Below are 230,686 nucleotides of genomic sequence, written 5' to 3' on the forward strand. Positions count from 1 at the left end.
CTACGTGAGCGCCGTCGATGCGGTGTTCGGTCAGTACATCGACTTCGCACAGCTTGTGAAGATCTACGGGCACGTCGAAGGAAAGGGCAACGAGAAGCGTTACAGCCCCGCTGAATGCACCGGCACCAAGACCCGCATCATTACCGGCCGCCCGGATGAAACCAAGATCAGCACGTCACATGTGGAGCGTCAGAACCTGACCATCCGCATGGGCTGCCGCCGCTTCACCCGCCTGACGAATGCCTTCGGCAAGAAGTTCGAGAACCACTGCCTTGCCTTGGCGCTCCACTTCGTGCACTACAACTTCTGCCGCATCCACAAGACCTTGCGCGTCACCCCGGCCATGGAAGCGGGCCTGACCAACGACGTGATGAGCATCGAGGACATCGTAAAACTGACCCATGCAAAAGCAAACTGAGACACTACCCACTCCCTCCACGCGGCTAAATTCGCGGCCCGCAACGCCACGGGGTGTTGCCCGCCCCGATGCGCATCGCCATCATGCAGCCCTACGTCATGCCCTATCTGGGTTATTTCCAGATGGTGGCGGCCGTGGACGAATTCGTGCTGCTCGATGATGTGAACTTCATCAAGAAGGGTTGGATCCATCGCAACCGCATCCTGCTCAACGGCGAGCCGCACGGCATCACCATCCCCATTGCTGGCATGAGCCAGAACAAGTGGATCAAGGACAGCATGGTGGCCGATACCGACGACTGGCGCCCCAAATTGCTGGTAACGCTGCAGCACGCCTACGCGAAGGCGCCTTTCCACGCGGAGGTCTATCCCTTTCTGGAGCGCATCATCAACCGCAAAGACTGGAGCATTGCCGACATGGCTGAGGAGAGCCTCCTTTGGGTGGTGGAGCGCTTGGGCCTGCCGGTGAAAGTTCTCCGTAGCAGCCAGCTCGGTTTGGGCGAAGGTCTGCGTGCGCAGGAGCGTATCGTGGCCATTGCCAAGGGGCGCGGTGCCACCACGTACATCAACAGCATCGGCGGGTGGGAACTCTACGAGCCCGGGCCGTTCCAAGCCGAGGGCATGGAGCTGCGCTTCATCAAGATGGGCGATGCACCCTATGCGCAGTGGCCCGGCCAGCCGCATGTGCCCTACCTCTCGATGATCGACGTGCTCATGTTCTGCTCCCCTGAGCAGGCGCGCGCACTGTTGCCTTTGCATACCCTGGAGCCCAAAGTGGCCACCAAAACCGTTTCCGCATGAACGTTACCGCCATCGTCCGCGAAGTCTTCGGCATCCAACGCCCCGACCTGTCGCCCGACGCCGTGATCATGGACCAGCCCGAGTGGGACAGCATGACGCACATGACCCTCATCCTACGCCTGGAGGACGAACTGAAGGTGCAGTTCGATGGCGATGAGATCGCTGCCATGCGCACCATTGCCGATATCGAGCGTACGGTGAACGCCAAAGCGGTGAAGGCCTGATGCAACTGCAAGGAGCCACGGCCTTGGTGAGCGGCGCGGCCGGCAACATCGGCGCAGCGCTGGTGGCCGAGCTTGTTGCACAAGGAGCGAAGGTGGCCGGTGTGGATGTGCAGCAACCGAGCGCGCCAGTCGCCGGTGCGACCTACTTCACCGCCGACCTCACGGATGCGAGCGCCGTGGAGCAATTGATGAACGATGTGGTTGCCCAAGTGGGCCAGCCGAACGTGCTCATCAATACGGCGGGCACCATCCACAATGCCTTGCTCTTCAACCTGCTCGATCGCAACGACGGCCGCCTGCCGCTGGAAGGGTGGGAGCGCACCGTGGACAGCAACCTCACCACCGCCTTCCTGCTCTCGCGCGAAGTGGTGGCCCGCATGGTGAAGAGCCGCACGAAAGGCGCGGTGATCCATTTCAGCAGCATGGCAGCCGATGGCAACGCTGGCCAGAGCGCGTACAGTGCGGCAAAGGCAGCACTCGAATCGCTGACGGTGACGTGGAGCAAGGAGCTCGGTCCGTTCGGCATCCGCGTGAACGCGCTTGCGCCCGGTTTCATCGACACGCCCAGCACCGCCAAGGCGCTTACCCCTGCGCAGATCGCCGCCTGGACGAAGCAGATCCCTGCGGCCCGCCTGGGCACCTTGGCCGAGATCGCGCACGCCGTGCGTTTCATCATCGAGAACGATTACTACAACGGCAAGGTGCTGCGCATCGACGGCGGCCTGCGCATCTGACCGATGGATCACGCGCCGTTCTCCTCGCACATCGGGCTCGGCGCCCGGTTCGGTCGTGTGGTGCACGAACGTGGAGGTGCCGTTGCGCTGCGTTATCCTGATGGTCGAGAGGTGAGCTATTCGCAGTTGGGTGACCTGGTGCAACGCGTGGCGACGGGCCTATTGAAGGAAGGCGTGAAGCCACGCGAAGTGGTGGCCATCGTGAACCGCAAGAGCCCTGAAGCGCTGGCTGCCATGCTCGCGTGCAACGCGCTCGGCATCCTTTACACCAACCTCGATCCCGAAAGCCCGCCGGAGCGTGCTCGCCGGATCATCGACCGCTGCAAGCCAGTGCTCGTGCTGTTGGACGGCGAGCAGAGCAAACCACCGGAAGGTGCCGATGCACGGGCCGTGATGGTGCAGGCGATGGCCGCGTCGGCCGCCGATGCCGCGCTCATTGGGCAATGCTCATCGGAAGCTGCCATCAGCGGCACCGATGGCGCTTACATCATGTTCACCAGCGGCTCCACGGGTTTCCCGAAAGGCGCGGTGATGACGCAGGACAACGTGCTACGTTTCGTGGAGTGGGGCACGGGCGAACTGGGCGTCGGCCCGGGCGATGTGCTCACCAACGTCAATCCCATCTACTTCGACAACTCGGTCTTCGACATCTATGTCTCGTTGTACAACGGAGCGACGCTCTGTCCCTTCACGCCCGAACAGGTGAAGGATGCGCGCGCACTGGTGAAGACCATTGATGCCCTGGGCTGCACCTTCTGGTTCAGCGTGCCGAGCATGCTCGTTTACCTGCTCACCATGCGTGCCATCGACCGTACCTCGTTCGCCCGCATGCGCACGGTGATGTTCGGCGGCGAAGGGTTCGCCAAGGCACGGCTGAAGGAACTGCACGGCCTCATCGGCGATCGCGTGCAATTGCTCAACGTTTACGGCCCCACGGAATGCACGTGCATCTGTTCGGCCTATCCCATCGCGGCAGCGGACTTCGCCGACATGGAGAACCTGGCACCGCTGGGCAGGCTCGCGCCGGGCTTCTATCCCGTGATCGATCCGTTGGACAAGTCCGACCCGGACCTGGGCGAACTGCTGCTCGGTGGCGGGCACGTGGGCAGCGGCTACTACAACGACCCCGAGCGAACGACCGCGGCGTTCGTGCAGGATCCGCATGAGCCGAACTACCGGAAGATCGTCTACCGCACGGGTGATCTGGTGCAACGCGATGCTCAAGGCATGCTCCACTTCAAAGGCCGTGTGGACAACCAGGTGAAGCACATGGGCTATCGCATCGAGCTCGAGGAGATCGAAGCGGCCTTCAACGCGCTTGATGCTGTGCAGGAGGTCGGCGTGGTTTACCACCGCGATGCCTTGGGCACGGGCAGCATCCAGGCGTTCGTCATGGGAACGGCCGACGATCAGCAGCTGCGCACGGCAGTGGCCCAACGCCTCCCGCACTACATGATGCCGCGGAAGATCCATTTATTGCCGGCCCTTCCCAAGAACGCCAACGGCAAGATCGACCGTCTACAACTCAAAGCACTGTGTTCATGAGCGCACGCAAGAAGGTCATCTTCGGCATCGGCAAGATCGGCGAGGTGGTGCACGACCTGATGAAGCACGAGGCCGGCATCGATGTGGCCGCGTGGACCGTTGATCGCCAGTTCGCCACTTCACCAGAGAAGGAATGGCTACCGGTGATCCCCTTCGATGAACTGGCCAGCAAGTGCCCGCCCGCAACGCACGACCTGTTCGTTGCCATCGGCTACCACGACATGAACGCCGTTCGATCGCGCACCATGGAAGCTGCACGCGCCATGGGCTATGCGATGCCCGCGTTCATCCACCCCGCCAGTGGGCTTCCGCAGGGCACACCGGTGGGCGAGAACGCCTTCATCATGCGCGACGTGCACATCCACCCGCGCGCTCGCATCGGCGCTGATGTCTTCGTCTGGAGCGGTGCGATCATCGGCCACCACACCACCGTGGGCGACCACTGCTGGATCACCAGCGGCGCCAACATCGCCGGGGCCGTCACCATCGGCGACCACTCGTTCCTTGCGATCAACAGCACCATCGGCAACGGCGTTCGCGTGGGCCGTCGCTGCTTCATCGGCGCCAACGCCTTGGTGGTGAAGGACCTGCCCGATGAACAGGTCGTCATTGCCGCGCCCGACAAACCCTTGCGCCTGAACACCGATCAGTTCCTGCGCATGAGCAACTTCACATCCCTCTGATCCCATGGCCAACGAAGGACACCGCTACGCCGAGTTCGAATCGCGCAAGTACGACCCCCTGCGCCCGCAGTACCACGAAGGCGTGAAGACCATGAAGGGCATGGGCTACACGTGGGACGATTTCCTGGAGCACTTCCCCGCTTTCATCGGGCACTTCGGGCTGGCCCGCTTGCTCACGCTGTACGAGCTCTACAAGCAGACGTTGGAAGTGAGCGGCCACATTGCTGAGATGGGCGTGTACAAGGGCAGTGGTTCGTTGCTCTTCGGGAAGCTCGTGCGCTTGTTCGAGCCCAGCAGCATGACCATGGTGCACGGCTTCGACTGGTTCGAGGGCATGGCCACCACCGAGGAAGAGAAGTACGTGGACAGCGGGTCCTACACGGAGAAGTACGATCGCGTGCTGCAACTGGTGAAGGCGCAGGGCATGGACAACATCGTGAAGATCCACAAGGTGGACGCCACGAAGGACCTCGTGCCCTTCTTCCAGGAGCACGCCTACATGCAGTTCAAGCTCGTGTTCCTCGACGCGGGCATCTACGAAGTGACAAAGGCGAGCATCGAGGCGTTCTGGCCACGCATCACACCGGGCGGCATCCTCATCCTCGATCAGTACAACCACGAACTCTCGCCGGGCGAGACCCGCGCCGTGCGCGACGTACTGCCCAACGCCAAGGTGCGCACGTTGCCCTTCGGTTGGATGCCCACGGCGTACATCGTGAAGGAGTGATGGAGCGCATCGCACCGGGCCGCGATCTGTTGGAACGATACGACCGGAGCGGGGCGCACGATTTCGCCATCATCCGCAGCGTGGCGGAAGGTGTGCAGGACGGTGTTGCCCTCGCTTCGGGCGAATGGACTTGCATCACCCACGCCTCGGGTTTCACACAACTGCTCGGACAAGTCGCCAGCGTTGAAGAGGCGGATGGCTTGTTGAAGGCATGGCGAGCACACCCGGCCATCGCCGGACGCTATGTGATGGTTTACGATGTTGCCGGGGCGCTTCTGCAGGCCATTGAGCGACAAGCCCCAGCTCATTTCCGCAGTCGCGAGCGTTCGGTTTTCCGTGGATGGGAAAAGGACGAAGCCGTGCGTGTGCCGACCATCACAGGCACGGAAGTCGCACCGTTGAACACCAGCACCATGGCTGCGGCCGAGGCACTCGGCCTCAACCTCACCGGCCGCTTCTGGCGTTCGGGTGCGGAGCTGTTGAAGCACGGTGTTGCAGAGCTGGTGACGCTGAACGGCGAGCCGGCTTCCATCTGTTACAGTGCAGCTGTCAGCAACAACATCCACGAGGTGGACGTGCTCACCGCTGAGCACATGCGCGGCCAGGGTCTTGGTCGCTTGGCAGCACTGGCCTTCATGCAACGGTGCAAGGAGACAGGCGCCACGCCGAACTGGGATTGTTTCACCGCCAACGCACCGTCGATGGCACTGGCCAAGGCCTGCGGGCTGCGGCACGTCCACACCTACCAACTCATTACGTTCACGGCCTGATGGAATGGAAGAAGCTCGGTAAGGTGTTCCAAGTGAACGGCGAGGGCGGCTGGATGCACAGCCATGCGCAGATCCCCGCGGCATTGGTCCTCGACGACCGCATCCGCGTGTACTTCGCCACGCGCCCACAGCGCAACCTGAGCCTCACCACTTTCGTGGATTTGGATCGGAATGATCCCACCAAGGTGATCGCACTCAACGAGCAACCTGTCCTTCAACCCGGTCCGGCCGGGGCGTTCGACGAGCACGGCATCATGCCATCGTGCGTGATCAAGAAGGGTAAACAAGTGTGGCTGTACTACGGCGGCTGGAGCCGGCGCGAGAACATCCGCTACAGCAACTGGACGGGCATTGCCGTGAGCGACGACGACGGCGCCACCTTCCATCGCATGTTCCCTGGCCCTGTCGTGGACCGCACGCCGAACGAGATCTACAGCGCCACGGCCGTGTTCGTCCTGCCCGAGGGCGAACGCATGCACATGTGGTATGCGCGCGGCCTCGGCTGGTTCGAGGTGAACGGGCAGCTCGAGGAAGTCTATCGCTTGCGCTACGGCCACAGCAGCGACGGCATCCACTGGACCCGTCCGGACCAGGAGCTGGTGCCCTGGCTGCGTGAGCACGAACCCACCCATCGGCCCACGGTCATCCGGTTGGGCGATCGTTATCACATGTGGTTCTGCCACCGTGGCATTGCCGACTTCCGCGGTGGCGACCAAGCCTACCGCATGGGATACGCCTGGAGCACTGACGCGCTAACCTGGCACCGCGATGATGCACAGGCCGGCCTCACCGTATCGCCCGGGCAATGGGACAGCGACATGGTGGCGTACCCGTACGTGGTGAAGGTGGACGCGCCCGCCGGAGCTTCAGCGAAGGAGGGCGACCGCGTGCTGATGTTCTACAACGGCAACGGCTTCGGTGTCTCGGGCTTCGGCGTGGCCGAACTGGTGCGATGAGCGAAGGAGTGAGCACGACCGGTGGGGGTGAAGTGCTCACCATCAAGGTGTTCATGCTCACCTACAACCACGAGGCGTTCATCCAGCAGGCCATCGACAGCGTCTTCATGCAGCGCACGCGCCACCGGGTGCAGTTGGTGATCGGCGAGGATGCCAGCACCGACCGCACGCGCGAGATCGTCCTGGCCAACAAGGAGCGTTACGGAGACCGCATCACGCTCATCCTGTCCGAAAGGAACAAAGGCACGTCGCATGTGAGTTTTCCCGTCTGGGAGGAATGCTTGCGCGACAGTGATATGGTGGCGCTGGTGGAAGGTGACGACTACTGGACCGATCCCGGCAAACTGGAGCTGCAAGCGGACACGGTCCTGCGCACCGGGGCCAGCCTCTGCTTCACCAACGCTTGGAACGAAACGCCGGAAGGCCAGCGCAGCGACTATGTGCGTGCTTGGTTGGGCGAGAGCGGCATCCGCGATCGCTACGGCGAGGCCGAGCTCATCAACGGCAACTTCATCCCGCTGGCGGGCATGCTGATCAACAACCGTCCACGCTTCGATCTGTTCGGCGACCTGAAAGACCGCCCGGTGATGGACCTGATGATCAACCTGGCCCTGGCGCAGCGCGGGCCGCTGGTGTACATCGACCGGCCCATGGCCGTGCGCCGCATGCACGCCGGTGGCATGTTCAGCATGGCCAACCGCCAGTACAAGCTGCAGTACAACCTGGACCTGCTGCCGCACATCAACGCCATGACCGGGAACCGCTACGCCGGACAGGTCGCGCTACGGCGTGCTGGGTTGCTGCGCCAGAGCTTCGATGCGGCCGTGCAAGCCAGCGACCTCGCCTTGGCCAAGAAGCGCTGGCAGGAATTGAGCGACATGCCCACTGAAGCAAAGCCGGACACAAAGACGTTGCGCCGCTTGTTCATGCTGAGCCATTGGCCGCGTTTGACCAAGGTCATCGGGAGGCTGCGCGGGGCGAAGTGATCTTACGCGGAGGCAGCCGACGGTCTATGTAAAGGCCAAGCCTCACTCGAACACAATGGTACTGCTGTGCCTTTGGCCATCACCTCAGCACATTCAAGTAACCGGATATGCGCTTCCCTGCTGCCAGTTCAACCACGTAGAAGTAAACACCGTCGGGTACATTCTCTGCACGCCAATCGTTTTGATAGGCCGGTGAGCGGTACACGATAAGTCCCCAGCGATCGAACACGGTAACGCTCGGCCAATTCGCTCCACCAATGATCTGGAATGCATCGTTGACACCATCTTGGTTGGGAGTGAGAACGTTGGGGACGACGACTTCGGTGTTCGGTGTTTCGGATATGCTGTCCGGCCCGAAGCGCAAGTGGTCGATCAGGATGTTTCCAAGATACCTTGGCGGTGCGATGTACCAGGCTTCCAGTATCAACGAATTGCACGGCTCAATGGTCGGTTGCAAGTCAAGGTTGTAGGTTTCCCACTCAGTGTTCGGCACTGAGTCAATGACCTGGAGAAGTTCGATGCGGTCGCAATCCAAGCCACCGCACCACACCCTGAGCTTCACCGGATTTCCAGTGGACAGCCATTCTCCCCAATACTCAAACCCCGCCGTAGACGACATGGCGAGGTCCACTCGATAAGCATACACCGAATCCACAGCAAGAGGTGATTGCAGGAATGCAGCGGCGTCTTCAGTAGTATTCGGGAGGGGGCCTGGTAGGCCACGTGTTACGAGCATCATGTACGTGGAACCGTGGGATGCAACGGTGTTGCAGTTCCAGTTGCCCGGATTCGTATCGGGAGTGCTTGCAGGATGGCACGGGAACCAACCGGGCGGAGCGATGCCCGCTTGCGGAGTTCCTTCGAACGATGGGTTCGACACTTGCTGCGCCCATGCGCAGAATGGCAAAAGAGCGATCGCCACCAAAATGATGCTGCGACCAGAACGAGACATTGGAATACGCACGTGGTCCTTTGCGGATCCGATCATGGCTCGCCGGAAGTCACTCGAACACAATAGTACCCGTGTACCGCTGCTCGCCATCGCCCAACTCCACATGGTAGATGCCCTTGGCTTGGGCGCGCACATCCAGCTTCAGGCCGGTGTCTGTGAATTCCAACGGCACACGCTGCACCAGTTGGCCGGTGTTGTCGTACACGCTCAGCACCAGATCATCGGTGGCGCTCAGGCTCTGCGGCAGGTCTATGGTGCACAGGCCGTTGTTGGGGTTGGCGTAGATGTGCAGGGCGTTGTTCTCGGCACCGCGGAACGGGGTAATGCCGGTAACCTGATCCAGCTTGGCAATGAGCACGTCCCGGTAACCGTAGGAGGTGAAGGAGGAATCACCCAACGTAACCGTGCCATTGGCCTGGTCTTCTGAGAAGTACAGGCCGAGGTACAGACCGTTGGTGGTAGGCAGTACGGTGCTCCCGTTCAGGCGACCACTCCCATCCGTGAACACTCCAAGACAGGTCCCATCTGCGGCGTGCTTGCTCACGAAAACTTCCCGAATGTTCGCGACCTCGAAAGGGATACCATCCCAATCACTGGTCCCGGGCCAAGCATAGCCCGTTGCATAGAACCCACCGCCCGGTTCTGAGGCCACCGACTCGCACATCACACCGCCTGGTGCGTGGAACGCTTTTGCTTCCACCACTTGACCGGAGGTATCGTGTGCGGCGATGAACATGCTCCATACCGCTGGTGTTGTGCTGAGCAGCGTATCGTTATCAAAGAACGCAGAATCATTGAAAAGGCCGCCAATGACGGGAGCACCAAGCCCATCGGTCGTCAACACTTGGCCATTGAACATTAGACCGCAACCGATGCCGGACCGCTTGAGCCATTGGAAATCACCAGTTCCAGTATTCAGGCGGGTCAAGAAATAGCCCTTCTCCGCTTCCTCTCCGACTAGCGTGATCGTGTCAACTGAAATGGTGTCAGATACATCGAGATCGTAAGCAGATAGCGCATAGGTAAAGGCTCCGCGGCTGGCGAGAAACACGGGATACACGCCTTGGTCGTATTCTTGAACGAAAGGCCGCGCCCACAAAGGGCCGCCATCCAAGTCGAACCCAGCAAGAAAAGAACCAAACGGAAAGGCTTGACCGTTCACATAGGTTGTTGTGTATTGGGTAGTGGAACCGCTCACGACCAGCTGCCCCTGAGCGCTCAAAGCAATAGACCGCATGAAACACTGGGATCCGAACAAGTCAGTGCCCGAGGTGGCCACGTTCTTCGCCCAAACACAGGCGCCATCGTACGTCCACCGGGAGAGCATGGCCGCTGCGAACGCGCCCGCAGCGATGCCAACAGTGTCCAATTGACAACTTCCTTGATAAGTGCCCACAACGTAGAGCGCTTGTGATGTGGTATCCACGACCATATCGATCAGCCCAGCGCCTCCAGGCGAAACGCAGCTCTTCAGCCATACCAACGACCCATTCGGGTCGTATTTGGCGATGAATGAATCGGCATTGCCCGAAACAGTGTCGCCGTCAACGTAGCAATTGTTGTGGCTGATAGGAAAAGGGTTGCCTTGTGTGTCTCCAGCGTAATTGACCAGGACATAAAAGTTGCCTTGGTCATCTTCGGCCGAAACTCGACCAAAGTCCATCCCTTGCCCGCCGATGTGCCTTAGCCATTGAAACTCTTGCGCTAACGTGGGTGCTGCCAGCAGCAGCCAAGCCCCAACGGCAGGGAGAATGTCGATGTGCGTTCTCATTGTTTGACAAGAGTTCGTTCTACGGTATGGTTACCTGTGCTGAGATGCATGACGTAAGTGCCCGGTGCGAGCGCCGACAGGTCGATCTGGAAGCGCAATCCGGATACTGAACTGCGCAGCACTACATGACCGGTCGCGTCCACTAGAAGGTAGGTGATCTCTGTAGCCTCCGCATCCGTGGTGCGCACTAAGCACGTTACGATCCCATTGGTCGGGTTGGGGTGAATGTCCACTGTAAACTCCTCGACCGGTAACGCGAACTGTAATTGCATCTGCCGAGGCGCAACGCGTTCGCGCGCCACAAGATGCGCATTCGACCCGGTCGCTGATTTTAGATCAGCATCGTACACCTCATCGCAGGTGAAGAAAACCGGTTCGGTGTAGATGTGCGTTTCGCTACCCTGCGCGGCATGGAACTCAGCGGTGAGGTAAACTTCATACCGCGCTTTCAGGTCGGAGGTGCCATCGATGACCACACCGGTTGTAGTAAAGGATGCCAAGGCATCGAAGTGCTCTGTAGTTCCTTGGGCTACATATTCGTTCTCCACCACACGGTCAATACGCGGCTGCAGGGTGTTCACTTCGTAGGTGTCGCCTTGTTCGAAATGTCCGTTCACTTGCACCTGCTCTGTGGCGTGGCCGGCGATCTTGATGTCTTGAATGGTCCAGTCACTCATACCGGATCCGTCCAATGGGTTACCGTTGTTGTTGACCAGTAATCCTGGTCTTGGGTCTAACGCTCGAAGCTCAAACCACCCATCGTTATCGGTGTAGGTCACGTAGGCCCTGATCTGAGGAACGAGGTTGTTGTTGATGTCCAGCCCCATATGCGTCGAGTTATTCGCATGCACCACCGCCCCTGCAATGGGTTCGCCGGTAGCAGCATCCACCACCCGCCCGGTAAGCGTGCCGTACTGATTTGGCGAGCCGGGCACGTTCGGGTTGTCGTACGTGATGTTATTGGGCGGGTGCATGTACTGATTGTAGTACCGCTCGTTCATGTCCAAGGTAGGTGGTATGGCGCCGAAGGGCGCGTAGGCGGGCGGGTTAGTGGCCCAATCGGCCATGGTTTGCGCTGCCTGCTTACGCGAGCCTTCCCCCCCAGTGGTGCCTGGAGCGGGGTTGCTCACGGGGTCACCGAAGCGCAGGATGCCGAAGTAGCGTTCCTTCCATGTGTTGAGCGGCTTGGTGTTGACATTGTTGACGTCCGGCTCAGGCAGCCAATGCATGTTCATGTAGATCCACCAGCCGTATCCCGCACAGCGGCTGTCCCGGATGCCAGCGAAGGTGGCTTCGAGGAAATCGTTCTGGTGGGTTTCATCGCCCCAGCAGGTCATGGGATATCCGATGAGCGGGTTGGGGGTGGTACTGCATTGCACGAAGGGATCCTCGCCGGAGAAGCCGGTTTCCGTGACGATGTATGGTTTGCGCAGGTGCGCATCGTAGAACTTGAACATGTTGCTGTAGCGCTCTGTGGCCGCCGCGAGGAAGGTCGCGGGATCCTGTTGCCACTCCCACTCATCCATGAGCGGATAGACGTGGATGGTGGCAAAATCGACATCGAGGAGCATGGGATCCCAGCCTTCGTACATAACGTCCGTATGGTACACCGAGCCGATGGTGACCAGATGGTCCGGGTCGTGGATGCGCACTGCGTTGGACCAGGAATGCGCCAGCTCGCAGATCTGAGCCTTCGTGTGCTGGCTGCCCATGCCTTGATCAGCGAACGTGGGTTCGCCATAGAACTCGTAGGCCAGCAGATTGTGGACTTGATGGGCGGCCAGGAATTGGGCGAGCGCCTCCAAGAAGGCAATGTGGTCCAGGTTCACGGCGTCATTCGGGAAGCACCTGACCAACTCAGGGCCGAGCACCGGCTCTACGATGACCTTCATGCCGAGCGTATTGGCCAAACTGCACACGGCCAAGATGGTGTTGAAGTGGAACCACACCACGGGATTGGTGTTCAGGTCCGGGTCGTAAGGCGGGTCCATGTTCTTTGCTATCCCTCCCTGGCCCGATGGATGGTACTTGGCCGATAGGTTGAACCCCGCAACGCCTTCCTTCTTCGTGGCATTGCTCACGAAGCGAACGGTGTTGAACCCTTGGGCCTTCATTTCCGACATGTCCTGCAAGAACGCCTGTTGACTTTGGACGGGAGGGTAGTTGTACCAGCCAACGCAAGACCACAGGCTCGAACGACCGAAGCGCAAGGTTCCTACCTCCAAAGCCGTAGGGTCTGCTGGGAACATTCCTTCAGTTCCTTGATAGAAATAATCCACGTAGTAGTTCATGACCATGGGATAGAATGGATCCCCATGCTCGTCGATGAACTGGTCGCCTTGCAGATGGATGTAACCCAACTGCGCGCTTGCCCCTGTAGGGAGCAGGGCCGCCGTGATCAGTATCACCACAGAGCCGTACCGGAGGCGAGCGGGCAGTTTCATCGCTGCCTGGCTTCAACTTGTTCCATCCGCAGATCCATTGCGCGCAAGCGCTCCTCCAACTGCAGGATGTACAACGCCTGCTCCTCCACGGTGCGCACCAGCCGTAGTTGCAGGTCGCCGACCTCAATACCACCTTCAGCTTCGACATCCGCACCCCTGGGCATTGTCGGGAGGTGGTGGTTCGGTGCGATGTACTCCCGGAGTTTGTCCATTGGCATCATCTCGTAGCGCGGGTCGAAGACATAGTCTTGGAAAGCAGTGATGGTGACTTTGATGTCCCGCGCCATGATGCCTCCCTCCACGTAAAGCTGGTACAGGCTGCTGGAATTGTTCGGTGGTGATGTGCCGATGCCCACTTTTCCATTGCTATCAACCCTGATGCGCTGCACCCCGTTCGTCTTGATGTTCAGCGGCATGTTGTTCGTGGTGCCGATGAACTCATCCACAGCGATGGCATTGCCGCACAATAGCCACGGGTATTGGTTCGGGCAACCAAGGCCGTTGATCCTGCCTGGGTAGGGGTCGCCTGGGCCACCAAGGATCTTCATTACGCCGGTGGAGTCCGCAACCACCAAACGGTATCCAGCAGGAAACGCCAGTGAGTTCAGTTGCACATCGCCATCAGTCTGCAGTCGCACCCGTTCCTGCCCATCAGTCTTGAATGATAGGTCCTTGTTATCGGTAGTGCCGATGAACTGCGTAGCCGGATTGGTGCCCGCATTGCCGCCCATGGTCCAATCGGTGCGCTCGGGCTGGGTTAGCTGGTAGGTGGGCGAGGTGAAGACGCAGCCGTTGGCATCGGTGATGGTGAAGGAGTAGTTGTCGGCACCCACGCCGGTGCGGTTCTGTTGGGTATTGCCGTCGTTCCACACCTGCGTGTACGGGGTTTTGCCGCCAGTGCGCGTAACGGTGATGCTGCCGTTGAAGGCATTGAAGAGGCTTACGTTGTAGCCGTTGCCGTACTCGTAGAGCGTGGCGTAGGCCGTAAGGGCCATTGGCTCAGTGAGGGTGGTTTGAAGGGTTTTGCTGTTGTTGGCGGCGTCGGTGATGCGCACAGAGTAGTAACCTGCCGTCAACCCGCTGATGTCCTCGGTGGTGGCGTTGTTGCTCCACTCGAAGGCGTACGGCGGAGTGCCGCCTGTCGGTGTTAAGTTGATGGACCCGTTGTTGCCGCCCTTACAACTGATGTTGCTGCCGTTGAAGTTCGAAAGGGTAAGAGTGCCGTTGAGTGCTTGGCCTTGGGCGGCCACGGCAGCAAGGGCACAGCAGGAAAGAAGAACAGAACGCATGACAGGATGGGTTAGGTGGAAAACGCCGATCCAACTGAACGGACTCTCACAGAACGTGATGTGAATCTACGCGCGACCCGGTCGAATTGGCGCGAGAACATGAGCCACTGTTGAAAAGTCGTGGGACGAATACAGCCCATGGTAGGGAGGGCGATCAACCATTAGGATCAGGTCCGCAGCGCTGATCACCTTTGCCGGCCCGATGCATCCCTTCACCGATCCCCGGCTCACGCGCGACACGCAGGACCTGTACCCTGTGCGCTCGTCGATCCTGAAGGCGGTGAACGCCGCTAAGCCACGCTTCCAAGGTTCATTGCTCGACATCGGTTGCGGCGTGATGCCGTACCGCGACTTGCTCATGCAACAACCTTCGGGCATCACCAAGTACATCGGCATGGACCTCGGCAGTCAGGGCATCTACAAGAAGGTGCCGCCGGACCTGGAATGGGACGGCCGCACCGCGCCGCTCGCCAATGCCAGTGTGGACCACGCCATGGCCATCGAGGTTTTGGAGCACTGCCCGGAACCGCTCGTGGTGTTGCGTGAAGCGCACCGCGTGATGCGGTCAGGAGGCACGTTCTTCTTCACCGTCCCCTTCCTCTGGCCGCTGCACGATGTGCCTTACGACGAGCATCGCTACACGCCCTTTGCCATGGAGCGCATGTTGAAGGAAGCGGGCTTCAAGGATGTGGTGGTGACGCCGCACGGCGGATGGAACGCGAGCCTGGCGCAGATGATCGGTCTGTGGGTGTCGCGAAAGCCGATGAGCAAGCGCCGTCGTTCCCTGCTCAAACACATCACCTTCCCGATCGTGAAACATCTGCTGCGCAACGACCAGGTCGGCAACCTTGCGCACGGCCCGATGATCACCGGTCTTTCCGGTACCGCGGTGAAGTAGGGTTTGATCACGGATGAACATGGATAGAAGTTCCACTCTCCATCGCGCGGTTGGCCTTTATCCGTGTTCATCCGTGTTCATCCGTGGATGTATTTCATGCGCATCCGTGGTTGATCGTCCATGAGCACGCTCCGCACCGTCATCGTTTCGCCCAACCGCGACGCCTGGAGCGAGACCTTCATCCGCGCGCACATCGAACGGTTGCCAGGTGAACACCTCGTCCTCACCGATGGCTTCCTGCCAAAGCGATATGAAGACGGCAGCGCCATCATGGACATCCACGGCTTCGCCAAGTTCATGCGCAGCATTCGGTTGCGTTCGGGCAGCACTTGGGACCGTGAGCATGCCAAGAGCGTCCTCGCCGTCGTAAAGGCCTACGCCCCGGAAGTAGTGCTGGCGGAATACGGCCCCACAGGCTCCGCAATGTTGCCGATCTGCCGCCGGTTGGGAATTCCAATGGTTGTCCATTTCCACGGCGTCGATGCCTTCAGCACGAAACTGCTGGACGAACAGGACAACTACCGCGCGGTGCTGAGCGAAGCCGCAGCCATCATTGCCGTGAGCCGCGAGATGGAGGAGCAGTTGCTCTCGCTCGGGGCACCGCGCGAACGGCTGCATTACAACTGCTACGGCATCGACATCGAGCGCTTCGCCGTGGGCGCTCCTGCCCGTGCGCCGAAGCAGTTCGTTGCCATTGGCCGGTTCGTGGAGAAGAAGGCCCCTTTGCTCACGTTGCGCGCTTTCCATCAGGCTTGGCTGAAGGACACGGAGATCCGGCTGACCATCATCGGCGATGGACCCTTGAAAGCGGAGTGCGAAGCGTTCGTTCAAGCCAACGGGCTGGCACAGGCCGTGACGTTCACGGGTGTGCTTGCCCACACGGAAGTAGCGAACATCCTGCGAGGCGCGCGGGCCTTCGTCCAGCACAGCATCGTCAGCGGCGACAACGACCACGAAGGCACTCCACTGGCCGTGCTGGAAGCCATGGCCACCGGCATTCCGGTCATTGCAACGCGGCACGCAGGCATTCCGGATGTGGTGCACGATGGCGTGCATGGCCTGCTCTGCGCCGAGCACGATGTGGAAACCATGGCGTTGAACATGCTCGCGCTGGCCGCTGATGCCGCCTTGGCCGGTCGTATGGGTGCCGATGGTCGCGCCAACGTGGAAGCGCACTACACCATGCGGCACACCATCGAGGGTTTGCAACGCATCCTGCTGGGCGTTGCACGGTGAAGCTGGCGGCTAGTTTCGCCCTGATCCGATCGCCATGCGCTTGGCAACCTTCACGCACTACGCCGAGCTCTACGGCGCCAACCGCAGCTTGCTCGAGGTGCTCTTGGAATTGCGGGCACAAGGCATGCTGCAGCCGCTGGTGGTGGTCCCGAAAGAGGGCCCATTGACCGCTCGACTGGAAGAGGAAGGGGTGCCGTACCTCATTGCGCCGTTCGAGCCCTGGATGAGCGAACGTTACTACGGGGGTCGGCTCCATCACATGGTCGGTCAATGGCTGCGGCATACGCGCGCGGCCAGTGCGCGGAAACGCAAGAGCTTGCAGGCACTGAACGATGTGCTGCCGAGGCTCCGCGAATGGAAGCCGGATGTCGTGCACAGCAACAGTCTTGCGGTGAGCATCGGCTGGCGTGCAGCAGCGGCGCTGGGCAAGCCGCATGTGTGGCACGCGCGCGAATTCCCCGAGCAGCACTACGGGCTCACCCACGATGCTGGTCGATCGGCCTATTCGAAAGCGCTGCGTTCCGCCGCCCGCGTTGTTGCCATTTCGCAGGCGCTGAAGGATGATCTCCTGCGGTTCGGCCTGGATGCGTCGCGCATCGATGTGGTCCCGAACGGTGTGTTCAGGAGCACCACGTACGCGGGCCTTTCCACACGGCCGCGCCAACCGGACCCGGGGCATTTCACCTTCTTCCAGATGGGTTTGCTGCACCCGAGCAAAGGCCAGACGGAAACCGTGGAAGCCCTTGCGCTCGTGCGGAAGGAATTCCCCGAAGCGCGGCTCATCATCGCAGGAACAGGTCGCGACAAGGCCTTGCGTGCCGCCATTGTCCGCACCGGTCAGCAGGGTGCCGTGCAGCTCGCGGGTTTTGTTGATGACCCCATCAGTGCAATGCTCCGCTGCGATGCGTTCATCTCCGCTTCGCGCTGGGAAGCGTTCGGTCGTGCAATGGTGGAAGCCATGGCCTGCAGGCTTCCTGTGATCGGCCACGCCAGCGGTGGCACGCCCGAGGTGGTGCAGGACGGCGTGAACGGCCATCTCTTCAGCCGCGATTCCCGCGACCTGTCGCAAGCCATGCTGAAGTTGTTGCGCGACCGTGAAGGCGCACGGACAATGGGCGAACGCGCGCATCTTTCGGCGCGGGAGCGCTTCACCGTTGAAGCCAGTGCTGCAGCTTTCGCACGATCATTGGAGCAAGCCCGGAACGCATGAGCACGCTGCCCCGCATCACCGTCATCACGCCCAGCTTCCAGCAGGCGCGTTACCTGGAGGAGTGCATCCTCTCGGTTGCGGACCAGGGCTATCCGGATGTGGAGCACATCGTGGTGGACGGCGGTAGCACGGACGGCAGCCGTGATGTGCTGGTGAAGCACGCGGCCAAGTTGAAGTGGTGGTGCTGCGAGAAGGACAACGGCCAGAGCGACGCCATCAACAAGGGCTTGGCACATGGCACCGGACAGGTCTTCACGTGGGTGAACAGCGACGACTCTTTGACACCGGGCGCCTTGAAGAAAGTGGGGGAGGCCTTTGCGGCCGATGCTTCCTTGCGCGTCTTCGGCGGCCGCGTTATCCACAGCGACAAGCACGGGCACCGGGTCTTCGATCGGTTGAACGATGCCGATGATGCTGCGCGTTTGTTCAGCGATCCCGTCATCAACCAGCCGGCCACGTACTACAAGACGGACGTGGTGCGTGCCATCGGTGGTGTTGACGCGGCATTGCGGTACGTCATGGACGTTGAGCTGTGGTGGCAGCACGTGCTGCGCAACGGCACCCAGCACATGCGCTTCGATCCGGTGGAGCTGGCCGTGTTCCGTTTGCACGATGCCAGCAAGACCATCACCAGCCACGAACGGTTCCTGGATGAGATGGCCACCTTGCTGCACGATCTCTGCGTGGGCACCGCACAAGGCGAACTGGCCGACATCTTCCCCCTCGGCCATCGCATGGTCGAAGGTTTGCGCGGGCTTCCCGCTGACGTGAAGCACAAGGACATCGTGCGCCGCATGGCCGTCACCTTCCTGCTCAAGTGGCACGGCACCATCCACCGCCACGACGACTTCCGCATGATGAAGGCGTTGTTGAAGCTGAAGCCTTGGGCCACCACGGAGCTTACGCCAGATCAGGAACTACGTGTGCAGCAGCTGCGCAAACAGTTGCTCGTGCCGTCGTGGAACCTCTTCCGCACGCGCCGCAAGCTGCGCAGTCTGTTGCGATGAAGGTTTCGGTCCTCATGCCGGTGTACAACAAGGCGCCTTTCGTGAAGGAAGCCATCAACAGTGTCCTGCAAGGCAGTTTCCAGGACTTCGAGATCGTGTGCGTGGACGACAAGAGCACGGACAACAGCCTGGACGTGCTGCGCGGGATCGGTGATCCGCGCATCCGCATCATCGAACTGCCGAAGAACCTCGGGCCCGCTGGTGCGGCCAACCGATGCTTGGACGAAGCGCGAGGCGCGTACTTGGTCCGCTTGGATGCGGACGACCTGGCCGTGACCGATCGCCTCGCGAAGCAGGTGGCTTTCATGGACGCACATCAGGATATCGTTGCCAGTGGAGGCCACTTGCAGTTGTTCGGAGCACGCGACCGCCTGTGGAAGTTCCCCATTGGGCACGATGACTGCGTGGCCAATCTGCTGTTCGGAGTGCCGGTAAGCCAGGGCGCGAGCATCATGCGACGCTCGGTGATCGAGCAGCATGGATTGCGCTACGATCCATCGTGGCCGCGCGTTGGCGAGGACTGGTTGTTCTGGTTGCGCGTGTCGCGCGTGGGCCGCTTCGGCAACCTCGATGAAGCCATGACCCTCTACCGGCGGGGCGCGCAGAACATCAGTCACGGGCGCGACAAGTCCGAGGACTTCGCCGATATCACGCGGCGCGCTTTCGCCTTCTTCGGGCTGCCACTGACGGAAGAACAGCTCGAACTGCACCTGCTCGCGGGCAAGATCTTCAGGCGAACTCCTGACGCCGCCATGGTGAAGGCTCTTCGGGCATGGTTGAATGAACTGCTCGAACTCAACGCTGAACGCGGGCTCTTTCCCCCGGCCGCCTTCAAGCACCGCCTGGAAACAGCTTGGGACGAGCTCTTCCATTTCCTGGCGGACCGCAGCGCCGGTGCGGCCATGGCCCACCTGCGCATCTCCGGGCGTTGGCCGCTGGACCGCTTGAGCTACCTGCTCAAGCGCCGCGCGAAAGCGATCTTGCGGCGCTGAGCCCACGCCAAGTCGGTCCCGAAGGATCGGGATGAGCAGATGAAACACATGCCCAAAGAACTCTGGTTGTTCACGGTGAGCTATCCGTACGGAACGAACGAAGCGTTCCTGACCAACGAGCTGCCCGTGCTGGCCAAGCGGTTCGACAAAGTGGTTCTGTTCCCCCTACTGGGCAAGGGCGAAGCGAACCCGCTGCCGCCGAACGTGGAGGTGCGGCACATCCTGGGAGATCCGTACCGTGCTGCCTCGTTTGGTGAGGTGTTCGGTCATTCCGGTGCGTTCTGGAAGTTGCTGCGGACCAGCATTGCTTCCGCACCGTCGTTCGGAGCGGTGCGGCGCCGGTGGCCCGATCTGCGAAGCCGATCACGGCAAGCCTTGGCGCGTGCGATCGCGTTGAAGAAGGAGCTCGGCGCTGCCTACGACCCGCGGCACGTTGTGCTTTACTCGTTCTGGACGGCGGACTGGGCCACGGCGCTCGGGCTGTGGAAGTGCATGGATCCGCGCGTGCGTTTCCGCAGCCGCATGATGGGCTTCGACATGTATGCGCACCGGGCCAAGGAGGGTTGGCAGATGTTCCAGCGCTTCCAGGTGCAACAGGCGGAAGGCCTGCATCCGATCAGCGGGGATGGCCTAGGTAACATGGTGAAGGCACATCCGGGGCATGCAGGCAAGTTCGCGCTGAGCTACTTGGCCACGGCCGATCGTGGCGTTGCACCATGGCAGCCTGCTGATGTACTTCGTGTGGTGTCGTGCAGCAACTTGGTGGAGCTGAAGCGCGTGCACCTGATCGCGGAAGCCTTGTGCACGTGCAAGGTGCCGGTGCAATGGACGCATTTCGGCGACGGCCCGGAGCGCGCGAAGGTTGAAACTGTGCTGGCAGCCGCTCCCGCGCATGTGAAGGCAACACTGATGGGCAGCAGGCCGAATGCTGAAGTGATCGCTTGGTACCAGCAGCACCCGGTGGATGTGTTCATCCACCTGAGCCGCACGGAAGGTGGCGCGCCGGTGGCGTTGCAAGAAGCGGCCAGTTTCGGCATACCGCTCATCGGTGCTGATGCGGGCGGGGTTAGGGAGGTGGTGGGTGAACACACCGGGGTGTTGTTGCCCAATGCAGTGGACATTGCGGAAGTCGCGCGTTTGCTGGAAGGGTGGAAGAACGGGCCTCGGTATTCCGAGCGCGCGCGCGCTGGTGTGCGCGCAGCGTGGCGCGCGCGCTTCGATGCGGAAGTGGTGTACAATGCGTTCGCAGACATTCTGTTGAAGACTTGATGCCCCCGCAATGGCTTCATCGCGCAACCTCCTGCTCTTCACCATGCGCTTTCCTTACGGGAAGGGTGAAGCGTATTTGGAGAACGAGCTGCCGGTGCTGGCGAAGCGGTTCACCTCCATTGCCGTAATGCCTCTTTTCGCAGAGGGCGGAGCACATCGCGATCTACCGGCGAACACAAGGACCGAGGTGCTGGTGAACGATCCTTACAAGCCGATCGGGGTATTGGGTTTTCTGAAGCACCGCACGGTGTGGAACGAACTGGTGGATGGGATCCGCCGGAGCGCGCCAACCAAGGAGGTGTTCAACAGGCGTTGGACTTCGGAGATCCGGCCAAGGATGCGTCAGGCTTTGCACCGCGCGATCCTTTTGAAGAAGGCCGTTGAGCAGGGTAAGCTCAACCTGCACGACGCGGTCATCTACAGCTACTGGGCCTACGATTGGCCCATCGCCTTCGCCTTCCTGCAGCGCATGCTGCCGGACGTCAAGTTCGTCACGCGCATGCACGGCTTCGACCTGTACGCCGATCGCGAACCCGACGGTTGGCCAGCCTTCCGCGACCTGGTGATGTCGCATGCTTCGGCGGTGCACGTTCCAAGCCTCGCTGGTATGGAGCATCTGAAGGCCACCGCCCCGCAACACGCGCACAAGCTCGTGCTGAGCCGCATGGGCACCACTGATCATGGCATGGCTCCGTGGGCGCCGAGCGATGCGATCCGTTTGGTTTCGTGCAGCAACCTCTATCCGCTCAAGCGTGTCGATCTCATCATCGCGGCATTGAAGCACATCGACCGCCCGGTGCGGTGGACGCATTTCGGCGAAGGGCCGGAAATGGACAGGCTGCGAGCAATCGCCCGGGAGCTGCCAACCAACGTTTCCGCTGACTTCCGTGGGGCGGTCGCCAACGCGGACCTGATGCAGTGGTATAACGAGAACCCCGTTGATCTTTTCGTGCACATGAGCGCGAGCGAGGGAGGCATTCCCGTGGCCCTGCAGGAAGCGGCCAGCTTCGGTATTCCGCTGCTGGCAGCCGATGCGGGCGGTGTGTGCGAGATCGTGGATGACCGGTGCGGGGTGCTCCTCCGGTCGGATCCTGCCCCAGAAGAGATCGGCACGGCCGTGCTCAGGTGCTGCTCGGCCCCGTATGCGATGGATGCGTTCCGCAAGGGCGTCAGGGAACGATGGGCTGTGGATTTCCGGGCGGAAGACAACTTCGCGCGCCTTTGCGACCACCTGCTGGCAGCCGAAATGAACTAGAATGCTGTTCAACAGCTTCGACTTCCTCGTCTTTTTTCCGCTGGTCACCATCGGCTACTTCCTGTTGCCCTACAAGCAGCGCTGGTGGTGGCTGCTGGCCGCGAGCTGCTGGTTTTACATGGCCTTCGTGCCCGTGTACATCCTCATCCTCGGTTTCACCATCGCCGTGGACTACGCCGCAGGCATCCTCATCGACCGCAGCGAGGGGAAGAGGCGCAAGGCATGGCTCGTGGCCAGCATCGTGGCGAACGTGGGCGTGCTGGCCTTCTTCAAGTACTTCGACTTCCTCAACCAGAGCATTGCGGCGGTGGTGCGCGGCACGGGCCTGTCGTACGATGTGCCGGACCTCGGCATCCTGTTGCCCATCGGCCTGTCTTTCCACACGTTCCAGAGCCTTAGCTACACCATCGAGGTTTACAGGCGCCACCAGAAGCCCGAGCGCAACCCCGGCGTGTTCGCGCTCTACGTGATGTTCTACCCGCAGCTGGTGGCCGGGCCCATCGAGCGGCCGGGGAACCTGCTCAACCAGTTGGGTGCCGCTGGATCGGCACGTGACCGCATGCGGTTCGAACCGCAGTACGACAAGATCGCGCACGGTCTCCGGCAAATGGCCTGGGGGTTCTTCAAGAAGCTCGTCATCGCCGACCGTTGCGGGGTCATCGTGGACCATGTGTACGGCAACCCGGTACTGCACGATGGTTGGACAACACTGTTTGCCACCTATCTCTTCGCGTTGCAGATCTACTGCGATTTCAGCGGTTACAGCGACATCGCCATCGGCGCCGCGCGGTGCATGGGCTTCGACCTGATGGTGAACTTCCGCACACCTTTCATGAGCAGCAGCATCAGCGAGTTCTGGAGCCGCTGGCACATCAGCCTCACGAGTTGGTTCCGCGACTATCTCTATATCCCGCTAGGGGGCAATCGCATTGCCGTGCCGCGTTGGTATCTCAACCTCTTCATCGTTTTCCTGGTGAGCGGGTTGTGGCACGGTGCAGCATGGAAGTATGTGCTCTATGGTGCGGTGCACGGGCTGTACATCATTGCCGCGCTGATGGCGAAGCCGCTTTGGGACCGGCTCATCAGCACCGTTCGTGCGCGCTGGTACCGTTGGCTGAGCGTCTTCATCACGTTCCATCTTGTGTTGCTCACGTGGGTGGTGTTCAGGGCCGATAGCGTCGGCCACATGGGCGTTATCTACTCCAAGTGGCTGGGCATCACCGAAGGCGGGCGCACCGTGGCCGATCTGATCGCTGTCGTGAAGCCCGGCATGTTCTTCATCACCGTTGCGGCTGCGGTGCTGTTCTTCTGCATCGATCCGTGGGTGGACCGATGGGTGAAGCGCGAAGTGCCCGCACCATCGCGCACGTTCGATGTTGCCTTTCAAGCGGCGTTGGTGGCGGTGTGCGTGCTCTTCGGTCATTACGGCAGCACCATGTTCATCTATTTCCAGTTCTGATGAAGGTGCTGCTCCGCGTTCTCTCCAAAGCTCTGCTGGTCGGGCTCATCGCCGCCGGGGCCTACGTGGGCGTGCTGTTCGTGATGTGCAAAGTGAAGGTGGGGGAGAACGCACTGATCTACCGCGCCGGTGATGTCTACAACCTGAAGGGAGGCAACACCTACCGGAAGTTCCGCGAGTTCGATCCCGCAAAGCACTACGATGTGGTGGTCATCGGAAGCAGCCACGCATACCGCGGCTACGACCCGCGCATCTTTCGCGAGCAGGGGTTGGACATGTTCAATCTGGGCACCAGCTCACAGACGCCGCTGAACACGCATGCCTTGTTGAAGGAATTCATCACGGAAGCCAACACCGGCCTCATCGTACTGGACTGCTACGAGAACGCGCTTGCGCTGGATGGCCTCGAAAGCGCGGCTGACCTGAGCCAGAACGTCACGAGCGATGCCGCAGTGCTGCGCATGGTCGCTTCCATGCACGACCCGCGGGTCTTCAACATGTTCACCGTGCGCATGCTGATGCGCAACGAACCCGCCGCTTACGTGGACAGCTTCTATGTGGAAGCCGGCTACAGCATGAACACGGACAGCGCGCACGACGCGATCGACTACGGGCTGGACCGGACGCTGGAATTGGGCGCGCGCCAGCCGGAATACCTGGTGAAGTGCATCCGCTACTGCCAGGAGCAGGGCATCCCCATCGTGCTGGTGACGCACCCGCTGCCGCAGGCCAGCAACCATCCCCGGCACGAGGCCTTCCACGACATCGTCGATAGCGTGGCGCAGGCCACCGGTGTGGAGTACATCGATTACGCCTTCAAGCATGGCTTGCCGCTGCACGACCGCCACCACTACTACGACCACAACCACTTCAACCAGGCGGGCGTGGCGTTGTTCAACCCGAAGCTGATAGAGGACTTGCGGGGGAAAGGGTACGTGAAGGACTAGTCGGGAATGGGTGCCCTTCTACATTCGCGGACCGCCGCGAAGACCCCCTGTCCGTGAAGATCTCCGTGATCATACCCTGCTGGAACGTGGAGGCGTTGTTGCCCGCCACGTTGGACAGCGTGCTGGCGCAGGAGCACCAGAACCTGGAGATCATCTGCGTGGACGACGGCAGCACGGACGGCACGCCGGCAGTGCTCGAACGGTTTGTGCAGCAGAGCGGAGGCCGCATGCAGGTGCTGCGGCAGCCGAACCAAGGGGCGTGCGCCGCGCGCAATGCCGGCATGGCGCTGGCCACGGGGGGGTGGTTGCAGTTCCTGGATGCCGATGATGTGCTGGACCCGAAGAAGCTGAGCGGGCAGGTGGAACTCCTACGGGGTGCATCCGCTTCAACCGTTCTGATCGTAGGTGACTACGAGAAGATCATGCCCAACGGATTGCTGCTGCCCACCGAGGCACTTTACGACCGGCCGTGGATGGCGCTGATCCGCACGCGCATGGGCACCACCAGCGCCAACCTGTGGCGCAAGGATGCCGTGGAGCGCGTGGGCGGCTGGCGCACCGACCTGGCCAGCAGCCAGGATTATGAGCTGATGTTCAGGCTGCTGAAGGAAGGCGGCACGGTGCTCTGGGACAAGCGCATTGCTACGCATGTGCTGAAGCGGGTGGCCGGAAGCATCAGTCAAACCGGCGTGCAGGACAACTGGCGTCGCTACATTGCCTTGCGCAGGGCCATGAAGGACCATTTGAAAGCCACCGATGCAAGCCGGTTCCGTCCGGAGATCATGGCGCTGGACCAGTACCTCTTCATGGCCATCCGTATCCTGGCGATGTACGACCTGAAGGAGGCGGTGCGCGAGTTCAAGGGTGCCATCAGTCGGGGCTTCCGGCCGGAGGTGAGCAAGGCCATCACGGAGAAGTATGTCTTCCTCTTCAACCTGTTCGGCTTCGCGAACGCGGAGCGCTTGGTGAGGTGGAGAAAAGGGCAGGCGGCATGATCCGGAGCAAGGCCGACTACCACGCCTACCTGGAGGCGGACCGCATTGCGCTGCGGCGGGTGGACAGCATCCATAAGTTGTACGATGAGGTGTGGAAGTTCCAGCGGTTGCTGCGACGCGTGGAGTTCATGATGAACTGCCGCAAGCACAGCGGCATCATCGGCAGGCTTGCCTACAAATTTTGGAGCTTGCGCTTCCATGCGCAGAGCGTTCGCTGCGGTTTCGATATTCCGCCCAATGCTTTCGGCCCGGGGCTGAGCATTGCGCACCGGGGCACCATCGTGGTGCACCCCGACGCGCGCATCGGCAAGAACTGCCGCATCCACGTGGACGTGGTGATCGGCACGCGGCCCGGCCCCAAGGACCTGGTCCCCACCCTTGGCGACAACTGCTACATCGGACCCGGAGCAAAACTCTTCGGCGACATTGTCATTGGCCCTAACACCGCCATTGGCGCCAACAGCGTGGTGAACCAGTCGTTCCCTGACGGCAACATGACCATTGCAGGGGCCCCCGCGCGGAAAGTCAGCGATACGCCCAGCACCGAGTTCATCATTGCCACGCGCACCAGCGATCAAGTGTCGGGATGAAGAAGCTTCTGATCGTCGTCGGCACGCGCCCCAACTTCATCAAGGTCACGCGCTTCAAGCAGGTTGCCGCGCAGCGCGGAACCCTCGAAGTGCGCATCGTCCATACGGGCCAGCACTTCAGCGCCAACATGGCCGATGTTTTCTTCGAGCAGTTCGGATTGGTGCCGGACATTTTCCTGGAGATCGGTGCGGGCACACCGCTGGCGCAGATGGCGGGCATCATGGAGAAACTCGAACCCGTGGTGCTGAACGAGAAGCCCGACATGCTGATGGTTGTGGGCGATGTGAACAGCACGCTTGCAGCAGCTTTGGTGGCCAACAAGTTGAGCGTGCCGCTGGCGCACCTGGAGAGTGGTCTGCGCAGCTTCGACAACACGATGCCCGAGGAACACAACCGGGTGCTCACGGACCGCATCACCGATCATTTCTTCGTCACCGAGCAGAGCGGGCTCGACAATCTGCGCAAGGAGGGCGTATCTGAAGAACGCATCCACTTCGTGGGCAATACGATGATCGATACGCTGGTGGCGTTCGAGGAGGGCGTGAAGACTTCGCCAGTCCTGGACGAGTTGGGTCTGGGTGCTGGTGGACATGTCCTCATGACCATTCACCGACCGGCCACGGTTGATGTGAAGGAACGAATGAGCGAACTGCTCGACCTGATCGCGGAAGTCGCGGCCACGCGCAAGGTGGTGTTCCCCATCCACCCGCGCACGGTGAAGAACCTCGAACGCTTCGGTCTGAAGGCAAAGGCCGATGCCATCAAGGGCCTGGTGCTGACCGAGCCGCTGGACTACTTCGCCTTCCAGAAGTTGGTGGCCTCGTGCGCGTTCATCCTCACGGACAGTGGTGGCATACAGGAAGAGAGCACCTACCGCCGAGTGCCATGTCTTACGCTTCGCCCGAACACGGAACGGCCGATCACAGTGACCATGGGCAGCAACGAACTGGTGCCGCTGGACATGGCAGCCGTGCGCGCGGCCATTGCCCGCATTGAGAACGGATCCTTCAAGAAGGGTGAGGTGCCGCCGCTGTGGGATGGAAAGGCGACGGAGCGGATCGTAGAGGTGCTGGAGAGGGTGATGTGAGGCTGAGTGATTTATCACGCAGAGACGCAGAGAACGCAGAGACCTCACCCCCGACCCCTCTCCGGTGGAGAGGGGGGCGGAACTTGGCAACTAGTGCGCAAAGGAGAACTGGGTGCAACTTGACGGCCGATGATCATCTACCTCACCTACAACGACCAGCCCAGCGGGGTGTACTGGAGCCAGGTGACGGATGTGGTCGAGCATCTCAACACGCTTGGCGGACCAAAGGTGAAGCTGGTGGCGCTGGTGAGCGGACGTGATTTCCTGAAGACCCGCAAGGCCATCAAGGCCCATTCACCGCGTGCTTGGGTGCTGCCGATGGTGCCCACGATGAAGCGCTGGCGGATGAACACCATGCTGGTGGCCTGGGTGTGCCGGCTGTTGCGCCCATCCGGCATCATGTGCCGCGGACCGTTCGCAAACTGGATGGCGCTGCGGATGCGGGAGCGCGGCCTTACGAAGAAGGTTTGCTTTGATGGACGCGGTGCCTATGCGGCCGAGTGGGAGGAATACCGCATCATCGATGACGATGCGTTGATCGCGCAGTTCAGGCCGCTGGAAAACGAGGCGGTGAACCAGAGCGATTTCAGGCTGGCGGTGAGCAACGCGCTGGTGGCACATTGGCGCGAGCGGTATGGGTACGCCAGCAATGCGCATGTGGTGGTGCCGTGCACCTTAGGGAACCAGATACCCGTTCCGACCTCCCGTAGCGTCGACCCACTGGGTCGACCCGCACTGCCCAGGGGCGTGCGCCTGGTGTACAGCGGCAGTACGGCGGGCTGGCAATCGTTCGGTTTGTTGGAACGCATGCTGACGCAGGTGCTGGATACGCAGCCCGAAGTGAGCGTCCTGTTCCTGAGCAAACGCGATGCGCACAACACGCAACTGGAGCAGCGCTATCCGGGCCGGGTAGAGGTGAAGTGGCTGGAGCACTCACAAGTGCAAGTGGCGCTGAACGCATGCGACTACGGCATCATGCTGCGCGAAGACACCATCACGAACCGCGTGGCCAGCCCTACCAAGTTCGCTGAGTACCTGCGAAGTGGGTTGCGCATCATTGCCGGTGAAGGCTTGGGCGACTTCAGCGAACTGGTGAAAGAGGAGAGGCTTGGGGTGGTGCTGGACAAGTCGGGCAATGTGCCGCTTTTGGAGCCCACACCGAACGAGGAACGCGCACGACTGAGAGCGCTGGCGGAAGCACGCTTCACCAAGGGTGCTTACGCTGACGAGTACCTGGCGGTGCGGAAGGCGTTGTCATAGGTCTGCCGCTGATGGCCGCGCTCTACATTCGCGGGCCTCCCGCTGGAACGGGACTATGAAGTATGTCGAAAAAGGTCCTCATCACCGGTGGCGCAGGCTTCATCGGGAGCGCGCTCAGCAAGCATTTGCAGGAGGAAGGCCACGAGGTGTTCGTGCTGGACAACCTGAGCTTCGGGCGCAGGCATCTGGCCGGTGTGCCCGATGATCGCTTTTTCCAAGTGGACATCCGCGACCTGGCGGCCACGCAGCAGGTAATGGACGACACGCGGCCGAACATCGTGCTGCACCTGGCGGCCATCCACTTCATCCCGTACTGCAACCAGCACCCGACCGAGGCCGCGGACATCAACATCAACGGCACCATCAATGTGCTGGAGGCCGCAGGTAGCAAGGGCAGTGTGGAGCAGGTGTTCGTGGCGAGCACAGCAGCTGTCTATCCCATCGCCGATGGCGCGATGGGTGAGGAGCATGCGACCGGTCCGATGGACATCTACGGCACCACCAAGCTGGCAACGGAGAAGATCGCGAGCGAGTTCCACCTGCGCACCAAACTACCCGTGCTCGTGGGCCGCTTTTTCAATGCGTTCGGTCCGAACGAAACGAACCCGCACTTGTTCCCTGAGATCCAACGGCAGGTCTTGGGCGGTGCGCGGACGCTCAAACTTGGGAACCTTGACCCCAAGCGCGATTACATCCATACCGAGGACATGAGCCGCGCGATGAGCGCACTGCTTGCAATGGGCAACAAGGGCTGCGACGTCTTCAACATCGGGCGCGGCATAGAGTACAGCGTGCGCGAGATCGTGGAAGCCTTCGAGCGGCAATTGGGAGAGAAGCTGAGCATTGAAGTTGACCCGGCACGCGTGCGCAAAGTGGAACGCATGCACCTGCTGGCCGATGTGCGCAAGTTGAAAACCGCCACGGGCTGGGAGCCGCGCTGGGGCATCGACGAAGGCGTGGCAACGCTGTTGAAGGAGAGCTTGGATCAATTCAAGTGACAAGATCCAAGTGCCAAGTGTCAAAGTCCAAGAAGACGGAAAGATGCGGCTGCTCCTTGAACCTTGTTCCTTGACACTTGGGCTTTGACACTTGAGGACGTCCATGCATATCGTCCTTTGCACCGACGGCATCTTCCCCCATGCCGTGGGCGGCATGCAGCGCCACTCACGGTTGCTGGCGGAGCATCTGGCGCGCAATGGGAAGGTTACGCTCACCGTCATTCATCCGCACAAGGAGCAGGTGTTCGATGCAACGTTGGGCATCACGGAAGTACGCGTGCAGGACATCAACCGCGACAAGTTCTACCTGCGCGAACTGTGGCGCTACAGCGACCGGGTAGGGAAGGAGCTGGAGCAACTGGAGCCTGATGTGGTCCTCAGCCAGGGCTTCTGCGTTTGGAAGGGCATCGGCCGGTTCAGCGACCGGTTGATCGTGCACCCGCACGGACTGGAGATGTTCCAGATGCTGACGAGGAAAGAGCGGATGATGGGGTGGCCCTTCCGAAGATCATTGCGTTACATCCTGCGCCACAGCAAAGTGTGCATTTCGCTTGGTGGTAAGCTCACCGGCATCCTTCAGCAGCAGGTTGAGGGTTCACCGTGCGAAGTGATGGTGATACCCAATGCTGTTGAAGTACCGCCAGCACTCGCTGCCGAACAACGAGCAACGAACAGCCATCAACCAACGCTGCTCTTCGTCGGCCGCTTCGCCTTCAACAAAGGCCTTGATGTGCTGATGGCTCTTGCACAACGATTGGTGGCTGAGGGCAAGCAGGACCTGGTGCGTTTCCAATTGGCGGGCGACGGACCTTTGCTCGCGCACTACCAACAGGTCGGCCTTCCGGCGAACGTTGAACTGCTGGGTCGCGTGGACGATGCGCAGTTGCAGAAACTCTATTCGGCTTGCAGCGCGTTCGTGCTTCCCACGCGTTTCGAAGGGATGCCCACGGTGGTGCTGGAAGCGATGGTGCATGCCAAGCCGATCATCGTGAGCGATGTGGGCGCCACGGCCGAACTGGTGACGCCACACAATGGCTACCTGCTGCCGCCGGGCGATGAGAGCGCCCTTTACGATGCGGTGGTTGCGTTCGCTGAGCGGCGTACCGACATCCATGCGCAGATGGGCCAATACAGCCGCCAGCGCGTCGAGGAGCGCTTCAGCTGGCCAACGGTGACCAAGCAGTTCGAAGGATTGTTCGCGCAGGTGGGGGCGAAGGCCTAGTTGCCAAGCGAGGCGATGAACTGGTCGCACACAGCGGCGAGCATGTGCTCCTCGGCGCGATAGGTCCGGGCGCTGTCCACCTTCTCGTGGCCCACGATGATCCGCTGCAGGAGGTCCGCAACCCCATCGACGGCAACCGTTCGGCCGAGTCCTTTGCCCGTGATGTGCTCTGAAAGTCCGCCGGGCTCACCGATGTGCAGGACCGGTGTTCCGAGCCATGCGAGCTCATTGAACTTGGTGCTCACGAAGTCGCGTTTCTCGGGCGGCATGTAGGCGAGCACGAGATCAGCGCGTTGGATGAGCGGGAAGAGTTGCTGCGCGGGCAGGGGTTGTTGGAAGCGGATGCGCTCGGACTGTCCGGCTTCCTGCGCCATGCGTTTCCAGCGCGTGGTGTCGTGACCGGTGATGAACAGGTCGAACGAGGATGCACGCCAACGCTCCGGTACTTCGTGCTCAACGTGTTGGAAGGCCTGCAACACTTCAGCGAAGTAGGCCGTGAAGCCGGGTTCGTTGTACACGCTGCCGGCATAGATCATCCGGAAGCGGCCGTCCTCTAACGTCGGCGCGGCTGGTCCGAGCTCGTCCGGGTCGATGACATGGGGCAGGAGCGAGAACTTTGCGGCATGCTGCGGATAGGTGGTCCGCAGGTGGTGTAGGATGAACGGAGATGGTGTTGTGATGCCATCGTACCCGGCCATCACCTCGCGCTCCAACTTGTTCTCGGCTTCGCGTTGGGCAGCCGACATGTTGCTGCGGCCGTACACCTCACCCCATGTCCAAGGGTCACGGAAGTCGGCCACCAGACGAACGCCCGGGCGATGCTTCAACCCCAGCAAGTGGTGCAGCAGCGCGAACGGCGGACCGGTAGCAATGACGTGTTTGATGCCATGCTGTGTGATCAGCGCGTCGCACTTCGCCACCAGCGGTAGTGCCCAACGCACGGACCTGTCCAGGATGTTCCCATGGGCGATAAGCGGCAGCACCTTCATCCAGAAACGATATCCGATCCTCTCTACGACGGAAGTGAGCGGCCGCTTCATCAGCACTTGCGGGTAACGCATGGGCAGCGCGTACCGGCGGACAAGCGGGTGGTGCACGTCGGCATCCCAGAGGGAACCCTTCAGTTCGTTGCCCTGATCCGCATGCACCACATGCACGGGGTGGCCCCGTCGGGCCAGTTCCTTGGCCAGTTTCGCCCAGCGCCGCCCACCTATGCCGCGATAGGGCGGGAAGGTGTGGCTGACAATGAGAACAGGTTCGCCGGGCCGGAGCGCTGCCATGGTGCGCGAAGGTGCGACCGGTCGGGCGGATGGCGAGGCACTTTTCCGAAGAACCTGCGTTCCATCATCCGGGCAAGGGGCTAGTTTCGCGACCCTTCAGAAATGCGGCACGCGCTCATTACCGGCGGTTCGGGGTTCATTGGAAGCCACTTGGTGGACCGCCTGTTGGCGGAAGGCGGATGGCGCGTGACCGTGGTGGACAACTACGATCCTTTTTACGACAGGGGTGCCAAGGAGGCGAACCTCGTGGCGCATACCGGCAACGAGCATTTGCGCGTGCTGGAGGCCGATATCCTGGACAACGACCTGGGGGAGCGGATCGGCGAAGGCCCCATCGATGTGATCGTCCATATTGCTGCGAAGGCCGGTGTTCGGCCGAGCATCAAGGATCCCGTCTCGTACCACCGTGTGAACGTCACAGGGACGTTGAAACTGCTTGAGCTGGCGCGGCATCGCAGTGTGCCCCATTTCGTGCTGGCCAGCAGCAGCAGCGTTTACGGTGTGGACCCGAACGTGCCTTGGAAAGAGCAGGAACTGGGCTTGAAGCCGATCAGTCCTTACGCGGCGACCAAACTGGCGGCGGAGCAGTTCGGACAGGTGTACGCTCACTTGCACGGGATGAAAGTGACGGCGTTGCGGTTCTTCACCGTGTACGGCCCGCGCCAACGTCCCGATCTGGCCATCCACCAGTTCTTCCGCAAGGTGAAGGCCGGGGTGCCCATCCAGCAGTTCGGCGATGGAACCACGCGCCGCGATTACACCTTCGTGGACGATATCGTGAGCGGTATGCGCGCCGCCATGGACAGGACGAAAGGGGAGCGCTTCGAGATCTACAACCTTGGCAACAGTGCCACCGTGATGCTCAAGGAACTCATCGCTGCCATTGAAACCGAAGCGGGCGCAAAAGCCATCATCGACCTTCAACCCGAGCAGCCCGGCGACGTGCCCCAGACCTACGCCGATACGAGCAAGAGCCGTGAGCACCTGGGGTTTGCCCCGAGCACACCACTGGCCATCGGCCTGCGTAAGTTCCACGAGTGGATGCGCACCGTGGAGACGGTGAAGCAATGATGTGATGCGGGTCGTTGGTATCAGCAACAAGACGCGCTACTGGCAGCACTACGCCTTCAGCAATCCGCCCGACGGCTACCGCTACAGCCGCATGGCCGACGTGCCGTGGCACTTGCTGAAGGTGAGCAACCAGTTCCTGGCGCACACCAAGTTGTTCCACCCGCTGAAGAAGGCCGACATCTTCCACACGTACAACAGCATCGTGGTGAACCACCGGCCGTGGGTGATCGAAGTGGAGAGCTACCTGCCGCGCTACAAGCCTATGCCCGAGGACCACTTCCTTTTCCGTTGGGGATTGAAGCGGCTACGCAGCAACGAGTGCAAGGCGCTCATCTACACCAGTGAGAACACCATGCGCATGAACCGCGACCGTCTCATCGCGGAAGGTGTCGATCCCGCCAAGATGCACGTGATCTACCGCGCCATTGAGCAGTACCAGCCGGGCGAAAAGAACAAAGAGGCCTTCACCGTCCTCTTCGCTGGCAACGGCTTCTACCGCAAGGGTGGGATCGAACTGCTGAAAGCCTTCCAGCGGCTCGGCCGCAACGATGCACGACTGATCATCGTGAGCACCATGGAGGTGGACTGGGGTAAAGCGCCCACTGCTGAGGAAGTAGCCTTTGCGGAGAAGACCATTGCGGATGACAAGCGCATCACCTTGCACCGTGGTATGGGCCATGGCGCGTTGCTGCAGGAGATGCGCAAGGCCCATGTGTTCGTGAGCACCACGTTCGCGGATCCGTTCAACAATACCGTGCTGGAGGCGATGGGGGCCCAGCTTCCCATCATCAGCAGCCGCGTGAGCTCCATCCCCGAGATGGTGGAAGAGGGTGCGAACGGCTGGTTGTTGCCGGTGTCCGATCGTAGCAGCGATGCCATTGCAGATGAGATCGCTGAGCGCTTGCGGCAATTGATGGACGACGGCGAACTGCTTCAGCGCATGAGCGATCGCTCACTGGCCATCACGCGCGGAAAATTCGACCTGCGTGTGCGTAATCGGCGCATCGCGGAGGTGTACGACAAGGCGCTCGCCTGATCGTCAGCGGTCGTAGCAGCAACGGAACTTCCGGGCCAGAGTGTTGTAAGCAGGGCCAACGCCGGAGTGCGTACAACTGGTGGCCCCGACCACACGGGCCGCGGCCACGCCGTTGGCCGTGCTGTTCGTCCATTCCCACTGGTTGCCCATGTTCTGCAGGGACAAATTGGCCTGTTGGGTGCAGGCGAAGTACCATTCGCCCCAAGTGCAGATGCGGGCGTTCATCATTCCGCACACCACGGAGGCTGAATCGAGATAGAGCGTGTCGTGCGAGGTGGGTTCAATGCAGTAGAGCTCGCTGACCTGCGTGAAGCCACTGGGGCAGTCCCGGCGGGCGATGCGCCGGGCATTGGTGAGCTGGTAGGCACTGCCATCGAACACGAGGCTGGCCACCATGCCCGGTTGCAGATCACCTGGCGCCAAGGGCTGGCCGCCGTTCTTCACCACATCAACGGGAGCAAAGCCGTTCACCGCAATGGTGACCCCGCTGGTGTTCGCTACCGTGATGGCCACCAGCAGGTTCTGGCCTGGGACGGGCGCAGCGAACGAGGGGTTCGTGTTGGCCGTCAATACGTTGGCACCGGATGCCTGGCAATAGAGGTAATTGCCGGCCAGCAGCGCACCGGCGTTCAGGGCGTGTTCCGGTGCAGTTCCATCGGGCAGGCCCGCAACGTGCCGTTCGCCCGCACCACCGGAAAGCACGATCGGTTTGTCCACGGCGAGTTGCGCTTGGACGAACGTGCAGCACACCACGAACGGAAGAGCGATGGCGTACTTCATCACCGAAGAGGATAACAGCAGCGCGTACGGCCCAGGTCCGTCAGCGATGCGGAGATGTTGAACATGCTGATGCAGCTCCAGCGGTTGATCTGGTCCGCGCTGTGGGTGTGGTCGCTCGTGTCATCGATCCATTCCCAGTTGTCGAACAGGTCGTTCATCTGCCCCTGCAATGACCGGCAGCTGAAGAGGAACTGGTCCCATGTGCACAATGCCGCACCCTGGTCCGCGCAATAGGCCGCCGCTTCAAACCAGTTGAGCTCTGGCCCTTCATTCTGCATGATGCAGAAATTGGCGTTGGCGGCCAGGTAGCCCTCGGGACAGCCTTGGGGCTCGCCGCTGGTCAGGATGAAGACGCTGTCGGCATAGAGCACCTCAACGACTTGTCCTGCCCGCAAGGCGCCGATGTTCAACGGAAGGCCTGCACGGTCGCGTAAGGGTCTTGCTCCGAGCCCATCGACATCGATCGTGACGGCCCCTGTGTTTTCAACGAGCCCGATCCAGCGAACGCGAAGGCCGTTCATGTACGCGCTGGTGGGTGGTTGAAGCGTGAGCTGCACAGCATTGCCGGTGCCTGCAGTGGCGCCGAACAACAACCTGCCGTTCTGTGCGTCGCCCAATGTGGCAAGATCGGTGATGTCATGCGCCGTACCAAGACCCTCGATGCGCCGGTCGTTGGTCGTCGCGCCGGTAAGGACAATGGGCTTGTCGATGGTCAGTTGACCAGTGGCGACGGCACAGCTGATCAGGGGAACGATGATCGCGATGCTCCTCATTTGTTGTAGCAGCATCGGAAGTTGTTGGAGCCATTGGGGATCATTGTCCCGCCGCCGTAGCAATTTGGGATGGTGGTGCCAGTGGTAAGGCCCACGCGCTTACCGTGGTTGTTGTCGTTGCTGGCGTTGTCCAGCCATTCGTATTCCACGATGCTGTTGATGAAGCCTCCCGGCATGCTGCATCCCTTGAACCAATCCGCCCAACCGCAGAGACGGTAACCGCGCAGGTTGCAAGTGCTCACGGCGTTGTACCATGAAGCCGGTCCGGAAGGCGAGGCCTCCACGCAAACGTCGCGGTTGACCTCCAGCATGCCGGGCGGGCAGGCGATGCCTGTTTGCGAGATCAACTGGAACGCTGCACCATCGAACACCAACAGCACGGGGATGCCCGGGCGCAAGTCGGCACTGTCCAACGGCTCGTTGGTGAACTTCAGCACCGGGACCGCTCCAAGACCATCAACGTTCAGCGTTACCGCTGTGTCGTTCGCGGCACCGGGCATAATGCTCATTAGCATGCCTGCCGAGTAGCCCGACGCGGATGGCGTGAGCGATGCAGTAAGTGTGTTCGTACCGCTGGCCGTTGCCCGTTGCACGGCTTGCACGCGCACGGCTTCAGCGCTCGCACCGTGGTCAGAAGCTATGGGAAGCTCGGAGCCCTTGACCTGTCGATCGGCATTGCTGTTTCCTTCCAGCACGATGGGGACGGGGCTTTCCAATTGGGCCATCAGAGCCAACGGCGCAAATAGTCCCGCTATGCCGGTCAGCCGCTTCATGGTTTCACGAAACGAAGCGTTGCAGAACCGTTCACGCGAACCACGTAGGTGCCGGGGGCCAGGTGCCGGACATCAATTCCAGTGGACATCCCTGTGCCGGTTGCGGCTGCAACTGTGCGCCCGGATGCATCCATCACAAGGCATTCAGTGACATGGCTCTTTCCAACGATCGTCACTTCCTCATTGGCTACGGTGGGGAAGAGCGCGAAGCCGTTAAGTACAGGTACGTACTCACCGACCTCAGTGATCACAGCATCGTCGAACAGCGTGAACCAACCCAGGCTGTCGGGCAAGGATGCCGAGGCGGTGTTGTTCGCTTGGTCCAATGTGCTGTTCAGTTCAGGCCACCAAGCACCACCATTGTTGTTGCTGGCCATACGCAGCGCCGCCTCCGGTATGCCGTTCAGTTCGGACTGGTCGTAGGCAAAGGTGCCCGTGCTGCCGGGCAATGTCCCGTTCGCACCGCGAACCTCGAACCAGCGGGCAATGCTCTCGTTGTTCGTGTTGTTCAAACGGGGCAGGTGACCGCGAACGATCAGCAGGCTGTCCGGTGCGGAAGTAGTTGTGAGGCTGAAGCCTAGTCCTGCAGGCTCTTCGCTGGCCAAGGGAGCGGGGTAGTACCGGTGCGTGCGCTCCGTGCCGCTGCCGGTGATCGGAGCACCCGGCTGCTCGTCGAGCACAGCCACCGGTCCAAAGACAACACTACCGTCATTGATGAAGGAGGAACCGCTTTCCAGAAGCCAAGTGGTGGTTCCTTCTACGCGCAGAGCAGTTCCTGAAGCAACGCTCAATGATGTCCCGCTGACCAGCACGGCCTGTGCTGCCAGTCCGCTGGAAACCACCAGTGCGGAAAGGACCAAGTTGTTGCGCATCGCGACGAAAGTAGTTGCCCCTCCTGAACCTGCGGCCGGACTACTTTCGGCGGCCTTTGTTCGGCACCCCCGATGGACATCAAACGCCTCATCTACGATCAGCTCGGCCACTTCGCGCCGGAGGACATCCCCGTCATCCTGTTCGGTGTGTTCGTGGCGGCTTTGCTCGGTTGGCTGGCCGGGTTGCTGGGTAAGGCCAGCGAAGGCGAGCGCAGGCAGATGGCGGTGCTGGCAGCTGCCATCAGCTTGGCCGTGGCAGTGGTTCGCGCTTCATTGCCGTTGTCGGTGGCGCTTGTTGCCGTGGCGCTGTTCGTTCGACTTCCGGAGAAGGAGAACACAGCGAAGGCACTGGCCATGCGCGTGGTGGTACTTGCCATTGGTATTGGCTGCGGTGCAAGTGCGGCTGTGATCACCGTAGTGCCCGCTCTTTTGCTGGCCTTGATGCTCCGTTGGGCGAACGCGCGCAACTGAACGCACGATGAAGGGCAACTGGCAAGGGCCGGTGGTGTTGGCGCTGGCAGCCTTTGGCAGTTTGGCTTGGGCTGTTCGCGTAACGCCCGATCACAGTTGCATCCCACCACCGTATGACCACGGCGAACCGGAGAAGTTGGTGCTTGTCCGGACCGCTTCGCGATGGCTGCACCCCATCGGCGATCAGCCGGTATTGGAGCATCAGCGTGGAGATGGCAACAGATGGGTGCGGAGTTTGCCCACCGAGCTTCATGGGTCTCTGCCGATAGTGTCCTTGGTTGTTGATCCCAATGACCTCTTCGGCGACGAAAGTGGCATTTACACGGTCGGCAACGCCTTCCTCCACGATCAGGACCAAGTGACGCTGAAGTACCTGCGCGAGCCGCGCTGGTGGAAGTACCCCGGCAACTACCTGTTCCGTGGGAAAGAGTGGGAGCGGGACGCCAACATCGAGATCTATGCACCTGGTGGCATGCTTAAGTGCAATGATCCTGTAGGTGTGCGGATCAACGGAAATACCACACGGGGCTTTCCGCAGAAGGCGTTACGGATCTCGTTCAAGGACGACAAACCGATCCATTTGTTCGGGAGCGAAGCGCGCAGGTACGATGAGATCGTGCTCCGCGCTAGTGGGAATGACCAGGACCGCACCATGTTCCGCGATGCGTTGCAGCACCGCTTGTGCGAGGGCATGGCCTTCGACGTGAGCCGCGCACAGCAAAGTGTGGTATACATCAACGGAGCGTACTGGGGCATCCACAACATCCGCGAGCGCATCGAGGACGATGAACTGGCCATCCGCCACGGCCTGAAGAAGAAGCACATCGTCATACTGGCGGACCGCGCCTTGCCCTACCGCAACGACGATGACGGCGTGGAGGCCAAGCGTTTCAGAAGCTGGCTGAAGAGAATGGAGCGGATGACCGCGACTGCGGAGGCGCTTCCGGACAGCATAGAAGCGATCATCGATGTGGAGAGTTTCCTCCAATACATGAGCGCGCAGATCGTCTTCGGCAACACCGATTGGCCCGACCAGAACGTGAAGTACTGGCGTTGGACAGATGAGCAGGACACGACCAACACGAAGACCGATGGACGCTGGCGCTTCATCATGGGCGACAGCGACCTGAGCTTCGGCTACGAGGAAATTGCTCCGGACAAGTACTTGAACATGTTCGATCACTTGCGCCGGAAGCAGGGGCCTGTGGCGCGGTTGTTCAAGATGTGCATTGCCGTTCCGGAGCTGAAGCAAAGGTTCGATGCGGTCCTGCGCAACCAGTTGGCAGGACCGCTTTCTTCCGAGCGCATGGAAGCGGCCGTTCTCGGCATGTCGAACCGCATTGATGCCGAGATGCACCGCCACGTGCGCAGGTGGCGCCGACCGGCCGACCACGGTGCATGGCAGGCCCACGTCGATGCGATGGTCAACTTTGCGCACGACAGGCCCCGCCAGGTCCTCGCGTGGTGGGAAGCTGAACGAGCAGTGGAATGAGCGCCATCATCGACTTCGTGCGCAAGCATTTGCAGCTGTTCGTGCTGGTGATGCTCTGGGTGGTGGTCACCGTCTACCTCGGTCCGCTCGTCTACTTGCTGCTGCCGGCTTCGCTCTTCCTGATGCGTACCAGCGATCGTTACGCCGATATCCTCTTCGGTTTCATTGCCGTGCTGGTGATGTCCGATATGGACCCCGATATCGTGGCCATGGACCCCATCAAGACGGCCAAGAACTTCGCCATCATTGCCCTGAGCATCATGTTCTTCATGGACCGGGGCCGGTTCGGTCAGCTCAGTGGGGTGTTCCCGGTCTTCCTGCCGTTCTTCGTGTTCTCCATTCTGCCGTTGGTGTTCAGCAATCGGGTGCCGGTGGCATCCCAGAAAACGCTGAGCTATGCGCTGCTCTTCCTCGTGGTGCCCAATTGGGTGCTCATGAACTTCAGGACCCATGGTTGGGATTTCGTCCGAAACCTCATCTTCTTCCTCTGCCTCATCCTGTTGGTCAGCCCGTTGCTGGGGCGCATCAACCAGTGGTATACCGTCATCGATGGCCGCTACCGGGGCATTTTCGGGAATCCCAACGGGCTGGGCATTTTCTGCTTCCTGTCCTTCCTCATCGTGGCGGTGAGCGAGTACATGAACAAGGATCTCTTCCCCAACCGTATCACCCGGTGGATCGTGTACGGGATCATACTGTTCAACCTCGTTCGTTGTGGTTCACGCACGAGCCTCACGGCAACCTTGATGTTCGTGATGTTCTCACGGTTCTTCAGCGTTTCGCCGTTCATCGGTTTCATCATCTTCCTGTCGTTCGTGGCCGGTTTGCAATACCTCACGGCCAACCTTGCCAACATCGTCATCGCGCTCGGTCTGCAGGAGTTCATGCGGGTGGATACACTGGAGGACGGCAGCGGCCGGTACTTCGCTTGGGCGTTCGCGTGGGAGAAGATCCAGGGTTATTTCCTGATGGGCGGTGGTTTCGGCAACGACGAATACGTGATGCGGCAGAACTATGAATACCTGCGTTCCCAAGGGCACCACGGAGGGGTGCACAACAGTTACCTCACCATGTGGTTCAATGTGGGCATCATCGGTGTGCTCATCTACATGCGCAGCCTGTTCGTCATCTTCGTGAAAGCCAGCAAGCACGTGCCCATTGCCTTCGCTGTGCTGTTCTCCATCATGTTCAGCGCGCTCTACGAAAGCTGGTTGAACGGCTCGCTCAATCCGTTCACCATCCTCGTGGTCATCGTCATCACCCTGATGAGCGAAGTGGAGATCGCAGACCCCGCAGCCGTCGAGGAGCCGGAAGCCGACCTTGCCGCCGATGCCGGCCCCGTGCCCGGTTTGGTGCTGCCGGCGCGTTGACCCGCCCGGGCCGTCGTGCCCGTTACATTCGCCGACTTTGCGGGCGGCATGCTGTTCAACTCTTACGCGTTCCTCGTTTTCCTGCCGCTCGTTTTCCTCTTGCATTGGTGGGCGGTCAGGGGCTCCCGGCGCGGCCAGAACATCCTCATCATACTCGCCAGCTACGTTTTCTACGGCTGGTGGGACTGGCGTTACCTGCTGCTGCTCTTCGCCAGTTCGTTCACCGATTATTGGCTGGGCATTTACATCGATCAGCAGGAGGAGCAGCGCAAACGCAAAAGGGCCCTTGTCCTGAGCCTCGTTTTCAACCTGGGCATCCTGGGGTTCTTCAAGTACTTCAACTTCTTCATCGATTCCGCGGCCGACCTCATCAGGGCCTTCGGCATGCAACCGAACCTGTGGAGCCTGCGCGTGATCCTGCCGATCGGCATCAGTTTCTACACCTTCCAGAGCCTGAGCTACACCATAGAAGCATACCGGCGGAACTTCAAGCCCGAGCGTGATCCCATCGCCTACCTCGCGTTCGTGAGCTTCTTTCCCCACATGGTGGCGGGGCCCATCATGCGGGCCATCGATCTGCTGCCCCAGTTCCAGAAGGCCCGTGTGTTCGACGCTGCCAAAGCCCGCGACGGCATGCGCCAGATGCTTTGGGGGTTCTTCAAGAAGGTCGCCGTGGCCGACCAATGCGCCGTGCACGTGGACCGCATCTTCGCCATGGACCCGGAGACCACTTCCGGGGCCACGCTCTTCTTCGGTGCGGTCTTTTTCGCCTTCCAGATCTATGGCGATTTCAGCGGTTACAGCGACATCGCCATCGGGTGCGCGCGGCTGTTCGGCATCGACCTGATGCGCAACTTCAACTATCCGTACTTCTCCCGCAGCATTGGCGAGTTCTGGCAGCGTTGGCACATCAGCCTCAGCACCTGGTTCAGGGACTTCCTATACATCCCGTTGGGCGGCAGCCGTGTTCCCAAAGCGCGCCACTTGCTCAACCTCTTCACCACCTTCACGGTGAGCGGCTTCTGGCACGGCGCCAACTGGACGTTCATTGCGTGGGGTGCGCTGCACGGGGCAGCCTATGTGCCCGAGGTGTTGCGCGGCGCCAAGGCCCGGGCACCGCACGCTACTTGGAAGGAGATACCGTTGATGGTGCCCGTGTTCCTGTTGGTCCTGGTAGGATGGGTGTTTTTCCGGAGCCCGGGCATTGCCGAGGCAGGTGCCCACTTGGTGGGCGTGGTTGCCAACGCACGCATCCACCCCGGTGCCCTGTTGCTTTGGGCGCGCTCGCCGGCCATGCTGCTCGTGTATGCCATGCTATTGGTGGAATGGTGGGCCCGGCGCAGGCAGCATGCCCTGGAGCATTTGCCGCTCACCACCCCGCTGCGGTGGGCCGTGTACATGGCCATCGTGCTGGTAACGCTTTACAAACTGGACCTCGATGCAAAGACCGAGTTCATCTACTTCCAGTTCTGATCAGGTCCGTTCCTTAAAGGTGTTTCTTGGGCGGGCGACGGCCTTCGCGGGGTTGGTCGCCGCGGTGCTCATGGTTTTCGCGGTAACAGGCCCTTGGATCAGCACCATCGATTTCATGGGCGGCATGGAGCGCAAGCATCAGCGCCTGGCCGCTGTGGATGCCCCGCGCCTGATCATCGTGGGCGGCTCCAATGGGGCGTTCGGCATCAACAGCACGGCATTGGAACAAGCGGTGGGCCGGCCCGTAGTGAACATGTGCTTGCATGCCAGCTTGGGCTACCGGTTCATGCTCAACGAAGTGCGTGGATCGTTGCGCGAAGGCGATCTGGTGCTGCTCGTGCTCGAGCATTCCCAGTTCCAAGAACCCGACAAACGGGCCAATGAGCTGTATGCTGCTTTGGAGCGCTACCCCCCGGCGTGGGCTTTTGTACCATCTGAAGCGTTGCCGGAAGTGGGGCTCACCTATGCCGTTCGCAAGTACCAAACGGCCGTTGAGAACGTCGTGGATCCGTGGGTGGGCGCTCCAGAGGAAGTTTACCTGGCCAGTGGCTTCGATGAACGGGGCGACCTGCTGACCCATCTGGAACGGCAACGGACCGTGATGCGGGAGGCGAAGCCCATGAGGGGCGATACACTCGCGTTCCACCCGCAGTTCTGGTCCTTGACCGCAAGGTTCTTGCTGGATGCGGAAGCCGCGGGCGCTCGTGTGTGTTTCAGTTGGCCCTGCCAGAAGGCCTCCAGTGTCAACCCGATGCTGGACGGGTACATGGCGGAGCGTTTGCGGAAGTCGGGTGCTTGTGTGCTCGGTCGGCCGCACGATCAGGTGTACCCCGATAGCCTCTTCTACGATACCCGCTATCACTTGGCTGGCGAGGGCCGCGAACTGCGTACGCAGCAGCTCATCAAGGATCTGGGTGCAGCTCTGCCGCTGCGCTGAGGCGTGTTCCCCACCTTGGACTTCAAGGTTGCGCCCTGCGATCCACGCACACCACGGGTACATTCGCGCCGCCGATGAAAAAGCGATGGATCATCCTCGTCGTCGTGCTCCTTGCGGGCATTGCCGGGGCGTGGCTCGGCCATCGGAAGTTGAAGGCCGTGGGCCATCCGGGTCTCGGCACCTTCCTGTCGCAATGGTGGAACAACTACCCGAAGAGTTTCGCCATGGACCCCCCGAGCATTGCCTTGGAAGTGAAGCCGGAGGGCATGGAGCGGCTGGAGGCCGTCGTTGATTCCGCCCGGCAGCGAGGTGTCATCATGCCGGAAGGCAACGACTACGTGAAGGGGAAGTTCACAGTGGACGGTCAAGAGACCAAGTGCAAACTGCGCATCAAAGGCAAGCTCAGCGATCACGTGAAGGACGAAAAATGGAGCTTCCGTGTGATCGCGAAAGGCGACGGCGGTTTCCTCGGTATGAAGCGCTTCAGCCTGCAGCACCCCGGCACCCGCAACTACCTGTGCGACTGGTTCTACCACCAGTTGAGCAAGGGCGAAGGCATCGTGGCACTGCGTTACGGTTTCTGCAAAGTGTCGCTCAATGGCGACAACCTAGGTGTGTATGCCTACGAAGAGCACTTCGGGCCCGAACTGCTGGAGAACAATGGCCGCTTGAAGGGCCCGCTCGTGCGCTTCGACCCGGGACTTTACTGGGTGCACCGCCTCAACGGCATGCAGGACCTCGACTTTGAAGAGGCGTATGCCGATTACCAGGCCGCCGCTCTCGATGCCTTCGAGAGCGATGAGCTGGTGAACGACCCGCAGCAGCTCCGGTACTTCCAGCTGGCCATGTACCTCATCGACGGTTTCCGCCGCGGTGAACTGACCGCTGCGCAAGTGTTCGACGTGGAGAAGATGGCCGCGCGCCACGCCATCATCGACCTGGTGGGCGGCCACCACAGCATGGATTGGAGCGATGTGAAGTTCTACTACGATCCGGCCGCGCAACGCTTGGAGCCCATAAGCTACGAGAGCTTCAGCGCGTTCCCGACCAAGAAGTTGGCCGGGTCGGGACGCTACACCGGCAAGAGCAACGCTGGCGCAGAACTCCACGACGCGCTCTTCAACGACGCCGACTTCTTCGCCGCTTACGTGCGCGCCTTGGAACGCATGAGCCGGAATGAGTACCTGGACAGCACGTTCACTGCAATTGCTGGGGCGTTGGACACCGCAAGTGCCACGCTTTATGGCGAGTTTCCTTACAAGGAGCTTGATCGGAGCATCTATTACAAGAACCAAGAGATCATACGGCGTTCGTTGGAAGTGCCGAAAGCGGTGCATGCCCACTTGCAGGGCCAGTTGGGCGACCGAACCGTGGTCAAGCTCGTATCCATCAACTCTCTTCCAGTGGAAGTCCTGGCGCTGAGGCTCGGCGATGGCACGGCGGTGAAGCCCACACAACGGACCATCGTTCCTGCGCGACGCGCTGGCGGCTTGGGCGATGCTGTGCTCGCTGAGTTCCCGGCAGCACAGCCAGTGGACACACTCACCTCCAAGATCTCCTTGATGTGTGCTGTGCTGGGTTCGCAGCGGCAGATGGAGACTGAGGTCTTCCCGGTGGCCAAAATGGAGCCGGGTGCCATGGATGCGATCCTCGCGCACGAGCAGCCCAACGTGGGGCAGTTCCCCTTTGCGGTGATGAACGACAGCGCAATGACCATCCACTTCAAACCAGGCTCGTGGAAGCTGGTGGTATCCATGGTGGTACCTGCGGGCTATGTCGTGCACGCCACCTCGCCGCTGTCCTTGGAGATGGTGGGCGGCGCGCGCATCATCAGCTATTCGCCCTTGGTCTGGAAGGGATCAGAGGAGTCCCACATCCGTGTTTTCAGTGCGGATTCATCGTCCAACGGGATCCATGTGATCAGTGCTGGCGGAGGCAGCGATTTGTCCTTCGTTGATTTCGACCATCTGTGCCGCTTTCAGCAGGATCAGACACGCAGCGCTGACCTGTCATTCCATCGCAGCAGCGTTTCGCTGACGAACTGTTCGTTTTCAGGCACGTCGAATACACTTCTCGATGTTTCCGTCGGCAACGCGACCATGTCGGGTTGTTCGTTCACCGGCGGCAGCGATCAACTCGAACTGCACCATGTGCGCGGACAGGTCAGGGCATGCCGGTTCCAGGATGCTGCCGATGATGCGTTGAGCATCGAAGGCGGCGTGCTTGATGCGAAGGAGTGCGAATTCACCCGGGCGAAGGGCATCGGCGTGAAGGCCACGAGCGGTGCCGTCATGAAGTTCAACAACGTGCGCATGGCCCACGTTGGCCAGGGCATCGAAGTGCGCGCTGGGAGTTCGGTGCATGCGAAAGGAGGCAGCATTGAGGCGGTCCATGCGGCGGTGGTCGCCGGCAAAGCCTCCATGCGCGATGGTGCTGCGCGCGTCGTGCTCGATGGTGTGAAGCTCACGGCTGCTGGGACGCCAACGGTGTGCGGCGCTGGCAGTAGCGTTGTCCTCAACGGCAAGGAACTGGGTGCACTGACGAACGCAGAACCCCAAGCTGAGGTGGAAGAATGAGGATCCCGCTCACAATTGCTTTCTGTGCAGGTGTGGCCGCTTCCATGGCCCAACCGGTGGTCAGCCCCATCACCAAGGACACAGTGCAGGTGGCGGACAGTGTTCTGTCCTATCGGTTCATGGTCAGCGGGCACTGGTACGGCGCAAGCACCAGCCGGAGCGGCTTCCCGGCCAGCACGGTGCTGGGCAACATCGATCGCTTCAATGCCACGGGCTCAGCTTTTTTCCTGCTCACCGGAGACATCTTCCAGAACACCAAGAGCGACCAGGCCCGTTACCTGCCTTCGCTCTATGATCATCTGGACATTCCGCTTTTCAACGCCGTGGGCAACCACGACCTCGACGGCGGTTTCTATCAGGGGCTTTTCGGCAAGACATGGATGCAGTGGGATGTGCGCGGCGACCGGTTCATCATCCTCGATACCGAGGAGGACGACAGCAGCGTGAAGGGTGAGCAATTGCGAATGATCGAACAAGCCGCCAGTGACGCGGAAGCAGGCAAACTGAAGCATGTGTTCATTACCAGCCATCGGCCCATTTGGGCGGAGAGCGGGCACTACAAGTTCCTCTTCCCCGGCAACACCAAGTCAGTGACCGGCAACAACTACGAGAGCGATGTACTGCCGTTGCTGCGGCGTATGGCCAAGCACGTACCCGTACACTGGATGGCAGGCAGTATGGGCGGCACGGCCCCGGCAAGCATACTGTTCGAAACCCCTGAACCGAACATCCACTATGTGATGAGCGCCATCCGCGACGAGACGCGCGATGCGGTACTGCTTGCTGAAGTCTCGGCCGGCAGCGTGCGCTGGGAAGCGATCAGCCTCACGGGAAAGCACCTCGAGCCGGTCGGCATGTATACGGCCGAGTGGTGGCGCGAGCACCTGGCCAACCCCGAGGGTTTCGAATGGAAGCTGCTGCCATACCACATCAAGAGCACCTTGCTGCACCGCAACTTCTGGTTGGGTGCCGGAACTGTTGCGTTGCTGTGGGCGGGTTTCGTGGCCCTTCGTCGCAGGCGCCGCTCCGGTTAGATTCGCAACCCTTAACGAAAAACATGGCGCGCATACTGGTAACCGGTGGGTCTGGCTTCGTGGCCAGTCACCTGGCCGAGAAACTGGCTGAGGACAAGGCCAACGAGGTGACCATCGTGGACAATCTCCTCACGGGTGATATGGCCAAGCTGCCCCTCGCCCCCAACGTGCGCTTCATCAAGTGCGATGCGAACCGCTACGAGGACATCAGCGCCGTGTTCTTCGCGCACCGCTTCGAGTACGTTTTCCACTATGCGGCCGTGGTAGGCGTGAAGCGCACTACGGACAACCCGGTGATGGTGCTCCGCGACATCGACGGCATCCGCAACGTGCTTGACCTGAGCAAGAACACCGGCGTGAAGCGCGTGTTCTTCAGCAGCAGCAGCGAGGTGTACGGCGAACCGGTGGAGATCCCGCAGAACGAGAAGACCACGCCCCTCAACAGCAAGCTGCCCTACGCCATCGTGAAGAACATCGGCGAGGCCTTCCTGCGCAGCTACCAGAAGGAGTACGGGCTCGAATACACCGTGTTCCGCTTCTTCAACACGTACGGCCCCAAGCAAAGCCGCGACTTCGTGGTGAGCAAGTTCATGCGCGCGGCGCTGAAAGGGGAGGACATCACCGTGTACGGCGACGGCCTGCAGACGCGCACCTTCTGCTGGGTGGACGATAACATCGATGCCTGCGTGAACGCCTTCCGCAAGAACCTCGTGCTGAACGATGTGGTGAACATCGGCAGCGACAAGGAGATCACCGTCCTCGACCTGGCCAAGCTCATCATTGAACTCACCAGCAGCAAGAGCCGCATCGTGCACCTTCCGCCGTTGGAGGAGGGCGACATGACGCGCCGCATGCCGGACATCGGTCTCATGCGCCAGTTGCTCGGCCGCGAGCCGCTTCCCTTGCGCGACGGCCTCCAGCGCATCCTCAAGGACCCCCGTTTCATCCTCAGCTAGGCCGCGCGATGTGCGGCATTGCGGGGATCGTTGGGCTGAAGGCGGTGGGGCACTTCGCCAAGAGCGACGATCCCCAAGCCATTGTGCGCCGCATGACGGACCGTATTGCGCACCGTGGTCCTGATGCGGAGGGCCTTTGGCAGGGGAGCGATGTTGTGCTTGGCCACCGGCGCTTGAGCATCATCGATCTGAGCGCCGCCAGCAACCAGCCGATGACGACACCGGATGGGCGCTACACCATCGTGTTCAATGGCGAGATCTACAACTACCGCGTCCTCCGCAAGCAACTGGGCGATGTGGCCTGGCGCAGCGGCGGCGACGGCGAGGTGCTTCTGCATGCGTGGGCCCGCTGGGGCGCCGATTGCCTGCCCAAGCTCGAAGGCATGTTCGCCTTTGCCTTGTGGGACGAGCAGGAGCAGGAGTGCGTGCTGGTAAGGGATCGCTTGGGCATCAAGCCGCTCTACTATTCCGTGTTCAGCGCACTGCATGAAGCTGGGTCCATGGGTTTGGGCTTCGCTAGCGAGATCAGGGCGTTGCTTGCCTCCCGCGCGCTCCCTTCGGAACTTGACCAGGATGCCCTGACCGATTACCTGCGCTACGGAACGGTGCACGCGCCCAAGACGATAGTGTCCTGTGTGCGCATGTTGTTGCCTGGTCGGTTGCTGCGCTTCAACGGAGACCAGGGTGTGCGCGAGGAATCCGAGTGGTGGGGCCCGGTGAAAGCCGCTCGTAAGGATGCGCAGGTATTGCCCATGGAAGCTGTCACGAAGGAGACCCGCACGCTGCTCGCCAAGGCCGTGGAGAAGCGCCTCGTTGCGGATGTGCCCTTTGGGGCTTTCCTCAGCGGCGGTATCGACAGCAGTGCCGTAGTGGGCCTGATGGCCGAGTGCAGCAGCGCGCCGGTGCACACCTTCAATGTGTCGTTCGACGAAAGCCAATTCAGCGAAGCGCGTTACGCACAGATCATCGCCAAGCGCTTCAACACGCAGCACACGGAGATCAAGCTGAAGCCTGCCGACATGCTCCGTTACCTGCCCGATGCGCTGGCCGCTATGGACCACCCGAGCATGGACGGCCCCAACACGTGGGTGGTCAGCAAGGTGACCAAGCAGGCTGGCATCACCATGGCGCTGAGCGGCCTTGGTGGTGATGAGGTTTTCGCTGGGTACGATGTCTTCCAGCGGAGCACTGAACTACAGCGAAAGGCCTGGCTCATGGCCGTGCCCAAGACGCTGAGGAAGTTGGCAGGTTCGGTGCTGGCCAAGGCGCGGCCAAGTGCCGCCTCGACCAAAGCCGCCGAGCTATTGGCGTTGGATGACTGGTCGTTGAAGAACACTTATCCGCTTTCGCGACTAGCCTTCACTGATGCTGAGCTGCGCACGTTGCTTCGGAATGATATGTCGCCCATTAACGCGGTGCGTTTCCAAGCGGAAGTTCTCCTGGGAGGTGGTGGAGGCGACAAACTTCCATTGCTCAGCCGTGTGAGCCTCTTGGAAATGTGCACCTACATGCAGAACGTGCTGCTGCGCGACACCGACCAGATGAGCATGGCCCATGCGCTGGAAGTGCGTGTACCTTTCCTCGATCACGACTTGGTATCGTTCGTCCTCGGGGTTGGCGATGCGTTCAAGTACCCGCACACGCCCAAGCAACTCCTCACCGAGAGCTTGGGCGATCTGTTGCCGCGCGAGATCATCGATCGTCCCAAGATGGGCTTCACCCTGCCATGGGCACAGTGGATGCGAGGCGAACTGAAGACCTTCTGTTCAGACCGCATGACCGCACTCGCAGCCCGCGATCAGTTCAATAGCGCTGGCGTCACTGACCTCTGGCAACGGTTCCTTGCTAACGACCCACGTGTGACTTGGGGCCGCGTTTGGATGCTTGTGGTACTGGAGGACTGGATGCAGCGCAACGGCGTGCAGGCCTGAAAAGAGAGAAGGGAGCCGAAGCTCCCTTCTCTCTTTTGACCCTTCTCCACTGGAGAAGGGCAAGGATGAGGCCCTAGAACTTCGCCCGGCTCTTACGGCCGATACGCTTCTTGCCGCGCACCCAGCTGTAGCGCTGGCGGTAGAAATTCGACTGCCCCTTCAACACGTAGCTGTACGTCAGCGTCATGGTGAGGTAGCTGTCGTTGTGCGTGGGATCGCCACGGATGTTGTCGCGGCCGTCGCTGCGCTCTTCCTCCCAGCCGTACTGGTAGGGCCACCAACTCGCAAGGTTCGGATCATTCGAGTACGCCTCGGCCAAGGCGGGACCACTCTGGTCGTACATATAAGAAGCTGCCCCACCATTGCCGTCAGGCATCAAGTTGGGATCTTGGTACACGGTGCTCGCGTCATCCAGGTAGTCGGTGAACGTGGTGCGCCAGCCGAAGTCCCAACCGATACGGTGACGGCGTTTGAAGGTCAAGTGGAAACCAAGCCCTGCCGGGATCGAGAATCCGATGGGGCTGTAGTCGACCAGCTCGGTGCGCAAGGGGCGCAACGAAACCCACTCGCCATTGCTCAACACGTTGTTGTCCGTGCCCACGTACTGGCCCTTCGGGTTATGATAGAACACGGCAGCGCCCACATAGGCGAACAACTTGAAGTCGTTCTTGTAGCGCCCGCGCCCACCGATGTCGTTGTCGTGATAAAGCGTGAGCTCGCCACGTACGTAAAGCTCGAAAATGTCGTTGCGGAAATTCAGGTTGCGGTAGCGGCGGGGTTGGTAGATGCTCAGGTCGTCGGCGCCTTGGATGCGCAGGTACATCAGGCCCGCATTGATGCTGATGGTGCGATTGATCTTCCGGCGGGCGAAACCTCCAATGGCCCAGCGCGTTTGGCTGAGCTTCAAATCCCAGATGAAATCGCGGCGGGGCTTTTCCTTGCCGCCCATCTCACCCAGATAGTTGGCACCACCGAGGTGGAAGCCGATATCCCAAGCGTACTGGGCCTTTGCGGAGGCCGACAGCAGGGCTAAGACGATCAGTACGTACAGCTTTCTCATCAGGGGTGTTCCGGTCAGGCTACAAGACGCGCAAACATAGGAAAGTATCCACGCGTGCTTCAGGCGGGGGCTCACGGGAGATTTCAACGATCGACCAGCCCAATGGGATACCCGACTAGCCGATCGGGCAAGGCTACTTTCGGCGCCCTTGCCCTCACACGGGCTTCGAGCTTCAATGGCCAACCGGGTTTGTGATCTGTTCGGGGTGAGATACCCTATTGTACAGGCGGGAATGATCTGGTGCAGCGGCTGGCGGCTGGCCAGTGCGGTGGCCAATGCTGGCGGTCTGGGCTTGTTGGGCAGCGGAAGTATGTACCCCGACGTGCTGCGCGGGCAGATCCGCAAATGCAAAGCCGCCACCAACATGCCATTTGGGGTGAACGTGCCCTTGCTCTATCCCAACGTGGAGGAGCACATGGCCATAATTGTTGAAGAGGGTGTACGGGTGGTGTTCACCAGCGCCGGAAGCCCGGGTGCTTGGACGGGGAAACTCAAGCAGCACGGGATCGCCGTTGTGCATGTGGTCAGCAGCGTGAAGTTCGCCAAGAAGGCGGTGGAAGCAGGCGTGGATGCCTTGGTGGCCGAAGGCTTCGAGGCCGGGGGGCACAATGGGCGTGAGGAGACGACAACACTGGTGCTGATACCCATGGTGCGCGATGCCGTGGATGTTCCACTGATCGCCGCTGGGGGCATAGGCGATGGCCGGGCCATGGTGGCGGCCATGGCCTTGGGTGCGGATGGCGTGCAATTGGGCAGCCGGTTCGTGTGCACCAAGGAGAGCAGTGCCCATGATGCTTTCAAGCAGAAAGTGGCCAATACGGATGAGGGTGATACTGTGCTTACGCTCAAGGAGTTGGCCCCGGTCCGTCTGATAAAGAATGCCTTCTATGGCGATGTGCAGGCGGCCTATGCGCGCGGTGCTTCGGTTGAAGAACTGAAACAGGTGCTGGGAAGGGCCCGTGCGAAGCGCGGCATGTTCGAAGGCGACATGGACCAGGGCGAATTGGAGATCGGGCAGGTAAGTGCTGCCATCGACGATATCCCCTCAGCCGCTGGCGTCATTGAGCGCATGATGACCGACTACCGGACCGGTCTGGACCATATGGCCGGTTTGTCACGCTTCCACGGATAACCGGCAACACGCCGACCTTTGCGCCCGTCTTGCTGGCAAGGATCAACCCGTCGATGCGTTCACCCAAGGTGCGTTCCCTGGCACTGGGCTTGGCCCTTTCCATCCTAACGACCGCCCGCGCGGTGGTTTTGGATCCACCCGTTCTGCATTGTGCCTCGGTGAACCTGATCGGCGATGTAACGCTCACATGGACCGCTCCGGCCGATCCCGGTGGCGACTTCCAGGAGTACCAGCTCTTCTACGACGGTGGCCTTGGCTTTTCGTTGTTGACCACCATCCCTGTTTACGGCACCACAACCTACTACCATGCCGGAGCCAATGCCGATGCCGGGCCGGTGTGCTACTACCTCACCACGGTCACCACTTCACCACCTCCGAATACTTCGATACCCAGCGATACCCTTTGCTCCATCTTCTTAACGGTGGCCCAAAGCGCCCCGCTCGGCAGCGCGGTGCTGGATTGGACGCATCCACATGTACCGCCGCTGGCTTCGGCGTCTGCCAACTACAGCATTTGGATGGAATACCCACAGGGCACATGGACCCAGGTGGGGTCGGTGGCCAATACCATCAACCATTATGAAGAGGTGATCGACATCTGCGACGACTCGCTCACCTTCCGCATCGGGCTGGTGGATGCGCTCGGCTGCGTGAGTTTCAGCAATCTGGCCGGCGACGAGTTCGCTGATGCCACACCGCCGTCAGTACCCGTGATGGAAACCGTGTCGGTCGATTCGGTCACTTGCCTTACCACGGTCACTTGGACCCCAAGCCCGGAGGCGGATACGGACGGCTACATCCTGGTCCTTGTCACCGGTGGGGGCAACATCGTGATCGATACTGTGTGGGGCGGAACGAGCGACACCTTCATCTGGCCATCGAGCACTCCGTGCGATGGCACCGAGAGCTGGACCGTTGCGGCTTTCGATACCTGCTATACCGGTAACCCGCCCAGTCCGAACACGAGCGCTACCGGGACTTCGCATACCACCGTTTTTGCGAGCATCGACTACAATGCCTGCGTTTCGGAGATCACGGTTGGTTGGACGCCGTACATCGGCTGGGATGTGGCTGGCTACCAGCTTTTCGCGCAAGAGAACGGAGGCCCATGGTTCCTGCTCAGCATCCACGGCCCGAACGAATTCAGTGCGGTGCACGAGAACGTTGACCCCTTCAAGACATACTGCCACGTGGTGAAGGCCAGCGAGTCCGGCGGAACGCGCACGACCCTCAGCAACAAGGTTTGCGTCACGACCACCTACCCCGGCCTCCCGGCATTCAACTACCTCAGCAACGCCACCGTTATGGCCCCGAACGAAGTGCTGGTGACGGATGAAGTGGATGTAACGGCAGAGGTGAAGAACTACCACCTGCAACGCAGCCAGAACGGGTTGCCGTTCGAAACCATCCGAACGGTGGGCGGTGGGGTAGGACCCTCACTTGCGTTCACCGACCTCGATGCAATGACCAGCGAACGCAGCTACCGTTACCGGGTGGTGGTGGAGGACAGCTGCGGCACCATCACGCTGATCAGCAACGAGGGCAACACGATATTCCTGACCGTGCGGGCCGATCTTGATGGTGTGAACCGGTTGCGGTGGAACGGCTATGCGGGCTGGGCCGGGGTGCCTTCGGGTTTCAACATTTACCGGAGCGTTGCTGGTGGTCCTTTCGCTTATCTGGCCAGCAACCCACCATCACAAGCCGACTACGAGGACGATGTCACCTCGTTCTTCGAAACGAACGGCCGCTTCTGCTATTACGTGGAGAGCATCGAGGCCGGGAACCCGAGCGGGGTGAACGCAGTGTCGGTCAGCAACGAAGCGTGTGCCGTGCAGGAGCAGCAGTTCTGGGTGCCGAATGCGTTCATCGCCGGCGGGATCAACGATACGTTCATCCCTGTAACGGCCTACACCGATTTGAGCGGTTACGAGTTCACCATTTTCAACCGCTGGGGCCAGGCCATCTGGACCACCAATGATCGTTTCCAAGCGTGGGACGGCCGCGTGGAAGGGCGATATGTGCCACAAGGGGTCTATGCGTGGTACTGCAGCTTCCGCGGTGGTGGTGGGCAGCAGTTCACCGAGCGTGGGACGGTAACATTCCTCTTCGCCGAGGAGTGATCCTTTTCCCTGTGGCCGGAAGCCATCACCGATCCTATCATCCCCGCGAGCGGGCTGCGCGAGCAGCGCGCCGCAGGGATCCCTTTCGCGGAGCGGAAGGAACTAAACATCCCGACGTGCCTTCGAGCACGGCGGGATGTTTAGTTTCGCGCATGGATCTGACCACTCCCGCAACGGGCAAACCCAAGGTTGCCCAGGCTGCCAACGGCAGCCCCTATGCACACAAGTTCATCGGCGAGGGCCTCACGTACGATGACGTGCTGCTCGTGCCTGCCTACAGCGAAGTTCTTCCGCGTTCAGTTGAGGTGCGCACCCTGTTCTCGCGCAACATCACCCTGAACGTTCCTATTGTCAGCGCAGCCATGGACACCGTCACGGGTGCCGAGTTGGCCATCGCCATCGCGCAGCAAGGCGGCATAGGCGTCATTCACAAGAACCAACCCGTTGCAGAGCAGGCTGCCGAAGTGCGCCGCGTGAAGCGCAGCGAAAGCGGCATGATCCAGGACCCCGTCACCTTGCTCGACAACGCACTGGTGGCCGATGCCCTGAAGCAGATGGCCGAGAACAAGATCGGAGGCATCCCAGTGGTGGATGCATCCGGCAAGTTGGCCGGCATCGTTACCAACCGCGACCTGCGCTTCGAGAAGCAGATGAACCGTCCGGTGGCCGAGGTGATGACCAGCAAGAACATCATCACAGCCAAGCCTGATACTTCCATGGCCGCTGCCGAGGACATCCTGCAGGAGCACAAGATCGAGAAGCTGCCCGTGGTGGATGCCGGCGGCAAGCTCGTAGGGCTCATCACATACAAGGACATCATCAAGCTGAAACAACGCCCCAACGCCGCCAAAGACAAGCATGGCAGGTTGCGTGTCGCCGCCGCCATCGGCATTGCGGCCGACAGCATCGACCGCGCCAAAGCACTTGTTGATGCCGGTGTGGACGCGTTGGTGATCGACACCGCTCATGGCCATACCAAGGGCGTCATCGATATGCTCAAACAGGTGAAAGCTGCATTCAAAAGCGTGGACGTGGTGGTGGGCAACATCGCCACGGGCGCGGCCGCGAAAGCACTCGTTGAAGCCGGTGCCGACGCCGTGAAAGTGGGCATCGGCCCTGGCAGCATCTGCACCACGCGCGTCATTGCCGGTGTTGGAGTTCCGCAGTTGACGGCGGTGTTCGATTGTGCGCAGGCCGTTGAGGGGTCCGGTGTTCCTGTGATCGCTGATGGTGGCATCCGCTACACCGGCGATGTGGTGAAAGCCCTGGCAGCAGGTTCCAGCACCGTAATGATCGGCAGCATGTTCGCCGGGGTGGAAGAGAGCCCGGGCGAAACGATCATCTACGAAGGCCGCCGCTTCAAAACGTACCGTGGCATGGGCAGCATCGAAGCCATGCAACAAGGCAGCAAGGACCGCTACTTCCAGGATATGGAAGATGACATCAAGAAGCTGGTACCTGAAGGCATCAGCGGCCGCGTCCCGTACAAAGGCAAACTGGCCGAAGTGGTGCACCAGCTCGTAGGCGGGTTGCGTGCAGGTATGGGGTACTGCGGAGCAGCGAGCATCTCGGCGCTGAAAGGATCACAGTTCATCCGCATCACCAGCGCCGGGGTGAAGGAGAGCCACCCGCACGATGTGTTCATCACGCGCGAGGCGCCGAATTACAGCCACTTGTGATCAGGCTGAAAGCCGCAGCGCTTTGAGCATTGTCCGCAGGCGCGTCCGCAATTGCACCCGGTAGCGGAGTGCTCCCAAGGCTGTGATCGCGCTCATCCGCACTGCACCCCACCACCGTCCCAGTGTGACTTGCCACTGAAGGGAGTGCGGTTGCTCTTCGAGGAAGGTCCGCGACACCCATAGCTGGTCGCCCGCAATGTGATCCACACTGCTGATGGTCAACACGAATCCATTGGCTCGCATGAAGGCCTCCACCTCACGCTTGACGGGTTGGCCTTTGTACAGTTGGACGCGTTCCACCTCCATCCAGATGGCCTTCACCTTCTTCAACATCACCGGAGCGCCACGCAGCACCATCAGCTCCGCGCCCTGCACGTCCATGTGGATAAGGTCGATCGCAGCGATGCGCTCGCGTGCGCAAAACGCATCCAGCGTGTCAGTGGTCACCTCGATGCGTTGCTTGAACTCCAGCCAGGGGTGCACTTTGGTGGTGAGCCCCGGCTCAAGTAAGGATGAACTCCTGTGCCCATCGCTTCGGCGCGAACCCTCCGCTGATGAGAGATGCAGCACTGCTCTTCCGGCCCTGTCCGAAAGGGCCAGACAATGGGCCCGCAGATCCACTTCCGGATGCTTGGTTGCATTGGCCAGCACAAGCGCGTGGTTCGTGGGCACCGGCTCGAACGCATGTACCACCGCACCGGGGAACATATGCCCATAGTGCACCCCGGCGTAGCCGTTGCACGCGCCGATATCCATCACCACCTCGGGCTTCCTACGGACGAAGAGTTTCTGCAGCAGATGGTCGCGAGCGGACGACATGCCGCGAAGATGGGCCCGTAGCGGATGCACTGCCCGGGCACCGACAGCAATTGGATCTTCGGAGACGAGCCTCGGCCGACGTTCGGACTACCGCCTCACGAACCGGAGCACCTCGGTGCCGTTCCCAAGCACAAGCGCGTATGCGCCGGGAGCAAGCAGGGTGAGATCGATCTGCTGCTGACCAGCGGAAATGGCCAACGCCATGATCGCGCGGCCATCGGCGCTCAACACCGTTCCTTGCCCGTTGAACATGGTGCGCAAGGTGATCGTGCCTTCACAGTCCGTGGGCCACAGGGCGGATGGCTCTGCATGGTTGAACGGAGCAAGGCCCAAATTGCCTTGGCCGCCGATCACCAGGTCATCGATCACATAAGCCGAACCGTTGGCATCGTCCATCACGATGTACGCGATCGTAGGACCGGGCAAGCTGATCTCAATACGGTCGGGGCTCTGGCTGTTGAACGTGGTAAGCACTGTGCCGTTCACATCGTAGGCCGTGCCCACGATGTAGTCGATCTCGGTGTCGATGGGGTTGTCGAACGACACATAGCTCACCGGCACGTGGGTCGTTCCGTTCACCGGGTCGATGAAGTCCATCCGGAGTTCGCCGAACCAATCGTAGCTGTGCAGCACGCTGCCCCACGAAAACGAAGTGTAATCGTAAGTGACTGGTGGGGACGGAACCCCATTACTACTGAAAACGACCCCGCAGGCTTGGTATTGGTTCTCGAACGGGGTGTCGCTCGGATAGCCTTCAAAATCCAGCGTATCGCATTGGGCGATTGCATCATTGGTACTGAGCACTGCGAGGGTCAATGGGAGGAGAAGGTGTTTCATCGGCTTGGGCTTTGGGCACCAAAGTAGCTGTGCCTCAGGGTGGCGCGGCACCTCGCTGCTTCGATCTTTTTAACCGCACATTGGTCCTTTGCCGGGAAACCTGCCCGGTTAGTTTTGGCACCCTTTTGCAAAAGGCCATGGCCGCGCGAAAACGCTCCCAGGCCGCCCAAAACCCGAACCGATGACCCTGATGAAGTGGATGCCGGCCTTCGCCCTTGTTGCGATGACGGCGAGCGCAACCGCACAGACCAACAAGACCGAAGGTTTGGCCACGGACGACCCCGTGTTGATGACCGTTGACGGCAAGCCTGTCACGCGCAGCGAGTTCGAGGCGATCTACAAGAAGAACAACAAGGACGCTGCCGTCACCCAGCAGGCATTGAACGAGTACCTTGAACTCTTCATCAACTACAAGTTGAAGGTGCGCGAGGCCGAGAGCCTGGGCATGGACACGGTGAAGAAGTTCCGCGATGAACTGGCCGGATACCGAACGCAATTGGCCCGCCCCTACTTGGTGGACCGCAACCTGAACGATCAATTGATGCAGGAGGCCTACGGGCGGAGCCAGCAGGAGATCCGTGCAAGCCACATCCTGGTCACCTGTGCGCCTGAAGCAACGCCCGAAGACACCTTGAAGGCATACCGGAAACTCCTGGCCCTGCGCGATCGCGTGATGGCCGGTGAGGACTTCGCGGCCGTGGCCAAGGCCGGGAGCAACGACCCGAGCGCGGCCCAGAACGGTGGTGACCTTGGCTACTTCAGCGCGCTGCAGATGGTTTATCCGTTCGAGACGGCCGCGTACAGCACCCCAGTGGGCCAAGTGAGCCAGCCGGTGCGCACCCGGTTCGGTTACCACGTGATCAAAGTGGTGGACAAGCGCGCTGCGCGTGGCCAAGTGAAGGTGGCGCACATCATGTTGCGTGGTGTGGACAACGATTCCATCAAAGAAGCGGATGCACGCAAGCGCATCCACGAGATCCACGCCATGTGCTTGGCGGAGCCCGGCAAGTTCGCTGACCTGGCCCTGCGGTACAGCGAGGACAGCGGCACCAATGCCAAGGGCGGCGAACTGCCGATGTTCGGTACGGGCAAGATGATCGAGGAATTCGAGAACGAGAGCTTCAAGCTGAAGAACGATGGTGAGATCAGCGCACCCTTCCGCACGCGCTACGGCTGGCACATCGTGAAGCGCTTGGAGTACCAGGCCCCGCCAACGTTCGATCAGGCGAAAGGCGATCTGAAAGGCAAGATCCAGAAGGACAGCCGCGCCGACATCACCAAGCGGGCATTCATCGAGCAATTGCGCAAGGACTACAAGTACACCCCGGTCACCAAGAACATGAAGCCGCTGTACACCGTGGTGGACAGTACGATCTTCCTGAAGGGAACCAGCGTCAGCGACACCATGCTACGCCGCAACACCGTGGAAGGCCCCGTTATGCGCAATGGAATGCGGTACCGTCGGGAGATCAACGGCACCATGCGCAACGGCAAGCTCGTGAACATCCGCAGCCGACAGCACCAGGATCTTACCCCCGATCCCAATGACACCCTTGTGGTACGCGATGTCCATGAGGGCTGGTCGGTGGACCCGGCAAAGACCAAGAAGCTCACGCAGCCGTTGTTCTCCCTCAATGGCCGCACATGGTCGCAAACCGACTTCCTCAGCTACCTGGAAGCGAAGCAGGCGCGGGGAAAGAACGAACCCATCCAGCAGTACATGAACACCAAGTACGAAGCGTGGGTGGACGAAACCATGATGAGCTATGAGGACGGGCGCCTCGAAGAGAAGTACCCCGAGTTCCGCATGCTGATGAAGGAGTACCGTGATGGGATCCTCCTGTTCGAGCTCACGGATCAGCAAGTGTGGAGCAAAGCCGTGAAGGACAGTGCAGGGTTGCAGGCCTACTACGACCAGCACAACACGGACTTCATGCACCCGGTGCGTTACGATGCCGACATCTACACCTGTGCCAATGCCGCGGTGGCCGAGCAGGTGCGCAAGCTCCTGAAGAAGGGCAAGCGTGGCGATGAACTCATTACGACCGTGAACAAGACCAGCGCATTGAACCTCAATGTGGAGAGTGGTCGCTGGAGCGCGGATGAGAAGCCGTTCCTGAAAGGTGTCAGCATGGTAGGCCTCACAAACAACTTCGACATCGATGGTCGCGTTGTCATCGCCGACATGAAACAGGTGGTGGCTCCCGCGCCCAAGACATTGGAGGAAGCCCGCGGCTTGGTGACCGCGGCGTACCAGGATCAGTTGGAGAAGGATTGGATCGCCATGCTCCGCAAGAAGTACACGGTGGTCACAGACAAGGACGTTCTCTACTCCATCCGCTGATCGCTTGACGCAGCGTCCCCTTGCCCCGCTCTGCCTCTTGCTCGTCGGCGCTGCCGGTTGCGGCGCGGGTGCAGTGACCGAGCAGGACTTGGTGGCCAGGGCCTACGACGATGTCCTTGCGCGCGGTGAGCTCCGGCAGGTGATCCCCATGGAGAGCACGCCGGAAGACAGCGTTGCGCTGGCCACGCAGTACATCGACAACTGGTTGCGCGATCGCGTGCTCATGTACAACGCTGAGCAGAACCTGAGCGTGGTGCAGAAGGATGTGGAAGCCGAATTGCAGGCCTATCGTCGCTCGCTCATCCTGCACGCCTACGAACAGGCTCTGATCGATCAGAAGTTGGATACCGCGGTGAGCGCTGCTGAGGTTGAGCGGTACTACACCGAGAACCAAAAGAACTTCGTGCTGAAGGACGACATCGTCCGTGTGCGATGGTTCAAGGTGCGCGAGGACGATCGGAAGACGCTGAAGCGCATCGAGGACCTGTGGCGCAGCGAGGACCAGCAAAAGCTCCGCGAACTGGAGATATGGCGTGCGCAGCGGGGTGTTGGCATCACCGATACCGGCGATGATTGGTTCGACTTCAACGAACTGTTGAAGGAGGTCCCTATCGAAACGGGGAACCCAACGGACTTTCTCTCGCACACGACCAAAGTGGTGGCCAAGGACAGCGTGAACACGTACTTCGTGGACCTCTTGGAGCACCGATTGCGCACCGGAGCGGCACCTTTGCAACGGGTGGCCCCGGGCATCCGGGCCATCATCATCAACCAACGCAAGTTGCGTCTGCTCGAAGGCATGCGCAACGACCTGTACAACCATGCGCTCGCCAACAAGGATGTGGAACTCCTTCACTAAGGTCCTGGCGGCGCTGTTGCTGCCGTTGGGTGCCATGTCCCAGCCGGCGGGCCAGCTCGTCGATGCCACCATTGCCACCGTCGGGCAGCAAATGGTGATGCACAGCGAATTGGTGACGCGCTTGGAACAGCTGAGGCAGGAGGGTATTCCGATCAATGACAGCGCGCGGTGCGCACAGTTGGAAGACATCCTCTACGAGAAGATCCTGCTCGAACAAGCCCGCATCGACAGCGTGGAGGTGGACGAAGCGCGCATCCAGGCGGAACTCGACCGGCGGATCCGCTACTTCGTAGGTCAGCTGGGCAGCGAGGAAAAGCTGGAAGAATTCTACGGTAAGTCCATCACCGAGATCAAGGACGACTTCCATGATCAGATCAAGGATCAATTGCTCATCCAAGAGATGCAGCAGCGGATCACCGGAGGGGTGCGCATCACCCCGAAGGACGTGCGCCGGTACTTCGAGAGCATACCGAAGGACGACCTGCCTTTCATCAACTCCGAAGTGGAGTGGGCGCAGATCGTGCGCGTGCCGAAACCGAGCCCGGCCGAGGTGAGCCGGGTGCGTCGGCAGCTCGAGGAATGGCGTGCTCAATTCATCAAAGGCGAAAAGGACTTCTGCGCCATCGCCACCATCTATAGCGACGATCCTGGATCGGCAGGCGATTGTGGCGACCTCGGCTGGGCAAGTCCCGGCATGATGGTGGAAGCCTTCGACCTGGCGGCCATGGGCCTGAAGGACGGCGAGTACAGCCAGGTGTTCGAGACGGAATTCGGCTGGCACTTGATCCAGATGGTGGAGCGCCGCGGCCAACAGTACCACGCACGCCACATCCTGCGCAGACCGGTGGTGGGGGAGGTGGAACGCGGCGATCAACGCGCCATCCTCGATAGCTTGGCCAAAGCCGTGCGCGGCGGTAGCAGCTTCACCACGCTCGCGGGCCTGTTCAGCGAGGACGAGGAGAGCCGCGCCATGAACGGCATGATGACCGACCCCAACAGCAACAGCTTCCGTTGGAAGATCAACGAACTGAGCCCGGACCTGTTCCAAGTGCTGGACAAATTGAAACCCGGCCAGGTGAGCGATCCGCTCGTGTTCACTCTGCCCAACCAGACCAAGGCGCTGCGCATCGTGTACCTGGTGAAACGCACCGAACCGCACGTGGTGAACATGACGGACGACTACGCCATGCTGCAGAACGCTGCGGAAGGTGAGCAACGCACACGCCTTGTGAAGACATGGCTGGACGACCGCTTGAAGGAAACGTACGTCCACATCCACGATGACTACCGGGCCTGTCCTTTCCGCAATACATGGGTGACCGTGCCCCCGCAACCTTGAGCCGACCAGCCCGCAAACCGAGAGAGCAGCGATGAACGATGTGGAAGCAGTAGCCCGCTTCGGCGAGCAGTACAAGCGGCTGAAGGCCGAAGTGAACAAGGTGATCATCGGGCAGGATGCCGTGGTGAACGATGTGCTCATCGCCATCTTCAGCAAGGGCCACGGCCTGCTAGTGGGTGTGCCCGGCCTGGCGAAGACGCTGTTGGTGAGCACGGTGGGCAAGGCCCTCGGGCTTTCGTTCAACCGCATCCAGTTCACCCCCGATCTGATGCCGAGCGACATTGTCGGCAGTGAGATCCTGGACCAGGAACGCAACTTCCGTTTCGTGAAGGGGCCTTTGTTCGCCAACATCATCCTTGCGGACGAGATCAACCGCACACCGCCCAAGACCCAAGCGGCACTGCTCGAAGCGATGCAGGAGAAGGCCGTAACAGCGGCAGGACAGACGTACCAACTCCCGGAACCCTTCTTCGTGCTCGCCACGCAGAACCCGATCGAGCAGGAAGGCACTTACCCACTACCGGAAGCACAGTTGGACCGTTTCATGTTCAACATTTGGGTGGACTACCCGACCTATCAGGAAGAACTCGCCGTGGTGAAGGCCACCACAACCGATGTGCAGCCGCAAGTGAACCCGGTGCTCAGCGCCGAGGACATCCTCTTCTACCAAGGCCTCGTGCGTCGCGTGCCTGTCCCGGACAATGTGGTGGAGTACGCGGTGAAGCTGGTGGGCCGCACTCGCCCTGGCGTCAACGGAACGCCGAGCGTCGTTACGGACAACGTGAGTTGGGGTGCGGGTCCGCGCGCCAGCCAATTCTTGGTGATCGGCGCCAAGTGCCATGCGCTGGTGCACGGCAAATACAGCCCCGACATTGAGAACGTGCAGGCCGTGGCCAAACCCATCCTTCGCCACCGTTTGGTGCGCAACTACCGCGCTGAAGCTGAGGGCATCACCGTGGACCGTATCGTTGAGGGCCTGTTGTAAGGTTCTGTCGAAGGTCGCGGTGCTTCCGGCGATCGTTGACAACCATGGATCAATACTGTCGTCTTCGATTTGATCGTACGGTACTTTCGTGCGGTAAGATCCTTTGGTCATGAACACCCGCAATACCGCCGCAGCGCTCGCTCTCGCGCTGACCGCCGCAGCTTCGGCCCAGCTCCCCACTTTGGACATTGCCCTTTACGACATGGGCAACAGCACCTTGGAAGTGCGCGTTCGTCCGGACCTTGACTTCAATGGGGTTTTTGCATCCTCGGTCTTCTCCATCCGCTGGGATGCTGCCAGTGGCGCGAGCTTGGGCAACGAGACGCAGCCGGTGGATGTGATCCCTTACCACAGCATCAATAAAAGCGGGGGTGAGGTGGACGACAACGGCTTCCGCTACCAACCTTATGCAGGGTTCGGTTTTTCCTCGCTCCAGGACGAGGGTGTCCAATGGCTCGCGGGCATTGAGTACACGCTCTGCACCATTCCTGTCGTGAACGGCACCAGCCTTTTCCAGATCGTGATGGACCCTTGGACCGCGAGCAACAACGCGGACTACTACGCCTCATTGAACGGATCGAACCAGACGGGCATCATCTACGGGAACCCTTCCTTGTTGATCGAAGGCGCCTCATCCACCGGAACCATCGTGAACCTGCAGCCCAACCCGGCCAGCAATAGCACGCAACTGACCTTGGGGGCTGTCGATGCGACCGACGTGGAAGTGCGTTTGGTGGATCCCGCTGGCCGCGCGGTTTGGCAGAAGAACTACCCCGCGCTCGTCGGCCGTCAGCAGGAGACCATCGACCTCACGGGTCTTGGTTCCGGTACCTATCTGTTGCGGGTAACCAGCGCAGGGGGCACACAGGTGCATCGCTTGGTGGTGCAGTGATGATGCTGCGGGCATTTTCTACTTTGCCCGCATGCGTTCCTTAGTGATCCACTGTTTTCTTTTCGCTCCTGCCCTGGCCGTTGCCCAAACGCCGTGCACGAACGGCTTGGCGGGCACCTTTCCTTGCGACAAGGTTGATCTGCTCGCGCATTTGACCATGGCCCAATTGGGCAGCACGGCGGGCACGCCCAACGCTGCTGATCTGTGGGGTTGGACCGATCCCCTCACGTTGAAGGAGTACGCCATCGTAGGGATCAACAACGGCACTGCGTTCGTGGACATCAGTGTGCCGAGTGCTCCCGTGCGCATTGGCAATCTGCCCAGCCATCTGGCCACAAGCAACCTCTGGCGCGATGTGGACGTGGCCGGCAACTACTGTTACATCGGTAGTGAACTCGCGGGCCACGGCCTGCAGGTGTTCGACCTTGCACGGTTGCGCAATGTGGTCAATCCGCCTGTCACCTTCACGGAGGATGGTTGGAGCAATGCCATCGGGAACAGCCACACGCTCTACGCCGACAAGCAGCACCCGTACGTTTACTGTGTGGGCACCACCAGCATCAACAACGGGGGCATCACCGTGTTCGATGTCAGCAACCCCACCGCGCCCGTGCTGGCGGGCACGCACACCATCGATGGCTACATACACGAGAACGTAGTGTACACGTACAGCGGCCCGGATCCCGATCACCAGGGCAAGCAACTCAGCATCAATTTCCACAGTGGCAGCCCGGACAAGATCACTATCGTGGACGTCACCGACAAGACCGATATGACCACGCTCACCACCATGACCTACACGGGTGCCCGCATCACGCACCAGGGCTGGCTCACCGAGGACCAGCGCTATTTGTTGATGAACGACGAGGGTGACGAGGGGTTCTATGCGCACGGGACCCGCACGCGCATTTTCGACCTGCTTGATATCGATGCCCCCGCGTACGTGGGGGCATACACCAGCAATCTCCTCAGCACCGACCACAACCTATACACGCACCGCGGTCTGGTCTTCGAGAGCAACTACACGAGCGGCTTACGGATACTGGATGCGACGAATGTTGCGAGCGGTTCGCTCACGGAAGTCGCTTCGTTCGACACGTATCCGGCCAACAATGGCAGCAGCTACAATGGGTGCTGGGGCAACTACCCCTACTTCGCCAGCGGCAGCATCATCCTCAGCGATCTGTACGGGGGCCTCTTCATCGTCCGGCCACGTCTTTCCCTGCGTGTGAAGGCCATGCTCGAGGGCCCCTTCGATCAGAACAGCGGCCTCATGCACGACAGCTTGAGGACCCGGGGTTTCCTGCCCGCCACGGAGCCCTACACGGCTCTTGGCCTACCTGCCATCAATGCGCCCACGGTAGGTGCGGTTTCCCTGGGCACCATGGCCTTCACCGGCAACAACGCGCTGGTGGATTGGGTGGTGGTGGAGCTGCGCGATGCTGTGCAGCATTCGGTGGTGAAGGCGCGAACGTTCGGGTTGGTGCAACGCGATGGCGACATCGTGGCGGCGGATGGATCATCGCCCGTGCAGTTCTCCGTGGCGGTGGGCGATTACCACATCGCTGTGCGGCACCGGACGCACTTGGGCGCCATGACCCTGAACACATTGCCGGTCAGCGTTGCGGAAAAGGCCTACGACCTCACGGATGGAAGCCAACCAACGGTGGGTGCCGACGCTCAGAAGACCATCGGTGCGGTGCGCGTTCTCTGGACCGGCAATGCCGTTGCCGATGCGCAGTTGAAATACACCGGTACGACGAACGACCGCGATCCGATGCTGGTGGCCGTTGGCGGTACGTTGCCCACGAACACGGTGAGCGGGTATTTGCCCACCGACGTGAACATGGACGGTACCGTGAAGTACACCGGCACCAGCAACGACCGCGATCCCATCCTTGTCAACGTCGGTGGAGCCGTTCCGACGAACGTCAGGGTGGAGCAACTGCCCTGAGATTTTTCGGACTTGCCCCGCATCCCGGCCCCAGCTACTTTCCGGCCGCTTCGAAACCTGCATGCACATGTTGATCCGTTCGACCGGGCTGGCCGCCCTTGCGATGCTCTGCTCATCATCGCTCATCGGCCAATGCGTTACCACTTACCCCAGTAGTGAGTCCTTCACGGGTTTCACGGTCGGTGCTCCCGGGACATTATTGAACAACTGGACCAATCTCACTACCGACAACATCGATTGGTACGTTGACAACAACGGTACACCAACCAATGCTACCGGGCCCATTGGCGACCACACCGGTTACAATACCAACGGGATCTACATGTACGTAGAGGCCACCGGTGCAAGCGCATCCCCGAACAAGACCGCCATTCTACAGAGCCCCTGCTATGACCTGAGCACGCTGGTCGATCCGTATCTGACGTTCTGGTACCACATGCACGGGAGCCAAATGGGCCAGCTCATTGTGGACATCAACAACAATGGCACCATTGTCAGCAACCAATGGAGCATCAGTGGTGATCAAGGCACGGCGTGGAAGCAAGGTTGGTTGAACCTGGCTCCATGGGCCGGGCAGAGCAATGTCCGCTTGCGGTTCCGCGCCATCACCGGCAGTGGTGAACTGAGCGACATCGCCATAGATGACGTAGGAGTGCGTTCGCTGGTGCCGGTGTTCGGCTGCCCTGATCCCTTGGCCAGCAACTACAACGCTGCGGTGAGCGTGAACGACGGCAGCTGCCAATACCTGTGCCCACCGGGACAGAGCCGGGTGACCATCGATATCATCGCGGACAACTATCCGCAGGAAACATCATGGACCTTGAAGAATGCTTCAACCCAGGCTGTGCTCGCAAGCGGCAACCATTTGGGTACTTCGTTGTGCGTTCCTGCGAACACTTGCTTGATCTTCCGGATCAATGACACCGCCGGGGACGGGATCTACCACAACAGTTATGGCTACGGGCAGTACACCGTCTCCCTGGACGGTACCATCGTTGTGCAGGACGGTACGTTCGGCAGTTTCGAGGAGACAACGTTCAATTGCGGGCCCGGTGCATCGTGCACAACGGCCGTCCCGATCTCCGCAGGTACGCACACCGCACCGAGCGTTGAACACTGGTTTGACTTCACTCCGCCGCAAACCGGCAGCTACACCATCACGACCTGCGGGCTCAATACCTGTGACACGAAGCTTTGGCTGTATGATATGGCCTGCACCCAGATCAACGCGCAACCCGGTATCGAAGGCGCAACGTTCGGGGATGACAACGATGGCGGCTGTGGTCTGCAGGCCGTCGTGAACGCCAACATGCCCGGGGGTGTTCTGCACCATATCCGCGTGGGCACCAACAACAGCAGTTGTTCGAGCGTGACGTTCACCATTACCTACAACGGCCCGGTGGTGGGTTGCATGGACATCAACAGCTGCAACTACGAGCCGCTCGCCACGGTGGCGTGCAACAATTGCTGTTTGCCGATGGGCGATCCCAACTGTCCCGACGGCCCCGACCTGCAGATGGACCAACCGGCCCTATCGAGCAGCCTGAACATGCAATTCGTGAACATCACGGACGCATGCGCACCGGAGGAAGGCTGCGTGAAGGCGTTGGGAGGTCGCTATGTCTTACGCTTCACCACGCGCATCAACAATATCGGCGAACTTGATTACTACATCGGCAATGTGAACACCCAGCCACAGATGTTCGACGTGAACAACTGCCATGGGCACGCGCACTACGCCGGCTATGCCGATTACCTGTTGTTCGATCAGAACAACAACAAGATCCCCGTGGGTTTCAAGAACGGGTTCTGCGTCATCGACGTGGGATGCTTCGGGGGTACCGGACAGTTCGGTTGCAGCAACATGGGGATCAGTGCTGGTTGTTACGACGCTTATGGAAGTGGCACCACGTGCAATTGGGTCGACGTTACGGACGTACCCGATGGAACCTACACCTTGGTGTTGCGGACCAACTGGCAGCAACGCCCCGATGCGCTCGGCCGCCATGAAACGAGCTACACCAACAATTATGCACAGGTTTGCATTACGCTGGGCGGATTCGGTGGTGCGCGGACCTTCAGCACTGTGGCCAACTGCCCTACCTGGACCGATTGCGCAGGACAGGCCTACGGCGATGCCGAACTGGACTGCACAGGCCAGTGCAACGGAACGGTGAAGACCGGTGACCGTAACGCCGACGGTACGTACAACGCTGCCGATCCCGTCCAGTACGTGCAGGAGATCCTCGGTGACGATGCCACGGTCAGCAACTGCACCGATCTGAATGCCGATGGCAGCATCACCGTGACCGATGCTGCGCTCGTGGCCGAGTGCTACAACCAGCAAGGGATCCACGACGCGGGCGGAACGCACCCGCTCCATTACCATCCATGGTGCGATTTCCCGCGTGGGTTCACCAACACCGCACAGACCACGACGCTTTCACTGGCCAACCTGAACACGGCCAACCAAACGGTTGATGTGTACGTGCTGAACCCCGACAATCGAGTAATGGGGTACGAGTTCACTGTCAGCGGCCTCACCATACAGAACGTGGCCAACCTCGCCGCGCAGATCACCGGGGACATAACGATGTTCAGCAGCTTGGGCGGCAACCGGGTGATCGGTCTGTGCACCAACGACAGTTCCTTGGCAAAGAACAGTGTCGCCGTGCCCTTGTGCAGGATCAGCTACTTGGGGCTGAACGCGGCCCAGCTCTGCATTTCCGACGTTGTGGATGTGGTGAACGAGGATGCCAACAACGTAAATACCGCCGTTGGTGGAGGTTGTTTGACGGTGCCGAACACCGTTGCGCTGGCGGTGAAAGTCCTGCTCGAGGGGCCGTATGCAGGCCCGCTCATGAACGACGACCTGCGGACATTGAACGTGATCCCCACGGCAGAACCGCACACGTCCTATGGGTTCCTTCATGCAGGAGGTGGGGGGGGGGAGACCGTTTCACCGACCGTCTTCGATGCAGTGGGCAGCAATGCGATCGTGGACTGGGTGCTCGTAGAAGCCAGGTCGGCGGCCCCGCCACATTCACTTCTTGCCACGCGCAGTGCACTGCTTCAGAGAGATGGTGATGTGGTGGGAACGGATGGCATGGGCAATGTCTTGTTGAACTTGGCACCCGGCAGCTACCGGATCGTCATCCGACATCGCAACCATTTGGGTGCCATGACCGCCGGTTCAGTGGCACTGGGAGCTGTGCCCGTCACAGTTGATTTCACGAGCCCTGCAACCCTCACCTACGGTACAGATGCCCGCAAGAACGTTGGTGGGGTAATGGTCCTTTGGGCTGGTAACGTCATCCGTGATGTGCCCAGCAGTGCATTGAAGTACACGGGCTCAACGAACGACCGGGACCCGATCCTGCAAGTGGTGGGCGGTAACGTACCAACGGCCACTGTTACCGGTTACTACCGGGAGGACGTCAATCTCAGTGGAGTGGTCAAGTACACTGGTGCGGCCAACGACCGGGACCCGATCCTGATCAACGTGGGCGGTAGCGTGCCAACTGCTACGCGCCTCGAGCAAGTGCCATGACCAGGTACTGACTTTCGGCATGTTGTGCCTGCTCATCGGTGCTTTCTTTCCTTTCGCCGAAGGACTGGACATGGACCCCCACGTTCCATCACATTTGCCGCCCTACTTGACCATACGATGAAACATCTCAGCGCTGTCGTTGCCCTGATCGTTGCCCAAAGCGTGCTCGCACAAGAGCATGTTGAACTGCACAACGCACAGGTTCTCGGCCTCGAATTCCTTGGGGAAACAATGGCCCTCAGGGATTGGGACCCCAACAGGGTTTTCTCCAACGAACCGACCCGCGATGAGAACGGGGTCATCATCAAGCAAGAACCGAAAGGCACCAAGGAAGCACGGCTGCACCAGCATGTGAATCCCAAGGCACTGCCGATGGGCGAGGACCCCGCGCGGCAATCGCGTGATGGCGAACGGTTGCAGGGGCGGGCGCTGGACCTCACCATGAACGGCATCGGCAACACTGGCGTGAGCCCGGGCGACCCTTGCTTGGACGTTGGCCCGAACCATGTCATTCAAATGATCAACGCCAGCAGCGGCGCCCAGTTCCGCATCTATGACAAGAACGGAACAGCACTCAACGCTGCGACCTACTTGGATAATTTCATCAACGCCATCGGGGGTATCACCACCTACAATGGCCTTGGCGACCCGATCGTGCTTTGGGATGCGCTGGCCGACCGGTGGTTCATGAGCGAGTTCAGCAGTTCCGGCAACCGTATGGTGATGTGCTTGAGCACCACGGCGGATCCTTTCGGTACATGGTACGCCTACAGTTTCACGGCACCGGCTTTCCCTGATTATCCGAAGTACGCTGTGTGGCCAACTGCCTATGTTATCACGACGAACGAGGGCACGGGATGTCCCATCTACGCCCTTGATCGGAGCAAGATGCTGTTGGGCCAGGCAGCGACATCGCAGCGTTTCACCACCCCGGACTATCCCACCATCAGCTTCCAAGCCACTACGCCTATCACCTTCGAGACAGGTACGCCACCGCCTGCCGGAGCACCTGCGATGCTCATGCGCATGGCCGACGATGCATGGTCGGCTTCCATCACGAACGATCGATTGGAGATCTGGTCGCTCACCTTGGACTGGGTGACGCCCGCCAACAGTGTCCTGTCAGGGCCGAGCTATTTGAACACGACTTCCTTCGATACGGAACTCTGCGGTTACACTTCGTTTTCGTGCATCGATCAGCCCAGCAGTGCAACCAACCTCGATCCGTTGCGCGAAGTGATCATGAACCGTGCGGCCTACAGGAACTTCGGAACGCACGAGACCATTGTCTGTAACCATGTCACTGACGTGTCGGGTGCCGATCAGGCAGGCATGCGGTGGTACGAACTGCGGCGGAACGGTGGCATTGCCAACCCTTGGGGCATCCACCAGCAAGGGACGTACGCTCCGGACGTCAACAGCCGTTGGATGGGCATGATCAACATCAATGCGGCTGGTGACATAGGCCTGGCCTACAACATAAGCAGCGGAACCGTTTTCCCCGGCATCCGGTACACGGGGCGCAGTGCGATCGATCCCCTTGGCCAAATGACCTATGCAGAGACCACGATCGTGGCAGGGATTGCAGCCAATTCCAGCAACCGTTACGGCGACTACAATTCGTTGGACGTTGATCCGACCACGGGCAGTTTCTGGGGCACTGCGCAACACAATCCGGCCAGTGGATGGAGCACGCGGATCTTTGAATTTTCCTTCGCGGTCCCGCCGTGCATCGCCCCTAGCGTTGTGGCCACGCCTACATGCATCAGCACCAGTCAATACAACGTTTCCATCAACGTGTCATCGATGGGCGATGCCACGAGCCTGACCCTGCAGATCGATCCCGATGGCGGTGGACCGGCCCTGCCGGTGACCGTGGGCACCGCCAACGGTACAGGTACATACGGCCCTTACGGACCATATACCTCCGGTTCTGCGGTCACGGTATTGGCCTTGCACAACGCGTTCCCCGATTGCAACATCAATCTACCGGGTGTTGTGGGCATCTGCAATTCCCCGGGTGCCGGGTGCACGAGCTACAACAGCACGGCCCCGACCGCCATTGTTGACAATGCTACCGTGACCAACACCATTGTGGTGCCCAATAACGGTGGTGCCACGATCACTGACCTTAATGTTCACGTGAACATCACGCACACCTATACGTCCGATCTCCGCGTGTCCCTCACCAGCCCAGCAGGCACCACCATCGCCCTCATCAATTCGGGCCTTTGTACCAACAGCGACAACATCATCGTTGAATTCGACCAAACGGGGTCGAACGGCAACGTTGGTTCCACCTGCCCGATGAACAATCTGTTCGTTATCCCGGCGCAATCACTGGCCGGGTTCAACGGCCAAGTGTTCCAGGGTACTTGGACCCTTAGCGTGCAAGATGTGGCCACGGATGATGTTGGAGCGGTGAACAACTGGTGTTTGATCCCTGCATTGAGCTTCCCCAACGTTGCGCTTTCACCCCAAGTGATGCTCGAGGGGCCGTACAACAGCGGAACGGGTTTGATGAACGCGGCGCTCCGCACCCTGCCGACGTTCCCGCTCACCGAGCCTTTCACCGCAATGGGCTTCGCTCAGGCAGCTGGCGGAGGTGGTGAGACGACCACCACGGGTATCTTGGCGGTGACCGGCAATAATTCGATCGTGGATTGGGTGCGCGTGGAATTGCGGAGCAGCGCTGATCCCACGGCGATCGTGGCCACGCGACAAGGTCTCCTGCAGCGGGACGGCGACATCGTTAACGCAACGGATGGTACTAGTGCTCTGACATTCGGAGTTGCGGCCGGCAACTATTTCGTGGCCGTACGCCACAGGAACCACCTCGGCGTGATGACGTCCACCACGAGGGCATTGAGCGGTACTGCCACCATTGTCGACTTCCGCAGCGCCGGCACGCTTACCTATGGGACGAATGCGCGCACGAGCAACGGCGCCGTGCAGTTGCTCTGGGCAGGCAACTCGTTCATGGATGCTGTGAACGACAGCCAGCTGAAGTACACGGGCACGAACAACGACCGTGATCCGATCCTGGTCGCCATCGGCGGCACGGTGCCTACGAACACGGTGAGCGGATATTTCATCACCGATGTGAACCTTGACGGAGTGGTGAAGTACACGGGCACCACCAACGATCGCGATCCGATCCTGGTGAACGTGGGTGGCACGGTGCCAACGGCCACCCGGCTGGAACAGTTGCCTTAACGGAGACTTCGGTCGGCTTTCCCCGCTGGCCCGTAGGATGGCCGGAGCGGGTGTCCACGGTTCGACGATATTCGGCGCATGGATAAGAAGACGACCAGGTACTCCCATGTGCTGTTGGCGGTCATCGCTTTAGGCTCCGCCGATCAGGCTATTGCCCAATGCGGTGTTGGCGAAGCCGAAGTGACCATTGCGGTAACCACGGATGCCTTCGGCTTCGATACGTACTGGCAGCTCGTGCCCGGCGGCAACCCATGCGGGATCGGTACCATCTTCACCGGGGGCAATTTCAACATGGGCTGCAACACGGGGGGCTGGAACAACCAAACATCAGGCGGCTATGCGGGCAACACCACCATCACGGAGGGCCCATGGTGCTTGGCAATGGGGGAGGTGTTCGATATCATCAGCATCGACGATGGCGGCAACGCGCAGGCATCCTTCGAAGTGATCGTTGACGGTTCCAGCGTGGTAACCTTCCAGGATGCAGGTCCGCGGAGCGCGTTTTCGTTCGCCGCTCAAACCGCGGTAGTCCGGGACCTCAGCGTGGTCGAGCTGCAGGCACCGTTGTACAGGAACCTCGGACAAAGCGTTCCGGTGCGTGGTACCGTGCAGACCTTTGGTACGACCGTGGTGAACAGTTTCGACCTCAATTACAGTGTAGGCGGCGGTGCGCCTGTCGTACAGAGCATTTCCGGGCTCAACCTCCAGATGGGCGAACGCTATTTGTTCGAGCATGCAACGCCTTGGGTGCCCGCAGCCACGGGATCCTACTCGCTGAGCGTATGGGCGAGCAACGTCAATGGTGCCTCGGACCTGAACACGGTGAACGATGCTGCGAACAGTGCCCATGTGATCTCCCAGCCCAGGCCCAATATCATTGATGACATCCTCGCCGCTCCGGTACCTGTTGTCATGGAGATCGCCAATAGCAATCAGGATATCCTCGTGCCACGTGATCTGGCCTTTCATCCAGAGTTCGCCAGGAACGAGCTATGGGTGTTGAACAAGGACACGGAAGCGAGCGGCAGCAGCACGGTGAAGTTCACCGGTGCAGGCACGGTGGCTCAAACGCACCTGTGGCAGGAAGACCCTAACAATTGGCACTTCATGAGCCTGTCCACCGCCCTGGCTTTCGGTGACAACGGGAACTTCGCCACTTCGCCGGGTGTGTTCGACGCCAACCACAACGGCGGTTCTCCGTTCACCGGCATTTCGCTCTGGAGCAGCGACCCCGCGACCTATGCCCAGAACCTTTTCGGACCGCTGGGCAGCCACTTGGACATGCTGCACGTGAACCCCAATGCCCAGGGAATAGCGCATGAACGTTGGAACCGCTATTGGGTGGTGGACGGCTACAATCAGGATGTGGTCATGAACGACTTCATGCAGGACCATGGACCGGGTTTCAGTTGGCACGGCGACGCGGTCATCCGCCGGTACAGTGGCATGACCATCACACGCGATCCAAACGACCACATTGTGAGCCATTGCGAACTGGACCCGAACAGCAACTGGCTTTACGTTGTGGACCATGGTGGTGATCGTGTGCTGCGGCTCGATATCACGACCGGTTCGCCCAATGGCGCACCGGCATTCGGTCCATTCGAACCATACGTGGAGTACACCCAAATGGCTGGCGAGACCTGGGAGGTGGTGGCCAATACCGGACTGGTTGAACCTGCTGGCTTGGCCATTGTTGACGACCGTTTGCTGGTCAGTGACCATTCCAACGGCGAGATCGTGGTTTATGACCTTTCGGCGCCCGGCATTCCTGAGATCGGCCGTGTTGCCACGAACAGTCCCGGCATCATGGGCATTGAAGTGGGGCCTGATGGGGCCATTTGGGCGGTGAACGCCACCACCCATCAACTCTTGAAGATCGCCCACACGGTAAGCGTCGAAGTTGGTGACAACATCATCAATGCGCCTCGAATGCAGGTGTATCCGGTGCCTGCCAGCGACCGGTTGAGCTGCGTGGGCGCAACCCCGAATGACCGGCTCTTGGTGATCGACCCCGCTGGCCGTGCCGTGATCGAGGTGCCCACCGGTCCTTCCGGACAAGCTGACATCGACGTTGCGGCGCTGGCTCCCGGTGAATACGTGCTCTGCGACCGGACGAGGAGGGTTAACCAGCGCTTTGCCATCGTGCGCTAGCCTGTCCGGGACGCTTTACTCCAGACCACAATAAGGATAGTTTGCCCCACATCCCGAAGACCATGACAATCCGCTCACTGCTTGCTGCAGCCATCCTGATCCCGCTCGGTGCCAATGCGCAGGACCGTGCCAAGACCCCCATCGAAGCTGCACGTGAAGCGCTGATGGCAAATGGTGTCCACCCGTCCTCCGTTGGGGAACTGCGCGTGGCCGATCACTACACGGATGCACGGAGCGGAGTTGCCCATACGTGGTTCCGGCAGCAGCATCTGGGCTTGGACATCTGGAATTCCGAAGTCGTGGTTCATCAAAAAGCGAACGGGGCCTTGGTCCATTCCTCGCACCGGATCGTACCCGTTGGGAACATCCTCCTTCGCTCCACCGCTCCGGGATTGACCCCTGAACAGGCGTTGACCACGGTGCTTCAACGCGACGGGGTGCGGATGACGGCCCCAAGGCATACCGCAACCGATGAAGTGCTCAAACGTTGGACGTTCGATGGTGCAGCGTTCAATGATCAGCCACCAACAGTGCAACTGATGCTCTGGCCCTATGACGGGTCGGCCGTGCTGGTCTGGAATGTGTCGTACTACATGCCCGATGCATCCCACTGGTGGAACGTGCGCATCGATGCGAACACGGGTGCAGAGCTTGATCGGAACGACTGGGTGGCGCAATGCCTGTTCGACCATGCACACGAGGGCGATGGTTGCCATACGGTCGCAGGTGGGAGCGGAGAAGCAGAGCGGGCCCCGGCGGCACCGAACGACTACAATGTTTACCCCATGCCGGTGGAAAGCCCCAACTACGGCAGTCGGGGTATTCGCAACGCGCCTTGGGCATTGGCACCCAATGCATCACCCTACGGCTGGCACGATACCGATGGCGCTGCTGGCGCTGAGCACACGATCACTAGAGGCAACAATGTGCACGCACAAGAGGATGCCAATGGCAACAACGGCACCGGTTTCGCACCCGATGGTGGGGCCAATTTGGACTTTGACTTCCCGATCGATCTCACCCAGGCACCGAGCACCTATCAAAGTGCGGCGATCATCAATCTGTTCTATTGGAACAACATCATCCACGATGTGTTCTACCAGTACGGCTTCGATGAAGTGAGCGGGAATTTCCAGAGCAATAACTACGGTAACGGTGGAGCGGGAAGCGACTGGGTACTGGCCGATGCACAGGATGGAAGTGGGACGAATAACGCCAACTTCGGAACGCCTCCCGACGGAAGCAATCCGCGCATGCAGATGTTCCTCTGGACCGCGCCGACCCCGGATCGCGATGGCGACTTCGATAACGGGATCATCACCCACGAGTACGGCCATGGCATCAGCAATCGGCTGGTTGGCGGACCGGGCAACACCAGTTGCCTCGGCAACGCGGAGCAGATGGGTGAAGGATGGAGCGACTACTTCGGGCTGATGCTCACCATGGAATCGGGTGACCTCGCCACTGATGCTCGGGGCATCGGCACCTACGCCTTGAACCAACCGCCCACGGGCGTTGGCATTCGACCAGCGCCATACAGCACCGACTTCGGCGTGAACGATTACACCTACGCGAGCACCAACAACACCGGTTTGAGCCAACCGCACGGTATCGGATTCGTGTGGTGCACCATGTTGTGGGAGATGACCTGGGAGCTGATCAATATCCATGGCTTCGACCCCGATATCTACAACGGCAACGGTGGCAACAACATCGCCCTGCAACTGGTGATCGATGGGTTGAAATTGACCCCTTGCAACCCCGGCTTTGTGCAAGCACGCGATGCCATTCTGGCCGCGGATGCAGCCAACAATGGTGGAGCCAATGCAACGGCCATCTGGGCCGCCTTCGCCCGGCGTGGTTTGGGTTCTGGGGCCGATCAGGGATCGAGCACCAGCCGGACGGACCAAACGGAGTCCTACAGCCTGCCCGTGAACAACAACATTGGGGTTGGCAGCATCCTGGCACCGGCAACAGGTGCCCGGTTCTCGTGCGATGCCCCGGTCTCCGTTCAGGTGGAACTCCGCAATAATGGCCTCTTGGCGCAAACCGGATTCCCCGTTAGTTATCGATTGGACGGTGGGGCGACGGTGACGGAGACGTTCACTGGTGTGCTGAGTTCGGGCGGTACGGCAGTGCACACGTTCGCCGGATCACTGGCCATCGGCGGTGTTGGCCCGCACGCTCTGGAAGCGTGGACCGGCCTGGTCGGTGACCAATATGCACCGGATGACCTACGCGCGAACACGATCACGGTGTCGGTGGATGCACCGTTGCCGTACAGTGAGGATGTGGAGGGCGGTCAGACCCTGCCAGCTGGTTGGTCCCTCACCAACGACGACGGCGGCATCACTTGGGAAGCCTTCAGTCTTACGAATGGACCATTGTGCACCCCGACCGTTGCATGGCGAGTGAACCATTACAGCTACGGGGGGAGCGGGCAGTTGGACATATTGCGTACGCCGCTCATCGACCTGACGAACTCGGCCGGGTCGAGGCTGAAATTCGACCATGCTTATGTGCAATACCCCGGTTACACCGATGGCCTCCGGGTAGAGGTGAGCGCGGATTGCGGAACCACATGGACGGTGGTGTATGACTCCTCCGGCGCAGATCTGGCCACGGCCGCCGCCACCACCAGTGTTTGGGTCCCTTCCAATTGTTCGGAATGGGAAGCGCACGATCTGGACATCAGCGCCTTCGATGGTGAAAAGGTGTTCGTCCGCTTCGTTTCCGTGAACGGGTTCGGCAACCAGTTCTACTTGGACAACGTCCGCGTGCAAAGCAGCCAGCTGCCGCTCCAGGTGAAAGCCTTCCTCCAAGGCCCGTACAGCCCCGGTACCGGACTGATGAACGACGACCTGCGCTTGGCGGGCTTGATACCGGGGACCGAACCGTACTCCGGCCTGGGTTTCCCTGCCGCGGGCGGTGGTGGTGAGAGCGTCGCCCCTGCCGTACTGGCCGCAACCGGCAATGATGCTCCCGTTGATTGGGTGCGCGTTGAGCTGCGACCTGGCGCGACACCGAACGTTGTCGCGTATGCGCAACAAGCCATCGTCCAGCGTGATGGTGACATTGTTTCATCATCCACTGGAGGTGCCTTGGGCTTCAGTGCACCCGCGGGAACCTATCACGTTGCAGTGCGCCACCGGAACCATTTGGGGGCAATGACCGCTTCGGCTGTTGCGATGAACGATGTTACCACCGTGGTCGATCTCTCATTGCCTGCAACGGTTGCATATGGCGTTGATGCGCGGAAAGCAGAAGGTGGTGTCATGCTTCTGTGGACGGGCAATGTCCAGCGCGATGCCCAACTGAAGTACACCGGGACCGACAACGACCGTGATCCCGTGCTCGTTGCCGTTGGAGGCACGCTGCCCACTAATACGATCAGCGGCTATCACCAGAGCGACGTTAACCTGGACGGTACGGTCAAGTACACGGGCGTTGCTAACGACCGCGATCCGATCCTTGTCAACATAGGTGGTACCGTGCCTACGAGCGTGAGGACCGAACAATTGCCCTGACGCATGGGAGTGCGTTGGTTGTTCGGTGCGTTGGTGGTGATCCACGGACTGTTCCCTTGCTCTGCCGCAGGCCAATCCGTCGAGGTTTTTGATCTGCAAGGAGGGTTTCTGCCGAGCAACACCGTCAGGGCCATCTGCCACGACAGTATTGGTGGTACTTGGGTCGGTACTGATTGGGGACTTTGCCACTTCGACGGCTCCGTTTGGGAAACGTTCCAAGCGGGCGGGTCAGGGCTTCCGGAGAACGACATCCGAGCGTTGGCCTGTGATAGTCTGGGCCGGATATGGGTCGGTTTGTTCACGCAGGGTGTGGTGATCAAGGACGGGAATAACTGGACCCAATACATGCCAGGGTCATCCGGCTTGCCCTCGGACCAGATCAGGAACATCGTGTTCGACCACGAACGCAAGGCGTGGATCTGCACCACCAATGGATTGGCGTGGACCGACCTGGTGGAGTGGAGGATCTACAATGACACGGATACGAGCTACAACAATCTGGAATTGCCGGGCGTGAACATCGCCGACATTGCCGTTCGTAACGACGGCCTCGTGTGCATTGGTACCTTGAACGCTGGTTTCGTGTACTTGACCGATACGTTGGTCCGTACGTACAATACCTTCAATGACCTTATTCCCGACAATACCGCGTTGGGCGTTGCGCTCGACAGCCAAGGCGAGCGTTGGACCGCGTGCCCGGCCGGTGCCTTGATGCGCTACACGGCCGGATACGATGACGCGCTGTTCTTCCAGTACAGCACCGTGTTCAGCAATATCCCCACCGATGCGTTGAACGATGTGGTGGTGGACGCTCTGGACCGCAAGATCATTGCGACACAGAACGTCGGATTGACCATCATGGAGCCTGACAATTCGACGTTCACGACCTACGGTACGGGCAATTCTGCTTGGCCTGACAATGAAGTATTGTGCGTGACCGTTTCGCCTGTTGGCGAGATATGGGCGGGCACGGGAAATGGCGGTGCTGTGCGGCTGACGGGCTGGAACAGTGTTTCAGCGGAACGCGTGACAGATGCCCATGTGCAGGTCTATCCGGTTCCCTTCGGCGCCGAACTCCATCTGTCCGCCCCCGGATCCGGCCTTGGTTCCCGTTGGGTCCTGCGCGACATCGCCGGGCGCGAGGTTGCTGGTGGGAAGCTGCTGTCGGATGACCAATGGCTCGAATTCGGGGTCCCGCTTTCGCCGGGACCCTATTCGCTGACGATCGTTGGTCCGGACCGGTCTGCTACCATTTTGGTGGTGCACAGTTGAGGCGTACGTCGAAACGCTTGACCCTGCACTAGTGCCCGGCTACATTTGGCCTCCTCCCTCAGGATCCAGAACAACAACGTATGCAGAAACACTACGCATTGCGCGCCTTGCTGGCATGCTTGGCCCCGTCTCTCGTGAACAGTGCAACAGCACAATGCACGACCTCCAATGCTACCAGCTGTGTTTGTGAAGTTGGTGGTCAGACGAACTGCGACCTGCTCCCGGACATCACGATCAGTTGGTCTGCCCTGCAGAACTATGCCGGTGGCCCTAACGAATACGCCCAGAACGATGCCTCCAACCCTGGACGCCTGCGCGTTACGGGTTCAACACCGAACATTGGACATGGAGCATTGAACGTTAGGGGTGTGGATGCCAATGGCAACAGGTGGTTCCTGTGTGGTACGGATACCTTTTCCATTAACGATCCCAACAGCACCCAGCAGTTCACGTGCCCCAACAACCAGACGGCAAAGCAGCTGATCCTTCAGCGTGTCTACCACAAGAACGGCAATGCGATGAGCTTCACGGAGCGCTTCGCGGGCACCATGACCTATCACCCGAGCCACGGCCACAACCACGTGGATGATTGGGCGACGTTCACGCTTCGGAGCCAAACGGCCGATCCCAACCCGCTGAACTGGCCGATCGTAGGTACCGGTGCCAAGGTCGGTTTCTGTTTGATGGACTACTACAGCTGCTCCAATGCCAGCGCTAACGGCCATTGTCGGACGTCACAGGAATACGGGGGGGGGACGAACCTGAACACCAACGCCCAGTTCCCCAACTACGGGCATGGTGGAGGCGGCTACAACTGCAGCCAAGTGAGCCAAGGCATTTCCGTTGGTTACACGGACGTGTATAGCGAAAGCCTTGACGGCATGTGGGTGAACATCCCGCCGGGCACCTGCAACGGCCAGTATTGGGTGGTCATGGAAGTGGACCCCAATGACAACTTCCTTGAAGAGGACGATAACAACAACTGGACGGCCGCCCCCGTGACCTTGGGCCTGCAAGTACCGGCGGGTGGCGATTTTGCCCAAGTGACAGCCGACGGTCCGACCACTTTCTGCCAAGGTGGTCAAGTGCAGTTGACCGCGACACTGGGCACAAGCTATTTGTGGAGCAATGGCGCGACGACACAGAGCATTGCGGTCTCGGACGACGGGAATTTCTCGTGCACCGTCACCGGTCAATGCGGAACCGATGCTTCACCGAACGCGGCGGTGAATGTCATCGAGACCCAGACGCCCATGGGCACTGGAGCCACGATCAATGGTCCGGGCAGTGCGACGTTACAGGCCACCGGGGCAGATGTGCATTGGTTCGATTCAGCAATTGGGGGAAATGAGGTGGGCACGGGAAACAGCTTCTTGACCCCGGTCATAAGCGCCACAACGACTTACCACGCCGAAAACCGGACAACAGAACAAGGTCTCAGTGGGTTCGTTGGCAAGACGGATAACGCTGGTGCCGGGGGCTACGGCAACTACGTTCAGTACCTTATCTTCGATGCATTCAAGCCGTTCCAGCTCAAGAGCGTTCAGGTATACGCCAACAGCACTGGCAACCGGACGTTCCAAGTGCTTGGTCAGGATGGGTCGTTGATCACGCAAACCACGGTCAACGTTCCATCTGGCGGTTCGCGCGTGACGCTCAACCTCAACGTACCCGCTGGCAACAACTTGCGCCTGACGGTTTCCAGTGCATTACAGAACATGTACCGGAACAGTGGTAGTGTTGCATACCCTTACAACATTGCGGGTTTGGTGAGCGTGAAGAACTCGAGCGCTGGCACGCAGTACTATTACTATTGCTACGACTGGGAAGTGGACGAGGGCGATCTGGTGTGCAACAGCGGCCGCACCGCCGTTACCGCCACGGTGAACAACGGAGTAGCCTTGGCCCCTATCGTGAAGCTGGAAGGTCCATTTGATGCGAATTCCGGCTTGATGCGCGATGATCTCCGTGCTGCTGGTTTGATCCCTTCCTCCGAGCCGTTCACCGCTCTCGGTTTCACCCATGTTGGTGGTGGGGGCGAAGTGCTCTCGCCGGCTTTGTTGAGCACCACAGGGGCAACAGCTATCGTCGACTGGGTGTTCGTTGAACTGCGCTCGGCTGTCGACCCCAGTAATGTTGTCGCCACACGTTCGGGTCTTGTGCGCCGGAATGGCAGCGTGATCGGCCCCGATGGTGGTGTCCTTCAGTTGCCGGTCGCAGGAGGCAACTATTACGTTGCGGTTCGTCATAGGAACCATTTGGGCTGTGTGACCTCTGATCCCGTTGCGCTCTCGTCCACTGCTGCGGTGGTGGACTTCAGCCTGGTAGGAACCAGCACCTGGGGCACCGAGGCGTGCAAGAACGTGAACGGCACCATGTTGCTGTGGATGGGCAATGCGCACCGCGATGGGGAGCATAGTTTGTTGAAATACACAGGCTCCGATAACGATCGTGACCCGATCTTGGCCGCCATCGGTGGTACCGTGCCAACGGCGACCATCTCAGGATACGTTTCAACTGACCATAACATGGACGGGGTGGTTAAGTACACTGGTTCTGATAACGACCGGGACCCTGTCCTTTCCAACGTAGGTGGTACTTTGCCCACGGCCACCAGAACAGAACAATTACCTTGACCACCCGAAACCGCAAACCATCACCCTCGATAACCCTGTACGACATGTTCCAACCTAAACTCAAGAGGCTCAAGAATGCCCTTCGTGCGGTGGGCCTCGCCGCTATCGGTCTGGCAGGCACAGTGGCCGCCCAGCCCGTCACGGACATCGACCTGGTCCCCAACCCCGCTGGGGACTCGTTGCGTGTTTACGTGCGCCCGAACGGTGCGTCCTTCGATCAGATTGTCAGCGGATTGACCTTCACGATCCGCTGGGAAGCGGCCTCGACCGCCACTCTCGGGACCACGCCGACGTTGAACTCTTCGCGCACCCAGTTCTGTGCTGCTGCGTTCTCCATCACTTCCTCACCTGATGGTGAGATCGACAATGGCGGCTTCACTTACCGTACGTACAATGCGTTCGGTGCTTCGGCCATAGCGGATGAATGCCCGCCAGGTTGGACAGCCGACGGCTGGAATTTGATCATGCGTGTGCGGGTGACCAATGTCAACCAATGCACGAATTTCCAGATCGTGTCAGACGGGTATACCGGGGCCAACAACAAGAACTTTTTCGTCTCGCTGAACGGCCAGGACGTGACCGGTATCATTGAGCCTACGGCGGCCCAATTGGGCTCCTGCAACGTTGACTGCAATGGTGTGGTAGGCGGTCCCGCAGTGCCCGGTACGGCTTGCAACGACAACGATGCATGCACGATCAATGATGTGTACACCGGAACCGCGCCGAATTGCGGTTGCGCTGGTACGTTCCAGGACTCTGACAGTGATGGCACTTGCGATGCCACGGATGGCTGCCCCAATGACCCCGGCAAGATCGCACCCGGCCAATGCGGCTGCGGAGTGGCGGATACGGATAGCGACAGCGACGGCACCGCGAACTGCAACGACGCTTGCCCGAACGACCCGAACAAGATCGCTCCTGGCATCTGCGGTTGCGGTGTCAGTGATGCGGACGGTGATGGTGATGGCACCCCGAACTGCAACGATGGTTGCCCCAACGACCCGAACAAGACCTCGCCTGGCGTGTGCGGTTGTGGTGTGGCTGACACGGACAGTGATGGTGACGGTACCCCGAACTGCAATGATGGTTGCCCGAACGATCCGAACAAGATCGCCCCTGGTATCTGCGGTTGTGGAGTGAGCGATGCCGATAGTGATGGTGACGGAACGGCCAACTGCAATGACGGCTGCCCCAACGACCCGAACAAAACGGCTCCCGGCCAGTGCGGCTGCGGTGCGGCTGATACGGATACCGACGGAGACGGAACAGCCAACTGCGTTGACCTCTGCCCGAACGACCCCAACAAGATCGCTCCTGGTGTTTGCGGCTGTGGTGTTGCCGATACGGATAGCGACAGTGATGGCACTGCCGATTGCAATGATGGCTGCCCCAACGACCCGAACAAAACCTCTCCCGGCCAGTGCGGTTGCGGCGTGGCGGACACCGATAGTGACGGTGATGGTACCGCGAACTGCAACGATGGATGCCCGAGCGACCCGAACAAGACCTCTCCTGGCATCTGTGGTTGTGGCGTGAGCGATGCCGACAGCGACGGTGACGGTACGGCCAACTGCAACGATGGATGCCCTAACGACCCGAACAAGGTCACCCCGGGCGCTTGCGGTTGTGGTGTTTCTGACGCGGACAGCGACAACGACGGCACTCCGGACTGTAACGACCTCTGCCCCAATGACGCGAACAAGACCGCACCTGGCACATGCGGCTGCGGCAATCTTGAGCCGGGCGCAAGCTGCGACGATGGTGACGGTCAAACCACGAATGACCAGATCCAAGCCAACTGCACCTGCGCTGGCAGCACGGTGGATTGTGATGACAACGATCCGTGCACGGCTGACAGCTTCAATGGTGTGGTCTGCGTGAACACCCCGTTGCCGGACAGCGATAGCGATGGTACTTGCGACCTCCTTGACGGTTGCCCGAACGACCCCAACAAGACTGACCCAGGTCAGTGCGGTTGCGGTGTTGCCGATACTGATAGTGACGGCGACGGGACTGCTGACTGCAACGATGGTTGCCCCAATGACCCGAACAAGGTTGCACCTGGCGTTTGCGGCTGTGGTGTGGCTGACACCGACACGGACAGCGACGGTACTGCAGACTGCAACGACGGATGCCCGAACGACCCGAACAAGACCTCACCAGGCATTTGCGGTTGCGGTATGGCCGATACGGACAGTGACAGCGACGGTACTGCTGACTGCAATGACGGATGCCCGAACGATCCCAACAAGACCTCACCTGGCCAGTGCGGATGCGGGGTTCCTGACACCGACAGCGACAGTGACGGTACGGCTGATTGCAACGACGACTGCCCGAACGACCCGAACAAAACGGCTCCTGGCATTTGCGGTTGCGGCGTGAGCGATGCGGATTCGGACAGTGACGGTACTGCCGATTGCAACGACGGCTGCCCGAACGATCCGAACAAAACAGCTCCCGGCCAATGTGGTTGCGGTGCTGCGGATACCGACACGGACAATGACGGTGTGGCGGATTGCAACGACAACTGCCCCAACGTGGCTGGTCAGCAAGGATCACCTTGCGACGATCTCGATCCGGACACGTTCGGTGACGTGCTCAATGCTAACTGCATCTGCGAGGGCGGTACGGTGGATTGCGACGACAATGATCCGTGCACGGCTGACAGCTTCAATGGTGTGAACTGCGTGAACACCCCGTTGCCCGACAGTGACAACGATGGTACTTGCGACCTCATCGACGGTTGCCCGAACGATCCCAACAAGATCGCACCGGGAATCTGCGGTTGCGGTGTGAGCGATGATGACACGGACAACGACGGCACGGTCGATTGCAATGATGGTTGCCCGAACGATCCGAACAAGATCGCCCCTGGGATCTGCGGCTGCGGCGTTGCCGACACCGACAGTGACAGTGATGGCACCGCGGACTGCAACGACGGTTGCCCGAACGACCCGAACAAGACCGCCCCTGGTATCTGTGGTTGCGGTGCAAGTGATGCTGACAATGACAACGACGGTGTTGCCGACTGCAACGATGTATGCCCGAACGGCCCTGAGCCGGGTACCCCTTGCGATGACCTTGACCCGGATACTCAAGGTGATGTGATCACTGCCAACTGCACTTGCGCAGGTGTGAACGTGAACTGCACGGAGGACCTGGTGCTCGCGGTTGCCCTGGACGCCTTCGGCAGTCAGACCACTTGGACCTTGTACGAAGCCGGCACCACGAACATTGTTGAGGCAGGCGGGCCTTACAGTGATGGAACACCGGGAGCCGTTGTGACCACGAACATCTGCGTGCCTGCGGGTTGCTACGACCTCGTTGTGGAGGATGCCTTCGGTGACGGTGTCGCCAACGGAGGTTACGTTCTCTCTGATGATCAGGGCCGTCGGATCATTGATGCGGATGGTGCTTTTGGTTCCTCCAGTTCCATTTCGATCACGGGTGGCGATTTCTGTGTGCCTGTTGGCCCCACCTTCGTGAAGCCCAACTGGTGCGACCGCACCGACTTTGTGCCGAGCAGTTGGATCTACGCCCAAGGCGTGGCCGGTGCTACGGGTTACCAGTTCTGGTTCTTCGATCCGCATGGCAGCTACAGCCGTACGATCCTGAAACCGACAACAGCCTGCCGTTTGAACAACCTGCAGACCAACCCGCTGCCGTTCGACTTGCCGCTCAACGTGCGCGTGCGGCCGTTGGTCAACGGGAACTTCCTGGCCTATGGTGCGGCATGCCGGATCATCGTGAACCAGCCGATCGGTGTGAACAACCTGAACACGGTGACGTTCACTACGGATGCTGAACCTGCCTTCAACATGTACCCCAACCCGAACCGCGAGAATGTCCTCTACCTCATGATCGAAGGGTTGAGCGACCAAGCGGCCAGCGCCGATGTGGCCATTTTCGATGCGGTCGGGAAACGGATCGTGTTCGAGCAAGTGCAAGTGGGCGGTGGCATGATGAACCACGCCATGAGCTTGGATGCCAACATGGGTGTAGGCATGTACTTCGTGCAGGTGAACGTCGATGGACGCTCGTTCACCAAGCGTCTGATGCGCCAGTAACCCTGAAGAGCCGTTTTCGGGAGGCCGGTCCGTAGTGGGCCGGCCTCTCGTCTTTTTTACCCTCCGTGCACGACGGCCAACCTGTTACCATTGCGTTGAAAGCCCCGATCACCATGAAGCCGTGCCCCTCGATCAGACACGTTCTGACCCTTTCCATCGTCGCGTTGTCGGTTGAGTGCTCGGCCCAACGGACGCCCTTCACCTACCAGGACATGCTGCTGTTGGACCGCATCAGCGGATTGGAGGTGGACCCCGCCGGGAACCGCGCGCTGTATGCCGTGCGAGGCACCGACATGGAGAAGAACCGCGGGGTGCGCTCGCTCTGGCTGAAAGACCTGGCCAACACGGACGCGCCCGCAGCGCGGCTGGCCGTGGGCGACAGTGGTGCCTTCGATGCTCAATGGAGCGCCGACGGCAAGAGCATCTATTTCCTGTGCGGGAAGAACAAGGAAGGAGTGGCGCAGCTCTATCGCACTGATGCATCCGGCAACCCCATGCAACAGCTCACACGACTTCCGCTGGACATCGGAGCATACCGCGTGACGAACGACGGCGCCGGTGCGGTGGTGTCCCTGGCCGTGTTCCCCGGCAATGGGGATGAAGTTGCGCGCACGGTAGAACGCAATGGCGTACGCGCCATGGGCAGCGGCAACTTGTACGACCGGGTATTCGTGCGCCACTGGGACACTTGGGCCGATGGCACGCGCAACCACCTCTTCCATGTGCGCTTCAGCGACGGTGCCATCACTGCCCTCACACCCGGCTTTGATGGCGACGTGCCCGGCAAGCCCTTTGGCGACAACGGCGACTTCCTCATCAGTCCCGATGGGAAGACAGTCTATTTCAGTGCGCGCGAGGCAGGACGCACTGAGCCATGGAGCACCAACTTCGATATCTACGGTGTTGCCGTCACTGGCGGGGCGCTGAAGAACCTCACGGCGACCAACGAAGCATGGGATGCGGCGCCACGGCTTTCCCCCGACGGCAAGACCCTTGCCTACAAAGCCATGAAGCGCACGGGTTTCGAGGCGGACAGGTTCGAGGTGCAATTGCTCGACCTGGCAACCGGCACCGTGCGCCCCGTTGCCACCAGTTGGGACCGCAGCGTGGAGCAGATGCAATGGAGCAATGACGGGAAGAGCCTTTACGTGACCGCTGATGACCAAGGTGCCCATCGTCTCTTCCGGATCGGCATCGATCCCAAGAAGTCCGGTGTTGTGCAGTTGTCCAAGAGCGGGCACATCGATGCGTTCCACGAGACCGGCAAGGGTTTCGTGTTCCTCAAGAGCGCGATGAACAGTCCAAGCCAGCTCTTTGCCGCGAAACCTGGTGCCGCGGTGGTGGACGAGGGTGCAATGAAGCTCACCACCGTGAACGCCGGTCTGGCCGACAAGGTTTTCGGTGCGTACGAGCAGTTCACCTTCCCCGGATGGAACAATGAGACGGTGCACGGCTATGTGGTGAACCCGTCGGACTACGTTGAGGGGAAAAGGTACCCAGTGGTGTTCCTGATCCACGGTGGTCCGCAAGGCAGTTTCGGCGACATGTGGAGCTACCGCTGGAATGCGCAGACCTATGCTGGTGCCGGATACGGTGTGGTGATGATCGACTTCCACGGCAGCACGGGATACGGCCAGGCGTTCTGCGATGCGATCAGCGAGCACTGGGGCGATCGTCCGCTGGAAGACCTGCAGAAGGGGTGGGCGCACGCGTTGAAAAGCTATCCGTTCCTTGACGGAGACCGGGCTGCAGCTCTCGGCGCGAGCTACGGTGGTTACATGGTGAACTGGATCGCGGGCCGCTGGAAGGAGCCCTGGAAGGCATTGGTGAGCCACTGCGGCGTGTTCGATTCGCGCAGCATGGGCTATAGCACGGAGGAGCTCTGGTTCAGCGATTGGGAGAACGGTGGCAGTTCGTTCAAGCATCCGGAGAAGGCGGACGTGTTCAATCCTGCGCTGTTCGTCAAGGATTGGAGCGTGCCCATGCTCGTCATCCACGGCGACCTCGACTTCCGTATCCCCATCACACAGGGTATCTCGGCGTTCACGGCACTGCAGGAGAAAGGCGTTCCCTCGCAGTTTCTGCGTTTTCCTGATGAGAACCACTGGGTGCTGAAGCCGCGCAACAGCATGCAGTGGCACAACACGGTGTTCGGCTGGTTGGATCAACACATCGGGGGAGGCCCTCGCTGAAGTCAGCCGAAGAGCGTCTTGTGGCCAACGTGCCCATGGATGTCGCGATCAAGTGCGCCGGCGCCGGCGATGACCGCCATCCGATCCTGCAGAACATCGGAACGGGCAACCACCCGTTGCTTAGGTAACCAGCAGGGGTTCCTTTGATGTGACTGGCGGTTGGGCCAGGAACGTTACGCCAGGATGTGAAGCGCATTGTGGGGGTGTACCAGAACCTCACGCCATGAAGACTCTCTTGATCTGTACCCTACTGTCCTCCAGCGCGCTCACAACGGGCCATGCGGCCATCGTCTTCCACGATCGCGCAGCCTGCACGACCGAACTGCCTGGCGGCGATCCGCGGATACAGCTCTGCGGCAAGCTCACCGGTGATGTGACCAGGACGGATCTCGACACCGCCGCTGAAGTGAAGCTCGTAAGCTGCGTATCGGGCGCGCGCATCACCACCCTGGCCGTGTGCATACGCAATTGCGAAGGCAAGACCGAAGCGCTCACCGCTGCGAACGGAACGCTCACCCCGGCCATGAAAAAGATGATCGTCAACCTGCCGAAAGGAACACCCTTCGTCGTGCGCGTTTCGGTGAAGGACGAAAAAGGCCGCGACTGGCAGGTGCCTGACGCGGCCTTCGTTTGGAAGGGCTAGATCTCAACGAACGGCGAACCGGGCTTGGCGCGTTGTGCCGTTGGCGGCGCGTTCCTGCAAGATGTAGAGAGCCTGGGGCAGGTGGCCGACCACAACTTGTTCGGAGGTGGTAACAACACGCTGCGCGTGCACTAAGCGACCGTCCGTTGAGAGGATCCGCAAGGTGCTTCCCACCTGCGCCCCGTTCACACGGAGCACGTCCTCGGTGGGGTTGGGGAACAGCTGAAGCGCAGACGGCTCGGATCGACTGGCAATAGCCATACCGGTTGCCACAAAAAGCTCGCTCGTGTTGGTGCGCACTGGTGCGTTGAAGTCGAAGAAGATGTCGGCCGCGTTCGCCAGCACCAAGCCGGGCATCACCGGTGGCGTAGGCCTTATGCGGAAGCCCACTGCTCCGTGGCTCCGTGGTTCGTTGGTGTTACTGTCCGGCAGCAGGATGTTGTTGAAGGTCCATTCCACCACGCGGCCCGGCTTGAAAGCCACGCTGAAGGGTTGGCTGGCTGCGCCCTGCTGGAAAGTGGACTGGTCGAGCTCCAGCGGAAGTGTGTCAACGACCACAACGGTGAACGCAGTGTCGGTACCGGTGTTCTGGAAGCGGATGACGTAATCGATGTACTCGTCCTGGTTGATGTAGTATTCGGAGCTGCTGAGGCCACTGCTGGTGAAGGCGGTCTTGTCGTTCGGGTCGTAGCTGCCGGTAACCCCGGTGAGCGTGCTCGCCTGGTCGTTTGATGCGTCCAGATCCGCCGGTGCTGTGGAAACGGACCATTGGTGAAGGATGCTTGTGCCGAGCGGTGTTCCGACTGGGATCAGTGTTAGCGCGTTGAAATTGGTTTGGGCAAAAGCTGCCACCGTGGGCACTACCCACAGCACGGTATTCCCGTTGACCGTTGTTGGTATCGGCGAAGCCTGCGAGAAGCTGGTTTGTGCATCCAATACACACGTTACCGTGACCGGCCCACTGTTCGTTGGAGTGTTGCTGAATACCGTTGAGAACGTGCTGTGCAAAAATCCGGGGCGCGCAAAGAAGCTGCCCGCGCTGATGGAGAGATCCACCGAGGAGCCCCAAACCGTGGTGTCGGCCAGGTCGATCGTTGCGCTGTCGCCGTTCAAGGTAAAGGGCACGGGTTGCGGCAATGGACAAATGGGATAGAGACCTGGGTCCAGTTGTTCCAAGGTGTAGCTGCCGGGTGGAAGACTTTCCAGGAAGCGGCCGTCCATGCTGGAGATCACCAGCTCGTTCACAGGGTTCACGCGCATGATGCGATACGGTATGCCCACATCCCCAGCATCCTGCAAGCAGTTCCCGTTCACATCGTTGAACACGGTGCCGTCCACTTGTCCGCAGCCAGGACCTGTTGCTGGAATGGTGACGGACAACCACTGATCGCAACCGGACACGCAGTAGCGCACACCGATATCGTACACACCGGGTCCCAGACCACCGATCTCGGCGGTGAACATGTTCTGGCCCGTGCTGAACAGGAGCACACCGTTCTGGTACACATCGAAGTAGGCGCACCAGCCCGGCATTGAGATATGGACCATTCCATTGTCCAAGAGGCAGTCTGCGGCATCCACGGAATCGATCCGCGCGAAACTGGTGCTGTCCATTTGGATGATGGACCCGGTGCTTGCGAACGATGAGCAACCGTTCGCATCGAACGCCTGGAAAGTGTAGGTGCCATTACCGCAGAAGCCGTAGAAGATGGGGTCGCCTTGCACCGATATGCCGGTCTGTACGATGTTCGGATCGTCCCACTCGAACGCGTAGGGCGGCGTGCCATAGAAACCGACCTGTGTGGCGGCGCCGGCGCCATTGCACACGCCCTCACAGGGCACCCCGAAGCCGGTGGTGAACATGGAACCTGCATGGTTGAGACCGGAAAACGCGCCGATGTCGTTCACGTTCTGGACGGTCGCGTCCTGCGAGAGCACGGTGCCCAGGTCATCCGTAACCGTGAGGGTGTACACACCCGCGTTCAATCCCCAGATGGAATCGGTGGTAGCACTGTTGCTCCAGAGGTAGGTGTAGGGTGGTGTGCCACCGCCCACGACGGCTTGCACTGATCCGTTGCTGTTGGAGCAGGTCTCGTAGTGCGTGTTGAAACCGACGGTCAGTGGCTGCGCAAAGGCATGGACCGATAACCAAAGTGCAGGAAGCGCGAGTGTCCTCATGGGGTGGGGTGCTGTGAAGATGACGCAAGTTCCACGGAAGGTGGCCTGCGGACTAGGATGTTTTTCCAGCCCCGGTGTTGGGTTCGGGCCGCAAGTCTTCCACGAAGTACATGTGCACCTCGCCCTTGCCCTTGACCTTCACCGGGCCGCGCGGGGTGCAGCGCATATGGTCCATGATAAGCGCGTAGGTGGCGCCGCTGCAATTCACTTTTCCCGGCTCACCGGTGCTTTCCATGCGGCTGGCCAGGTTCACTGTGCCGCCCCAGATATCGTAGGCGAACTTCTTCTCGCCCACCACGCCGGCGGTGAGCGGCCCACTGTGAAGGCCAATGCGGATAGGCCAGGCTTCCTGTCCTTCGTTGGCTCGTTCTGCGTTGATGCGCTTCACCTCTTCGAGCATCGCCAGCGCCATACGAGCGGCATTGAGCGCATGCTCAGGGTCGTCGTTCGGAACGCCGGCCACGCACATGTAGGCGTCGCCGATGGTCTTGATCTTCTCCATGCGGTGCGCATCGCATAGCCGGTCGAACGCGCGGAAGAAACGGTCCAGTTCCGCTACGAGCTTGGCGCTCGGCATCCCTTCGCTGAAGCTGGTGAACCCCTTGAAGTCGCTGAAAAGCACGGTGCAATGCTCGTAGTGGTGTGCGGCGGCGTTGCCGTGCTCCTTCAGTTCGGCGGCCGTGCTGGCAGGCAGGATGTTGAGCAATAGATCATCGCTGCGCTTTTTCTCCTGCGCCAATTCCCGCGTGCGCTCGTCCACCATGGCCTCGAGCTGCGCTGCCGCACGGCGCAGGCGGCGAGTGCGCAGCTGCACGAACCCATAGAGCAGGATGCCGAGAGAACCGCCCGAAATGGAAAGGAAGCCTGCCGTGCGCCATGACGGCGGAGCAATGGTGAACGTGAACGCGATCGGCTGTTCGTTCCAGACACCGCTGCCGTTGCGCGCGATCACCTTGAAGGTGTAACTGCCTGGCGCGAGATTGCTGTATACCACGCGCCGTTCGGCCGTTACATCGCTCCAGCCCGGGTCATGCCCTTCCAAGTAGTACTGGTAGCGCACGGCTTCAGGCTCGGCCAGTGAAAGACCGACGAAAGCGAACGTGAGATGATTGCGGTTGTGGGGCAGCTGAAGGTCTTTCGGCAGGCCTTGCGCATCCAGGCCACTGCTCCACGGCGACCAGTCGGGCACCTCATGGTCCAGCAGCACTTGTGTGATACGCGTGTGCGGTGCCGTTGCGATCGTTGTCGCCCGCTCAGGATCGAACCGCGTTGCGCCGTTCACCGTGCCGAACCAGAGTGTCCCATCGATGTCGAGGAAGCACGCGTTGCGGAAGGCTTCCTGGCCGATGAAGCCATCGGCCGTGCCGAAGTGGTCCACGTTGAGCAGGCGTTCTTGCAGCACGTCCAGTTCAAGCCGGTCGAAGCCGCGCGCGGTGCCCGCCCACACGTTCTCGTCCGCATCGAGCAGCACTTGCACCACCCGGTCGCTGCTCAGTCCGTGGGCCGTGGTGAAGCGCGTGCTCTTCGCTCCGTTGAAGCGCCACAGCCCTTGCCCATCGGTGCCCGCCCAGATGTTCCCCGAGCCGTCGCGCACAAGAGCGGTTACTTGCACGTTCGCGGGAAGGTCAACGTCACGATCGCGGTACGCAACGGGGTTTCCGTCCATCAAGTAGGCCAGTCCGTCCTCGGTTGCGATCCACGTCCGATGGCCATCGGGCAACACATCAATGGCTGCTTCGGCATGGTCGCCGAACCTGCTCAGCGGTGAGCCGCGCTCTGAACGGAAAACGCCAGACTCGGTAGCGACCCACAGGGTGCTGTCCATAGACCGAACGGTATTGATGTGTGCCGGACCGAGCGTTCCAGCCCAGGTCGGCGACCGTAAGGATGCCCCGGTCCATTCCAACAAGCCATGGCCCGCAGTACCTACAAGCAGTGTCGAATCGGGGGAAAGGGCAAGGCACGTGATGTAGGCATCGCGCAGGCCGTCGTGCTCCCCGAACCAGCGCAAGCCTGATTGGTCCCAGCGGGTGAGCCCGCCACCACTGGTCCCGATCCACAATGCGCCATCAGGGGTGCGCAAAATGGCGCTCACGGTCCGCGCGCCAAGGCCGTCCCGCTCGGTGAAGTTGATGCAAGCGTCGTGGGTGAAGCGGGCCAGGCCACCGAACGCGGTGCCCATCCAGATGGCACCACTACGGTCCTGGAGCATGCACAGCACATCGCTATGGCCGAGGCCGTTGCCTGCGTGGAGGTGCAGCGGTCCATCAGGGCCGTTGCGATACGCCCCGTCAGTCCTGCCTGTCCATGTGTTTCCGCGTTGGTCCACGAGTCCGCATTGGGCAGTGGGGTCGGCGCCGGGGTTGTTGCACACGATACGGTAGGTGCTGTCGCGCGGGTCGAGGGCGGCGCGTGTTTCCGGTGGTGGGGCGCCATGCTTTCGTGTCCACAGCTCGAAGTCCTTGCCGTCGCTACGGCAAAGCCCGCCCAAGGTCTGCACCCACAGGTGGCCGAGGCTATCCTCGGCCAGGGCATCCACCGTGGCACTGGGCAGCCCGTGCTCGGCCCCGAAGACCTTCACATTGAACTGCTGGGCAAGGAGCGCCCCATGCCAAAGCACCAGGATGGCGGCGGCCAAGCGGTGCGTGGTGGGCATGGGGGCAAGGTATCCCTGGTGCGTGCAAGGCCTGCCGGAAAAAACCTTCAACAAGTGAACGATCCGGCAAAGGCGGCTTTACATTCGGAGTGCCTAACGCCGGAGGCTCCCCCGGCGGACCAAAACCCCAAACCCATGAACATCACCTTCAACGAACTGCGCCGCATCAAGGACCGCTTACCGGACGGCAGCATCCATCGCATCGCGAGCGAGCTGGACATGAACGTGGAGACCGTGTGGAACTACTTCGGTGGGTACAGCCACAAGGAAGGGCGCAGCATGGGCGTGCATCTGGAGGGTGGACCTGACGGCGGCATTGTGGCGTTGGACGATACACGCATCCTGGACCTGGCCAATCAGATCCTGGAAGAACCGCGCAACTGAGCGCGTTCGAGGATCGGTGCGTGGGCACTGATCGGATGGTGCCGGCAACGGCAGGGAAAGAGGTCGAGCAACATCGGCCTCTTTTCTTTTTCACCTCTCCCTGCCCTCTCCAAAGGAGAGGGTGAAATGCGTGCAAGCAAAGAGCCTATGGAGCATCGACTGGCTCGCACCGCTCCATGATGAACGCACCAAGCCAATCGTGTACGCTCGGACCCCTCTCCACTGGAGAGGGGCAGGGGTGAGGCCATTTGCCCTGAGGGCAGCGTGAGGTCGCTATGACCGAGCACGGAAGGTTCAGAACATCACCCGCACCTGCATCTTCACTTCGCTGCGCACGCTGCCATTGATCTCCTGCAAGCCGCTGCTGTACACGTCCTGGTTGTTGTAAAGCCAGGCACCGTAGCGCACCCATACGTCCACGCGCTTCATGGGGTTGGCACGCACCATGGCGTACCAGCGCATGCCGCGCCCGAAGTACGGTGGTATGGAGAACAATCCGATGATGTCGTTCTCATAAGCGTACACGCGTGAGTCGTAGTTGTCCGTGTCGAACAACGCGACGCGCAACGTGTACTCGAAGGTGCTGCGCAGCGGGCGGTGCACCAGGTCCTGGTATACCAACAGTCCGTGTTTCAAGGGGTCGTCGCCGCGCGTGAAGTTGATGGCCTCGGCACGCGTGCGCAGGCTGATGCTCTCACTGACCCTGTAGCTGGCGTTGAAGCGGTAGTTCTCCTGCACGGCGTTCACGATGAAGTCGATGCCCTCCACGTCCTCGCTGGTGTTGCGTGCGCGGTCCTGGTGGCGGTAGCGTGCGTAGAGCTCCACCTTCTTGCTCGGTTTCCAAGTGAGCTGCACCAGCGCGTCGTAGCCATCGCTGGGCGAGTTCACCAGGAAGCGCAGCCACGGGAACCGGAACCTGTCGAAGTACGCGTTCAGCACCCACTGGCGCGTGGGGCGCACTTCAATGCCGGCATAGAAACCTTCTTCGTTCCATGGATTCGTGCCTTCGGCAAAACCAGTGCTCACCAAACCGTGGAAGTCGCGCTGGTAGTTGCGGTACACCAAGGCCAGCGACACGGTGCGGTCCAGTGCGAGCAATGAACCGACGTTGAACGCCACCCCGCCACTGCTGCTGCGCGCCACCTCGCCGAAGACGCTCACGTTGCGCCACAACCAGTTGGCATCGATGCCCATGGTCGTGTTCTGCGAACCCTGGAACTCGAACTGGTTGTATGGCCGCGTGTTGCGCACCAGTTCGGTTCCGAAGGAGACAGTGGCGAGCGTTGCACCGATGCTCAAAGCCTTGTGGCGGAACTGCAGATGCCCGCCGATCGTGCGCGCGTCCAGTGCATCCTTCTTCTCCAATTCGTTGTTGGTGCGGTGGAAACCGTCTTCCTGGAACGAACTGAAAATGATGCCGACGTCCCCGGCAGAGTTGTCGCCACCGGCTATGCTGTCCACGTTCGCGTCGAGCTTGCGCTGGCTGTAAAAGGCAGTGATGTCGAACTTCTTGCCGACCCCGATGGTGGCGCCGATGCCGCGCAGGAAGAGGTTCTCGTTCACGCTGGCGTAGGGGAGGAGACCTCCGGCGTTGCGCTTCACGTTCATGGTGTAGGCGCTCTTGCTGCCGAACGCCAAGCCGCTCCAGTACGTGAGCCCCTGTCCGAACTGGGCTTGGTAGTCACCGAGCGCGAGGGCTTTCACCGGACCGATGTTGCGCACGAAGAGGTGGGCGCTGTAGAAGTCGAAGCCGTTCTGCTGCGAGCCTTGGAATAACTCCTCGCCTTCGTCCTTCTCCGCCGTGATACCGAAACTGATGTTCTGCCGGTAGCGGAAACGGTAGCGAGCGTAGAGCTTCACCGGGCTGCCGAGGTACACCCTGTTGTTGCGGCGGAGCGAATCCACTACTTGGGCATCACTGAAGTCGGGCAAGGCCTCACCGTCCGGGTCGCTGTACTCCTGGCCGATGAAGTTGTTGCGGTCCATGAAGCCCTTGCGTTCCTCCACGTTCAGCACGCTGCGCACGATCACTTCGTGCGAACCGTTCTTCATGATCTCCTTGAAGCTGGCCGTGGTGCGTTGTTCGTTGCCGCTCACGCGAACGAAGGGCAGCACGAGCTGGATGGTGCGCACGTCCCATCCGTCCACGGCCTGCAGTTCGTAGATGCTGAGCAGTCGTCCGTTGTCTTCCAAGTGCGCAAGCAGTGCCCCGATCTGCGCATCGTTGAGCAGTTGCAGGTTGCTGAGTTCCTGCGCATCGGTGCGGTTGAGGTCGATGGGGTCCTGGTAATAGCCCGCCAGGATGTCGAAGAGCACGGTGAGGTCCAGGTCGTTGTCCTCGCCTAGCTGCTCAGCCGCCGCCTCGATGCGTTGCTCGATGAGGTCGCGCGGGATCTTGTCTTCTCCTTGGGCAAGCACGTTCGTGGTGCCAAGGACGAAGAGGAAACAACTGATGATCGGAACAATTGCAGACACCCTGGCCCTCGCGTCATCGCGAGGCCCTTCACAGGGCCGAAGCGATCCAGCCAGGGGAAGCGCTGGATCGCTTCGTCGCAGAGCCTCCTCGCGATGACGGAAGCGCCCAAGTATCGCGATCGGAAACCGCATCACTCGAACCGATAGAGAAGACCGATCTGCGGTGTGGCGCCCAATTGGCTGCGGAACGCGACGGCCAGGTCAGCATCGAACTTCCCGAAGCGAACACCCAGCCCGAAGTGGCCTTGCACCGGCGCTGTACTCACACCGGTGCGCAGGAAGAGCACCTTGTTCGGGTGCCATTCCAAACCGGCACGCACGGATTCCGGCTTGTCGATGTCCTTCACCAGTTCGCAGTTGATCGTGAGCTTGTTGCTGGGCAGCCAGCCGAGGCCCGCCCGGATGATGGTGGGAATACGTTCGTCGTAGGACCCGCCCACCTTGGCGCGGTTCGGGTTGTACACGTGCGCACCGATCCACAGTTTCTCCACCAAGCGCGCCTGCACACCGATCTCGGCCGCCACCGCGCTCCGACTTCCGTAGCCCTCGCCCAGGCGGATGTTGAGGTAGTCGAGCTGAACGCCCGCGCGCAGACCGTCGCCGAAGTTCATCGCGTAGGCCAGACCCGCCTTCGTCTCGCTGTAGAGGTCGAAGCCGTACAGGTTGCCGCTGATGCCAATGGTGCCTTTGCCCAGCTTGATGGCCGCGGCCAGGCCTTGGTGGTTCAGCTCCTCACTGAGGAAGTGGCGTTGGAAGAACACGCCGACCGTGGTGTGCTCCAAACCGGCCAACCCGGCCTGGTTGTGGTGCGTGCTCCACACATCGGTGAGGGTGACGGCCGCGTTGCCCATGCCCGCTGGTCGCGCGCCGATGGGCAGCCCTTCGGCTTGCGCGAGGAGCAGGGTGGGGGCGGTGAGAAAAAGGAAAAGGAATGCTGTCCGCATCGCTCCGAAAGTAGGTTTCCAAAGCAATGGGCGAGCACGGGCCTGCGGACCTGTCCAACTACATTCGCCCAATGCGCGCTCTTCTCTTCGCGATCGTATCCGCTGTTCCTGGATTCCTCTTCGCCCAAGCCGGCATCTGGAATCCCGTGCCGCACAAGACCAGCGAAGGGCTCACCTTCCGCGATGATCTCGACTTCTACCTGAACCATTACAGCGAGAAGGAGATCAAGAAGATGCGCAAGCAGGTGCGCGTGTGGAAGATGAGCTGGGACAAGATGCTGCGCCAGGCGGTTGAGGATGTGCGCGCCTACAGCGAAGGCAACCTCAATGATGGCCGGGTCCATCCGTTCATGCTTGCCGATACCGACGGCAAGCAGCACACGCTCACGGCCGATAGCGGTCGCATCCGCGCGTTCATGTTCGTGAGCATCACCAACCCGCCCGGGCGCATGCAGCTGCCGCGCTGGGACAAATTGCGCATGCAGTACGACAGCACCGAGGTGGAGCTCTTCGTCATCTACGGCCGCGAGCTGCACCCTGGCGACAGCGACTACCGCGACTATCCCCGGCCGCAAACCGACGCCGAGAAGATGGCCTACGCCAAAGAGCTCGCAGCATCAACGCAGCTTCCGGTACTGGTGGACAGCATCGATGACAAGGTGTTGTTGCAGTACGGTCAGGTGCCCAACGCGTGCTACGTCATCGACAAACGCGGCCGCCTCGTCTTCCGCGGCACCTGGGCCGATAGCCGCAAGGTGGAGATGGTCATCGACCAGTTGTTGGAGTACTACGGGAAGAAGAGCTGAGCGCCGGGTTAGCTGTAAGTGTCAAGGTTCAAGTGTCAAGTATCAAGACACAAGATGGCGATCGAAGCGCTTGGCCAATGCGTGGCCTGGTCGCCGTTGAACCTTGACACTTGATACTTTGACACTTGGAACAAGGCGCCTAAACCTTCACCAATTTCCACTTGCCGCGCTGGAAGACAATGGCGCAAAGGATGGCAAGGATGCTCTCGCTGATGGCGATGGAAAGGAAAACACCGAGCGCGCCCATGCCCAGTGGCTTGGCAAGCGCATACGCCAAGGGGATCTCGATGATCCAGAAGCCGATGACGTTGAGCCAGGTGGGCGTCATGCTGTCGCCGGCGCCATTGAAGGCTTGTGCGAGCACCATGCCGTAACCGTAGAAGAAATATCCGGCACTGATCACGCGCAGAGCCAGGGTGGCCGTTGCACGACCTGCATCGCTGAGTTCGAAGAACGAGAGCACCGCTTCCGGAACGAACCAGAAGATGGCGCTCACCAGCACGAGATAGAACATGTTGTAGTGGCCGCACATCCACGTGCTGCGTTGCGCTCGTTCCGGATGGCCTGCGCCCAAGTTCTGACCCACCAATGGCGGCCGCATTGGCCATGCCCCACGCAGGCAGCAGTGCGAATATGATGATGCGGATGGCGACCGTATACCCGGCAACGGCCGCAGTGCCGCTCTCGGCTATGATGCGGTAGAGGAACATCCAGCTAAGGCTGGGGATGAGGAACTGCCCAGCACCGCCGACAGCGACCTGCAGGATGCTACGGATGAGGGACCATACGGGTCGCAGGTCGGGCATGCGCACGGCGAACGGGCCGTCGGCCTTGAACAGATGGTAGAGCTGGAACAGGACACCGCATGTTCTGCCGATGGTGGTGGCCACGGCCGCACCCGTAACGCCGAGCTCCGGAAAGGGACCGATGCCCATGATGAGCATCGGGTCCAGGATGATGTTGATGAGATTGGCCAAACCGAGCGACCATAGCGCCATGTTCGCACGGCCAACACCACGGAAACACGCGTTGATGGCAAAGAGGAGCATGATGATCAAGTTGCTGGCCATCATCAACCGACCGTATGCAGAGCCTTCCTCTACAACACCGGGTTCGGCCCCCATAAGGCGCAGCAGATCGGGTGCGAAGACCGTTCCCGGCACGGCGAGCAGCAAGCCGATGACGAAAGCGATGGTGACGCTTTGTGCTGCTGCGGTCCGTGCGCCTTCCTTGTCCTTTTCACCGGTGCGGCGGGCAACCAGCGCCGTGGCCCCCATTCCCAACCCCCACGCGAGCGAGTAGGTGATCACAAGCATGCTCTCGGTGATGCCCACCGTGCTGGTCGCGTTCTCGCCCACGCGGCTCACGAAGAAGATGTCCACGATGGCGAAGAGCGCTTCCATGCCCATCTCTAGGATCATGGGCACGCTCAGCAGCACGATGGCCCGGCGCAATCCCATGGTCGTGTAGTCGCGCTCGGCGTCCTTCAACGATTCCCGTATGACATTCCAAAGGCGGCGCATGGCTCTTCCTGACTTGTCCTGGTGCGAAAGGGCGGCGAAGGTACCCGGCCAACGGTGCCCTGTTGATGATCGCGCCGGTCACGCCGCCCAAGCGCCGCGCGATGCCCGGAGTTTTGCACTATGCACATGTTCCGTTCATCCGCCTTGTCCGCAGCCCTTGTGCTCACGGGCCAGGTCTCCATCGGGCAGAACGCCTTCCAGCGCACCCTGAACAACGACACCATGCCCAACCTGCTGCCCGACGGCGGGTTCGAGCAGCATGAGCGCCTCTACTGCGCCTGGACACAGGAAGCGGAGAAGTTCAGCAAGAACATGACGTGGTGGGACAGCCCCACGGAAACCACGCCCGACCTCTTCGACACGGGCAACGAGAAAACCTGTTGGAGCCATCCGGGCAAACGCACCGAAGGCAAGGCCCAACCGCACAGCGGCACCAGCATGGTGGGCATCAAAGTGTGGGGAAGGGGGAACACGCCCACCTTCTGGCACGAATACGTGCAGACCGAGCTGCCACAGCCGCTGGGGGCTGGCAAGCGCTACATCGCCGAGTTCTGGGTGATGCGCGCCAGCTTCTGCAACGAGGCCAGCAACAACATCGGGCTGCTGGTGACGAACACGCCCGTGAAGACACGTGATTGCCTCCCGCTGTACATCACGCCCACCATCAATGAACGTGAGGTGGTGAAGCGCACGAGCTGGAAAAAGGTGAGCGGTGTGTTCGAGGCGAAGGGCGATGAGCAGTACATCATCATCGGCAATTTCTACAGCGATGGCCGCACAGGTCACGAGCGGCAACCCGAAGGAGAACGTGGTGCCTACTATTTCATCGACGATGTGAACATCCGCATCGCTCCGGCCGGCATGGCGCTCAGCGAGAAGCCCGATGAGAGCATACCGCCGCCGCCCAAGCAGAAAGTGCCGGACCACACCAGCACGGCCGAAGTGGACATCCATCAAGTTGAACCGGAGGTCGGCCGCATCATCCGGCTGGAGAACATCTTCTTCGACTTCGACAAGAGCGAACTGAAGCCCGAGAGCGAGGCCGAGCTGGACCGTGTGATCGAACTGCTCACGGACTACCCGCACATGCGCATCGAGATAAGCGCCCACACCGATGCCGAGGGCAGCGACGACTACAACCTGAAGCTCTCGCAGGCCCGCGCGCAGAGCGCGGTCAACTACCTTATCAAGAAAAAGGTGGATGCCGCGAGACTTGTCGCCAAAGGCTATGGTGAGAGCAAGCCCATTGCGCCAAACACGGACGATCCCGGGCGCGCGAAGAACCGGAGAGTGGAGTTCGAAGTGTTGGAAAGGTGAGCCTCAGGCAAGAGGAACCGCAGTGCGGCCCATGGTGATCAGCGCGTCCAACGCATCGGAACTGCGTTGCCAGTCGAACTGTTCACGTACAAAGTGCGAACCGTTCATCGCCACGCGGTCGCGCTCCTCCGGGTGGTCGAGCAGACGTAGGATGTGGCGCGCATGTTCTTCCGGCTCGGTACCGATGAGGATGGATTCGTTGGGGGCCGCACCCACGGCGTTGTTGGCCAAGGGGCTGGTGATGCACGGTATGCCCATGGCCATGGCTTCGAGCAGCTTGTTCTGCAAGCCCGTTCCGATCTGCATCGGTGCCACGAAGATCCGGGCATCGGCGTAGGACGCGCGGATGTCCTTCACCCAACCGGTGACGGTAATGAGCGGATCGCGCTGCGCCAGTTCGCGCACGCGCGGGCTCGGGTCCACGCCGCTGATCAGCAGGTTCGTGCCCGGACGTTCTTTGCGCACCAACGGCAGCACTTTGTTGGCCAGGAAGAGCACGCTGTCGATGTTCGGCGGGTAGTTCATGTTGCCGGTGAACAGCAGGTCGTAGTGCGCCCCTTGGGCAATGTGCTTGAAATGGTCGGTGTCAACGCCGTTGGGTATCACGGCCATGCTTGTGCGCGCCGGATGATAGATGTAGTCCCTGTCCTGTGCGCTGATGATAACGCGGTGGTCGAACAGGTCGAACATCAGGTTCTCGTAAGCGATCAGACGCCGTGTTTCAGCGCGCAACAACGGTTTGAACCAGAACGAGGAGGTCTCGGTGCGGCGCTCCATGCCCTTGCTCAGCGTGTCCATGTAATCGATCGTCTTGGGCAGGTCCCAGCGTTCGCGCACGTATTCCGTGGTGCGCACCAGCTGGCAGAAGATGTGATCGGGCCTGAAGCGCTCGATGGCGGCATCCACCTGGCGTTGTGCGTGGCGCTGGTGGAAGTAGCTCACCTGGAACGGCAGACGCGAGAAGACCGCGTTGGCGAGCTTCAATACGATGCGCCAGCGGGGGAGGTGCACCACTTCGATGTGCTGGCAGAAGCCGCGCAAGTGCTCCACCGCGTCGGGCGCAACGGCCTGGTCGCTGAGGCAGCACAGGAAGATGTCGTGCTTCTGGGCCAGGCGTTTCACCAAGTGGTAGGCGCGCAGCTTGTCGCCCTTCTCCAACGGATAGGGCACACGGCTCAGCAGCACGAACAACTTCATCCTTTGCCGATGCTCTTGAAGAAGGCGGACAGGTCGCGCACGATGCGGCCATCGCTGTAGCGTTCCTCCACCAGTTTGCGCGCCTTGCGGCCGATCCGCTGTGTGCGCTCCGGGTCTTCCAACGCCTCCACCATGGCCTCGGCGAATTCGGTTGCCGTCCGCGCCAGCACGATGTTCTCGCCGTCGGTGTGGTCGATGCCTTCCGCTCCGATGGGCGTGCTGATCACGCACTTCGCCATGGCCATGCCCTCAATGATCTTCACGCGCATGCCGCCGGCACTGAAGAGCGGCACCACCATCACATGGCGGGCGCCCATCCACGAGTTGCTGTTGCGCACGCGGCCACTGATGGTAACGCCCTCGATCGCAGCATCCATCAGGTCCTTGGGCATCTTGTTGCCTGCCAGGTGCAGACGGGCCTTCGGTTGTTTCTTGATGACTTTCGGCCATACGTGCTCCAGCAGCCAGCGGATGCCCTCCTCGTTCGGCAGCCAATCCATGCTGCCCAAGTGGAAGAAGATGGGCGTGCCGCCGGGGGCTTCAACTTCATACTCGGCCGGATCCACGCCGAACGGGATGGTGGCGATGGGCGTGCCCTTGCAGTGCGACGCGAACTTCGCGGCATCGCTCGGGCTGATGGCCGCCACGCCGTCCACTTGGTCCAGCACGGCCATCTCGTACTTCTTCAGTTGGCGAGCAAGCAACTGGCGGTAGGGCTTCTTCAGGATGTTCTTCTCGCCGGTGGCGATGCGCTCCTGGATGACATGCTCCAGGTTGTGGCTGCGCAGCACGATGGGCGACTTCGTGTAGCGGCGTATCGTGGCGATGTACGGTGTGGCGAACAAGCTCTCGAGCAGGATGAGGTCGAAGCGCTGCTCGCTCAGCAACCGGATCAGGCGGATGTCCATGTCCGCACTGAAGAACCGGCTGATGTTGTAGTTGTCCATCGTGATGAGGTCCGTGAACGCATCCACCACGTTCATGCTCGTGTCCACGAACACGCCTTCAATGGCCGTCTGTTTCACGTAGGCCTTGGGCAGTTCATCCACCTCCAACGGATGCTTGGGCGTGCTGATGCACAGCACCTTCACCTGGTGGCCCGCAGCGAGCAGGCCGCGGGTGAGGTTGTGCATGGCCTTGCTGCCGCCATCGATGGGCGGGAAGGGCGGCTTATGGCACAACTGGAGGATGCGCATCGGGCACAGTGCGTTTCCGGCGGAACCGGTCCCAAGCGCGATGATAGGCATCGGCGTCCAGCAGCGGACTGTCGGTTGCGGCCTTCCACGTGATGAACAGCCCGATGGGCAGCACCACCAGCGTGCTGATCCACATGCCCGGCCACGGTTCCAGATCGAGGTTCTTCACCATCTGCTCGGTGCTGTAGCTGATGATGTGGAAGACAAGGAAGAAGACCACCGCGATCACCACCGGTAGCCCCAAACCTCCCTTGCGCACGATGGCACCCAGCGGTGCACCGATGAAGAAGAAGATGACGCAGGCACAACTGAGCATCAGCTTCCGGTGCCACTCGATGCCGTAACGCGCCAGTTGCTCTTTCGCCTGCTCGCGTTCCCTGATCGAGCGCTCCAGGAACTCAACTTGTCCGCGTGCAAGGTTCATGGCTTGGTCCATCAACGTTTGTTGGCCTTCGCGGCCGATCCTGCCGAGGAAGGCTTTGCGGTCGGTGTACACGCCTTCACCGTTCGCACGGGCACTGTCGCGCACGGCCCATGACGCGCTGCGCAGGAACCGCTCCTGCGAGAGCACGCGCCGCGCGTTCACTAGGTGCAGGCTATCAATGGCGAACTCCAACTGGCCGATGGTGAGCATCTTGTACTGGTCCTTGTACAGGTCCTCGTCCACGCGTTTGAAGTCGAGGGCGCTGAGGTCAAGCCGCAGCTCATCGTGCTGGAAGGTGCCGCGTAGCAACGGGTATTTGCCGCTGGCCTTACGACCCCGTTGGCGTGTGTCGCCGAGGGTCGAACGTTCGTCGTACACCACACCACTGTCCAGCTTCAGCACCAGGTAACGGCCATCGGCGCTGCGCTCCATGCGGCCGTCGGCGGCGCGTATCACCGTGCGGTTGCCCTGGAACTGTTCGCGGTGGTCGTGGATGAGGATGTCCTTCAACGAGCCGTCCTCATGCTTCTCGCGCACGCGGATGCTCACGCCGGTGATGCCGTTGTAGAACACGCCGGGCTGCAGGTTCAGTGCGGGTTTCTTCTGTGTCACGTCCCACAGCAGGCTGTAGAACTTCAGGTTGGCCACGGGGATCACGTTGTTGCTGAACCAGAACGATAGACCGGCCATGAGCACCGAGGCCACAACCAACGGGCGCAGGATGCGGAACAGGCCCAGTCCTGCGCTGCGCATAGGCACCAACTCGCTGTTCTCTCCCAAGGCGCCCATGGTCATGATGCTGCTGAGCAGGATGGCCAGCGGCATGGCCAGCGGAACGAAACTGGCGGCGGCGTAAAGCAGCAGTTCTGCGAGGACGGTCCACTCCAGGCCCTTGCCCATGAGGTCGTCCACGTACTTCCACAGGAACTGCATGCACAGAATGAAGAGCACCAGAATAAAGGTGATCAGCAGCGGTCCCCAAAAGGACCTGAGCATCATCAGGTGCAGCCGCTTCATTCCGCTACGAAGGGCGCAAAGATCCGGCCAACCTCGCTATGCACCCAACACCCGCGTGAGATTCGCGATCTGGCTGTGCCAAAGGGCCTTCGCGTTCTCCAGTTCGTTCGGCCAAGCGTGGTCGGTAACGATCAGCGCCAGCTCGTTGGTGATTGGGTCGATCTTGATGCGGAACTCGTAGAACGCCTCGGGGTCTTCTTCGCTCAACCGCTGCCAGCGCGTCACCTCGTTCTGGCGTTGGCCGATCAGACGGGCCTTCTCTTCCTCACCGCCCCACTTGAAGGTGTATTCGTCGCCGCGCACGTCCACGTCATCGCAGTACCACTCGCTGAAGCCGCTTGGCGAAAGGAGCATGTCGTAAAGCGCACTTGGCGTGCTGTGCACGAGGAATTCGATGGAGAAGCGCTCCTTCAGCGGCTTCTTCTTGATGACCACCGTGGGTTTCGGCGCGGGCGGCGCTGGCTTGGGTGCGGGCGGTGCGTTGCCCTTGGTGGGGATCACCACGGGCTTGTTCGGCGCAGCAGGAACAGGGGGCGCGGCGGGTTTGGCAGGCGCGGCAGCACTCTTCGCGGGTTTGGCCGGTGCTTTCGGCGCGACCTTCACCGGCTTGGGCGCTGGCTTAGGTGCGGGCCCGCCTGCCGGACGGGCAGGCTTGCGGACGGGAGTTGCCCGCTTCGGGGCAGGTTTCGAAGCGGCTTTCTTCCCGCTTCCACCGGACGCTGACGTCTTCACCACCGACTTGGTGACCTTACGTGGCGCGGGCTTCGACTTTTTTGCGGCCTTTTTGACCACCCGCTTGGCGGCGGGCTTCTTGGCCTTGGCAGCCTTACCAGGCTTGGGGCGCGCCGCTTTGGTGGCCTTTCCCGGTGCGCTCTTCTTGGCCTTCGCGGCTGCTTTCTTCGCCATGTCCGTGGGGTTGGGGTGGTGGCGGACAAGGTAGAAAAACAAGGTTCGGTGCAACGGTGGCGCACACCGTTCGCCGATCGGGTGCCCGTCTATATTTGCCCGCCTTTTCGGGGACCCCTCCCCACACAAGGCGCGGTAGCTCAGCTGGTTAGAGCGCAGGATTCATAATCCTGAGGTCGGGAGTTCAAGTCTCCCCCGCGCTACGAAGGCCACCCCAACGGTGGCCTTTTTCGTTTCTCCCGGCTCACTGGATAGAGCGTCCCGATGCATCGGGAAGGTCGGGAGTTCAAGTCTCCCCCGCGCTACGAAGGCTACCTCAACGGTGGCCTTTTTCGTTTCTCCCGGCTCACTGGATAGAGCGTCCCGATGCATCGGGAAGGTCGGGAGTTCAAGTCTCCCCCGCGCTACGAAGGCCACCTCAACGGTGGCCTTTTTCGTTGGGAGGAGCCGAAGGGGGCGTGCTTTTGATCAGTAAACAAGCCACAGTACTGTCTTTGGAGTGTTTTGGGCATTGGTCGGTAGCTCAATGCACAAGCACTTTCAAAGCATCTGTAGCCTTGGGCCCGTAGCGCAAGAGGTAGAGGCCCGGCGGCAAGCCGCCGCGCTCGATGAGGATGGGGCCGCCTTGCCACTGCGGCACATCGGTGCGCACTAAGCGACCCAAGGCATCGTGCCAGACCAATTCCATCGAGCGCGACAAGTCGCTGGGGAGGTGCAGGAGGGCGGTGGTGGTGAGGGGGTTGGGGTGCAAGCGGGCTTCTGCCGGAACAATACCGACCTCTTCCACCCCAACAGCCCACCCACATGTATCCACGTAGTCGCCGCCGATCCATTTGGCAATGCGGTTGATGCTATCGGGCCCTGCCGAGGTGAAGGAGCCGCCCACGTAAAGCGTGTCGTGCCATTGGCCGATGCAACTGATGTCCGGGTAGAAATAGTCCTCCGGTATGAGGCCGCACCAGCGGTAACCGTCCCACTTGGCAATGCGACCGGTGTGTATACCACCGATCCTGTCAAAGCGGCCCACCACGTGCAGGGTGTCATTGATCCACTCCATACCGTAGATGGAAGGGTTGTACGCGCCCGCCGTGCCGCCAAGGAGATCGTCCCACTGGCTGCCATCCCAGGTAACAATGCCATTGCCGGGGTTATCCGGGTGGCCGCTGCCGTTGAAGTTGTTGAACGAACCAGCGATGTACAGCTTGCCATCGTGCACCTCCATCACGTTCACCGTGGACAATGCCCCCCTGAACCCGTTGCCCATGGGCACCCACGCGTTGCCATCGTAATAGGCGATGTCGTTGAAGCCGTTGCCTCCACCGAAGTTGCCACCAATGAACACTTGTCCGTTGTAGATGGCTACATCGTTGATGGCGTTGACACCAGCCCCGGTGTACAAGGGCGGTAGGTCATGGACTTCATGGAATTGAGTTCCATCCCAACGAGCCAGACTTTCCGCCTGTACCGTGTCGGCATAGTTGAACCAGCCCGCTACGTAGAGCCCATCCGGATACGCCCGCAAGTGGTAGACCGGGCCATCCACGCCGCCGAGCAGAGGCTGCCAATTGGTCCCGTCCCACCGCGCGATTCTTTGGGTGGTCGAGTTTCCGCTGTGAGTAAAAGTACCCCCAGCGTAGAGTTCACCGTTCCAGATAGCCATCGTCAACACAGGGCCACCACTCGCAATTGCAGAAGAACAGTTCCAAGGGCCAGCCGTTAAACCACAACCCATCGCTGAGAAGGCTGTTCCATCCCACTGGAGCACACCTGGCGAGAAAAGCGTTCCTTCTTCATTCCCCCCAAAGCTACCACCGAGGTAGAGGTTAATTGGATCTGCTGCGTCTACCACCAAGCATCTGGTCGCAACAGCAGCTGTGCCTACTCCGTTCGCGATCGGCGTAAAGAGCGATTGAGCGCTGCTACCTAGCAAGACCAGCAATCCGACAATGCTCAGAAAGGAGCGTCTCATTGTTGTTTGACAAAACGCACCGAACCAAGGTAAAGTGCCTTGGCATCAAAAACAGTTGCACTGTAGGAACCTTGCGCAAGAGACGCTACGCTCAGCGAACCGTGGGCATCCAGTTTCTCGCTGCGCACAACTTTTCCCAACGCATCATAGACCACCAAATCGTGGCCCTGGAGCACTTCTCCATTATGCAAGAACGTCACCCGGTCGTTACTGGTTGTGGGGAAGCAGACCAAGCCGCTTACAGTCGCTACAGGTTCGTCATCCACCCCAATGCTCAGGCCAGTGAGGTTCATGCGTGCCACGAAGCCATGGTAGATGTCGCCACCGTGCGCATAGGGCAATTGATCCTCGCACCACGATAGCGTTGCGCCGGGGCATGCGCGGTCCAGATCGGTGCCTCCGGTTGTGCCTACCCAATAGAGCGCTTCATTGTCCAGCAACACCAGGTCGTGGCCCCAGTCGCAGCCTTCAAAGCGGTACACTAGGTCGGAGTTGTTGTCGTTCGGTCCCCCGATATGGTCGTAGCGGCTGCCGTACACGCTGGCCCAGATCAAGTGCCTGTCGGCATCGAATCCCAGCAAGGTCACATCGGTTTGGTCGTTACCGGTGTTGGTGTCGAAATCCTTGTTGAAGAAGCCCCATGCGTATTCGGTAGGGAAGTCGTGCGGGTTGTTGGCCAGTCCTTGTTCCATGATGCCGAGCCCGTAAACCGTGCCGTTGCCGGTCATCTCCAGATCACCGAAGCGATTGATGGGGAAGGGGTGGTTTTGCCATGCCATGTATTCATCGAGTTCCATGAAGGTTGCCGCATCGTTGGCTTCATTCCCGTAGGTGGTGCTCCATTCCATGGTGCTTGAAGGGATGTGGATGTCAGCGTAGTACTGGTCCCACAGTTCCACCTCATCGTCAATGAATTCGCCGTTGGCCGGGTCGCAGATGTTCAGTTCACCCGCACTTGGCAGGCAATCCAACGTCACCAAGGGCTCTTCAGTGGTGTATCCCATCACGGTGGCTTGGTCCAGCGGATCGTTCACGGCCACGGCATGCAAGGCGCGCAAGCCATGGATGGTACTTCCTCTGCGGATCACCCCGTCGGGATTGAAGGCGATGTAGAATCCCGTGCTGTCACCCAGCACACCTTGAATGAAGTAGGTGCCCGTGGGGCCTGTGGGAATTGGTCCGGTGGTGCCGCCGACGAAGATGACATGCTGGTTCGCCAGGTTCCCGATGGCATCGTTGTCGAACGCGGCATCGTAGATGAGGTCGTTGCCAGCGCCGCCCCAGAGCGTGCTCCATTTCAAGTTGAAATTCTCGTCCAGCTTCATGATAAACCCATCCGTGCCACCACCGTTCGTCGTTTGCTGATAATCCCCCAGATCGCACATGGGGAATCCGGTCAGCACGCTGTTGCAATCGTTGTAGTCGCCATCGCTACTGGTAGTGGCACCGGCTAAGTAGATGTTGTTGGCAGCATCTTCGGTCACGGCAGTTACCATCTCATCTTCATCACCGCCGAAGTAGGTGCTGCGCAGCAAAGCTCCGTCGTCAGGGTTCACCTTTATGATCAAGCCATCAGTTGCGCCCTTCAATGTGCTCTGCCAGTAGGTGCCGTCCGCTGGGTCAACAGGTGGAAACATGATGATATCTTCACTGCCAGTCCAACCCGCAACATAAATCTCATTGTTGCTCGAGCGATGGATAACCGTCGGCTTTTCGTTGCCCGTTCCACCGAAGTACGTCATCCACCAAACGCGAGCATCGTTGTCCGGGTCGCCGGGTGCGTACTCGAAACGGCCGAAGACAAAATCATGGGAACCAGCGTGCGGTGTTGAGCCAGTATTCGCCGGGAAGGCATCGTCGGTGGTGTTGCCCGCCACCAAAAGGTCGCCGTCATCAGCGGAGGTGGCCGCACTGATGAACTCGTTCCCGCCACCACCGAGCGTGGTGCCCATACCCAATCCAACAGTGGTGCTCCAATCGAGATCGGCGACCGGACCAGCACCGGGCGGTGGTGGCATGCCGATCAGGAAGACCAAGGGCAACTGTGGATCATACGAATCCCAGACGAAGAAGAGCTTATCCCCATCAACATCCTCCTCCCATCCCGGCGCCCAGCCCAACGGATATACCGTGCTGCCATCGTACTGGTAGGCCACGGCCTTCTGGAACTCCAGGTAAGCTCCATTGATATAGGCCGTAACCTTTTCGGTAACGCTGTCTATCTCCAAGCTGTCCTGGCCTTGGAATCGCAGCACAATGGCATCCGGGTCGCCGCCGGGCAGTATCTCGTAGGCAAGCTTCGGTCCGCTGCTCCCACTGTACAGGTAGCAGTTGATGTATTCGTAGATGCCCTCGTACTTCACCATGCTGTAGCTGGTCACATTGGTGGCCCCGTCGGGTGCCGTATGCGGGTAGTAGTAGTTGGCCACACCGGGGCGCTCGTCCTCGAATACCGGGTCGATCTCCAGTGAGGCTTCTTCACCTGCCGGTATGATGTCCACCCGGTGCAGCGTGTCCTGCGTTCCAATGGTGAAGCTTAATCGGCTGCCGAACCCCGGCCAAACAATGATGGGGCTGCCTTCGCCCTTGGCCGCTACATCGGGTCGTGGGTCGCCGTTCGTGTCCACGATCCAGTTGTCGTTCAGCCGCCAACCGATCGCGGGGTTGTAGGGGTCGTTGTAGAGGTCGACGTACTGGGCACTAACTGTTGCACTGATCAGGGATGCCATGAGGAAAAGAACGTGACGCATGGGTGTGGTATTTAGGCATGACGAAGTGAACCAACCTTCAGGGCCTCCGCAATACCCAGTTCAGGGTATTTTGACGAACGGTTGGTGCTACTTTGCCCAGCGAAATGCACTATCGATCGTTCGCCTTTCTGTTGCTGCTCTCTGCCTGCACCACCCCCTTCACATCCAACGACCGCACCGCCATCGCCTCCGTCATGTCCGCCCAGGAGAAGGCTTGGGATGCAGCCGATATCGAAGGCTTTATGGACGGCTATTGGGATGAGGTCTGCTTCTTGGGCAAGACCAGTCAGAACTGCGGCCGCGATCCGGTGACCGCCCGCTACAAGCGCAGCTACCCCGATGCCGCCGCAATGGGCAACCTCACCTTCGGCACCATTGAAGTGCTGCCCGCAGGCGAGGACCACGCCTGGTGCACCGGCACATGGCGCCTGGAACGCACGGCCGATACGCTCAGCGGCCGCTTCAGCCTGCTGTGGCAGCGGCGCGGGGAGGAGTGGCGCATCCTGCGCGATCATTCGGATTGACGCGCTCCGTGCGCAACTTGCGGCGCTCCCCCTCGGGCGGGGCCACCACGCATGATCACCTACATCATCATCGGCATCACTGTAATTGTGTCCATGCGCGCTATGCAGGACCGGCCCATGATGGAAAAGCTCCTGTTCGAGCCGTTCCAAGTGGAGCACCGCAAGGAGTGGTACCGCTTCATCAGCCATGCTTTCGTGCACGCCAACGGGCCGCACCTCTTCGTGAACATGTTCGTGCTGTGGATGTTCGGCCGGAAGGTGGAGCATCAGTTGTCCGCTTTCACCGGCATGGAACTCACTGTCTTCCTGCTGTTGTACTTGGGCGCCGCCATCGTGGCCGCCGTGCCGGGTTTCCTGCGCCACCGCAACAACCCCGAGTACCGGGCGGTGGGGGCCAGCGGTGCCGTGGCCGCGGTGCTCTTCGCCAGCATCGTCATCGACCCGTTGGACGAGCTTTATCTCTTCGCCATTCTGCCGTTGCCCGGCTGGTTGATGGGCATCGGCTACCTGGTGTACGAGTACGTCCAGGACAAGAAGGCCCATGGCCGCATCGCGCACGACGCGCATTTCACCGGGGCGTTGTTCGGTGTGCTCTTCATGGCCGCCGTCGAGCCGCGCCTGCTCACCACCTTGGTGCAACGCATCGTAGGCGCATGAGCAAGGGCGCCGTTCTCCTTGACCGCGATGGCGTGGTGAACCGCGAGCGCGGCGAGCATACCTGGCGACTGGAGGACTTCGAGATCCTGCCCGATGTGGTGGAGGCCCTGCGGCGTTTGCATGCCCGTGGAATACCGGTGGCCATCATTACCAACCAGAGCGGCATCGGCCTGGGTCTTTACGGCGAAGCCGAGGTGGAAAAGCTGCACGGCTATCTTCACGACCGCCTCGCCGAAGCCGGGGCGCCCACGCCGTTGATCCTGCATTGCCCGCACCACCCGACGAACGGCAAGTGCCTGTGCCGCAAGCCGGGCCATTTGCTCGTGCAGCGAGCCATGGCCTTGTTGGGGGCCGATCCCTCGGCCACCCTGTTCATCGGTGACCGCGACCGCGATGTGCAGGCCGCTGAGGCCGCCGGTGCCAAGGGACTTTTGGTGGAAGCGAACACCGCGCTGTTGCCCGTGCTCCAGCGCGCCGAACTACTTGCTGTATGAGGCCTTGGGCGATCGTGAACGGGGAGCTGGTGGAGGGCGACAAGCCCGCCGTGCTGATGGACAACCGTGCGTTCCACTACGGCGATGGCGTGTTCGAGAGCATCCGTGTGATCAATGGCAAGCCGTGCTTCCTCGATGCGCATTGGACCCGCAGCCAGGAGGGCTTGAAGGCGCTGCACATCGATGCGCCCAAGCACTTGGACCAACGATCGCTGGCCGAACGCATTGAACTGCTGGTGCAGCGCACCGGCATCCTCAGTGGCCGCTGCCGATTGACGCTCTTCCGCGAGGGCACGGGGTATTTCCGCCCGGAACAGAACAAGTGCGGCTACACGATCGAACTGCATCCGCTCACGCATGAGAACTACCGACTGAACCATGAGGGCCTCACGGTGGACATATGGCCGGAAATGCGTAAGCCGGTGAACATGCTCAGCGTGCACAAGACGCTCAACTGCCAGTACTACATCATGGCAGGCCTGTGGAGCCGCGAGCGCAACTTGGATGAGTGCCTCTTGCAGAACGACCGCGGCAACATCATCGAGAGCAGCAGCGGCAACCTCTTCATCGTGAGCAACGGTGTGCTGTACACGCCTTCGCTGAGCGACGGCTGCTTGGGCGGTGTGATGCGCATGCAGGTCATAAACCTGGCGCTGAGCACGGGCATGAAGGTGTACGAGTGCTCGCTGAACCCGCAGAACCTGCTCGCGGCCGACGAGCTCTTCTTCACCAACGCCGTGCGCGGCATCCAATGGGCCGGGGCCTACCGCACGAAGCGGTATGCGCACCGCACTGCGCTCCACTTGGTGGACCTTCTGAACAAGTCGCTGGGCGCCGCTAGTTGAGCGTCGGGTCCTCGGGGAATCCCGCGAGCGCGGCGTATTCACCACCCATTGAACGCAGCGTTTCCGCCCATAGGTCATCGCGCTTGGTGCCCATGATGCGCGGCTTGGTGCTTTCGCCCACCAGCCAGGAGCGCTGCTGCATCTCGTTGCTCAGTTGGTCCTTGCCCCAGCCGCTGTAGCCCACGAAGAAGCGCACGTGTTTGGCCAGGCGCGGGTCGGCCGTGAGGATCCCTTGCAGCTGCTCGAAGTCGCCGCCCACCGAAACACCGGCCACCACTTCCTGACTTCCCTCGAGCCGCGCACCGAACGTGTGCAGGTAGTAGAGGTTGCCGCTTTGCACCGGACCACCGATGGCCACACGTGTCTTGATGGGCGGGAAGCCCTCCACCAGATCGCTGATCTGCAGGTCGATGTACCGGTTGAGCACGAAGCCGAAGGATCCTTCGCTGTCGTGGTCGCACAGGAGCACCACGGTGCGGCGGAAGTAAGGGTCCGGCAGATAAGGCCCGCTCACGAGCAGCCGTCCGCGCTTGGGGTCAAGCTGGTTCAACGGGTCCAGTTCGAGCGGATCCTTGGCCATGGTCCGGGACAAGTTATGCGAAGCGGAAAGGTGCCCCGAAAGGGATAACGGTCATGTGACGGTCCGGTTGCGCGGATACCTTCGGCCGAAAGCGATCCCGGATGGACCCCGTGAATGGCATGCAGGTGGACCTGCGGAACAACTACGGTAAGGATGCACTGAGCGAGAAGGAGGCGGGCGACGACCCCATCGCGCTTTTCGGCCGATGGCTGCAACAAGCAAAGTCGCAGAACGTGCCCGAGTACAACGCGATGGCATTGGCCACCTCGGGGGCGGATCATTTGTCGTGCAGGATGGTGCTGCTGCGGTCGTTCGATGCCGAGGGCTTCGTGTTCTTCTCCAACTACAACAGCCGCAAAGCCTCGGACCTGGAGTCCGATACGCGGGCTGCACTCACCTTCTTCTGGCCTCAGCTCGAACGGCAGGTACGGATCGAAGGCCGGGGTGAACGCGTGGAAGCCGCCATGAGCGATGCGTATTGGGAACAACGCCCGCGCGAGAGCAGGATCAGTGCCTGGGCCAGTGATCAGAGCATGCCGGTCGCTTCGAGGGAACGATTGATGGAACGCTATGCCCGCTGGGAAGAACGCTTCACGGATGCTGATGTTCCGCGTCCGTTCCATTGGGGCGGCACCCGTGTGCGGCCGTTGCGCATCGAGTTCTGGCAGGGTGGTGCCGATCGCATGCACGATCGTATCGTCTTCGAGCGCCGCACCCACGATGGTTGGGACCGGTCGCGGCTGCAGCCATAGAGCCTGTTCAGGATCTCCGCATTCGCCTCCGCAATGGTCTTTGGCGACCATACTTCGTTGCGGAAACCGTCACGTAGCACCGGCTATGCTCCGGTTCCGCGCCTCGTCTGGCCGCCAAATCCTCATCGCTCGCCTCAAAAGGGGAGATCCTGAACAGGCTCTAAGGTGCCAAAAGCGGAAGGCCCCGATGTGGGGCCTTCGCTCTGTAGCAGCAACTGCTCACTTCTTCTTCTTGGCTGCCGCCTTCTTCTTCGGTGCGGCTTTCTTGGCGGCCTTCTTTACCACCTTCTTCGCGCCGGCCTTCTTGGCGTTGGCCACGCGTGCGCGCTTGCTCGGGCGGCTCTTGCCGCGGCTGCCGATGGTGCGCTTTCCTTTCTTCGTCTTCTTATCTCCTTTGCCCATTGTAAGGGTGTTTAGGGGTTTGAACAAAAGTACCCGTGCATCGGGCGGATCACGTTCGATCGCACCTCTCCCTTTCCACCGTGCACTGTTCATGGTGTGGCACGGATCGCTCACGCTGCTCCGCTCTCACGCTTATTGGAACGTTCGCGCAACCGCTCTTCGATGAGCGACGCATGATGCCGCGTCTTGCGCGCCCATTCGATCTTCAACTTCAGCAGGTCGGCAGTGCTGAGTTGCCACGGCACGTTGCTCGCGCGCAACCGTTCCGTTACGTTGAACAGCACGATGGCCGCACTGACGCTGATGTTGTAGCTCTCCGTGAAGCCGTGCATGGGGATGCGCACGCGGGTGTCCGCCGCAGCCAGGAGCTGGTCGCTGAGGCCTTGCAGTTCGGTGCCGAAACAGAACGCGATCGGTGTGCTGATGTCGAGGTCCTTCAGATCCACACTGTTGCCGTGCGGTGAGGTGGCGGCGATGCGGTAGCCCTGTTCGCGCAGCCGCTTCACGCAATCCATGGTGTTGTTGGTGCCCTCGCGCCAGCGTTGCAGGTCCACCCACTTGCTGCTGCCCAGGGTCACGTCAGGGTTCAAGGTGTACTTGTTGCGGTTCTCGATGATGTGCAGGTCCTGCACACCGAGCAGATCGCAGGTGCGCACCACGGCGCTGGCATTGTGGCTCTGGTAGATGTCCTCCAGCACCACCGTGACATGTCGCGTACGCATGGGCGCGATGCGATCGAACAGTGCGCGCTTGTTGTCAGTGATGAACGCGCCGAGCTGCGCGTAGAGTTCTTCGTCGGTCATCGGTGGCCGAAGGTGTGCAAAAAGAAAGGCCCCTCTTGCGAGGAGCCTCTCCAGTGTCCGCAGGACGGGCAGCTTACTTCAGCTTCTTGCTGAGTTCAGCACCGGCCTTGAACTTCACCACCTTCTTGGCAGCGATCTTGATCTCCTTGCCCGTTTGCGGGTTGCGGCCTTTGCGGGCCTTGCGCTGCGTCACCGAGAAAGTGCCGAAGCCTACGAGAGCCACGCGGTCACCTTTCTTCAGGGCCTTGTGGGTGTTGTTCACGAAGGCGTCGAGGGCGCGCTTCGCATCAGCCTTCGAGATCTTCGCCTCGGCGGCCACGCTTTCGATCAGTTCTGCTTTGTTCATCTGACTTGGGTTTTGGGCGGACCGGTGGTTTGTTGCGGTCCGGGGTCAAATGTAGCCGGAGAGCCGCGCCCGTCAAGGGTTTCCGGGGCTCCCGCCGGAGAATGTTGAAAAAACAGGGGGTTTGTTGATAACTCCTCCTGTAATCCGCTGCCAGTGCGGGTTCCAGGAACGGCCTCGCCAGGCTTTTCAGGGTTGCGTCCAAAGGGTGCCCGCATCCACCGGCACGCGGTCCGAACCATCGAAGAAGGGGGCTTGCACGCTGATGACACGCAGCGGCCCATCGCCGGAAACCTTTACTGCATGCGGTGTTCCGCGTGGTATGGCGATGAACGAACCAGGCGCGATGGCGAAGATGCTGTCGCCCAAGAGCATGGTTCCGCTGCCCTCCAGCACATGCACATGCTCCGTGTGGTGTGCGTGCAAGTGGGGCCTCACACCACCTTGGATGCACAGCAGGAAGGAGGTGGAAAGACTGTCGTTGCTCAACGTCCTGCTGCGCACGGAACCCTCGCCGGGCGGGCATTCCAGAGCACTGGATGAGAGAACGGCCTGCGCGCGCATGGCTGTGGAAGTCATGACGAACGTCAGTGCCGTGAGGAATGTTCCGGTGTTCATCGCAAGGTGATGGATTGATCGACAGCGATGCCGCGCGCGAGATCGGCAGCGGACATCCGGCGCTTGCCTTCCAACTGCACTTCGATCAATCGCAACCAGCCATCACCACAAGCCACCAGCATTCCTTCGCGATCCAATTGCACGGTTCCAGGTACAACGGAGGATGATGGTCCGGACGACGCGAGGGATGTGCGCAGCACCTTGAAGTGCATCTTGCGGTCACCTTGGTGCCATTCCGTCCACGCGCCCGGATAGGGGCTCAGTCCGCGGATGTGGTCGTGCACACGGGTAGTATGGTGTCGCCAATCAATTCGGCAGTTCTCCGGTGCAAGCTTGGGTGCGGACCTGAGCACGACATTGGCATCGGCCTGTTGTGGTTGGCGTTGGATCGTTCCGTCCAGCACGTGTTGAACGGTCCGTGCAAGCAGTTGGCCACCCATCGCGGCCAGACGGTCGTGCAGTTCACCTGCGGTCTCGTTCGGGCCGATGGACAACGTCTCGCGCATCAGCACATCGCCGGTATCGATCTCGTGACGGATGAAGAAGGTGGTGGCGCCCGTGGTCGTTTCGCCATTGATGACCACCCAGTTGATCGGCGCGGCGCCACGGTATTGCGGCAGCAAGGATGCGTGCAGGTTGATGGTGCCCAAGCGTGGCATGTTCCAAACCGCTTCCGGCAACATGCGGAATGCCACCACCACGAACAGGTCGGCACCGAGCCCGGCCAGCTGCCGGTGGAAGTCAGGGTCGCGCAGCTTGACCGGCTGGAACAGCGGAAGACCAAGTTCCAGCGCCCGTGCCTTCACCGCGCTTCCTTGCAATTGACGTCCCCGGCCCGCCGGTTTGTCCGGGGCGGTGACAACGCCAACGACATCGACGTTGGCCTTTACCAACGCATCCAACGAACGCACCGCGAATTCGGGCGTTCCCATGAAGACCACTTTGCGGGACGTGCTCATCGGGGAGCGAAGGAATGCTCCGGATGCACACGGAAACGGTAGGGCAGCAGCGCATCATCACCAGCGTAGTCAACACCGATGCGAGGACCGACCAGGATGTCCGATGTGGGCACGACAATCCCATGGTCTTCGAGCCGCACGGTGCCGGAGAGCAGGTCCATGCCGTTATGTTGTAGCGTGATGCCCAATGCGGTCGTCAACTTTCCCGGGCCACCGCTCAACTCGCCGAACGACATGCCCTTTGCTTTCGGACCTCTTCGGCTACGCATCAGTGCTTCGCCATGCAGGGGTTGCAGTGCGCGAACGAGCACGGCGTGCGGTACATCGCGATGGTTCGTTACCACGTTGAAGAGGTCGTGGATGCCGTAGCACTTGTACACGTATGCGATGCCGCCAGGTGCGTACATGTTCTCGTTGCGGGCGGTGCGCCGCCCAGCGTAGGCATGCGAGGCGCGGTCGGTTGCACCAGCATACGCTTCCGTTTCGGTGATGATCCCGCTGGTGAGCGTTCGGCCTCTTCCGGTAACGAGCACCTTGCCGATCAGATCACGCGCGATCCGTACCACATCCGTTTGCAGGAAGAAGTCCCGCTCAAGCACCTTGCTCATCGGCCAACCAGCGCGCTTGGTGAAGGTCATCGTCGGTGGCGTTCAGCGGGGTGGAAGCTGTCGCGGCATCCTGATGCGCTCGTGCCTTGCAACGGTCGCACCGCCCGCAATCGGCTCTGGCCTGCTCCCCGAAATACTCCAATGCCGCGCGCTCCCTGCACCTCGTCTTGGGCGAAGCCAGCGCGATCATCGCGGTCAACCGGTCGGTGGCGCGCTGCTTACGTTCGGCGAGGGCTGCGGGGTCGAGCATCAATCGTTGGGCATCGCGACGAGGCACAAGCAGCGTTGCCGAAGGTGCTTCGCTGGCCGATTGGTAGTGCAGAATGCCCAGCTTCTGCAGTTCCAGCAGGCGCTCCTTCACCGTGGAAGCGCTCCATTCCAGGTGTTTTGCCAGTCGCAGTTCCTCGACGATGGAGGCTTCCTCGAAGAGGCCGCCGTAGAGCCGTAGCAATCCTTCGAGCAATGGTCCCAGTCGTGCATCGCGCAGGCGCAAATCGTACACGGTGTTCGATGAAGCGCGCATGAACACACGCGAGGGCGAGTGCACACCATCGCTCAAGGAAAGGTCGCCGTTCAGTTCGAGCGCTTTCATGGCGTTCATCACCGCGGCGGGTGTCTGTGCACTTCGCTCGGCCAGGCCGCGCAGGTCGAGCTCGTAGGTTTCGAATTGCCCGGCGCCCAGCGCAATGCGGTGCATATCGGCGAAGGCTTGGTACACGAGCCGCACTTGTGCAAGCGTGGGGAAAGAGCTCTCCAGCTTCTGCGCGGCGCGCTCGCGGTCGCCTGGCCCAAGTAACAGGAAGGCATGGCTCGGCTGTCCATCGCGACCGGCCCGTCCGGCTTCCTGGTACCAGCTTTCGATGTCGGGCGGCAGTTCCATGTGCACCACGGCGCGCACATCGCCCTTGTCGATGCCCATGCCGAACGCGTTGGTGGCCGCCACGAAGCGCACTTCGCCCTTGCTCCATGCCTGTTGCACGGCATCGCGATCTTCCATGCGCATGCCAGCGTGGTAGGCCGACGCGCTCACGCCGTTCTCACGCAGCAGTTGCGACAAACGCACGGTGCCCTTGCGATCGCGCAGGTAAACGATGCCGCTGCCCGGTACGCGCTCGGCAATGCGCAACAGCTTGCCGATCTTGTCTTCTCCGTACGCCACCCACAACGCCAGTTCCGGGCGCGCGAACGGGGCACGGATGCAACGGCCATCGACGAACGCCAGCCGTTGCATGATATCGTCCGCGACCTGCTGAGTGGCTGTTGCCGTGAGCGCGAGCACGGGAACGGCCGGGTAAAGCGCGCGGAACTCCGGGATGGCCATGTACGTGGGCCGGAAGTCATAGCCCCACTGGCTGATGCAGTGCGCTTCGTCCACCGCAATGAGCTTCACCGGAAGTCGCGGTGCCCGCGCGCGGAAGAGATCAGTTCGGAGGCGTTCAGGGCTCACATACAGGAACGAACACTTGCCGTGCACGCATGCCTCGAGCGTGTTCTCCATCTCCGCATAGCCCATACCACTGATCAACGCCTTCGCCGGAATGCCCTGTTTGCGCAAGCGGTCCACTTGGTCCTTCATCAATGCGATGAGCGGCGATACCACCACGCAAAGGCCGCCCATGGCCAGCGCTGGAACTTGGTAGCAGATGGATTTTCCTCCGCCCGTGGGAAGCAGCGCCAAGGTGTCCCGACCAGCAAGCGCGCTCCGTATCACATCCTCCTGCACTGGCCGGAACGCGGAATAGCCCCAGTGTTCTTGCAGGACCTGATGGATGTCACGCATGTTCAGCGGTTGTTATCCTTTGTGCCCGGGCTGCGTAGAACGTGCGTCGCGCCTACCTTCGGGCCGGACCGAAGTACGCAAACGCACAGAGAACATGAGCAGTGCCAGCACAACCGTGAAGATCGCAAAGCATCCCGTGGCGCAAAGCCGCCTTTCCGGCATCGACCTCGAGACCGTGGTATTCGGTCGTGTCTTCAGTGATCACATGTTCGTGATGGACTACCGCGACGGTCAGTGGCATCAGCCTTCCATCCAGCCTTACGGCAAGATGGAGATGAGCCCGGCCCTCATTTCGCTCCACTACGGCCAGAGCATATTCGAAGGGCAGAAGGCGTACCGCCAGGAGAACGGTAAGGTGGCCATCTTCCGTCCGGCGGACAACATCAAGCGCATGAACTTCAGTGCGCACCGCATGTGCATGCCGGCCATCCCCGAGGACATCTTCATGGAAGGCATGCTCGAATTGGTGCGCATGGACCACAAGTGGGTGCCGCGCGATCCGGAGGGTGCGCTGTACCTGCGTCCGTTCATGTACGCGAGCGATGAGTACGTGGGCGTGCGCCCGAGCGACTCGTACCGCTTCATTATTTTCACCTGCCCTGTTCGCGGCTATTACAAGGATGCTGTGCGCGTGAAGATCGAAACGGAATACAGCCGTGCGTTCCAAGGCGGAACGGGCGCGGCGAAGTGCAGCGGCAACTACGCGGCTTCGTTGTACCCTGCGAAACTGGCGGCCGACAAGGGTTTCCACCAGTTGCTCTGGACCGACGGTGAGACGCACAAGTACTTCGAGGAGAGCGGCACGATGAACGTGTTCTTCCGCATCGGCGACACGTTGCTGACTCCCGCCACCAGCGGTACGATCCTGGAAGGCATCACACGCGACAGCATCATCCAACTGGCCAAACGAGAGGGTATAGACATGCAGGTGCGCCGTGTGAGCGTTGACGAAGTCACCGTTGCGATCCGCAAAGGCACCTTGAAGGAGGCGTTCGGCGCAGGCACCGCAGCGACGATCGCCCACATCGCCAGCATCGCGTACGGCGACGAGGAGTATATGCTGCCGAAGCTTGATGACAACAGCATGAGCAATCGCTTGGGCAAACAGCTCGACGACATCCGCCGCGGCCGCGGCGCAGATCCCTTCGGGTGGATGGTGGACGTTGGTGCTTGAACCTGGACCTCTATCAGTCGTCCACTGCTAGGCGAAGACTCTTCGGGCGACGACTCGAACCGCCGACGCTGACCGAGTAGATACCTCGCTTTAGTGACCCGACATCGATCAGGAAGGATGGCGGCACTGACCCGGTTGCGCATACGCGACCAGTCGCATCCACTATCGTGTATGCTGATCCAGCCAGTTTACCTGCACCCTGCACAGAAACGAACGAGCTGCCACCGGTCGGATTCGGAACGATCCGGGCGTTCATCTCGGCGGGTGCTTCTTCCAAGCCGACAAAACCACTGCACACCGCCGTGTAGTTGGTGTCGGCATAGTAGGCAGCGCTGTTCACATCAACGCCGTTCACCAGCACCTTGGGGGCAATGAACAATGTGTCGTGATAGAACGCCAACGACGTTACGTACAAGTTCGGGCCAGCCGGTAGGCCGCACCATTGCTGGCCATCCCATGAAGCCACGAAGGGGGCCGGGACATTGCCCGCGTATTTGAAGGTCCCAGCGGCCCACAGCCGCCCATTGTGTACCTCCAGATCCGAGGCGCCAACGAGGTATTGATAGTTATTGCCATCGCCTTGGAACCCGGTGCCCACCGGATGGAATGCAGTGCCATCCCAACGCATAATGCCGTGCCCGGCATTGCCAGCGGCTATCGGGATGGAACCGCTCACGTACAGCTGGTCCTGGAATACGGCCAATGAACGGCCCGCGCCGAACCCTCCGAGTATCCCGGTGCTCACAGGTTTCCATTCATTGCCGTCGAGGTAAACCAAGTCCTTGTACGGAGTGCCGTTGATGTTGATGGCACCGGCCCCGTAAAGCGTGTCGCGCCAGAGTGCCAAGTCCTGCCAAATCGGTGGCGAACTGGCGTCCAGGTTACCGACCGGCACCCATGCATTGCCCTGCCGTTTGGCGATCCCTTGCACTGCTTGGCCATCTACGGAATCCATGGCGCCGATCATGTACAACTCATCGTTCAAGACACATAGCCGGTACACCCCGGAACTCCAAGTTCCTAGGCTGCCGTAAGGGTGCCATTGGCCACCGTGATACGCCGCAATCGACTTGTACGGCAATCCGCCGACCTCGGTAAACCAGCCACCGACAACCAGAGTGTCGTGCCAATTAACCACCGAGTTGGGTCTGTTATTGAAGGTGCCAAGTGTGTCCCATTGACCATTCTTGTACACGCTCACCACCTGGTCACTGAAATCGTTGTCTCCGTTCTGAGATGACTCACCGCAGTAATAAAGAGCATCGCCAACCGTGTCCAGGCAGATGTTAGTGACCTCGTCGGTTTCTACTTGCAGGCCCGCAGCTGTCCACTGGGCACTGCACGTTAGTGTGGCGGCAAGCGAACCGAAAAGGCCGGACTTGCGCAGGGTGTGCGAGATCATGGCCGAATGGCCTTGTGGGCAATACCATTCGCCACCACGAGATACTGCCCGGTGGCCAATTGAACACAGGACCCAATAATGGCAATGTTGCTTGCTGCCACAACACGCTCGCTCCTGACCACTTGACCCAGCAGATCATACACGGTCACTTCCGTGAGCCCATCAGGTATGCCGGGAACATGCAATGTTCCGGACGCATCGAAGTAGGGCGCCGGTTCATTCCCGTGGTCATCCGCACCGGCCACACCGGTAACTGTCTCATCGCAGAAAACGGTGACGAAGCACTCGGTGGTTTGGAAGGTGCTTTGAAAGACCGGCTCGAAGTAGGGGACACCCAAACCATCGTCCAGCGGAAAATAGGAAGCTAGGTTGATGTCCTTGTGCGTAGTGCCTGCCGTGTACAGGTCGCCAGTGGAATTGCGAACGGCAAGGGTCCGCACAGCTTCGCGATCATTGTTCGAGTGCCCGTTGCCGCCGAATGGCGTGGCCCAAGTGAGCAACTGGCCTGGGGAGAGCTCTACCACGAAACCATCCTTCGCTTCCGGAAAAGCTCCGTTGTGCGTATCGGCATTGGCCACGCCTTGGTTGTAACGACCAGTCCAAGGCGTCCACGGGAACCCCGTACCGTTCGAATGGCCACCTATGAAAACGCGGCCGTCCGGACCGCAAGCCACTGCTTCCATGTACACACTGCTACCCGCAGCTCCGTGGAAATAGGTCTGCCAGGTGAGGGCGTGCGTGCTACCATCTATCCGTGCGATGTATCCGTTGGCTGTTCCCGCCAGCGGCGAACCTTGCGACCAGCCTGCACCGGGCACGATGCTGACGCCCGGTCCTGCATTGCCGATCACCAGAATGTCCTCCGTGAAAGGGTCAATGGCCACCATTTCTTCCCGGCCGACATCGGTGCCCGTACCACCCAAGCAGGTGCCGTACTGGAAAGTGCCGTTCAGGCTGAACTGATGCACGAAGATGTCATTACCACCTCCATGGAACCACTCCTCATAAGCACCACCCCCGTTCGTGCTGGCGGAGAAATCAGTGCTTTCTGTGCTGCCAGCTACAACAACCGCCTGTCCATGTACATCCAGGTCAAGCGCCTCATCGAAACTCATTCCAGGCAGCACCGTGAACCAATTCAACCGATCGAGCGGTGTGAAGGATGCCACGAACCCATCGGACTCGGCACTGTACACGAACGTGGTGCTTCCCGGCGGGGCGGGATCATCCAATGCAGGTATGCTGCCGTAGGTGTAGCCGCAGATGTACACGCGGCCATTGTCACCAATGTCGATGCCCGTGATGTACACATCAGATTCACCGAAATAGGTCGACCATTGCCTAGTCCCAAAGCCTTGATCAAAGCGGCCGATCCATCCCTTGTCGTTGTTGTTATTGGAAGTTGGGTAGTAGTGCTCGATGCCTGGTTGAGCGTGGATGATATCCGACGTGTTGGTCGTCCCGGCTACATAAACACCACCGCCCTGCGCTGGCAAGCGTTTGGTAACACAGTTCGCTGAAGTGTAGCCATCGCCGCCAGCGAAGAAGGTCTTCCAGTCGATGTTGTTGGTGTTGTCGAATTTCACAATGGTGGCTGCCATGAGTGCGGTGCCGTAGCTCGTGCCCGCTGCTTGAGGGAACGAGTTGAAGGTGGAAACCGAATTGCCCACCACATAGTACTCGGTGTTGGTGATGTGGCTGGATCGAGCATCGTCCCGGGCGTTGCCGCCCAAGTAGGTGCTCCAGCAGAGGCCTTGCTCGCTGGCTCCGCCGCCAATTGGGCCACCGCCGATCTGTAGGATCAACGGCAGTGTTGGGTCGTACACATCGAAACTGAACCGCACAGTCCCGGATCCGTTGCCGGGAACGTATTCGGCGTTCCAATTCAACGGCAGCGCATTGTTGTTGGCGTCAACTTGATATGCGATGGCCTCTTCCAGCCTGATCCACTTGCCCCCCATGTACGCCCGTATCGCACCCATCACATCCACGGTAAGGCTATCCTGTCCGGTAAATTCCATGGTGAGCATGTTCGGATCTGAGCCGGGCATACACACATAGCTCATCTTCTGTCCTGCACTTCCGCTGTAGAAGTGCCAGTTGATCCCAGGATAGATCTCTTCGTACACGATGCGATAGAAGCCCGGGACCTGTTCCACGCCCGGTGCGCAATGCGTGAAGTAGTAATTCTGCACGTGGTCGTTCATCTCGTACGATATGGCATCGGGGAATTGGGCCATCTCTCCGACCATTCGAAGATCCAGCCGATGGAACGCTTGAGGGTTCACATGCCCACCATCACCGTCAACGACCATGAACGACACGATCCCATCACGGCGGATATACGTGCTCGGCACAGAGCCTTCGGAGTAGAACTGCAGATCAGAAACAGGCATCCCGTTCGCGTAAACCGTTTGACCGCTCTCCTGCCAGAACGCGATCTGCTTGTTGTAAGGCTCGCCGTGGCCGTCAGGCGGCATGTACGTGGCCCAAGAAGGGGGGGGGGGCAAGCAATAGCGTAAGGGTAAGGGCTGCGATCGTTGTTCTCATGGCGTTCGAAGGTTTGGATCAGGTGATCGTTCACGAGATGCCTTTTGGCACCGTCGAATCTAGACGTATTTCCTTGCATGGTTTCGGTCAAAGCGTTGAAGTGTCGGGCGTAGGAGGCTTAAGGCCGATCTCGCATGACCAGTCCTGCCCAGCTGTCAGGTATCAGCAACAGGCCCGGCACCATGAGCAACAAGGCCCATTGTGAAAGGCCCAAGAAGAGGTAGCAACAGATCGTCCCTGACACGCAGCCGATGCCGAACAGCAACCCGGCCAAGTGCAATCCGCGGAATAGCCACGGTGCGATATGCCGGTCGGGTTCGCACGTGGGCGCCGTGTTCGGTCGTGGACGCGGGGCCGGGCGTTCGGAAGCCTTCGGTTGTTTCACTGGCCCCTCGGTGATCCACTTGTAAGCCGCGTGCACCTCACGGAAACGCTCCGCCGCCTTGGGCGAAGGGTCAAGGTCGGGATGGAAGCGCTTGGCCTTGGCGCGGTACGCACGTTTCACTTCGTTGGCCGTTGCCCAAGGCGGAACGCCGAGGGTCGCGAACGGGTCGCGTTGCTGTGATGTTCTCATCCGTTGCTCGTTCAGGGACGGCCGAGGTCGGGCATTTGCGTGTGTATTCGCGAAGGTCGTTGCATCTTCACAATGCACCAAGGACGCATGAGGAACGCAAGACGTGGCCTTTTTCTTTTCTGGGCGGTGTTACTGGCAGGACTGGCTCAGGCCCAGTTGATGGTGCAGATCACTGTCCTGGACAGCGTTTCCGGGGAGCCGGTTCCGGTGGTGGAGCTGCGCACTCGCAATGACGAATGGGTCACCTCGGGCAACTACGACGGGTTGATCGTTCACCGGTACAGTGCCGATGAACGCGGTCCTTATTTCTTGAAGCGTTCGGGGTATTTCCGTAAGGAGATCACTTTGCCTGACCGCATAGATGCCATCACGGTACGTCTTGTCCCCAACCCCACTGAACTCGAACCGTTCACCGTGCGGCCCCGCGCGCCTGTACCCGTTTTCAAGAACGACACGCTGCATGCTGCCGTTTTCGAGCCGGGGGCGGAAGGCCTGTGGGTGCTTGCGTATGAACACCCGCGCATGTGGCGCGACCAGTCACGCGCTGGGCAGGAGATCCTGCGCGATGTGGTGCTGGTGCTGCTCGATACCATGCTCAACGAAGTGGCGCGGAAGCCAGTGCCGGGCGAATGCACTGGGCTGCACATCGGACGGCGAGGCGAGGCGTACGTGCTCGGCACCGACCGCGTGTGGGGAGTGGATGTTGAAGAAGGAGCGGTTCGCCTGTCAACCATTCTTACCAACGCGTTCGAAGAAGCCCTTCGCCCATGGACGGACAGCACGGCGGGCCACTGGCTGGGCAGCAACTACGATGCAACCTTCCCGGGCTTCGACCACCTGGCGTACGAACCGGTGAGCGAGATCGTCAGCGTGTTCTGTTCCGTGCAGGACACCTTCATGATGCAATTGTTCCGCAGTCAGTACAAGTACATGAGCGGGCGGGACAAGGTCATTGCCATGGACATGGAGCTGACCACCGGCATCGACCGCGAGCTTTGGGCCGGCCGCATGACGGGTTTCCACAACGACCTGTACTTCGAGCCGCCGTATGCACCACTCTTCGTGTGCCGCGATACCATCCTCGTGTTCGATCACACGGCTGGCCGGTTGAAGCGCTTCAACCGCAAGCGCGAACCGATCGGTGAGACGAAGCTCGTGCACCACACCGGCCAGCCTGGGCGTGCCTTCACCGGCAAGCTCTTGCATGACCGCGCAATGGGCGAGGTGTATGCGGTGTTCGAACAAGCTGGACGCACATGGCTGTGCAGCATCGATCCGATCAGCGCCGCTCTTGGTCCGCGCATCAACCTTGACGCGAAGTGGCCGGAGCAGGTGCGCGTGCACGGTGGGCAGGCCTACTACATCCACCGGCCGTTCGAGAGCACGCAGAAGCGGACCTTGTACCGGGAGCGGGTGAAGTGAGCAACGCCTTTCTGGATCGCTTCGTCGCAAAGCCTCCTCGCGATGACGTTGGCCGGACCGTCATCGCGAGCCTTCTTAGGCGAAGCGATCCAGCGTTCTGCAGTTTTCCACAGCATGGGTCACGGGTAGTTGCGGCCTCTACCTTGGCCGCATGCCAACCACCGCCGTCAACCAACTCAGCCTCTTCGACACCATCCAGAACGTACGCGACTTCCACGACGCCTTCCGCATCCCGAACGCGGATCAGCCCGTGAGCGACATCGGTGCGAAGGATGCGCAGTTGCGCTATACCCTGATGCGCGAGGAGAACGAGGAGTACTTGGAGGCCGCCAACCGTGGCGATCTCGTGGAAGTGGCGGACGCGCTCGGCGACATGCTCTACATCCTTTGCGGCACCATCCTCAAACACGGCCTGCAGGACAAGATCGCGGATGTGTTCCTGGAGATCCAACGGAGCAACATGAGCAAGCTCGATGCGAACGGCCAGCCGATCTACCGCGAGGACGGCAAGGTGCTGAAGAGCGATCGGTACTTCAGGCCGGACATAGCAGCGGTGCTGGCGCAATGAACCTGCCCGCCTTGCTCGCCGCCGCGCGCACCAGTGCGTTGAAGCGGTTCATCCTCAACCAAGGGCTCAACTTCACCATACCGTTCAACAGCCCGCACGGCTTTCGCGTAGAGCCGATGAAGACGGGCGGCATCCGCGTGCGCATCCCGTGGTGGCATGTGAACCGCAACCACATCCGCGGCATGCACGCGTGTGCGCTGGCCACTGGGGCCGAGCTGTGCAGCGGCCTTAGCGTGCTTGAGCACCTGGACCCGAAGCAGTATCGCCTCATCATGGCCAGCCTGCACATGGATTACCACAAGCAGGCCAAGGGAACGGCCCATGCGGTCTGTGTGCCGGACCGTGCCACCATCGAGGAAGCGGTCATTGTTCCGCTGCGGTCGCAAGAGAGCGTGCGCTACACCAGCTCGGTGGAAGTCAAGGACGCACAAGACCTGCACGTGGCCACGGGCACCATCGTATGGCAGGTGAAGGCGTGGAGCAAGGTGAAAACCTCGCGCTGAGTCCGAACGTCAGTGCTGAATGACAAGGAGCGATGAGCGCGCACCATCGCTGCCGTTGATCCGCAGGACATACGGCCCGGCCGGCAGTGCTTCCGTTCCGATGCGCGTTGATCCGCTGAGGGCATTGCCTGCAGCGACCTGTCGGCCCGAGGCATCCCAAAGGCTGGCTGTGAAGGAACCACGGCCGTTGATCGTGAGGGTTCCGCTGCACGGGTTTGGACCGATCGCGAACTGCTGCGCCGCATCTGCTTGCACTCCGGTGTTCCCGGAAAGCACGAACTGCTCGAAGAAATCCCAGATGACCTGGCTCGCCTCGAAGTCCTGGTTGGTGACCCCGATGGGCAGGCTGGCACCCGGCCATGTGTGGTCGCCGTCCACCACGCGGATCAGCGCTACTTCGGAGCCTGCGGCACCGTTGAGGTGATCCTCGCGCACAGCCGTGCAGAAATCGAGCAGGACGAGATCAGGATAGGGTGTAATAACCGGTGTAAGGTCGCATCCGTTGTGCCCAACCCAATGGTCTATCGCATCATCGGTGTCTATGTTCCCCAATCCACCTGCGTATGGCACGATGGCGTCGGCCGTGCCGTTGATCATCATCACAGGCACGGGGCGCGTGGGCTGGCACACCGGTGCAAGCCCCGGTGTCATGCCGCCGGCCACGCTGGCCACCGCTGCGATCTTGTCGAACATGCTGCATGCGAACAACAAGCTCACCATGCCGCCTTGCGACATGCCGCATGCATACACACGTTGCGGGTCCACGTTGTGCGAAATGACCAGGTCGTCGATGAGCGCACTCACGAACCCGTAGTCGTCCACCTGGCCCAGGCCGAGGTTCCAGCTGTTGTTGATGCCATCGGGATACGCCACCACGAACCGCTCGGCATCGGCCACGGCGTTCATCTCACTGTAGAACTCCTGCTGCGCGCCGGTGCTGGTGAGGCCATGGAAGTTGAGGACCAGTGCGGGGTTTTCGGACGGCTGGAACCCCGGCGGCACATGCAGGAGGTAGGTGCGGTAGATGCCGTCGTTCAACAACGAATCAACCGTGGTTTGGGCCGAGAGCGCCCCGGAAGCGACGATCAGAAAAGCGGCGAGCAGGGATTTCATGCCCCCGAAGATGCGCGGGTTGCTCGGCCTCACGCCAACGTGCTGCGCGACTTGTCGAACGACTTCTTCACCATCCAGGTGACCAGCATCGCCGCGATGGCACCGCTGAATGCCAGTCCCATGTCTTTCTGCGCGTCCCACATATCGCCCTGCGTGCCCAGGTAAGCCACCCCTTGAGCGGGGAAGAACACCTCGGCCACCAGCCATTCGATCAGTTCATATGCACCGCTGAAGCTGAGCGTGATCTCCGCGGGCAGCAGGTAGCACACCCACGTTGGCCAGCGGAAGTGGTTCATGAACCAGTCCCGCATGGGGTAGGCCAGCAGTAGGCCGAACGAGCAATGCACAATGCGGTCGTAGTGGTTGCGTGCTGTGCCGGTCAGTTCCTGCAGCCAATAGCCGAAGGGGTTCTCGGCGTAGGTGTACTCGGCGCCATAGATGTGCAGCAGGATGTAGATGAAGATGAGCGTGTAGCTCAGATCACTGAACCGGAAGCGCCGGTGCGTGAGCGCCAACCCGCCCACGAAGAGCACCGTGAGCACGTTCTCCGTAACCCAGTTGGCGCGGTCGGTGGTGTTGATGAAGGTCACCGCCCAGCAGATGAGGAAAAGGCCGAGGTAGACCTTCAGCAGCAAGTGCTCGTTGAACGGGCGCCGGGTGGGGTAGGAAGCAGTGGTGAAGGGCATCCGTCAAGGATAGCGTTCACACGGCCAGCATCTGCACCAAGCGGAAGAGGTCGGGTTCGAGGTGCTTGCGCGTTGCGATGGCTTCGGCGTGCGGGGTGTAGGTGATCTCGCCGCGTACAATGCCCGCCACGCAATGGTGTTTGCCGGCCAGCAAGCCTTCCACGGCGGCGGTGCCCAGCCGCGCGGCCAGCACGCGGTCCGCCAGCGAGGGACTTCCACCCCGCGCGATGTGCCCCAACACGCTCACCCGGATGTCGAACTGTGGGCAGCGCTGTTTCACCTGCTCGGCCAGCTTGAACGCGCCGCCCTCTTCGTCGCCCTCGGCCACCACCACGATACAACTGCCCTTCTCCTTGCTCCGGTGCAGAAGCACGTGCACCAGTTCATCCACGCTCTCCTTGCGTTCCGGCACCATCACGTATTCGGCACCGGCGGCAATGCCGGTGTGCAACGCGATGAAGCCCGTGTCCCGGCCCATCACTTCCACGAAGAAGATGCGGCCATAGCTGGCAGCCGTATCGCGCAAGCGGTCAATGGCTTCCAGCAGCGTGTTGCACGCCGTGTCGAAACCGAGCGTTCGGTCGCTGCCGCCCAGGTCGTTATCGATGGTGCTCGCGATGCCCATCACGCGCACGCCTTGTTCCGTGGCTAGGGCATGTGCTCCTGTTTGGGTGCCACCGCCACCGATGCAGATCAGCGCTTGCACGCCGGCCGACGACAATTCCAACGCAGCGTTCGCACGGCCCTCGGGCGTTTTGAACGCCGTGCTGCGGGCGCTGCGCAGCACCGTGCCACCGCGCTGCACGATGTTGGCCACATCGCGCGGGCCCAGCGGCCGGAAGTCGCCGCGCACCAGGCCGTCGTAACCGTCCATAACGCCAACGCATTCAATACCATGGAAATGCGCACTGCGCACCACCGCGCGGATGGCAGCGTTCATGCCGGGGGCATCACCGCCGGAGGTGAGGACGGCGATGCGGTGGAGGGAAGGGGAGGACATGGGCCAAGGATAAGCCAAGCATGCCGCCGCCCCTAACAAGCCCCACCGTACCACGAGTGCAATGCGGATGCACGCGCTTGGTTCCAGCCTGTGCGAGGGGTGAGCTTGCTGGGGCCGAGTGCGCTTCGGTAAACGGCAAGTGGTTAGTTGATTGAATTGGGGGTGTCAAGAGTTGGGCTATGTTTGAAGGAGATGCACGTGGCACATGGGCCATACTTGGGGCCGCAGGCCCACGACCGAAGGACACTCGGCACAGCCGAGGGTCAGCTGACACGCGATTCCCAAGCTCGTCACTCACCCGAGCACGTGCTGAAGGAACCGGATTGGGGTTTCCAGCGACACGGTTGGTGGGCGATCGCCAGATGGTCTGCCTGTCGGACCACCTCGCTAGACATGATGACCAACGCCATGAATGGTTTGGGACTAGTGTGTTGGTCAATGTGGTTTGGTTTGTTGCTGGGTTGTTCTGGTAATCAAGAGTCTGATTTGCTTGCTCGAGATGCTCAGGCTGAAAGAGCGATCTTGATTGCGCAAACAACCATGCGGCCGGATACTTTGATTCCTGTTCTCACACGTGTAGTTGAATCTGATGGATGTGTTGAGTGTTATCGGGCCCTTGGTGTGGCATACTATCGACTCGGGGAATTGAGTCATTCCGACTCTGTTTTCCAGAAGGCATTGAGCGTCTATTCTGACAGTGCAAGTAGCGCAGTATTGTACTTGGACTATATCAAGGTGCTACTTGAACTAGGAAAATCAAATGAGGCGATGTCTGCTACAGGCATAGTACGAGTTGTGAATCCAGGTAGTAGGACTAGATGGTATAACGAGTATCGTTATTTTCAAACGAGATATATTTCTGCGCGAGTATCAGGAGATTGTCAGTTGGCATTGAGTTATGTTGATAGCATTGAAATGCTGCAAGGCGCAACAGATGCTGTGATTGAAGCTTGTGTATGGAACCGATACGTTACCCTAAGGGATTGTTTATTGGATAGCGGGGCTGCCAGAATATATGCGATTGAGAATGAGTTGGATACAACAAAGTATGAAATACAACCCCCAGCACGTGCTCGCGCAATGTCATTAAGTTAAGGAGTGCCTTGTGCTGTGATCAACGCGGTTGAAAAGTCGCGGTGTCGAGGGATCAACGGTGATCGGCGGGGAGGCTCTTTGGCCCATGGCACCAAGAGCGAAGCGCAAGACCAACCGTGGGATCCTCGTAACAGTGAGAAGATGTTTGGCCAGCGACGCATTGAGGGAGACCTTCAGGCGCTCGCCCAAAGACTTCACACGCCAACGCAAGATGCCCTTCAAGAAGGTGGTGCTCTTCATGCTGAGCCTCTCGCGGCGCAGCCCGCAGCTGGAACTCACGGGCTTCGTGCGCGCCTTCGCCGACGGGGTGCGCAACGTATCGGGCAGTGCCTTCAACCAGAGCAGAAGGAAGGTGGAGCCCGGGGTGTTCAAGGAACTCATGCGAGTGATGAACCAAGAGTTCTACACCGACAACGACGAGCGTGTGAAGCGCTGGCAAGGCTTTCGGCTCCTGGCCACCGACGGGTCCATCATCAACCTGCCGCATACCAAGGAACTGGGCGAGCACTACGGCGGCGCGAGCAACCAGCACGGCAACCGCACGGTGCAGGCGCGTTGCTCGGTGCTCTACGATGTGCTCAACAACATGGTGCTCCATGGCACGCTATCGCCCTGGGCGGTGGGCGAACGTGAACTGGCCTTGCAGCACTTGCACATGTGCCAAGAGGGCGACCTGATGATCTACGACCGCGGCTATCCCAGCTATGCGCTCATGTCGGCGGTGCTGGAGCGCGGAGCGCATTTCCTGATCCGTTGCACCCACAAGTTCAACCAGCAGGTGATCGACTTCGTGGCCGGTGGCCTGCACTCGCACACCGTGCCCATGGGCGCTGGCAAGAACACCCAGCACGGTCGTGGTCCGCAGAGCAATGATCGCATCAACGTACGCATGGTGAAGGTGTTGCTGGACAATGGCGAACTGGAAGTGCTGCTCACATCCTTGACCGATGAACAGCGCTATGCGACGGCCGTCTTCAAAGAGTTGTACGCCAAGCGCTGGGGCGTGGAGCGCTTCTACAACACCATCAAGAACATCGCCCGTGTGGAGCACTTCACCGGACACACCGATGTGGTCATCCAGCAGGATTTCCATGCAGCGCTTTTCATGTGCAACCTGCACGCCCTGCTCCTCGACGAGGCGCAGGACCAGTTGCCCGCCGAGCACCCCGCGCGCAAGCTCTCCTACAAGATCAACAACAACGTGTCCTTCGGCTACATGAAGCAGGAGGTGATGCGCATCATGGCCCAAGAGGACGATGAGCAGACCATGCGCGACCTGTCCGAGCTGTTCCTCTCCACCACCGTGCCCATCCGCCCAGGCCGCACTTTCCCACGCGATCGCGACAAGTACCGCACACGCGACAAGCCCGTCTATCTCACCAACTCCAAACCGGCCCTGTGAGAACCCTTAACTTAATGACATTGCGTGCTCGCGTGATGTGAGCAGCGAGCGGATCGCACTGGGCCGACGCTCGGCTTCGCCGAGTGTCCATGGGTCGCGCGCCTATGGCGCCAAGCAACCTGCCCTGCACCGCCTCGGGCGTACCGCGATGCACGCGCCCCGTTGCCGCTCGCGTGTGATCCCCCGCAGCGCCTCGGGTGTAACGCGGTGCACGCGCTTGGCTCTAGCCCGTGCGAGGGGTGAGCTTGCGGGTGCCGAGTGCGGTTCTGTCTAGGGCGTGCCGCTCGTCTCAGCATTATTCAAGGCCTGGGTTGCCCACATGAGCGAAACGCGGCCAATGTGCAGGGCGCGGCGTATTTCATCACGCTTGTACTTTGCCGAAGCGCTTAGGGCTGTGTAAGCTTCCCCTAAAGTCGGGCCAGCGATAACTGGAGGTCTCAGGGGCATTTGGGTTGTGGTTGGATTAGCACTGGCGGCCGGTTGTAAGCTTTGCCTGAAGTCGTGTCAGCGATAACTGGAGGCCTAAAGAGGCAGAATGCTGGTGTGGTGTAGATTCGCTTCAAATCCCGATACCATGCACCTTTCCCTTCGGCTGGCGCTCGTCGCCCCATGTTTTTTGCTTGCATCGCTTTTGGCCAACGCCCAAGGCGATGCCTGTACCCTGTGCGGCACTTACTACAGCAAGGAGCGTGGCCCCAACCACTGCATGAAGTTGAATGCGGATGGCACGTTCCAACGCTACCTGGACTGCGACAAGACGACGGAAGTCTATGAGGAAGGAACATGGACCATCGGCGTGGACATCGCCAACCACCCGGCTGTCGTGCTCAGCAGTGATAGCCCCACGTTGAAGGAGTGCAAGAAGCACCCCTACGAGTGCGCGCTGATCTACAAGGAAGGCGAGCGCAAGAACACCTTGTGGTAGAACGATGTCACATTCGTGTTGAAGAAGGAGCCCAAATAGGGCCGCGCTCAATCCAGGTTGATCAAGTACGCTGCCCTCAGCATGATGAAATGCTGCATGGGCACGCCTTTGACGCCCCCCTTGGGTATGACCATGTTGTTGTGCAAGGCGAAGTCGAAGTTGCGCAGTTGGTACCCGGCGCCCGCACGCCAGCCGAAGTGGTAGGTGAGGCCGCCTGTCAGACCGGTCTCAATGTCGAAGGCTTGGTCCGGCTCACCGTCCGCCCACAGCATGTAGTAGCCTAGGTGCGCACGCCCGTACAACCCCCGCACCGCCTCGGGTGTAGCGCGGATGCACGCGCTCGGATCGGCCCCGCAGCACCTTGGGTGTAAATCGGATGCAAGCGCTCGGCTTTTCGCCGAGTGCTTCAGTGAGTTTCTGGCCTCATGGCCTGTTGTTCAGCGAGTATTTACGGAGCTTGCCCGCAAGTGCTCGCCTAGTGCGCTTGAACCTAGGAACGCTTTAGGCTGACACTTGGCTACAGGGTGTCCCTCGGTCGCGGGCCTATGGCCCCGAGCATGTGGCGCTTTCCGGTGGTGTGCCTGCCCTGCACCCGCCCACCGATATCTTCGCCGCACATGCGCCCCGTCACCCTGCTGGACAGCCATGCCTTCGGGCTTACGGTGACGCGGTTGTGCCACCAGCTCATCGAAGACCACGGCGACCTGCGCAATACGGCCCTTATCGGTCTGCAGCCGCGCGGTGTGCTGTTGTGCCAGCGGTTGCGGAAAGAGCTGCAAGTGATCACCAAGCGCGAACTGCTCTGCGGCGAGCTGGACATCACCTTCCACCGCGACGACTTCCGCCAACGCGCGGTGACGGCCACGCCCAGCAGCACCAACATCAACTTCAGCCTCGATGGCCGCCATGTGGTGCTGGTGGATGATGTGCTCTTCACCGGCCGCACCATCCGTGCCGGGCTCGACGCCCTGCTCTCGTTCGGCCGCCCGGCCAGCGTGCAACTGCTGGTGCTCATCGACCGCCGCTTCAGCCGTGAGCTGCCCATACAACCCGACTACGTGGGCCGCTGGGTGGACAGCATCGCCGACCAGCGGGTGAGCGTGGAGTGGAAGGAAACCGATGGAAAGGACCGCGTGCTCATCCATGAGAACGCATCTTCGGCCAGCGAACGCCACGCACCCAAAGCCCCCGTCAACGACCCGTGACCGAGCAACTGAGCACCCGCCATCTGCTGGGCATCACCGACCTGACGGCCGAGGACATCGACCTCATTTTCCGCACGGCCGACGGGTTCAAGGAGGTGCTGGCGCGGCCCATCAAGAAGGTGCCTTCGCTGCGCGACATCACCATCGCCAACCTTTTCTTCGAGAACAGCACGCGCACGCGCATCAGCTTCGAACTCGCCGAGAAGCGCCTCAGTGCGGATGTCATCAACTTCAGCAGCAGCAGCAGCAGCACCAAGAAAGGCGAAACCCTCATCGACACGGTGAACAACATCCTGGCGATGAAGGTGGACATGGTGGTGATGCGCCATCCCGACCCCGGCGCCGCCCAGTTCCTGAGCCGCCATGTGGAAGCCAGCATCGTGAACGCCGGCGACGGCACCCACGAGCATCCCACGCAGGCACTGCTCGATGCCTACAGCATCCGCGAGAAACTGGGGAAGGTGAAAGGCGTGAAGGTCCTCATCGTGGGCGACATCCTCCACAGCCGGGTGGCCCTCAGCAACATCCACTGCCTGAAGAAACTGGGTGCCGAAGTGATGCTCTGTGGCCCAACCACCTTGATGCCCAAACACGTGGATAGCCTCGGGGTGCGGGTGGAGCACGATCTGGACAAGGCGCTGATCTGGTGCGACGTGGCCAACATGCTCCGCATCCAACTGGAGCGGCAGGGGAGCGACGGCATCGCCAACTTCCCAAGCCTGCGGGAGTACGCGATGCTCTTCGGTCTCGACAAAGCGCGCTACGACCGCACCCGTCAGGCAGCGAAAGGCAAGCCTTTGGTCATCATGCACCCGGGACCTATCAACCGAGGGGTGGAGATAACTTCAGAAGTGGCCGACCATGCGGACAGCATCATCCTGGACCAGGTGGAAAACGGCGTGGCCATTAGGATGGCCGTGCTTTACCTGCTGGCCGGGCGCCTGGGGAAGGCAAGTTGAGCCGAAGGCTATATTTGGCCGGATACCTGACCTGAGCACATGAACTTCACCATCGAGGACAAGGGCAAATACACGTTGATACGCAGCAACGTGGACAAGCTCGACACCACCTGTGCGCCCGAACTGAAGAGCGAGCTGGTGTACCTGAACAAGACCGGCGTACGCAACGCCATCATCGACCTTACCAACACGCGCTACTGCGACAGCAGTGGACTGAGCGCCCTGCTGGTGGCCAACCGCCTCTGCAAGAGCGTGGGCGGCTCGCTTGTTGTATGCGGCCTGCAGGAGCCTGTGCAGAAGCTGGTGCAGATCAGCCAGCTCGAAAGCGTGCTCTCCATTACCCCAACCCTGAGCGAAGCCTCCGACCTCCTGTACATGGAAGAGATCGAGAAGGACGTGAAGAACGATCAATGAACCCCATGAAGAAGACACTACTCGCCGCCCTGTTCGTCGTTGCTGCCAGTGCAGCTTCCGCCCAGTGCACCCCTGACCCGCTCTACGCCGACAGCATCTTCGGTGTGTGGCCTGACACCATCGAGGATTTTGCGTCGGGCGTGATCAACGTTCCCTACAGCGACCAGCTTGATCTGATCATCCCGACCGACGCCGGCGACATCGACCCGAACCTGGCCGGGACAATGATCGATAGCGTGGCATTGGACAGCATCGAGGGTCTGCCCCCGGGCCTGGCCATTGCGTGCAACAGCCACACTGGCGCTGCGTGCACCTATTTGAGCGGCGTGCAGGGTTGTGGTGTCATCCAAGGGACGCCAACGGCCGTGGGTTCCTATCCCATGACCATTTACGTCACCGGGTACAGTGTCTTGTTCGGCTTCCCGATCTCCTTCCCCTACACGTTCACCGGCTATGAGATCACCATCGGTGCGGCCAGCGTGAACGAACTGCCCGTGGCCATCAATGGTGCGCTGAACACCCCGAATCCTTTCCGCGACCGCACCTCCATCGAATGGAACCTTTCAAAGGCAGCGGATACCCAGGTAAAGGTGTTCAACCTGCTCGGCGAGAAGCTCTGGTCACAAACCGTTCAAGCCAAGGCAGGTGCGAACAAGCTGCAGTTCGATGGTAGCCTCTTGGAGGCTGGCATCTACCTCTACGAAGTGCAGGCCGGCGACCGGAAGTTCACCGGGCGCATGATCCTGCACCGCTGATCCCCGCTCCACCCGCATTGAGAAGCCCCGACATGTCGGGGCTTCTTCGTTCGTAGCCTTGCCCGGTATGTACAGGTTCGAGGTCACCACCATCGGTACGGGTGCTGCGCTGCCTGCCGCCGGGCGGCAGCCGAGCGCTCAAGTGGTGAACCTCGGCGACCGCCTTTATCTGGTGGATTGCGGCGAGGGAACGCAGGAGCAACTGAGGCGCCACGGTATTAGGATGCCGCACCTCAGGCACATCTTCATCAGCCATCTGCACGGCGACCACTACCTCGGGTTGATGGGCCTGCTCAGCACGTTGCACCTGCTGGGCCGCACGGAAGAACTCCATGTGCACGGCCCCGAGCAGCTCGGCGAGATCATCCATGTGCAGTTGCGCGCCTCGCAGACCTGGCTGCGCTATCCATTGCGCATCCATGTCACCCCGACCAACACAGGGGTAGTGGTGATGCAGGACGAACGGGTGGAAGTGACCGCGCTAGAGCTGCAGCACCGCATACCATGCACCGGCTTTCTGTTCCGCGAGAAACACGGAGCGCTCCGCCTGCGCCCGGACGCGGTGGACCGCATACCCCATTACCAGCGCAATGCGGTGAAGGATGGTGAAGACCTGGTCCTCGCCGACGGTACCGTTGTGCGGAACGCCGAATTGACCGTCCCGCACGGGAAGCCGCGCACCTATGCCTACTGCAGCGACACAGCCTACCGTCCCGCATTGGTGGAAGCGTTGCGCGGTGTGGACCTGCTCTACCACGAAGCGACGTTCACGGAGCATCTCGCTGGTCGGGCGAAGGAGACCATGCACAGCACCGCAGCCCAAGCCGCAACGCTGGCCCGTGACGCAGCGGTGGGGGAGCTGCTGCTCGGTCACTTCAGCTCGCGCTACAAGTCGGTGGAGCCGCTGTTGAAGGAAGCATTGGCCATCTTCCCGAACACCACGGCCAGCGTGGAAGGCGGCTGCTATCCGATAGGGCCACCAACAGGTGTTGGAAAGAAGGAGGGCCGCTGAGCCCATCGGCGCCTAGCTTCGCCCCTGTTAAGAACGATTCCAAATAGGATATGATCGTACGAACGTTGTTGGCGGATAGTGGGGAGTTGGCATTGCTAGGCTTGAAAACCGTCTTCGCCAACATCCCGCGCGTGGACTTGTTGGGGGATGTGCGATCGGAAGCAGAGATGCTCACCGCCGTGGAACGCGACCGGCCCCATGTGGTGCTCATCGACCACACGGCCCAAGGCTTCCGGGCGGACAGTATCCGCGAGGGACTGAAGCGGAACAAACGCACGCGCTTCGTATCGATCACGCCCGACCCGTCGGCCGTGACGCTTGCCAACGCTTTGCGCGCGGGCGTTACCAGCTACATCAAGAAGGACTGCGGAATCGAGGAGATCATCGACGCCGTGCTGCAGACCGCCGACGGCAGCAAGTTCTTCTGCGGCGAGATCGTGAAGACGATGGAGCGCGAGGGTCTTCGGATCGAGCGCATGGACGGTGCGGATCTTTCCTGCGGACCGGTGACGCTGAGTGAGCGCGAGGTGGAGATCATCCTGCTCATCGCCGAAGGCCAGAGCTACACGCGCATCGCTGATAAGCTCGGGTTGAGCCCCAATACGGTGAACACGCACCGGCGCAACATCATGGTGAAGCTCGGTGTGAACAGCACGGCCGGTGTGGTGATGTTCGCAGTGAAGGAAGGGATCGTGAGCCCGAACAAGTACCTCTTCAATACGCGCGGTTGAGGCGGCTATTTTGGCCCCATGCCCAAGCCCATTGAGCTCATCGGCGATGTCGGTGGCAGTTCTTCGCGTTGGGCGTTGCTCTTGGATGACGGCAGCGTGCGTCGTTACGGTACGGACCGGGATCGCCTGGTCGGTTTCAACCCGGCCGTAGGGCCATCGACAGCCTTCGAAAAGGAAGTGGGGCATATCCTTCGGCAGGCGTTCGCTGATGCGGGAAAGCCGAAGCGGGTCGTTGTGTACGGCGCGGGCTGCGGAAGTCCGGAGCGTGCCGGGCGCATGAAAGCGGTCGTCTCGCGGATGCTGGGCACGCGCAAGGTGTACGTCGAGACCGATCTGATGGGGGCGGCGCGCAGCACATTGGGCAGCAAGTCAGGACTGGTGCTCATCCTGGGAACCGGCATGAACGCTGGTTGGTTCCATCACGGCCGCTTGCACACGCCGATGCCATCGTTGGGTTGGATGATCGGAGATGAAGGCAGCGGCGCTGATATCGGTAAGCACCTGCTCCACGACGCCATGCACGGGCTCGTGCCGAGGGAGTTGATACGTCGGCTTTTCGGAAGCACGCGCATCGACCGGTCCAGGATGACCGCGATGCTCAACGCGGAACGTCCGAACGCGGAGCTGGCCGGCTTGGCGTGGCGGTTGGGCCAGTGCGACAGGACGACCTACACCAACGATCTGCTGGCCGCGCGCTTCTCAGCGATGTCCGGCTTGCTCGGCAAGTACTTCGCCCAGCGGAAGGCGCACGACGTCCATGCCGTTGGAGGCATTGCACGTGCGTTCCGCAAGGACTTGGAGCGTGCGCTGAAGGTCCAGGGTTTCCACTTGGCAGGTGCGGATGCCGACCCGATGGATGGTCTCATCGCATGGCACCGGAATGGTCTTCCACGGCGGTAGTCGCCAATGGAGCGGAGCCCTCGATAAGGTCTTTGAATCGCTGGAACGCTTGCTGGTTGGCCGGGTTCCGGATGGCGCGCAGCACATGGCGCTTTTCCACTGCGGTCAGGTGCCAGCTCATGCTGATCTCTTCGGTCTCCGGTTTTTCGATCTCCAGGTCCACGATGTCAATGGGGAACGGAGCCCAACTGCTGGCGTTGGCCACGGCCATGTCATAATCGTTGTCCTGCACCGCGATCACGTTGCGGTACACATTGCCAGCGGGCCCCAGCAACCGATCGAAGAGGTCGTCCTCGGCAGGTTCAGCAGCGGATCGTTTCTGCTTGTCACGCAACTGCAGGATCACCACGCCACTGGTGTTCGTATCGATCCATTCGCGCATGTCGCGCAGGAATTCGAACGTGGTGCGATAGCCGAAGTTCTCGCGTATGCCTGCGTCCATCACGCGCATCGGCGGGTCGCTCGGCAGCGTCACCATCGGCATGATGTAGGGAAACGTACTGTTCATGCGCAAGGCGCTGGTGAGCTTCAGGTCGCTGGCGTTCTGCGCTGCGAACATGTGCTGTAGCTCAACAGTCTCGGGCAGCGGGTGGGCCACGGTGCCACTGTCGGCCGTGTTGTCGGTGAGGAAGGACAATCGGGAGGAACTGATGAGCAATCGGCGGCCGTCGTTGATGATGGTAGGAGCGAGGACGAGGACCGGCACACTCGCATCGGCTTCGGCGCGGGCCATGTCGCGCAACCGAAGGTCCAAGTGCCCGTTGGTGATCTCGTTCAGCCGTTGTTCGAACGCCGAACCGCGGTCGCGCGTGTAATTGTGCACGCCATCGCTCACGCGACGATACCGGATGAAGAGGTCGTTCGTTACGAAGTTGAAGGCGACAGGGTTGAGGACATCACTGCTGATGGCGTCGAGCCAGCGCGGATCGTTGGTCCGCACCGTGTCGGTGTCCATGGCGTCGTGGTACAACTGGCGGAAGAACGTAACACCGATGGAGCCGCCCGAGCTGCCCGCGAGCAGTGCGGTGCGCTGCATCAGTGTGCCGCCCAGGAGACTGTCAGCATGCTGCAGGCACCGGAAGCTCCAAAGCGTGCTGCGCAGTCCGCCACCGCTGGCGCAAACGATCACCAGCTTCGGCTTTTCCGCTGCGTTCTTCAGTTGGATGTTCCGTCGCTGCCACCGGTCCATGCGCTCCCGCATCGCGTTCAGGTCCTTGGACACTTGCGCCTTGTCGTACGCCAGATCGCACAGGGCATCCACGTTGTAGTTCACCTTGGTCGAGTAGTCGAGGCCATAGGCGGAGCTGTCGTAGAAGAAATCCGCATGGCGGCTGATGGTGTTCACCAGCAGCGCCGCGCCGAAGACCAGGCTCAACGTCCATCCCTTCAGCCAGCTGAACAGCGCCGTGAGGATCATGAGCAGCATAGTGAAGAGCACGAAGCCGCTGGCGCCAGCCGGGATCGCGAAGAAGGCCGTATCGCTGAACGCACCCAGCACCAGGAAGCTGGCTACCAGCAGCACCTCGAAAATGCTCCCGTTGATGTGGTTCTGCCACAGTACCTGCCGCAACAGTTCGCGATCGTAGTGTGCGCTGCTCCTTGCCAGCGCGACTTTCCACGGTTGCGTCATGTACGTCTCCACATGCCAGCGGCGCGCGGCATTGCCCGGTTTGAGCCAGCGGCTTGCTTCCTTTCGCGCAGCCCCTTTCAACGGGGGCGGCGTGGGCATAGGACCAAGGATGTCGGCGTGGGTTTCGGGCTGGTACTCCTCGGCGCGCTTGCCGGTCATCTTCTCGATGTCGGTATTGGTGCGCGTGAAATACAGGTAGGCCATCAGGAGGAAAAGCGAAACACCGATGACGAACGCGGCCAAGTGGAGCGCGATGTCGCCTGCGGGCACCAGTTCCTTGGTATGCTGCACTTCCGCGCTGCACCACAGGTAGGTGAGAAGGAAGGCCAGCGGTATCAGTGCATTGTTGATGCTGAACTTGAGGAAGGGGCGCGCGATGGTGGCCAGGAACGGGAAGCGGTGCGCGTGGGTGGTGTAGGTGTAGAGGTTGAACGCCGTCATGAACCCCCCGAAGGAGAACCCCGTGATGGCGAAGCTCCAGAAGCCGTTGCTGCCGAAGTACTCAGGGTAGAGGAACAGATAGGGGATGCCGTACTTCACGCCAAGGTTCCCGGTGACATAGGCGAAGAGCAGGAACCACACCAGCAACAGGAGGTGGTTCTTCTTGAAGTGCAGCACCAGCAACTGCACGGGGAAGAAGTACGCGATCCTTCGCCAGGCCTGTCTGATCGTTGTGCGCTTCACCACGCGCTGAAAGTAGCTGCCCATGCAGCCGTGCCGCCACCGCTTGCATCAGGTTCGGCACAAGCCGGTGTTCAATCGGTGCCCGTAGGTCCTTCGGGCTCGGGCGCGCGGCGCGAACCGCTGTACATGCCGTAGTGCATGAAGCGGCACTCCAAGGAGCCATTGAACAATTGGATGCGGGGTTTGGCCGTGAGCCGCACATGCTCGGCGGCTTCCATGTTGCTGGTGATCATCCACGCGTCCCAGCCGCTCCAGTTCTTCTTCAGCGTGTCGCCGATGGACTTGTACAAGGCATTGATGTCGTCGCCGCCGTCCATGCGTTCGCCGTAGGGCGGGTTCATCATCAGCACGCCAGCCTCGGGGGGCGGCGCCAAGGAACGGAACTCGGAACGCTCCAGCTTGATGCGTGAGCCCAGGTGCGCGTTCGCGATGTTCTCCTCCGCCTTCATCAATGTCGCGCGCGACTGGTCGGCACCGATGATGATCGCATTGATCGCGCGCTGGCGGTCCAGGGCTTCTTCGGTGATCCGTTCCCAACGCGCCGGATCGAAATCGCTCCAGCCCATGAAGCCGAAGTGCGTGCGATAGCTGCCCGGCGGAATGTTCCCGGCGATCATGGCCGCCTCGATGGGCAAGGTGCCGCTGCCGCACATGGGGTCCACGAACGGGCGGTCGCCGTTCCATCCGCTCAAGAGCACCATGCCCGCGGCCAAAGCTTCGTTCAACGGCGCTTCATTGGTGCTGTCGCGGTAGCCGCGCTTGAAGAGCGGATCCCCGCTGCTGTCCAGCGATACCGTGCACCGGTCGCCGATCACGAGCACGTGGATACTGACATCCGGTCGTTCCACATCCACCGAAGGGCGCCTTCCGTTGCGTTCACGGAAACGGTCCACGATGGCGTCCTTGGTCAGTTGCGCCAGGTACTTGCTGTGGGTGAAGAGTTCCGACCGCAGTGTGCATTGCACCGCCAATGTGCCGGTGGGCCGCAAGAACTTCTCCCAGCTGATGCCGCGCACGCTGTCGTAGAGGTCGTCCTCGTGCCGCATGACGAAGCTGCGCAAGGGCACCAGCACGCGCAGCGCCGTACGCAGCCACAGGTTGGCCCGGTAGAGCACGTCCTCATCGCCGGTGAAACGCACAGCTCGCTTGCTCACTTCAATGCCTTGAGCGCCGATGGCCTCCAGTTCTTTGGCGAGTTCGCGCTCCAGGCCGTGGAGCGTTTGGGCGGTCATGTCGAAGGAGCGAAGCATGCTTCAAAGCCCCCGATACGTCGGGGCGGCAAAACTGGCCAATGCCGGATAGCGTAACGCACTGTCCCGATCGTTCTGTTCACAAGTGGCACGGAATGCGCCTGAAGGCCCGTTATGCCCCCGGTAAGTTCGCGGAACATGCGCCCACCTCTCATTCTCGCTGCCTCGGCTGCGGCCTTCCTGCTGCTCGGTAGCAGCCAGCCCACGCGCCGCAGCCACGGACTTCCACCGCCTTTCCTCGTCGAACCCACGCCATGGGCTGACAGTGTGCACGGCTCCCTCGATATCGACCAGCAGATCGCGCAGTTGATGATGGTGGCGGCTTGGAGCAACAAGGGCGCGAAACACGAAAAGGAGATCGCCACGCTCATCAGGGAGAAGAACATCGGCGGGCTCATCTTCTTCCAAGGAGGCCCGGCCCGCCAAGCTGCGCTCACCAACCACTACCAGGCCATTGCGCGTACGCCGCTGCTCATCGGTATGGACCTCGAGTGGGGCCTGGCCATGCGACTGGACAGCAGCGTACGCTTCCCGAAGCAGATGACGCTTGGTGCACTGGCGAACGACACGCTCATTGAGCGCATGGGCGGAGAGATCGCGCGCCAGATGAAGCGCCTTGGTGTGCACGTGAGCTTCAGCCCGGTGGCCGATGTGAACAACAACCCGGCGAACCCCGTCATCAACGACCGCAGCTTCGGTGAGGACCGCGAGAACGTGGCGCGCAAGGCCATCGCGTACATGCGTGGCTTGCAGAACGGTGGCGTTATCGCCACAGCGAAGCACTTTCCCGGGCATGGCGATACCGACGTGGACAGCCACCTGGGCCTGCCGCTCATCGCACACACACGCGCACGGTTGGATTCGCTGGAGCTCTATCCCTTCCAGCGCTTGGTGGATGAAGGTCTTGCTGCTATGATGGTGGCCCACTTGGAAGTACCGGCCATTGATACCACCCGTGGTTTGCCGAGCACCCTCAGCCGGCCGGTGAACCATGTGCTCTCGCAAGAGCTCGGATTCAGCGGTTTGGTCTTCACCGATGCGTTGAACATGCAGGGCGTGGCCAAGGCCGACAAGCCCGGCGACATCGAATTGCGCGCGCTGCAGGCAGGCAACGATGTGCTCCTTTTCCCGCAGGATCCCGTGAAGGCCATCGCGCGCATCCGCCAAGCGGTGGACAGTGGCGAGATCGATCGCACCGTCATCGCACAGCGCAGTTTGAAAGTGCTCCGCGCCAAGGAATGGGCCGGCCTCAAGCGCCGCACGTTCGTACCGGTGAAGAACATCGGCAGTGAGCTGAGCACCCCGGCTGCACGGCAACTGCGCCGTGAGCTTTTCGGCGGGGCGCTTACCGTGCTCCGCAACAACAATGTGTTGCCCGTAGAAGGTCTGGACAGCTTGCGCATCGCCACGTTGGCCATCGGTGCCGATAGTGAGAACACCTTCCAGAAGGCGTTGGGACGCTACGCCGTGATGGACCGCTTCACCTGTGCCAAGGAACTAAAAGGCGACAGCGCGGCGAAGCTCATGCGCAAACTTGCGGAGTACGATCTGGTCATTGCGAGCATCCACAAAACCACCTTCCGCGTGGAAAAGGAATTCGGCATCCCGGACGCTTCGTTGGAACTGCTGCGCGACCTGTCAGCACGGACGAAGACAGTGTACGTCCACTTCGCGAATCCTTACCGACTGACACGAGCCTATGGTGCGCAGCGGTTCGACGGTCTGGTGGTCGCTTACGAGGACGATGCCGATGCGCACGACATGGCCGCACAGATGCTCTTCGGTGGGCTGGGTGCATCCGGCACATTGCCCATTACCGCAAGCAGCTACTTCGCGCAGGGAGATGGCATACGCACCAGCACGGTGGACCGCTTGCGCTACGACCTGCCGGAAGAGATCGGTCTTCGTTCCGGCACCCTTGGCGGCATCGATGCCATTGCCCGTGAAGGAATAAGGGCGCAGGCGTTCCCGGGCTGCCAGGTTGTTGTTGCCGTGGACGGCGAAGTGGTGCACAACAAGGCGTACGGCCATTCGACCTATGCGGGCACGCGTGCCATGCAGACCGACGACATCTACGACCTGGCGAGCATCACCAAAGTGGCGGCCACCACATTGGCGTTGATGAAGCTCGTCGACGAAGGGCATGTCGACCTGAACAAGACCGTGGGCGACTACCTGCCTGAACTGGCAACGCGTTCACCGGCCCACGCAACGATGGCGCTGCGCGATGTGCTCACTCACCAGGCCGGGCTCGTGGCCTTCGTGCCGTTCTACAAGCGGCTGATGAAGGAGGGCAAGTTCAAGCCCGGGATCATGAGCGCCACGGCCGATGCACAGCACACGCTGATGGTGGCCGATAGCCTTTGGATGCTGACGAGCTACGGCGACAGCTTGTGGAACTGGGTGCTCGACACCCCCGTGAACGCGCGCGGTGAGTACCTCTACAGCGACATGGGCTACTACCTCTTGCAACGCGTGGTGGAGCGGCGCTGCGGTCAGCCTCTCGATGAGTACGTGGCGCAGGAGTTCTATCGCCCGCTCGGTTGCGGTACGTTGGGGTTCCGCCCGTTGCTGCGCTTCCCCAAGTATCGCATTGCGCCCACGGAGCAGGACCTCGACTTCCGTGGTCGGCAGGTGTGGGGAACGGTGCACGACCCTGGAGCCGCCATGGCCGGTGGTGTGGCCGGTCACGCTGGTTTGTTCGGCAGCGCGAACGATCTGGCCATCATCCTTCAAATGCTGCTGAACGGAGGTGAGTACGCAGGTCACCGTTACTTGAGCGAGGCGACGGTGAAGGAGTTCACCAAGTGCCAGTTCTGCGCGAACGGTTCATCGCCGCTGCCCACCGATGCCAATCGTCGCGGGCTGGGTTGGGACAAGCCCACTCGTCCGGGAGTGCAAGGCCCTACCTGCGAATGTGTGAGCATGGCCAGCTTCGGGCATACCGGTTTCACGGGCACCATGCTCTGGGCCGATCCGGGAACGAAGAGCCTCTACGTCTTCCTCAGCAACCGCGTGCATCCGAACGCCAACAACAAGAAGCTCTCGGAGTTGAACATCCGCACGCGGATACAGGAAGTGGTGAACGATGCGATAGCAGAGCGGGCGGCGCAGGCGGTTGTTCCCGCCGCGCGACGGGCATCAGCACCGGTGAAGTAGTTGATGGTGCTCAGAACACCACGGCCAACTGCGCACCGATGGAGAAACGGCGAAGGTCGACGGCGCTGCTCTCCCGAACGAGCACTTGTTGCGTATTGGTGTACGCGCTTATCCGCAGGCCGTTCACGGTGGTGACGCCATAAGTGGCAAGGGCGCCGAGGGTGATGTAACGGCTCAGGCGCAGGTCGCAGGCTGCGTGCACCACCGCATGAACCGATTCGCCTGCGAAGAGCTGCCGTTCCTCCCCGATCTCGTGTTCTTCCAAGTATATGGTGTAGCCCAAGCACAGGCCAGTGGAGAACACCGCTGGTGCGTTGGGCTCGGACAGTCGCAGGGTGATCGCCGGGCCGAAAGACAGGAGTTCACCATGGGACGAGACGTCGAGGGTTGAGACGCTGTCTTCAACATTATGACCGCTGTTGTATCGGACCTGTAGCCCGGTGCTGTGCGTGCGATGATCAGCGGAGTAGATCCGTACGCCGAACCCGAACCGCTGGTTCAGGTAGTAGTTGAAGCCGACATGGGTCATCACTCCTTTCCGGAACGCGTCGAAGTGCCCATCCCATCCAGCGGTGCCACCACCGAAGGACGGACCGATGAGCTTCACGTACGAAGCACCCAGGAAGATGGACCATGCGGGTGATCGCGCGGCCCGCAACGAATCGGCCCTTGGCGAGCGCTCGGGCTCCCGTTTCTCGGCGCGCTGGACCGGTGGTGCTGGCTTGTCCAGGAAGACCGGCGCGTAGCCTTGTTGGACGTAGCTCGCAACCTGGTCTTTCAGGATACTGCTATGGCTTTCTTTCCCGTCGCGCTCCTCCACATAGTGGATGCGTTTGGTGCGGACCATTGTGATGGTGCAGGCGATGGTGTCGTTGTCTATCGTAACGATACGGTCCTGTGCGAGACCTCCAACCGCCAGCAGCAGGCCAAGGAATACGATCGTGATCCTCATGGCCGTGCTTATCTGTCTGAACGAAGTCGGCCATCACCCAATGCAATCCCTAGCCGGAACCCTATATCGATGTGCTTGGCATCCTCCGTGTACCCGCTGGGCAAGGCCCCGATGATGCCGCTCTCGTACTCGATCTCGAAGCTGTTGAACGAGGCCAGCACATAGGCGACGCGAGCCCCGATGGCGATCTTCTCCGTGGCCTTCACGTCCAACAGCAGTGCGCCGTTGCCGAAGACGCTGTGTCCGATAATGCGGTAGTTGTCCGTGCCGAAGGTGAAGGCATCGCGGTAGTTCACGTAGCCGCCACCGGCCTCAACAGTGAACGCGATGCGTCCGCGTGGATCGATCGGTCGCCAGAACAACTTCGGACCGAACGATAGCAATCGCACCGTGCTGGAGGCCGCGGCCCGCGATGCGACCTGCCCGGTATCATCGAGGGTGAGCGATGACGTGCTGTGGCTCCACTGCACCCCTTCGAGGTTGAGCCCGAAACCGAACGTCGCCTTGCGGAAGTGCTCGATCCCGAGCATTGCGTGGGCACCGTTGCGCTGGGCCTCAATGAAATCGCGTTGATCGTTCGAGAGGCCTTCGGGCAGCCGAGCCGTGCGACGGCTCCATCCCGCAGCGATGACCAACGACCATTGCGATTGCTCATAGGCCGGTAGCGGCGCACGTGGCTTGGGCGGAGGGACAGTGATGATCTGCGCGGATACGAGGCTGCCACACAAGACCGCCGCGAACAGGACCGACCACCTTGGGGCCAATGCGCCGTGCATGGCCCCAAGGTAGCATTGCCGCGGTCAGGGGAGTTGCAGGGTCTTGGCTTCGCCTTTGTCCGTGATCCAGATGTGCTTGATGATCTCCTTCACCTCCTTCTTCTTGTCGGCGAAGGCTTCCGGTAGCTGGCATTGCACCACCAGGTTGTAGGTGTACTGCACGGGCGGTTCGGTGATCTCGGCGTGCAGCACGATGTCGAAGTTGCCGTAGGGCACCTTGTTGTAGAAGAGCGTCTGTGACTTCCGTATGTCGTTCACCAATTGCCCTTTACGGCGGCTGTTCAAGCTCGTCTGCACACGCGATTGATAGTTGGTGTAGCGGTCCAGCGGGAAGTAGGCGCCGTTCTGCTCGGCACCGGTGCGATGGCTCTCTTCCACCTTCAGGCCCAGCTTTTCGAAGTTGGCCAGCTTCTGTTGCAAGAGCTTGGTGGCGAACATGCGCAGGGTGTCGTAGCAGGCGCTTTGGTCCTCCACGAAGAAGTCCACCTTCACCAGATCGTAGATCTCTTCCTTGGCTGCTGCGGTCACCAGTTTGTCCAATGTGCGCGCGTCGGTGAAGCGGATGTGGATGTTCTTTTGGATCTCAAAGCCAGCTGGCACTTCCTGGTAGGTCTTGCTGAAGAGCTTACGCGTCACTTCCAGCTCGTACACCGGAACGAACGAGAGCATGTCCGTGAACACGTCCGCATCCTTCACCCCGTGCTTCTTCACGGCTTTCACCATGCTTCCCACGCGGAGGTTCATCAGGCTGTCAGCTTCCTCGGCGGTCTGTCCGAGCTGGGTCACGTGGAAGATGGCCAGGTAGCTGTCGGCCTTCATGTTCATCATGGCGTTCACCTCCAGGGTGAGCACGTTGCCTTGGATGGTGGCTTTCACGGCTTGTTCGGCCTGCTGGAAGAAAATGCGGCTGTTGCTCTCGTACATGAGGTTGCCCATGGCTTGGGGCAGAGCAGTGGTGCCCAAGGCGATGCCCAGGGAGAGGAGGAGCGTGCGGTGGATCATGGTCGTTGGTTTTGGCCGCCCGTACCCGCGGTCTTTTCAGTGGTTCAGTGCGTTAACGATCGTTCCGATCCCGACTTTCGTGCCCTCCCGGAACCCCGGGACTGAGCGCATGCGGATAGGCATTGTTTGTTACCCCACTTTCGGTGGGAGCGGTGTGGTGGCCACGGAACTCGGCCATGCTCTGGCGGCCAAGGGCCACGTTGTGCATTTCATCACCTACATGCAACCCGTGCGGCTGAGGCCCGAGGTGGGCAGTGTGCACTACCACGAGGTGCGCGTGAGCGACTACCCACTGTTCGATTACCAGCCTTACGAACTGGTGCTGAGCAGCAAGCTGGTGGACGTGGCCAAGTACGAGAAACTGGACCTGTTGCACGTGCACTATGCCATCCCGCACGCCTCAGCGGCCTACATGGCGCAGCGCATTTTGGAAGCAGAAGGCATCCGGCTGCCGTTCGTCACGACGCTGCACGGCACGGACATCACACTAGTTGGCCGCGACCCCAGCTTCGAACCGGTGATCTCCTTCGCCATTGAGCATAGCAATGCGGTGACGGCCGTGTCCGAAAGCCTGCGCAAGGACACCTACGAGCACTTCCGGGTGAAGCGCGCCATCGAGGTGGTGCCCAACTTCGTTTGCCTCGACCAGTACAGTGCAGCGAACGCGGCGGCCGTGCGCCAGCGCTACGCCCCGAACGGCGAACGTTTGCTGGTGCACGTGAGCAACTTCAGGCCCGTGAAGCGCGTGGATGATGTGGTGGCAGTGTTCAAGCGTGTGCGCGAGCAGATGCCAGCCAAGCTCTTGCTCGTAGGGGATGGACCTGATCGGCAACGCATCGAAACCGCCTGTCGGCAGAGCGGGATCTCCGCCGATGTACTGTTCCTAGGCAAGCTCACCGCACCCGAGGATGTGCTGGTGGGTTGCGATCTTTTCCTGCTCACCAGCGAAACCGAGAGCTTCGGTCTGGCGGCGTTGGAGGCAATGGCGTGCGGAGTACCGGTGGTGAGCACCAATACCGGCGGCACCCCCGAGGTGAACAAGCATGGCGTCAGCGGCCTGCTCAGCCCTGTGGGCGATGTGGAGGCCATGGCCGCCAATGCGCTCACGATCCTGCGGACTGACGCTGACCTGTCGCGCTACCGTACCGGGGCATTGGAAGAGGCGAAGCGCTTTGATGTGGACCGCATACTGCCCCTGTACGAGGCGCTCTACGAACGCGTCGTAACCGGTAAGTAGGCATGGAGAGGATCAGCGACCGGGTGAGCGTGGAACGCTCGAAAGACAAGATGACGGTGGTGATCAGCGCGCGCCTGCCCAGGTTCCAGGAAGGACTGCTGCTCATGTGGGTGCTGCTGTGGACGGCATGTGGTGCTGCGTTCATCCACCAACTGGCAACGATGGAGAACGGAGCGCCGCGTGCGTTCATGATCGGCGTGTGCGTGTTCTGGTTGTTCTACGAAGTACGCGTGGGCCGCACGCTGCTCTGGCGCATGAAGGGCTTCGAGCTCTGGCGTGTCAAGAACGGGGTCATCACCATCAAGGACAGCATCTTCGGTTATGGCAAGGCCCGCGACTGGTTCATCGCCAACATCAGCGAGCTTGGCGTGCTCACCATCAACCACAGCGACTGGCGTTTTCAGTTCACCGACAGCTTCTGGACGATGGCCGGCGAACGGCTCGGCTTCAAGCACATCGAAAGGCGCGTCGCCTTCGGCAAGGGCCTCACCGATGAAGAAGCGGATGCGTTGCTGCGCATCCTGAAGGAGCGGTTCGCGCAAGAGCGCAAAGCGGCTCAGTAAGGCTCGATGCGGAAGGCGTTGCCACTGAGGCGGCGAGTGGCCACACCGTCGAGAGTGCTTTCGCGCAGCATGCGCTCAGCGGCAGGGGAGGCGAGCACATCATCCAGGGAACGGACGATGCCCGACGGAACGCCAGCGGAGATGAGCGCTTCCATCAAGTCGGTACTGGTGCGCAGGGCGATCGGTTGAGCAAGCAATTGCGCCAGCACGTTCCTGTTCAGCACGCGCTTGGCGTTGCTATTGAAGTGCTGGTCGTGCTGCAGGTCGAGGTCAAGCACCTGGTTGAGCGCTTTGAACTGCGCATCGCTACCAACGGCCAACACCACTCGCTTGCCATCAGCACAGGTGAAGAGTTCGCCGTACGGAGCGATGTTCGGATGCAGCGTGCCGATGGGCTGTGCCACCTGGCCGGTCATGAGCGCATTGCTGGCCTGATTGATGAGCGCCGTGAGGGCTGCTTCTTCCAGCGACACCTCCACGTACGCGCCCTTGCCGGTGGTGTTGCGTTGAAGAAGTGCCAAGAGAAGCCCTTCCTTCAGCTGGTGCGCAGCCAGCACGTCGATCATGGCGATGGGCAGCTTGGCCAAGTGGTCTGCATCGGTGCCGGTCATGCTCAGGTAGCCGGTTTCCGCTTGAAGCACCACGTCGTAAGCGGTGCGCGCATCGTTGTCCGCGAAGCCCTTGATGTGGCCGTGCACCAGGCGCGGGTTCAGTGCTCGTATGCGTTCGCGCTGCAAGCCGAGCTTGTCCGCGTCCTCCGCCAGGTGGTTGGTGATGAGGACATCGGCCGTGCGTAGGAGCTTGTCCAGTAACGCGCGGCCCTCGGTGGAAGTCAGGTCCTGCTGGTGGTGCTCCTTGCCCCAGTTCACGCTGCTGAAGTAGGCGCTTACGGTGCTTTTGGGATCCTCCTTGGGCAGCTTCCACTTCCGCGTCACGTCGCCGCCTGCCTTGGCGTTCTCGAGCTTCACCACGCGCGCACCCAGCTCCGCGAAGAACATGCCCACGGCGGGACCGGCCAGCACACCGGCGGTTTCAACCGCCAGAAGCCCTGTGAACGGAAGTGGATCGGATGCTGCCATGGACAGCGCAAAGATGGACCGCCGCCGTCGGATAGGTTTGCCGCCCCGCGCAAGCGGGATATGACCCATGGGTGCGATCAGCAGGGCCCTGCGCTTCTACATCGGCTCCTTCTCCGGCTTCAGCCGCGAGATCTGGTTGCTCACGCTCATTACGTTCGTGAACCGTGCGGGCACCATGGTGGTGCCGTTCATGTCGTTGTACCTCACCAAGGACATGGGCCTGTCACTGGAGCAGGTCGGCTGGATCATGAGCTGCTTCGGTGCAGGTTCGGTGGTGGGCTCCTGGCTCGGCGGTAAGCTCACGGACAAGCTCGGCTTCTACGATGTGATGATCGGTGCGCTGGCCACATCGGGCCTGGCGTTCTTCGGTCTGCAGCACGTCCACGGCTTCGTGCCGTTCTGCATCGGCGTATTCGTGCTCATGGTGCTGTCCGATGGGTTCCGCCCGGCGCTCTTCGTGGCCATACGCAACTACGCCAAGCCCGAGGATCGAACGCGCGCAGTGACGCTCATCCGGCTGGCCATCAACCTCGGCTTCAGCCTGGGGCCGGCCATCGGCGGCTTCATCATCGCCGCGTGGAGCTACGCTGGCCTGTTCTGGATCGACGGCCTGACCTGTCTGGCAGCGGCCGCGCTGTTGTGGGGCGGTCTTCGGCGCAAACAGGCAAAGCGCGATGGCCATGCAGCGCGAACTGGGGCGAACGGATCACCCTATGCTGACCGTCCGTACTTGTTCTTCCTGCTCACTGTCGTGTTCATCACCATTCCGTTCCTGCAGTACTTCAGTTCGGTGCCGCTCTTCTACAGCGACGTGCACCACCTGAGCGAAGAGTACATCGGACTGCTGCTCGGCTCCAACGGCCTGCTCATATTCCTCACCGAGATGCCGTTGGTGCGTTACTGCGAGGACCGGCGCATCGGCCTGCATGCCATCCTGCGCACCAGCGTCGTGCTGTTCGTGTTCAGTTTCCTGGTGCTGAACTGGTTCCCCAACATCGCTTTCCTGTGGGTGGGCATGGTGTTCATGACGGTGGGGGAGATGCTCAACTTCCCGTTCATGAACCGTTTCGCCAACGAACGCGCCGATCGCGGACAACCCGGGGCCTACATGGCCTTGTACACCATGAGCTGGAGCGCGGCGCACATCATCGGCCATACGTTGGGCCTGCAGCTCGTGGACCGCTTCGGGTATTCGGCTACGTGGTACCTCTTCGGCGGGATGCTCGTGGTGGGCTTGGGGCTGCTCTTCGCGCTGGAGCGGATGCTGGCCCGCGAGCGGTAGATCGGACAAGCCTAGCCCACCTTGTCCAATACCATCGCGATGTCGTCCATCAGCTTGCTGCACGCTTTGATGGCATCGGCCTTCAGTTCGGGCCGCGGTGTGATGATGCTCTCGCGCAGTGCGTCCACGTCGGTCACCAACGCTGCGCAGCGTGGGTCGGAGGCGATGCCGCGTTCCATCCGCGCGTCGATCTCGGTCAGGAGTTCCACTTCCACACGGCCGTGGCGCAGTTCGGTCTGCAGCATGAGGACGGTGCGGCGCAGGGTGCGCAAACCGCGCGACAGGTCGAGGTCGGTCATCAGGACTGGAGCCTGTTCAAGGCGGCGCGAATTTGCATCAAGAGCCCGGCCGCACGCTCAATGCACCACCATCATCCGCTTGGTCATGCGCTGGCCTTCCACGGTGAGGGTATAGGCGTACAGCCCCGGTGCAAGTCGAGCGGTGGCCACCGCAACTGTGTTGCGACCTGGAGGCTGTGTGGCATCAACGAGCTCTGCTACGGTGCGGCCGTGTGCATCCAACAAGGCGAGCTGCACATGAGCTGCTGTGCGCAAAGAGTAGGCGATGGTGGTGGTGCCGTCGCACGGGTTGGGCACGTTCTGCTCTAGGGTGAACGTGCTGGTAGCAAGCTCCGGTACGGATACGGGGAGCGAAGCGCGGAACACGCCGCCTCCGCTGGTGCCAGCCAGCACCAAGCCGTTCTGATCAATGGCGAGTGCGGTAACATTCATGTTCGTCAACCCATCGCTGAAGGGCCACCACTCGTCGCCGTCGTTGTTCGTGATGTACACGCCAGAACGAGTTCCAGCCAGAGCGAGACCTGGGGTAGGGTGGCAGAGTACCTCGTTGATTATGGTATCAGGAAGCCAAAAGTTGCGGATTGCCATGTTAGGCCGTTGTTACGTGACCGGAAGACCCTTGGCGCGGCGGTCATGCTCCGCATCGCCAAAACGGTGCTGTCAGGTCGAGTGGACAAGGAACGTATCCATGCGCCTCCGATTTCAGAAGAGATGGAGCGAGCAACCCAGGTTGTTCCACTATCGTCGCTCGTATACACTTTGTTGCCACAACCGGCCACGCCGGCGAATACTCGGCCATTGGTCCCAATGGCCATTTCATCGAACGTGTAACAAGGATTCACTCCCTCGAAAGCCGTGAACCAAGTGTTGCCATTGTCCTCAGACTTGGTGATCCCAGCGGGCCAATCAACCCCGCCAAAGACATGGCCATTGGATGAGACGGCCAACGAGTTCACCATCATGGATCCAGTGTCGGTGACCAAGTCCCATGAATTGCCGTTGTCCATGGAGCGGTAAATGCCCATATAAGGAGCCCCGTACCCAGTTGATACAAAAAGATCGCTCGAGGAATTCTCGGCGATGTCGCGGATCAGAGTTCCTTGCAATCCATTCACGACCGCTTGCCAGCTGACGCCTGCATCCAAAGAACGATAGAGTCCACCCCAACCAGCAATGGCGAAATAGTGATTGCTGCTATTGGCAAGTAGTCCACCGATCTTGGACAGGACGAACGTGTCATTCAAACCGTTCCAGCTCAGTCCGCCGTTCGTGCTGCGGAACAGATCTACGCCAGAAGCGGCGAACAGATGGTCTGATGAGTTGACAACGAGTTGAATCGCGAGTGCGTTCATTCCATCGTTCACCTTGGTCCACGTATCACCGTTATCAGTGGAAAGCAGCACTCCGCCGTAATGGGAACCGATGTATAAGTCACCATTGCTTGTGCTAACGATGGAGGATACGATGAAGGTCGGGCCGATATCCAGCTCAACCCATGTCATCCCCCCATCCATGCTCCGGATGAATCGGCTGCCTTGGCTGATACCTGCGAACACGTGACCAAGGGCGTTGACGAAAAGGCTGTGCGTATTGACTGATGGGAGCCCATAGTTCAGCCCGGCCCATGAGTTGCCGCCGTCGACCGATCGTAATGCAGAACCCGTGAATGGAGAAGCGTCTTCTGCGGCGTAGAGAGTGTCACCTTGGCCTATGGCAATGACGTCAACTCCCATTGCCGGGATCGCAGTCGATATCCAAGTGTCGCCGTCGTCATACGAGCGTTTGATCTGCATGCCGTTCATGCCCATGAACAATGCACCCAAGGCATTGGCTGCAAGGCACTGCCCACCGAAGAATGTCTGCCCATTGTTGAGCACCGTCCATGACAACCCATCATCCACGCTCTTGTATAACAGATTACCCGGACCGAACAAGAACACGTGATCGTTCGGCGCAACGAGCAAGTCGGACAAACCAGTGGTAGGCAACCCGTTGTCCAGAAGCTCCCACGTATTCCCATTGTCCAATGAGCGGAACAAGCCTTTTTCAGTGATGAAGAAGACCATGTCGATCGAGTTCACCTTCACTTCCCAGACCTCCACCGCCAACGGCCCACCAAGCGGCTCCCACACCTGCGCGCGCAACGTCAACGAGATCATGAGACCGAGGAGTGCAATGATGCGCATGGGTGAGCAGGGTAGAGGTTGAAGCTACCGCTTTGCCCAACGAACGCTTGCTTCGAGTCCGGGTTGCTTGTTGTTGTAGTTGGCGGTCATCCTGGGTCTGCGACTTCCGTCAGCGCCTGCCGCCGAACCGTGGTTCATTGCCGATGCACCATCTTGGGCGGGCCATCTCATCCCATGCTACGGAGGTCTTTTGTTTTCGTCATCGCGTTCTGCACCGCGCATATCACCGCCCACGCCCAGTGCTGCGATCATATCCTGCAGATGACCGACAGCTACGGTGATGGTTGGAACGGTGGCACGCTGCAAGTCACGTTGAACGGCACGCCCGTGGGCACCTTCGCCGCAACTGGTTACGCCAGTTCAGTGTCGTTCCCGGCCTGCACGGGCGACACCATCGCCCTGTTCTACACCCCGCTGGACTGGGAGAACGAGAACGCCTACGTGCTGTACGACGAGTGGGGCGGCGTGGTGTTCGCCGATGGCCCAACGCCCGCCGTGGGCGCGGTCTTCACCGGCACCGCCGATTGTTCCGTGGTGCCGGCCCCCGGCCATGTGCCATGCACGGCCCTGTCCATCGACACCATTGCGTGCGCCACCATCGACAACACGGCGGCACCCGGCACGGGCATCAACCCCGGTTGCGCGAACTACAGCGGTACGGACGTGTGGTTCACCATGCCGGTGCCGCCCTCGGGCAACGTGGTGGTGAGCACCACCGATATCGGTGGACTGAACGATACCGGGATCGCGCTATGGGTAGGGCCCAACTGCTTCAATCGCCAGTTGGTGGGTTGCGACGACGACAGCGGCCCCGACTACATGTCGCTGCTGCTGGCCAACGAGCTGCCCATCGGCGATACACTGTGGATACAAGCCTTCGGCTACGGCGGCGCGACCGGTCCGTTCGATTTATGCGTGGTGGATCCCGGCACGGTGCAACTGGACAGCTCGGAGATCCCCATCGTGCTCATCAACACGCTGGGGCAAGCGATACCCAACGAGCCGAAGATCGATGCGCTGATGGAGATCAAATACAACGGGCCCGGCGCGATCACCTACCTCACGGACCCGGCGAACGTGTACGACGGGCACATCGGTATCGAGGTGCGTGGTGCTTCTTCTTCCGGATACCCGCAACGGCCCTTCGCAGTGGAAACGCGGGATGCGTTCGGCGCAGACTTGAACGTGCCGCTATTGGACATGCCCGCGGAAAGCGATTGGGTGCTGCTCTCCAACTACAACGACCGGTCGTTGATGCGCAACCAGGTGGCCTTCCACCTCTTCGACGGCATGGGCCAGTACGCGCCGCGCACGCACCTGTGCGAAGTGCTCATCGACAGCCTGTACCGGGGCATTTACCTCTTCGGCGAAAAGATCAAGCGCGACGGTGGGCGTGTGGACATTGCCAAGCTCACCGACATCGACAACGCGGGCGATGAACTCACCGGCGGCTACATCCTGCAACAGAACTACTGGGACAACTCGAACAGCTTCGAGTCGAACTATTCACCGATCGATCATCCGGGCTTCGATGTGCATTTCGTGTACGAGTATCCCAAGCCGGACGAGATCACGCCGCAACAACGCACCTACATCGCCGACTATGTGGACAGCCTGGAGACGGCACTGTACGATGCTGGCTTCGCTGACGCCACCAATGGCTATCGGCGCTACTTGGACACCAAGTCGTTCATTGACTACTTCCTGGTGAACGAGGTTGCACGCAGCAACGACGGCTTCAAGAAGAGCGTCTTCTGGCACAAGGACAAGTACAGCAATGGCGGCAAGCTGAAGGCGGGGCCTGTGTGGGATTTCGACTGGGCGTGGAAGGACATTGCCAGCTGTCCCATCTTCGAAGCAACGGACGGTAGTGGCTGGGCGCATCTCATCAACGACTGTTTCACCGACAATTACTCCTGCGGTTGGTACGTGCGCATGCTGCAGGACACCACGTTTACCCGCGAATTGCAGTGCGCTTACTTGGACTACCGGACCACCGTGCTCGACACGGCGAACATCTTCCACTACATCGACAGCGTGGCGGCGCGGGTGCAGAACGCCCAGCAACGGCACTTCCAGAAGTGGCCCATACTGGGGATCAGCGGACCGGCACCCGAGGTGAACCCGGTGGCCACCACTTATGCCGCTGAGATCGACACGCTGAAGGCGTGGATCATGCGCCGCTTGGATTGGCTCGATGCCAACATGCCGGGCTTGTGTGACGGTACCGCACTGCCTGAAGCCGTCTACTACGTGCCAATGGATGTGCTGGTGGATCCGGAAGCACGCACCATCCGTTTCATTGGATCGCACACTGGCGATGGCAAGGCGTTGCTGGTCCTGCATGATATGCTGGGCCGTGACCTTGTGCGGGTGGTGCTTCCCGCCGGCGCGGTGGATGCCACGCTCCACGTGCCTGCGAGCGGTGTGTACGGTTACTCGCTTTGGAACCGAGCGGACAGGATCCGTTCTGGGCGCTGCGCGATGCCGTGAAGGCACGGGCTCTGCGACAGGCCTGCGCGTAGCTCATGGTGCGTTCTGCTTGCAGGGTGAACCGCACTGTAGTCGTGTGCCATGGCGCCAATTGTCACCCTCATGAACAATGACTGCGTGGTGTGCGACCCGGGCCCGCCATGCACAAGAACCCGCTCATCAAGCTGGGCCACCGATCGCTGCCTCCTTGACTTGCGTCGGCGCATGAGCGCTGGTGGACATGAACAGGCCGCGGTTTTCGTTGGAGCACTGTCATGTCAGGGCGTTGGCCACGACGATCCTGGTGCAACATTAGGACCGCCAATGCCGAAACACCAGTTCACATGAAGCATGCGCTTGCACTTGTCTTTCTTGCACCAGCCGTTGGCGCGGTCGGCCAACTTCCGAACGGCAGCACCGCCCAGGACTTCACCCTGACCGACTACTACGGCACTACCCACAACCTGTACACGTACTTGAACGATGGCAAGACCGTGTTCCTGGAGTTCTTTGCCGCCCATTGCCCAACCTGCTGGGGCTATCATCAGACCCATCGGCTGAAGAACATCCATGATCTGTATGGGCCTTCCGGCACGGACGAGGTGATGGTGCTTGCGTTGGAGCACGACCAATGGAACGGGGCCAACGAGTTCATGGGCATCGGACCCGCTTGGGTGACGGCCGGTGACTGGTTGACCGGAACTCCATACCCGCTCTTCAATGTGGAGGATCCCGACCGCGGTGTTTTCACTGACTACATGATGACCTTTTACCCGTTGATCTACCGCATCTGCCCCAACGGCATCGTGGAGCGTGTGTTCACCTCGCAGACCGAAGCGCAGCTGTACCAGATGGTGCAGGACTGCCAGGCATTGCTGTCCATGGAAGACCTGGTGGTGCCGATCGACGTCCGCTTTGATCCGCTGTCGCGCAACCTCGTGATCGAGCGCTTCAAGGAAGTTCAAAGTCTAACGATCATCGATCCGCAGGGCCGCGTGGTGCAACGGATGGGTCCACTCACGGATCCCGCCGTTCCGCTCATCGACCTGTCATCGGGCATTTACGTTTACCAGATCACAAAGGATCAAGGAGCCTTGGCCGGGCGCTTCCTGATCGAGCAGAGGTAGCCGCGAAGGTGGCTCTCCCTGGCAGGGTTCGCGTTGCACAGGTAGCGTGCGGTTGCAACTGCCCATGGTTGTGCGGCCATCACTTCAACCCGCGGTGTGCCACCCATGGTCATCGGGCCGTACCGCTCATTCGTTGCGGCGTTGGGCCTTCACCGCACCTCAAGCACGTGCCCTTCGTCAACCCAGGTCTGTGGCCGCACACCGAACTGCCCCCCCGGTGTTTCGGCAATGATCTCGAGCGTGCCGATGATCGGACGATCGTGCTCCATGGTCCGATAGACCAGGGCACCATCGAACGGCCCATCCGACCGCATCCAATCAGGCGCTGATCCCGGTGTGCCTACCGGATGACGCAGAACTGGAAAGAACACGTCGGCTGAGTCCGCATTGGCCCATGAGAATAGATTCGATCGGAGCCCTGCGGCAAGGCGTTCCGGTGCAAGTACTTCACCCTCGCGCAGCCGGAAGAGACCGGGCACACCCCAGCGCTCAATGGTCACCAAGAACCCGGTGCCCGGTAGCGGTGATATGCCGCTAACATAGGAGGCGTTGTTCTCCTGATCGAACTCCACTTGTGCGGTGATCACCAGGTCATCCATCATGTCGCCGTTCAGGTTCACGCGTTCATCAGGCGGAATGCCAGGTGGTATGATCGTCTGCGGGTGCACAGGTTCATGGCCGAAGTCGAAGAGCGGTTCCCTGTGTGCGCGCAGCGGCAATAGCGGATCGCCTTCCTTGCCATAGCCGTTAGGCACACGTACCGCGTGCCTGATCTTGATCATCACCCGGCTATGGGGGTAAGGCAGCTCGAACGCAAAGGCCGCCACGCTCGTGCCGCGCTCGTTGGTGCTGCGCAGGACCATCGTATGCCCATCGTGATGATCGCCCGTACCGTACCAACCGTCCTGGTCCCGGCCGATGGCGGGGCCGAATGGGCGCTCCAGCAACCAGAACTCCGTGGGTTGATCTTCGTCGGTCCAGCTCACTTGCTTGAAGTGGATGCGTTCGGCGATCAGATGGGTGTCCAGTCGTGTGCTGTCTTCCAAGGTGTACCAGCGTTGGGTGCTGGGCGTGCTCCACAACAAGATGGCGTTGCCACTGAGCGTGCGCACACCGTGTTTGTACCTGCCTAGGTAGCCGGGTTGCTGCGGATCGGTGATGTGCACCGTGCTGGTGGTGATCAGGAGGTCCGCTATGCCATCGCCGGTCACGTCAACGTATTCATCCGGCGGAGGGCCGGGGATGATGCGGTCGGTCTGCGCATCCGCCTGCAAGGCGAAAAGGCCGAGACCGATCAGCAGGGTTTTCATGCTCATCGCACCACGAAGGCTTCATCGGCCGGTACCAGCAAACCCACGCGGATGACCACCTGGCCCGTGCTGTTGGATCGGTCGATCGCGAACGAACCGTGCCACAGCTTGCCGTTGCTCAAGGTTCGGAACACGTAGCGCTGCGCGGCCAGACCCGGAGTGACCGTGGGCAACGCCGACTGGTGCCCGTAGCCCCAGTAAGCCACTTGTACATGACCATCCGTATAGAGCAACTCCGGTATCTGGAAGTCATCCTGAGGTCGGGTGGATAGGGCAGGAATGCGATCGCCCTGCGCACACACCTTGGCTCGCCAAGTGCCACGTTCATCGCGCGCGTTCAGTAGGGTGGTGCCGGGGAGGTTCATCACATGGAGGTGGCAACTACCTGAACTGCTCGGCTCGTCGTCGGTGCCGCTGCGGAAGCCCTGCACCACCAGGTCGGGGATGCCGTCGTTGGTGAGGTCGATGCTGTCGTTCGGCGCGAAACCACAGTAGTTCCGATCGAAGTCGGGCTGGGCCATCGCGCCAAGCTGCAACGCGCATGCACCGATCATCAGCTCGTTCTTCATCGCGGATACAGGATGATGTCGACCGGGGCAAAGCTCGGCCTTCCTTCCATGGGTGGATAGACCGCCTCATCATACACCCCGCAAAGTGGGTGGCTATCGAAGGCGGTGAGCGGTACGATCACCTGGTGATACCGCGCCGGCCACCGGTCCCTTCGTTGGTCCAATGGACCGGCGTCCCCTTCGTCCTGCACCAGCAACTTCATCCTCGCCGTTCGGAAACCGTTGGGCACGACCAGCAGATAGTTGTCCGAGGCAAAGGGGAAGTACGGTTCGTAAGGGCCCTTGTACCGGACGTACCCGCAGAAGGGCGCGCGTTGATTCCGGTGAAAAAGGTACCACGGTGTTCCATGGTGAACAACGGGCACATTGTTGCTGTCCAACAGGGTAATGCGCAGACCGGGGATCACCGCGCTGTCATTCGCCGAGTGCGGACGCACGACGATAACGGAGCGGAAATCGTACGCACAGTGCTGCGCGTGGAGCAGGGCTGGGAGAAGGGCCACAAGTGGAAGGACGATCCTCATGGCCGGCCTGTACACCGGAAGCGGAGTTCCGTTCGAACTTCGTTCCCCGATGCGTGTACGGGAGCACATGCGGAGCATTCCGAGCCTGTTGCTGCTGCCCCTGTTGGCCTGCGGACAGGACAATGCGGGCCAGTTGGACACCTGTTCCGATGTGCCAGCCAGCTTCCTTGCCGAGGTGCACAGCGTGCTCACCGACAGCACGGGCCTTTTCAAGCACGACTTCCCGCCGGTGCCCCCGCTTTCGTGCGAGCTGCTCGGCATGCTTCAGGAGGAATTGAAGGACGACAGTGCGCGTTACTGCTTCGATCGGTTCTCCCGGAAGTACTGGAGCGTGGATCCGCACGCACAGCTCACGCATGCATACATCCGCCGGCACTTGAGCTTCACCTTGGCCATGGCCGCCACGGCACATTGGTTCGCCGATACCCGCATCGAGGGGCTGCGCGAACTCCAGGAATACCGGCGAATGCGCCCGCTCGTGTGCACCACCAAGGAAGGCTACGCGAAGCTCGAGCGCCAGGACCGCGAGGCCGTGCGCTACCTGCTGCGGGTGATGGAGACCACTCCCATGGGCATCCCGGGCAGCGAGAACGCGACCATCCATGATATCTACATGCGGGAGGTGATGCACACCCTGGACCTGTACACCGGACAGGATCACCAGACCAGTGCTGCGATGCACCTGCGCATCAACCGGAGCGGGGCCGGGATCCAACAAGCCATGCAGGACTGGCGCAACTGGCTCGCGCAGTGAGGACCGCCCTGACCGTCTTGATCTTCTTGCCGATGCTCCTGCTCGCGCAGAACGCAGCCCGCTTCCAAAGCGCCCTACGCTCCGAGCGCGCCATGGACCGTTGGATGAAGCACGAGATCCACCGTGTGCGCAAAGGGCATGTCATCACCACGCCATCAGCGAGTTACATCGCACACCACGCGACCTTCGACACGCTTGTGGCCTTTCTACGTCGGCAGCCGGGGGTTGACGATGCCGCCACGGACCGCTGCATGAACAAGATCATGATCTGGCCCGGGCACACGACCATCGGCATGCGTTGGTCCATAGAGGGACGGCCTATCGAACGATGCTGGTCGGTGCAAGAGGGCAGGCCAGGCAGCATCCGTCTTTTCGGCTGGCGGCCGCACGTGCGCAAGGACCGCCAGCACTTGAAGTACCTAAGAGCGGCGGAATGCGCTGGCTTCGTGGAGCAGGAGCGCAAGCGTTGTGCGGAGCGACAGCGTTGATCGTACCCGTGCGAAAGGAGTATGCCGCGCGGCGTGGACGGCGGCGTTCAGCACCTTTGCCGCATGTCCGCTGTCACCACGCCCGTCACCCTCACCGGCCAAGTGGCCGCATTGGAGCCGCTCACCCATGCGCACCACGACGACCTCTGCGAAGCCACGCGCGACGGCGAGCTGTGGAAGTTGTGGTACACCATCGTACCCGCACCCGAACAGATGCGCGCGGAGATCGACCGGCGCAACGCCCTGCTCGCGAGCTGCAGCATGGTGCCGTGGGCCGTGCGCGACCTGCGCAGTGGCCGCGTGGTGGGCATGACCACCTTCATGAACATCGAGGCGGAGAAACCGCGCGTGGAGATCGGTTCCACTTGGTATGCACGCTCCGTGCAGCGCACTGCGTTGAACACCGAGTGCAAGCTGTTGCTGCTCACCCACGCTTTCGGAACGCTGGGATGCATCGCCGTGGAGTTCCGCACCAGCTTTTTCAACTTCCCGAGCCGACGCGCCATCGAGCGCCTCGGTGCCAAGCCCGATGGCATCCTTCGCAACCACATGCACATGCCGGACGGCACGCTACGCGACACCTGCGTGTACTCCATCCTGCCCCACGAATGGCCGGCGGTGCGCAAGAACCTGCTCTTCAGGTTGGGGCGCACCTAGGACCCGGAACGCAAGATGGTTCGCCGCTTTCGACATTCACCGCTGCTGGTTGCCATGGCCTTGTGCTCCGGTCCGTTGGCCTGCACCATAGCCGCGCAGTCGCCACCGCGCTACACCATCGGCTTCGCGGACACGCTGCTCTTCAACGACAGCCTGCGGTACACGGCCTTCGGTTACGATGGTCCTGCGCCGCTCTTCGTGCAAGCCTGGTTCCCCATCCAGGCACCGACCGAACGACGGCTCACCTACAAGCAGCTCCGCGAACGTCGGCTGAAGGGACCGTTGCAGTGCGTGTACGATGAATTGGTGCTGCGTGCCGATTCGGCCTTCATTGAATACGACCTGCGCTATGCCTTCGACAGTGACAGTGCCATCAACTACGCACCGTTCACCGAGCAGCAGGTGAAGGACAGCCTCTTCGCTCTGCGACCCCGGTCCTTCGCAGCACCTTGGCCGGAGCGGTCCGATAGGCCGGTGGTCGTGTACCACCACGGCTCGCAAGGCTTCAGCGATGAGAACGTGACGCTGGCCGAAGACCTCGCCCAATTGGGCTTCGTCGTCCTCTCCAGCAACTTCCACTGGCCGCTCGCGGACCGGCCCTACGGCTATCCGCTGACCTGGGAGCCGGAACGGCACAGCATCCGCACCATGCTCCGCTTCGCACGCGCACTGGCCCGCGGCAACAAGGTCTTTTACATCGGTCACAGTTGGGGCGCGCAGGAAGGTTGGTGCACGTTGCATGAACCCGGCCTGGCCGACGCCTTCGTGAGTTTGGAGACCACCATGGAATGGAAGACCGACACCGCGGAAGTGCGCGACAAGTGGCCGCATGTGCTCGATGCCATCACCACGCACCGCTATCCAATGCCGATCCTGATGGTGGCGGATACCGACGGTGAGCCGCCCTTCCCACTGTTCAAGGGAGTGCGCGGGGATATCCGCTACTTGGACCCCAAACAGCCCTTCGGCCATGAGAGCTACACGAGCGCCTACCTGCTTCGCTTGCTCGGTAGGGGCCGCTTCCCCGTTCCCGATGAGGAAGCCCTGCTGATGCAGAACACCCTGCACGCAGAACTGGCCCGCGAGGTGCTGGACTTCCTATGGGAACAGGTCCGTTGGCCGGCGTTACCGCCATTGCTGCGGAGCGAGGATCCGTTCCATCGCCATCCTGCGAAGGGGACCGCGCCGAAGCAGCGGTAGCAGGTTGCGTTCAACCACTGACCGGTCGCGCAACTGAGCGCGGTTCATTCCCAAGGCCCGCCGCGTGCTACGTGCACGAAACCCTTGCCGTCGAAGCGGAACAAGCCGCCACTGAAGCCGAACCAGAGGGTGCCGCGCCGATCCTCCACGAAAGCTTGTATGGCGAAGTACTGCGTGAGATCCGGCCGGTCGGTCTTGTCGAACAGTGTGAACGTCGTTCCATCCCAGCGGTACGCGCCTACGCGCACCGCCCCGATCCATAAGTTGCCTGAACGGTCCGCGTAGATGTTGTAGATGTCGTTGTCCGCGAGGCCGTGCAGTTCAGGATAGCGTGTGACGGCGACACCGTTGTACATGCTCACTCCGCCTTCTTCGATGTACTGCGGATGGTCCGAAGTGATGGACCCGAACCAGATGTTGCCCTGTGCGTCCTCCATGATGCTCGCGACGTTGTTGCTGCACAAGCCGTCCTTCCGGGTGAAGCGCGTGAAGGTGGCGCCGTCGTATTTCAGCGCCCCATGCCCATCCAGCCCGAACCAGATGTTGCCCTTGCTGTCCTCGAACAGGTCCCACACTTTACCGGGCGTCATCTTCCAGCTGAGCGTATCGAGCTTCGGCTCTGGTAGCTCGAACGGGGCGAAGCGACCCTCCGCGAAACGGAACACACCGGCGCTCGTGCCGGCCCAGACAGTGCCGGAGCGGTCCAAAAGCACCTTGCAGCCCGCACCGGGAAGTCCTTCGTTGGGTCCAAAGCCGATGAAAGTGGCATTCGTTCCTTCCGGTTGCGTCGGTGGGGTATAGCGCGTGATACCGGCCTGTGTCCCGAACCACAACCGGCCCGATGGGTCTTGGGCGATACCCGTTACCACATCATCGATCAGCCCGTCGGCAGTCGTGAAGTAGCGCAGCTGTTCGCCGTCCCAACGTGCAACGCCCTGTCCATTGGTGCCGAACCACAGGTTGCCCCGGCTGTCCTCGAGGGCGCTTACCACGTATTGGGCAATGGGCAAGGTGTCCGATGGGTGCGGGGTCGGTTGCCGTTCGGTCGTGGTATCCGCGCTGCGACTTCCGCAGGCGGCCACCACAGCTGTTCCGACCAAGCAACGCAGCACGGTTGAGCCGTTCTTCATGCGAACAAGGTAGTGCCTCCGAGGCGATGGGTGTGTTCCATGGCGCGGAACCTTACTGTGCATCGAAGCAGCCGATCGGAATGTGCCGGTCATAGTTGCTTGTTGGGCCCGAGCGCTGGTCTTGCGCGCACGACTTCCCATGACCTGGCAACCGGCGACGGGCGCGGATACCCCAAGGATCCGTAGTGTTGGAGCAACAATGGCAGGCAAGGTCACCATCATCGAGAACGGACGCGACGGCCAGGTGCTCTACCACGAAGGACCGCACACCATCAACGGCTATTGGGAATTCGGCGGCAACGATGTGGTCACCATCGTGAGCATGGGCGATCGCGACGAATGGCGCAACCGCTATCCGTGGGCGCTGGACCGACGATCGGAGATCCTCCGCTTCGTGGCCGATGAGGTCATCCGCATGCGCGCACCGACGTGCACCGCTGTGATCGATGAAGCGAGCGGAACGATCCTCTTGAAAGCACCGGGGGCGATCCCAACAGCGGCGGACGGTGCGGAGATGAAGGCGTCAGGGTTCGTCAAACGATACTCAAAGATCAAAGCCATGGTGGGGATCGGTGTGCTGGCATTGGTGCTCATTGCGGGAGCGGTGCTGTGGATGGGCAAGAAGGTACTGATGGTGGCCCCGGCCAACGGTGTGCCCTTGAACGAGTGCGTGCGCACCGAGCACCACATCGCGTCCTTCATCCAGTACACCGATCCGCACCTGCCGCGCGTTACGGGGCGCGGCGGAAACGAAACCACCAGCATCAGCATCCTGCTCATCCCGTTGGACGGCACGGAGCCGCGCGTCGTACCGGTGGTGCGGAAGCTCGATGGGGTCCACTACGAACTTGCCCGGATCATGGGCAGCGACGGGCATACGCTTTGGCTCGATTGCACCGGGTTGTTCGGCGTGCGGTTGAGCGACTATGAGCTCATCACTGCGCAAGACCTGCAACGTGCGAACCCCGCGATCGACCCACGATGGTGGGCTGACACCCGGGGCATGGCCGTGATCGATGGCAAGCTGCACATCATGAACGACGATCGCAGTGCGGCCTTGGATGTGGAACCCACCACGTGGAAAGCGACCACCGTGGACCCCAAACCGTCCAAGTTGCGGTTCGACCGCCTAGCCCCCACGGACCAACTGGCGGCGGGGCTGATCACATCTGGAGGCACTTGGCTCGGCCTGCATTCGCCGGAAGAGCTCGATGGTGAGTTCAAAGTGAAGAGCTGGATCAAACGGGTTGAACAAGCTGACGATGCCAAGCAGTTGCGTCGCTTCTGCGCTGCCCACCTCGAAGCTTCGAGCGAAGGCGACCATTTCCGCATCCTGGACATGGCACCGATCGGCACCACCGAATACCTCAATGCAGCCTTCTTGCGGATGGGCGCTAGTGCCGAACCCCTTCGCCTGAAGGACCCGGAAAGCGTGCTGATGATCCACACGGATGCGCCCGGCCTGGGCGGTAAGCTCGTCGTGAGCCGCGCGGACACGCAAGGCCATTTGCTCTGGAGCACGGAGACCGGTCTCGACCGTTATTACGTGTCGCAGATCCTGCCTGGTGCGGACGCCTTCGCCTTCGTGGGCACTCGCCCGCCGGTGGAGGGCAAGCTGAGCGAACCGCTCGTGGTGCTGGTGGACAATGCGACGGGGCGGCACACTGCGCATTCGCTGTGGCGGTAGCATCGCGCCGTACGCGATGGTGGCGCATGGTGCTGCGCGCCCGATCGGTCAGGAGGCCTTCACAACCCGGTAGCGCAGCAGCACGTCCGTGGCGACCGGCTTGGTGCCGTTGAGCCGTGCTTCGCGCAAGGGTTGCAGCGTGCTCCACGCGAAGTCCTTTTCCGAGGGTGAGGCGGGCAGCGCGTTCAGGTCGAAGGCCAGCCATGTATGCTCTTGGATGTGGAAACTGAGCGTGCGTCCCATCGATCGGCTGTTCAGCGGCCCACTGGCGGGCACGATGAGCTTGCCATCTTCTTCGCGGAACGCGCTGGTGTCCACGGTGAGGTAATTATTGTCGTCGGGACCGGCGTAGAGGCTCATGCGGATCTGTTGTGGCTCACGCGACCGCGGTGTTACGCGCGCGAGCGGCACGTGCACTTCCACTTCCAACGTCAACTCCTTGCCTCCAATGAGCGGCGGGCGCGGTAGGCCGAGCAGGCACAGGCCCGCGATGGAAAAGAGGCCCACTTGGCCGAGCAGCACCGATAGTCCTGCCGCCTTCCAGAAGTGTGCCCACTCCACGGCGTTCACCAACTTGGTGCCGAGCAAGCCCAACAGCGCCCCACCGATGAAGCCCGCTGGTATGAAAAGGAAGGCGACCGCGAAGCCGCGCTTCCCCTCGAAGTCGCTGACGCCCATCTTGCCCGAGACGCTGTCCGCAACCGGTGCGGTCACAACCGCGGTGATGATGCCGCTGATCAGCGCAACGAGTAGAGCGATCTTCCAGGACATGGAGTGGGGGTATTGCGGTAAAGTTGGCGACTGCAGGCCTTGTTCATCTTCCTTCAGCAATGCCAGCATGCCAGGTAGTTCCTGCGCACTCTGGTTTCACAACTCGAGCAGCGCACGGGTCCGTTCATTGAATGCAATCACCCCTATGAGTGCGCGGCCGAACTGCTGGAAACAGACATAGCTGCAGCCGCAGGCCTTTTCGTTCGCGATCTTCTCCTTCCACTTGGCCACCTCATCACACCAGAACAGCATGGTGGGAGTTCCGATCCGGTGAAGCTCCACGGCCGCACTGTCCATGAACGCGATGAGTGCCGCCGACCCCGCTTCGTCGAGTTCATGAGCGTCCAGTACGTTGAGTGCCTCCTTCATGGTCGTCACAAGGTGCGGCTGCGCGGCCTCATTGCCTGGGAGTATTACGGAGACCGTCCATGCCATCTTCCGGTCCAGCACTCCGTTCGGGGGATCGGGAAGTGGGGTCTGGGCACCCGCGTAACCCGCGAGCGTCACCAGCGCGACGAAGTGCAGCGAACGCATGGTGCGGCTTTGCTCAAGTTCGTGAGGCCGCGAAGATCGGCGATGGGAGCAACCCGTCCATGCCCCCGCCAACTACATTCGAGCCCCAACCACATACACACCCCCGATGATCCCCCTTCTCGTTGTCCTAGGACTTGTCGTGATCCTGGCGCTGTACGCCATCGGCATCTACAACAAGCTGGTGAAGCTGAAGAACCTTGTGGAGGAAGCGTGGAGCGGCATCGATGTGCAACTGAAGAAGCGCTACGATCTGATCCCCAACCTGGTGGAGACGGTTAAGGGCTACGCTGCGCACGAGAAGGAAACCCTGGAGAACGTGACGCGCGCCCGCGCCGCCGCACAGCAAGCCACCACCGTGGAAGGCCACCAAGTGGCGGAGAAGAACCTGAGCGGCGCGCTGATGAACCTGCTAGCCGTGGCCGAGCGTTACCCCGACCTGAAGGCGAACACCAACTTCCTACAGTTGCAGAGTTCCTTGAGCGAGATCGAAGGCGACATCGAGAAGGCACGCCGCTATTACAACGGCAACGTGCGCGAGCAGAACACGCTCATCGAGAGCTTCCCGAGCAACATCATCGCCAACATGTTCAGCTTTGCGAAGTCGGTGTTCTTCGAACTGGAGAACCCGGCGGAGAAGCAGGCACCTTCCGTGAAGTTCTGATGATGCGCCGCTGGTTGCTGCTGGCTTCGCTGGTGGGCGGGATGCTTGCCCACGGCCAGACCGAGAAGATCAACTCCTTCCACACCGACCTCACCGTGGCCGCCGATGGCCAACTGACGGTGACGGAGGAGATCAACATCCACTGCGAAGGCGTCGAGTTCCAGCGCGGCATCGTTCGTCGTCTGCCACTGCTCTTCACCGATCACAACGGTCGGCGGCACTGCATCGCATACGACCTCACGGCAGTGGAAGTCTTCGGCGCGCCATCGCCCCACCATACCAAGACGGAGAACGACGAGCTGGTGATCTACGTGGGCAGCGAGGGCAACTTCCTGGCGCCCGGCGATTATCCCTACCGCATCACCTACGTGACCAAAGGCCAGGTGGGGTTCTTCGCCGACTTCGACGAGATCTATTGGAACGTGAACGGCAACGGCTGGGCGTTCTACACGGACAGCGTCAGTGCGCTCATCCACCTGCCGCCCGGTGCGCAGGTGAAGCAGCACGCGTGCTACACCGGCGAGATGGGCAGCACGGAACGCGCCTGTACTGCCGAAGTGGTGGATGAACGCACCGTCCGTTTCCGCGGCCGCGCCATGGGCTACTACGAAGGTCTCACCGTGGCGGTGGGTTTCCAGAAGGGCATTGTGGCCGAACCGCCGCCGCCAACCTTCTTCGAACTGTACGCGGTGCCGCTGGTGGGCGGCGGCATCACGGTGCTGTTGCTGCTTTACTACTTCATCACATGGTGGCGCCACGGTCGCGATCCGGACAGTCCCACGGTGATCCCGCTCTTCGACGCGCCCGATGGCATCTCACCGGCTTCGGTGGCCATGGTGATGAAGGGAGGGTACAGCAACGACCACATCACCCCGGCCATGATCAACCTGGGAGTGAAGGGCTACATCCGCATCGACGAGACCAGCGAGGACCAGTTATTGGGTCTTTGGAAAAAGCAGGTGTACACCATCGTGAAGCTGAAGAACGGCAGTGGACTACCGCGCGAGGAGCAGGACCTCCTGAACAGCATGTTCGGTTCAGGCAGCAAGAGCTTTCCGATAACAGGCACCTACAACCCCAGCGTGAAGAGCATGGCCGACGAATTCGCGGGCGAGCTGCGCAGCCAATGGTCGGCTTTCATCAGCAAGGGCAACAATCTGCGGCTGTGGCTGGTGCCGATACTCGCCGGCATCGCGTGCGCGGTGCTCATGGTGGTACTGCACTATTACCTCCTCGGCGGCAACGACATGGCCTACATCGTGGCCTTCGTAGCGGTGAACATTTTCCTGTTCCTCATCTACCAATACCTCATCCGCAAGCCGAGCATGGAGAAGCTGGCCCTGCGTTCCAAACTGCGCGGTTTCAAGATGTACCTGAGCGCGGCGGAGGAGAAGCAGCTGCAGCACTTCAATCCGCCCGCGATGACCCCCGAGGTCTTTGAGAAGTACCTGCCGTACGCCATTGCCTTCAATGTGGAGCAGATCTGGGGCGACCGTTTCCAGGACATGATCAGCAAGGCGCTGGTGGAGCCGAACTACCGCTCCAGCTGGTACGGCGGCCGCATCATGAACTACGGCGCGTTCTCGCACAGCATGAGTTCCTCCTTCAGCAGCAGTGTGAGTTCAGCCAGCACACAACCCAGCAAGAGCGGCGGCTCCGGTGGTGGTGGCTTCTCGGGCGGCGGAGGTGGAGGTGGAGGGGGTGGGGGCTGGTGATTCAGCGGCGGCGCAACCAACCGGGCGCACCTCGGACTGGACATCCTGTCCGCTCACCATCCGATCTTCCTCAGGTCCTACTCCCGCACGAACCGAAGATGCTGTTGGCCGCCGTTCTGGAACGCGAGCGATACGATGTACGTGCCAGCGGCGCATGCCTCCGCATCGACGGTCATTTGATCTTCGAGCAGCGTGACCGGCACGGCTACGCAGTTGCCGAGCAGATCATGAACGCTTGCGCTGATCGGTTTCAAGCCCTTGGCGCATACGATCCGCAGTTCGCCGCGCGTAGGATTGGGGTATGCGACCGGTCCCGCCTTAAGTCCTGGTGATTCAATGCCCGTGGAGCCGGAACTGCACTCGGTGATGTGATCCAGGATATTGGCCCGGTCGTTCATGGCCTCGGGCCCGAACAGCTCGCTGGGGCCGATGGTACCGAACAACACCTTTCCCGCACCCCAGTCTTTTTCCGCCAAGGTGGGCAGGTCCACCGGGGGGCCTCCGAAATGGTCATCGTTGTTCTCCACGTTCACAGGGGTGAGCCCGTCGCCATGAAGCACTCCATTGGCATAGTAGAACGCGGCCCACTCCGAACCGATAGGCTGATACGGACCGGTATGGATCGGGTGCGCACCGAAAGGCCGTGCGTAGCTCACCGAATAGCTCTGCGAAATGGAGACACCTCCGAAACCTAGGTCCAGACGCACGTGCCCGGTGAAGTCCTGCGAATCTGGAGAGCTGTTCAAGAACAGCTTTCCACCGGCCGCCACCCAACGCTCCACCGCCGCCCCATGCAAGGTCAGAAAGTCCAGCATCGGATCCACGTCGAGGAAGGATCCATCGATGAAGATGGTGCAAGTGTTCGGCCCGAAGACCTGACCCACATCGATGGTCTCGAAATGGCCGAGCTGCCAGTTCCCTTGGCCGAACACGGTGTTCATGGTGGTCTCGTTGGTGCTGCCGTCGTCGTAGGTTTCCATCCACTGGAACTGGTCGGAGTGGATGTACCACACATCGGAACCGGTGATGGGATCCAGTCTGCAGGCATCGATGGTCAGCGTATTGTTCTCGGACCGGCTGTCCGGTGTGAGGAGCGTCGCAAGGATGACATGGCACGCCGTACCCGAATGGTCCACGGTGGTCTGGAACGTGTGGTCCACACTTGCACCGGGTTGCACGGGCCCGGGCACGACTTCCACGGGACCGAGCGAGCCGTCCACCGTCAGTTGCACTTGAAGGTTGCTGAGCGCGACCGTGCCTCTGTTCTCGATGCGGACGATCACGGGTTCCACGCCAAGGCCCACGGCGCTGATCGGTGAAATGAAGGTGCTCACGGCCGCGTCGTCGTCGCCTCCTCCCGTGATCACCACGGTGTAGTCCTCCGCTTCGCCGTACGTGAAGGGAATGCAGGGATCATTGGAAAGCGTCCATGGCCCGAAAGGTTCCCCCACACCGCGGATGCGCAAACGTGCCGGTCCGTTCAACGCGTTGGGAGGCAGGCTGAAAGTGAAGCTGATGGTATAGGCTCCAGCACCCATTTGGGCCAGGCCGATGCGCTCGCCATCACTGAAGCGTTGGTCGTGATCCATGTCGATCCAAGCGGCGAAATTGTGCGGCCACGCATCGTCCGATCCGATGGTGAGCGTGTAGGACGGGCCCACGGCGAGCGTCGTCTGCATGGCGGTGTAGTCGGAATAACCCGAGGCCACCAATGGCGCAATAGTGCCCGTGTTGTTGATGCTTCCGAGGGAGACCGACGTGAGGATCGGTGCCACGATCTGTCCGCCGTGCTGCGGTATGCAATAAGAAGATTGAGCGATGACGGATGCGGATGGAACAGCTAGGAGGAAGAATGCGAGCAGTGTGTCTTGGCGTGTGATCCTCATGGGCCGGTGTTTGATGCAAAGGCGTGCATTGCCTCGCAGGTTGATCGTGCGTGGATGACGCCGATCGGTTGGCCGACCGATGCTTAATGAAAACCTAAGAACGCTGTTCCTCAATGTCGACGAGGCTCTCCGACACATTGAGCACGAAGCCCTTGCCGTACACATTGGACAGGCAGACGCCCGGAACAAGCTGCACGTACTTGCGCAAGCGTGTGAGGTAAACGTCCAGCGAACGCGAATGGTAATCGTCCATGCGGCCCCATACCTGCTCCACCAGGAATTTCCGCTCCACCATCTTGCCCGCGTTGGAAAGCAGGATGTAGAGGATCCGGTTCTCCTTCGCAGTGAGCGTGATTGTGCGCCCCGTCATCTCCAGGAGCCGTTCCCGCACGTGCAGCGTGAAGGCCGGGAAGACCAGCGATCCGCTGGCGTGCACCTTGGGGCCTTGGGTGCGGTAGAGCACGGCGTTCACACGCAAGAGCAGCTCTTCGAACTGGAAGGGCTTGGTCAAATAGTCGTCGCAGCCGCTGCGGAAACCGGCCTCCTTGTCGGGCAAAGTGTTGCGGGCAGTGAGGAAGATGAAGGCAGCCAGGGGATCGATCCTCCGCACTTCGCGGGCCACTTGGAACCCATCCATCTTCGGCAGCATCACGTCCAGGATGCACAGGTCCGGTCGCACCGAGGTGAACCGCTCCAGGGCCTCCAGACCATCCGCGGCGTGGTGCACGACGAAACCCTCCTGCCGGAACCTGCTTTGCAGCAGTTCCGCCATGTGCGTTTCGTCCTCGACGATCAGTATGGTGCGCTCAGCCATGTTCCGTTTTTGGAAGAACGAGTTCCACCTCGGCACCGCCAAAGGTGCTTGCGTTCAACGTGATCGTACCGCCATGGGCCATCATCACCTTCCGGGCGAAGTACAGTCCGATGCCCGTGCCTTTCACTGAGCCTTCGTGGGCGTTGGTGCCGCGGAAGAACTTGGTGAACACCAGCTGTTCTTCGCTGGCGGGAATGCCGGGCCCGTTGTCCGCGACGGTGATCCGAAGACCGCTCGACGAGTCGCGGGTGCTGATGTGCACCTGTCGGGGCGCACGGCCGTAGCGGATCGCGTTGTCCAACAAGGAATGGAACACATTGGTAAGGTAGGTCGCATCCACCAGCACCCACGGATCGGCGGCCTCGAAGACGCAGGTCACCGCCACGGCATCCCGTTCCAGCGCAGGTCGGAGCGAGCGCAGGGTCGCTTGGAGCAGTTCATGCGCATCGTGAAGCTCCAATTCCAACGGCAGTGCCTCCTGGTCCAATAGGCTCACGGACATCACCTTCTTCACGTTGGCCTGCAGGCGTTCGTTCTCCTCGGCGATCACCTCCATCATGTGATGGTGCTGCGCATGCTGGTCAGGCCGCCGCAACGCTTCCAGGGCCAGTGAAATGTGGGTGATGGGCGTGTTGAACTCGTGGGTGATGTTGCTCACCAGGTCCATTTGCATCTGCGCCAACCGACGCTCCTGCGCCCACGCGCGTCGGCTCCGCCACAGGGTGAATACCAGCACAATGAACAGGGCCAGGAAGATCCAGAGGTAGGGAAGTGTTTCACGCAAGGCGGCAGCGGTTAGACCGGGCAGCTGCAACACCACCACCCAAGGCGCTACATCAGGTGGCACGATGGCCGACGACCGCACCGATGGGGCATCAGCGATCGGCCCGCGCTCTGGCGTTCGGAACAGGGTGTCCTTCGCAAGGGTGTCGATGATCAGCGCCACAAAGTCCGCATCCCCTGCTTGTGCAAAGGTCTCCCGCACCGATCGGGTGAAACGCGCATGGTCCACCAATTCCATCCGCCGCCCGTTCACTTCGGCACAGAGCAGCCCGCGGTCGGCGAACACGCCTCCGGATCCGATGCCGCCTGTATCGCTCGGGCTCGCCTCCATGGGCAGCAGGAAGTTGAGGCGCACGTGCATCCGCAAGACCGCTGGGACCTCAACAGGAAATCGGCTGCGCTGCAGCATGGTATCCGGACCGGCGGTGTGTACCCGATACTGCGCAATGGTATCGCCGATGGGTCCCGCGCTGCTCGGTGGCGCGATCAAGTAGAACTCGGAACCGCCGGGTAGGGCGCGCTCGGCGAAGAGTTCCACGCAGCGCGCATCGTCCCGCACTTGTGCTGCAATGCTGTCCAATCGCTCCTGTGCATGACCGATGAGGTCGGCGCTTTCACGGCGCAGAACGGTCCCCCAAGCGAGCAAGCCAGCAAGGAACAAGGCGCCCAATGCCATGGCCATCCCCACGTCCGAACGCTCCATCCACTTCATCCTTTCAAGGATACATGACGGTTAACCAGGAATGCCGGGTGTCTATCCGGTTCAGGGTTCTGTCAAGGAAGTTCCACGGGCCTTCTGGATCCGCGACTGGTCCAAGACGCATGGTACCCCGCCACTCCCCGCGTGGCCGTAGCGAGCGATCCAGGCGTCACGGAACGTAAGGGATCCCTCCCTCCAAGACAGCGGACGACCGGATGACACCACCTTCACCACAGGAGCCGCGCCATACTTCTACTTTAGGCATCACCCAGCACATCGCCCTCCATCTATCCCGCTAATGAACCCCTCCTTCTTGCAACAGATCCTCGGCAGCATCAGCGCCGGTATCGCCAGCATCCTCTTCTTCGTGCGCCTGCTGCCGTTCCTGGCGGAATGGATCAACAAGGAGACGAGCAGCGATCGATGGGCGGCACCCGCGGTGAACATCCTGGCGTCCATCTGGGGGCTGATGATGATCGCGCTGCTGTGCATGACGGCCAGCGGCGGTTTCGACTGGATCAAACTGGGCCGTGGGAAGCTCTACATGCTTGCCGTAGTCGCCGCGTTCGCGCTGGCATGCGCCTCCTACCTGTTCGTCGGCCTGTACCTGCGGCCGGGTTTCACGCCGCGCGGCCTCTACAGCCCGTTCCTCTACCTCATCTTGTTCTCAACGGTGCTGCTGGTAGTGGTGAGTTTGAACCAGAAGCTCGTGCCTGGAGTGTCCGTGCAGTGGATGCTTCGCCCATGGGCGTGGTTCACCGCCATCAGCCTCGTGGGCAGCCTGATCTTCGCTGGCAACTGGATCATCAACAACGGCGGTCGCGGTCTGGCCGACGTCGCCACGCGGATCATCGTCCACTTGCCAGCCACCAAAGAAGAACTCGCCGAGATCGAACGGCTCGATCCAAAGAATGATCTCGAAAAACTGGTCAGGCGGGCGAGCCGTGATGAGAAACCGGCCGTGTGCGCGGCGGCTACAGCGCGACTGCGCGCTGATCCGGATTTTCTGGGGATCATGGCTGCCATGCTGGATTCCGGTTATGCGGAACCTGCACTGCAGTTCGTGCGCGATGCTGAGCTGACGCCCGCCGAGAAAGCCCGCTTTGCTCGACCCGCGCTCAACGCCCTCGGGCGCTGGGTGAACAGTGCACCCGCACCCAACTACACGACGTCGGAGCACTTGAAGCGGACACGGCGGTGGGGCGATGAGATGTTCCGCGTCCTCCCCGGAAAATTCGCTGGCACCGGTGTGGACTTCACGGAGCTGGAGGGGTGGTACAAGGAGAAGATGGCAACAGAATAGTGGTTCCTACGTTCGGACCGATGACGATCCCCGATCCCTTCCGCCAGCAGCTCGCGGAGTTCCCTGCGCCGTTGCGCGAACTGGTTGAAGCCGAGATCAAGGCTGGCAACAGCATCGCAGCCATCGAGAACGGCTTTCCCGCTGCGCCCTGCGGTGCTTCTGTGAAGCTGGCGAAGGCGGTACAGGATGAACGCCGCAGATCGATGGGGGAGGTGAGGTTCTACGCGCGGAACAACTCTTCTTACGCCGGAGAATTCACTACCGAACAACGGCACTTCTTCGTGCTCGAACCGCCGTTGCCGCCCGAACCACCGCCGGACATGGACGCCATCCGCCGCTCGCTCGAACCGAAGCCGGATGCGTTGGCGCAGCTCGCCCAGCGGGAAGCGCGCTCGGGTCCGGAGCTCGTCCGATCAATGCTTCAAGAGCGCGTTGCGACGGAGAACACACGACCCAGCTCCACGCCGAAAGGCGCGCTGACTTCCGTGGAGACCGCCACCAGCGCGAAGCGCCTACTGCACTTCCGCGACCACCGTCCACCGCATGCGATCCAGTTCGCGCTGGAACGGGACCTCATGACCCTCTTCGCAACCTCCATGCAGAACGAGCGCTTGGTCATGACCGCCAGCGCCAACGTGGTCGGCGCGCGCTATCACTTCGAACTGCGCTTTGAGGCGGCGATGCCGGAGGGCAATTGCTACTCCCTGAGCGTGGAGACCTCATGGGCCGATGCGGCCACCACGCACCACGACTACTACCGCAAGACTTCGGACAGCTGGTTCAGTCATTGGACACGCGATCTCCAGCCCGCCGATCCACCCGCTGCTGCTGAAGGTTCATCTGACCGCTACGAGAAGATCTGCGCCGCATCATTGAACGCCGAAGCGCATCTCGATTCCGTTCCCGCACTGCAACAAGCGATCGTGGCAGGCATGAAGCGCGGCGCGCGGTTCTCCACCTCGCACAAAGAGGGCGGCACGAACATCGGTTGGGATGGACAGCGTTTCGTGCGCTCCGACTACGGCGACTATCCGGATCACATCACCTACGCGAATGAGGCGCACTTCATGGACGCGCTGCGGAAGTTCTACGACTGGGAGACCTCGCAGAACGTGTATCCGGAGAAGGACTCGGAGCTCGTGGCGTGGAGGCTCATGCTGCGCTTGCTGCGGACTTAGGGTGGCGACTGGGGGCGCTCGCTATCATCAAGCCGAGGGTATCTCCTCCACCAACACTGCGTTCCCGACCTTGTCGAAATACGTGCACGTCATTGCACCGGTATCCACCACCCAGCGCTGCACGCCTGCAGCGCGGGCTTCGTCGCAGATGGTCGGATAGTCCGACAAACCTTGCTGATGATGCTTGATGCGGGCGATGAAGTGCTCGCGGTCCACGCGGTCGGCGATGGGGTGTTCGGCATGGCCGGGCGGGGAACTGAGGAGCTGGTCGGCGCCTTCGTAGTCCGTATGGCCATCGGTGAGCCAAGTGGTGTAGCGGCGCACACCGAGCTGGATGAAGGTCTGCACAAGGGCGGGGAAATCGGCGCCGCTCTTCACGTGGCTGCGTGCTTCGGAAAGTTGCTCAAGGGTGAACATGGTCGTTTGGTTTGTGGCAGCAAAGCAGCGCCAGCACCCGGTCCTTCTCCTTGTAAAAAGTCGGCTATTGGGCAGAAAGTACATTCCATGGCTCACGACCTCGTTGATCCGCACATGATGGCAGTCTGGTTACTCGCTCTCGGGTGGCGCGTGCGGTGGATGTCCACGGCCAGCGCGGCCACTCCCGGCTCGGGGAGCCCGTGCTGCGGGCCATGCGCGAGCCGGGTTGTGGCTTTGGCCGTGGGCGCCTTTTGGCTCCACCTTTTGGCGAAGCAAAAGGTGGAAGTGTGGTTGCCTGATCGATCTCGGCTTCGCGGTTCACAGGCGCAAAGAGCCCTATTCCTCTGCTTGTTCGAAGAAGCGCTGCGGTGCCTCACCGGTGAACGCACGGAAGGTCTTGATGAAATGCGCCTGGTCGTAGAAGCCGGCCTCCAGCGCGGTGTCGAGCAAGGCCGTGCCGGGCACATGCGCTTGCAGCACTGCGCGCATTCGCACAATACCCGCGTACTGCTTGGCCGTGGCACCCACCGCTTTGCGGAAGCGCCGCTCCAAGGGACTGCGGCTGGTGTGCAATTGCTCGGCCAGCTGTTCGATACGGATGCTTCCCTTGCTCCGGTGTATGAGCGCCAGCGCGCCCACCACCAGCGCATCGGGCTTCGCTGGCCGCAGGCGTTCAATTAGGAAGGCCTCCACCACCGAAACCCGGCCCGCATCGGTGGCGGCTTCTTCCAAGCGTTCTTCCAACAACACCAGCTCGGACCGCAGCATGAACTGCTCCAGCGAAAGGCTCTGGCCGAAGAGTTCGTTAAGGGGCTCGGGGAAGAAGGCCGTAGCACCCGCCTCGCGGAAGAACACGAGCACGGTGCCGGTGCCAGCCTCGCTCTGGAAGGTGACGGCCGAGCCTTGCATACCGGTGACGCCGGACCGATGCAGCTTGCGCGAACCATACGGCTCCATTCGCTTTACCGCACCGCTGAACTGGAAGCCCATGACCAGTCCCGTGCCGGGCAGCACCGTATATGGCGCATTGCTGGTGGACCGCACTACGGCGTAGCGTTCCACGAATGGCCGCAAGGCTTGGCAGGGCAGCGCGATGGGAGGTGAGGGCTGTGCCATGCACGAAGATGGGAAGGACAGAAGATCCTGCGAGCGGGAAACGCCGAAGAACGTGTATCCCGAAAAGGTCTCCGACCTCGTGGCGTGGAAGCTCATTCTCCGGTTGCTACGGACGTAGTGTGGTTGCCTTACGTTCCTTTCTTGGAACGCAGATCGGCCGCCAACTGCTTCATGGCCTTGGTATCCACCGTGTCGTACTCGCTCTTGTCGTAGATGCTGAGCAGGTACACTTCGGCATCCTCGGTCACCACATAGGTGATCACACGGGCGCCCCCGCTCTTTCCTTTGCCCTTGCTGGTGATGGCCAGACGGACCTTGTATAAGCCGTGACCAAGACCGGTGCCCGAGTTTGGCTGAAGCTCCAGCTCCTTCTCCAGTTTCAACAAGTCCTTTGCAAGTAAGCGGTGCCGCTTAAGCAACGGCCGCAACTCTTTCTCGAACTCCGGCGTGGGGATGACCCTATGCTTCACGCAGCACGTCCTTCAAGGTCCGCTTCTTCAATTTTCCTGAGCGCATCCGTGCTACTTGTGTGAGCGCATTGCTCAGCGAGGAGCGGAGTTTCAATAGCTGCTCATAATGTCTCAGCTTATCCAACAGGTCATTCCAGTCCTCCACAGGGACCTGAACGGCCTGCACGTTGCCATCGGCATCGTTCACATAGCGCATCGGGACTTTCATGCTCCCAAAAATAAGGGCTCAATTGGCGAATTGCCTGCACGCTTCCAGGTCCGCCGCCTCGAGCATCGGGTACTGCTTCAACACTTCAGCTTCGGGCGTACCGGCCATCAGGAAATCCAGCACGGTCTGCGCGGTGATCCACATGCCCCGGATAACGGGCTTGCCGTTGCAGATCCGGTCATCGACGGTGATCCGCTTGAGCAGTTCTGGATCTGCGTTCATGATCCAAAGTTAGGCGATACGTGTCCGGTTCACCGAACGCGCGATAGCTTCACGCCGCATGAAATTCTGGGCCGGCGTCACCGACAACGAATGGTTCCCCTTCCTCGCTGCGCGCGGCTTGGACGAGGTGAACTTCTGGCGGCCATCGCCGGGGCCGTACTTCACGGGCTTGCCTGCGGGCACGCCCTTCCTGTTCAAGTTCTAGGGTACCTCGAAGCACCTGCTCATGGCGGCATCGGCGTAAGACGCCGACCCTTGCGGGCGCATGTCTCTCGTCCGATCATCCTGCGTTGCTACTCGGTCAGCTACCGCCAGGTAGCTGCCTTTTGTATCGCCTTGTCTGATCGAACGATAGCCACGCGTGCCATCCATTCGAAGTACTCCGAGGCACCCTGGGCGCCGAACAACCACATCGCGGGTGGCGGCTTCTTCGTGCAGTATTCATCGCTGCCGCTGGAGATGGCGTGGGATGCGTTCGGGGAGAAGCACGGTATGCCCGACCCCGGCTCGTCGGCCGGGGCAGGCTAACCGCGACTTCGACCGGAAGATCCGCGAATACCGGAAGCTGCCGCGATCATACTTGAACTTGTAGTGCGCGGGTCTCTTACTTTTGGTGAACCATGCCAGTCTCGGTCAAACAGAACAAGAAGGAAACGGTGATCACCGTTTCCGGCACCTTGGATCCGGTCCAGTTGGACCAGACCATCCGCTACCTGCGTTATCTGTCCCTCACGCGCGATTTCAAGAAAGTGTCGCAGGCCGATGCCGACAAACTCGCCGATGAGATCAACGAGGCGGCTTACCGGAAACGCCAACGACGCCTGGCTTCGTGAAGTTCATCGTCGATGCGAACATCGTCATCAGCACGCTGCTCAAGTCGGATGGAGCGGTTGCAGATGTGCTGTTGAGGACCAAGCCCGCCCCGGAGTTCTTCGTGCCCGAGTTCATCCGTGTTGAGACATCGCTCCATCGTGCGAAAGTCGCGCGGCTGACAGGAGCACCACTGGAGTTGCTTGCCGAAGTGGAAGAGGTGCTGCTGTCGCGCATGACCAGCGTGCAACCGGACAGCATAGACGGTGTGCAATGGGAACGCGCAAATGAGCTGGTCGCGGGCATCGACCCGAAGGACGACCACTATGTTGCCCTAGCACTGCACCTCAAGTGCCCGCTCTGGACAGGCGACAAGAAGCTCATCAAAGGGCTTCGTGCGAAGGGATTCAAGCAGGTGCTCTCTACGGAGGAAGTGAGGGCGATGCTGAAGAAGAAGTAGCCGCGCCTTTCCACAACCTGAGGACCTTGAGCATCAGCATTGCCCTGGGCGGCGACCCTGGGGAAGCCACCGAGCGCGGGGTACCACGGCCAACCTCGTTCCGGCGGCATCGACCCGACTGTGCCTTCGCGAAGCCGCTCTTCGCCTTCGCGTAGCCGCTTCGGCGGAGCGAGGTCGGTGAAGCAAGGCGCGTCGGGACGACCCTGCGGGCGAGCGTCCTCGTTCGGCCATCCGGCTCCCGCTGTGGCGGGATGAAACAGTTGCTCCTCGATCGGAGACTTCGCTCCAGTATCCTCACTCGTCGCGCCTTGGCTGGCCGAAAGATCACCGCTCGTGCCAGCCGTTCGAGGTTGGCCGAGGCACCCTTGGAGCGCACCCAATGGGCGAAGGATGCCGACCTGCCCGCCCTGGCCGCTGAGCACCGACCCCGGTCCACGAACCGGGGCTGGCCGAGGAGATGGCCGACATTGCAGGCCGCAGGACTGTCACGTCGAGCGGAGCCGAGACGTACCTCGCACACGACCTCCGCGTGGACCTCGAAACCGCCGTGCGCCAGAAGCTGGTGACCAACGCCGCCAAGTACCCCGTGGAAAAGGCGAAGGGCGTGGCGACGAAGTATGATCGGTTGTAGGCGATGAGGCTACCTCACTTCTTCAACCACACATCTTTCACCTTCTTGAAGTGATTGATGCGCTTGTCGATCTTCAGGATCTCCTTGGGATAGAACTCCAACATGATGTCGCAGAAGTCCAACATCCATTGCTTACGCGGATTGCCGGGGACCACTTGGATCTTGTTCGAGTTGGCGATCTGTATCTGGCCCCATCCCAAAGCGCCAACCGTCAGGCAGTCCCACGACAAGAATTCGATGGGAACGAAGTGAACATTCTTCACTTCCACTTTGGTGCCGACCACATCGTAGGCGATGGACAGCACCACGAAGTAGTTGTTGTCCGCTTCGTAAAAGCGCGCCAAACGCTCTACGGAGGTCAGGTTGGGCATGTTGAAGTGCGTGTCCAACCGGTGGGTCTTTACATCCACGACACAATAGTTCCCAGCGCTGTCCTCGAACGCCAGATCGGCCATGGCGCGACGAGCAAAGTCGGCGGTGTACTTGCCACCGTGCTTTCCGATGATGGATTGGAAGTGCTCACCGAGGACGCCTTGAATGGCATCGCCAACAGCGCGTGTGCTGCTCGAACTTGCTTTGCTGATGAAGTCCGGCTGGCTGTTCAGGAAGCGTTTGATCTCGGCTTCAACAGACTTGAAGTCCTCGGTGTGAAAGAGCGGACTCGTGCTCATCCTTCCTGCTCTTGCGTGGCGAACAACTCGAGGTCCTCCGTTTGCAAGGGCTTGGCCTTCGCGGCAGCCTTGGTCTGTTGCGGCCCAGAGTTGCGCTCCCAGAAAACACCATCCGTGTACCCTTGAATACTCGGATCGCCGTTGGCCATGTCGAGTCGTTTCAGGGCGAGGCAAGCGTAGGTCTCATCGATCTCGATACCCACGAACCGCCGACCGAGCTTCTTGGCGACAACGGCCGTGGTACCACTTCCGAGGAAAGGGTCGAAGACCACATCGCCGGGGCGCGAGCTGGCGAGGATCGCTTTGGCTACGAGCTTCTCCGGCTTCTGCGTCGGGTGGTCCGTGTTCTCGGGCATGCTCCAGAACGGCACGGTGAGGTCCGTCCACAAATTGCTCGGGTGCGTTAGGCGGAACGAACCCTGATCGCTGCGTTCCCAATCCTTGGGTGCGCCACTTTCGTCGGTGTAGGGTGCCACCACCTTGCGTTTCAGCTTCACGGCCTCCGCACCGAAGTGGTAGTCCTTGCCCACGGTGCAGAACCAGATGTCCTCGCTGCTGTTCTTCCAATTGCTCAGCGCGCCGCGACCCTTCTCGCGCTCCCACGTGATGCGGTTGCGCACCACGAAGTACTTCTCTGCCACGCGCTGAATGGCCGAACTGCTCTTCCAATCGCCGCAGATGTACACCGAGGCGTTGGGCTTCAACAGGCGTACACACTTGTTTACCCAAGCATCTAGCCAATCGGCGTACTGGGCATCGTTCATTTCCTTGAATCGTTCCTCGCCGAACACCTTGTCCATGTTGTAGGGCGGATCAACAAAGAGCAGGTCCACGAAGGCGTCGGGGAGGAGGTCGAGGGTAGAGAAGATGTCGGCGTGGATCACTTGATCCAGCACCGCATCCGAGGTCAGTTGGCTTGATGGCCGTAGCAAGCCTGCGCTGTACGCGGAGCGTTCTACTTCACCGAGTTCGATGGTGCGATTGCGCCCGGCGCGCGGTTTCTCCAATGGCATGTGACGAAGGTAGTAGCGAGTTGGGTGATGTACCCGGCTGCCCAAACTAGGCCACGCACGTGGAGCGCGGGGTGCCGATGCGCCCCACTTCGGCGAAGGTGCGGTCCAGGTCGAACCAATGGAAGGCCTGCGCGGCGCGGAGAAAAGTCCGGATCAAGCTTCGGCACGCGTGGCGCGCTTTGCGCGCGATAGCTTCACCTTTCTCATCCCGGCGACACGCTTTGCCGGTGCCGCTTGGATGTACGCGGACACCAACAAGCTTTCGGCTTCGCTCATCGCTCGACCCGTGCCGATGAAGCCGATATCGTCCAGGTCGATGGTCTTCTTCTTGCCAACGCGTTCGCGCGCCAGTTCAGCCAACTGATCATCCAGTTTGGACTTGGGCCTCGATCGTTCTTCATGGTCGACCAACTTCTCCAACAAGGCGATCCAGTGCTCGATCGGGATCAGTACGGCGACCACCTTGCCATGTGCCTCGGATACGAAAAGCGGTCGCAACTTCTCGATGCTGAAGCCGGCCTTCGGTGAACGCTGGGTGGGCATGGTCCGAAGGTATTGAGCAAACCTCGAGGACAACAACATCTGCGGACCGGTCCGACTATCTTTGGTTCACCATGGACATCCAAGCCATCAAGCTCGAACTGGTACAGCAACTGGTCTCCACCAACGATGCCACCGTGCTTGCCAAGGTGAAGAGATTGCTTGATCCGTTGCGCACGAAAGCACCCGGCAGCAAGGATGAACATGAAGAGGAGCTCATTACAGCTTCCACCATCTTCGGGCAAGCTGCATACGGTGAAGATGAGCCCGACATCAGTGGCCTGGTGCTGAAAGAGCCTGAGCCACTACCGGTGCTACAAGCACGGCTGAAACGCATGATCGACGAGCAGCAGGATGTGCGCGTGCTGGATCGCATGCTTGGCGTACTCCAGGATGGCAGCAATGAGGCGCGTTGGAAAGAGGTGCTCGCCGCTCGCGCACTGCGCTCCGAAGCTGACTTCGCAGCAGGGCGCGTGTTCACACAGGATCAAGTGGAAGCGCATTTCAAGGCCAAGCGCGCGCAGTGAGAGTCGCTTGGTCCGCATGGGCACTCCAACTGTTGGACGAGATCCACGAATGGTATCGCGAGCAGGCATCGGCGGCGGTAGCCGACCGCATCGTTGAGGACATCCTTGCCGTCACGCGCTTGTTGGAGCAATTCCCACATGGTGGGCAAGTAGAGCCTTGGCTGGAAGATCAAGACCTTGGTCATCGGCGCGTGGTGGTCCGGAACTACAAGGTGGTGTACCGGGTCCTAGAGGATGAGGTGCGCATAGTGGACGTCTTCGATAGCAGGCAGGATCCGCAGAAGATGAAGGTTTGAACGTGCACGACCTACCGCTCGCCGAGATCCCCAAACTGGACAGCCTGGCCATCCGCTCACCCATGCACCCGCCAGGCGATGGCCCGCGTGGTATAGCGCATGTCCACCGGCCCATAGGGACTTGTGGCATCCAACAGCGCCTCTAACGCTTGCAGGAAAGCAGGGATGTCGGCCACCCCATGTTTTACATAAGAGCTGCTCAGCGCCAGGTTGCGCACACGGGCGCGGTCCATGGGCACGGTGTGCATGAACGCACGTAGTTCCGCATGCGGCGCTCGCTCACGGATGGCGCTGATCGTCCTGCCCGCGCGCTCGTTCACGTCGTACTGTGTGGACCAGGTGCGCAGCAAGGTCTCATAGCCTTGCATGAAAGGCGTGTCCTCCAGGCGCACGTTCCAGAAGGCCACGCATGCGGAGCGCGGGGTGCCGATGCGCTCCACTTCGGCGAAGGTGCGGTCCAGGTCGAACCAATGGAAGGCCTGCGCGGCGATGATCAGATCGGCGCACGCATCGGGTAGGCCGGTATGCTCGCTCGACCCCACATGATAGTCCTGCGCACCCTCCGCACGTGCCGTGGCCAACATGTCCGCGTTGGGGTCGATGCCGATCACCGGGTGGCCGGTGCTTGCGAAAAGGCGCGTGGAGATGCCTGTGCCGCAGCCCAGGTCCACGATCAAGCCGGGGGCCGGAGCCTGTGCCAAGCACCAACGCACCAGTTCCTGTGGATAGGTGGGCCGCGCCTGCCCGTAGATAGTGGCCAGGCCGGTGAAGCGTTCGGTGGATCGCATGGTGGATCGCGGGCTGAGGCGAAGCTACGCGCGCGACTAGCGCACAGGCGCCAGCCTGCCGTAGACCGGTGGACCTTGAAACCGCCGTGCGCCGGAAGCTGGTGACCAACGCCGCTAAGTCCCCGTGGAAAAGGCGAAGGGCGTGGCGACGAAGTAAGAAGGCGATATCGATTTGGTCGGATGTTGTTGGGCGTGCCCCCTTCGCAAAGCCTCGGGGTCCGGCTTTCCGCTGTACTCTAGACTTGCCCGCCTCGAAGATGGAGATCTTCGGGGAGCGAACGATCACTGAAGGAAACTGAGCAGGATCGCGGGTGAACCATTCCGCTGCATAGGCGCAAGGGCCTAAAGGACTTATTGGCACCCGTGATCCACTCGGGTCTGAGGCTCGGATAGAATTCCAGGCGTAGTGGCCTAGTAGAGTTGTCGAGCACAGGGCCCATTGCTCAGTCCCTCCAGCGATCACTTGTCTAACCCAAAGGTACACGGACATGAGACACTGGATCGGCATTGATGTGAGCAAGGCGACCTTGGATGTGGCCTTGCTGGACGAACAAGGCAAGGTCACCGCCGAAGAGAAGGTGGCCAACACGGAGAAGGGACTACGCAGCATGTGGAAGCGCTGGACCAAGATGTACGGGCTGAAGAAGGACCAATGCCTGGTGTGCCTGGAGCCCACCGGCCATTACTCGCATCTTCCGCTGGAGACACTCGTGCGGTTGGAGGTTCCCACCTGGCTTGCGCACCCCACGGACATCATCAAGAGCATCGGCACCACGCGTGGCAAGAACGACCGCATCGATGCACTTCGGATCGCGGATTACGCACGCCGCTTCCACGACAAGGCCAGGCTTGTAACCGCCGATCACCTGCGCACCAACAAGCTCAAGCAACTGCTCGCCCGGCGTGAGAATCTGGTGCGTCGCAAGACCATGCACCACACCCAGATCCGCAACCTGGACCATTGCGTGGACCAGTCGTTGCGCGCGGCCTTCACACGCATCGACAAGGCGCAGATCACCGCGCTCCAAGCAGATCGAGACCATGATCAAAGAGGTGATCGCGGCTGAGCCAGAGCACCAGCGCATCTACGATCTGCTCTTGTCCATCGATGGCGTTGGCCCCGTGTTGGCAGCGCATCTGCTGGCACTCACCGAGGGCTTCCTGCGCTTCAAGACCGCGCGCGAGCTGGCCTGCCACGCCGGGGTGGCACCCTTCGAGTACAGCTCCGGCTCCAGCATCCGAGGCAAAACGCGCGTCTCCAAACAAGCGCAGCCCACTTTGAAGTACCTGCTGCACATGGCGGCTGTGGGATGCACGGCACGCAAAGGCGAATTGCAGGACTACTGGAAGCGCAAGGTGGCCGAAGGCAAGCACAAGATGAGCGTGCTCAACGCCATCCGCAACAAGCTCATCCACCGCATCTGCGCCGTGATCGAACGGGGTACGCCATTCGTGCGCAGAACGGAACCGGCCGCTGCGTAGACTTGTGCGTCGGGCCGAAACGGAAGCAGGCTCTGCTGAGGAGCAACCTGCCAGGGATAGGTCCGATGTACGACAGGCATAACATGGGTCGAGGGCATCAAAAGCTCTTGACCCATGCCTGGAGTTCCTCATGCCTGAAAAAAAACCTGCCCATTGGCTTGCTCAGGTCATAGAATAACTCCTCGCACGGATTACCGTGCTGCGGGGTGCCGCTTCAATCCGTCACGCGCTGACGCACAACCGATGATCCAGCCAAGGGAATGATCTCTACTTCGCCGCGAACCGTGCGCTCAAGAACTCTGCTGACGCTTGCGGCGAACCGCTGAGGAACAAATGATGCTTTGGTTCATCCGCGAACCAAACGAAGGTGTCAACGGCTTGCACGTCCATGTGAGCGACATAGTCCTTGCGCGATGCGAAAACCGACACATAGACCCTAGGGTATAACGCCGTGTTCGACCACTCCTTGAGTTCAGCAAGGCGTGAGCTATCGATAGGACCGATGTCGATGAAAAACAGTGCGCTGTGTGCTGTTGAGTAGACGACCGTGTCCGGCAGCCTGACCTGAGCCTCGGTGGGTAAGCCAAAGCGTGCCAGTTCTGCACTCGAAAGAACCTCCGCAACGGGAACCTGTTGTGGAAGGATCCCATTTCGTAGCGCCACTACCAAGACTTCTCGCGTTGATGTTCTGCTCATAGCCGATCACTTCTTCGGCTTCAACTTCTTCGTGCCCTTCAACACCTGCTTCTGCTCACTGGCCAAGCGGCGCCTAACCTTCTCCACGTCTTCGGCAGCGGGAAGTTCCTCGGGCTTCACGCCGCGTTTGATGAGCATGCTGCGCACCTCCCAATTGTTGTCGATATGCTCGCGAGTGATTGCGCGGTCGCCTTTCAGGTCCTTCTCCTGCACGTTGTGGCTAGTGAGTTCGGCGGCGAAGTCCTTGGCCTTGATGGTGAGCGTGGGCAGGAAGTCGGCCAAGGGCCGGTTCTCCGGCACGCCAAGACGTTGCTTCATCGCGTTGGTGCCATGCCCGCCGAAGAGAGCGCGGTCGCCTTCGTGGCGGATGTTGCCGAAGCTGCGCTCATCCACGCCCCGCTCGAAGATGAGGCCGGAGAGCTTGCGCTCCGTCTGCTTGAGCTTCTCGCGGGCAACGATGCGGTCGGCCTCTTGCAACCGCAGTTCGATCACCTCCTGCTTGCGTGTCTGCACGGCGAAGTAGGTCTGCGCGAATGCGATCTCCGCCTTGCCCGGGTCGCCGTTCTGGGCGATCAGGTAGCAGGCGTAACGGGTGAGGGCGAAGTCGTCGATCGGGCGCTGGGCACCGCTGCCCAGATCGACCATTTTGGTGATGCCAACGAAATGGTCGTCGACAGACTCCCCGGCGTTGCCACAGGCCTCGCGCGCCTTCTCCAGGGCGTTCAGGAAATTGCGCCAGTCCGCGTAACCGAAAATGGCTTGCAGGTCGCGTGCGCTCCAGCACTCCACTCCGTCAATGGTGCCGCTGGCCGCCTCGAAGCGCTGCCATAGTTCGTTGATGAGTTCCTTCTTCATGGTCCAAGTCTGCGCGATCGACCGGCACAAGCCCGATCGCTTGTTTTCCCGTCGATCGCGCAAGCCCAATATAGTGCGGCAACGATCCACGACCACGGCACAGGAAAGCGCCGCCAATGACAACTGCGCGATGCACTGCTGGCCTTACTCAAGGACCCATGCCTTCGACAAGCCGAGAGCGCCATCCGCTCACCCATGCACCCGCCATGCGATGGCCCGCGTGGTGTAGCGCATCTCCACCGGCCCGTGGGGGCTTGTGGCATCCAACAGCGCATCCAACGCGTGGAGGAAAGCCGGGATGTCGGGCACACCGTGTTTCACGTAAGAGCTGCTCAGCGCCAGGTTGCGCACACGCTCGCGGTCCATGGGCACGGAGTGGAGGAACTCCCGAAGTTCCGCATGCGGTGCTCGCTCACGGATGGCGTTGATCGTCCGGCCTGCGCGCTCGTTCACCTCGTACTGTGTGGACCACGTGCGCAATAAGGTCTCATAGCCCTGCATGAAAGGCGTGTCCTCCACGCGCACGTTCCAGAAGGCGACGCAAACGGAGCGCGGGGTGCCGATGCGCTCCACTTCGGCGAAGGTGCGATCCAGGTGGAACCAATGGAAGGCCTGCGCGGCGATGATCAGGTCGGCGCACGCATCGGGCAGGCCGGTGTGCTCGCTGGTGCCCACGCGATAGTCCTGCGCACCCTCCGCGCGTGCCGTGGCCAACATGTCCGCGTTGGGGTCGATGCCGATCACAGGGTGGCCGGTGGGTGCGAAAAGGCGCGTGGAGATGCCTGTGCCGCAGCCCAGGTCCACGATCAAGTTGGAAGCCAACTCAAAATGATCCTTCGGGCTGCACCGGCGCCTCTTTCGGCCATCCGGCGTTGCTCAACCCTTACAGAGCGTCCAGCTATGCGCGGGTTTCGCGCCTTGGCTGGCCGAAAGATCCATCCGGTTCGCTTCCAAAAACCATTTTGAGATGGCTTCTGGGGCCGGGGCCTGTTCCAAGCACCAACGCACCAGTTCCTGTGGATAGGTGGGCCGCGCCTGCCCGTAGACGTTGGCCAGGCCCGTAAAGCGTTCGGTGGATCGCATGGTGGATCGCGGGCTGAGGCGAAACTACGTGTGCGACTAGCGCACAGGCGGCTGCCTCACTTGCCGAACGTGCCATCGTACTTGCAGATGGCGATAGGGGGATGTCACACTGAGCTCCTCGAAGTGTGGGCGTGCCCCTCGCAGAGCCTCGGGTCGCGCTTTCCGCTGCAACTCTAGACTTGCCCGCCTCGAAGATGGAGATCTTCGGGGAGCGAACGATCACTGAAGGAAACTGAGCAGGATCGCGGGTGAACCATTCCGCTGCATAGGCGCAAGGGCCTAAAGGACTTATTGGCACCCGTGATCCACTCGGGTCTGAGGCTCGGATAGAATTCCAGGCGTAGTGGCCTAGTAGAGTTGTCGAGCACAGGGCCCATTGCTCAGTCCCTCCAGCGATCACTTGTCTAACCCAAAGGTACACGGACATGAGACACTGGATCGGCATTGATGTGAGCAAGGCGACCTTGGATGTGGCCTTGCTGGACGAACAAGGCAAGGTCACCGCCGAAGAGAAGGTGGCCAACACGGAGAAGGGACTACGCAGCATGTGGAAGCGCTGGACCAAGATGTACGGGCTGAAGAAGGACCAATGCCTGGTGTGCCTGGAGCCCACCGGCCATTACTCGCATCTTCCGCTGGAGACACTCGTGCGGTTGGAGGTTCCCACCTGGCTTGCGCACCCCACGGACATCATCAAGAGCATCGGCACCACGCGTGGCAAGAACGACCGCATCGATGCACTTCGGATCGCGGATTACGCACGCCGCTTCCACGACAAGGCCAGGCTTGTAACCGCCGATCACCTGCGCACCAACAAGCTCAAGCAACTGCTCGCCCGGCGTGAGAATCTGGTGCGTCGCAAGACCATGCACCACACCCAGATCCGCAACCTGGACCATTGCGTGGACCAGTCGTTGCGCGCGGCCTTCACACGCATCGACAAGGCGCAGATCACCGCGCTCGACAAGTCGATCGGCAGATCGAGACCATGATCAAAGAGGTGATCGCGGCTGAGCCAGAGCACCAGCGCATCTACGATCTGCTCTTGTCCATCGATGGCGTTGGCCCCGTGTTGGCAGCGCATCTGCTGGCACTCACCGAGGGCTTCCTGCGCTTCAAGACCGCGCGCGAGCTGGCCTGCCACGCCGGGGTGGCACCCTTCGAGTACAGCTCCGGCTCCAGCATCCGAGGCAAAACGCGCGTCTCCAAACAAGCGCAGCCCACTTTGAAGTACCTGCTGCACATGGCGGCTGTGGGATGCACGGCACGCAAAGGCGAATTGCAGGACTACTGGAAGCGCAAGGTGGCCGAAGGCAAGCACAAGATGAGCGTGCTCAACGCCATCCGCAACAAGCTCATCCACCGCATCTGCGCCGTGATCGAACGGGGTACGCCATTCGTGCGCAGAACGGAACCGGCCGCTGCGTAGACTTGTGCGTCGGGCCGAAACGGAAGCAGGCTCTGCTGAGGAGCAACCTGCCAGGGATAGGTCCGATGTACGACAGGCATAACATGGGTCGAGGGCATCAAAAGCTCTTGACCCATGCCTGGAGTTCCTCATGCCTGAAAAAAAACCTGCCCATTGGCTTGCTCAGGTCATAGAATAAGTCCTCGCTCGTTCCTCGCTCCGGGCTTTCCGCTTCAATCGCTCACGCGAAGTGCTGGGATGACCGGTCCCATGGCTCATAATTCCAAGGCGCAAGGCAACCGGTGTTGGAGTGGGCTCGTCAACTCTTCAACCACGAGGTGGTGCGTGGTTGCTCTGGCGGAGGTTGTATCGGTGACGGGCTGGACTTCAGTCAGGGTTACTCTACAGCTGGTCACACTTGGACTCATGGACAAGAACAGTTGGGCTGGTGCACTGCTCGGAGTTGCGGCTGCGGCCGTTGGAGCAGTGGCGGACGTCGCGGCAACTGCCTGCGATGCTTCGAGGGATTCTTCGAGCGAATGTGACACAGCACGTGAATTGAGCCGTGCGAGTGCCGCGGACGACGTGGTCAGTCGCAAAGACGACTGAACCAAACTCTTACACACGAAGGCCCGACCAAGGTGGTGGTCGGGCCTTTGTGTTTCAGGAAGTGATATTGGCCGGCCAGCATGTTCTAAAGCGCCGCTGAAAGCTCTCCGGTTGGCGGTGCGCAAATTCTGATGGTGAAGCGATTTATCCTGATAGGCGCCTAGTCCGTTTTCGTCGGCTTATCGTAGGCCGTTCAGCGAAATGTACGCACTTGTACGCAGGGTGCGTTATCTTCGACCCCCGTGAACAAGACAGAGCAGCGGGACCTCGAAGGGCTAGCCTTCATCAAGAAGTCGATACGACTGAACGGTATTTCGCCTTCCCTCCGTGAAATCATGCGGGAGGTAGGGTACAACTCCTCTCGGTCTGCCCGCCTTCTCATTGAAAGGTTGGTCGACAGCGGTCTCATTGGCTACGAGAATGGGAAGATACTTCTGGTTCGCGAGGCAGCTGATTTTGGGGAGAACACCGTCGCTGTTCCGTTGGTTGGATCTGTAGCCTGCGGCGCCCCGTTGCTTGCGGAGCAACAAGTAGAAGCTGAGATCCGGATATCGACCGAGATCGCAAGACCCGGGGCCAAGCACTTCCTGCTGCGCGCCGTCGGTGATTCGATGGATGATGCAGGTATCGACGACGGTGACCTCGTTCTTGTGCGCCAACAGGCGACGGCGAAGCCTGGGGACATGATCGTAGCGCTCGTGGACGATGAGGCGACAATCAAGTTCTTCCATCCGCAAGGGCAAGTCGTTGTTCTCCGCCCGAAATCGCGAAACTCCAAGTGGAAGCCAATCATCGTATCGGCCAATCTGCGCATCCAAGGCGTCTTCGTGGCTGTGATCCCTGACGTCCTTTCCTACCCTGATGAACACCCATAACTACAATGTCATGAGCAAGTCAACACGGAACTCTGGCAAGATCTGGACCCACACCGAAGTGAAACAGCTTGAGAAGCTGGCGTCTCAGAACACACCGACGCGCGTGATCGGGCTGAAGCTCGGCCGCACACCTAGTGCAGTGTACACCAAGGCCTCAGAGGAGAGCATCGCGCTGAAGCCGACGAACCAGTCGCCATACAACCGGGGAAAGAAGTAGGTTATACTCCCAGACACAAAATGGCTGTACCCCATGGTTGATTTTCGTCACTACCACATAGCACCTCTTATCCTGGTTGTTCTGGGAATTTCTGCCGCATTGGGCAAATTGTCCGATGTTCTCCAGGACCATGGTCTGGAGCACCACGGCTGGGTCGGTGGTGTTTCGGTTGTGAGTTTAACAGCTGGCTTTTTGAAGGTGTACGACCAGTGGCTTTGGAGGCTTCCAGTGCTCCGATTGCTTGTCCGAGTGCCGTGTATAGCCGGCAACTATCGTGGTCAGATTGAGTATGTCTATGAAGAAGTGCCCCAAGTCAAGCGCATTGAGGCGGAGATAACCCAGACTGCCTCGCATGTCCATGTCTGCTGCAAGTTCTTTTCAACTGACACAGAAGGAACCGAGACAACCAAGTCGCGTTCAATCCATGCTGACTTGTTCGACCGTTCAGGTCACTGGCAGTTGTGCATGCTCTATGAGAATGAGGGCGAGCGCGTCCGTGGAAGCACCGCAGCACATGACGGATTCGCAGTGTTGGATGTTCTGGAGGGCGGAAAGGCCTTAGACGGGCACTATTTCACAGGGCGCAAAACTCGTGGTAGCATGGTTTTGAAACGCCGATGATTCATCACAGGACGGCTAAAGCGAGATAGACAATGGCATCTACGGACAGGGAGTTTCGGAAGTTCAACACTTCAATTCGGCTTAGCGATTCGTCGCGCGCCAATCTCCGTGAATCGCGCAATGCAGTGCGCAATACGATTCTAAACCAGTTCAAGACCAACGGCATTCCCGTGATGCCCGAGTTCAAGGCTCAGGGCTCCTTCGTGATGGACACCATCGTGAACCCCATCGATAGTGACTATGACTTGGACCTTGGTGTCTATTTCATTGGCGACCTTGCACCTCATGAACGTCCCAGTCCGCGTGACTTCCATGAGGCCGTTTTGCAAGCGGTGAAGGATCAGACGCACGAGGTATACGACAAGGATGCGTGTGTCCGTGTACGCTATGTGGAGAAGTACCACATTGACCTGCCTATCTACTATCGCAGCTACACACATCCTGAGCTTGCACACAAAAAGGATGGCTGGATATGGAGCGATCCTTTGGAGTTCATCGCTTGGTTCGAGAAGATGGCGGATTCTGGGTTCCGTATTGACTACCTCTTGAACGAAGCGCTTCGACCCGATTTTGAGAGATGGAAGGAGGACGTCCGGAAGAAGGACGTTCAGTTGCGACATATCGTGAGGTTTCTGAAGGCTTGGGCGGAGTATCAAGGGAAAGAGGAGATGCCGGGCGGGATTTGCTTGACAATCTTGGCGGCTGAGAGCTATGTGCGCGACATCAACGACGATGTGTCCTTCCATCGCACTGTCGAGCGCATACATGCCAAACTCCTTCACAAGTACCAGTGTCTGCGACCCACCACACCAGTAGGTGAAGATTTGTTCGCGAAATGCACTGTTGCTCAGCGCGATTACTTCATGACCCGACTACAAGCGCTAGTTGAGGACGGTCGCATCGCTCTAAGGGCAGATTCAAGTGGTGAGGCTTGCGGCATCTGGCAGAGGCACTTTGGGGGGCGATTCCAATGTACTCCCCCCGAAAAGGTCAAGGTTGAGGTGGCACCATTGGCCGCAAGCATAGGATCTTCAGCAAGGCCCTATTGTCAGTGAGTTTTTGGGTTAACCGACAGATCCTAACGGATGTGCTTGTCGCTCACCGAAAGTACCCCGGCCTTGGTCTGCCATACACTCTCGGCGGCATCGTTAAGCTTCATGCGGAATTAGTGATTCGTGATGTACTAGGCGAACGCTGGGGTGCATTCGTGGTGACTATTGAGTTTCCTTTGGCGTACCCGCAAATCCCCCCTCGCCTGTATGAGGACCAGGGACGTATCAAGCGAACTCCAGATTGGCATGTGAACGGCGACGATAGTCTATGCATTGGCCCTGAGGTGAGCGAATTGGAGAAGTATGATGGCGCAGCCCACTTGCAGGATTGGCTTGACCGGTCAGCCATACCCTTCCTAGCAAATCATCTTCACAAGGAACGAACGGCCGAATACAAGAACGGAGAGTTCCAGCACTACACTGAAGGCATATGGGAGTACTATGCAGGTGAATGGAATTGTAGTCGAGCGGAAGTGCTGCGCAGACTCAGCCTAATTACCGGCGAAGTAACCGTTCCTCGGAACGAGTTGTGTTATTGTGGCAGTGATCTTCCATGGGCGAAGTGCCATGGTCCAAGGATTCTCAAATCAACGGTTCTAAGGAGGGCGTATGCGGCCGACTTGAATCGCCTACGCAAATCGTGACCTCCGCTACAAAGGTTTACACGAACCGAGGCCAGTTCGAGATTGAGGAGTCCTTCCTCACCGAACTAAACGATACCGCCTCACTACTGGATACGTGACGAAGTATCAGGCGTCCTTGTGTCTTAGTATTGGTCCAATACTCACCGTTCATTTCAAGGTGCGTCCCGCGTACGACACGCAACACGCCCGCTCCTTGCTGTTTGCCGGACCCAGCAGTGAATTCGTCGCGTAGTGAATAGATGTATGTAAGAAGAGTTTCGGCGGTTTCCTTCCGACTAAACGCGCGCGCAAGAACTGAAGTGCCCTCCGCTCGTTCCGTATAGCTCTTAATAACAAGGCCAAAGAAGTTCTGGTGAATGGACATCACTATTGGTAGGACATTCTGATAAGAGACTGGCTGTTTGGGTGTCCAGTTGGATTCAAGATGGCCCACCCAGGTGCCACTGAGATTTGGTCTTGGTGCGATCCAGGAAAAGGCCTTCTGCCTCCAACCATAATTGATGAAGTACACCCAAAAGAAGAAAACGAGCGTGATTGAACTCGACAATCTCATTGGCCAAGTCTTCGTGATCATCCAATGGTCGAGTTGCCAAGCCATAAGCGCAAAGACCATGGCAGCCAATGCAACGGTTACATACGTGAATCGTTGTATCTCGCTACTAGAGTACATGAGGAGAGTTCCCGTTGATCCATGTTTGAAAGTCCATCGGATATCCTCCGATGAAAAGAGACGTGACCATGCTCGGGTCAATAGTGAGTATCAGACTTACTCCCTTAATCCTTGATCCAAGTAGTGCAGCCATTTGCCTAGCACCAATAGGATGCTGAAACTGCTCTATTCCCGTGTTGTCCGGGATTGGTGGGGCGAGGAAGTAGCTTACGCCAATCACACGAGGATCGCGGGCATCTATCAAATGAAACCCGTCATGAAATGGTGACTGCCTGCTACTAACCTGGCCAAGAAACTCGATGGCATCGTGAATTCCAGATACTGGTAGCTTTGGAAGCGCAGTTGGTGGTACCAACGATGTTATCGGTAGGTGCACACCAGGCTCACACAGGACAAGTCCAATTCCGGCGAAATCTTTAGGTGGATTTCCTCTTAGACCTTCAACCACCGCAACAAGCCACTCTTTCACATTCATATCGATGCAATGCGTGAGATGTTCCAATCTTCGTCGACAATCTCAAGTAAATCGGCGTTTCGCGTGAGCGATTGCAGCGGAAACCCCGCAAGCCCTGTAATCAGGGCGCGGAGTTGTAGCGGAAAGCGCGACCCCGGCTGCATTTGAGCCGGGGGCACGCCCACACTTCGACTTCGCTCAGTGTGACAAGCGTGCCTCATGCCTGATCGATCTTCTTCACCATCGTCAAGATAGTCGCGATCGCCACCGTCTCCCCGGTCTCATCGAACACATCCACGAGGAACTTCACGATCCCCTTCGCCACATCCTCCGGCGTGCGTTTCTCCTGATCCACTTTCTCCTTCACCGTGAAGCGCACCTGGATCGTCATGCCCGGATACACCGGTTTCACGAAGCGGCATTCGTCCAGGCCGTAGTTCAGCAGCACCGGTCCTTTGGGTGGATCAACGAAGAGACCCGCCGCGCGACTGAGGATGAAGTAGCCGTGCGCCACGCGCCCCGTGAAGATGGTGCCCTCGAGGCTGTTGGCGTCCATGTGCGCGTAGAAGCGGTCGCCGCTCAGTTCGGCGAAGTCCTCGATGTTCTGCAGCGTCACCAGGTGGGTCTCGCTGATCAGCGTGTCGCCGATGTTCAGCTCCTCGAAGTGCAGGCGGAAGGGGTGCTTCTCGCTGATGTGGTAGCGCGCGCCCTGCTGGTATTGCTGGGTGAGGGCGGTGATCATGCTGGGGTGGCCCTGGATGGCGGTGCGCTGCAGGTAGTGCATCACGCCGCGCTTGCCGCCCATCTCTTCGCCGCCGCCCGCCCGACCGGGGCCGCCGTGTACCAAGGTGGCCAGCGGACTGCCGTGGCCGGTGTTCTCCTTCGCCATTTCGCGGTTGAGGATGAGCATGCGGCCGTGGTGGCTGGCGGCGCCCCATACGAATTGCTGCGCCACCTGCTCATCGTACGTGGCGATGCTGGCGCAGAGGCTGCCCTTGCCGAGTTTGGTGAGGGCAACGGCGTCATCGATGTCGGTGTATGGCATCAGTGTGCTCACCGGACCGAAGGCCTCCACGTTGTGGCTCTGCTGGTTCTTCCAAGGGTCGGCGTTGAGCAGCAGGATGGGGCTCATGAAGGCGCCCTTGCTGGCGTCGGCGCCCTTCACGTCCACGCTGTCGGCGCTGCCGTAGACGATCTGCGAGCCTTTGAGCAGTTCGTCCAGCGCGCGTTTCACCTCGTTGCGTTGCGTCTGTCCGGCGAGGGCGCCCATGCGCACACCGTCCACACGCGGGTCGCCGATCACAGTGCCGCCGAGGCGTTTGCCCAAGGCGATCTGCACATCCTCCAGCACGTTATGCGGAACGAGGATTCGTCGCGCGCCGGTGCAGCGCTGGCCGCACTTCAGCGTCATTTCCTTGCCCACCTCCTTGATGAAGAGGTCGAACTCCTCGGTGCCGGGCGTGGCGTCAGGCCCGAGCACGATGGCGTTGAGGCTGTCGGCCTCCAGGTTGAAGGGCACGCTCTCGTCCACGATGCGCGGGTGCTTCTTCAGCATCCGGCCCGTGGTGGCGCTGCCGGTGAAGGTCACGACGTCCTGGTGCATCACATGGTCCAGCAAGCCTTCGGCGCTACCCACGATGAGTTGGATCGCTCCCTCGGGCACGATGCCGCTGGCGACGATGTCCTTCACCATCGCTTCGGTGAGGTAGCTGGTGACGGTGGCGGGCTTCACCACGGCGGGCACGCCGGCCATCCAGTTCACGGCCACCTTCTCCAGCATGCCCCAGATGGGGAAGTTGAACGCGTTGATGTGTACGGCCACGCCCTCCTTGGGCACCATGATGTGGTGGCCGATGAAGGTGCCGCCCTTGCTGGTCTTCACGGTGTCGCCATCCACGTAGAAGGGCATGTTGCCCAGCACGCGGCGCAGGCTCGCATTGGCGAAGAGGTTGCCGATGCCGCCCTCGATGTCCACCCAGCTGTCGGCCTTGGTGGCGCCGGTGCGGTAGCTGATCTCGTAGTACTTGTCCTTGCGGTCGAAGAGGTATTGGGCGAGGGCCTTCAGCATGCGGCCTCTTTCCGGGAAGGTCATTTTCCTGAGTGGTGGCCCACCGACTTCGCGCCCGTATGTGAGCATCCTTCCGAAGTCCAGCCCGGTGCTGGAAGTTGTCCCGATCAGTTCTCCGCTCACCGCATCGACCAGTTCTGATTGCTTCCCTGCACCGGCGACCCATTCGCCGCACGCGTAGTTCTGTAGTTGCATGTCTGTGAAAGTAGGAGTGTGGTGTATTTGGGTGTGCCCCTCGCAAAGCCTCGGGTCGCGCTTTCCGCTGCTGCTCCTCGGCCGGATTACCGGCCTGTGGGGCATTCGCTGCAATCGCTCACACGGTTCAGTACGTTGAAAAGGACTCAACCTTGCCCGAAACGAAGACGACCTTCATGTGATAGTCGCTGTTGAGTGAGCTGGTCAAGTAGTACGTCTCACGATTACCGGATGTGCGAACATCCTTAACGCTGAAAAGTCCGCGACTTGTCAAGTCGAACATTTCCTTGGTCATGCCCTTCAGAACATCACCGTTGAAGATGGCTTGGCCGAACTGCGCACCGTATTTGCCAATGAGTTCTTGACGCACAGCTTCTGATTTCTGTTCCGCCTCCTTCCGTCGCTTTGCAGCGTGCTCGATCGTCCCACGTAGCTCACGGCTTGGGTCATGATCGTAGTACGATTCAGCCCAGAGCGTACCCATTGGTGATTGGAAAAAGTCCGAGAGATGCGCCAATGACAAGGACTCGTACTGCATGCTCATCGAAGCAAGATTCAGCCGAGGGGTGCGCAATGAATACATAGAGAGCTCCTCGGATTCTCTCAGGCGTGCGGTCAAGCCCTGGACCTCAATGTGCATTGTATCTCCGTGATGGACCCATGTCTCAGTGCCTCGGTTCGTTCGCAGGTCGATCTTGTCGATACCCATGAACTTGACGGAATCCAGGCATGTACTGACTTCGTTCGTCTTGCCAGCTTTCCCCATGGCTTCAATACACTCGCCATTCACCCGGTAGTACGTTGTCGGGCCGACAAGTTCACCTTGACCGGAATCAATCAACCGTTGAACGGAATTGTAGTACTCCCAACTCATGACATCGCTCTTCATGTCGAAGAGAACCAGCGAATCAGTTGACCCATTGCGTTTGGAGAATCCCAGGAAGCTCTGACCCGTGTACGGCGCAATTCCAGCTTGCTCGATTCTTTCCGCAACGGCGGGGTCGAACTTGAGAAGGAACCACTTGTTCAAAGTATCCTTGACCAATTCGCCACCCTTCGGTTTGTAGTCGGTCACTGGTATGCGATCAACGAGCACAGGGCTTGGTACCTGAAGCTTTTTCGGGATGACAAGTGCGAAACTCCCACTCCTCTGCCCCATACACTCCAGTGCCAATCCCTTGCACCTGAAAGCTGTTGAGTGGAGATAGTCGCGGTCTACTGCGGCTATGGGCGTGTTGTCAGCCATTGCTGTCGCGGTGCTGGTGCCATCGTCAAGCCTCACGAGTAGACCCTTTGCCTGCTGCCGGGAGTAGATCACTAGGTAGTTTCCCTCCGCTGACACGACACCTTTCATGTCGCAACTCATCTTGGCCAATTCCTCTGGTGAGAACTCGACGAGGATCAGGTCCCACTGAAATTCAGGAGCCATCAGGGAGTCGGAGCAACTAGCTGTAAAGGCGATTTGATAACTGAGTACCTCGGTCGGCCCAGATGAACTGGCAAGGAAGCCCTTTGACTTGGCAGGAAAAACCGGTGTCACCTTGATTGCGGACATTCCATACCCATGCAACAACTTCTTGGTTTCTCGCATGTGCTTGATCCGTGCTAGCACATCCTTTGGGATCACCGCTTCAACTTGCTTGATCTCATAGGCTTGCCTTGGAACTGCCGGTTGGTTGTACACGTTGCCGGTTGATCCCTGACCTGCGAAAAAGGATGTGTTGTTCTCGTAGTGGATCGTACTGACCGTGGCAAACGACTTTGTCGTAGCAACAACTTGAGCAGCAGACGTTGATGCTGAGAACGCTCCAACAAGGACAAGTGTAAAGGAGGGGAGTGACTTCATGTTCCGAAAGTATGTTCTGGACCCTGTTTGGTGGCGCCCGTGCGGTAGCTGATCTCGTAGTATTTCTCCTTCCTGTCGAAGAGGTATTGGGCGAGGGCCTTCAGCATGCGCCCACGCTCGGGGAAGGTCATCTTGCGCAGGGGCGGGCCGCCGACGGTGCGGGCGTAATGGAGCATGTGGGCGAAGTCGAGGCCGCCGCTTGACGTGCTGGCCACCAATTCACCCGTGCTCGCGTCGAGCAGTTCGGCTTGTTTGCCGCTGCCCGCGACCCATTCTCCGCAGGCGTAGTTCTGTAGTTGCATGGTACGAAGGTCGAGTGTTCGTTGCTCAGGTTTGGATCACCTTGATCATTGACCCTTGAGCCTTGTGACTTGAGTCTTGAGATCGGTGGTGCCGATGAGGTCGCCGGTGATGGCATCGATGAGCTCTGCTTGCTTGCCGGAGCCTTTCACCCAGGTGCCCGCGATATAGTTCTCTAATTGCATGGTGCGAAGGTCGAATGTTCGATGCTCAGTATTGGTCCACCTTTGAGGTTGGGCCTTGGGACTTGTGACTTGAGACTTCCGCGCAGCGGCTCCCACTGGCCGTTGGCGTAGTTCTCTAATTGCATGTGGCGAAGTTCGGTACGGAAGGTCATCCGCAGATTTCGCGGATGGCACAGGACCTGTCCCGCCCTAGCGGGATGAATGCGGATCCGGGATGGGCTATCTGTGACATCTGCGCCATATGTGGACGATCTGAACTCTGAGTGGGGGGAGGGTCCCCCTCGCAGGGCCTCGGGGTGCGGTCCAATTGCTCCTATCGCTCACGTGGGAGGCACAACCGAAGCACCTTTACGCCGTCATCCGTCCGATGAACACTCCATACGCCGCGCTCCTGGCATTCTCCACTGCGATCAGCACAACGGTGGTCGCACAGAACCGGTACAGCCTCGACCATCCTGCAGGCCAAGTGGATCGAACGGTGCCCCTCGATCTTGGGGGAGGACAGACATGCTATTCGAGCATGATCAACTACGGGGACTCAAGTCATGTGGAGTTGCTGTGGACCACAGCGAACCAGCAAGTGACCAACGCTAGATCCCATCGGCTCAATACGCTGATGTCCTACATGCATGATGCCGTGCGCATGAATGATGGCTTCCTGGTCTGCGGCTCTTCCGATGCCGCACCCCCTTTCCTGCTGAAGACCGACCCCAATGGTGATGTTCAATGGCACATTGGCTTTCCGGGCTTGTCGTTCTCCCAGGATCGACTTGCGAGCGTCATCGCCGAGGGTGGTTCGTTCAGGGCATACAGTGCCCCGTTGTCCATCGCGAACGGTTTCCAACGCATCGCCGGCGACAGCGCGGGAGGCATGATCACCGGCGTAACCGTCTCGGTGCAGGCAACGACCGGATTCACGGCTTTCAGCGCGACCGCGGTGAACGGTGGGGATATCGTTTTCGGTCAGGGGGTCGTTGCTGCCGATCCAGGCAACCGGAGGATGTTCGTGACGAAGATGGACAGCCTGGGTGCGCAATGGTTGAAGCTCTTCGACATGGACGGGGCGAGCGGGTTCAACGAGTACGTGCGCGATACGGAAGCGCTGGCCGATGGTGGAACGTTGGTGGTGGGTCATGCTGCGGATGCCGGGGTCGGAGCGAACGGGTTCGTGATGAAGCTCGATCCCGGTGGTGGGCTTCTCTGGTGCAGGAAATACATGGATGCGAGTGGAGCGCTCGCGCTTACAGGAGCCATGGAGCTCCCAGGCGGGGATCTGCTTGTCGCCGGGTTGAAAGATCTGTTCGCGCCACTGGTCGTTCTGCGGCTCAGTCCCTCCGGTTCGATCATCGCGCAAGAGCAATTGCCGATCGGGTTCCCCCAGCCGGAGGACTTCTTCCGCAATGACCAGGGAGGGCTGGCTTTGATGGAGAAGGACATGCTGATGGAACTGGACGCGACCGGCAGCGGATGCGGTTTCGTGAGCAACACGTCGATCGCGGACGCGGTGCATGTCCCGTCGATCACGGATGTGGCCGTTACGAACAGCACGTTCGTTCCTGGCACGATCACCTTGTTACACGATGATCGCCCGCCGGTATTGAGCTGGATCCCGGAATGTCTAAGTACGGGCATCACGCAACCCTCAGAGCCAGTGTTGACCGTTCAACCCAATCCAGCAGAAGGGATCGTGTGGATCGGTACTCCCGGACAAGTCGGATCGCAAGAACAGTTCGTAATGATGGACGCAATGGGCAAGGAGGTGTGCAGAGGCAGCTATGGAGAAGGTATCGACCTCCGCAGCTTGGTTCCCGGTGCTTACACCTGTTGGCTCCTGGATCGTGGTGTCCGTGTACGAATGATCCGTCGCTAAGGGAAGAGCTCGCCGGTGATGGCGTCGAGGAGTTCACTTTGCTTGCCGGAGCCGGTGAACCATTGGCCGGCGGCGTAGTTCTGGAGTTGCATACGGCGAAGATCGGGATGAATGGGCTATCAGCAGATGTCGCAGATGGCACAGATGAATACCAGGATAGGCTGAGCTATCTGCGACATCTGCGGCATCTGCGGATCGATCACCACGCCGCTCATGTAGTTGACCGAAGCTGCACATGATGTATCCACCATCTTGCCCTCGTGAACACGCACACCCCATCGCCCACGGTGCTCTTGCACCTGCGCTGGTTGCAACTGCGGCGCGCATGGCCGGTCTATGGCATGTGGTTCGTTGCAGTGGCAGCGCTCTCCGTTTGGACCGTGGTGCGTAATGCCGTGCAGGCCGATGCCACACGCGCGCCCTACATCGCCGTGGGCACGTTGCTCGTGGTGTGGGGCCTTCACCAACGCCGTCCCGACCTGCCGTTCCTGCACCGCCATGTGCAACAAGCCCGCCTGGCCCTGCTGCTGGAGTACGGTGCATTGGTGCTTCCGGTGTTGCTCGCTTTGCTGGTCACCCCGGCCATCGTGTGGTCGGCCGTCGTGCTGTTGGCGTGCGCGCTGCCGTGGTTGCCTGTGGTGCGCAGCAGTGGCGTGCGCGGGGCGTGGTGGCGCAAGCGTATTCCCGCGCACCTGTTCGAGTGGAAGAGCATGCTGCAAGGCGCGCATCCGTGGGTCTTGGTGCTTTGGCTCGCGGCATTGGCGTTCTGCTGGCTGCCGTTGCTGCCGCTCTTTTTGGTAGGCATCTTGGTGATGATGGTCGTTGGTGCGCAAGAGCTGTGCGAGCCGCGCGCAATGCTGCTGGCCACGGCGTCCAACACCCGCGACTTTCTCCGGCGGAAACTGTTCGGCTCGGCGGGGCTCATGGCCTTGGTCGTGCTGCCGGTGGTCGTTGGTGCCACGGTCTTCAAGCCGGAGTGGTGGTGGATCCACGGGCTCTTCGCCATCGGCATGGCGGTGCTGGTGGCCTATGCCGCGGTGCTGAAGTACGCGCACTACCGCCCCAACGAACGGCTCTCGGCCAACGGCGTCAACACCGGCATCGCCATGGTCGTCGCCATCCTTCCCGGGCTTTCACTGGTGCCGCTCTTGATGCTCCTGAGTGAGCTGCGCAACGCGCGGGCCAATCTCAACACCTATTTCGATGCTCACCATCACTGACCTCCGTTGCTCATACGGCGACAAGCCCGTGCTCGACATCCCGCACCACGCGATGGCGCCCGGCGTGCACGGCATCGTGGGCCTCAACGGTGCGGGCAAGACCACGCTGCTCAACGCGCTTTACGGCTTCGGTCGGAACCCTGAGGCCAGCGTGCAGTGGAAAGAGGAAGACCTGTTCCACGGCAACAGCGCCTTCCAGGAAGCCGAGAGCTATTTCCACCCCGGCATCACCGGCGGCGAATACCTCGACCTCTTCATGCCTTCAACCGCTTCAAGCGATGCACAAGCGTTGAACACCTTGCTGGAAGTCCCGCTGGATCAGCTCATCAGCACGTACTCAACGGGCATGAAGCGCAAACTCGTCCTACTGGGGGTGCTGCGCTTGGAGCGCGAAGTGCTGTTGCTCGATGAACCGATGAACGGGCTTGACCTAGCCTCGGTGCGCGTGCTCGAAGCCATCATCAAGCGTTTGGCCGAGCGCGGTCGCACAGTGCTCATCACCTCGCACGTACTGGGGCCGTTGGTGGCCTTGTGCGACCGCATCCACCTCTTGCAGCATGGTCGGTTCACGCGCGTCTTCGAGCGTGGTAACACGGGAGGCTTGGAGGAAGCGCTCTTCGCCGACCTCGATGCGCGCACACGTGCTGTCGTGCAAGAGTGGGGGACGGCCGAACGTGAGCCGCGCTGAAGCTCCTTCACTCCTTCACCAACGTGTGCACGCTTACGGAGCGCTCGCCTTGCACACGCAGTAGCAGCGGACCGTGGCTGAAGTCCGACAGATCGATCCGCAGGGTAGCGCCGCCGTTGGTGCTCCATGCACGCAGCAGACGGCCGCATGCGTCCAACAGTTCCAGTTGCTGTGTGCCCACGGGCAGGTCAACGAACACGAGGTCGCCGGCAGGGTTCGGCCGGATGCGCAGTTCATCGGCGCCCTGTTCCACCACGGAAGTCGGACAGAACTCATAAGCCCCTGCGCAGAGCGTGGCGTGCTGGCACCGCACAACACTGCTCACGGGATGGACGTATTCGTCCCAAGCCACGAGCGGATAGGTGCCCGCCATGCCGGCCGGATATCCGATGTAGCGCGCAGGTGATGCCGCATCGATGTGGTAGTCGTACAGTGCCGCGTCTGCGAAGAGGAGCGAGGCGATGGGGATGTTGTACAGGTTGCCCAACGTGTCAACGCCCAGCGGCCACGCGTTCATGAACGTGCCGCCACCGGCCATGATGTTGTTGTAGGCCTTCAGGAGGACGCCGCTCGGGGTGTGGAAGAACGTGCCGGTGTTCTTCTCGTTCACCAGCGTGTTGTTGATGGCATAGAGCTGGTGCGCGCCGGGGTTGGTGAGCACTTCGAGGCCGTAACCCACCAAATTGCTGTTCTGGCCGAGTGGCCCTTGTTGGATGATGTTGCCGATGACGAACGCGCGTCCTCCGTTGGGCAGGTCCAGCTCGCGGCTGGCATCGCCATCGGCCTCGTTGCTGAAGCGGCTGTATTCGATGATGTTCACCCAGGCGCGGCTCTTCAGCTCGTGGCCCACGTGCGCGTGGTGGCTGTAGTTGTAGCGATAGATGAGCGTGTCCACGTTGTTGATGTACAGGTTGTGGCTCTGCCCATCGCCGTAGCCGTTGTAGCCGAACTCGGTGTGTTCGATGCGAATGGTGCTCGGGTGCACCTCATTGGCCAGGATGCCGTTCTCGTTGTGGTGGAACCAGCAGTTGCGCACGGTGAGGTTGGCGCCTTCCTGCCGGATGCCCGCCCCGTTCTGGTCGGGCACGCTGCATTCGCTGAATTCGATCCACTCCACCGTGGTGTTGTTGCCGGAAATGACCCAAATGGCCTTGTCAGCCCACGCGAAGCCGTTGCTTTCCATGCGGGCGAAGCCGCCCACGCCGCGCAGCAGCAGGTTGTCCGCTGTCCATGGCGCCACGTCGCTGGGGTAGGTGCCCGCTTCAATGTCCACCGTATCGCCGTCGTTGACCAGTCCCGTCACCTGGCTCGGCATGGTGTAGGTCTGGCCCGGGCCCACCTGCCAGATGGTGGCCGTGGCGCACATCGGCACGAGAAAGAGGGTTGGTAGGAGGAAACCTGCTGTCCGCATGCATCGAAGGTAGGCCGCGTAGGTGCTGCTCTACATTCGACGCATGATATCGACCTTACGCTGCTTCGTTGCCGTTCAACTCTCGGCCTGCACCGTTGCGCTCCATGCCCAAGGCCCCGACCTCATCGGCTACTGGCACAACTGGAACGATGCCAATGCGCCGTACTTCCATCTCGACCAGGTGGACCCGCGCTACACCATCATCAACCTCGCCTTTGCCGAGCCGATAGTCGGCACCACCTACGCCATGGAGTTCGTGCCATCGCAAGATGTGCCTGCTGACTTTATCGCCCGTGTTGACACCCTGCGCGCACACGGCAAGAAGGTATTGGCCAGCATCGGCGGCGCCAACGCCACAGTGCAACTGAACAGCGAGCAGGAAAAGCAGACCTTCATCTACCTCATGCACACGCTGTTGCAGACCTGGCACCTCGATGGCGTGGACATCGACCTGGAGGGCGCGTCGGTGGCCACCACGGGCGGCACCATCGCAGCGCCGGTGGACAGCAACATCATCCGGTTCATCGGCGCCATGCAGGAAGTGATGGTCGACTATCGCCAGGCGACAGGTAACAAGATGTTCCTGACGATGGCGCCGGAGACCGCCTATGTGCAGGGCGGGCAGAGCGCGTTCGGCGGCATCTGGGGCGCCTACCTGCCCATCATCGATGCGCTTCGTGATTCGCTCGACATCCTGCACGTGCAGCTGTACAACAGCGGGAGCATGTACGGCATCGATGGCAACATCTACAGCCAAGGCACAGCCGATTTCATCGTGAGCCAGACCGAAGCTGTCATCCAAGGCTTCAACACTTCAGGTGGCTACTTCGTGGGACTTCCACCGGAGAAGGTCGCCGTGGGTTTACCCGCATGCAACGCGGCCGCTGGTGGGGGTTACGTGGACACTGCCACCGTGCGTGCCGCGATGGAGTACCTCCTCGGACAAGGACCGCAGCCCGGTGCCTACACGCTACAACAGCCCGGCGGTTATCCCACGCTGCGCGGCATGATGACGTGGAGCATCAACTGGGACGCTGTGAGCGCGTGCGGTGGCACCTATGGTTATGCAGATACCTACGAGCGCGTGTTCGACGACTTCAGCACTGGCGTTCCCGTTGTTGAAGAGGAGGAACGGATCCTGCTGATGAACCCGGTGGCGGATGTGCTGCGCTTCAACGAACCAACGACCGGTCAGCTCCGCATCCACGACAGCAGCGGCCGCTTGGTGATGAGCACCGTCGTGAACGGGAGTGAGCTCGATGTGCAGCACCTGCGCTCCGGCCTCTACGTGCTCGAACTGTCGGGCGATGACGAAAGCCTGAGCACGCGCTTTGTGAAGGAGTGACCTGCTCAGCGCACCACTTTGCCGGAACGGAACACGTTGCGGTGGGTGATGGTCCACAAGAGCAAACCCGGAGCGGTCCCTTTGGGCAATGCGATGGTGCTGGTGAGCATACCATCGAACAGCACGCGGCCCTGCGCATCGAACACGCGCAATCGTTCCGGCCCTATGGCTCCGGTGACGGTCAAGTTCCCGTCCGCATCCATCCGTACTTGGTAAGAAGATTTGCCATCGGTCTCATCGATGCCGATGCCGAACACCTCCAGGGTCCAAGAGGCTTCGGCGCTTCTGCCGCATGCATCGGTGTACTGGTGCGTGAATGAATAGATACCCGGCCCGGCGAAGGTGAACGTGGGATCGGGGGCGGTGGAAGTCTGGCCGTTGCTGCACGACCACAGGTGGATGCCCAGTCCGGAATGTTGCCAGGTGATGTCATAGGCGCCATTGCTGCTGCTGCCGGTGGGGGCGGCGTTGGGCATGCTGCCGTTGTCGAGGTTCCAGGTGCTGGCGCTATCGAGCACCATGCTGCTGGCAATGCTGCGGAGGATGGCGGCCGAATCGGGTTGCAGGGTGCTGTTGAACGACGCTCCGGCGCAGCTCTGCCCGAAGAGCGTGCAGTACATGACCGCAGCCGCGAGGTAACTGCCGTTGATGTTGGGATGGCTGCCATCGGTCTGGAAGAGTTCAATGAACGGATGCGTGTTCTGCACCTCGCGCCAGGCCATGCCCACGGGTGCGGTCCATCCGTTGTTGTCCTCCGCAAAGCCGATGTAATTGTCGCGCAGTCCGAGCTGCATGCCCTCGTAGGTGCACATGAAGGGGAAATTGGCGCAGTTCATCATGTCGCCCGTTTGCCGGCCCCAGGTCATGTAGTACACCGGCACGGTGCAACTGTCGTTGGCGGCGATGATATTGGCCAGAGCAGTGGCATCACCGGCCGAACCGGTCACGGCATCAGGCAACGCCCCCAACTGGCTTTGCTCCTGCATCACCACGAAGTCCCACGCTTGCGCGTTGATGGCGTTGATCGATGCTAGCGTGGTGCTGTGCTCATACAAGGTGAAACCACCGGGCGCCACCATCTGCACGTTCACGGTGTCGCCCATACTGAGGGCCAACTGCTGCACCAACCCGGGCAGGTCGTTGACGGAAGTGTAGCTGTTGCCGAGGAAGAGGACGGAGGTCTGTTGGGCGCTGGCGGCTGCGGTCAGGCAGCAGGCGAGGAGGGAGGAGGAACGCATCGGTGCCATGACACGTCGGCCATGGGCGCCGTTGCCTAGCGAGGATGGAATGTTCACTTGGGCCGGTTGTACACCGAATAACCGACCAAGGACCGCGAGATGAAATAGCTCAACGCGGATACGATCATCAGGGGCACAAAGAGCGCGTAGCCGCCCGTGATCTCGGCAATGAGGAAGATGGCCGTGAGCGGAACGTGGATGGTACCGCTCAGCACGGCGGCCATGCCCACCACGATGAAATTGACCTCGTTCAGGTGGGCAAGTCCGAGCAGGTTCGCGCCGTGCGCAAAGGCGAAACCGGTCATGGCACCGGTAAAAAGCGAACTGCCGAACATGCCACCGTTGCCACCGGCGTGCACTGTAAGTGAAGTTGCGATCGCCTTGAGCAGCAGCAGGCCCAGCGCCAGTGCCTCAAGGCTCCATTGGCCCAACGGAAGGATGAACGGCGAATGGGCGGTGAGCGGTGCGGTGGTGCGCAGCAGCAGGTGTTCAACGCTATCGTAGCCTTCGCCGAGCAACGGTGGGAAGAAGAGGATGAGCGCTCCGAGCAGTCCCCCGCCCGTCAACGCCCGTGCGAAGGGCGACTTCACCCTGTTCAGTTGTTCACCCACCACGAAGTAGCTGCGGATGCACCACATGGACACGAAGGCCCCGAAGAAAGCCAGCCCGATGTACCACGGCAACGCAGCCGCGCTCCACGAATCGCTGATGAGCACGAACGGCTGACCCTTGTAGATGAGGCTGGAGAGGAACGCGGCTGAAGCCGAACTGATGAGCACCGGCACCACCTGCGGAATGGCCACGTTCACCAACAGCACCTCCATGGCGAAGATGGCCCCGGCGATGGGCGCGTTGAAGATGGCCGAGATGCCTGCCGCAGAACCGCACGCCAGCAGCAGCGTGCGCGTGGCCTTGTCGAACTTGAGCCATACGGCCACCTTGCTGCCGAACGCAGCGCCGGTGGAAGCGATGGGCGCCTCCATCCCGGCCGATCCCCCGGCACCCATGGTGAGAATACTGGTAATGACCTGTGAGTAGAGCTTGTGCGTTTGGACCACACTTTCGTTCTCCTTGATGTTGCGCAGAAGGCTGGGGAGCCCCCGTCCGAGATCGCCCTTGAGCCAGTAGTGCGTGAAGAGCACGCAGAGCAGTATGCCCAACGTTGGGATGACCAGGGTGAGCAGTTCACGCCGGTCACCGAAGAGGTAGCCGTGCAGCAGCCGGGTCAGTTCGTTCACGCCGCTCTTCAGCGCCACGGCCGCCAGCGCGGCAAGCAATCCGATGACCACACTGGCCAGGATGAGCGAAGTGTGCTCACCGAAGAGGCGTCGGCGCAGGGATCGGATCATCATTACGGTCTGCGATCATACGGCCTGGCGTGCGATCGGGTCGCGCACAGCCACCATTTGCCGGATGAGGGCCAGCACATCATCATGTCGTCGGACGTTGAACCGTGCGAAGCTGGGGACCATTCCCACACGAATGCTCACCGCGTCCACGGGTAGCGCTTTGAAGAGGTCTTCATCCGTGCGGTCGTCGCCAATGGCCATGATGAACGGTGCCGGGTGGCGCGCGAGCAGCGCGCCCATGGCCGATCCCTTGTCGATGCCGGTCGAACGAGCTTCGATGACCTTGTGGCCTTCAATGACCTGGAAGTCATACGAGCGGGACAGGTCGCTGAGCACGGCCACGAGTTCGCGCGAGCGGCGGAAGCCCAGTTCCACTTGTGCGCCGCGGTAGTGCCAGGCCATTGCGGTTTCCTTCGTTTCCACGAGGGCCCCCGGGCACCGGTCACAGAACTGGTTGAAGATCTCGATCAGGTTCTCTTTCCATTCGGTGCGCGCCGGGGCGGCTGTCCATGCCCCACCCGGTGCGCGTACGAAGGCCCCGTGCTCGGCGATCAGATGCACCGGCAGTGCGCCGTACCATTCCTGGAGCCGGTCGCGACCACGACCGCTCACAATGGCCACATTGTTGCGTTCATCGGCACAGAGCACGGCCAGGTCGGCGAGCAGTGCGCGGCCCGGTTTGGCGTCCTCGGGCCGTTGGGCGAACGGTACCAGCGTGCCATCGTGGTCCAGGACCAACCAACGCGAAGGGGCGGTGCTCAGATCGCGCAGAACGGCGTTCCGCTGGTCCTCGGTCATCAATTTCACCTGCAGTTGCCGGCGCAATGCCACGGCCGAATCCAATTGGCTCAGCAGGTCGTCCGCCCATCTCGTGACATCGTAGCGCACCAAGCGTTGCTGCATGCCGCGCATGCGTTCGGTCTGCTCTTCCGCGGGCATGGTCATCGCGGTTTCGATGGCGTCGGCGATCGCGTTGGTGTCGGTCGGGTTCACGATGAGGGCGCCACCCAGCTCGTATGCTGCTCCGGCGGTTTCGCTGAGAATGAGCACGCCCCGCTTGTCGCGCCGGGTGGCCACGTATTCCTTGGCCACCAGGTTCATCCCATCGCGCATGGGCGTGATCAGCGCAATGTCGGCCGCGCTGTACATGGCGATGAGGAGCTTATGGTCGAGGTGGCGGTATTGGTAGACCACGGGCTGCCAGTCCATGCTCCCGTATTTCCCGTTGATCCGGCTCACGGACGATTCGATCCGTTCCTTGAGGTCGCGATAGCGGCTGATGGTGTGGCGCGATGGAACGATGTTGAGCAGATAGGTCACCTGTGCGCGGTGCTCCGGTGCGCGATCAAGCATCTTCTCGAAAGCCTCCAACCGTTGAAGGATGCCTTTCGTGTAATCGAGCCGATCGATGGAAAGGACCAGTTTGCGTCCCTGCGTGTTCTTCCGCAGCAGGTTCTTCTCCTTCACCACGGCGGTATCATCGAACATGCCGCTGAACCGATCGGGATCGATGCTCACGGGGAAGGCCTCAGCCTCGGCAGTGTGTGCCGCGCTCCTCACCGTGTGCACATCGATCTCGTGGCCTAATGATCGCTGCACCGATTCCAGGAAGTACTTCACGTGATCGTGCGTTTGGAACCCGACAAGGTCCGAACCGAGCAGGCCTTCGAGCAGTGCTTTGCGCCACGTATCGGGCAGCAACCTGAACACCTCGTAGGAAGGGAACGGGATGTGCAGGAAGAACGCGATGGCCTGGTCGGGGAAGCGTTCGCGGAGCAGGGCGGGGAGCAGCATCAGGTGGTAGTCGTGGACCCATACACGGTCATCGGGCCGCAACGTGCCCGCCAGCTGTTCTGCGAAGAGCTCGTTGGCGGCGCGGTAATGGTCGAACCAATCCTGGTCATATTGGGCCAACGACGGGAAATAGTGGAAGAGGGGCCAAAGGGTATCGTTCGAGAACCCGTTGTAATGGCGGTCGCGCACGGTGTCGGGCATCGTGATCGGCACCACGTCGTAGTGCCCGTTCACGAATTGTTCGCCATTGGCAAGGTGCCGGGCAACCTTGCGCGATCGCAGTTCCGTCGCACCGGCCCACACGGGCCGCCCCCCGCCGTCCTTGCCGTTCTGGCCGCGCAGGTCGAGGTATGAGCCGATGCTGCTCACCAGACCACCGGCGCTCGGGGTGGCCGTTATCCGGCCTTCGCGCTCGGTGAACCGGAAGGGCAATCGGTTCGAAACGATGATCGTCCTGCTCATGGTGCTTCGGGTGTAATGTTCTCCAGACGTACTGTGCGGATGGGGAAGGGGATGGTGATCCCCTCGCTGCGATAGCGCTGTTGGAGTTTCTTGATGAACGCGTGCATCAGTTCGTAACGGTCGGTGTATTGAACTGCCCGCATGATCACTGACATGTCGATGCTGGAAGGACCGAACGTGTGGAACCGCACGAACGGATCGAAGTCCTTGATGCCCGGTTGCAGGTCGCGCATCACTTCCCGGGCCGCTCCCACGGTCGCCGATTCCACTTTTTCCAGGTCGCTGTCGTAGCTCACGCCTACCTGCACAAGCACCGCTACCTCCGGGTCAGGCTGGTCGTAGTTCAGGAGGATGGAATCGGCCAGCTTCACATTCGGCACCACCACCAAATGGTTGGGCAAGGCCCTTATGGTGGTGTTGCGCCAAGTAATGTCCGTAACGAACCCCTCGTCCCCGGAACCCAGCTTCACGAAATCGCCCACCCTCAGTTGCCGCGAAGCGAGGAGCTGGAGGCCTGCGAATAGATTGGCCAGAGTGCCTTGCAGTGCGAGGGCCACGGCCAGGCCGCCCACACCGAGGGCCGTAACGATGGGCGTGATGGAGATGCCCAGGTCGTGCAGGATCACCAGTCCTCCTATGGTGAACACTATGGCGCGCACGATGATGCCGAGGATGGAGGCCGACCGGCCCTGGCCGTTCAATTCCCCGAATGCTGCGCGCAACCATCCGATCATGGCGCGCGATACGAAGAGGCACACCGAGAGCACGAGCGCGATGAAGACCGCATCGGTAAGCAGGGGTTCCATCGGATGCGCCAGGTACCGTGGTACCACCCGCAACGGTATGAGCGCGCCCCATAGCGGGAGCAGGCCCCGGAAAGCCTGCACGAACGCGAGGCCCGTGCGCGAGCCGCGCGCGGCTGCGCGACTGCGGGCTTGTTCGAGCAGGGTGGTGGCGAACGTCCAACCCGCTGCGGCACCGAGCACTGCCGAACCGGAAATGATCAACGAACCGCGAAGGATGTCATCCATGATCAGGATTATTGCGCGGGCAGGTCAATACCTGTCCACATGTTCCACAAGGGGTCTTGGGCACCGGGCCCTAGGCCCAGGGACCGGTCCGCCGGATAGGCGGCATCCGGTCCGATCGACAAGGCGTACCTCACCGCGCATCAGCACGGTGTGAATGGCAGGCGACGCGGCGCGAAACTACTCCCATTGGTCGGGACGGCGGGGATGCCACGCCCAGCGTGCGTTGCATGGGGTGAATTGGTTCATCCCGTCGCACTTACATTGTCCGACAATGATGAACGATGTGAGTTTGGCATTCATTCCGAGCGCGCGCCCGCACACCTTGGGCGTTGAACTTGAACTGCAGGTGCTCGATGGCCGCACCATGCGATTGACACCGCGTGCTCCGGAGATCCTTGCTTCGGTGCAGGATGCCCGGCTGGCCAAGGAAATGTTCCGCAGTACCATCGAACTGATCACCGGCATCTGTACCACCGCCCGGGAAGCAGTGGACGACCTTTCGGCAACGTTGCTGAACGTCAGAAAGGTGAGCGACGCGTTGGGCTTGCGCTTCGCAGGCACGGGCACGCACCCGTTGGCCGATTACAACGACCGACTGGTGATGGACAGCGAGCGCTACCAGCAACTGCTCGATCGCAACCAGTGGCTCATCCGCCGCATGGCCGTTTACGGACTTCACGTGCACGTGGGCCTGCCATCGGGCGATGCCTGCATCCGGTACATGAACGCTTTCCTGCACCTGGTGCCGCACCTCATCGCGCTCTCGGCCAGCTCCCCGTTCTGGCGCGGGGTGGATACCGGTCTGTGCGCCAGTCGTCCCACCGTGTACGAGGCGCATCCCACGTCAGGGCTTCCGGTGCTCGTGCGCGACTGGTCAGAATTCAACATGGTGTACAACGATATGCTGCGCACCGGTTCCATCAACAGCATGAAGGACATCTGGTGGGACCTGCGGCCCAGCCCCGGGTACGGCACCTTGGAGATCCGCATTTGCGATGGACCGGCTACAATGGCCGAACTCGGAGCCATCACCGCCTACATACAGGCCAATGCTGCGTACATGCGCGATGAACAACAGGTGGAAGATGGGCCCGCGCCCGGGATCCCCGTGCGCTGGGTGCTGCGTGAGAACAAGTGGCGCGCCCTGCGTTTCGGGCTCGATGCAGCGGTGATCCACCCGGCGGACATGAGCGTGCGGCCGCTTCGCGACGCGATCGTGGAACGGCTCGCCCGACTGGAACCGCACTTCCGGGCGCAAGGCGAGGAGCACCACCTGCAATGCCTGCGCGACATCTGCACCCAAGGTAACAGCAGCGATCGCCAACGTGCGGAATACGCCCGCAACGGACAAGTGGAGGACGTGGTGCGCTTCAACGTGCGCGAGTTCGAAGCCGGTGAACCCCAGTGGTCCTGAGCTTCAGCTTCTGCGGATCGAATAGATCAATTCATCGTGCACCACACCGTTCTTCACGATGGTGCCTTTCAGTTCCGCTTCGCGCTGGAGGCCGGCTTTTTCCAGCACACGCTGGCTCGCCACGTTCGCAACGAAGGTTGAGGCGTAGATGCGGTTGATGTCGGGAAAGGTCCTGAAACCGAGCTGCACCATCTGGCGGATGGCTTCCGTCATGATGCCTTGGCCACGGTACGGCTTTCCGAGCCAATAGCCGAGCTCAAGATTGGAGCGCCAGAGGTCGGGTTTAGGATGCAGGCCGATGGCGCCGCAGCACTCACCGTCAAGGTCGATGCAACGCCTCAGTGGTGGGTTCTTGTTGATGGCCTCTTCCAGGAAATTGCGACCGTGCTCCTCGGTGTACGGATGCGGGAAGGCGTCGGAGAGGAAGGCCGCAATGGTGGCGTCGTTGGCATGCTTCACCAATGCAGGCAGGTCGGTTTGCTCGAAGGGACGCAACGTGAAGGTCATGGCTGCAGATGTCTTGCTCAACGTTTCGGTGGCGTTGGGGCCATGCGGAACTCCAAGATTCCACCGGCCATGACGTCCGCATGAGTGATGGTGCGACCGTAGATCGGTTGACCGTTGAGAAGAACGCTGCGCACGTACATGTTCTTCGGGCTTTGGTTCTTCGCCACCACCGTGAAGGTCTTGCCATCGGGCAGCGGGATCGTTGCACGGTCCACGATCGGTGCACCCAGCTCGTATTGGTCGCTGCCCGGGCACATGGGGTAGAAGCCCAATGCACTGAAGATGTACCAAGCGCTCATTTGTCCGCAGTCGTCGTTGCCGCTCAGGCCGTCGGGCTTGGGCTTGTACATCGCATCCATGACCTGACGTACGCGGAAGCCCGTCATCCAAGGCCAGTCGGTGTAATTGTAGAGGTAGGGCACGTGGTGGCTGGGTTCGTTGCCATGCACGTAGTTGCCCATGATGCCGTCGCGCGTGATGTCCTCTGTTTTTTCGAAGTACTTGTCGTCGAGCTTCATGGTGAAGAGCGAATCGAGGTGCAAGCCGAAGCGCTGCTTCCCGCCCATCAGTTGCACCAACTCTTCAGGCTCATGCGGCACGTACAGGCTGTAGTTCCAAGCGTTGCCTTCAATGAAGCCTTTCTGGTGGGTGTCCAGCGGGTCGAAGTCCTTTAGGAACGAACCATCGGAAAGCCGCGGGCGCATGAAACCGCTGATGGTGTCGAAGACGTTGCGGTAGAGCTGGGCACGCTGTGCGAAACCGAACGGTTCGTCAGGATCGAAGAACGGATTGCGCTCAATTTCGGCCTTGGTCCAGCGCGTGGCGAATTGGTCAATGCACCAATCGTCATAGGCATACTCCAAGGTCTTCGATACGCTTGCCCCACTCAAGTCCTCAGGCACATAGTCGTATGAGTGATAGGCTCCGAGGCCATCGAAGTAGGGGACCTCCGAGGTGCTCAAGCATGCTTCTAGGGCCTTCTTCCGATCGAAACCAGTGACGCCCTTTACGTCCGCATCTGCGATCACGCTCACGGCATGATAGCCGATCATGCACCAGTTCTCGTTGGCGTGGTGGCTCCAGATGGGCAGCATGTTGTGTGCGCTCTGATCCCAAAGCGCGAGCATCGAATTCACGAAGTCGCTGGAGCGCTTCCGCTGGATGACGTTGAAGAGCGGGTGCAATGCACGGTAGGTGTCCCACAGCGAGAACGTGCCGTGGTTGGTGAAGCCTTCCGCCGTGTGGATGTTCTGGTCGAGGCCGCGGTACTGACCATCCACATCCTGGTAAACGGTGGGCGAGAGGCAGGCGTGGTACATGGCCGTGTAGAAGTTGGTCAGCACCTCGGGCCGCTTGCTCTCGATACAGATGCGCGACAGTTCGTTCCGCCAAGCCTCCTGTGTTCCGTGCACAATGTGGTCGAAGCCCCAATGGGGCACTTCGGCCTTCAAGTTCTTCAAGGCTCCATCCGTACTAACACCGCTCAGCGCAACTTTCACCCATAGCTGAGGCGTCTCGATCGGAAGAGTGAAGTCGAACCACGCGCGCAACTGCCTGCCGGCCATCTCTGGGAAGTTCTTGGTCTGGTCGAACTTCCGCCAGAAGCCGCGGTATTCGGTGGGCCGTGCATCGGGTTGTTGGCCATACTGCACGATGGGTTGGCTGAACACCATGGCGAAGTACACTGTGCGCGTGCGGCCCCAGCCGTTGGTTTGCCGATAGCCCGTCACCAGTGTGTCGTTCTCGACGCGTACGAACGTCCACACGTTCTTGTCAGCGTGGTTGTAAATGCCGTGCACCAGGTCGAGGATGACGTGTGCAGTGTCGGACTTGGGGAAGGTGTAGCGATGCATGCCGACACGCGTGGTCGCTGTGAGTTCTGCTTTGATGCCGTGGTCTTCCAACAGCACCTCGTACTTGCCGGGAACGGCCTTCTCGTTCTTGTGGTGGAACACCGAGCGGAACCCGCTCTTGGGATCGGCCGCTGTGCCGGGGATCAGTTGCAACGGCCCTTGCGTAGGCATCAGGAGGATGTCGCCGAGGTCGCTGTGGCCGGTACCGCTGAAGTGCGTGTGGCTGAAGCCGACGATGGTGCTGTCGTCGTACTGGTAGCCCGAACATGTTCCGTACACCTTGGGATTGTACTTGCCGTCCACCGCATAGGGGATCGTGTCGGTGTCGGGGCTCAGCTGCACCATGCCGAACGGTGCTGTGGCGCCGGGGTACACATGGCCCATGCGCTGCGTGCCGATCATGGGGTCCACGTATCGGAGGATGTCAACCGGTTGCGAGCGGGCCAGCATGGCAAACCCGCCAAGGAGTGTGATGATCAGAAGGCGCGGCATGCAACAAGGATAGCGCGGCCGTGCTTGGGACCGCGAAGACGCAAAGAGCGCCAAGGCTGAGCCACGCTTTTTTCTTTGCGCTCTTTGCAGTGGAGGCCGACAATACCCTCATCTTGTCCCAGTTCATTTTCTCGCGCCGTTCTCCGCCTGACTTTTGTCTTGCTGCCCAGCTCCACCAGGATACGGCAGCAACAGATGACCAAGCGAAGTGTTGAGGCCGTGCTGGCGCCGCCCGCGCCCCATATGGTAGGCGATGGGTTCCGCGTGAGCAACTTCTTCCCGCAGGGCTATACCATGCCGAAGCAGCGGCTGAGCCCGTTCTTCCTGCTCGACTACAACGCGCCCATCGATTTCTCCGCGCGCGAAGAACCTCGTGGCGTGGGCGTGCACCCGCATCGCGGTTTCGAGACGGTGACCTTCGCCTTCAAAGGCAAGGTGGCACACCACGACAGCGCCGGGCACAGCGGTGTGATCGGCGAGGGCGACGTGCAATGGATGACCGCCGGTAGCGGCGTGCTGCACAAGGAGTACCACGAGCAGGAGTTCTCGCGCACCGGTGGACCGTTCCACATGGTGCAGCTGTGGGTGAACCTTCCCAAGAAGCACAAGATGGAAGCACCGCGCTACCAACCGATCACGCGCGATGCGATGACCACGGTGCAATTGCCGGACGGCAAGAGCGAGGCGCGCATCGTGGCCGGTGAACTGTTCGGGGCAAGTGGCCCCGGCAAGACATGGTCGCCGATCACAGCAGCTGTGGTGCACATTGGCGCAGGCGGCACTGCCGACTTCATCCTGCCTTCAACCTGGAACAGTATGGCGCTGGTGGTGGAAGGCAGCGCGACCATCAACGGCAGCGACGCACCGGCCGATCATTTGGTCGTGTTCCACAACGATGGGGAAGAGGTGCACGCTACAAGTCAGAGCGGAGCAACGTTGCTCATACTCAGCGGAGAGCCGCTGAACGAGCCCATCGCGGCCTACGGGCCTTTCCTCATGAACACCTACGACGAGATCGAACAGGCGTTCAAGGACGTGGCCGCAGGGAAGTTCGGCGTACTGGAGGACTGAGGTCAGCGCTTCAACCAACGGACCGAGCGGCCATCACCGAACACTGTGTTGTAGATGCCCGGACGGAGGGCGGCTACATCCAACGCGATGCGGTCGCCCATCCGTTCGGCTCGCACTTCCACGGTCCGGCCGAGCGCATCGACAGTGGCGGCTCGTGCTGGAACGGTACCCTCGAACCGGACCAGTAAGCGGTCGGTCGTTGGGTTCGGCCACGCCTGCAGAGCGCTGTCCGTATCACGGGCACCAACGGTCGATGTGCTGATGTCAGGCCGCAACCAGCGTATGCGCGCATCGCCCCGGTCGTTGGTGATGAGGTAGAACGAGCCGTCGGGCCGGACAGCAATGTCGCGGTTGCGCCACATGTCATCGAACGCACCGCCTTGCAGCCATTCCTCTCCAGTGATGGAATCCAGCGTTGCGTTGAAGTCGAAGAGCTTGATGCCCCGTTGCCAGAGAACGCCAGCGATGAGCTTGCCGGAGAATTCAGGGATCGCTGTGCCAGTATAGAATTCGGCGCCTGACGGTGGCTGGCTGAAAGTGAGCAGTGGTTCCGTGTAGGCGTAGGTGGCGGAGTTGCAGGTGTCGGGAATGAGGAAGCACGTGTTGCCGTCGTAGTACGGATACCCGTGGTCCTCGTTGGCTTGCAACAGGTTGATCTCGTTGTTCTGCGGCATCTGTCCGTGTTCGGTGTTCACGACGGCACCGTTGGGGAGCATGGCCAGTCCTTGCGGGTTGCGGTGACCCCAGGTCCACGTGTGGTCGGGCCTCGGGTTGCCTGCTGGCACGGAGCCATCAGTCGCGAAACGCAACGTCTTTCCCACCGGCGAGAACAACGTGTCAGGTCCGTTCAACCAATAGTCTGCAGTGGTGAGCAGCACGTTGCCGGTGGTGTCGAAGAGCACGCGGCCGCCAGCATGCTCGCCGGCATGGTAGTAGCCGAACAGGACGGTTTCGTTGACGATCGCGTCCGTGTTCGCATCGTAGTCCAATCGCACCACGTCGCACCAGATGTTGCCGCCATAGTAGGCGCTCGTGTCGAAGACGGCGATGATCTCCGGCACCGTGGGAAAATCGGGATGCAGCGCCATGCCCAAGCCATTGCCGTGGCCGCGGTCCAGGATCGTGTCCACCACGTCGAGCACCGGGTCCCAACGCGTGATCAGCGGGCCGTCCGTCATCCACAACCGGTCGTCAGGTCCCCAAACGATCTCCCACGGGATGTTCACGCGGTCGCTGTCCACCACCACATCAATGCGCAGCACGGTGCTGTCGAGGGTGTAGGTAAGTTGGGCAGAGCAGGTTGGTGCGCCGGTCGCGAACGCGGCGAGGATCAGGAGCGGTCTGTTCATGGTCGTTGGGTGACGATGAATGTAGAAGCCCCGGCGTTCGGCCAGGGCTTCCTCGTGCCTTTCCTGCCGTGACTACTTCGGCAAGCTGTTCAGGTTGCTGAACTGCGGCGTCACGCCCACATTGTGGAAGAAGAAGCTCCACTTGTCGGCTTGCTCCTCGATGATCTTGCTGGTCGGCTTGCCTGCGCCATGGCCGGCCTGTTCCTCCACGCGGATCAGCACGGGCGCATCGCCTTGCTGGGCGGGCTGCAACGTGCTGATGAACTTGAAGCTGTGCGCGGGCACCACACGGTCGTCGTGATCAGCCGTCATCACCATCGTTGCCGGGTACTTCGCGGGCTTCACGTTGTGCACGGGCGAGTACTTGATGAGGTAGTCGTACTCCTCCTTGCTGTTCTCCGCGTTGCCGTACTCGGGCACCCAGCCGAAGCCTGCGGTGAACTTCTGGTAGCGCAGCATGTCCAGCACGCCTACCTCAGGGAAGCACACGCCGAACAGGTCAGGTCGTTGCGTCATCACCGCGCCGATGAGCAGGCCGCCGTTGCTGCCGCCGTTCACGCCCAAGTGCGCGCTGTCCGTCCACTTTTCCTTGATCAGGTATTCGGCCGCCGCGATGAAGTCGTCGAACACGTTCTGCTTCTTCTCCTTCATACCGGCACGGTGCCAGTCCTCGCCGTACTCGCCGCCGCCGCGCAGATTGGCCAGTGCGAACACACCGCCTTGTTCCAGCAGCAGCATGCGGCTCGTGCTGAAACTGGGGGAAAGGCTGATGTTGAATCCTCCGTACGCGTAAAGCAGGGTGGGGTTCCTGCCGTTCTTCTCAAGCCCCTTCTTGCGCACGATGAACATGGGCACTTTCGTGCCGTCCTTGCTCGTGTAGAACACCTGCTCGGTCTCGTACTGGCTTGGGTCGAACTTCAGCTCGGGGCGGAAGTACAGCTCGCTCTTGCCCGTTGCGTAGTCGTACTTGTAGATGGTTCCGGGATCGGTGAAAGAGGTAAAGCTGTAGAAGCTGTACGTGTCATCACGTTTGCCACCGAAGCCACCGGCACTGCCGATGTCGGGCAAGGCGATCTCCTGCTTGCCGCTGCCGTCCAGCTTCATGCGGTAGAAGCGGCTCGTGGCGTCCTTTAGGTATTCGGCGAACAGGATGCCGCCGCCGGTGAAGGCGCTCTGCAGCAGTTCCTTCTCCTGCGGGATCACGTTCTTCCAGTTGGCTTGTGCGGGGTTCTTCGGGTCCACCTCCACCACGCGGTAGTTCGGGGCGTCCACCTCGGTCATCACCAGGAATTTGCCTGTGGCCTCCACGTATTCGATGATGCTCGTTTTGTGCGCGAAGCCCTCCTGCAGTGCGACCCACTTCGTTGCGGGCGTGGGCATGCCACCGCTCCGCAAGTCGTGGAAATGCATTTCGTAACCATCGGTTCCCGTGCTGATGTACAGCGTTGCGAACTCCTCACCCTCAGTGACACCGACGCCCACGTAGAGGTCGCCGTTCTCGGTGTTCTCCCAAACAAGCGCATCCTTCTCCTGTGGGTCGCCGATCCGGTGGTAGTACACCTTCTGGAACTTGCTGGCGCTGCTGAATTCGGTGCCTTTTTTCGGCTCAGGGTAGCGGCTGTAGAAGAAGCCGTCCTTGTACCACGCGGCGCCGCTGAACTTGCACCACTTCAACAGGTCAGTGGTTTTTGAAAGCGTGCTCAGGTCCCACACTTCGATCTCCTGCCAATCGCTGCCTGCGCGGCTCACGCCGATGGCCATGTAACGATCGTCCTTGCTCGCGCCCAGCATGTTGAAGGTGGTGGTGCCCGCCGGATCGATGGCGTTGGGATCGATGAAGACCTTGTCCTCCCCATCGAGGCCTTTGCGCACGTTGATGACGAACTGGTTCTGAAGGCCGCTGTTCTTGCTGATGAAGTACAGGTCGCCGACCTTCCAAGGGGCCGAAGTCTTGGGGAAGTTGTAGAGTTCCTCATAGCGCTTGGCGATGTCCTTGCGGTATGGGATCTTCTCCAGGAAGGCGTTGGTGACGGCGTTCTGCGACTTCACCCAAGCGGCGGTCTCGGTGCTCGTATCGTTCTCCAGCCAGCGATAGGGATCGGCCACGAACATCCCGTGCAGGGTATCCCCGGCAGCACTGTCTTTGCGGGTTTCCGGGTAGTTGGGTTTCTCCACGGGCTTTTGCTCAGTGGTTTCAGGTGCGGTGCCGCATGCGGCCAGTGCGACGAGCGCGAAGGAATGGATGGGCTTCATGTGTGGTGCTTACAAGGGCGGGCGAAACTACCCCGGCGCTTGTTGGCAACCCGGCACGATGTGGGGCGAACGGTGATTGCCGTTCCGGGACGCTTATGCGACTTTCCTCTTGGCCTGCTTGCGGCTCACCAGTTCGTATTGCGTACCGGGGCCTTCCAGCAGGTGCATGTCACCATCGAGCTGGCCGGCCAACGTGTGGATGAGGTCCATGCCGAGGCTGTTGGGGCGGTGGAAGCCGTCGCGGCTCTTGAGGCCTACGCCGTCATCGCCGATGCGCATGTGGAGGCCATCCTGTTCGCTGCCATGCAAATGCACGGTGATCGTGCCATTGCTGCGGCCTTGGAAAGCGTACTTGAAGCTGTTGCTGATCACTTCGTTGATGAGGAGCCCGAGCGGCACCAACGCATCCACGCTCAAGGTCTTCACCTGGATGTCGATGTCCATGTGCAGCTTGATGTTCACCGTGTAGGCGTGAACCAGGTCGCGAACGAGATGGTCGAGGTAGCTGTCCACCGGGATGTTGGCCAGGTCTTTCGTCAAGTAGGTCTGTTCGTGGACCAAGGCCATGGCGCTCACTCGGGTGATGCACTCGTTGAACAGTTCCCGCGTGCGTTCGTCCTGTACTTGGTCCTGCTGGAACCGGATGAGGCTCTTCACGATCTGGAGGTTGTTTTTCACGCGGTGGTGGATCTCTTTGATCATCACCTCCTTCTCCTCTTTGCTCAGCATCGTTTCGCGGAGCTCGCTGTTGGTGGCTTCCAGTTGCTGCTTGGTTTCCAACAGGCCCTGCTCCGCGGCGCGGCTTTCGACGAGCAATCGGCGGCTCATGCCCACCATGATGGCGAACACTACCGCCATGAAGCAGGCAGCGAACAGCAGTGCTTGGGCCTGGTCCCACTTGTCGTTCAGGATGGCGGCGTTCACGGTGAGGCCGTCCTCGTGCACGAAGCGTTCCACCTTGTCCACCTGTTTGGCCGTGCGCTGCACCATGATCTGGAACACCGCTTCGGGCATTGCCGCTTCTTCGGGTTGCGTGCGGCGAGCAAGCACTTCGTGGTGCAGGCTGTCAAGGTCGTTGATCAACTTGGGCGTTGCAACGACCAGCTCCGCCACACCGGGTTCTTGCGCGTACCGTTCCCCGAGTTTCCGCAAGCGTTGGCTGAACCGATCCAGTTCCCTGGACCAACGGGTTTCGGCCTCCCCACCACCGTTGTTCATCGTGTGGAGGTCCACCCGGTGAGTGAGCCCGAGCTGGTTGGCGGCCTCGGTCAGTTCGCTCACCTCTTCAAGCAGGTCGACCTGTCGGCCGATGTTCTCTTGCACCGTGTGTGCTTCGCCTACCACCAAAAGGCCGACCGTAATGAACAGAAGGGCCAGGGCACCCGCGATAATGGGCCAAATGCGCCAGGAGAGGGCTTTCACTGATCGAACAGCCGCGGTCTATGCGGCCGCACGCTTCAACGGGAAGCAGGGCAAAGGGTTCCTCAGGGCTCCACCGCACCCCTCATGCGGGCCTCGAAGGCCATGCCCACAGCCCTTATGCGGTCGGTAACTTGGGCCTTCGCGTCCTTCCAAACAGAGCTGGTGCTGGGCGAGCTCATGCCAGGGATACGGCGCGGTGCGCTTTCCTGGGTCGTAAGCAGTCCAAGATCGCCTCCACCTTTCGGAGCACCACGGTTGCCCGTGTGCCGCAGATCTTCCACGATCCACTGGCACTCGCCGTTGCGCACCACAATTCGCACACGGTAGGCGATGGGGCCCATTGTCTCCTCCCGGCCGTTCAGCCCACTGCTGCGGAAGTTGAAGCGCGCCGACCCGTGCATAGTCCCCGTGGCCGTATCGAGCTCCATGCGGGCCCCGGGCTCCGCACCGAACGTGAACCGCCACGCCTGCATTACGTGCAACAGCATCTGCTTGGCATTGAGCGGTGCGCTTACCGTGCCGCTGAAGCGCAATGGAGCGCTGGTTTCTTGCGCGCTGCTGATGGAAGCGGCCAGTAACCAACAGCACAGCAGTGCGATGCGGCGGGGCATGGCGCAAAGCTAGGGGGTGCATCCGGGCTACTTTTGCCCGCTATCCCCAATGCACCATGAACGATCATATGGCACTGCGCAATCGCGCCCTGAAAGTCGGCGTGTTCTATGACGGCGGTTACTTCACGCACGTCACCAACTATTACAACTACGTGCACCCGCACCGCCGCCGCATCCACATAGGCGGCTTGCACGATCTGGTGCAGCACAAGCTGGCAGAGCTGGAAGGCACACGGCCGAGCCTTGCGCACATCATCGATGCACACTTCTTCCGCGGCCGGTTCAGCGCCAAAGAGGCCAATGAAAAGCCGAACCAGATCTTCAACGACCGGGTGTTCGATGAGGTGTTGATGTACAACGGGGTGCAGACGCATTACCTGCCCGTTCGGGAAATGCGCGGCCGCAAAGCGGAGAAAGGCATCGATGTGCTGATGGCGTTGGAGACCTACGAGCTGGCCATGCACAAGCGGTATGATGTGGTGGTGCTCATTGCCAGCGATAGCGACCACGTGCCGCTGGTGCGCAAGCTGCACGCGCTGGGCTGCAAGACCATGTTGCTCGCGTGGGACTTCGAATACACCGACAACCTTTCGGGCGAACTGGTCACCACCCGCGTGAGCCGCGATCTGTGGAACATGGCGAGCTATCCGCTCGAGATGTGCCCCATCATCGACGACGGGCTCAAGGAGGGGGATCCGCTGGTGCTCGACCTGTTCGTACAGAAGGAATCCGTTCGCCATGATGATGCCGGCATGGACCTTTTCGGCAATGCCGACACCCGGACCGAGGAGCCCCGGCCCGAGCCGCAGTTGGTTGATGAGGAGCGGCACACCAGCACGGTGATGAGCAAATTCCACAGCTACGGTTTCATCCGTTACCCGGACAACAACCTGTTCTTCATGCAGGACGATCTGGAGGGTGTGCTGTTCGGGGATCTGCAGCTCGGCGACCCGGTGGAGTTCAATGTGGCGCTGAACAACAAAGGCCAGCGTGTGGCCAAACACATCAGAAGAGCGCTACCAGCTTAGTGCTGCAACGGCAGTGAGAGGGTGAACGTGCTGCCTTTGCCCGGTCCATCGCTTTGCCCGGACAGCGTGCCGCCCATCGCTTCAATGGTGCGTTTGCACACGGCGAGCGAGCTGCGCCCTTGTGACTCACCACCAGTGGTTCGGGAGTCGAGCCATGCATAGCGGATGAAAACACTTTCGAGATCGATGGACGAAAGCCCGACGCCATGGTCCTTCACGGTGACCTTTCCGGAAGAGGACGTTGCGGAAAGGCTCACTTCCACGGTGGAACCCGCCTGCGAGAACTTGCTCGCATTGCTGAGCAGGGCTTCAACGGCACTGAGCACGTGCCGCGCATCCGCATGGCAGACCACGGGAACATGGCCGGTGGTGGCGATCTTCTGTTCCTTGTTCTTGAACCGGTAGGATTGGTTCGCAACGGCTTTTTCCAGGATCCCGGACAATGGCACGGCCTCGAGGACGAATGCACCGGGCCCTCGCGGCACGCCAAGATCATCGAGCATCTGTTCCGTGATCTGCAGCACGGCGAACGCCTGCTTCTCCCCGAAGGCCAGCAGCTCACCTTGATCACCGTTCACTTGAAGTTGGCGCACTACCTCGAGCAGTCCGGCCAACCGGTTCTTCAGGTCGTGCGCATACTTGTGCAAGGCATCCGCCTGCTCCGGCGATGCAGGTGGCAGGTCACCTCGGGTAGTGGGCTTTTTCCCGACCATCGCTCAGGCCACGCGCATCAGCACCTCGGTGAGGCGGTCGCTGTCGATGGGCTTGCTCAGGTAGTGGCAGCCCTTCAACTGCCCGATGGCCTCGATGATCTCCGGCTTGGTGCTGGCGGTGAGGAAAACGATCGGGATGGGATCCTTGGCGTGCAGTTCCTGGGCCAGTTGCAGGCCGTTCTTTTCGCCGCGCAGGTAGATGTCCATGATGATGAGATCGGGGCGCTCAGCAGCGATCATCTCTTCGGCTTCTTCGCTACTTCGTGCATTGCCGATCACTTCAAGGCCCATACGTTCGAGCTGCAGGCGGTAGCCGAAGGAGATGATGCTCTCGTCTTCGACGATCAATACTTTTTTCATGGTGAGGGGGTGGGGGGCGGTGAAGTTAGGCCGGTACGTTGCGCATGCTCATGGCAGATGTTAAGGAAACGGTCCACGTCGAGTGCTTTCTCGGCATAGCCGTTCACGAACGGGAAGGAGCGTGCCCGTTCGATGTCCGCCGGAAGAACGCTGCTGCTGAACATCACCACCGTGGTGCGTTGATCGGGCAGCAATCCCTCGGTGGAACAATGGCCCAGGAAAGCGAACCCGTTCATCACGGGCATGTTGATGTCCACGAAGAGAACGTCCGGCGCATCGATGGTGCTGTGTTCGCGGTACCAGGCCAATGCATCGGCGCCCGATCGGAGCGTCGTTACACGGCCCACGAAGCCGGCGCGCTTGAGCACCATGCGCGTTACGAAAATGCAATCGTCCTCGTCGTCGATCACCATCACGTGCCGAACGGCCGCAAGCGCCCCACCCCTCACTCCCTCCATGGTCATGGGCCGTTGGAACGGTGATGGGCGTTGGGAAGTTCCGGCACCGATCGAACCCGGCACGACTTGCCGTGTACCGCCTTCCCAAACGCCCACCAATGGCAGATGGACCTGCACGCCGAACATTGCTCAATTGGTTCCTGAGCGATGGCCGGCATTTCCAGATCGCGTTCCTGCTCTCGTTCCTCTGCTATGGTATCGGAGCTCTCCAGTGGGACGCTGAGCTAGGGCGGTATGCCATCATCGCCGCCACCTGCCTTGGCACGCAGTCCATCTTCATCGGGTTGCACGGCCTGGAGTGGCGCACGTTGAAGAGCGCAGCCGTTACCACGTTGGGGCTCTGCCTTCTGTTCAAGAGCGGCAGCCCCATCACGCTGGTCCTGGGTGCGTTCGTCGCCATTGCCAGCAAGTTCGTGCTGCGGGTAAGGGGCAAACATGTGTTCAACCCGGCCAACGTGGGCATTGTCGCCGCTATGCTTTTCACCGGCGATGCGTGGGTGAGCCCGGGACAGTGGGGTAGTGGCGCGGCCCTGGTCTTTCTGGTGGGCGTTGCCGGGTTGATGGTCGTTCTGCGTGTGGGGCGTATCGACACCAGCTTGACCTTCCTGCTCGCGTTCGCTGCGCTGCACTTCGTCCGCAACGTGCTCTACCTGGGCTGGGGCATCGATGTATGGCTGCACCAATTGACCAATGGGTCGCTGCTGCTTTTCACCTTTTTCATGATCACCGATCCGGCCACAACGCCCAGTGCACCCCGCGCGCGCATCGGCTGGAGCATCGTTGTGGCGGTGCTAGCGTTCCTGCTCAGTTGGAGGTTCTTCGTGAATGCCGCACCGGTCTGGGCGCTCTTCTTCATCAGCTCCACCACGCCCTTCATTGACATGCTGTGGAAAGGAGAGCGCTTCGATTGGCTCAACGCCCGTCGAACGCCGCGAGGCCTTCCGCACCAAGCAACCATCAACCCGTAACCAACAACACACCCCATGCTCCGTCCTTTCTTCCTCTCAGCCGCGGCCGTGATGGCCACCACGGCCTCCGCCTTCTGCGGCTTCTACGTGGCCAAGGCCGATGCCACCCTCTTCAACGACAAGAGCGAGGTGATCCTCGTGCGTGACGGCCTGCGCACCATCATCACAATGAGCAACGACTTCAAGGGCGACGTGCGCGATTTCGCCATGGTGGTGCCCGTGCCCGTTGTGCTGAAGGAGAGCGACATCCGGGTGGTTGACCGCACCATCTTCCAGAAGCTGGACAACTACAGCAGCCCTCGGCTGGTGGAATACTGGGACCAGAACCCATGCATGCAATGGCAGTATGCGGAGGAAAGGTCGATGCTGGACATGGTGGCCAATGGTGCTGCAGCCACCATGAAGAGGGAACAGAACGAGGACAAGGACTATGGTGTCACCATCGAAGCCCAGTACACCGTCGGCGAATATGACATCCTCATCCTTAGCGCCACGGAAAGTGCCGGGCTGAAGGATTGGCTGACCATCAATGGCTACAAGATCCCGGCAACGGCACACGAGGTGCTCGATCCGTACATCAAGAGCAACCTCAAGTTCTTTGTCGTGAAGGTGGACCTGGACCAGCCACAGACGAAAGGCGATTACCTGCGCCCGTTGCAGATCCAGTTCAGCCACGAGAAGTTCATGCTGCCCATCCGCTTGGGCATGGCCAACAGCATGGGCCAGCAGGACATGATCGTGTACGCATTCACCCGCACCGGTCGTGTGGAGTGCGTGAACTACCGGACAGTGAAGGTGCCCACTGATCGCAACATCCCGCTGTTCGCACAGCAGAAGTTCGGGCCTATGTACAAGGACCTCTTCGCCCGTGCATGGAAGCGCGAAGGCCGCAACGCGATCTTCCTTGAGTACGCCTGGAACGTAACGCCCAGCTGGGGCGGCATGAAGTGCGACCCGTGCGTGGGGCCGCCGCCGATGAACCAGGAATTCGTGGATGCCGGGGTGGATTGGGCCAGCGGTCCGAACGGCGGCAATGGCCAGCAGGTGTTCTTCACGCGGTTGCACGTGCGTTATGGCCGCGACAAATTCCCGCAGGACCTCATGTTCCAAGTGACACCGAACACCGAGCAGTTCCAGGCGCGGTACATCCTTACGCACCCCGCTCAAGGCGATCTCACATGCAGCGAAGGCCAGAGCTACCTGGAAGAACTCTACTACCGCCGCGTGCGCGAGATGGACGAACTCTACGCGCTCACCGGCTGGGATCTGGGCATGCACCGCAACTACACGAACGAAGTGCGCGGCAAGTTGAGCCCTGAACGCCGCAACAGCTTGGATGTCGTGCCGCTCCCCGGTGGGCCATCGGCACCAGGCGGTGGAGCGGGCTGGAGGTTGTTGCTGATGGGCAGTGCGCTGCTTGCCGGGCTTTGGTACGCCCTCCGGACAAGAACGCCATCGCCTGTGGGAGCGGTGTGATGGCGGCAGGGTTGGGGGCAGGGCGCGGCGCTTTCGGGCGCCGCGTTCCTTTCCTACTTCTTGAACACCAGCCAAACCGCAACCACCAAAAGCACTGCGGCCAGCGCATGGTTCCATCGCAGCTCTTCCTGCTTGAAAGCTATGAGCATGAACCCGGCGAACACCACCAGCGTGGTCACTTCCTG

Annotated in this window: 205 protein-coding genes, 1 tRNA gene and 1 pseudogene (2 of these 207 cut by a window edge); 117 read left to right on the forward strand and 90 right to left on the reverse strand. The window is 60.6% G+C overall.

What is annotated here, in order from left to right:
* The 10 genes from IPJ76_14180 to IPJ76_14225 form a co-directional block, all read left to right on the forward strand.
* Positions 1-418, forward strand: partial view of a DDE-type integrase/transposase/recombinase gene (locus IPJ76_14180; protein ID QQR85739.1) — the 3' end only. 419 nt of this gene lie to the left of the window's left edge; only the last 418 of its 837 coding nucleotides appear in the window; its start codon lies beyond the left edge, outside the window; its stop codon occupies positions 416-418.
* A gap of 68 nt (positions 419-486) precedes the next feature.
* Complete coding sequence (locus IPJ76_14185; GenBank protein ID QQR85740.1) at positions 487-1,218, forward strand: WbqC family protein; 732 nt, start codon at positions 487-489, stop codon at positions 1,216-1,218.
* A complete protein-coding gene (locus tag IPJ76_14190) occupies positions 1,215-1,442 on the forward strand; it encodes an acyl carrier protein (GenBank protein ID QQR85741.1) in 228 nt (75 codons plus the stop codon). The genes IPJ76_14185 and IPJ76_14190 overlap by 4 nt, the downstream gene beginning before the upstream one ends.
* Positions 1,442-2,176, forward strand: a complete 735-nt coding sequence (locus IPJ76_14195) for an SDR family oxidoreductase (GenBank protein ID QQR85742.1) — start codon at positions 1,442-1,444, stop codon at positions 2,174-2,176. Before IPJ76_14190 ends, IPJ76_14195 begins: the two co-directional genes overlap by 1 nt.
* Positions 2,177-2,179: 3 nt before the next feature.
* Positions 2,180-3,721, forward strand: a complete 1,542-nt coding sequence (locus IPJ76_14200; protein QQR85743.1) for an amino acid adenylation domain-containing protein — start codon at positions 2,180-2,182, stop codon at positions 3,719-3,721.
* Entirely contained in the window at positions 3,718-4,404 is a 687-nt protein-coding gene (locus IPJ76_14205) for an acetyltransferase (protein ID QQR85744.1), read from the forward strand. Before IPJ76_14200 ends, IPJ76_14205 begins: the two co-directional genes overlap by 4 nt.
* Positions 4,405-4,408: 4 nt before the next feature.
* Positions 4,409-5,131, forward strand: coding sequence for a class I SAM-dependent methyltransferase (locus IPJ76_14210; protein ID QQR85745.1), 723 nt, complete (start codon positions 4,409-4,411; stop codon positions 5,129-5,131).
* On the forward strand, positions 5,131-5,901 hold the full coding sequence (locus tag IPJ76_14215; GenBank protein ID QQR85746.1) for a GNAT family N-acetyltransferase: 771 nt from the start codon (positions 5,131-5,133) through the stop codon (positions 5,899-5,901). Before IPJ76_14210 ends, IPJ76_14215 begins: the two co-directional genes overlap by 1 nt.
* Positions 5,901-6,857, forward strand: coding sequence for a hypothetical protein (locus IPJ76_14220; GenBank protein ID QQR85747.1), 957 nt, complete (start codon positions 5,901-5,903; stop codon positions 6,855-6,857). The genes IPJ76_14215 and IPJ76_14220 overlap by 1 nt, the downstream gene beginning before the upstream one ends.
* Complete coding sequence (locus tag IPJ76_14225) at positions 6,854-7,843, forward strand: glycosyltransferase (protein QQR85748.1); 990 nt, start codon at positions 6,854-6,856, stop codon at positions 7,841-7,843. The genes IPJ76_14220 and IPJ76_14225 overlap by 4 nt, the downstream gene beginning before the upstream one ends.
* Before the next feature lie 79 nt (positions 7,844-7,922).
* On the opposite strand, the gene IPJ76_14230 is transcribed toward IPJ76_14225, so the two are convergent.
* Genes IPJ76_14230 through IPJ76_14245 form a run of 4 tightly spaced genes read right to left on the reverse strand, consistent with a single transcriptional unit; the run spans position 7,923 to position 14,299 of the window.
* The gene (locus tag IPJ76_14230) at positions 7,923-8,831 is read right to left on the reverse strand and encodes a gliding motility-associated C-terminal domain-containing protein (GenBank protein ID QQR85749.1); all 909 of its coding nucleotides are present in this window, start codon (positions 8,829-8,831) and stop codon (positions 7,923-7,925) included.
* Between the two features lie 13 nt (positions 8,832-8,844).
* Complete coding sequence (locus IPJ76_14235) at positions 8,845-10,566, reverse strand: T9SS type A sorting domain-containing protein (protein QQR85750.1); 1,722 nt, start codon at positions 10,564-10,566, stop codon at positions 8,845-8,847.
* Positions 10,563-13,010: a cellulase family glycosylhydrolase gene (locus tag IPJ76_14240; GenBank protein QQR85751.1), complete on the reverse strand. Its 2,448-nt coding sequence runs from the start codon at positions 13,008-13,010 to the stop codon at positions 10,563-10,565. Before IPJ76_14240 ends, IPJ76_14235 begins: the two co-directional genes overlap by 4 nt.
* The gene (locus tag IPJ76_14245; GenBank protein ID QQR85752.1) at positions 13,007-14,299 is read right to left on the reverse strand and encodes a SprB repeat-containing protein; all 1,293 of its coding nucleotides are present in this window, start codon (positions 14,297-14,299) and stop codon (positions 13,007-13,009) included. Before IPJ76_14245 ends, IPJ76_14240 begins: the two co-directional genes overlap by 4 nt.
* 202 nt (positions 14,300-14,501) lie before the next feature.
* On the opposite strand from IPJ76_14245, the gene IPJ76_14250 reads away from it, so the two are divergent.
* The 15 genes from IPJ76_14250 to IPJ76_14320 all read left to right on the forward strand — a co-directional run bounded on the left by IPJ76_14250 (position 14,502) and on the right by IPJ76_14320 (position 30,725).
* Complete coding sequence (locus IPJ76_14250; protein QQR85753.1) at positions 14,502-15,197, forward strand: class I SAM-dependent methyltransferase; 696 nt, start codon at positions 14,502-14,504, stop codon at positions 15,195-15,197.
* 120 nt (positions 15,198-15,317) lie between these two features.
* Complete coding sequence (locus IPJ76_14255) at positions 15,318-16,433, forward strand: glycosyltransferase (GenBank protein ID QQR85754.1); 1,116 nt, start codon at positions 15,318-15,320, stop codon at positions 16,431-16,433.
* 34 nt (positions 16,434-16,467) lie between these two features.
* On the forward strand, positions 16,468-17,643 hold the full coding sequence (locus IPJ76_14260) for a glycosyltransferase family 4 protein (GenBank protein ID QQR85755.1): 1,176 nt from the start codon (positions 16,468-16,470) through the stop codon (positions 17,641-17,643).
* Positions 17,640-18,650: a glycosyltransferase gene (locus tag IPJ76_14265; protein ID QQR85756.1), complete on the forward strand. Its 1,011-nt coding sequence runs from the start codon at positions 17,640-17,642 to the stop codon at positions 18,648-18,650. Before IPJ76_14260 ends, IPJ76_14265 begins: the two co-directional genes overlap by 4 nt.
* The gene (locus tag IPJ76_14270) at positions 18,647-19,642 is read left to right on the forward strand and encodes a glycosyltransferase family 2 protein (protein ID QQR85757.1); all 996 of its coding nucleotides are present in this window, start codon (positions 18,647-18,649) and stop codon (positions 19,640-19,642) included. Before IPJ76_14265 ends, IPJ76_14270 begins: the two co-directional genes overlap by 4 nt.
* Positions 19,643-19,690: 48 nt before the next feature.
* The gene (locus IPJ76_14275) at positions 19,691-20,911 is read left to right on the forward strand and encodes a glycosyltransferase (GenBank protein QQR85758.1); all 1,221 of its coding nucleotides are present in this window, start codon (positions 19,691-19,693) and stop codon (positions 20,909-20,911) included.
* 10 nt (positions 20,912-20,921) lie between these two features.
* A complete protein-coding gene (locus tag IPJ76_14280) occupies positions 20,922-22,166 on the forward strand; it encodes a glycosyltransferase (GenBank protein QQR85759.1) in 1,245 nt (414 codons plus the stop codon).
* A 1-nt stretch (position 22,167) separates the two neighbouring features.
* Positions 22,168-23,625: an MBOAT family protein gene (locus tag IPJ76_14285; protein QQR85760.1), complete on the forward strand. Its 1,458-nt coding sequence runs from the start codon at positions 22,168-22,170 to the stop codon at positions 23,623-23,625.
* Positions 23,625-24,572, forward strand: a complete 948-nt coding sequence (locus tag IPJ76_14290; protein ID QQR85761.1) for a hypothetical protein — start codon at positions 23,625-23,627, stop codon at positions 24,570-24,572. Before IPJ76_14285 ends, IPJ76_14290 begins: the two co-directional genes overlap by 1 nt.
* A 53-nt stretch (positions 24,573-24,625) precedes the next feature.
* Positions 24,626-25,567 (forward strand): glycosyltransferase family 2 protein, encoded by a 942-nt coding sequence (locus IPJ76_14295; protein QQR85762.1) that lies wholly within the window; start codon positions 24,626-24,628, stop codon positions 25,565-25,567.
* A complete protein-coding gene (locus IPJ76_14300; protein QQR85763.1) occupies positions 25,564-26,157 on the forward strand; it encodes a serine acetyltransferase in 594 nt (197 codons plus the stop codon). Before IPJ76_14295 ends, IPJ76_14300 begins: the two co-directional genes overlap by 4 nt.
* A complete protein-coding gene (gene wecB, locus IPJ76_14305) occupies positions 26,154-27,245 on the forward strand; it encodes a UDP-N-acetylglucosamine 2-epimerase (non-hydrolyzing) (protein QQR85764.1) in 1,092 nt (363 codons plus the stop codon). The genes IPJ76_14300 and wecB overlap by 4 nt, the downstream gene beginning before the upstream one ends.
* 129 nt (positions 27,246-27,374) lie before the next feature.
* Positions 27,375-28,505: a hypothetical protein gene (locus IPJ76_14310; GenBank protein QQR85765.1), complete on the forward strand. Its 1,131-nt coding sequence runs from the start codon at positions 27,375-27,377 to the stop codon at positions 28,503-28,505.
* 62 nt (positions 28,506-28,567) lie between these two features.
* Positions 28,568-29,503 carry an SDR family NAD(P)-dependent oxidoreductase gene (locus tag IPJ76_14315; protein QQR85766.1) on the forward strand — a complete coding sequence of 312 codons (936 nt, stop codon included), beginning with the start codon at positions 28,568-28,570 and terminating at the stop codon, positions 29,501-29,503.
* A 103-nt stretch (positions 29,504-29,606) separates the two neighbouring features.
* A complete protein-coding gene (locus tag IPJ76_14320) occupies positions 29,607-30,725 on the forward strand; it encodes a glycosyltransferase family 4 protein (protein ID QQR85767.1) in 1,119 nt (372 codons plus the stop codon).
* Here IPJ76_14320 and IPJ76_14325 read toward each other — a convergent pair.
* Positions 30,722-32,005: a glycosyltransferase gene (locus IPJ76_14325; protein QQR85768.1), complete on the reverse strand. Its 1,284-nt coding sequence runs from the start codon at positions 32,003-32,005 to the stop codon at positions 30,722-30,724. The two genes, IPJ76_14320 and IPJ76_14325, sit on opposite strands and share 4 nt — an antisense overlap.
* A gap of 102 nt (positions 32,006-32,107) precedes the next feature.
* Between IPJ76_14325 and IPJ76_14330 the strand changes: the two genes are divergently transcribed.
* Both IPJ76_14330 and IPJ76_14335 read left to right on the forward strand, forming a co-directional pair.
* Positions 32,108-33,076 (forward strand): GDP-mannose 4,6-dehydratase, encoded by a 969-nt coding sequence (locus IPJ76_14330; GenBank protein QQR85769.1) that lies wholly within the window; start codon positions 32,108-32,110, stop codon positions 33,074-33,076.
* Between the two features lie 4 nt (positions 33,077-33,080).
* Entirely contained in the window at positions 33,081-34,112 is a 1,032-nt protein-coding gene (locus IPJ76_14335; GenBank protein QQR85770.1) for a glycosyltransferase family 4 protein, read from the forward strand.
* 3 nt (positions 34,113-34,115) lie between these two features.
* Here the strand turns inward: IPJ76_14335 and IPJ76_14340 are convergent, their stop codons facing one another.
* From IPJ76_14340 to IPJ76_14355, 4 genes are read right to left on the reverse strand one after another with little or no spacing between them, the layout of a single operon-like run.
* The gene (locus IPJ76_14340) at positions 34,116-34,892 is read right to left on the reverse strand and encodes a hypothetical protein (protein ID QQR85771.1); all 777 of its coding nucleotides are present in this window, start codon (positions 34,890-34,892) and stop codon (positions 34,116-34,118) included.
* Positions 34,892-35,680: a hypothetical protein gene (locus IPJ76_14345; GenBank protein ID QQR85772.1), complete on the reverse strand. Its 789-nt coding sequence runs from the start codon at positions 35,678-35,680 to the stop codon at positions 34,892-34,894. The genes IPJ76_14340 and IPJ76_14345 overlap by 1 nt, the downstream gene beginning before the upstream one ends.
* Positions 35,662-36,438 (reverse strand): hypothetical protein, encoded by a 777-nt coding sequence (locus IPJ76_14350; GenBank protein ID QQR85773.1) that lies wholly within the window; start codon positions 36,436-36,438, stop codon positions 35,662-35,664. Before IPJ76_14350 ends, IPJ76_14345 begins: the two co-directional genes overlap by 19 nt.
* Positions 36,435-37,310 (reverse strand): T9SS type A sorting domain-containing protein, encoded by an 876-nt coding sequence (locus IPJ76_14355; GenBank protein ID QQR85774.1) that lies wholly within the window; start codon positions 37,308-37,310, stop codon positions 36,435-36,437. The genes IPJ76_14350 and IPJ76_14355 overlap by 4 nt, the downstream gene beginning before the upstream one ends.
* A 72-nt stretch (positions 37,311-37,382) precedes the next feature.
* Between IPJ76_14355 and IPJ76_14360 the strand changes: the two genes are divergently transcribed.
* From IPJ76_14360 to asnB, 9 genes are all read left to right on the forward strand, one after another.
* Positions 37,383-37,781 (forward strand): hypothetical protein, encoded by a 399-nt coding sequence (locus tag IPJ76_14360; GenBank protein QQR85775.1) that lies wholly within the window; start codon positions 37,383-37,385, stop codon positions 37,779-37,781.
* A 7-nt stretch (positions 37,782-37,788) separates the two neighbouring features.
* A complete protein-coding gene (locus IPJ76_14365; protein ID QQR85776.1) occupies positions 37,789-39,273 on the forward strand; it encodes a CotH kinase family protein in 1,485 nt (494 codons plus the stop codon).
* Positions 39,270-40,643 carry an O-antigen ligase family protein gene (locus IPJ76_14370; protein QQR85777.1) on the forward strand — a complete coding sequence of 458 codons (1,374 nt, stop codon included), beginning with the start codon at positions 39,270-39,272 and terminating at the stop codon, positions 40,641-40,643. The genes IPJ76_14365 and IPJ76_14370 overlap by 4 nt, the downstream gene beginning before the upstream one ends.
* 48 nt (positions 40,644-40,691) lie before the next feature.
* Positions 40,692-42,116 carry an MBOAT family protein gene (locus IPJ76_14375; GenBank protein ID QQR88473.1) on the forward strand — a complete coding sequence of 475 codons (1,425 nt, stop codon included), beginning with the start codon at positions 40,692-40,694 and terminating at the stop codon, positions 42,114-42,116.
* Between the two features lie 70 nt (positions 42,117-42,186).
* A complete protein-coding gene (locus tag IPJ76_14380; protein ID QQR85778.1) occupies positions 42,187-43,053 on the forward strand; it encodes a hypothetical protein in 867 nt (288 codons plus the stop codon).
* A 74-nt stretch (positions 43,054-43,127) separates the two neighbouring features.
* Positions 43,128-45,629: a CotH kinase family protein gene (locus tag IPJ76_14385; protein ID QQR85779.1), complete on the forward strand. Its 2,502-nt coding sequence runs from the start codon at positions 43,128-43,130 to the stop codon at positions 45,627-45,629.
* Complete coding sequence (locus IPJ76_14390) at positions 45,626-46,663, forward strand: metallophosphoesterase (protein QQR85780.1); 1,038 nt, start codon at positions 45,626-45,628, stop codon at positions 46,661-46,663. The genes IPJ76_14385 and IPJ76_14390 overlap by 4 nt, the downstream gene beginning before the upstream one ends.
* A gap of 23 nt (positions 46,664-46,686) precedes the next feature.
* Entirely contained in the window at positions 46,687-47,619 is a 933-nt protein-coding gene (locus IPJ76_14395; GenBank protein ID QQR85781.1) for an NAD-dependent epimerase/dehydratase family protein, read from the forward strand.
* A gap of 8 nt (positions 47,620-47,627) precedes the next feature.
* A complete protein-coding gene (gene asnB, locus IPJ76_14400) occupies positions 47,628-49,550 on the forward strand; it encodes an asparagine synthase (glutamine-hydrolyzing) (GenBank protein QQR85782.1) in 1,923 nt (640 codons plus the stop codon).
* 73 nt (positions 49,551-49,623) lie between these two features.
* On the opposite strand, the gene IPJ76_14405 is transcribed toward asnB, so the two are convergent.
* Entirely contained in the window at positions 49,624-50,610 is a 987-nt protein-coding gene (locus IPJ76_14405) for a hypothetical protein (GenBank protein ID QQR85783.1), read from the reverse strand.
* Positions 50,611-50,785: 175 nt separating this feature from the next.
* On the opposite strand from IPJ76_14405, the gene IPJ76_14410 reads away from it, so the two are divergent.
* The 3 genes from IPJ76_14410 to guaB all read left to right on the forward strand — a co-directional run bounded on the left by IPJ76_14410 (position 50,786) and on the right by guaB (position 55,544).
* Entirely contained in the window at positions 50,786-51,742 is a 957-nt protein-coding gene (locus tag IPJ76_14410) for a nitronate monooxygenase (GenBank protein QQR85784.1), read from the forward strand.
* A gap of 53 nt (positions 51,743-51,795) precedes the next feature.
* Entirely contained in the window at positions 51,796-53,865 is a 2,070-nt protein-coding gene (locus IPJ76_14415) for a gliding motility-associated C-terminal domain-containing protein (GenBank protein ID QQR85785.1), read from the forward strand.
* A 152-nt stretch (positions 53,866-54,017) separates the two neighbouring features.
* Positions 54,018-55,544: an IMP dehydrogenase gene (gene guaB, locus IPJ76_14420; protein QQR85786.1), complete on the forward strand. Its 1,527-nt coding sequence runs from the start codon at positions 54,018-54,020 to the stop codon at positions 55,542-55,544.
* Here the strand turns inward: guaB and IPJ76_14425 are convergent, their stop codons facing one another.
* Both IPJ76_14425 and IPJ76_14430 read right to left on the reverse strand, forming a co-directional pair.
* Entirely contained in the window at positions 55,545-56,363 is an 819-nt protein-coding gene (locus tag IPJ76_14425; protein ID QQR85787.1) for an FkbM family methyltransferase, read from the reverse strand.
* Between the two features lie 87 nt (positions 56,364-56,450).
* The gene (locus tag IPJ76_14430) at positions 56,451-57,200 is read right to left on the reverse strand and encodes a hypothetical protein (GenBank protein ID QQR85788.1); all 750 of its coding nucleotides are present in this window, start codon (positions 57,198-57,200) and stop codon (positions 56,451-56,453) included.
* 190 nt (positions 57,201-57,390) lie between these two features.
* Here IPJ76_14430 and IPJ76_14435 point away from each other — a divergent pair, with 190 nt between their 5' ends.
* The 15 genes from IPJ76_14435 to IPJ76_14505 all read left to right on the forward strand — a co-directional run bounded on the left by IPJ76_14435 (position 57,391) and on the right by IPJ76_14505 (position 88,830).
* On the forward strand, positions 57,391-59,544 hold the full coding sequence (locus tag IPJ76_14435) for a peptidylprolyl isomerase (protein QQR85789.1): 2,154 nt from the start codon (positions 57,391-57,393) through the stop codon (positions 59,542-59,544).
* Positions 59,545-59,548: 4 nt separating this feature from the next.
* Positions 59,549-60,403, forward strand: a complete 855-nt coding sequence (locus tag IPJ76_14440) for a hypothetical protein (GenBank protein ID QQR85790.1) — start codon at positions 59,549-59,551, stop codon at positions 60,401-60,403.
* The gene (locus IPJ76_14445) at positions 60,366-61,742 is read left to right on the forward strand and encodes a peptidylprolyl isomerase (GenBank protein ID QQR85791.1); all 1,377 of its coding nucleotides are present in this window, start codon (positions 60,366-60,368) and stop codon (positions 61,740-61,742) included. Before IPJ76_14440 ends, IPJ76_14445 begins: the two co-directional genes overlap by 38 nt.
* A gap of 31 nt (positions 61,743-61,773) precedes the next feature.
* On the forward strand, positions 61,774-62,727 hold the full coding sequence (locus IPJ76_14450) for a MoxR family ATPase (protein QQR85792.1): 954 nt from the start codon (positions 61,774-61,776) through the stop codon (positions 62,725-62,727).
* A gap of 109 nt (positions 62,728-62,836) precedes the next feature.
* Positions 62,837-63,619, forward strand: coding sequence for a T9SS type A sorting domain-containing protein (locus IPJ76_14455; GenBank protein ID QQR85793.1), 783 nt, complete (start codon positions 62,837-62,839; stop codon positions 63,617-63,619).
* A gap of 31 nt (positions 63,620-63,650) precedes the next feature.
* Complete coding sequence (locus tag IPJ76_14460) at positions 63,651-65,573, forward strand: choice-of-anchor B family protein (GenBank protein ID QQR85794.1); 1,923 nt, start codon at positions 63,651-63,653, stop codon at positions 65,571-65,573.
* Between the two features lie 67 nt (positions 65,574-65,640).
* Positions 65,641-69,123, forward strand: a complete 3,483-nt coding sequence (locus tag IPJ76_14465) for a hypothetical protein (GenBank protein ID QQR85795.1) — start codon at positions 65,641-65,643, stop codon at positions 69,121-69,123.
* A 117-nt stretch (positions 69,124-69,240) separates the two neighbouring features.
* Positions 69,241-72,339, forward strand: coding sequence for a proprotein convertase P-domain-containing protein (locus tag IPJ76_14470; protein QQR85796.1), 3,099 nt, complete (start codon positions 69,241-69,243; stop codon positions 72,337-72,339).
* 78 nt (positions 72,340-72,417) lie between these two features.
* The gene (locus IPJ76_14475) at positions 72,418-74,493 is read left to right on the forward strand and encodes a hypothetical protein (protein QQR85797.1); all 2,076 of its coding nucleotides are present in this window, start codon (positions 72,418-72,420) and stop codon (positions 74,491-74,493) included.
* A gap of 62 nt (positions 74,494-74,555) precedes the next feature.
* The gene (locus IPJ76_14480; protein ID QQR85798.1) at positions 74,556-78,020 is read left to right on the forward strand and encodes a M36 family metallopeptidase; all 3,465 of its coding nucleotides are present in this window, start codon (positions 74,556-74,558) and stop codon (positions 78,018-78,020) included.
* Positions 78,021-78,023: 3 nt separating this feature from the next.
* A complete protein-coding gene (locus tag IPJ76_14485; GenBank protein QQR85799.1) occupies positions 78,024-79,292 on the forward strand; it encodes a hypothetical protein in 1,269 nt (422 codons plus the stop codon).
* Positions 79,293-79,372: 80 nt separating this feature from the next.
* The gene (locus IPJ76_14490) at positions 79,373-81,928 is read left to right on the forward strand and encodes a hypothetical protein (protein QQR85800.1); all 2,556 of its coding nucleotides are present in this window, start codon (positions 79,373-79,375) and stop codon (positions 81,926-81,928) included.
* A 44-nt stretch (positions 81,929-81,972) separates the two neighbouring features.
* Positions 81,973-85,995, forward strand: a complete 4,023-nt coding sequence (locus IPJ76_14495; GenBank protein ID QQR85801.1) for a thrombospondin type 3 repeat-containing protein — start codon at positions 81,973-81,975, stop codon at positions 85,993-85,995.
* 113 nt (positions 85,996-86,108) lie between these two features.
* A complete protein-coding gene (locus IPJ76_14500; protein QQR88474.1) occupies positions 86,109-88,187 on the forward strand; it encodes a S9 family peptidase in 2,079 nt (692 codons plus the stop codon).
* A 223-nt stretch (positions 88,188-88,410) separates the two neighbouring features.
* Positions 88,411-88,830, forward strand: coding sequence for a hypothetical protein (locus IPJ76_14505; protein QQR85802.1), 420 nt, complete (start codon positions 88,411-88,413; stop codon positions 88,828-88,830).
* Positions 88,831-88,833: 3 nt separating this feature from the next.
* Here IPJ76_14505 and IPJ76_14510 read toward each other — a convergent pair whose 3' ends face one another.
* Complete coding sequence (locus IPJ76_14510) at positions 88,834-91,008, reverse strand: T9SS type A sorting domain-containing protein (protein ID QQR85803.1); 2,175 nt, start codon at positions 91,006-91,008, stop codon at positions 88,834-88,836.
* A 52-nt stretch (positions 91,009-91,060) separates the two neighbouring features.
* Positions 91,061-93,664 (reverse strand): hypothetical protein, encoded by a 2,604-nt coding sequence (locus tag IPJ76_14515; GenBank protein QQR85804.1) that lies wholly within the window; start codon positions 93,662-93,664, stop codon positions 91,061-91,063.
* 135 nt (positions 93,665-93,799) lie between these two features.
* Here IPJ76_14515 and IPJ76_14520 point away from each other — a divergent pair, with 135 nt between their 5' ends.
* Positions 93,800-94,048, forward strand: a complete 249-nt coding sequence (locus IPJ76_14520; GenBank protein ID QQR85805.1) for a DNA-binding protein — start codon at positions 93,800-93,802, stop codon at positions 94,046-94,048.
* 294 nt (positions 94,049-94,342) lie between these two features.
* Here IPJ76_14520 and IPJ76_14525 read toward each other — a convergent pair whose 3' ends face one another.
* Both IPJ76_14525 and IPJ76_14530 read right to left on the reverse strand, forming a co-directional pair.
* Positions 94,343-96,523 (reverse strand): hypothetical protein, encoded by a 2,181-nt coding sequence (locus IPJ76_14525; GenBank protein QQR85806.1) that lies wholly within the window; start codon positions 96,521-96,523, stop codon positions 94,343-94,345.
* A 131-nt stretch (positions 96,524-96,654) separates the two neighbouring features.
* Positions 96,655-97,467 carry a hypothetical protein gene (locus IPJ76_14530; GenBank protein QQR85807.1) on the reverse strand — a complete coding sequence of 271 codons (813 nt, stop codon included), beginning with the start codon at positions 97,465-97,467 and terminating at the stop codon, positions 96,655-96,657.
* A 71-nt stretch (positions 97,468-97,538) separates the two neighbouring features.
* Here IPJ76_14530 and IPJ76_14535 point away from each other — a divergent pair, with 71 nt between their 5' ends.
* The gene (locus IPJ76_14535) at positions 97,539-98,273 is read left to right on the forward strand and encodes a hypothetical protein (GenBank protein ID QQR85808.1); all 735 of its coding nucleotides are present in this window, start codon (positions 97,539-97,541) and stop codon (positions 98,271-98,273) included.
* Between the two features lie 139 nt (positions 98,274-98,412).
* Here IPJ76_14535 and IPJ76_14540 read toward each other — a convergent pair.
* A pseudogene (locus IPJ76_14540) lies at positions 98,413-99,796 on the reverse strand (MATE family efflux transporter).
* 126 nt (positions 99,797-99,922) lie between these two features.
* On the opposite strand from IPJ76_14540, the gene IPJ76_14545 reads away from it, so the two are divergent.
* On the forward strand, positions 99,923-101,113 hold the full coding sequence (locus IPJ76_14545; GenBank protein ID QQR85809.1) for an OmpA family protein: 1,191 nt from the start codon (positions 99,923-99,925) through the stop codon (positions 101,111-101,113).
* Between the two features lie 3 nt (positions 101,114-101,116).
* Here IPJ76_14545 and IPJ76_14550 read toward each other — a convergent pair whose 3' ends face one another.
* Genes IPJ76_14550 through IPJ76_14565 form a run of 4 tightly spaced genes read right to left on the reverse strand, consistent with a single transcriptional unit; the run spans position 101,117 to position 105,853 of the window.
* Positions 101,117-102,310 carry a glycosyltransferase gene (locus IPJ76_14550; protein QQR85810.1) on the reverse strand — a complete coding sequence of 398 codons (1,194 nt, stop codon included), beginning with the start codon at positions 102,308-102,310 and terminating at the stop codon, positions 101,117-101,119.
* A complete protein-coding gene (locus IPJ76_14555) occupies positions 102,307-103,506 on the reverse strand; it encodes a glycosyltransferase (GenBank protein ID QQR85811.1) in 1,200 nt (399 codons plus the stop codon). Before IPJ76_14555 ends, IPJ76_14550 begins: the two co-directional genes overlap by 4 nt.
* Positions 103,481-104,947, reverse strand: coding sequence for an LptF/LptG family permease (locus tag IPJ76_14560; GenBank protein QQR85812.1), 1,467 nt, complete (start codon positions 104,945-104,947; stop codon positions 103,481-103,483). Before IPJ76_14560 ends, IPJ76_14555 begins: the two co-directional genes overlap by 26 nt.
* Positions 104,948-104,983: 36 nt before the next feature.
* On the reverse strand, positions 104,984-105,853 hold the full coding sequence (locus IPJ76_14565; GenBank protein ID QQR85813.1) for a hypothetical protein: 870 nt from the start codon (positions 105,851-105,853) through the stop codon (positions 104,984-104,986).
* A gap of 129 nt (positions 105,854-105,982) precedes the next feature.
* On the opposite strand from IPJ76_14565, the gene IPJ76_14570 reads away from it, so the two are divergent.
* Positions 105,983-106,056 (forward strand) — tRNA-Met (locus IPJ76_14570).
* 320 nt (positions 106,057-106,376) lie between these two features.
* Here the strand turns inward: IPJ76_14570 and IPJ76_14575 are convergent.
* Entirely contained in the window at positions 106,377-107,513 is a 1,137-nt protein-coding gene (locus tag IPJ76_14575) for a hypothetical protein (GenBank protein QQR85814.1), read from the reverse strand.
* Between the two features lie 305 nt (positions 107,514-107,818).
* Positions 107,819-110,551, reverse strand: a complete 2,733-nt coding sequence (locus IPJ76_14580; GenBank protein ID QQR85815.1) for a T9SS type A sorting domain-containing protein — start codon at positions 110,549-110,551, stop codon at positions 107,819-107,821.
* A 125-nt stretch (positions 110,552-110,676) separates the two neighbouring features.
* Here IPJ76_14580 and IPJ76_14585 point away from each other — a divergent pair, with 125 nt between their 5' ends.
* The 4 genes from IPJ76_14585 to IPJ76_14600 are packed head-to-tail and all read left to right on the forward strand — an operon-like array spanning position 110,677 to position 113,092.
* Positions 110,677-111,096, forward strand: a complete 420-nt coding sequence (locus IPJ76_14585) for a nuclear transport factor 2 family protein (GenBank protein QQR85816.1) — start codon at positions 110,677-110,679, stop codon at positions 111,094-111,096.
* A gap of 51 nt (positions 111,097-111,147) precedes the next feature.
* A complete protein-coding gene (locus IPJ76_14590; protein QQR85817.1) occupies positions 111,148-111,753 on the forward strand; it encodes a rhomboid family intramembrane serine protease in 606 nt (201 codons plus the stop codon).
* Positions 111,750-112,247 (forward strand): HAD family hydrolase, encoded by a 498-nt coding sequence (locus IPJ76_14595; protein QQR85818.1) that lies wholly within the window; start codon positions 111,750-111,752, stop codon positions 112,245-112,247. The genes IPJ76_14590 and IPJ76_14595 overlap by 4 nt, the downstream gene beginning before the upstream one ends.
* Entirely contained in the window at positions 112,244-113,092 is an 849-nt protein-coding gene (locus IPJ76_14600; protein QQR85819.1) for an aminotransferase class IV, read from the forward strand. Before IPJ76_14595 ends, IPJ76_14600 begins: the two co-directional genes overlap by 4 nt.
* Here the strand turns inward: IPJ76_14600 and IPJ76_14605 are convergent.
* The gene (locus IPJ76_14605; GenBank protein QQR85820.1) at positions 113,085-113,672 is read right to left on the reverse strand and encodes a YqgE/AlgH family protein; all 588 of its coding nucleotides are present in this window, start codon (positions 113,670-113,672) and stop codon (positions 113,085-113,087) included. The genes IPJ76_14600 and IPJ76_14605 overlap by 8 nt on opposite strands.
* A gap of 119 nt (positions 113,673-113,791) precedes the next feature.
* On the opposite strand from IPJ76_14605, the gene pdxH reads away from it, so the two are divergent.
* Positions 113,792-114,424, forward strand: coding sequence for a pyridoxamine 5'-phosphate oxidase (gene pdxH / locus IPJ76_14610; GenBank protein ID QQR88475.1), 633 nt, complete (start codon positions 113,792-113,794; stop codon positions 114,422-114,424).
* A 219-nt stretch (positions 114,425-114,643) separates the two neighbouring features.
* On the opposite strand, the gene IPJ76_14615 is transcribed toward pdxH, so the two are convergent.
* The 7 genes from IPJ76_14615 to IPJ76_14645 form a co-directional block, all read right to left on the reverse strand.
* A complete protein-coding gene (locus IPJ76_14615; GenBank protein QQR85821.1) occupies positions 114,644-114,826 on the reverse strand; it encodes a 30S ribosomal protein THX in 183 nt (60 codons plus the stop codon).
* Between the two features lie 110 nt (positions 114,827-114,936).
* Complete coding sequence (locus IPJ76_14620) at positions 114,937-115,629, reverse strand: RNA methyltransferase (protein QQR85822.1); 693 nt, start codon at positions 115,627-115,629, stop codon at positions 114,937-114,939.
* A 73-nt stretch (positions 115,630-115,702) separates the two neighbouring features.
* Positions 115,703-115,975, reverse strand: coding sequence for an HU family DNA-binding protein (locus IPJ76_14625; GenBank protein ID QQR85823.1), 273 nt, complete (start codon positions 115,973-115,975; stop codon positions 115,703-115,705).
* Between the two features lie 186 nt (positions 115,976-116,161).
* Positions 116,162-116,590, reverse strand: a complete 429-nt coding sequence (locus tag IPJ76_14630) for a cupin domain-containing protein (protein ID QQR85824.1) — start codon at positions 116,588-116,590, stop codon at positions 116,162-116,164.
* Complete coding sequence (locus IPJ76_14635; protein QQR88476.1) at positions 116,587-117,522, reverse strand: methionyl-tRNA formyltransferase; 936 nt, start codon at positions 117,520-117,522, stop codon at positions 116,587-116,589. The genes IPJ76_14630 and IPJ76_14635 overlap by 4 nt, the downstream gene beginning before the upstream one ends.
* Positions 117,523-117,545: 23 nt before the next feature.
* Positions 117,546-118,157, reverse strand: a complete 612-nt coding sequence (locus tag IPJ76_14640) for a DNA-3-methyladenine glycosylase (GenBank protein QQR85825.1) — start codon at positions 118,155-118,157, stop codon at positions 117,546-117,548.
* Entirely contained in the window at positions 118,141-119,937 is a 1,797-nt protein-coding gene (locus tag IPJ76_14645) for a RecQ family ATP-dependent DNA helicase (protein QQR85826.1), read from the reverse strand. The genes IPJ76_14640 and IPJ76_14645 overlap by 17 nt, the downstream gene beginning before the upstream one ends.
* 94 nt (positions 119,938-120,031) lie before the next feature.
* On the opposite strand from IPJ76_14645, the gene IPJ76_14650 reads away from it, so the two are divergent.
* Positions 120,032-121,111, forward strand: a complete 1,080-nt coding sequence (locus IPJ76_14650) for a branched-chain amino acid aminotransferase (GenBank protein QQR85827.1) — start codon at positions 120,032-120,034, stop codon at positions 121,109-121,111.
* Between the two features lie 13 nt (positions 121,112-121,124).
* Here IPJ76_14650 and IPJ76_14655 read toward each other — a convergent pair whose 3' ends face one another.
* From IPJ76_14655 to IPJ76_14665, 3 genes are all read right to left on the reverse strand, one after another.
* Positions 121,125-122,513 carry a T9SS type A sorting domain-containing protein gene (locus IPJ76_14655; protein QQR85828.1) on the reverse strand — a complete coding sequence of 463 codons (1,389 nt, stop codon included), beginning with the start codon at positions 122,511-122,513 and terminating at the stop codon, positions 121,125-121,127.
* Complete coding sequence (locus IPJ76_14660) at positions 122,510-124,993, reverse strand: SBBP repeat-containing protein (protein ID QQR85829.1); 2,484 nt, start codon at positions 124,991-124,993, stop codon at positions 122,510-122,512. Before IPJ76_14660 ends, IPJ76_14655 begins: the two co-directional genes overlap by 4 nt.
* A 188-nt stretch (positions 124,994-125,181) precedes the next feature.
* Complete coding sequence (locus tag IPJ76_14665) at positions 125,182-125,637, reverse strand: J domain-containing protein (protein QQR85830.1); 456 nt, start codon at positions 125,635-125,637, stop codon at positions 125,182-125,184.
* Positions 125,638-125,724: 87 nt separating this feature from the next.
* Between IPJ76_14665 and IPJ76_14670 the strand changes: the two genes are divergently transcribed.
* The 3 genes from IPJ76_14670 to IPJ76_14680 all read left to right on the forward strand — a co-directional run bounded on the left by IPJ76_14670 (position 125,725) and on the right by IPJ76_14680 (position 128,130).
* Entirely contained in the window at positions 125,725-127,059 is a 1,335-nt protein-coding gene (locus IPJ76_14670) for a hypothetical protein (GenBank protein QQR85831.1), read from the forward strand.
* Positions 127,060-127,210: 151 nt separating this feature from the next.
* Positions 127,211-127,627 (forward strand): nucleoside triphosphate pyrophosphohydrolase family protein, encoded by a 417-nt coding sequence (locus IPJ76_14675; GenBank protein ID QQR85832.1) that lies wholly within the window; start codon positions 127,211-127,213, stop codon positions 127,625-127,627.
* Positions 127,624-128,130, forward strand: coding sequence for a DUF4442 domain-containing protein (locus tag IPJ76_14680; protein ID QQR85833.1), 507 nt, complete (start codon positions 127,624-127,626; stop codon positions 128,128-128,130). Before IPJ76_14675 ends, IPJ76_14680 begins: the two co-directional genes overlap by 4 nt.
* Before the next feature lie 9 nt (positions 128,131-128,139).
* Here IPJ76_14680 and IPJ76_14685 read toward each other — a convergent pair whose 3' ends face one another.
* From IPJ76_14685 to IPJ76_14695, 3 genes are read right to left on the reverse strand one after another with little or no spacing between them, the layout of a single operon-like run.
* Positions 128,140-129,243 carry a T9SS type A sorting domain-containing protein gene (locus IPJ76_14685; protein QQR85834.1) on the reverse strand — a complete coding sequence of 368 codons (1,104 nt, stop codon included), beginning with the start codon at positions 129,241-129,243 and terminating at the stop codon, positions 128,140-128,142.
* Positions 129,244-129,272: 29 nt separating this feature from the next.
* On the reverse strand, positions 129,273-129,929 hold the full coding sequence (locus IPJ76_14690) for a DUF2238 domain-containing protein (GenBank protein QQR85835.1): 657 nt from the start codon (positions 129,927-129,929) through the stop codon (positions 129,273-129,275).
* A 16-nt stretch (positions 129,930-129,945) separates the two neighbouring features.
* Positions 129,946-130,929: a 6-phosphofructokinase gene (locus IPJ76_14695; GenBank protein ID QQR85836.1), complete on the reverse strand. Its 984-nt coding sequence runs from the start codon at positions 130,927-130,929 to the stop codon at positions 129,946-129,948.
* Positions 130,930-131,322: 393 nt separating this feature from the next.
* On the opposite strand from IPJ76_14695, the gene IPJ76_14700 reads away from it, so the two are divergent.
* From IPJ76_14700 to IPJ76_14710, 3 genes are all read left to right on the forward strand, one after another.
* Positions 131,323-132,024 (forward strand): hypothetical protein, encoded by a 702-nt coding sequence (locus IPJ76_14700; GenBank protein ID QQR85837.1) that lies wholly within the window; start codon positions 131,323-131,325, stop codon positions 132,022-132,024.
* Between the two features lie 85 nt (positions 132,025-132,109).
* Complete coding sequence (locus tag IPJ76_14705) at positions 132,110-133,426, forward strand: IS4 family transposase (protein ID QQR85838.1); 1,317 nt, start codon at positions 132,110-132,112, stop codon at positions 133,424-133,426.
* Between the two features lie 574 nt (positions 133,427-134,000).
* On the forward strand, positions 134,001-134,351 hold the full coding sequence (locus IPJ76_14710) for a hypothetical protein (protein QQR85839.1): 351 nt from the start codon (positions 134,001-134,003) through the stop codon (positions 134,349-134,351).
* Between the two features lie 47 nt (positions 134,352-134,398).
* On the opposite strand, the gene IPJ76_14715 is transcribed toward IPJ76_14710, so the two are convergent.
* Positions 134,399-134,623, reverse strand: a complete 225-nt coding sequence (locus tag IPJ76_14715; GenBank protein ID QQR85840.1) for a hypothetical protein — start codon at positions 134,621-134,623, stop codon at positions 134,399-134,401.
* Positions 134,624-134,968: 345 nt separating this feature from the next.
* On the opposite strand from IPJ76_14715, the gene pyrR reads away from it, so the two are divergent.
* From pyrR to IPJ76_14750, 7 genes are all read left to right on the forward strand, one after another.
* Complete coding sequence (gene pyrR, locus IPJ76_14720; GenBank protein ID QQR85841.1) at positions 134,969-135,556, forward strand: bifunctional pyr operon transcriptional regulator/uracil phosphoribosyltransferase PyrR; 588 nt, start codon at positions 134,969-134,971, stop codon at positions 135,554-135,556.
* A complete protein-coding gene (locus tag IPJ76_14725) occupies positions 135,553-136,515 on the forward strand; it encodes an aspartate carbamoyltransferase catalytic subunit (protein QQR85842.1) in 963 nt (320 codons plus the stop codon). The genes pyrR and IPJ76_14725 overlap by 4 nt, the downstream gene beginning before the upstream one ends.
* 39 nt (positions 136,516-136,554) lie before the next feature.
* Positions 136,555-136,929 carry an STAS domain-containing protein gene (locus IPJ76_14730; protein ID QQR85843.1) on the forward strand — a complete coding sequence of 125 codons (375 nt, stop codon included), beginning with the start codon at positions 136,555-136,557 and terminating at the stop codon, positions 136,927-136,929.
* Between the two features lie 5 nt (positions 136,930-136,934).
* Complete coding sequence (locus IPJ76_14735) at positions 136,935-137,684, forward strand: T9SS type A sorting domain-containing protein (GenBank protein QQR85844.1); 750 nt, start codon at positions 136,935-136,937, stop codon at positions 137,682-137,684.
* A 67-nt stretch (positions 137,685-137,751) separates the two neighbouring features.
* Positions 137,752-138,696, forward strand: coding sequence for a ribonuclease Z (locus tag IPJ76_14740; protein ID QQR85845.1), 945 nt, complete (start codon positions 137,752-137,754; stop codon positions 138,694-138,696).
* A 50-nt stretch (positions 138,697-138,746) separates the two neighbouring features.
* Complete coding sequence (locus IPJ76_14745; GenBank protein ID QQR85846.1) at positions 138,747-139,427, forward strand: response regulator transcription factor; 681 nt, start codon at positions 138,747-138,749, stop codon at positions 139,425-139,427.
* Between the two features lie 18 nt (positions 139,428-139,445).
* Entirely contained in the window at positions 139,446-140,327 is an 882-nt protein-coding gene (locus IPJ76_14750) for a hypothetical protein (GenBank protein ID QQR85847.1), read from the forward strand.
* Here IPJ76_14750 and IPJ76_14755 read toward each other — a convergent pair.
* Both IPJ76_14755 and IPJ76_14760 read right to left on the reverse strand, forming a co-directional pair.
* A complete protein-coding gene (locus tag IPJ76_14755) occupies positions 140,290-142,644 on the reverse strand; it encodes a patatin-like phospholipase family protein (GenBank protein QQR85848.1) in 2,355 nt (784 codons plus the stop codon). The genes IPJ76_14750 and IPJ76_14755 overlap by 38 nt on opposite strands.
* Before the next feature lie 68 nt (positions 142,645-142,712).
* A complete protein-coding gene (locus IPJ76_14760; protein QQR85849.1) occupies positions 142,713-143,891 on the reverse strand; it encodes a class I SAM-dependent RNA methyltransferase in 1,179 nt (392 codons plus the stop codon).
* A gap of 138 nt (positions 143,892-144,029) precedes the next feature.
* On the opposite strand from IPJ76_14760, the gene IPJ76_14765 reads away from it, so the two are divergent.
* Positions 144,030-147,050: a serine hydrolase gene (locus IPJ76_14765; GenBank protein QQR85850.1), complete on the forward strand. Its 3,021-nt coding sequence runs from the start codon at positions 144,030-144,032 to the stop codon at positions 147,048-147,050.
* Between the two features lie 10 nt (positions 147,051-147,060).
* Here IPJ76_14765 and IPJ76_14770 read toward each other — a convergent pair whose 3' ends face one another.
* From IPJ76_14770 to IPJ76_14780, 3 genes are read right to left on the reverse strand one after another with little or no spacing between them, the layout of a single operon-like run.
* Entirely contained in the window at positions 147,061-148,002 is a 942-nt protein-coding gene (locus tag IPJ76_14770) for a hypothetical protein (protein QQR85851.1), read from the reverse strand.
* Between the two features lie 8 nt (positions 148,003-148,010).
* The gene (locus IPJ76_14775) at positions 148,011-148,778 is read right to left on the reverse strand and encodes a hypothetical protein (protein QQR85852.1); all 768 of its coding nucleotides are present in this window, start codon (positions 148,776-148,778) and stop codon (positions 148,011-148,013) included.
* A gap of 24 nt (positions 148,779-148,802) precedes the next feature.
* The gene (locus IPJ76_14780; GenBank protein ID QQR85853.1) at positions 148,803-149,780 is read right to left on the reverse strand and encodes an SIMPL domain-containing protein; all 978 of its coding nucleotides are present in this window, start codon (positions 149,778-149,780) and stop codon (positions 148,803-148,805) included.
* Between the two features lie 109 nt (positions 149,781-149,889).
* On the opposite strand from IPJ76_14780, the gene bshA reads away from it, so the two are divergent.
* Both bshA and IPJ76_14790 read left to right on the forward strand, forming a co-directional pair.
* The gene (gene bshA, locus IPJ76_14785; protein QQR85854.1) at positions 149,890-151,017 is read left to right on the forward strand and encodes an N-acetyl-alpha-D-glucosaminyl L-malate synthase BshA; all 1,128 of its coding nucleotides are present in this window, start codon (positions 149,890-149,892) and stop codon (positions 151,015-151,017) included.
* 2 nt (positions 151,018-151,019) lie between these two features.
* On the forward strand, positions 151,020-151,580 hold the full coding sequence (locus IPJ76_14790; GenBank protein QQR85855.1) for a hypothetical protein: 561 nt from the start codon (positions 151,020-151,022) through the stop codon (positions 151,578-151,580).
* On the opposite strand, the gene IPJ76_14795 is transcribed toward IPJ76_14790, so the two are convergent.
* On the reverse strand, positions 151,574-152,659 hold the full coding sequence (locus IPJ76_14795; protein QQR85856.1) for a CoA transferase: 1,086 nt from the start codon (positions 152,657-152,659) through the stop codon (positions 151,574-151,576). The genes IPJ76_14790 and IPJ76_14795 overlap by 7 nt on opposite strands.
* Before the next feature lie 67 nt (positions 152,660-152,726).
* Here IPJ76_14795 and IPJ76_14800 point away from each other — a divergent pair, with 67 nt between their 5' ends.
* A complete protein-coding gene (locus IPJ76_14800) occupies positions 152,727-153,941 on the forward strand; it encodes an MFS transporter (protein ID QQR85857.1) in 1,215 nt (404 codons plus the stop codon).
* A gap of 11 nt (positions 153,942-153,952) precedes the next feature.
* Here IPJ76_14800 and IPJ76_14805 read toward each other — a convergent pair whose 3' ends face one another.
* The 3 genes from IPJ76_14805 to IPJ76_14815 are packed head-to-tail and all read right to left on the reverse strand — an operon-like array spanning position 153,953 to position 156,384.
* Positions 153,953-154,240: a hypothetical protein gene (locus IPJ76_14805; protein ID QQR85858.1), complete on the reverse strand. Its 288-nt coding sequence runs from the start codon at positions 154,238-154,240 to the stop codon at positions 153,953-153,955.
* A gap of 57 nt (positions 154,241-154,297) precedes the next feature.
* The gene (locus IPJ76_14810) at positions 154,298-154,732 is read right to left on the reverse strand and encodes a T9SS type A sorting domain-containing protein (protein QQR85859.1); all 435 of its coding nucleotides are present in this window, start codon (positions 154,730-154,732) and stop codon (positions 154,298-154,300) included.
* Between the two features lie 59 nt (positions 154,733-154,791).
* On the reverse strand, positions 154,792-156,384 hold the full coding sequence (locus IPJ76_14815; protein ID QQR85860.1) for a hypothetical protein: 1,593 nt from the start codon (positions 156,382-156,384) through the stop codon (positions 154,792-154,794).
* A 303-nt stretch (positions 156,385-156,687) separates the two neighbouring features.
* Between IPJ76_14815 and IPJ76_14820 the strand changes: the two genes are divergently transcribed.
* Together IPJ76_14820 and IPJ76_14825 are read left to right on the forward strand one after the other, a co-directional pair.
* Entirely contained in the window at positions 156,688-158,919 is a 2,232-nt protein-coding gene (locus tag IPJ76_14820; GenBank protein QQR85861.1) for a CotH kinase family protein, read from the forward strand.
* Positions 158,920-159,173: 254 nt separating this feature from the next.
* Complete coding sequence (locus IPJ76_14825; protein ID QQR85862.1) at positions 159,174-160,025, forward strand: redoxin family protein; 852 nt, start codon at positions 159,174-159,176, stop codon at positions 160,023-160,025.
* 149 nt (positions 160,026-160,174) lie between these two features.
* Here IPJ76_14825 and IPJ76_14830 read toward each other — a convergent pair whose 3' ends face one another.
* From IPJ76_14830 to IPJ76_14840, 3 genes are read right to left on the reverse strand one after another with little or no spacing between them, the layout of a single operon-like run.
* Positions 160,175-161,335, reverse strand: a complete 1,161-nt coding sequence (locus IPJ76_14830; GenBank protein QQR85863.1) for a hypothetical protein — start codon at positions 161,333-161,335, stop codon at positions 160,175-160,177.
* 2 nt (positions 161,336-161,337) lie between these two features.
* Positions 161,338-161,904, reverse strand: a complete 567-nt coding sequence (locus tag IPJ76_14835; GenBank protein QQR85864.1) for a hypothetical protein — start codon at positions 161,902-161,904, stop codon at positions 161,338-161,340.
* Positions 161,901-162,428, reverse strand: a complete 528-nt coding sequence (locus IPJ76_14840; protein ID QQR85865.1) for a hypothetical protein — start codon at positions 162,426-162,428, stop codon at positions 161,901-161,903. Before IPJ76_14840 ends, IPJ76_14835 begins: the two co-directional genes overlap by 4 nt.
* Positions 162,429-162,477: 49 nt before the next feature.
* On the opposite strand from IPJ76_14840, the gene IPJ76_14845 reads away from it, so the two are divergent.
* From IPJ76_14845 to IPJ76_14860, 4 genes are all read left to right on the forward strand, one after another.
* Positions 162,478-163,182, forward strand: coding sequence for a hypothetical protein (locus tag IPJ76_14845; protein ID QQR85866.1), 705 nt, complete (start codon positions 162,478-162,480; stop codon positions 163,180-163,182).
* A 32-nt stretch (positions 163,183-163,214) separates the two neighbouring features.
* Complete coding sequence (locus tag IPJ76_14850) at positions 163,215-163,670, forward strand: hypothetical protein (GenBank protein ID QQR85867.1); 456 nt, start codon at positions 163,215-163,217, stop codon at positions 163,668-163,670.
* 63 nt (positions 163,671-163,733) lie between these two features.
* A complete protein-coding gene (locus tag IPJ76_14855) occupies positions 163,734-164,327 on the forward strand; it encodes a GNAT family N-acetyltransferase (protein ID QQR85868.1) in 594 nt (197 codons plus the stop codon).
* Between the two features lie 54 nt (positions 164,328-164,381).
* Positions 164,382-165,527, forward strand: coding sequence for a hypothetical protein (locus IPJ76_14860; GenBank protein ID QQR85869.1), 1,146 nt, complete (start codon positions 164,382-164,384; stop codon positions 165,525-165,527).
* A 44-nt stretch (positions 165,528-165,571) separates the two neighbouring features.
* Here the strand turns inward: IPJ76_14860 and IPJ76_14865 are convergent, their stop codons facing one another.
* Entirely contained in the window at positions 165,572-166,657 is a 1,086-nt protein-coding gene (locus IPJ76_14865) for a hypothetical protein (protein QQR85870.1), read from the reverse strand.
* A gap of 199 nt (positions 166,658-166,856) precedes the next feature.
* Between IPJ76_14865 and IPJ76_14870 the strand changes: the two genes are divergently transcribed.
* Entirely contained in the window at positions 166,857-168,344 is a 1,488-nt protein-coding gene (locus tag IPJ76_14870) for a hypothetical protein (GenBank protein QQR85871.1), read from the forward strand.
* Positions 168,345-168,392: 48 nt separating this feature from the next.
* Here the strand turns inward: IPJ76_14870 and IPJ76_14875 are convergent, their stop codons facing one another.
* On the reverse strand, positions 168,393-169,115 hold the full coding sequence (locus IPJ76_14875; GenBank protein QQR85872.1) for a hypothetical protein: 723 nt from the start codon (positions 169,113-169,115) through the stop codon (positions 168,393-168,395).
* A 96-nt stretch (positions 169,116-169,211) separates the two neighbouring features.
* The gene (locus IPJ76_14880) at positions 169,212-169,649 is read right to left on the reverse strand and encodes a hypothetical protein (protein QQR85873.1); all 438 of its coding nucleotides are present in this window, start codon (positions 169,647-169,649) and stop codon (positions 169,212-169,214) included.
* A gap of 106 nt (positions 169,650-169,755) precedes the next feature.
* Between IPJ76_14880 and IPJ76_14885 the strand changes: the two genes are divergently transcribed.
* On the forward strand, positions 169,756-170,310 hold the full coding sequence (locus IPJ76_14885) for a LemA family protein (protein QQR85874.1): 555 nt from the start codon (positions 169,756-169,758) through the stop codon (positions 170,308-170,310).
* The gene (locus IPJ76_14890) at positions 170,310-172,025 is read left to right on the forward strand and encodes a DUF2207 domain-containing protein (GenBank protein QQR85875.1); all 1,716 of its coding nucleotides are present in this window, start codon (positions 170,310-170,312) and stop codon (positions 172,023-172,025) included. The genes IPJ76_14885 and IPJ76_14890 overlap by 1 nt, the downstream gene beginning before the upstream one ends.
* 77 nt (positions 172,026-172,102) lie before the next feature.
* Here the strand turns inward: IPJ76_14890 and IPJ76_14895 are convergent, their stop codons facing one another.
* The 3 genes from IPJ76_14895 to IPJ76_14905 all read right to left on the reverse strand — a co-directional run bounded on the left by IPJ76_14895 (position 172,103) and on the right by IPJ76_14905 (position 176,220).
* Positions 172,103-173,911 (reverse strand): T9SS type A sorting domain-containing protein, encoded by a 1,809-nt coding sequence (locus IPJ76_14895; protein QQR85876.1) that lies wholly within the window; start codon positions 173,909-173,911, stop codon positions 172,103-172,105.
* 94 nt (positions 173,912-174,005) lie between these two features.
* The gene (locus IPJ76_14900; protein ID QQR85877.1) at positions 174,006-174,725 is read right to left on the reverse strand and encodes a response regulator transcription factor; all 720 of its coding nucleotides are present in this window, start codon (positions 174,723-174,725) and stop codon (positions 174,006-174,008) included.
* On the reverse strand, positions 174,718-176,220 hold the full coding sequence (locus IPJ76_14905) for a HAMP domain-containing histidine kinase (GenBank protein QQR85878.1): 1,503 nt from the start codon (positions 176,218-176,220) through the stop codon (positions 174,718-174,720). The genes IPJ76_14900 and IPJ76_14905 overlap by 8 nt, the downstream gene beginning before the upstream one ends.
* A gap of 286 nt (positions 176,221-176,506) precedes the next feature.
* On the opposite strand from IPJ76_14905, the gene IPJ76_14910 reads away from it, so the two are divergent.
* Complete coding sequence (locus IPJ76_14910) at positions 176,507-177,511, forward strand: hypothetical protein (protein QQR85879.1); 1,005 nt, start codon at positions 176,507-176,509, stop codon at positions 177,509-177,511.
* Positions 177,512-177,531: 20 nt separating this feature from the next.
* Entirely contained in the window at positions 177,532-178,689 is a 1,158-nt protein-coding gene (locus IPJ76_14915; GenBank protein QQR85880.1) for a hypothetical protein, read from the forward strand.
* 27 nt (positions 178,690-178,716) lie between these two features.
* On the opposite strand, the gene IPJ76_14920 is transcribed toward IPJ76_14915, so the two are convergent.
* The 5 genes from IPJ76_14920 to IPJ76_14940 form a co-directional block, all read right to left on the reverse strand.
* A complete protein-coding gene (locus IPJ76_14920; GenBank protein QQR85881.1) occupies positions 178,717-179,106 on the reverse strand; it encodes a DUF1398 family protein in 390 nt (129 codons plus the stop codon).
* 336 nt (positions 179,107-179,442) lie between these two features.
* Positions 179,443-180,222, reverse strand: coding sequence for a helix-turn-helix transcriptional regulator (locus IPJ76_14925; GenBank protein ID QQR85882.1), 780 nt, complete (start codon positions 180,220-180,222; stop codon positions 179,443-179,445).
* A 128-nt stretch (positions 180,223-180,350) separates the two neighbouring features.
* Positions 180,351-180,692: a type II toxin-antitoxin system RelE/ParE family toxin gene (locus tag IPJ76_14930; protein QQR85883.1), complete on the reverse strand. Its 342-nt coding sequence runs from the start codon at positions 180,690-180,692 to the stop codon at positions 180,351-180,353.
* On the reverse strand, positions 180,682-180,900 hold the full coding sequence (locus IPJ76_14935) for a hypothetical protein (protein QQR85884.1): 219 nt from the start codon (positions 180,898-180,900) through the stop codon (positions 180,682-180,684). The genes IPJ76_14930 and IPJ76_14935 overlap by 11 nt, the downstream gene beginning before the upstream one ends.
* Before the next feature lie 18 nt (positions 180,901-180,918).
* Positions 180,919-181,122: a DUF433 domain-containing protein gene (locus IPJ76_14940; GenBank protein QQR85885.1), complete on the reverse strand. Its 204-nt coding sequence runs from the start codon at positions 181,120-181,122 to the stop codon at positions 180,919-180,921.
* 58 nt (positions 181,123-181,180) lie between these two features.
* Here IPJ76_14940 and IPJ76_14945 point away from each other — a divergent pair, with 58 nt between their 5' ends.
* The 5 genes from IPJ76_14945 (at position 181,181) to IPJ76_14965 (ending at position 183,023) form a co-directional block, all read left to right on the forward strand.
* On the forward strand, positions 181,181-181,327 hold the full coding sequence (locus tag IPJ76_14945) for a hypothetical protein (protein QQR85886.1): 147 nt from the start codon (positions 181,181-181,183) through the stop codon (positions 181,325-181,327).
* Positions 181,328-181,458: 131 nt separating this feature from the next.
* A complete protein-coding gene (locus IPJ76_14950; protein QQR85887.1) occupies positions 181,459-181,650 on the forward strand; it encodes a hypothetical protein in 192 nt (63 codons plus the stop codon).
* Positions 181,651-181,742: 92 nt separating this feature from the next.
* The gene (locus IPJ76_14955) at positions 181,743-181,955 is read left to right on the forward strand and encodes a hypothetical protein (GenBank protein QQR85888.1); all 213 of its coding nucleotides are present in this window, start codon (positions 181,743-181,745) and stop codon (positions 181,953-181,955) included.
* On the forward strand, positions 181,952-182,392 hold the full coding sequence (locus IPJ76_14960) for a PIN domain-containing protein (protein ID QQR85889.1): 441 nt from the start codon (positions 181,952-181,954) through the stop codon (positions 182,390-182,392). Before IPJ76_14955 ends, IPJ76_14960 begins: the two co-directional genes overlap by 4 nt.
* 457 nt (positions 182,393-182,849) lie before the next feature.
* Positions 182,850-183,023, forward strand: coding sequence for a hypothetical protein (locus tag IPJ76_14965; GenBank protein ID QQR85890.1), 174 nt, complete (start codon positions 182,850-182,852; stop codon positions 183,021-183,023).
* A gap of 14 nt (positions 183,024-183,037) precedes the next feature.
* Here the strand turns inward: IPJ76_14965 and IPJ76_14970 are convergent, their stop codons facing one another.
* The 3 genes from IPJ76_14970 to IPJ76_14980 all read right to left on the reverse strand — a co-directional run bounded on the left by IPJ76_14970 (position 183,038) and on the right by IPJ76_14980 (position 185,250).
* Positions 183,038-183,694 (reverse strand): hypothetical protein, encoded by a 657-nt coding sequence (locus tag IPJ76_14970; GenBank protein ID QQR85891.1) that lies wholly within the window; start codon positions 183,692-183,694, stop codon positions 183,038-183,040.
* Positions 183,691-184,707, reverse strand: coding sequence for a site-specific DNA-methyltransferase (locus IPJ76_14975; GenBank protein ID QQR85892.1), 1,017 nt, complete (start codon positions 184,705-184,707; stop codon positions 183,691-183,693). Before IPJ76_14975 ends, IPJ76_14970 begins: the two co-directional genes overlap by 4 nt.
* A 153-nt stretch (positions 184,708-184,860) precedes the next feature.
* A complete protein-coding gene (locus IPJ76_14980; protein ID QQR85893.1) occupies positions 184,861-185,250 on the reverse strand; it encodes a hypothetical protein in 390 nt (129 codons plus the stop codon).
* A gap of 71 nt (positions 185,251-185,321) precedes the next feature.
* On the opposite strand from IPJ76_14980, the gene IPJ76_14985 reads away from it, so the two are divergent.
* A complete protein-coding gene (locus tag IPJ76_14985) occupies positions 185,322-185,774 on the forward strand; it encodes a hypothetical protein (GenBank protein ID QQR85894.1) in 453 nt (150 codons plus the stop codon).
* Positions 185,771-186,070, forward strand: a complete 300-nt coding sequence (locus IPJ76_14990) for a type II toxin-antitoxin system RelE/ParE family toxin (GenBank protein ID QQR85895.1) — start codon at positions 185,771-185,773, stop codon at positions 186,068-186,070. Before IPJ76_14985 ends, IPJ76_14990 begins: the two co-directional genes overlap by 4 nt.
* Before the next feature lie 56 nt (positions 186,071-186,126).
* On the opposite strand, the gene IPJ76_14995 is transcribed toward IPJ76_14990, so the two are convergent.
* Complete coding sequence (locus IPJ76_14995; protein QQR85896.1) at positions 186,127-186,858, reverse strand: class I SAM-dependent methyltransferase; 732 nt, start codon at positions 186,856-186,858, stop codon at positions 186,127-186,129.
* A 488-nt stretch (positions 186,859-187,346) separates the two neighbouring features.
* Between IPJ76_14995 and IPJ76_15000 the strand changes: the two genes are divergently transcribed.
* Both IPJ76_15000 and IPJ76_15005 read left to right on the forward strand, forming a co-directional pair.
* Complete coding sequence (locus tag IPJ76_15000) at positions 187,347-187,925, forward strand: transposase (GenBank protein ID QQR85897.1); 579 nt, start codon at positions 187,347-187,349, stop codon at positions 187,923-187,925.
* Complete coding sequence (locus tag IPJ76_15005; protein ID QQR85898.1) at positions 187,900-188,340, forward strand: IS110 family transposase; 441 nt, start codon at positions 187,900-187,902, stop codon at positions 188,338-188,340. Before IPJ76_15000 ends, IPJ76_15005 begins: the two co-directional genes overlap by 26 nt.
* Before the next feature lie 267 nt (positions 188,341-188,607).
* On the opposite strand, the gene IPJ76_15010 is transcribed toward IPJ76_15005, so the two are convergent.
* From IPJ76_15010 to IPJ76_15025, 4 genes are all read right to left on the reverse strand, one after another.
* On the reverse strand, positions 188,608-189,036 hold the full coding sequence (locus tag IPJ76_15010) for a hypothetical protein (GenBank protein ID QQR85899.1): 429 nt from the start codon (positions 189,034-189,036) through the stop codon (positions 188,608-188,610).
* Positions 189,037-189,042: 6 nt separating this feature from the next.
* Complete coding sequence (gene dinD, locus IPJ76_15015) at positions 189,043-189,891, reverse strand: DNA damage-inducible protein D (GenBank protein ID QQR85900.1); 849 nt, start codon at positions 189,889-189,891, stop codon at positions 189,043-189,045.
* 189 nt (positions 189,892-190,080) lie between these two features.
* The gene (locus IPJ76_15020) at positions 190,081-190,713 is read right to left on the reverse strand and encodes a class I SAM-dependent methyltransferase (protein ID QQR85901.1); all 633 of its coding nucleotides are present in this window, start codon (positions 190,711-190,713) and stop codon (positions 190,081-190,083) included.
* A gap of 54 nt (positions 190,714-190,767) precedes the next feature.
* Positions 190,768-190,974: a hypothetical protein gene (locus IPJ76_15025; protein ID QQR85902.1), complete on the reverse strand. Its 207-nt coding sequence runs from the start codon at positions 190,972-190,974 to the stop codon at positions 190,768-190,770.
* A gap of 425 nt (positions 190,975-191,399) precedes the next feature.
* Between IPJ76_15025 and IPJ76_15030 the strand changes: the two genes are divergently transcribed.
* From IPJ76_15030 to IPJ76_15060, 7 genes are all read left to right on the forward strand, one after another.
* Positions 191,400-191,966 (forward strand): transposase, encoded by a 567-nt coding sequence (locus tag IPJ76_15030; GenBank protein ID QQR85903.1) that lies wholly within the window; start codon positions 191,400-191,402, stop codon positions 191,964-191,966.
* Positions 191,963-192,403, forward strand: a complete 441-nt coding sequence (locus tag IPJ76_15035) for an IS110 family transposase (protein ID QQR85904.1) — start codon at positions 191,963-191,965, stop codon at positions 192,401-192,403. Before IPJ76_15030 ends, IPJ76_15035 begins: the two co-directional genes overlap by 4 nt.
* A gap of 830 nt (positions 192,404-193,233) precedes the next feature.
* The gene (gene lexA / locus IPJ76_15040) at positions 193,234-193,866 is read left to right on the forward strand and encodes a repressor LexA (GenBank protein ID QQR85905.1); all 633 of its coding nucleotides are present in this window, start codon (positions 193,234-193,236) and stop codon (positions 193,864-193,866) included.
* A 10-nt stretch (positions 193,867-193,876) separates the two neighbouring features.
* Positions 193,877-194,083 carry a hypothetical protein gene (locus IPJ76_15045; protein ID QQR85906.1) on the forward strand — a complete coding sequence of 69 codons (207 nt, stop codon included), beginning with the start codon at positions 193,877-193,879 and terminating at the stop codon, positions 194,081-194,083.
* 33 nt (positions 194,084-194,116) lie between these two features.
* Complete coding sequence (locus tag IPJ76_15050) at positions 194,117-194,704, forward strand: hypothetical protein (protein ID QQR85907.1); 588 nt, start codon at positions 194,117-194,119, stop codon at positions 194,702-194,704.
* A gap of 32 nt (positions 194,705-194,736) precedes the next feature.
* Positions 194,737-195,759 (forward strand): hypothetical protein, encoded by a 1,023-nt coding sequence (locus IPJ76_15055; protein ID QQR85908.1) that lies wholly within the window; start codon positions 194,737-194,739, stop codon positions 195,757-195,759.
* A gap of 32 nt (positions 195,760-195,791) precedes the next feature.
* A complete protein-coding gene (locus IPJ76_15060; protein ID QQR85909.1) occupies positions 195,792-196,400 on the forward strand; it encodes an SEC-C domain-containing protein in 609 nt (202 codons plus the stop codon).
* Between the two features lie 16 nt (positions 196,401-196,416).
* Here the strand turns inward: IPJ76_15060 and IPJ76_15065 are convergent, their stop codons facing one another.
* From IPJ76_15065 to IPJ76_15090, 6 genes are all read right to left on the reverse strand, one after another.
* Entirely contained in the window at positions 196,417-197,013 is a 597-nt protein-coding gene (locus IPJ76_15065) for a hypothetical protein (protein QQR85910.1), read from the reverse strand.
* A gap of 46 nt (positions 197,014-197,059) precedes the next feature.
* Positions 197,060-197,539, reverse strand: a complete 480-nt coding sequence (locus IPJ76_15070; GenBank protein ID QQR85911.1) for a hypothetical protein — start codon at positions 197,537-197,539, stop codon at positions 197,060-197,062.
* A gap of 202 nt (positions 197,540-197,741) precedes the next feature.
* On the reverse strand, positions 197,742-199,787 hold the full coding sequence (paaZ, locus tag IPJ76_15075) for a phenylacetic acid degradation bifunctional protein PaaZ (GenBank protein QQR85912.1): 2,046 nt from the start codon (positions 199,785-199,787) through the stop codon (positions 197,742-197,744).
* Between the two features lie 127 nt (positions 199,788-199,914).
* Positions 199,915-201,633, reverse strand: a complete 1,719-nt coding sequence (locus IPJ76_15080; GenBank protein ID QQR85913.1) for a hypothetical protein — start codon at positions 201,631-201,633, stop codon at positions 199,915-199,917.
* Entirely contained in the window at positions 201,630-201,935 is a 306-nt protein-coding gene (locus IPJ76_15085; protein QQR85914.1) for a hypothetical protein, read from the reverse strand. Before IPJ76_15085 ends, IPJ76_15080 begins: the two co-directional genes overlap by 4 nt.
* Before the next feature lie 45 nt (positions 201,936-201,980).
* Positions 201,981-202,118, reverse strand: a complete 138-nt coding sequence (locus IPJ76_15090) for a hypothetical protein (GenBank protein QQR85915.1) — start codon at positions 202,116-202,118, stop codon at positions 201,981-201,983.
* Positions 202,119-202,485: 367 nt separating this feature from the next.
* On the opposite strand from IPJ76_15090, the gene IPJ76_15095 reads away from it, so the two are divergent.
* The 3 genes from IPJ76_15095 (at position 202,486) to IPJ76_15105 (ending at position 205,896) form a co-directional block, all read left to right on the forward strand.
* Entirely contained in the window at positions 202,486-203,988 is a 1,503-nt protein-coding gene (locus IPJ76_15095) for a hypothetical protein (GenBank protein QQR85916.1), read from the forward strand.
* A 260-nt stretch (positions 203,989-204,248) separates the two neighbouring features.
* Positions 204,249-205,208: a hypothetical protein gene (locus IPJ76_15100; protein QQR85917.1), complete on the forward strand. Its 960-nt coding sequence runs from the start codon at positions 204,249-204,251 to the stop codon at positions 205,206-205,208.
* Positions 205,192-205,896 (forward strand): ATP-binding cassette domain-containing protein, encoded by a 705-nt coding sequence (locus tag IPJ76_15105; GenBank protein QQR85918.1) that lies wholly within the window; start codon positions 205,192-205,194, stop codon positions 205,894-205,896. Before IPJ76_15100 ends, IPJ76_15105 begins: the two co-directional genes overlap by 17 nt.
* Before the next feature lie 7 nt (positions 205,897-205,903).
* On the opposite strand, the gene IPJ76_15110 is transcribed toward IPJ76_15105, so the two are convergent.
* Positions 205,904-207,307: a hypothetical protein gene (locus tag IPJ76_15110; GenBank protein ID QQR85919.1), complete on the reverse strand. Its 1,404-nt coding sequence runs from the start codon at positions 207,305-207,307 to the stop codon at positions 205,904-205,906.
* A gap of 43 nt (positions 207,308-207,350) precedes the next feature.
* On the opposite strand from IPJ76_15110, the gene IPJ76_15115 reads away from it, so the two are divergent.
* Positions 207,351-208,652, forward strand: coding sequence for a T9SS type A sorting domain-containing protein (locus IPJ76_15115; protein ID QQR85920.1), 1,302 nt, complete (start codon positions 207,351-207,353; stop codon positions 208,650-208,652).
* Between the two features lie 5 nt (positions 208,653-208,657).
* On the opposite strand, the gene IPJ76_15120 is transcribed toward IPJ76_15115, so the two are convergent.
* The 4 genes from IPJ76_15120 to IPJ76_15135 are packed head-to-tail and all read right to left on the reverse strand — an operon-like array spanning position 208,658 to position 214,526.
* Complete coding sequence (locus IPJ76_15120; protein QQR85921.1) at positions 208,658-209,890, reverse strand: hypothetical protein; 1,233 nt, start codon at positions 209,888-209,890, stop codon at positions 208,658-208,660.
* Positions 209,891-209,943: 53 nt separating this feature from the next.
* Positions 209,944-211,242 carry a chloride channel protein gene (locus IPJ76_15125; GenBank protein QQR85922.1) on the reverse strand — a complete coding sequence of 433 codons (1,299 nt, stop codon included), beginning with the start codon at positions 211,240-211,242 and terminating at the stop codon, positions 209,944-209,946.
* 12 nt (positions 211,243-211,254) lie between these two features.
* The gene (locus tag IPJ76_15130; GenBank protein QQR85923.1) at positions 211,255-213,495 is read right to left on the reverse strand and encodes a bifunctional alpha,alpha-trehalose-phosphate synthase (UDP-forming)/trehalose-phosphatase; all 2,241 of its coding nucleotides are present in this window, start codon (positions 213,493-213,495) and stop codon (positions 211,255-211,257) included.
* On the reverse strand, positions 213,492-214,526 hold the full coding sequence (locus tag IPJ76_15135; protein QQR85924.1) for a mechanosensitive ion channel family protein: 1,035 nt from the start codon (positions 214,524-214,526) through the stop codon (positions 213,492-213,494). Before IPJ76_15135 ends, IPJ76_15130 begins: the two co-directional genes overlap by 4 nt.
* 271 nt (positions 214,527-214,797) lie before the next feature.
* Here IPJ76_15135 and IPJ76_15140 point away from each other — a divergent pair, with 271 nt between their 5' ends.
* The gene (locus IPJ76_15140; protein ID QQR85925.1) at positions 214,798-215,940 is read left to right on the forward strand and encodes a YbdK family carboxylate-amine ligase; all 1,143 of its coding nucleotides are present in this window, start codon (positions 214,798-214,800) and stop codon (positions 215,938-215,940) included.
* Positions 215,941-215,943: 3 nt separating this feature from the next.
* On the opposite strand, the gene IPJ76_15145 is transcribed toward IPJ76_15140, so the two are convergent.
* Together IPJ76_15145 and IPJ76_15150 are read right to left on the reverse strand one after the other, a co-directional pair.
* Positions 215,944-216,447, reverse strand: a complete 504-nt coding sequence (locus tag IPJ76_15145; protein QQR85926.1) for a GNAT family N-acetyltransferase — start codon at positions 216,445-216,447, stop codon at positions 215,944-215,946.
* A 17-nt stretch (positions 216,448-216,464) separates the two neighbouring features.
* Positions 216,465-218,792, reverse strand: a complete 2,328-nt coding sequence (locus IPJ76_15150; protein ID QQR85927.1) for a GH92 family glycosyl hydrolase — start codon at positions 218,790-218,792, stop codon at positions 216,465-216,467.
* 195 nt (positions 218,793-218,987) lie between these two features.
* Between IPJ76_15150 and IPJ76_15155 the strand changes: the two genes are divergently transcribed.
* On the forward strand, positions 218,988-219,863 hold the full coding sequence (locus IPJ76_15155) for a pirin family protein (GenBank protein ID QQR85928.1): 876 nt from the start codon (positions 218,988-218,990) through the stop codon (positions 219,861-219,863).
* A gap of 2 nt (positions 219,864-219,865) precedes the next feature.
* On the opposite strand, the gene IPJ76_15160 is transcribed toward IPJ76_15155, so the two are convergent.
* The 4 genes from IPJ76_15160 to IPJ76_15175 form a co-directional block, all read right to left on the reverse strand.
* Positions 219,866-221,212, reverse strand: a complete 1,347-nt coding sequence (locus IPJ76_15160; protein QQR85929.1) for a PQQ-dependent sugar dehydrogenase — start codon at positions 221,210-221,212, stop codon at positions 219,866-219,868.
* 72 nt (positions 221,213-221,284) lie between these two features.
* Positions 221,285-223,465, reverse strand: coding sequence for a S9 family peptidase (locus IPJ76_15165; GenBank protein ID QQR85930.1), 2,181 nt, complete (start codon positions 223,463-223,465; stop codon positions 221,285-221,287).
* A gap of 93 nt (positions 223,466-223,558) precedes the next feature.
* Positions 223,559-224,887: a sensor histidine kinase gene (locus tag IPJ76_15170; GenBank protein QQR85931.1), complete on the reverse strand. Its 1,329-nt coding sequence runs from the start codon at positions 224,885-224,887 to the stop codon at positions 223,559-223,561.
* Positions 224,888-224,949: 62 nt separating this feature from the next.
* Positions 224,950-225,498, reverse strand: a complete 549-nt coding sequence (locus tag IPJ76_15175; protein QQR85932.1) for a hypothetical protein — start codon at positions 225,496-225,498, stop codon at positions 224,950-224,952.
* 68 nt (positions 225,499-225,566) lie between these two features.
* Here IPJ76_15175 and IPJ76_15180 point away from each other — a divergent pair, with 68 nt between their 5' ends.
* Positions 225,567-226,526 (forward strand): NYN domain-containing protein, encoded by a 960-nt coding sequence (locus IPJ76_15180; protein QQR88477.1) that lies wholly within the window; start codon positions 225,567-225,569, stop codon positions 226,524-226,526.
* Here the strand turns inward: IPJ76_15180 and IPJ76_15185 are convergent.
* From IPJ76_15185 to IPJ76_15195, 3 genes are read right to left on the reverse strand one after another with little or no spacing between them, the layout of a single operon-like run.
* Entirely contained in the window at positions 226,523-227,239 is a 717-nt protein-coding gene (locus tag IPJ76_15185) for a HAMP domain-containing histidine kinase (protein QQR85933.1), read from the reverse strand. The genes IPJ76_15180 and IPJ76_15185 overlap by 4 nt on opposite strands.
* A gap of 3 nt (positions 227,240-227,242) precedes the next feature.
* Entirely contained in the window at positions 227,243-227,599 is a 357-nt protein-coding gene (locus tag IPJ76_15190) for a response regulator (protein ID QQR85934.1), read from the reverse strand.
* Entirely contained in the window at positions 227,596-228,063 is a 468-nt protein-coding gene (locus IPJ76_15195; protein QQR85935.1) for a response regulator, read from the reverse strand. Before IPJ76_15195 ends, IPJ76_15190 begins: the two co-directional genes overlap by 4 nt.
* Before the next feature lie 92 nt (positions 228,064-228,155).
* Here IPJ76_15195 and IPJ76_15200 point away from each other — a divergent pair, with 92 nt between their 5' ends.
* On the forward strand, positions 228,156-229,025 hold the full coding sequence (locus IPJ76_15200; GenBank protein ID QQR85936.1) for an RnfABCDGE type electron transport complex subunit D: 870 nt from the start codon (positions 228,156-228,158) through the stop codon (positions 229,023-229,025).
* A 15-nt stretch (positions 229,026-229,040) separates the two neighbouring features.
* Positions 229,041-230,501 carry a DUF2330 domain-containing protein gene (locus IPJ76_15205; GenBank protein QQR85937.1) on the forward strand — a complete coding sequence of 487 codons (1,461 nt, stop codon included), beginning with the start codon at positions 229,041-229,043 and terminating at the stop codon, positions 230,499-230,501.
* A 53-nt stretch (positions 230,502-230,554) separates the two neighbouring features.
* Here the strand turns inward: IPJ76_15205 and IPJ76_15210 are convergent, their stop codons facing one another.
* A protein-coding gene (locus IPJ76_15210; protein QQR85938.1) for a DMT family protein crosses the window boundary here: on the reverse strand, positions 230,555-230,686 show its 3' portion. It continues 237 nt past the right edge of the window; the window shows 132 of its 369 coding nt (coding positions 238-369); its start codon lies beyond the right edge, outside the window — the gene reads right to left on this strand; its stop codon occupies positions 230,555-230,557.

It is taken from the genome of Flavobacteriales bacterium (assembly GCA_016699575.1).
In the GTDB taxonomy this organism is placed as follows: Bacteria; Bacteroidota; Bacteroidia; order Flavobacteriales_F; family PHOS-HE28; genus PHOS-HE28.

Coding starts and splice junctions, on each gene's coding strand:
- IPJ76_14565 (QQR85813.1), bottom strand. CDS start 105,853: ATGGCGAAGAAAGCAGCCGCGAAGGCCAAGAAGAGCGCACCGGGAAAG.
- IPJ76_15190 (QQR85934.1), bottom strand. CDS start 227,599: ATGAAAAAAGTATTGATCGTCGAAGACGAGAGCATCATCTCCTTCGGC.
- IPJ76_14425 (QQR85787.1), bottom strand. CDS start 56,363: ATGTCGTCCGCTCGCGACCATCTGCTGCAGAAACTCTTCGTCCGTAGG.
- IPJ76_14195 (QQR85742.1), top strand. CDS start 1,442: ATGCAACTGCAAGGAGCCACGGCCTTGGTGAGCGGCGCGGCCGGCAAC.
- IPJ76_14315 (QQR85766.1), top strand. CDS start 28,568: ATGTCGAAAAAGGTCCTCATCACCGGTGGCGCAGGCTTCATCGGGAGC.
- IPJ76_14310 (QQR85765.1), top strand. CDS start 27,375: ATGATCATCTACCTCACCTACAACGACCAGCCCAGCGGGGTGTACTGG.
- IPJ76_14520 (QQR85805.1), top strand. CDS start 93,800: ATGAACATCACCTTCAACGAACTGCGCCGCATCAAGGACCGCTTACCG.
- IPJ76_14745 (QQR85846.1), top strand. CDS start 138,747: ATGATCGTACGAACGTTGTTGGCGGATAGTGGGGAGTTGGCATTGCTA.
- IPJ76_15105 (QQR85918.1), top strand. CDS start 205,192: ATGCTCACCATCACTGACCTCCGTTGCTCATACGGCGACAAGCCCGTG.
- IPJ76_14665 (QQR85830.1), bottom strand. CDS start 125,637: ATGAGAACATCACAGCAACGCGACCCGTTCGCGACCCTCGGCGTTCCG.
- IPJ76_15180 (QQR88477.1), top strand. CDS start 225,567: ATGGCACTGCGCAATCGCGCCCTGAAAGTCGGCGTGTTCTATGACGGC.
- IPJ76_14210 (QQR85745.1), top strand. CDS start 4,409: ATGGCCAACGAAGGACACCGCTACGCCGAGTTCGAATCGCGCAAGTAC.
- IPJ76_14255 (QQR85754.1), top strand. CDS start 15,318: ATGAGCACGCTCCGCACCGTCATCGTTTCGCCCAACCGCGACGCCTGG.
- IPJ76_14845 (QQR85866.1), top strand. CDS start 162,478: ATGCGTGTACGGGAGCACATGCGGAGCATTCCGAGCCTGTTGCTGCTG.
- IPJ76_14855 (QQR85868.1), top strand. CDS start 163,734: ATGTCCGCTGTCACCACGCCCGTCACCCTCACCGGCCAAGTGGCCGCA.
- IPJ76_14840 (QQR85865.1), bottom strand. CDS start 162,428: ATGAGGATCGTCCTTCCACTTGTGGCCCTTCTCCCAGCCCTGCTCCAC.
- IPJ76_14630 (QQR85824.1), bottom strand. CDS start 116,590: ATGAACACCGGAACATTCCTCACGGCACTGACGTTCGTCATGACTTCC.
- IPJ76_14415 (QQR85785.1), top strand. CDS start 51,796: ATGCGTTCACCCAAGGTGCGTTCCCTGGCACTGGGCTTGGCCCTTTCC.
- IPJ76_15005 (QQR85898.1), top strand. CDS start 187,900: ATGATCAAAGAGGTGATCGCGGCTGAGCCAGAGCACCAGCGCATCTAC.
- IPJ76_15045 (QQR85906.1), top strand. CDS start 193,877: ATGAGCAAGTCAACACGGAACTCTGGCAAGATCTGGACCCACACCGAA.
- IPJ76_14365 (QQR85776.1), top strand. CDS start 37,789: ATGAAGGGCAACTGGCAAGGGCCGGTGGTGTTGGCGCTGGCAGCCTTT.
- IPJ76_14875 (QQR85872.1), bottom strand. CDS start 169,115: ATGTCCTGGAAGATCGCTCTACTCGTTGCGCTGATCAGCGGCATCATC.
- IPJ76_14655 (QQR85828.1), bottom strand. CDS start 122,513: ATGATCTCGCACACCCTGCGCAAGTCCGGCCTTTTCGGTTCGCTTGCC.
- IPJ76_14915 (QQR85880.1), top strand. CDS start 177,532: ATGACGATCCCCGATCCCTTCCGCCAGCAGCTCGCGGAGTTCCCTGCG.
- IPJ76_14760 (QQR85849.1), bottom strand. CDS start 143,891: ATGCTTCGCTCCTTCGACATGACCGCCCAAACGCTCCACGGCCTGGAG.
- IPJ76_15200 (QQR85936.1), top strand. CDS start 228,156: ATGGCAGATGGACCTGCACGCCGAACATTGCTCAATTGGTTCCTGAGC.
- IPJ76_14300 (QQR85763.1), top strand. CDS start 25,564: ATGATCCGGAGCAAGGCCGACTACCACGCCTACCTGGAGGCGGACCGC.
- IPJ76_14585 (QQR85816.1), top strand. CDS start 110,677: ATGCACTATCGATCGTTCGCCTTTCTGTTGCTGCTCTCTGCCTGCACC.
- IPJ76_14385 (QQR85779.1), top strand. CDS start 43,128: ATGAAAAAGCGATGGATCATCCTCGTCGTCGTGCTCCTTGCGGGCATT.
- IPJ76_14775 (QQR85852.1), bottom strand. CDS start 148,778: ATGCACGGCGCATTGGCCCCAAGGTGGTCGGTCCTGTTCGCGGCGGTC.
- IPJ76_14690 (QQR85835.1), bottom strand. CDS start 129,929: ATGCCCTTCACCACTGCTTCCTACCCCACCCGGCGCCCGTTCAACGAG.
- IPJ76_14905 (QQR85878.1), bottom strand. CDS start 176,220: ATGAAGTGGATGGAGCGTTCGGACGTGGGGATGGCCATGGCATTGGGC.
- IPJ76_14765 (QQR85850.1), top strand. CDS start 144,030: ATGCGCCCACCTCTCATTCTCGCTGCCTCGGCTGCGGCCTTCCTGCTG.
- IPJ76_14850 (QQR85867.1), top strand. CDS start 163,215: ATGCTCCTGCTCGCGCAGAACGCAGCCCGCTTCCAAAGCGCCCTACGC.
- IPJ76_14750 (QQR85847.1), top strand. CDS start 139,446: ATGCCCAAGCCCATTGAGCTCATCGGCGATGTCGGTGGCAGTTCTTCG.
- IPJ76_14820 (QQR85861.1), top strand. CDS start 156,688: ATGACCGACAGCTACGGTGATGGTTGGAACGGTGGCACGCTGCAAGTC.
- IPJ76_14870 (QQR85871.1), top strand. CDS start 166,857: ATGGCAGGCAAGGTCACCATCATCGAGAACGGACGCGACGGCCAGGTG.
- IPJ76_14770 (QQR85851.1), bottom strand. CDS start 148,002: ATGAGGATCACGATCGTATTCCTTGGCCTGCTGCTGGCGGTTGGAGGT.
- IPJ76_14975 (QQR85892.1), bottom strand. CDS start 184,707: ATGCCATTGGAGAAACCGCGCGCCGGGCGCAATCGCACCATCGAACTC.
- IPJ76_14590 (QQR85817.1), top strand. CDS start 111,148: ATGATCACCTACATCATCATCGGCATCACTGTAATTGTGTCCATGCGC.
- IPJ76_15080 (QQR85913.1), bottom strand. CDS start 201,633: ATGAAGTCACTCCCCTCCTTTACACTTGTCCTTGTTGGAGCGTTCTCA.
- IPJ76_14675 (QQR85832.1), top strand. CDS start 127,211: ATGCCAACCACCGCCGTCAACCAACTCAGCCTCTTCGACACCATCCAG.
- IPJ76_14835 (QQR85864.1), bottom strand. CDS start 161,904: ATGAAGAACGAGCTGATGATCGGTGCATGCGCGTTGCAGCTTGGCGCG.
- IPJ76_14320 (QQR85767.1), top strand. CDS start 29,607: ATGCATATCGTCCTTTGCACCGACGGCATCTTCCCCCATGCCGTGGGC.
- IPJ76_15025 (QQR85902.1), bottom strand. CDS start 190,974: ATGCGATCCACCGAACGCTTTACGGGCCTGGCCAACGTCTACGGGCAG.
- IPJ76_14560 (QQR85812.1), bottom strand. CDS start 104,947: ATGAAGCGGCTGCACCTGATGATGCTCAGGTCCTTTTGGGGACCGCTG.
- IPJ76_14270 (QQR85757.1), top strand. CDS start 18,647: ATGAAGGTTTCGGTCCTCATGCCGGTGTACAACAAGGCGCCTTTCGTG.
- IPJ76_14830 (QQR85863.1), bottom strand. CDS start 161,335: ATGAAAACCCTGCTGATCGGTCTCGGCCTTTTCGCCTTGCAGGCGGAT.
- IPJ76_14780 (QQR85853.1), bottom strand. CDS start 149,780: ATGATCCACCGCACGCTCCTCCTCTCCCTGGGCATCGCCTTGGGCACC.
- IPJ76_14505 (QQR85802.1), top strand. CDS start 88,411: ATGAAGACTCTCTTGATCTGTACCCTACTGTCCTCCAGCGCGCTCACA.
- IPJ76_14740 (QQR85845.1), top strand. CDS start 137,752: ATGTACAGGTTCGAGGTCACCACCATCGGTACGGGTGCTGCGCTGCCT.
- IPJ76_14265 (QQR85756.1), top strand. CDS start 17,640: ATGAGCACGCTGCCCCGCATCACCGTCATCACGCCCAGCTTCCAGCAG.
- IPJ76_15155 (QQR85928.1), top strand. CDS start 218,988: ATGACCAAGCGAAGTGTTGAGGCCGTGCTGGCGCCGCCCGCGCCCCAT.
- IPJ76_14260 (QQR85755.1), top strand. CDS start 16,468: ATGCGCTTGGCAACCTTCACGCACTACGCCGAGCTCTACGGCGCCAAC.
- IPJ76_14185 (QQR85740.1), top strand. CDS start 487: ATGCGCATCGCCATCATGCAGCCCTACGTCATGCCCTATCTGGGTTAT.
- IPJ76_14470 (QQR85796.1), top strand. CDS start 69,241: ATGAAACATCTCAGCGCTGTCGTTGCCCTGATCGTTGCCCAAAGCGTG.
- IPJ76_15055 (QQR85908.1), top strand. CDS start 194,737: ATGGCATCTACGGACAGGGAGTTTCGGAAGTTCAACACTTCAATTCGG.
- IPJ76_15125 (QQR85922.1), bottom strand. CDS start 211,242: ATGATGATCCGATCCCTGCGCCGACGCCTCTTCGGTGAGCACACTTCG.
- IPJ76_14340 (QQR85771.1), bottom strand. CDS start 34,892: ATGAAGTACGCCATCGCTCTTCCGTTCGTGGTGTGCTGCACGTTCGTC.
- IPJ76_14250 (QQR85753.1), top strand. CDS start 14,502: ATGCATCCCTTCACCGATCCCCGGCTCACGCGCGACACGCAGGACCTG.
- IPJ76_14900 (QQR85877.1), bottom strand. CDS start 174,725: ATGGCTGAGCGCACCATACTGATCGTCGAGGACGAAACGCACATGGCG.
- IPJ76_15205 (QQR85937.1), top strand. CDS start 229,041: ATGCTCCGTCCTTTCTTCCTCTCAGCCGCGGCCGTGATGGCCACCACG.
- IPJ76_14895 (QQR85876.1), bottom strand. CDS start 173,911: ATGAGGATCACACGCCAAGACACACTGCTCGCATTCTTCCTCCTAGCT.
- IPJ76_14715 (QQR85840.1), bottom strand. CDS start 134,623: ATGCTGTGGGCGGACGGTGAGCCGGACCAAGCCTTCGACATTGAGACC.
- IPJ76_14620 (QQR85822.1), bottom strand. CDS start 115,629: ATGACCGACGAAGAACTCTACGCGCAGCTCGGCGCGTTCATCACTGAC.
- IPJ76_14605 (QQR85820.1), bottom strand. CDS start 113,672: ATGGCCAAGGATCCGCTCGAACTGGACCCGTTGAACCAGCTTGACCCC.
- guaB (QQR85786.1), top strand. CDS start 54,018: ATGGATCTGACCACTCCCGCAACGGGCAAACCCAAGGTTGCCCAGGCT.
- IPJ76_14925 (QQR85882.1), bottom strand. CDS start 180,222: ATGGCACAGCCCTCACCTCCCATCGCGCTGCCCTGCCAAGCCTTGCGG.
- IPJ76_15085 (QQR85914.1), bottom strand. CDS start 201,935: ATGCAACTACAGAACTACGCCTGCGGAGAATGGGTCGCGGGCAGCGGC.
- IPJ76_14985 (QQR85894.1), top strand. CDS start 185,322: ATGGACATCCAAGCCATCAAGCTCGAACTGGTACAGCAACTGGTCTCC.
- IPJ76_14380 (QQR85778.1), top strand. CDS start 42,187: ATGGTTTTCGCGGTAACAGGCCCTTGGATCAGCACCATCGATTTCATG.
- IPJ76_14700 (QQR85837.1), top strand. CDS start 131,323: ATGATGACCAACGCCATGAATGGTTTGGGACTAGTGTGTTGGTCAATG.
- IPJ76_14865 (QQR85870.1), bottom strand. CDS start 166,657: ATGAAGAACGGCTCAACCGTGCTGCGTTGCTTGGTCGGAACAGCTGTG.
- IPJ76_15195 (QQR85935.1), bottom strand. CDS start 228,063: ATGACCATGGAGGGAGTGAGGGGTGGGGCGCTTGCGGCCGTTCGGCAC.
- IPJ76_14335 (QQR85770.1), top strand. CDS start 33,081: ATGCGGGTCGTTGGTATCAGCAACAAGACGCGCTACTGGCAGCACTAC.
- IPJ76_14500 (QQR88474.1), top strand. CDS start 86,109: ATGAAGCCGTGCCCCTCGATCAGACACGTTCTGACCCTTTCCATCGTC.
- asnB (QQR85782.1), top strand. CDS start 47,628: ATGTGCGGCATTGCGGGGATCGTTGGGCTGAAGGCGGTGGGGCACTTC.
- IPJ76_14430 (QQR85788.1), bottom strand. CDS start 57,200: ATGAAACACCTTCTCCTCCCATTGACCCTCGCAGTGCTCAGTACCAAT.
- IPJ76_14345 (QQR85772.1), bottom strand. CDS start 35,680: ATGCTGCTACAACAAATGAGGAGCATCGCGATCATCGTTCCCCTGATC.
- IPJ76_14980 (QQR85893.1), bottom strand. CDS start 185,250: ATGCCCACCCAGCGTTCACCGAAGGCCGGCTTCAGCATCGAGAAGTTG.
- IPJ76_14910 (QQR85879.1), top strand. CDS start 176,507: ATGAACCCCTCCTTCTTGCAACAGATCCTCGGCAGCATCAGCGCCGGT.
- IPJ76_14575 (QQR85814.1), bottom strand. CDS start 107,513: ATGGCTATCTGGAACGGTGAACTCTACGCTGGGGGTACTTTTACTCAC.
- IPJ76_14670 (QQR85831.1), top strand. CDS start 125,725: ATGAGGAACGCAAGACGTGGCCTTTTTCTTTTCTGGGCGGTGTTACTG.
- IPJ76_14945 (QQR85886.1), top strand. CDS start 181,181: ATGAAATTCTGGGCCGGCGTCACCGACAACGAATGGTTCCCCTTCCTC.
- IPJ76_14200 (QQR85743.1), top strand. CDS start 2,180: ATGGATCACGCGCCGTTCTCCTCGCACATCGGGCTCGGCGCCCGGTTC.
- IPJ76_14450 (QQR85792.1), top strand. CDS start 61,774: ATGAACGATGTGGAAGCAGTAGCCCGCTTCGGCGAGCAGTACAAGCGG.
- IPJ76_15160 (QQR85929.1), bottom strand. CDS start 221,212: ATGAACAGACCGCTCCTGATCCTCGCCGCGTTCGCGACCGGCGCACCA.
- IPJ76_14465 (QQR85795.1), top strand. CDS start 65,641: ATGTTGATCCGTTCGACCGGGCTGGCCGCCCTTGCGATGCTCTGCTCA.
- IPJ76_14645 (QQR85826.1), bottom strand. CDS start 119,937: ATGCGTGACATCCATCAGGTCCTGCAAGAACACTGGGGCTATTCCGCG.
- IPJ76_14220 (QQR85747.1), top strand. CDS start 5,901: ATGGAATGGAAGAAGCTCGGTAAGGTGTTCCAAGTGAACGGCGAGGGC.
- IPJ76_14240 (QQR85751.1), bottom strand. CDS start 13,010: ATGAAACTGCCCGCTCGCCTCCGGTACGGCTCTGTGGTGATACTGATC.
- IPJ76_15000 (QQR85897.1), top strand. CDS start 187,347: ATGAGACACTGGATCGGCATTGATGTGAGCAAGGCGACCTTGGATGTG.
- IPJ76_15110 (QQR85919.1), bottom strand. CDS start 207,307: ATGCGGACAGCAGGTTTCCTCCTACCAACCCTCTTTCTCGTGCCGATG.
- IPJ76_15145 (QQR85926.1), bottom strand. CDS start 216,447: ATGACCTTCACGTTGCGTCCCTTCGAGCAAACCGACCTGCCTGCATTG.
- IPJ76_14285 (QQR85760.1), top strand. CDS start 22,168: ATGCTGTTCAACAGCTTCGACTTCCTCGTCTTTTTTCCGCTGGTCACC.
- IPJ76_14970 (QQR85891.1), bottom strand. CDS start 183,694: ATGAGCACGAGTCCGCTCTTTCACACCGAGGACTTCAAGTCTGTTGAA.
- IPJ76_14190 (QQR85741.1), top strand. CDS start 1,215: ATGAACGTTACCGCCATCGTCCGCGAAGTCTTCGGCATCCAACGCCCC.
- IPJ76_14880 (QQR85873.1), bottom strand. CDS start 169,649: ATGCGTTCGCTGCACTTCGTCGCGCTGGTGACGCTCGCGGGTTACGCG.
- IPJ76_14395 (QQR85781.1), top strand. CDS start 46,687: ATGGCGCGCATACTGGTAACCGGTGGGTCTGGCTTCGTGGCCAGTCAC.
- IPJ76_14805 (QQR85858.1), bottom strand. CDS start 154,240: ATGACCGACCTCGACCTGTCGCGCGGTTTGCGCACCCTGCGCCGCACC.
- IPJ76_14290 (QQR85761.1), top strand. CDS start 23,625: ATGAAGGTGCTGCTCCGCGTTCTCTCCAAAGCTCTGCTGGTCGGGCTC.
- IPJ76_14965 (QQR85890.1), top strand. CDS start 182,850: ATGGCCGACATTGCAGGCCGCAGGACTGTCACGTCGAGCGGAGCCGAG.
- IPJ76_14375 (QQR88473.1), top strand. CDS start 40,692: ATGCTGTTCAACTCTTACGCGTTCCTCGTTTTCCTGCCGCTCGTTTTC.
- IPJ76_14955 (QQR85888.1), top strand. CDS start 181,743: ATGCCAGTCTCGGTCAAACAGAACAAGAAGGAAACGGTGATCACCGTT.
- IPJ76_14495 (QQR85801.1), top strand. CDS start 81,973: ATGTTCCAACCTAAACTCAAGAGGCTCAAGAATGCCCTTCGTGCGGTG.
- IPJ76_14460 (QQR85794.1), top strand. CDS start 63,651: ATGCGTTCCTTAGTGATCCACTGTTTTCTTTTCGCTCCTGCCCTGGCC.
- IPJ76_14635 (QQR88476.1), bottom strand. CDS start 117,522: ATGGGAACGCCCGAATTCGCGGTGCGTTCGTTGGATGCGTTGGTAAAG.
- IPJ76_14885 (QQR85874.1), top strand. CDS start 169,756: ATGATCCCCCTTCTCGTTGTCCTAGGACTTGTCGTGATCCTGGCGCTG.
- pyrR (QQR85841.1), top strand. CDS start 134,969: ATGCGCCCCGTCACCCTGCTGGACAGCCATGCCTTCGGGCTTACGGTG.
- IPJ76_15165 (QQR85930.1), bottom strand. CDS start 223,465: ATGAAGCCCATCCATTCCTTCGCGCTCGTCGCACTGGCCGCATGCGGC.
- IPJ76_14230 (QQR85749.1), bottom strand. CDS start 8,831: ATGATCGGATCCGCAAAGGACCACGTGCGTATTCCAATGTCTCGTTCT.
- IPJ76_14685 (QQR85834.1), bottom strand. CDS start 129,243: ATGAAATCCCTGCTCGCCGCTTTTCTGATCGTCGCTTCCGGGGCGCTC.
- IPJ76_14735 (QQR85844.1), top strand. CDS start 136,935: ATGAAGAAGACACTACTCGCCGCCCTGTTCGTCGTTGCTGCCAGTGCA.
- IPJ76_14680 (QQR85833.1), top strand. CDS start 127,624: ATGAACCTGCCCGCCTTGCTCGCCGCCGCGCGCACCAGTGCGTTGAAG.
- IPJ76_14410 (QQR85784.1), top strand. CDS start 50,786: ATGGCCAACCGGGTTTGTGATCTGTTCGGGGTGAGATACCCTATTGTA.
- IPJ76_15030 (QQR85903.1), top strand. CDS start 191,400: ATGAGACACTGGATCGGCATTGATGTGAGCAAGGCGACCTTGGATGTG.
- IPJ76_14795 (QQR85856.1), bottom strand. CDS start 152,659: ATGGCAGCATCCGATCCACTTCCGTTCACAGGGCTTCTGGCGGTTGAA.
- IPJ76_15150 (QQR85927.1), bottom strand. CDS start 218,792: ATGCCGCGCCTTCTGATCATCACACTCCTTGGCGGGTTTGCCATGCTG.
- IPJ76_14860 (QQR85869.1), top strand. CDS start 164,382: ATGGCCTTGTGCTCCGGTCCGTTGGCCTGCACCATAGCCGCGCAGTCG.
- IPJ76_15140 (QQR85925.1), top strand. CDS start 214,798: ATGATGAACGATGTGAGTTTGGCATTCATTCCGAGCGCGCGCCCGCAC.
- IPJ76_14485 (QQR85799.1), top strand. CDS start 78,024: ATGGGAGTGCGTTGGTTGTTCGGTGCGTTGGTGGTGATCCACGGACTG.
- IPJ76_14455 (QQR85793.1), top strand. CDS start 62,837: ATGAACACCCGCAATACCGCCGCAGCGCTCGCTCTCGCGCTGACCGCC.
- IPJ76_14600 (QQR85819.1), top strand. CDS start 112,244: ATGAGGCCTTGGGCGATCGTGAACGGGGAGCTGGTGGAGGGCGACAAG.
- IPJ76_14640 (QQR85825.1), bottom strand. CDS start 118,157: ATGAGCAAGGTGCTTGAGCGGGACTTCTTCCTGCAAACGGATGTGGTA.
- IPJ76_14360 (QQR85775.1), top strand. CDS start 37,383: ATGGACATCAAACGCCTCATCTACGATCAGCTCGGCCACTTCGCGCCG.
- IPJ76_15115 (QQR85920.1), top strand. CDS start 207,351: ATGATATCGACCTTACGCTGCTTCGTTGCCGTTCAACTCTCGGCCTGC.
- IPJ76_14245 (QQR85752.1), bottom strand. CDS start 14,299: ATGCGTTCTGTTCTTCTTTCCTGCTGTGCCCTTGCTGCCGTGGCCGCC.
- IPJ76_15010 (QQR85899.1), bottom strand. CDS start 189,036: ATGAGCAGAACATCAACGCGAGAAGTCTTGGTAGTGGCGCTACGAAAT.
- IPJ76_14330 (QQR85769.1), top strand. CDS start 32,108: ATGCGGCACGCGCTCATTACCGGCGGTTCGGGGTTCATTGGAAGCCAC.
- IPJ76_14350 (QQR85773.1), bottom strand. CDS start 36,438: ATGAAGCGGCTGACCGGCATAGCGGGACTATTTGCGCCGTTGGCTCTG.
- IPJ76_14275 (QQR85758.1), top strand. CDS start 19,691: ATGCCCAAAGAACTCTGGTTGTTCACGGTGAGCTATCCGTACGGAACG.
- IPJ76_15035 (QQR85904.1), top strand. CDS start 191,963: ATGATCAAAGAGGTGATCGCGGCTGAGCCAGAGCACCAGCGCATCTAC.
- IPJ76_14510 (QQR85803.1), bottom strand. CDS start 91,008: ATGAGGACACTCGCGCTTCCTGCACTTTGGTTATCGGTCCATGCCTTT.
- bshA (QQR85854.1), top strand. CDS start 149,890: ATGCGGATAGGCATTGTTTGTTACCCCACTTTCGGTGGGAGCGGTGTG.
- IPJ76_14490 (QQR85800.1), top strand. CDS start 79,373: ATGCAGAAACACTACGCATTGCGCGCCTTGCTGGCATGCTTGGCCCCG.
- IPJ76_14710 (QQR85839.1), top strand. CDS start 134,001: ATGCACCTTTCCCTTCGGCTGGCGCTCGTCGCCCCATGTTTTTTGCTT.
- IPJ76_14695 (QQR85836.1), bottom strand. CDS start 130,929: ATGTCCTCCCCTTCCCTCCACCGCATCGCCGTCCTCACCTCCGGCGGT.
- IPJ76_14705 (QQR85838.1), top strand. CDS start 132,110: ATGGCACCAAGAGCGAAGCGCAAGACCAACCGTGGGATCCTCGTAACA.
- IPJ76_14625 (QQR85823.1), bottom strand. CDS start 115,975: ATGAACAAAGCAGAACTGATCGAAAGCGTGGCCGCCGAGGCGAAGATC.
- IPJ76_14445 (QQR85791.1), top strand. CDS start 60,366: ATGCGCTCGCCAACAAGGATGTGGAACTCCTTCACTAAGGTCCTGGCG.
- IPJ76_14615 (QQR85821.1), bottom strand. CDS start 114,826: ATGGGCAAAGGAGATAAGAAGACGAAGAAAGGAAAGCGCACCATCGGC.
- IPJ76_14325 (QQR85768.1), bottom strand. CDS start 32,005: ATGGCAGCGCTCCGGCCCGGCGAACCTGTTCTCATTGTCAGCCACACC.
- IPJ76_14545 (QQR85809.1), top strand. CDS start 99,923: ATGTTCCGTTCATCCGCCTTGTCCGCAGCCCTTGTGCTCACGGGCCAG.
- IPJ76_14535 (QQR85808.1), top strand. CDS start 97,539: ATGCGCGCTCTTCTCTTCGCGATCGTATCCGCTGTTCCTGGATTCCTC.
- IPJ76_14355 (QQR85774.1), bottom strand. CDS start 37,310: ATGCGCAACAACTTGGTCCTTTCCGCACTGGTGGTTTCCAGCGGACTG.
- IPJ76_14580 (QQR85815.1), bottom strand. CDS start 110,551: ATGGCATCCCTGATCAGTGCAACAGTTAGTGCCCAGTACGTCGACCTC.
- IPJ76_14225 (QQR85748.1), top strand. CDS start 6,854: ATGAGCGAAGGAGTGAGCACGACCGGTGGGGGTGAAGTGCTCACCATC.
- IPJ76_14475 (QQR85797.1), top strand. CDS start 72,418: ATGGATAAGAAGACGACCAGGTACTCCCATGTGCTGTTGGCGGTCATC.
- pdxH (QQR88475.1), top strand. CDS start 113,792: ATGCAGGTGGACCTGCGGAACAACTACGGTAAGGATGCACTGAGCGAG.
- IPJ76_14435 (QQR85789.1), top strand. CDS start 57,391: ATGAAGTGGATGCCGGCCTTCGCCCTTGTTGCGATGACGGCGAGCGCA.
- IPJ76_14995 (QQR85896.1), bottom strand. CDS start 186,858: ATGCGATCCACCGAACGCTTCACCGGCCTGGCCACTATCTACGGGCAG.
- IPJ76_14890 (QQR85875.1), top strand. CDS start 170,310: ATGATGCGCCGCTGGTTGCTGCTGGCTTCGCTGGTGGGCGGGATGCTT.
- IPJ76_14370 (QQR85777.1), top strand. CDS start 39,270: ATGAGCGCCATCATCGACTTCGTGCGCAAGCATTTGCAGCTGTTCGTG.
- IPJ76_14280 (QQR85759.1), top strand. CDS start 20,922: ATGGCTTCATCGCGCAACCTCCTGCTCTTCACCATGCGCTTTCCTTAC.
- IPJ76_14515 (QQR85804.1), bottom strand. CDS start 93,664: ATGCCCACCACGCACCGCTTGGCCGCCGCCATCCTGGTGCTTTGGCAT.
- IPJ76_14650 (QQR85827.1), top strand. CDS start 120,032: ATGAGCAGTGCCAGCACAACCGTGAAGATCGCAAAGCATCCCGTGGCG.
- IPJ76_14595 (QQR85818.1), top strand. CDS start 111,750: ATGAGCAAGGGCGCCGTTCTCCTTGACCGCGATGGCGTGGTGAACCGC.
- IPJ76_15095 (QQR85916.1), top strand. CDS start 202,486: ATGAACACTCCATACGCCGCGCTCCTGGCATTCTCCACTGCGATCAGC.
- wecB (QQR85764.1), top strand. CDS start 26,154: ATGAAGAAGCTTCTGATCGTCGTCGGCACGCGCCCCAACTTCATCAAG.
- IPJ76_15090 (QQR85915.1), bottom strand. CDS start 202,118: ATGCAATTAGAGAACTATATCGCGGGCACCTGGGTGAAAGGCTCCGGC.
- IPJ76_14935 (QQR85884.1), bottom strand. CDS start 180,900: ATGAAAGTCCCGATGCGCTATGTGAACGATGCCGATGGCAACGTGCAG.
- IPJ76_14800 (QQR85857.1), top strand. CDS start 152,727: ATGGGTGCGATCAGCAGGGCCCTGCGCTTCTACATCGGCTCCTTCTCC.
- IPJ76_14790 (QQR85855.1), top strand. CDS start 151,020: ATGGAGAGGATCAGCGACCGGGTGAGCGTGGAACGCTCGAAAGACAAG.
- IPJ76_15130 (QQR85923.1), bottom strand. CDS start 213,495: ATGAGCAGGACGATCATCGTTTCGAACCGATTGCCCTTCCGGTTCACC.
- IPJ76_14215 (QQR85746.1), top strand. CDS start 5,131: ATGGAGCGCATCGCACCGGGCCGCGATCTGTTGGAACGATACGACCGG.
- IPJ76_14390 (QQR85780.1), top strand. CDS start 45,626: ATGAGGATCCCGCTCACAATTGCTTTCTGTGCAGGTGTGGCCGCTTCC.
- IPJ76_14530 (QQR85807.1), bottom strand. CDS start 97,467: ATGCGGACAGCATTCCTTTTCCTTTTTCTCACCGCCCCCACCCTGCTC.
- IPJ76_14730 (QQR85843.1), top strand. CDS start 136,555: ATGAACTTCACCATCGAGGACAAGGGCAAATACACGTTGATACGCAGC.
- IPJ76_14660 (QQR85829.1), bottom strand. CDS start 124,993: ATGCCGCCTGACGGCCACGGCGAGCCTTACAACAAGCAGATCGCGTTC.
- IPJ76_15050 (QQR85907.1), top strand. CDS start 194,117: ATGGTTGATTTTCGTCACTACCACATAGCACCTCTTATCCTGGTTGTT.
- IPJ76_14555 (QQR85811.1), bottom strand. CDS start 103,506: ATGCGCATCCTCCAGTTGTGCCATAAGCCGCCCTTCCCGCCCATCGAT.
- IPJ76_15185 (QQR85933.1), bottom strand. CDS start 227,239: ATGGTCGGGAAAAAGCCCACTACCCGAGGTGACCTGCCACCTGCATCG.
- IPJ76_14825 (QQR85862.1), top strand. CDS start 159,174: ATGTCAGGGCGTTGGCCACGACGATCCTGGTGCAACATTAGGACCGCC.
- IPJ76_14235 (QQR85750.1), bottom strand. CDS start 10,566: ATGAGAACGCACATCGACATTCTCCCTGCCGTTGGGGCTTGGCTGCTG.
- dinD (QQR85900.1), bottom strand. CDS start 189,891: ATGAAGAAGGAACTCATCAACGAACTATGGCAGCGCTTCGAGGCGGCC.
- paaZ (QQR85912.1), bottom strand. CDS start 199,787: ATGCAACTACAGAACTACGCGTGCGGCGAATGGGTCGCCGGTGCAGGG.
- IPJ76_14940 (QQR85885.1), bottom strand. CDS start 181,122: ATGAACGCAGATCCAGAACTGCTCAAGCGGATCACCGTCGATGACCGG.
- IPJ76_15120 (QQR85921.1), bottom strand. CDS start 209,890: ATGCGTTCCTCCTCCCTCCTCGCCTGCTGCCTGACCGCAGCCGCCAGC.
- IPJ76_14550 (QQR85810.1), bottom strand. CDS start 102,310: ATGAAGTTGTTCGTGCTGCTGAGCCGTGTGCCCTATCCGTTGGAGAAG.
- IPJ76_15065 (QQR85910.1), bottom strand. CDS start 197,013: ATGGTCTTTGCGCTTATGGCTTGGCAACTCGACCATTGGATGATCACG.
- IPJ76_14920 (QQR85881.1), bottom strand. CDS start 179,106: ATGTTCACCCTTGAGCAACTTTCCGAAGCACGCAGCCACGTGAAGAGC.
- IPJ76_14480 (QQR85798.1), top strand. CDS start 74,556: ATGACAATCCGCTCACTGCTTGCTGCAGCCATCCTGATCCCGCTCGGT.
- IPJ76_14205 (QQR85744.1), top strand. CDS start 3,718: ATGAGCGCACGCAAGAAGGTCATCTTCGGCATCGGCAAGATCGGCGAG.
- IPJ76_14405 (QQR85783.1), bottom strand. CDS start 50,610: ATGAGAAAGCTGTACGTACTGATCGTCTTAGCCCTGCTGTCGGCCTCC.
- IPJ76_15175 (QQR85932.1), bottom strand. CDS start 225,498: ATGCCCCGCCGCATCGCACTGCTGTGCTGTTGGTTACTGGCCGCTTCC.
- IPJ76_15135 (QQR85924.1), bottom strand. CDS start 214,526: ATGGATGACATCCTTCGCGGTTCGTTGATCATTTCCGGTTCGGCAGTG.